213 protein-coding genes, 1 tRNA gene and 2 pseudogenes (2 of these 216 only partly in view) are annotated in these 230686 nt (G+C 68.6%); 127 read left to right on the top strand and 89 right to left on the bottom strand.

Annotated elements, in window-relative coordinates; translation table 11 throughout:
• A protein-coding gene (locus H623_RS0113085) for a 5'-3' exonuclease (protein ID WP_022901387.1) crosses the window boundary here: on the bottom strand, positions 1–225 show its start. It extends 717 nt beyond the left edge of the window; only the first 225 of its 942 coding nucleotides appear in the window; it begins with the start codon at positions 223–225; the stop codon falls past the left edge of the window.
• A gap of 229 nt (positions 226–454) precedes the next feature.
• Here H623_RS0113085 and H623_RS0113080 point away from each other — a divergent pair, with 229 nt between their 5' ends.
• From H623_RS0113080 to H623_RS0113025, 12 genes and pseudogenes are all read left to right on the top strand, one after another.
• Entirely contained in the window at positions 455–1399 is a 945-nt protein-coding gene (locus H623_RS0113080; RefSeq protein WP_022901386.1) for a metal ABC transporter solute-binding protein, Zn/Mn family, read from the top strand.
• Entirely contained in the window at positions 1396–2376 is a 981-nt protein-coding gene (locus H623_RS0113075) for a metal ABC transporter ATP-binding protein (RefSeq protein WP_425402093.1), read from the top strand. Before H623_RS0113080 ends, H623_RS0113075 begins: the two co-directional genes overlap by 4 nt.
• 5 nt (positions 2377–2381) lie before the next feature.
• A pseudogene (locus H623_RS19895) lies at positions 2382–3233 on the top strand (metal ABC transporter permease); the annotation flags it as partial.
• Positions 3234–3535: 302 nt separating this feature from the next.
• Positions 3536–3955: a Fur family transcriptional regulator gene (locus H623_RS19890; protein ID WP_051143226.1), complete on the top strand. Its 420-nt coding sequence runs from the start codon at positions 3536–3538 to the stop codon at positions 3953–3955.
• Positions 3956–4432: 477 nt separating this feature from the next.
• The gene (gene rpmB / locus H623_RS0113060) at positions 4433–4669 is read left to right on the top strand and encodes a 50S ribosomal protein L28 (protein WP_022901382.1); all 237 of its coding nucleotides are present in this window, start codon (positions 4433–4435) and stop codon (positions 4667–4669) included.
• Positions 4669–4836, top strand: coding sequence for a 50S ribosomal protein L33 (rpmG, locus tag H623_RS0113055; RefSeq protein WP_022901381.1), 168 nt, complete (start codon positions 4669–4671; stop codon positions 4834–4836). Before rpmB ends, rpmG begins: the two co-directional genes overlap by 1 nt.
• A 3-nt stretch (positions 4837–4839) precedes the next feature.
• On the top strand, positions 4840–5145 hold the full coding sequence (gene rpsN, locus H623_RS0113050; protein ID WP_022901380.1) for a 30S ribosomal protein S14: 306 nt from the start codon (positions 4840–4842) through the stop codon (positions 5143–5145).
• A 458-nt stretch (positions 5146–5603) separates the two neighbouring features.
• Positions 5604–5891 carry an HU family DNA-binding protein gene (locus tag H623_RS0113045; protein ID WP_022901379.1) on the top strand — a complete coding sequence of 96 codons (288 nt, stop codon included), beginning with the start codon at positions 5604–5606 and terminating at the stop codon, positions 5889–5891.
• A 481-nt stretch (positions 5892–6372) separates the two neighbouring features.
• Positions 6373–8499, top strand: a complete 2127-nt coding sequence (locus tag H623_RS19885; protein ID WP_084485984.1) for a bifunctional copper resistance protein CopD/cytochrome c oxidase assembly protein — start codon at positions 6373–6375, stop codon at positions 8497–8499.
• Positions 8496–9794: an ATP-dependent DNA helicase gene (locus tag H623_RS0113035; RefSeq protein ID WP_022901377.1), complete on the top strand. Its 1299-nt coding sequence runs from the start codon at positions 8496–8498 to the stop codon at positions 9792–9794. Before H623_RS19885 ends, H623_RS0113035 begins: the two co-directional genes overlap by 4 nt.
• Positions 9795–10050: 256 nt before the next feature.
• A complete protein-coding gene (locus H623_RS19880) occupies positions 10051–11397 on the top strand; it encodes a serine hydrolase domain-containing protein (protein WP_157560979.1) in 1347 nt (448 codons plus the stop codon).
• Positions 11398–11507: 110 nt separating this feature from the next.
• Positions 11508–12026, top strand: a complete 519-nt coding sequence (locus tag H623_RS0113025) for a DinB family protein (RefSeq protein ID WP_026940315.1) — start codon at positions 11508–11510, stop codon at positions 12024–12026.
• A gap of 54 nt (positions 12027–12080) precedes the next feature.
• On the opposite strand, the gene H623_RS0113020 is transcribed toward H623_RS0113025, so the two are convergent.
• Genes H623_RS0113020 through H623_RS19870 form a run of 4 tightly spaced genes read right to left on the bottom strand, consistent with a single transcriptional unit; the run spans position 12081 to position 15245 of the window.
• Positions 12081–13262 (bottom strand): OmpA family protein, encoded by a 1182-nt coding sequence (locus H623_RS0113020; RefSeq protein WP_022901374.1) that lies wholly within the window; start codon positions 13260–13262, stop codon positions 12081–12083.
• The gene (locus H623_RS19875; RefSeq protein WP_022901373.1) at positions 13259–14140 is read right to left on the bottom strand and encodes a hypothetical protein; all 882 of its coding nucleotides are present in this window, start codon (positions 14138–14140) and stop codon (positions 13259–13261) included. Before H623_RS19875 ends, H623_RS0113020 begins: the two co-directional genes overlap by 4 nt.
• Before the next feature lie 9 nt (positions 14141–14149).
• Positions 14150–14554: a hypothetical protein gene (locus H623_RS0113010; RefSeq protein WP_022901372.1), complete on the bottom strand. Its 405-nt coding sequence runs from the start codon at positions 14552–14554 to the stop codon at positions 14150–14152.
• Positions 14541–15245, bottom strand: coding sequence for a hypothetical protein (locus tag H623_RS19870; protein WP_022901371.1), 705 nt, complete (start codon positions 15243–15245; stop codon positions 14541–14543). The genes H623_RS0113010 and H623_RS19870 overlap by 14 nt, the downstream gene beginning before the upstream one ends.
• A gap of 587 nt (positions 15246–15832) precedes the next feature.
• Between H623_RS19870 and H623_RS0113000 the strand changes: the two genes are divergently transcribed.
• Positions 15833–16327 (top strand): hypothetical protein, encoded by a 495-nt coding sequence (locus tag H623_RS0113000; RefSeq protein ID WP_033371922.1) that lies wholly within the window; start codon positions 15833–15835, stop codon positions 16325–16327.
• A 29-nt stretch (positions 16328–16356) separates the two neighbouring features.
• Here the strand turns inward: H623_RS0113000 and H623_RS19865 are convergent, their stop codons facing one another.
• Both H623_RS19865 and H623_RS0112990 read right to left on the bottom strand, forming a co-directional pair.
• Positions 16357–18777 carry an HAD-IC family P-type ATPase gene (locus H623_RS19865; RefSeq protein WP_022901369.1) on the bottom strand — a complete coding sequence of 807 codons (2421 nt, stop codon included), beginning with the start codon at positions 18775–18777 and terminating at the stop codon, positions 16357–16359.
• A 302-nt stretch (positions 18778–19079) separates the two neighbouring features.
• Positions 19080–19916: a sirohydrochlorin chelatase gene (locus H623_RS0112990; protein ID WP_084486028.1), complete on the bottom strand. Its 837-nt coding sequence runs from the start codon at positions 19914–19916 to the stop codon at positions 19080–19082.
• A gap of 136 nt (positions 19917–20052) precedes the next feature.
• Here H623_RS0112990 and H623_RS0112985 point away from each other — a divergent pair, with 136 nt between their 5' ends.
• From H623_RS0112985 to fdxA, 5 genes are read left to right on the top strand one after another with little or no spacing between them, the layout of a single operon-like run.
• Complete coding sequence (locus H623_RS0112985; protein WP_022901367.1) at positions 20053–21768, top strand: nitrite/sulfite reductase; 1716 nt, start codon at positions 20053–20055, stop codon at positions 21766–21768.
• Positions 21765–22562: a phosphoadenylyl-sulfate reductase gene (locus tag H623_RS0112980; protein ID WP_022901366.1), complete on the top strand. Its 798-nt coding sequence runs from the start codon at positions 21765–21767 to the stop codon at positions 22560–22562. Before H623_RS0112985 ends, H623_RS0112980 begins: the two co-directional genes overlap by 4 nt.
• A complete protein-coding gene (cobA, locus tag H623_RS0112975; protein ID WP_022901365.1) occupies positions 22559–23311 on the top strand; it encodes a uroporphyrinogen-III C-methyltransferase in 753 nt (250 codons plus the stop codon). The genes H623_RS0112980 and cobA overlap by 4 nt, the downstream gene beginning before the upstream one ends.
• Before the next feature lie 2 nt (positions 23312–23313).
• On the top strand, positions 23314–24777 hold the full coding sequence (locus H623_RS0112970; protein ID WP_022901364.1) for an FAD-dependent oxidoreductase: 1464 nt from the start codon (positions 23314–23316) through the stop codon (positions 24775–24777).
• On the top strand, positions 24774–25103 hold the full coding sequence (gene fdxA / locus H623_RS0112965; protein ID WP_022901363.1) for a ferredoxin: 330 nt from the start codon (positions 24774–24776) through the stop codon (positions 25101–25103). Before H623_RS0112970 ends, fdxA begins: the two co-directional genes overlap by 4 nt.
• Positions 25104–25368: 265 nt before the next feature.
• On the opposite strand, the gene H623_RS0112960 is transcribed toward fdxA, so the two are convergent.
• Together H623_RS0112960 and H623_RS19860 are read right to left on the bottom strand one after the other, a co-directional pair.
• Positions 25369–25439: transfer RNA gene (locus H623_RS0112960), tRNA-Gly, on the bottom strand.
• 165 nt (positions 25440–25604) lie between these two features.
• Complete coding sequence (locus H623_RS19860; protein WP_022901362.1) at positions 25605–27464, bottom strand: glycoside hydrolase family 15 protein; 1860 nt, start codon at positions 27462–27464, stop codon at positions 25605–25607.
• Between the two features lie 190 nt (positions 27465–27654).
• On the opposite strand from H623_RS19860, the gene dcd reads away from it, so the two are divergent.
• Genes dcd through H623_RS0112940 form a run of 3 tightly spaced genes read left to right on the top strand, consistent with a single transcriptional unit; the run spans position 27655 to position 29860 of the window.
• Complete coding sequence (gene dcd, locus H623_RS19855) at positions 27655–28326, top strand: dCTP deaminase (RefSeq protein WP_022901361.1); 672 nt, start codon at positions 27655–27657, stop codon at positions 28324–28326.
• The gene (locus tag H623_RS0112945) at positions 28323–28850 is read left to right on the top strand and encodes a hypothetical protein (RefSeq protein WP_022901360.1); all 528 of its coding nucleotides are present in this window, start codon (positions 28323–28325) and stop codon (positions 28848–28850) included. The genes dcd and H623_RS0112945 overlap by 4 nt, the downstream gene beginning before the upstream one ends.
• Before the next feature lie 59 nt (positions 28851–28909).
• Positions 28910–29860: a Gfo/Idh/MocA family protein gene (locus H623_RS0112940; protein WP_022901359.1), complete on the top strand. Its 951-nt coding sequence runs from the start codon at positions 28910–28912 to the stop codon at positions 29858–29860.
• 38 nt (positions 29861–29898) lie between these two features.
• On the opposite strand, the gene H623_RS0112935 is transcribed toward H623_RS0112940, so the two are convergent.
• Entirely contained in the window at positions 29899–31266 is a 1368-nt protein-coding gene (locus tag H623_RS0112935) for an MFS transporter (protein ID WP_022901358.1), read from the bottom strand.
• A 9-nt stretch (positions 31267–31275) separates the two neighbouring features.
• Positions 31276–32565, bottom strand: coding sequence for an MFS transporter (locus H623_RS0112930; protein ID WP_022901357.1), 1290 nt, complete (start codon positions 32563–32565; stop codon positions 31276–31278).
• A 187-nt stretch (positions 32566–32752) separates the two neighbouring features.
• Between H623_RS0112930 and H623_RS19850 the strand changes: the two genes are divergently transcribed.
• The 17 genes from H623_RS19850 (at position 32753) to H623_RS21205 (ending at position 55745) form a co-directional block, all read left to right on the top strand.
• A complete protein-coding gene (locus H623_RS19850) occupies positions 32753–35671 on the top strand; it encodes an MMPL family transporter (RefSeq protein ID WP_022901356.1) in 2919 nt (972 codons plus the stop codon).
• Positions 35672–35684: 13 nt separating this feature from the next.
• Positions 35685–37451: a hypothetical protein gene (locus H623_RS0112920; RefSeq protein WP_169514920.1), complete on the top strand. Its 1767-nt coding sequence runs from the start codon at positions 35685–35687 to the stop codon at positions 37449–37451.
• A gap of 10 nt (positions 37452–37461) precedes the next feature.
• Positions 37462–38733, top strand: coding sequence for an alpha/beta hydrolase (locus H623_RS19845; RefSeq protein ID WP_022901354.1), 1272 nt, complete (start codon positions 37462–37464; stop codon positions 38731–38733).
• Between the two features lie 280 nt (positions 38734–39013).
• Positions 39014–40876 (top strand): molecular chaperone DnaK, encoded by a 1863-nt coding sequence (dnaK, locus tag H623_RS0112910; RefSeq protein WP_022901353.1) that lies wholly within the window; start codon positions 39014–39016, stop codon positions 40874–40876.
• A 2-nt stretch (positions 40877–40878) separates the two neighbouring features.
• Positions 40879–41544, top strand: coding sequence for a nucleotide exchange factor GrpE (locus H623_RS0112905; RefSeq protein ID WP_022901352.1), 666 nt, complete (start codon positions 40879–40881; stop codon positions 41542–41544).
• 154 nt (positions 41545–41698) lie between these two features.
• Complete coding sequence (locus H623_RS0112900) at positions 41699–42700, top strand: DnaJ C-terminal domain-containing protein (protein WP_022901351.1); 1002 nt, start codon at positions 41699–41701, stop codon at positions 42698–42700.
• Positions 42701–42904: 204 nt separating this feature from the next.
• Positions 42905–43330, top strand: a complete 426-nt coding sequence (locus H623_RS0112895) for a heat shock protein transcriptional repressor HspR (protein WP_022901350.1) — start codon at positions 42905–42907, stop codon at positions 43328–43330.
• 42 nt (positions 43331–43372) lie between these two features.
• Positions 43373–43645 (top strand): glutaredoxin family protein, encoded by a 273-nt coding sequence (locus H623_RS0112890; RefSeq protein ID WP_022901349.1) that lies wholly within the window; start codon positions 43373–43375, stop codon positions 43643–43645.
• Positions 43646–43857: 212 nt separating this feature from the next.
• Positions 43858–44700, top strand: a complete 843-nt coding sequence (locus H623_RS0112885) for a helix-turn-helix domain-containing protein (RefSeq protein ID WP_026940306.1) — start codon at positions 43858–43860, stop codon at positions 44698–44700.
• An 89-nt stretch (positions 44701–44789) separates the two neighbouring features.
• Complete coding sequence (locus H623_RS0112880) at positions 44790–45380, top strand: dihydrofolate reductase family protein (protein ID WP_026940305.1); 591 nt, start codon at positions 44790–44792, stop codon at positions 45378–45380.
• A gap of 154 nt (positions 45381–45534) precedes the next feature.
• A complete protein-coding gene (locus H623_RS0112875) occupies positions 45535–46920 on the top strand; it encodes an LLM class flavin-dependent oxidoreductase (RefSeq protein ID WP_022901346.1) in 1386 nt (461 codons plus the stop codon).
• A gap of 221 nt (positions 46921–47141) precedes the next feature.
• Positions 47142–48458 carry a class I SAM-dependent methyltransferase gene (locus tag H623_RS0112870; protein WP_022901345.1) on the top strand — a complete coding sequence of 439 codons (1317 nt, stop codon included), beginning with the start codon at positions 47142–47144 and terminating at the stop codon, positions 48456–48458.
• On the top strand, positions 48455–49336 hold the full coding sequence (locus H623_RS0112865; RefSeq protein ID WP_022901344.1) for an NAD(P)H-hydrate epimerase: 882 nt from the start codon (positions 48455–48457) through the stop codon (positions 49334–49336). The genes H623_RS0112870 and H623_RS0112865 overlap by 4 nt, the downstream gene beginning before the upstream one ends.
• Positions 49337–49676: 340 nt before the next feature.
• On the top strand, positions 49677–50123 hold the full coding sequence (locus H623_RS19840; RefSeq protein ID WP_022901343.1) for an SRPBCC family protein: 447 nt from the start codon (positions 49677–49679) through the stop codon (positions 50121–50123).
• Positions 50120–50572 carry a MarR family winged helix-turn-helix transcriptional regulator gene (locus H623_RS0112855; protein ID WP_022901342.1) on the top strand — a complete coding sequence of 151 codons (453 nt, stop codon included), beginning with the start codon at positions 50120–50122 and terminating at the stop codon, positions 50570–50572. The genes H623_RS19840 and H623_RS0112855 overlap by 4 nt, the downstream gene beginning before the upstream one ends.
• Positions 50573–50709: 137 nt before the next feature.
• On the top strand, positions 50710–54279 hold the full coding sequence (locus tag H623_RS0112850) for a DEAD/DEAH box helicase (protein WP_157560977.1): 3570 nt from the start codon (positions 50710–50712) through the stop codon (positions 54277–54279).
• A 122-nt stretch (positions 54280–54401) separates the two neighbouring features.
• Entirely contained in the window at positions 54402–55745 is a 1344-nt protein-coding gene (locus tag H623_RS21205; protein ID WP_157560976.1) for a hypothetical protein, read from the top strand.
• A gap of 93 nt (positions 55746–55838) precedes the next feature.
• Here the strand turns inward: H623_RS21205 and H623_RS19830 are convergent, their stop codons facing one another.
• A complete protein-coding gene (locus tag H623_RS19830) occupies positions 55839–56750 on the bottom strand; it encodes a helix-turn-helix domain-containing protein (protein ID WP_022901339.1) in 912 nt (303 codons plus the stop codon).
• Positions 56751–56860: 110 nt separating this feature from the next.
• On the opposite strand from H623_RS19830, the gene H623_RS0112835 reads away from it, so the two are divergent.
• Both H623_RS0112835 and H623_RS19825 read left to right on the top strand, forming a co-directional pair.
• A complete protein-coding gene (locus H623_RS0112835; protein WP_342664584.1) occupies positions 56861–57397 on the top strand; it encodes a VOC family protein in 537 nt (178 codons plus the stop codon).
• A 300-nt stretch (positions 57398–57697) separates the two neighbouring features.
• The gene (locus tag H623_RS19825; protein ID WP_022901337.1) at positions 57698–58405 is read left to right on the top strand and encodes a PadR family transcriptional regulator; all 708 of its coding nucleotides are present in this window, start codon (positions 57698–57700) and stop codon (positions 58403–58405) included.
• A gap of 94 nt (positions 58406–58499) precedes the next feature.
• On the opposite strand, the gene H623_RS0112825 is transcribed toward H623_RS19825, so the two are convergent.
• From H623_RS0112825 to H623_RS19820, 3 genes are all read right to left on the bottom strand, one after another.
• Positions 58500–58910 (bottom strand): YchJ family protein, encoded by a 411-nt coding sequence (locus tag H623_RS0112825; protein WP_022901336.1) that lies wholly within the window; start codon positions 58908–58910, stop codon positions 58500–58502.
• 121 nt (positions 58911–59031) lie between these two features.
• Positions 59032–59382: a UBP-type zinc finger domain-containing protein gene (locus H623_RS0112820; protein ID WP_022901335.1), complete on the bottom strand. Its 351-nt coding sequence runs from the start codon at positions 59380–59382 to the stop codon at positions 59032–59034.
• A gap of 41 nt (positions 59383–59423) precedes the next feature.
• Positions 59424–59792 carry a hypothetical protein gene (locus tag H623_RS19820; RefSeq protein WP_022901334.1) on the bottom strand — a complete coding sequence of 123 codons (369 nt, stop codon included), beginning with the start codon at positions 59790–59792 and terminating at the stop codon, positions 59424–59426.
• A gap of 265 nt (positions 59793–60057) precedes the next feature.
• On the opposite strand from H623_RS19820, the gene H623_RS0112810 reads away from it, so the two are divergent.
• Positions 60058–61353: an alpha/beta hydrolase gene (locus tag H623_RS0112810; protein ID WP_051143224.1), complete on the top strand. Its 1296-nt coding sequence runs from the start codon at positions 60058–60060 to the stop codon at positions 61351–61353.
• Between the two features lie 42 nt (positions 61354–61395).
• Here H623_RS0112810 and H623_RS0112805 read toward each other — a convergent pair whose 3' ends face one another.
• Positions 61396–61767 (bottom strand): hypothetical protein, encoded by a 372-nt coding sequence (locus tag H623_RS0112805; RefSeq protein ID WP_022901332.1) that lies wholly within the window; start codon positions 61765–61767, stop codon positions 61396–61398.
• Positions 61768–62002: 235 nt separating this feature from the next.
• Between H623_RS0112805 and H623_RS21200 the strand changes: the two genes are divergently transcribed.
• Positions 62003–65095: a DUF7507 domain-containing protein gene (locus H623_RS21200; protein WP_022901331.1), complete on the top strand. Its 3093-nt coding sequence runs from the start codon at positions 62003–62005 to the stop codon at positions 65093–65095.
• A 213-nt stretch (positions 65096–65308) separates the two neighbouring features.
• Positions 65309–66514, top strand: coding sequence for a glycoside hydrolase family 3 N-terminal domain-containing protein (locus H623_RS0112795; RefSeq protein ID WP_022901330.1), 1206 nt, complete (start codon positions 65309–65311; stop codon positions 66512–66514).
• A 137-nt stretch (positions 66515–66651) separates the two neighbouring features.
• Here H623_RS0112795 and argG read toward each other — a convergent pair whose 3' ends face one another.
• Entirely contained in the window at positions 66652–68088 is a 1437-nt protein-coding gene (gene argG / locus H623_RS0112790; protein ID WP_022901329.1) for an argininosuccinate synthase, read from the bottom strand.
• 83 nt (positions 68089–68171) lie between these two features.
• Between argG and H623_RS0112785 the strand changes: the two genes are divergently transcribed.
• Entirely contained in the window at positions 68172–68525 is a 354-nt protein-coding gene (locus H623_RS0112785) for a VOC family protein (RefSeq protein ID WP_022901328.1), read from the top strand.
• Between the two features lie 77 nt (positions 68526–68602).
• Here H623_RS0112785 and H623_RS0112780 read toward each other — a convergent pair whose 3' ends face one another.
• Complete coding sequence (locus H623_RS0112780; protein ID WP_022901327.1) at positions 68603–69556, bottom strand: beta-ketoacyl-ACP synthase 3; 954 nt, start codon at positions 69554–69556, stop codon at positions 68603–68605.
• A gap of 53 nt (positions 69557–69609) precedes the next feature.
• The gene (locus H623_RS0112775) at positions 69610–70491 is read right to left on the bottom strand and encodes an SDR family oxidoreductase (protein WP_022901326.1); all 882 of its coding nucleotides are present in this window, start codon (positions 70489–70491) and stop codon (positions 69610–69612) included.
• A gap of 89 nt (positions 70492–70580) precedes the next feature.
• Between H623_RS0112775 and H623_RS0112770 the strand changes: the two genes are divergently transcribed.
• Positions 70581–71159, top strand: a complete 579-nt coding sequence (locus tag H623_RS0112770) for a TetR/AcrR family transcriptional regulator (RefSeq protein ID WP_022901325.1) — start codon at positions 70581–70583, stop codon at positions 71157–71159.
• A gap of 105 nt (positions 71160–71264) precedes the next feature.
• On the opposite strand, the gene H623_RS0112765 is transcribed toward H623_RS0112770, so the two are convergent.
• A complete protein-coding gene (locus H623_RS0112765) occupies positions 71265–71852 on the bottom strand; it encodes a TetR/AcrR family transcriptional regulator (protein WP_022901324.1) in 588 nt (195 codons plus the stop codon).
• A 69-nt stretch (positions 71853–71921) separates the two neighbouring features.
• Between H623_RS0112765 and H623_RS0112760 the strand changes: the two genes are divergently transcribed.
• The 8 genes from H623_RS0112760 (at position 71922) to H623_RS0112725 (ending at position 79709) form a co-directional block, all read left to right on the top strand.
• On the top strand, positions 71922–72839 hold the full coding sequence (locus H623_RS0112760; protein WP_022901323.1) for an NADP-dependent oxidoreductase: 918 nt from the start codon (positions 71922–71924) through the stop codon (positions 72837–72839).
• Between the two features lie 141 nt (positions 72840–72980).
• Positions 72981–73709 carry a DUF1684 domain-containing protein gene (locus H623_RS0112755; protein ID WP_022901322.1) on the top strand — a complete coding sequence of 243 codons (729 nt, stop codon included), beginning with the start codon at positions 72981–72983 and terminating at the stop codon, positions 73707–73709.
• A 203-nt stretch (positions 73710–73912) separates the two neighbouring features.
• Positions 73913–75430: an ABC transporter substrate-binding protein gene (locus tag H623_RS0112750; protein WP_022901321.1), complete on the top strand. Its 1518-nt coding sequence runs from the start codon at positions 73913–73915 to the stop codon at positions 75428–75430.
• 135 nt (positions 75431–75565) lie between these two features.
• Positions 75566–76519 (top strand): ABC transporter permease, encoded by a 954-nt coding sequence (locus H623_RS0112745; RefSeq protein ID WP_022901320.1) that lies wholly within the window; start codon positions 75566–75568, stop codon positions 76517–76519.
• Entirely contained in the window at positions 76516–77397 is an 882-nt protein-coding gene (locus tag H623_RS0112740; RefSeq protein WP_084485978.1) for an ABC transporter permease, read from the top strand. The genes H623_RS0112745 and H623_RS0112740 overlap by 4 nt, the downstream gene beginning before the upstream one ends.
• A complete protein-coding gene (locus H623_RS0112735) occupies positions 77394–78227 on the top strand; it encodes an ATP-binding cassette domain-containing protein (RefSeq protein ID WP_026940300.1) in 834 nt (277 codons plus the stop codon). The genes H623_RS0112740 and H623_RS0112735 overlap by 4 nt, the downstream gene beginning before the upstream one ends.
• The gene (locus H623_RS0112730) at positions 78224–79123 is read left to right on the top strand and encodes an ABC transporter ATP-binding protein (protein WP_022901318.1); all 900 of its coding nucleotides are present in this window, start codon (positions 78224–78226) and stop codon (positions 79121–79123) included. Before H623_RS0112735 ends, H623_RS0112730 begins: the two co-directional genes overlap by 4 nt.
• A 73-nt stretch (positions 79124–79196) precedes the next feature.
• Positions 79197–79709, top strand: coding sequence for a glycine cleavage system transcriptional repressor (locus tag H623_RS0112725; RefSeq protein WP_022901317.1), 513 nt, complete (start codon positions 79197–79199; stop codon positions 79707–79709).
• Positions 79710–79766: 57 nt separating this feature from the next.
• Here the strand turns inward: H623_RS0112725 and H623_RS0112720 are convergent, their stop codons facing one another.
• From H623_RS0112720 to H623_RS19810, 3 genes are all read right to left on the bottom strand, one after another.
• Entirely contained in the window at positions 79767–80219 is a 453-nt protein-coding gene (locus H623_RS0112720) for a type II toxin-antitoxin system VapC family toxin (RefSeq protein ID WP_022901316.1), read from the bottom strand.
• Entirely contained in the window at positions 80209–80478 is a 270-nt protein-coding gene (locus H623_RS0112715) for a type II toxin-antitoxin system Phd/YefM family antitoxin (protein ID WP_026940297.1), read from the bottom strand. The genes H623_RS0112720 and H623_RS0112715 overlap by 11 nt, the downstream gene beginning before the upstream one ends.
• 110 nt (positions 80479–80588) lie before the next feature.
• Positions 80589–82292: a cytochrome b gene (locus H623_RS19810; protein ID WP_022901314.1), complete on the bottom strand. Its 1704-nt coding sequence runs from the start codon at positions 82290–82292 to the stop codon at positions 80589–80591.
• A 203-nt stretch (positions 82293–82495) separates the two neighbouring features.
• Here H623_RS19810 and H623_RS21965 point away from each other — a divergent pair, with 203 nt between their 5' ends.
• From H623_RS21965 to H623_RS0112695, 3 genes are all read left to right on the top strand, one after another.
• Complete coding sequence (locus tag H623_RS21965; protein WP_169514919.1) at positions 82496–82663, top strand: hypothetical protein; 168 nt, start codon at positions 82496–82498, stop codon at positions 82661–82663.
• Positions 82664–82899: 236 nt separating this feature from the next.
• Positions 82900–83853, top strand: coding sequence for an alpha/beta hydrolase (locus H623_RS0112700; RefSeq protein WP_022901312.1), 954 nt, complete (start codon positions 82900–82902; stop codon positions 83851–83853).
• Positions 83854–83917: 64 nt separating this feature from the next.
• Positions 83918–84649: an alpha/beta fold hydrolase gene (locus H623_RS0112695; RefSeq protein ID WP_022901311.1), complete on the top strand. Its 732-nt coding sequence runs from the start codon at positions 83918–83920 to the stop codon at positions 84647–84649.
• A 113-nt stretch (positions 84650–84762) separates the two neighbouring features.
• Here H623_RS0112695 and H623_RS0112690 read toward each other — a convergent pair whose 3' ends face one another.
• The gene (locus tag H623_RS0112690) at positions 84763–87561 is read right to left on the bottom strand and encodes an AAA family ATPase (RefSeq protein ID WP_022901310.1); all 2799 of its coding nucleotides are present in this window, start codon (positions 87559–87561) and stop codon (positions 84763–84765) included.
• A 163-nt stretch (positions 87562–87724) separates the two neighbouring features.
• On the opposite strand from H623_RS0112690, the gene H623_RS19800 reads away from it, so the two are divergent.
• The 3 genes from H623_RS19800 to H623_RS0112675 all read left to right on the top strand — a co-directional run bounded on the left by H623_RS19800 (position 87725) and on the right by H623_RS0112675 (position 90040).
• Positions 87725–88405 (top strand): sigma factor, encoded by a 681-nt coding sequence (locus H623_RS19800; protein WP_022901309.1) that lies wholly within the window; start codon positions 87725–87727, stop codon positions 88403–88405.
• A gap of 104 nt (positions 88406–88509) precedes the next feature.
• On the top strand, positions 88510–89271 hold the full coding sequence (locus tag H623_RS0112680) for an SDR family oxidoreductase (RefSeq protein ID WP_022901308.1): 762 nt from the start codon (positions 88510–88512) through the stop codon (positions 89269–89271).
• A gap of 7 nt (positions 89272–89278) precedes the next feature.
• Positions 89279–90040: an SDR family oxidoreductase gene (locus tag H623_RS0112675; RefSeq protein WP_022901307.1), complete on the top strand. Its 762-nt coding sequence runs from the start codon at positions 89279–89281 to the stop codon at positions 90038–90040.
• Between the two features lie 66 nt (positions 90041–90106).
• On the opposite strand, the gene H623_RS21195 is transcribed toward H623_RS0112675, so the two are convergent.
• The 4 genes from H623_RS21195 to H623_RS0112655 all read right to left on the bottom strand — a co-directional run bounded on the left by H623_RS21195 (position 90107) and on the right by H623_RS0112655 (position 93880).
• Positions 90107–90553, bottom strand: a complete 447-nt coding sequence (locus H623_RS21195; RefSeq protein WP_022901306.1) for a sigma-70 family RNA polymerase sigma factor family protein — start codon at positions 90551–90553, stop codon at positions 90107–90109.
• Positions 90554–90643: 90 nt separating this feature from the next.
• Complete coding sequence (locus tag H623_RS0112665) at positions 90644–91561, bottom strand: carbohydrate ABC transporter permease (RefSeq protein WP_022901305.1); 918 nt, start codon at positions 91559–91561, stop codon at positions 90644–90646.
• Complete coding sequence (locus H623_RS0112660; RefSeq protein ID WP_022901304.1) at positions 91558–92493, bottom strand: carbohydrate ABC transporter permease; 936 nt, start codon at positions 92491–92493, stop codon at positions 91558–91560. The genes H623_RS0112665 and H623_RS0112660 overlap by 4 nt, the downstream gene beginning before the upstream one ends.
• Positions 92494–92497: 4 nt before the next feature.
• Positions 92498–93880 carry an ABC transporter substrate-binding protein gene (locus H623_RS0112655; RefSeq protein ID WP_022901303.1) on the bottom strand — a complete coding sequence of 461 codons (1383 nt, stop codon included), beginning with the start codon at positions 93878–93880 and terminating at the stop codon, positions 92498–92500.
• Between the two features lie 342 nt (positions 93881–94222).
• On the opposite strand from H623_RS0112655, the gene H623_RS0112650 reads away from it, so the two are divergent.
• Positions 94223–95698, top strand: a complete 1476-nt coding sequence (locus tag H623_RS0112650) for a mannitol dehydrogenase family protein (RefSeq protein ID WP_033371984.1) — start codon at positions 94223–94225, stop codon at positions 95696–95698.
• 374 nt (positions 95699–96072) lie between these two features.
• Positions 96073–97338 carry an IS481 family transposase gene (locus tag H623_RS0112645; protein ID WP_022901301.1) on the top strand — a complete coding sequence of 422 codons (1266 nt, stop codon included), beginning with the start codon at positions 96073–96075 and terminating at the stop codon, positions 97336–97338.
• A gap of 247 nt (positions 97339–97585) precedes the next feature.
• On the opposite strand, the gene H623_RS19790 is transcribed toward H623_RS0112645, so the two are convergent.
• Positions 97586–98353 (bottom strand): DeoR/GlpR family DNA-binding transcription regulator, encoded by a 768-nt coding sequence (locus tag H623_RS19790; RefSeq protein WP_022901299.1) that lies wholly within the window; start codon positions 98351–98353, stop codon positions 97586–97588.
• Between the two features lie 237 nt (positions 98354–98590).
• Between H623_RS19790 and H623_RS19785 the strand changes: the two genes are divergently transcribed.
• Positions 98591–100747: an ATP-dependent Clp protease ATP-binding subunit gene (locus H623_RS19785; RefSeq protein ID WP_084485976.1), complete on the top strand. Its 2157-nt coding sequence runs from the start codon at positions 98591–98593 to the stop codon at positions 100745–100747.
• Here the strand turns inward: H623_RS19785 and H623_RS0112625 are convergent.
• Complete coding sequence (locus tag H623_RS0112625) at positions 100731–101444, bottom strand: helix-turn-helix transcriptional regulator (protein ID WP_022901297.1); 714 nt, start codon at positions 101442–101444, stop codon at positions 100731–100733. The genes H623_RS19785 and H623_RS0112625 overlap by 17 nt on opposite strands.
• A gap of 143 nt (positions 101445–101587) precedes the next feature.
• Here H623_RS0112625 and folE point away from each other — a divergent pair, with 143 nt between their 5' ends.
• The 4 genes from folE to H623_RS0112605 all read left to right on the top strand — a co-directional run bounded on the left by folE (position 101588) and on the right by H623_RS0112605 (position 105470).
• Positions 101588–102208, top strand: coding sequence for a GTP cyclohydrolase I FolE (gene folE, locus H623_RS0112620; protein ID WP_022901296.1), 621 nt, complete (start codon positions 101588–101590; stop codon positions 102206–102208).
• A gap of 177 nt (positions 102209–102385) precedes the next feature.
• On the top strand, positions 102386–103498 hold the full coding sequence (gene tal, locus H623_RS0112615) for a transaldolase (protein WP_022901295.1): 1113 nt from the start codon (positions 102386–102388) through the stop codon (positions 103496–103498).
• 74 nt (positions 103499–103572) lie between these two features.
• Complete coding sequence (locus H623_RS0112610) at positions 103573–104802, top strand: NAD(P)/FAD-dependent oxidoreductase (RefSeq protein ID WP_022901294.1); 1230 nt, start codon at positions 103573–103575, stop codon at positions 104800–104802.
• A 101-nt stretch (positions 104803–104903) separates the two neighbouring features.
• Positions 104904–105470 (top strand): isochorismatase family protein, encoded by a 567-nt coding sequence (locus H623_RS0112605; protein WP_022901293.1) that lies wholly within the window; start codon positions 104904–104906, stop codon positions 105468–105470.
• 31 nt (positions 105471–105501) lie between these two features.
• Here the strand turns inward: H623_RS0112605 and H623_RS0112600 are convergent, their stop codons facing one another.
• On the bottom strand, positions 105502–106008 hold the full coding sequence (locus H623_RS0112600; protein WP_022901292.1) for a MarR family winged helix-turn-helix transcriptional regulator: 507 nt from the start codon (positions 106006–106008) through the stop codon (positions 105502–105504).
• 190 nt (positions 106009–106198) lie between these two features.
• On the opposite strand from H623_RS0112600, the gene H623_RS19780 reads away from it, so the two are divergent.
• A complete protein-coding gene (locus tag H623_RS19780) occupies positions 106199–107704 on the top strand; it encodes an MFS transporter (protein ID WP_022901291.1) in 1506 nt (501 codons plus the stop codon).
• Here the strand turns inward: H623_RS19780 and H623_RS22335 are convergent.
• A pseudogene (locus tag H623_RS22335) lies at positions 107666–107896 on the bottom strand (GNAT family N-acetyltransferase); the annotation flags it as partial. The gene H623_RS19780 and the pseudogene H623_RS22335 overlap by 39 nt on opposite strands.
• A 137-nt stretch (positions 107897–108033) precedes the next feature.
• A complete protein-coding gene (locus H623_RS21810) occupies positions 108034–108471 on the bottom strand; it encodes a hypothetical protein (RefSeq protein WP_033371921.1) in 438 nt (145 codons plus the stop codon).
• Between the two features lie 482 nt (positions 108472–108953).
• On the opposite strand from H623_RS21810, the gene H623_RS0112580 reads away from it, so the two are divergent.
• The gene (locus tag H623_RS0112580) at positions 108954–109439 is read left to right on the top strand and encodes an FBP domain-containing protein (protein ID WP_022901288.1); all 486 of its coding nucleotides are present in this window, start codon (positions 108954–108956) and stop codon (positions 109437–109439) included.
• 34 nt (positions 109440–109473) lie between these two features.
• The gene (locus tag H623_RS0112575) at positions 109474–110481 is read left to right on the top strand and encodes an SDR family oxidoreductase (protein ID WP_022901287.1); all 1008 of its coding nucleotides are present in this window, start codon (positions 109474–109476) and stop codon (positions 110479–110481) included.
• Between the two features lie 76 nt (positions 110482–110557).
• Here H623_RS0112575 and H623_RS0112570 read toward each other — a convergent pair whose 3' ends face one another.
• Genes H623_RS0112570 through H623_RS21800 form a run of 5 tightly spaced genes read right to left on the bottom strand, consistent with a single transcriptional unit; the run spans position 110558 to position 113157 of the window.
• Positions 110558–111088 carry a phage tail protein gene (locus H623_RS0112570; RefSeq protein WP_022901286.1) on the bottom strand — a complete coding sequence of 177 codons (531 nt, stop codon included), beginning with the start codon at positions 111086–111088 and terminating at the stop codon, positions 110558–110560.
• 60 nt (positions 111089–111148) lie between these two features.
• Positions 111149–111649 (bottom strand): phage tail protein, encoded by a 501-nt coding sequence (locus H623_RS0112565; RefSeq protein ID WP_022901285.1) that lies wholly within the window; start codon positions 111647–111649, stop codon positions 111149–111151.
• 10 nt (positions 111650–111659) lie between these two features.
• Positions 111660–112172: a phage tail protein gene (locus tag H623_RS0112560; RefSeq protein WP_022901284.1), complete on the bottom strand. Its 513-nt coding sequence runs from the start codon at positions 112170–112172 to the stop codon at positions 111660–111662.
• The gene (locus tag H623_RS21805; RefSeq protein WP_022901283.1) at positions 112169–112729 is read right to left on the bottom strand and encodes a GNAT family N-acetyltransferase; all 561 of its coding nucleotides are present in this window, start codon (positions 112727–112729) and stop codon (positions 112169–112171) included. Before H623_RS21805 ends, H623_RS0112560 begins: the two co-directional genes overlap by 4 nt.
• Positions 112726–113157 (bottom strand): DUF6916 family protein, encoded by a 432-nt coding sequence (locus tag H623_RS21800; RefSeq protein ID WP_022901282.1) that lies wholly within the window; start codon positions 113155–113157, stop codon positions 112726–112728. Before H623_RS21800 ends, H623_RS21805 begins: the two co-directional genes overlap by 4 nt.
• Positions 113158–113378: 221 nt before the next feature.
• Between H623_RS21800 and H623_RS0112545 the strand changes: the two genes are divergently transcribed.
• Positions 113379–117206, top strand: a complete 3828-nt coding sequence (locus H623_RS0112545) for a beta strand repeat-containing protein (RefSeq protein ID WP_022901281.1) — start codon at positions 113379–113381, stop codon at positions 117204–117206.
• Between the two features lie 235 nt (positions 117207–117441).
• Here the strand turns inward: H623_RS0112545 and H623_RS0112540 are convergent, their stop codons facing one another.
• A complete protein-coding gene (locus H623_RS0112540; RefSeq protein WP_022901280.1) occupies positions 117442–118032 on the bottom strand; it encodes a nitroreductase family protein in 591 nt (196 codons plus the stop codon).
• Between the two features lie 300 nt (positions 118033–118332).
• Positions 118333–119988, bottom strand: coding sequence for an MFS transporter (locus H623_RS19770; protein WP_022901279.1), 1656 nt, complete (start codon positions 119986–119988; stop codon positions 118333–118335).
• A 323-nt stretch (positions 119989–120311) separates the two neighbouring features.
• On the opposite strand from H623_RS19770, the gene H623_RS19765 reads away from it, so the two are divergent.
• Entirely contained in the window at positions 120312–120848 is a 537-nt protein-coding gene (locus H623_RS19765; protein WP_169514918.1) for a TetR/AcrR family transcriptional regulator, read from the top strand.
• A 187-nt stretch (positions 120849–121035) separates the two neighbouring features.
• Here H623_RS19765 and H623_RS21960 read toward each other — a convergent pair whose 3' ends face one another.
• Complete coding sequence (locus tag H623_RS21960; RefSeq protein ID WP_022901277.1) at positions 121036–122742, bottom strand: L-serine ammonia-lyase; 1707 nt, start codon at positions 122740–122742, stop codon at positions 121036–121038.
• A 381-nt stretch (positions 122743–123123) separates the two neighbouring features.
• Complete coding sequence (locus tag H623_RS0112520; RefSeq protein ID WP_022901276.1) at positions 123124–124254, bottom strand: threonine aldolase family protein; 1131 nt, start codon at positions 124252–124254, stop codon at positions 123124–123126.
• A 307-nt stretch (positions 124255–124561) separates the two neighbouring features.
• Between H623_RS0112520 and H623_RS21955 the strand changes: the two genes are divergently transcribed.
• Complete coding sequence (locus tag H623_RS21955) at positions 124562–125068, top strand: DUF4190 domain-containing protein (RefSeq protein ID WP_022901275.1); 507 nt, start codon at positions 124562–124564, stop codon at positions 125066–125068.
• Between the two features lie 127 nt (positions 125069–125195).
• Here the strand turns inward: H623_RS21955 and H623_RS0112510 are convergent, their stop codons facing one another.
• Positions 125196–126644 carry a DUF6421 family protein gene (locus H623_RS0112510; RefSeq protein ID WP_022901274.1) on the bottom strand — a complete coding sequence of 483 codons (1449 nt, stop codon included), beginning with the start codon at positions 126642–126644 and terminating at the stop codon, positions 125196–125198.
• 345 nt (positions 126645–126989) lie between these two features.
• Here H623_RS0112510 and H623_RS0112505 point away from each other — a divergent pair, with 345 nt between their 5' ends.
• A complete protein-coding gene (locus tag H623_RS0112505; protein WP_022901273.1) occupies positions 126990–128171 on the top strand; it encodes a calcium:cation antiporter in 1182 nt (393 codons plus the stop codon).
• 97 nt (positions 128172–128268) lie between these two features.
• Here H623_RS0112505 and H623_RS0112500 read toward each other — a convergent pair whose 3' ends face one another.
• The gene (locus H623_RS0112500; protein ID WP_022901272.1) at positions 128269–128634 is read right to left on the bottom strand and encodes a VOC family protein; all 366 of its coding nucleotides are present in this window, start codon (positions 128632–128634) and stop codon (positions 128269–128271) included.
• 63 nt (positions 128635–128697) lie between these two features.
• On the opposite strand from H623_RS0112500, the gene H623_RS0112495 reads away from it, so the two are divergent.
• The 10 genes from H623_RS0112495 to H623_RS0112450 all read left to right on the top strand — a co-directional run bounded on the left by H623_RS0112495 (position 128698) and on the right by H623_RS0112450 (position 139144).
• Complete coding sequence (locus H623_RS0112495) at positions 128698–129147, top strand: MarR family winged helix-turn-helix transcriptional regulator (protein WP_022901271.1); 450 nt, start codon at positions 128698–128700, stop codon at positions 129145–129147.
• 589 nt (positions 129148–129736) lie between these two features.
• On the top strand, positions 129737–130471 hold the full coding sequence (locus tag H623_RS21490; RefSeq protein WP_157560975.1) for an aggregation-promoting factor C-terminal-like domain-containing protein: 735 nt from the start codon (positions 129737–129739) through the stop codon (positions 130469–130471).
• A 297-nt stretch (positions 130472–130768) separates the two neighbouring features.
• Positions 130769–131731 carry a DNA alkylation repair protein gene (locus H623_RS0112485; protein WP_211218005.1) on the top strand — a complete coding sequence of 321 codons (963 nt, stop codon included), beginning with the start codon at positions 130769–130771 and terminating at the stop codon, positions 131729–131731.
• A gap of 566 nt (positions 131732–132297) precedes the next feature.
• Entirely contained in the window at positions 132298–133623 is a 1326-nt protein-coding gene (locus tag H623_RS0112480; protein WP_022901268.1) for an ABC transporter substrate-binding protein, read from the top strand.
• A 12-nt stretch (positions 133624–133635) separates the two neighbouring features.
• Complete coding sequence (locus H623_RS19750; RefSeq protein WP_022901267.1) at positions 133636–134592, top strand: carbohydrate ABC transporter permease; 957 nt, start codon at positions 133636–133638, stop codon at positions 134590–134592.
• Entirely contained in the window at positions 134589–135473 is an 885-nt protein-coding gene (locus H623_RS0112470) for a carbohydrate ABC transporter permease (protein ID WP_022901266.1), read from the top strand. Before H623_RS19750 ends, H623_RS0112470 begins: the two co-directional genes overlap by 4 nt.
• Before the next feature lie 34 nt (positions 135474–135507).
• A complete protein-coding gene (locus H623_RS0112465) occupies positions 135508–136272 on the top strand; it encodes a VOC family protein (RefSeq protein WP_022901265.1) in 765 nt (254 codons plus the stop codon).
• 70 nt (positions 136273–136342) lie between these two features.
• Positions 136343–137320, top strand: coding sequence for an aldo/keto reductase (locus H623_RS0112460; RefSeq protein ID WP_022901264.1), 978 nt, complete (start codon positions 136343–136345; stop codon positions 137318–137320).
• Between the two features lie 70 nt (positions 137321–137390).
• On the top strand, positions 137391–137780 hold the full coding sequence (locus tag H623_RS0112455; RefSeq protein ID WP_022901263.1) for a tautomerase family protein: 390 nt from the start codon (positions 137391–137393) through the stop codon (positions 137778–137780).
• Entirely contained in the window at positions 137777–139144 is a 1368-nt protein-coding gene (locus H623_RS0112450) for a GH1 family beta-glucosidase (protein WP_022901262.1), read from the top strand. Before H623_RS0112455 ends, H623_RS0112450 begins: the two co-directional genes overlap by 4 nt.
• A gap of 81 nt (positions 139145–139225) precedes the next feature.
• Here the strand turns inward: H623_RS0112450 and H623_RS0112445 are convergent, their stop codons facing one another.
• From H623_RS0112445 to H623_RS0112420, 6 genes are all read right to left on the bottom strand, one after another.
• Entirely contained in the window at positions 139226–140317 is a 1092-nt protein-coding gene (locus tag H623_RS0112445; RefSeq protein ID WP_022901261.1) for a type I restriction endonuclease, read from the bottom strand.
• A 187-nt stretch (positions 140318–140504) separates the two neighbouring features.
• A complete protein-coding gene (locus H623_RS19745) occupies positions 140505–141722 on the bottom strand; it encodes an ROK family transcriptional regulator (RefSeq protein WP_033371974.1) in 1218 nt (405 codons plus the stop codon).
• A gap of 634 nt (positions 141723–142356) precedes the next feature.
• The gene (locus H623_RS0112435) at positions 142357–144927 is read right to left on the bottom strand and encodes a DEAD/DEAH box helicase family protein (RefSeq protein WP_022901259.1); all 2571 of its coding nucleotides are present in this window, start codon (positions 144925–144927) and stop codon (positions 142357–142359) included.
• Complete coding sequence (locus tag H623_RS0112430; RefSeq protein ID WP_022901258.1) at positions 144920–146608, bottom strand: Eco57I restriction-modification methylase domain-containing protein; 1689 nt, start codon at positions 146606–146608, stop codon at positions 144920–144922. Before H623_RS0112430 ends, H623_RS0112435 begins: the two co-directional genes overlap by 8 nt.
• Positions 146605–148764 carry a GmrSD restriction endonuclease domain-containing protein gene (locus tag H623_RS19740; RefSeq protein WP_022901257.1) on the bottom strand — a complete coding sequence of 720 codons (2160 nt, stop codon included), beginning with the start codon at positions 148762–148764 and terminating at the stop codon, positions 146605–146607. Before H623_RS19740 ends, H623_RS0112430 begins: the two co-directional genes overlap by 4 nt.
• Entirely contained in the window at positions 148761–149426 is a 666-nt protein-coding gene (locus H623_RS0112420) for an N-6 DNA methylase (RefSeq protein ID WP_022901256.1), read from the bottom strand. Before H623_RS0112420 ends, H623_RS19740 begins: the two co-directional genes overlap by 4 nt.
• A gap of 70 nt (positions 149427–149496) precedes the next feature.
• Between H623_RS0112420 and H623_RS19735 the strand changes: the two genes are divergently transcribed.
• The 4 genes from H623_RS19735 to H623_RS0112400 all read left to right on the top strand — a co-directional run bounded on the left by H623_RS19735 (position 149497) and on the right by H623_RS0112400 (position 151932).
• Positions 149497–149775: a helix-turn-helix domain-containing protein gene (locus H623_RS19735; RefSeq protein WP_022901255.1), complete on the top strand. Its 279-nt coding sequence runs from the start codon at positions 149497–149499 to the stop codon at positions 149773–149775.
• Between the two features lie 133 nt (positions 149776–149908).
• Positions 149909–150577, top strand: coding sequence for a DUF433 domain-containing protein (locus H623_RS0112410; protein WP_022901254.1), 669 nt, complete (start codon positions 149909–149911; stop codon positions 150575–150577).
• Positions 150574–150840: a PIN-like domain-containing protein gene (locus H623_RS22210; protein ID WP_169514923.1), complete on the top strand. Its 267-nt coding sequence runs from the start codon at positions 150574–150576 to the stop codon at positions 150838–150840. Before H623_RS0112410 ends, H623_RS22210 begins: the two co-directional genes overlap by 4 nt.
• A 252-nt stretch (positions 150841–151092) precedes the next feature.
• Positions 151093–151932, top strand: a complete 840-nt coding sequence (locus tag H623_RS0112400; RefSeq protein ID WP_022901252.1) for an SDR family oxidoreductase — start codon at positions 151093–151095, stop codon at positions 151930–151932.
• A 16-nt stretch (positions 151933–151948) separates the two neighbouring features.
• Here the strand turns inward: H623_RS0112400 and H623_RS21170 are convergent, their stop codons facing one another.
• A complete protein-coding gene (locus H623_RS21170) occupies positions 151949–152764 on the bottom strand; it encodes an alpha/beta fold hydrolase (protein WP_022901251.1) in 816 nt (271 codons plus the stop codon).
• A gap of 263 nt (positions 152765–153027) precedes the next feature.
• Here H623_RS21170 and H623_RS0112390 point away from each other — a divergent pair, with 263 nt between their 5' ends.
• Positions 153028–153945 (top strand): AEC family transporter, encoded by a 918-nt coding sequence (locus H623_RS0112390; RefSeq protein WP_022901250.1) that lies wholly within the window; start codon positions 153028–153030, stop codon positions 153943–153945.
• Between the two features lie 9 nt (positions 153946–153954).
• Here H623_RS0112390 and H623_RS0112385 read toward each other — a convergent pair whose 3' ends face one another.
• On the bottom strand, positions 153955–154806 hold the full coding sequence (locus tag H623_RS0112385) for an exodeoxyribonuclease III (RefSeq protein ID WP_022901249.1): 852 nt from the start codon (positions 154804–154806) through the stop codon (positions 153955–153957).
• Positions 154807–154923: 117 nt separating this feature from the next.
• Here H623_RS0112385 and H623_RS0112375 point away from each other — a divergent pair, with 117 nt between their 5' ends.
• The 3 genes from H623_RS0112375 to H623_RS0112365 all read left to right on the top strand — a co-directional run bounded on the left by H623_RS0112375 (position 154924) and on the right by H623_RS0112365 (position 156957).
• A complete protein-coding gene (locus H623_RS0112375; RefSeq protein ID WP_022901248.1) occupies positions 154924–155598 on the top strand; it encodes an HAD family hydrolase in 675 nt (224 codons plus the stop codon).
• A gap of 116 nt (positions 155599–155714) precedes the next feature.
• A complete protein-coding gene (locus H623_RS19725; RefSeq protein WP_211218004.1) occupies positions 155715–156566 on the top strand; it encodes a phosphosulfolactate synthase in 852 nt (283 codons plus the stop codon).
• Positions 156559–156957, top strand: coding sequence for a VOC family protein (locus H623_RS0112365; RefSeq protein ID WP_022901246.1), 399 nt, complete (start codon positions 156559–156561; stop codon positions 156955–156957). Before H623_RS19725 ends, H623_RS0112365 begins: the two co-directional genes overlap by 8 nt.
• Before the next feature lie 57 nt (positions 156958–157014).
• Here the strand turns inward: H623_RS0112365 and H623_RS0112360 are convergent, their stop codons facing one another.
• Positions 157015–159039 carry a DUF2207 domain-containing protein gene (locus tag H623_RS0112360; RefSeq protein WP_022901245.1) on the bottom strand — a complete coding sequence of 675 codons (2025 nt, stop codon included), beginning with the start codon at positions 159037–159039 and terminating at the stop codon, positions 157015–157017.
• Positions 159040–159110: 71 nt separating this feature from the next.
• Between H623_RS0112360 and pyrE the strand changes: the two genes are divergently transcribed.
• Positions 159111–159659, top strand: a complete 549-nt coding sequence (gene pyrE, locus H623_RS0112355; protein ID WP_022901244.1) for an orotate phosphoribosyltransferase — start codon at positions 159111–159113, stop codon at positions 159657–159659.
• A gap of 16 nt (positions 159660–159675) precedes the next feature.
• A complete protein-coding gene (locus H623_RS21165) occupies positions 159676–162174 on the top strand; it encodes a septum formation family protein (RefSeq protein ID WP_022901243.1) in 2499 nt (832 codons plus the stop codon).
• Positions 162175–162192: 18 nt separating this feature from the next.
• Here the strand turns inward: H623_RS21165 and H623_RS21160 are convergent, their stop codons facing one another.
• On the bottom strand, positions 162193–163245 hold the full coding sequence (locus tag H623_RS21160) for a hypothetical protein (RefSeq protein WP_022901242.1): 1053 nt from the start codon (positions 163243–163245) through the stop codon (positions 162193–162195).
• A 208-nt stretch (positions 163246–163453) separates the two neighbouring features.
• Between H623_RS21160 and H623_RS0112340 the strand changes: the two genes are divergently transcribed.
• A complete protein-coding gene (locus H623_RS0112340) occupies positions 163454–164398 on the top strand; it encodes a LysM peptidoglycan-binding domain-containing protein (protein WP_022901241.1) in 945 nt (314 codons plus the stop codon).
• Positions 164399–164617: 219 nt separating this feature from the next.
• On the opposite strand, the gene H623_RS0112335 is transcribed toward H623_RS0112340, so the two are convergent.
• From H623_RS0112335 to H623_RS0112325, 3 genes are all read right to left on the bottom strand, one after another.
• Positions 164618–165214, bottom strand: coding sequence for a GNAT family N-acetyltransferase (locus H623_RS0112335; protein WP_022901240.1), 597 nt, complete (start codon positions 165212–165214; stop codon positions 164618–164620).
• Between the two features lie 91 nt (positions 165215–165305).
• Positions 165306–166016 (bottom strand): class I SAM-dependent methyltransferase, encoded by a 711-nt coding sequence (locus tag H623_RS21155; RefSeq protein WP_051143222.1) that lies wholly within the window; start codon positions 166014–166016, stop codon positions 165306–165308.
• Positions 166017–166072: 56 nt separating this feature from the next.
• A complete protein-coding gene (locus tag H623_RS0112325; protein ID WP_022901238.1) occupies positions 166073–166873 on the bottom strand; it encodes an HAD-IIA family hydrolase in 801 nt (266 codons plus the stop codon).
• Positions 166874–167186: 313 nt separating this feature from the next.
• Here H623_RS0112325 and H623_RS0112320 point away from each other — a divergent pair, with 313 nt between their 5' ends.
• A complete protein-coding gene (locus H623_RS0112320; protein ID WP_026940283.1) occupies positions 167187–167861 on the top strand; it encodes a TrmH family RNA methyltransferase in 675 nt (224 codons plus the stop codon).
• Positions 167862–167988: 127 nt separating this feature from the next.
• Here the strand turns inward: H623_RS0112320 and H623_RS19695 are convergent, their stop codons facing one another.
• Positions 167989–168693, bottom strand: coding sequence for a response regulator (locus tag H623_RS19695; RefSeq protein ID WP_022901236.1), 705 nt, complete (start codon positions 168691–168693; stop codon positions 167989–167991).
• On the bottom strand, positions 168690–170024 hold the full coding sequence (locus H623_RS21150; RefSeq protein ID WP_022901235.1) for a sensor histidine kinase: 1335 nt from the start codon (positions 170022–170024) through the stop codon (positions 168690–168692). The genes H623_RS19695 and H623_RS21150 overlap by 4 nt, the downstream gene beginning before the upstream one ends.
• A 219-nt stretch (positions 170025–170243) precedes the next feature.
• On the opposite strand from H623_RS21150, the gene H623_RS0112305 reads away from it, so the two are divergent.
• Positions 170244–170990, top strand: coding sequence for a hypothetical protein (locus tag H623_RS0112305; protein ID WP_157560973.1), 747 nt, complete (start codon positions 170244–170246; stop codon positions 170988–170990).
• Positions 170991–171182: 192 nt separating this feature from the next.
• Here H623_RS0112305 and H623_RS0112300 read toward each other — a convergent pair whose 3' ends face one another.
• The 7 genes from H623_RS0112300 to H623_RS0112270 all read right to left on the bottom strand — a co-directional run bounded on the left by H623_RS0112300 (position 171183) and on the right by H623_RS0112270 (position 178589).
• Complete coding sequence (locus H623_RS0112300; protein ID WP_022901233.1) at positions 171183–171929, bottom strand: SDR family oxidoreductase; 747 nt, start codon at positions 171927–171929, stop codon at positions 171183–171185.
• A gap of 27 nt (positions 171930–171956) precedes the next feature.
• On the bottom strand, positions 171957–172802 hold the full coding sequence (locus H623_RS0112295) for a metallophosphoesterase (protein ID WP_022901232.1): 846 nt from the start codon (positions 172800–172802) through the stop codon (positions 171957–171959).
• A gap of 147 nt (positions 172803–172949) precedes the next feature.
• A complete protein-coding gene (locus tag H623_RS19685; protein ID WP_022901231.1) occupies positions 172950–173756 on the bottom strand; it encodes an SDR family NAD(P)-dependent oxidoreductase in 807 nt (268 codons plus the stop codon).
• A 242-nt stretch (positions 173757–173998) separates the two neighbouring features.
• A complete protein-coding gene (locus H623_RS0112285; protein WP_022901230.1) occupies positions 173999–175894 on the bottom strand; it encodes a YhgE/Pip domain-containing protein in 1896 nt (631 codons plus the stop codon).
• Entirely contained in the window at positions 175891–176679 is a 789-nt protein-coding gene (locus H623_RS19680; protein ID WP_022901229.1) for a hypothetical protein, read from the bottom strand. Before H623_RS19680 ends, H623_RS0112285 begins: the two co-directional genes overlap by 4 nt.
• The gene (locus H623_RS19675; protein ID WP_022901228.1) at positions 176676–177455 is read right to left on the bottom strand and encodes a TetR/AcrR family transcriptional regulator; all 780 of its coding nucleotides are present in this window, start codon (positions 177453–177455) and stop codon (positions 176676–176678) included. Before H623_RS19675 ends, H623_RS19680 begins: the two co-directional genes overlap by 4 nt.
• A 204-nt stretch (positions 177456–177659) precedes the next feature.
• Complete coding sequence (locus H623_RS0112270) at positions 177660–178589, bottom strand: LysR family transcriptional regulator (protein ID WP_022901227.1); 930 nt, start codon at positions 178587–178589, stop codon at positions 177660–177662.
• Between the two features lie 70 nt (positions 178590–178659).
• Here H623_RS0112270 and H623_RS0112265 point away from each other — a divergent pair, with 70 nt between their 5' ends.
• The 3 genes from H623_RS0112265 to H623_RS0112255 all read left to right on the top strand — a co-directional run bounded on the left by H623_RS0112265 (position 178660) and on the right by H623_RS0112255 (position 182881).
• Entirely contained in the window at positions 178660–179853 is a 1194-nt protein-coding gene (locus tag H623_RS0112265; protein WP_022901226.1) for a YeiH family protein, read from the top strand.
• Positions 179854–180151: 298 nt separating this feature from the next.
• Positions 180152–180673 (top strand): DUF3151 family protein, encoded by a 522-nt coding sequence (locus H623_RS0112260; RefSeq protein ID WP_022901225.1) that lies wholly within the window; start codon positions 180152–180154, stop codon positions 180671–180673.
• Between the two features lie 918 nt (positions 180674–181591).
• Complete coding sequence (locus H623_RS0112255) at positions 181592–182881, top strand: adenylosuccinate synthase (protein WP_022901224.1); 1290 nt, start codon at positions 181592–181594, stop codon at positions 182879–182881.
• A gap of 165 nt (positions 182882–183046) precedes the next feature.
• Here the strand turns inward: H623_RS0112255 and H623_RS0112250 are convergent, their stop codons facing one another.
• The 3 genes from H623_RS0112250 to H623_RS0112240 form a co-directional block, all read right to left on the bottom strand.
• Entirely contained in the window at positions 183047–184468 is a 1422-nt protein-coding gene (locus H623_RS0112250; protein WP_022901223.1) for an RNA polymerase sigma factor, read from the bottom strand.
• A gap of 190 nt (positions 184469–184658) precedes the next feature.
• On the bottom strand, positions 184659–184988 hold the full coding sequence (locus H623_RS0112245; protein WP_026940279.1) for a YciI family protein: 330 nt from the start codon (positions 184986–184988) through the stop codon (positions 184659–184661).
• Between the two features lie 261 nt (positions 184989–185249).
• Positions 185250–186386, bottom strand: coding sequence for a citrate synthase (locus tag H623_RS0112240; protein ID WP_022901221.1), 1137 nt, complete (start codon positions 186384–186386; stop codon positions 185250–185252).
• A 62-nt stretch (positions 186387–186448) separates the two neighbouring features.
• On the opposite strand from H623_RS0112240, the gene H623_RS0112235 reads away from it, so the two are divergent.
• Positions 186449–187753: a citrate/2-methylcitrate synthase gene (locus H623_RS0112235; protein ID WP_022901220.1), complete on the top strand. Its 1305-nt coding sequence runs from the start codon at positions 186449–186451 to the stop codon at positions 187751–187753.
• Between the two features lie 226 nt (positions 187754–187979).
• Here H623_RS0112235 and H623_RS0112225 read toward each other — a convergent pair whose 3' ends face one another.
• Positions 187980–188399: a YciI family protein gene (locus H623_RS0112225; RefSeq protein WP_022901218.1), complete on the bottom strand. Its 420-nt coding sequence runs from the start codon at positions 188397–188399 to the stop codon at positions 187980–187982.
• Positions 188400–188469: 70 nt separating this feature from the next.
• On the opposite strand from H623_RS0112225, the gene H623_RS0112220 reads away from it, so the two are divergent.
• Positions 188470–188979: a CinA family protein gene (locus H623_RS0112220; RefSeq protein WP_033371916.1), complete on the top strand. Its 510-nt coding sequence runs from the start codon at positions 188470–188472 to the stop codon at positions 188977–188979.
• Between the two features lie 79 nt (positions 188980–189058).
• Positions 189059–190066, top strand: a complete 1008-nt coding sequence (locus H623_RS0112215; protein WP_022901216.1) for a lactonase family protein — start codon at positions 189059–189061, stop codon at positions 190064–190066.
• Positions 190067–190104: 38 nt separating this feature from the next.
• Here H623_RS0112215 and H623_RS22285 read toward each other — a convergent pair whose 3' ends face one another.
• Positions 190105–190239: a hypothetical protein gene (locus H623_RS22285; RefSeq protein WP_022901215.1), complete on the bottom strand. Its 135-nt coding sequence runs from the start codon at positions 190237–190239 to the stop codon at positions 190105–190107.
• On the opposite strand from H623_RS22285, the gene H623_RS0112205 reads away from it, so the two are divergent.
• The 3 genes from H623_RS0112205 to H623_RS0112195 all read left to right on the top strand — a co-directional run bounded on the left by H623_RS0112205 (position 190238) and on the right by H623_RS0112195 (position 192774).
• Positions 190238–190960 carry an ABC transporter ATP-binding protein gene (locus tag H623_RS0112205; protein WP_022901214.1) on the top strand — a complete coding sequence of 241 codons (723 nt, stop codon included), beginning with the start codon at positions 190238–190240 and terminating at the stop codon, positions 190958–190960. The genes H623_RS22285 and H623_RS0112205 overlap by 2 nt on opposite strands.
• Positions 190957–192297: an FtsX-like permease family protein gene (locus H623_RS0112200; protein WP_022901213.1), complete on the top strand. Its 1341-nt coding sequence runs from the start codon at positions 190957–190959 to the stop codon at positions 192295–192297. Before H623_RS0112205 ends, H623_RS0112200 begins: the two co-directional genes overlap by 4 nt.
• Positions 192298–192447: 150 nt before the next feature.
• On the top strand, positions 192448–192774 hold the full coding sequence (locus H623_RS0112195; RefSeq protein WP_022901212.1) for a chorismate mutase: 327 nt from the start codon (positions 192448–192450) through the stop codon (positions 192772–192774).
• Between the two features lie 64 nt (positions 192775–192838).
• On the opposite strand, the gene H623_RS19670 is transcribed toward H623_RS0112195, so the two are convergent.
• From H623_RS19670 to H623_RS0112175, 4 genes are all read right to left on the bottom strand, one after another.
• A complete protein-coding gene (locus H623_RS19670; RefSeq protein WP_022901211.1) occupies positions 192839–193432 on the bottom strand; it encodes a TetR/AcrR family transcriptional regulator in 594 nt (197 codons plus the stop codon).
• 239 nt (positions 193433–193671) lie between these two features.
• Positions 193672–194031: an SPW repeat protein gene (locus tag H623_RS19665; RefSeq protein WP_022901210.1), complete on the bottom strand. Its 360-nt coding sequence runs from the start codon at positions 194029–194031 to the stop codon at positions 193672–193674.
• A gap of 186 nt (positions 194032–194217) precedes the next feature.
• On the bottom strand, positions 194218–194481 hold the full coding sequence (locus H623_RS19660) for a DUF1905 domain-containing protein (protein ID WP_084486018.1): 264 nt from the start codon (positions 194479–194481) through the stop codon (positions 194218–194220).
• 52 nt (positions 194482–194533) lie between these two features.
• Complete coding sequence (locus tag H623_RS0112175) at positions 194534–194947, bottom strand: VOC family protein (protein WP_022901208.1); 414 nt, start codon at positions 194945–194947, stop codon at positions 194534–194536.
• Between the two features lie 119 nt (positions 194948–195066).
• Between H623_RS0112175 and H623_RS0112170 the strand changes: the two genes are divergently transcribed.
• The gene (locus H623_RS0112170; protein ID WP_022901207.1) at positions 195067–195474 is read left to right on the top strand and encodes a helix-turn-helix domain-containing protein; all 408 of its coding nucleotides are present in this window, start codon (positions 195067–195069) and stop codon (positions 195472–195474) included.
• Positions 195475–195528: 54 nt separating this feature from the next.
• Here the strand turns inward: H623_RS0112170 and purL are convergent, their stop codons facing one another.
• Together purL and H623_RS0112160 are read right to left on the bottom strand one after the other, a co-directional pair.
• A complete protein-coding gene (purL, locus tag H623_RS19655; protein ID WP_022901206.1) occupies positions 195529–197937 on the bottom strand; it encodes a phosphoribosylformylglycinamidine synthase subunit PurL in 2409 nt (802 codons plus the stop codon).
• A 184-nt stretch (positions 197938–198121) separates the two neighbouring features.
• Positions 198122–198451, bottom strand: coding sequence for a hypothetical protein (locus H623_RS0112160; RefSeq protein ID WP_022901205.1), 330 nt, complete (start codon positions 198449–198451; stop codon positions 198122–198124).
• 176 nt (positions 198452–198627) lie between these two features.
• Between H623_RS0112160 and H623_RS21145 the strand changes: the two genes are divergently transcribed.
• Together H623_RS21145 and H623_RS19645 are read left to right on the top strand one after the other, a co-directional pair.
• The gene (locus H623_RS21145; RefSeq protein ID WP_022901204.1) at positions 198628–199158 is read left to right on the top strand and encodes a hypothetical protein; all 531 of its coding nucleotides are present in this window, start codon (positions 198628–198630) and stop codon (positions 199156–199158) included.
• Between the two features lie 116 nt (positions 199159–199274).
• A complete protein-coding gene (locus tag H623_RS19645) occupies positions 199275–200561 on the top strand; it encodes a mechanosensitive ion channel family protein (RefSeq protein ID WP_022901203.1) in 1287 nt (428 codons plus the stop codon).
• Positions 200562–200578: 17 nt separating this feature from the next.
• Here H623_RS19645 and H623_RS19640 read toward each other — a convergent pair whose 3' ends face one another.
• The 6 genes from H623_RS19640 to H623_RS19630 all read right to left on the bottom strand — a co-directional run bounded on the left by H623_RS19640 (position 200579) and on the right by H623_RS19630 (position 205048).
• Positions 200579–200806 (bottom strand): hypothetical protein, encoded by a 228-nt coding sequence (locus H623_RS19640; protein WP_245558988.1) that lies wholly within the window; start codon positions 200804–200806, stop codon positions 200579–200581.
• 183 nt (positions 200807–200989) lie between these two features.
• A complete protein-coding gene (locus tag H623_RS0112140; RefSeq protein ID WP_026940274.1) occupies positions 200990–201496 on the bottom strand; it encodes a hypothetical protein in 507 nt (168 codons plus the stop codon).
• A gap of 36 nt (positions 201497–201532) precedes the next feature.
• On the bottom strand, positions 201533–202228 hold the full coding sequence (gene purQ / locus H623_RS0112135; RefSeq protein WP_026940273.1) for a phosphoribosylformylglycinamidine synthase subunit PurQ: 696 nt from the start codon (positions 202226–202228) through the stop codon (positions 201533–201535).
• Positions 202228–202485 carry a phosphoribosylformylglycinamidine synthase subunit PurS gene (locus H623_RS0112130; RefSeq protein ID WP_022901201.1) on the bottom strand — a complete coding sequence of 86 codons (258 nt, stop codon included), beginning with the start codon at positions 202483–202485 and terminating at the stop codon, positions 202228–202230. The genes purQ and H623_RS0112130 overlap by 1 nt, the downstream gene beginning before the upstream one ends.
• Positions 202486–202547: 62 nt before the next feature.
• A complete protein-coding gene (gene cysC / locus H623_RS21140) occupies positions 202548–203975 on the bottom strand; it encodes an adenylyl-sulfate kinase (protein WP_022901200.1) in 1428 nt (475 codons plus the stop codon).
• Positions 203972–205048 carry a sulfite exporter TauE/SafE family protein gene (locus H623_RS19630; protein ID WP_022901199.1) on the bottom strand — a complete coding sequence of 359 codons (1077 nt, stop codon included), beginning with the start codon at positions 205046–205048 and terminating at the stop codon, positions 203972–203974. Before H623_RS19630 ends, cysC begins: the two co-directional genes overlap by 4 nt.
• 196 nt (positions 205049–205244) lie before the next feature.
• On the opposite strand from H623_RS19630, the gene H623_RS19625 reads away from it, so the two are divergent.
• The 5 genes from H623_RS19625 to H623_RS19620 all read left to right on the top strand — a co-directional run bounded on the left by H623_RS19625 (position 205245) and on the right by H623_RS19620 (position 211246).
• On the top strand, positions 205245–206609 hold the full coding sequence (locus H623_RS19625) for a hypothetical protein (protein ID WP_022901198.1): 1365 nt from the start codon (positions 205245–205247) through the stop codon (positions 206607–206609).
• Positions 206606–207508, top strand: coding sequence for a sulfate adenylyltransferase subunit CysD (gene cysD / locus H623_RS0112110; RefSeq protein WP_022901197.1), 903 nt, complete (start codon positions 206606–206608; stop codon positions 207506–207508). Before H623_RS19625 ends, cysD begins: the two co-directional genes overlap by 4 nt.
• Complete coding sequence (locus H623_RS0112105) at positions 207508–208770, top strand: sulfate adenylyltransferase subunit 1 (protein WP_022901196.1); 1263 nt, start codon at positions 207508–207510, stop codon at positions 208768–208770. Before cysD ends, H623_RS0112105 begins: the two co-directional genes overlap by 1 nt.
• Positions 208771–209087: 317 nt before the next feature.
• On the top strand, positions 209088–209642 hold the full coding sequence (locus H623_RS0112100) for a PadR family transcriptional regulator (protein WP_022901195.1): 555 nt from the start codon (positions 209088–209090) through the stop codon (positions 209640–209642).
• Positions 209643–209743: 101 nt separating this feature from the next.
• A complete protein-coding gene (locus tag H623_RS19620; RefSeq protein ID WP_022901194.1) occupies positions 209744–211246 on the top strand; it encodes a DHA2 family efflux MFS transporter permease subunit in 1503 nt (500 codons plus the stop codon).
• Positions 211247–211393: 147 nt separating this feature from the next.
• Here the strand turns inward: H623_RS19620 and H623_RS0112090 are convergent, their stop codons facing one another.
• On the bottom strand, positions 211394–212422 hold the full coding sequence (locus H623_RS0112090) for a phosphoribosylaminoimidazolesuccinocarboxamide synthase (protein ID WP_022901193.1): 1029 nt from the start codon (positions 212420–212422) through the stop codon (positions 211394–211396).
• 190 nt (positions 212423–212612) lie between these two features.
• On the opposite strand from H623_RS0112090, the gene H623_RS0112085 reads away from it, so the two are divergent.
• The 3 genes from H623_RS0112085 to H623_RS0112075 all read left to right on the top strand — a co-directional run bounded on the left by H623_RS0112085 (position 212613) and on the right by H623_RS0112075 (position 215008).
• On the top strand, positions 212613–213875 hold the full coding sequence (locus H623_RS0112085) for a D-arabinono-1,4-lactone oxidase (protein WP_026940271.1): 1263 nt from the start codon (positions 212613–212615) through the stop codon (positions 213873–213875).
• 135 nt (positions 213876–214010) lie between these two features.
• Positions 214011–214433, top strand: coding sequence for a hypothetical protein (locus tag H623_RS19615; RefSeq protein WP_022901191.1), 423 nt, complete (start codon positions 214011–214013; stop codon positions 214431–214433).
• Positions 214424–215008, top strand: coding sequence for a hypothetical protein (locus H623_RS0112075; RefSeq protein ID WP_022901190.1), 585 nt, complete (start codon positions 214424–214426; stop codon positions 215006–215008). Before H623_RS19615 ends, H623_RS0112075 begins: the two co-directional genes overlap by 10 nt.
• Before the next feature lie 88 nt (positions 215009–215096).
• On the opposite strand, the gene purD is transcribed toward H623_RS0112075, so the two are convergent.
• Positions 215097–216389 (bottom strand): phosphoribosylamine--glycine ligase, encoded by a 1293-nt coding sequence (purD, locus tag H623_RS0112070; protein ID WP_022901189.1) that lies wholly within the window; start codon positions 216387–216389, stop codon positions 215097–215099.
• 178 nt (positions 216390–216567) lie between these two features.
• Between purD and H623_RS0112065 the strand changes: the two genes are divergently transcribed.
• Both H623_RS0112065 and H623_RS19610 read left to right on the top strand, forming a co-directional pair.
• Positions 216568–216930, top strand: coding sequence for a sterol carrier family protein (locus H623_RS0112065; RefSeq protein ID WP_022901188.1), 363 nt, complete (start codon positions 216568–216570; stop codon positions 216928–216930).
• A gap of 246 nt (positions 216931–217176) precedes the next feature.
• On the top strand, positions 217177–217833 hold the full coding sequence (locus H623_RS19610; protein ID WP_022901187.1) for a hypothetical protein: 657 nt from the start codon (positions 217177–217179) through the stop codon (positions 217831–217833).
• 133 nt (positions 217834–217966) lie between these two features.
• Here H623_RS19610 and H623_RS0112055 read toward each other — a convergent pair whose 3' ends face one another.
• From H623_RS0112055 to purF, 3 genes are all read right to left on the bottom strand, one after another.
• Complete coding sequence (locus H623_RS0112055) at positions 217967–218587, bottom strand: RDD family protein (protein ID WP_022901186.1); 621 nt, start codon at positions 218585–218587, stop codon at positions 217967–217969.
• A gap of 74 nt (positions 218588–218661) precedes the next feature.
• A complete protein-coding gene (locus H623_RS22075; RefSeq protein ID WP_022901185.1) occupies positions 218662–219549 on the bottom strand; it encodes an aggregation-promoting factor C-terminal-like domain-containing protein in 888 nt (295 codons plus the stop codon).
• Between the two features lie 551 nt (positions 219550–220100).
• A complete protein-coding gene (gene purF / locus H623_RS0112045; protein WP_022901184.1) occupies positions 220101–221561 on the bottom strand; it encodes an amidophosphoribosyltransferase in 1461 nt (486 codons plus the stop codon).
• Positions 221562–221827: 266 nt separating this feature from the next.
• Between purF and H623_RS0112035 the strand changes: the two genes are divergently transcribed.
• The 6 genes from H623_RS0112035 (at position 221828) to H623_RS0112010 (ending at position 227298) form a co-directional block, all read left to right on the top strand.
• Positions 221828–222094 (top strand): hypothetical protein, encoded by a 267-nt coding sequence (locus H623_RS0112035; RefSeq protein ID WP_022901183.1) that lies wholly within the window; start codon positions 221828–221830, stop codon positions 222092–222094.
• A gap of 234 nt (positions 222095–222328) precedes the next feature.
• Positions 222329–223438 carry a phosphoribosylformylglycinamidine cyclo-ligase gene (gene purM / locus H623_RS0112030; protein WP_022901182.1) on the top strand — a complete coding sequence of 370 codons (1110 nt, stop codon included), beginning with the start codon at positions 222329–222331 and terminating at the stop codon, positions 223436–223438.
• A 185-nt stretch (positions 223439–223623) separates the two neighbouring features.
• Positions 223624–224619, top strand: a complete 996-nt coding sequence (locus tag H623_RS19605; RefSeq protein ID WP_425402091.1) for an ABC transporter ATP-binding protein — start codon at positions 223624–223626, stop codon at positions 224617–224619.
• Positions 224616–225359, top strand: a complete 744-nt coding sequence (locus tag H623_RS0112020; RefSeq protein WP_022901180.1) for an ABC transporter permease — start codon at positions 224616–224618, stop codon at positions 225357–225359. Before H623_RS19605 ends, H623_RS0112020 begins: the two co-directional genes overlap by 4 nt.
• A gap of 122 nt (positions 225360–225481) precedes the next feature.
• Positions 225482–226687 carry a sensor histidine kinase gene (locus H623_RS19600; RefSeq protein WP_245558987.1) on the top strand — a complete coding sequence of 402 codons (1206 nt, stop codon included), beginning with the start codon at positions 225482–225484 and terminating at the stop codon, positions 226685–226687.
• A complete protein-coding gene (locus tag H623_RS0112010; RefSeq protein ID WP_022901178.1) occupies positions 226684–227298 on the top strand; it encodes a response regulator transcription factor in 615 nt (204 codons plus the stop codon). The genes H623_RS19600 and H623_RS0112010 overlap by 4 nt, the downstream gene beginning before the upstream one ends.
• 19 nt (positions 227299–227317) lie before the next feature.
• On the opposite strand, the gene H623_RS19595 is transcribed toward H623_RS0112010, so the two are convergent.
• Positions 227318–227995 (bottom strand): TetR/AcrR family transcriptional regulator, encoded by a 678-nt coding sequence (locus tag H623_RS19595; RefSeq protein WP_022901177.1) that lies wholly within the window; start codon positions 227993–227995, stop codon positions 227318–227320.
• A gap of 174 nt (positions 227996–228169) precedes the next feature.
• Here H623_RS19595 and H623_RS0112000 point away from each other — a divergent pair, with 174 nt between their 5' ends.
• The 3 genes from H623_RS0112000 to H623_RS0111990 form a co-directional block, all read left to right on the top strand.
• On the top strand, positions 228170–229324 hold the full coding sequence (locus H623_RS0112000) for a Gfo/Idh/MocA family protein (RefSeq protein ID WP_022901176.1): 1155 nt from the start codon (positions 228170–228172) through the stop codon (positions 229322–229324).
• Positions 229321–230163: a hypothetical protein gene (locus H623_RS0111995; RefSeq protein WP_022901175.1), complete on the top strand. Its 843-nt coding sequence runs from the start codon at positions 229321–229323 to the stop codon at positions 230161–230163. Before H623_RS0112000 ends, H623_RS0111995 begins: the two co-directional genes overlap by 4 nt.
• Before the next feature lie 266 nt (positions 230164–230429).
• On the top strand, positions 230430–230686 hold the 5' portion of the coding sequence (locus H623_RS0111990) for a PadR family transcriptional regulator (protein WP_245558986.1). The gene runs 181 nt beyond the window's last position; 257 of the gene's 438 nt are visible here — the first part of the coding sequence; its start codon is at positions 230430–230432; the stop codon falls past the right edge of the window.

Here is a 230686-nt window from a genome sequence, read left to right as displayed (position 1 = left end):
CTTGTACGACGGGATCAGCTCGACGCGCCAGCGCGGGCGCCAGTCGTCGTCCCAGCAGGCGACGAGCGCGGTCGGCTCGTACTCGGTGACGAGCTTGGCGATGATGTCGAGCAGTCCGCGGATGCCGTTCACGGGCATCCCGTCCGGCGACGTCACGCTCTCGGGAACGCCGTAGAACGCGCGGAAGTACAGGGAAGCGGTGTCGAGCAGCATCGTCCGGCCCATGACTCGATCCTCGCATCCTCCTGCCACAGGCGAGTGCCGTCGCCTTCGCCGAGTGCACCGAAATGCGGCCAAGGCGAAGGGCGCGCACTAGCGGTCACGAGCACTGTTGCATCTGAGTATCATTATCAATAAGCCGTCGGCGCCAGTCACGCCACCGACGGCCGGAGCGGGCGCGAACGAAGGGCGCCCGGCATCCATCTCCACGTGACTTAGACAGGTTCCCCCTTTCATGAAGCGCTCTGCCTTCACCCTCGCCGCGTCGGCCTCCCTCGCGGCACTCGCCCTCACGCTGACCGGATGCTCCGCCTCAGCCGATCCCGCTGCCGGCACCTCGGCGAGTCCCGCCGGCTCCGGTCGCATCACAGTCGTCGCCTCCACGAACGTGTGGGGCGACGTCGCGAAGCAGATCGGCGGCGACAAGGTCGCGGTGACGTCGATCATCGACGACCCCGACAAGGATCCGCACGAGTACAGCGCCAGCGGCCAGAATCAGCTCGCGCTCTCCAAGGCGCAGGTCGTCATCACGAACGGCGGCGGATACGACGACTTCGTCGACGAGATGCTCCACGCGCTGAAGACGAAGCCGACCGTGCTGAACGCCGCCGACATCTCCGGTTACGACCAGAACCCGTCCAACGGCGAGTTCAACGAGCACCTCTGGTACGACCTCCCCACCGTGACGAACGTGGCGGCGAAGCTCGAGAAGGCTTTCGCGAAGGCGCGCCCGGGCAGCGCGGCGACGTTCGAGGCGAACGAGACGAGGTTCGCGGCATCCGTCGCCGAACTCCAGACCAGGGAGTCCCAGCTGAAGTCGACGTACGCCGGCGAGGGCGCGGCCATCACCGAGCCCGTGCCCCTCTACATGCTCGAGGCGATCGGCCTCGTCGACAAGACACCCCAGAAGTTCAGCGAGGCGATCGAGAACGACACGGATGTCGCCCCCAGCGTTCTCAACGAGACCCTCGCGCTGTTCTCGTCCCACAAAGTCGCCCTGCTGGCCTACAACGAGCAGACGACCGGGGCGCAGACGCAGAAGGTGCTCGACGCGGCCAAGGCGAACGACGTGCCCGTGGTGCCGGTGACCGAGACGCTGCCGCGGGGCAAGACCTACATCTCGTGGATGCGCGCCAACCTGGATGCCATCGGCGCCGCCTTGCAGAAGGCAGGATCATGATGTCCGTGCCCACCGACATCCCTGAGCGAGCGCACCCGGCCGACGGCTCCGCGCCGGAGTTGTCCGCCGAAGGGCCTGCGCCGCAGTCGTCCATCGGCGCCCCGCCGAAGGCGGCCTCCCTCGAGAGCGTGCTCAGCCTGCGGGATGCGACGCTGCGGCTCGGCGACCGCACCCTCTGGTCGGGCCTCGACCTCGACGTGCACGCCGGGGAGTTCATCGCCGTGCTCGGCGCGAACGGATCGGGCAAGACCAGCCTGCTCAAGGTCATCCTGGGCCAGCACCGGCTCGAGTCGGGCTCGGTCGACTTTCTCGGTGAGCCCGTCGCGCGCGGCAACCGCCGCATCGGGTACATCCCGCAGCAGAAGCTCGCAGACGAGGGCACACCGCTGCGCGCCCGCGACCTCGTCGGTCTCGGTCTCGACGGGGAGAGATGGGGAGTCTCCTGGCCGTCGAAGCGCCGCAATCAGCGAATCGACGACCTGTTGGATGCCGTCGGTGCCGCCCCGTACAGCAAGGTCCCGATCTCACTCCTCTCCGGCGGCGAGCAGCAGAGGCTGCGCGTCGGTCAGGCGCTCGCCGGCGACCCGCGACTGTTGCTCTGCGATGAGCCCCTGCTCTCGCTCGACCTCCCGAACCAGCGCGCGGTGAGCGAGCTCATCGACCGGCACCGCCGCGAGAGGCAGCTCGGCGTGCTGTTCGTGACGCACGATGTGAACCCGGTGCTCGACCTCGTCGATCGCGTGCTCTACCTCGCCGGGGGACGTTTCCGCATCGGAACCCCCGACCAGGTGCTGCGCAGCGAAGTGCTCAGCGAGCTGTACGACTCCCCGGTCGACGTCATCCGCACTCGGGGGCGCATCGTCGTGGTCGGCACGGCGGATGCCCCGCACGCGCATCCCGACGGGCCTCACTCCCTTCACGACGAGCACCACGACCCGCACCACGCGGCCGAGTCGCACGAGGGGAGGGCGTGGTGACGCACATGGATGCCGGCTGGTGGTCGCAGATCTTCAACTTCACCGACTACGGGCAGCTCGTCGTGCTGCTGCACAACTCGATCCTGGCCGGAGCGATGCTCGGTCTGGTCGGCGGCCTGATCGGCGTGTTCGTCATGTCGCGGGACATGGCGTTCGCGGTGCACGGCGTGAGCGAACTGTCGTTCGCCGGGGCATCCGCGGGCCTTCTGCTCGGTGTCGGAGTCGTGCAGGGCTCGATCGTCGGATCGCTGATCGCTGCCCTGCTCATCGGGCTGCTGGGGTCCAAGGCCCGAGAACGCAATTCGATCACGGCCGTGCTGATGCCCTTCGGACTCGGTCTGGGCATCCTGTGCCTCGCTCTCTATCCCGGACGCTCCGCGAACAAATTCGGGTTGCTCACCGGGCAGATCGTGGCCATCGACACCCCGCAGATCGGCGCACTGCTGGTGATCGCGGTGATCGTCGTGATCGGCCTCGCCATCGTGTGGCGGCCGCTCACGTTCTCCAGCCTGGATGTCGACGTCGCCTCCGCGCGCGGCGTCCCCACCCGCGCGCTCTCGATCGTCTTCATGCTGCTGCTGGGCCTTGCCGTGGCCGTCTCGGTGCAGATCGTGGGGGCGCTGCTGGTGCTGTCGATCCTGGTGACGCCGGCCGCCGCCGCACTCAAGGTCTCGTCGTCGCCGCTGGTCGTGCCGCTGCTCAGCGTGGTGTTCGGGATGGTGTCGATGGTGGGCGGCATCATGCTGGCGCTCGGCGGTTCGGTGCCGATCAGCCCGTACGTGACGACCATCTCGTTCTTGATCTACGTGGTGTGCCGCGTGATCGCGGGCGTGCGCAAGCGCCGCAGCAGTCACGGGCGGATGCCGTCGGCGGTGCCGAGCGGTGCTCGCTTTGGTGCTGGTGCTGGAGCTGGTGCTGGAGCCGGTGCTGGAGCTGGTGCGACGGTCGCCGGCGCCGCGGCTGTCCATGGTGCTGCTGGTACTGGTGCTGGTGCTGGTGCTGCGAGTGTCGGTGGTGCTGCGAGTGTCGGTGGTGCTGCGGGCGTCGGTGGAGGTTCTGGTGGTGCTGCTGGTGATGTCGGTGGTCGTGCTACGGGCACGAGCCCGATCGCCGCCACGCGTCAGGTCGCGCCCGAGGCGCGGTCCACATCGGAGGGCGCATCGTGAAGCGCAACACCTGGCAGCGCGAGTCCGTGCGCGAAGCCCTCGCCTCCAACGAGGGCTTCGTGAGCGCGCAGAGCCTGCACGTGCAGCTGCGCGAGCACGGTTCCTCTATCGGGCTCGCCACCGTCTACCGCGCGCTGGCCGATCTCGCGCTGGAGGGCGAGGCGGACTCGCTGCAGTCGCCCGATGGCGAAGCGCTCTACCGCGCCTGCTCCACGGGGCACCACCATCACCTGATCTGCCGTCGTTGCGGCTTGACGGTGGAGATCGCCGCGGACGACGTGGAGGAGTGGGCCGGACGCGTGGCATCCGAGCACGGCTTCACCGACGCCCGCCACGTCGTCGACATCTTCGGGCTCTGCGCGGAGTGCTCCCGGTTCCCGCCGCCCCCGGTCCCGTTGGGCCACCCCACTTGACGACCGCCGTCCGGCAGCGGCACACCTTCGGTCCGATCCGCGGTCACGCCCTCGGCCGTCCGATCCGCGGCCACGCCCCCGACATGACAGATCGCGCTCTCTAGCCGAGAACATGCCGAACCGGCATGTTCTCGGGCCGATGTCCTGTTGAGGCCGCCGGCCCCGCCCGAACCGTGCCCCCGCCCGAACCGGCCCCCGCTCGAACCGTGCCCCCGCTCGAACCGTGCCCCCGCTCGAACCGTGCCCCCGCTCGAACCGCGCCCCCCGCGCTCCCGCGCCCCCCGCGCTCCCGCGCCCCCCGGATGCCTCGATTTGGGCAGGTGCGGCGTGTCGCGTAGACTTGTTCTTCGTCTGCGCGGGCTCCTCTGCGCAGTTCGCGCTCACAATCCCCTTCTCGGAAGAACCTGGGCAGGTTTGCGTGCGCCGACAAGAGATCTTGGGAAGGGCATCCGCCCTTCGGTATCGATGGAGGAAATCATGGCAGCTGTCTGCCAGGTGACGGGAGCTGTGCCCGGTTTCGGACACAACATCTCGCACTCGCACCGACGCACGAAGCGTCGTTTCGACCCGAACATCCAGAAGAAGACGTACTACGTGCCGTCGCTGCGCCGTAACGTCACTCTGAACGTCAGCGCCAAGGGCATCAAGGTGATCGATGCTCGCGGCATCGAGGCCGTGGTCAAGGACATCCTGGCCCGTGGGGAGAAGATCTGATGGCCAAGCAGCAGGACGTCCGTCCGATCATCAAGCTCCGTTCCACGGCGGGCACCGGTTACACCTACGTGACCAAGAAGAACCGCCGCAACGACCCCGACCGACTCGTGCTGAAGAAGTACGACCCCATCGTGCGCAAGCACGTCGAATTCCGCGAGGAGCGGTAGAGCATGGCTAAGAAGAGCAAGATCGCGCGCAACAAGCAGCGCCAGGTGGTCGTCGACCGTTACGCCGAGAAGCGTCTCGCGCTGAAGAAGCAGCTCGTGAGCCCCGAGTCGACCGACGAGCAGCGCGAAGAGGCCCGCGTGGCACTGCAGAAGCTGCCCCGCAACGCTTCGCCGGTTCGCCTTCGCAGCCGTGACGCCGTCGACGGTCGCCCCCGTGGCGTGCTGACCAAGTTCGGCATCTCGCGTGTTCGCTTCCGCGACATGGCCCACCGCGGCGAGCTGCCCGGCATCACGAAGTCGAGCTGGTAGGTCGTCGAGGAGCCGGTTCGCCGGCACTCACGCCTGAGCGGACATCCGCTCGCGTCGCAACACGCTTCACGGGGCGTCGTCCTTCGGGACGGCGCCCCTTTTGCGCGCCGTCGTCGCTGAGACATACCTCTTCGGCCGAGACCACCCGCGACGAGCGAGGTTTCGGCCGGATCCGTATGTTTCACGTTCACTCGGGTGGAGCGCGTGGCCGCGGGAGCATGGGCATCCTGTGCATAACTCCCTTGGTTCTGTGCATAACCGGCGCCGGAAACGCGCTGAAGTGCGCCGAACCGCCCGAAATGCCCTCAATAGGTCGGAAATCCGCGTGATTCCGCGGTTTCTTGGTACTTTGAGGGCGGTTCAGGGGACTCCTCCCCGAAAACCACTCCATGCGGCTTACCGCCGTGAACTTCAACACCAACGCTGCTTCGCAGCAGAACGTCCGAGGAGGACACTCAATGGCTGACAAGTCGCTGAACAAGACCGAGCTCGTGGCCGCGGTTGCCGCGTCGACCGGTCAGAGCCAGGCCGCCGTGGGGGCTGTGGTCGACGCTTTCTTCGCGACCATCGCCGAGACCGTCGCAGGTGGGGGCAAGGTCACCATCCCGGGCTGGCTCGCCGCTGAGCGCACGGAGACGGCCGCGCGTACGGGTCGCAACCCGCAGACCGGCGCCGAGATCAAGATCCCGGCCGGCCACCGCGTCAAGCTGACCGCGGGCAGCAAGCTCAAGGCTTCCGTCAAGTAGCAACAAGCGCCTGAAGAGGGGATGCCGGTTCGCCGGCGTCCCCTCTTCGCTTGCGTGCGCATAGCTCGTCGAGCGGCACACTGCTTGGGGCCACCCTCTTCTTGTCGAACCCGCGCCCTGTTGACGTGAATCGCGGGGTGGGCCGACGACAACGGGGTGGCCCGGCAACGAGGCGGCCCGGGGTGGCGCGATGGCCACGGGGGTGGCCCGACGACAACGGGGTGGCGCGATGGCCACGGGGTGGCTCGGCAACGAGGCGGCCCGGGGTGGCCGATGGCCACGGGGGTAGCTCGGTGACAACGGGGTGGCTCCGCAACGAGGCGCCCCGACGACAACGGGGGTCACCGAGGAGAAAGGGCGCGGCCCGGCTCCCGGGAGTACGTGGCCGCACTCTGCGTCCCCGGCGGCGGCGCGCGAGAGCCGCTCACAGACATCCATCGTCACGTCGGGCATCCAGGTCGCAACGCCTACGCTGGACAGAGTGAAGAGAGTGCAGCGCGTCGCGGGTCCCGTCGCCCTGGTCGTGTTCGCTCTCCTGGCGATTCTGGCGGCGCTCGCCTACGGTGGTGCGGCGTCGGCGCCGGCCCTGCTCGACCCGGGCCCGGTCGTGCGCTGGGGCCTTCCGGTCGCCAATCTGTTCGTCAACCTGAGCGCCGCCGGCATGATCGGTGCGCTCGTCATGGCCTGCTTCGCGCTCAGCCCCCAGAAGCCGGAATTCGACAAGACTCTGGATGTCGCCGCCGCCTCGGCCGCCATCATGACCGTCGCCAGCGCGGTCACCGGGGTGCTCACCTACCTCGACGTGACCGGTTCCGGTCTCTCGTTCGATCAGCAGTTCAGTGATGGCATCAGCCAGTTCGCCACGCAGGTCGCCGTCGGACAGGTGTGGCTGGCGATCACGCTCATCGCAGCCGTGACGACGGTGCTGTGCTTCGCGGTGCGCAACCAGACGCTACTCGTCTTCGTGACGGTCATCGCGCTGAGTTCGCTCGTGCCGATGGCGCTGAGCGGCCACGCCGCCGGCACAGCAGGCCACGACCAGGCGATCACGTCGCTGGGCCTGCATCTGGTCTTCGCCGCCATCTGGATCGGCGGGCTGCTCACGATCGTGCTGATCCGCAAGTCCCTGCGCGGCGAGCGTCTGGTGGAGGTGCTCGAACGGTTCTCCACGCTCGCCATCATCTGCTTCTTCGTGGTGGCGTTCTCCGGGATCATCAACGCCGACCTGCGCATCGGTACCCTGCGCAACCTGCTCACCGCGTACGGCGTGCTGGTGCTGATCAAGTCGCTCGCGCTCGTCGTGCTGGGTCTCTTCGGCATGGTGCAGCGGCGATACCTCATCAGGCGACTCAAGCGCCGCGGCGGACGCGGCACGTTCTGGTGGATGGTCTCAGCGGAGCTCGCGTTCATGGGTATCGCCTCCGGCGTGGCCGCCGCCCTTGCTCGCACCGCGACACCCATCGCGCAGACGACGGTCGCGCGGCCGACGCCAGCGGAGGTGCTCACCGGCGAGCCGCTGCCGGCGCCCCTCACCTTCGAGCACTACCTGACCGGCATCAACGTGGATCCGCTGTGGCTGATCGGATGCGCCTTCGCGCTGTTCTTCTACATCGCCGGCGTGGTGCGCCTTCATCGGCGTGGCGACAAGTGGCCGATCGGGCGCACCATCTCGTGGATCGCGGGCATCGTCGCACTGCTCTGGGTCACCAACGGCGGCATCAACGTCTACGAGAAGTATCTGTTCTCCAGCCACATGCTTGCGCACATGCTGCTGACGATGCTCATCCCGGTGCTGCTGGTGCCCGGCGCACCCGTGACGCTCGCGCTGCGCACCATCGTGAAGCGCACCGACGGCTCCCGAGGGGCTCGCGAGTGGATCATGCTCGCCGTCCACTCGAAGTTCGCCGCGGTACTCACCCAGCCGATCGTCGCTGCGGCGCTGTTCGCGGGATCCCTCTGGGTCTTCTACTACTCGCCGCTGTTCCGCTGGGCGACAACCGACCACATCGGCCATGAGTGGATGATCATCCACTTCCTCATCACGGGATACCTCTTCGCGCAGACACTGATCGGCATCGATCCCGTGAAGTATCGGCCGCCCTATCCCCTTCGGCTCCTGCTCCTGCTGGGCACGATGGCCTTCCACGCGTTCTTCGGTCTCTCCATCCTCACGGCCAACGGGCTGTTCCTCGCCAACTGGTACGGCGCCATGGGCCGCACCTGGGGTGACACCCCGATGGCGGATCAGCAGCTCGCCGGCGGTATCGCCTGGAGCATCGGCGAGATCCCGACGCTGATGCTGGCGATCGTGGTGGCGATCCAGTGGAGCCGCAGCGATGACAAGGAGACGAAGCGTCACGACCGGTTCGCGGACCGCACGGGCGACCCGGAGCTGGTGGCGTACAACGCGATGCTGCAACGCATGGCATCCGAAGGCGTCGCCGACGGAAGGGGTGCACCGCGAGGGTCCGCGGGAGCGGATCGTGCTCCTGCCGGTGCCGAGCGCGAAGCCGCCGGCGGCGTGCTGACGGCCGAACGTCCCGCTTCCGCCGAAAGCGACGGCACCGGGTCGGACGGGTCCACCGTTGTGCCGGAGTCGGAGCGTTGAGCGCAGTGAAACTGACGGCGGAGCAGAACGCCGTCTACGACGCCATCGAGAACACGCGCGACCACGTGTTCGTGACGGGCCGGGCCGGCACCGGAAAGTCCACGCTTCTGAACCACCTGAGCTGGAGCACCGAGAAGCAGATCGTGATCAGCGCGCCCACCGGTGTGGCGGCGCTGAACGTGGGAGGCCAGACCGTCCACTCCCTGATGCGGCTCCCGATCGGTGTCATCGCCGACCACGATCTCGACCAGCCGCGAGAGCTCACCCGGCTGCTCAACTCCATCGACACGTTGGTGATCGACGAGGTGTCCATGGTCAACGCCGACCTGATGGATGCCATCGACCGTGCCCTCCGTCAGGCTCGCGCCCGTAAGAACGAACCGTTCGGCGGCGCGCAGATCGTGCTGTTCGGCGATCCCTATCAGCTGGCGCCCGTACCGGGCGGCTTGGAGGAGCGCGCGTACTTCGCCGATCACTACCGGTCGATGTGGTTCTTCGACGCGAAGGTGTGGGAACAGACATCCCTGCGTCGCTTCGAACTCACCGAGATCCACCGGCAGCACGAGCTGGACTTCAAGCACATGCTCAACGCGGTGCGGCACGGCGTGGTCACCAAAGAGATCGCGGACCGGCTCAACGCGATGGGCGCGCGGCCCGCGCCGCGGGACGGCACGATCACGCTGGCGACCCGCAACGACACGGTGAATCGCATCAACGCGTCCGCGCTCGCCCGGCTGCCGGGCCGCGCGCTCACGGCCAAGGCCGAGATCTCCGGCGACTTCGGCCAGCGCAACTACCCCGCCGACGAGACCCTCGAACTGAAGGTCGGGGCCCAGGTGATGTTCCTGCGCAATGACACCGGCGCGGGAGGCGACGCCCCGAGATGGGTGAACGGCACCATCGGCACCGTCGTGCGCATCGACTCCAACGTGTTCGTGGAGGTCGACGGCGAGGTGCACGAGGTCGAGCCCACCGTGTGGGAACGGTTCAAGTACACGTACAACCCGCTCACCAAGAAGCTGACGAAAGATGTGGCCGCCGAGTTCACGCAGTTCCCGCTGCGGCTGGCGTGGGCGGTCACCATTCACAAGTCTCAGGGCAAGACGTATGACAGCGCGATCGTCGACCTCGGTGCCCGCGCTTTCAGCCCGGGCCAGACGTATGTCGCCCTCAGCCGGCTCACCACGCTCGACGGCCTCTACCTCACCCGCCCACTGCGCCCCAGCGACATCATGGTCGATCGCGACGTCGACCGATTCATGCATGGGGAGCCCGCTGTGCGGCCGACGCTCTGAGCCGCCGACGCTCTGAGCCGCCGATGCGCTGGGCCCGCCGACTCGCTGGGCCGCTGACGCGCTGGGCCGCTGACGCGCTGGGCCGCTGACGCGTCGAGCCGCCGACTCGCGAGCCGCTGATGCGCTGAGCCATCGCGTTCGTCATCCGATCGGATGATTTGGCACCGCAAGATACCGTCTCGTTACGCGCCACGCCCGGTCCGACGCCGAGCGCCGATTACCCTGGAGGTGGACCGGGGGGACCACGGGGGTGTACATGTCAAGGCGGAACGGTCGGAGCCGACGCGGAGTGATCGCGCTCGGCATCGCCACGGTGCTTGCCGTCTCCGGTGCGCTCGCAGGATGCACCTCGAGCACGCCGTCGCAGACGACCTCGGCGCAGGCATCCAACACGCTTCCTGCGTCCGAATCCGCACAGATCAAGACCACGGTGACGGCCGCGATGAAGCTCGCGTCGGCATCCGGGGCGATCGTGGGTGTGTGGGCGCCGTGGGCGGGCGATTACACAGCGGGGCTCGGCACGACTACGGCCAAGGGGAAGACGCCGGTGAACGTCGACATGGCGTGGCGCATCGGCTCGGTCACCAAGCCCATGACCTGCACCGTGCTGCTCTCGCTGGCCCAGAAGGGCACGGTGTCGCTGGACGATCCGGTGACGAAGTACCTGCCGAGGCTCGTCGGCATCGACGACCTCAAGCTCGGCCAACTCTGCCAGAACACGTCGGGACTCGGCGACTACGAAGGGGCGCTCGCCCCGCAGTTCGTCGACAACCCGCTGCGCAGCTATGTCCCGCTGGAGCTGGTCTCGGACGGAATGGGCGAGCCCCGCGCGGGCGCGCCCGGCGAGAAGTGGTCGTACTCGAACGCCGGCTACATCCTGCTCGGCATGGCACTGAAGGCCGCCACCGGCAAGGACTGGCAGACGCTCTACGCCGATGAGGTCTTCGGCCCGCTGGGCATGTCCGCCACGACCCTGCCGAGCGGCACGAGCATCCCGGGTTCGCATCTGCACGGCTACGCGACATCGCTGGATGCCGTCACCGGCGACCCGAAGTGCGGCACGGTCATCGATGACACGGCCCAGGCGCCGAGCGCGTCGTGGACCGCGAAGGGGGTCGTCTCGACGCTCGCCGACCTCAAGACCTTCGGGCAGTCGTTTGCGAAATCGTCGCTGCTGGACGGCGCGACGAAGAAGGCGGCGTGGGACGCGGTCCCCCTCGGCACCGCCGTGGCCGCGTGGCAGAAGTACGGCATGGGTGGCGTGGAGCTCGGCCCGATGCGTGGGCACGACGGCGAGGTCCCGGGCTACATCACGTCGGTGCTCAGCGATCCCACCTCTGGCCTGACCGTCATCGTGATGCTGAACAACTCGACGTCGGGCGCTGCCTACGCGCAGTCGCTCGCCATGCAGCTCGCCGCGATCGCCGCCGGCTTCAAGCCGGCCAGCGGACAGAAGGCGCCGAGCATCTCGCTCCCGTGGACCGCGGATGCCGCTGCTGCCACCCTCGACCAGCTCGCGGTCTGCAGGCCGGCGGGCTCGTCACCCGCACCCAAGCCGGCCGCCGCAAAGGGCGCCGCCTACCAGCCGCTGCCCTCGAACTGAACCGGGCGCTGCGTCGCGCTCGGGCGATCGTGGCGACGCTTCGGGCGGCTGTCGCAGACCGTCGTGCTTCGCCCCACCGGGCTGTCGCCGGCGGCCAGTATGCTCGGCGCATGCCGATCGTTCCCGACACCAAGAATTGGACCTGGGTCCTCGAACGCCCGTGCCCGGATTGCGGCTTCGACGCGAGCAGCGTCGCATTCCGCGACATCCCCGGTCTCACCCGCCGGAACGTGAAGGCGTGGATGCCCGTGCTCGAGCGCCATGACGTTCGCCTGCGTCCCGATGACCACACCTGGTCGCCGTTGGAGTACGCCGCGCACACCCGAGACGTGTTCCGCGTCTTCGCGGCGCGGCTGCGCCTGATGCTCGACGAGGATGACCCGGCGTTCGAGAACTGGGACCAGGACGCGACGGCGGTGGCCGAGCACTATGCGGACCAGGACCCGGCCGTGATCGCCACCGAGCTGCACGACGCCGGGCTCGCGCTCGCCGCCGCCTACGATCGGGTGCCCGACGAGGCGCTGGGGCGCACCGGACGCCGCGGCGACGGCTCGTCGTTCACCGTCGAGTCGCTCGCGCGGTACTACATTCACGACCCGGTGCACCACCTCTGGGACGTGCGCGGCTGAGGGCGCTCGCGAGCGGCCGCGCCATCGGTCGGAGGTTCTCACTCCGCCGCGGGCTCACCCGCAGAGCGCGACACCCGGCGACGTGAGGATGACCGTGCGGTTCTGCTCGGCGAGGGACTCGGAGTACTTCCCGGAGGCATCCGTCTCGGACTTGAAACCGCACCAGTCGTGCCCGACGCCGGCGGTCTTCAGCAGCGACGCGGAGACGCCGAGGGCGACCAGTGCCTGCTTCACGGCATCGGCGCGCTGCTCGGAGAGCGTGAGATCCGAGGCGTTGCTCGTCGCCTGATCTTTCGAAGCCGTGCCGGTGATCGTGATCACCTGCCCGTTCTGTTCGATGGCCGGCACGAGGGCGGCGAGCACCTTCTGGGCGGTCGCCGGGTCGGAGAACGTGGCGGTGTTCTTCGTGAACAGGAGATCGCTGTCGCGCACCACGACGGGCTGCGACCAGTCGGTGCTGGTGGCCGCGGTGGCGACCGGCACGGCGGTCACCGCGGGCAGGCCCGACGCGGCGGCGCCCGACGCCGGCTCGGGCAGCAGTGAGAGCGTGCCTCCCGCCGCCGTGATGATCGCGTTCCAGATGGCCTCGAGATTGCTGCGCTCCGCGATGCTCAGGGCCTGCTGGTCACCGGCGACGTCGCCCATGCCCGCCCAGTACACGGTGACGCCCTTCAGGTTCGTCGGCAGCTCGCCCTTCGACTTCAGGTCGGCCGCGACCTGCTTCGGCGTGGCCGACAGCAGTCCGGCGACGCTGAAGTTCAGCGGGTCGACGGTCTGCAGGCCGCTGCCGATGACGAGGACGCCGACCGGGTCGGAGCCGAGGCTGCGCGCGGACGCGTCGATGGCATCCAGGAAGTCGACCTGTGCCTTGCTCGCCTTCAGTGACTCGATGTACTTCGTCACGCTGGCGAGCTTGTCGCGCTGATCGCTCGTGCACACGATCGCGTCGTTCGCCGTCGACCCGAGCAGCGTCGTCCCCCGTGCTTCCGGTGTGCCCGACGGGATGACGATCGTGACGCTGCCGTTGCTCGAGCTGGATGCCTTCAGCTGCTCTTCCGCAGACGACGTCACCTCGACCGCGGGCGCGTTCGCGGTGTCCCCGGCCACCACGCCGATGTTGCGCTTGTTCGTCTGGCTGCACGCGCCGGTCGAGCCGGACGACGAGCATCCGACGAGCGCGACGGCGACCAGGGCGGCCGCCAGCGTGGGCGCGACCAGTCGTGCCGGATGCCTCACGCGGTGCTCCCTTCGGCCGGCGCGGTCGACGCGTCCGCGGTACCGCCGGCCGGCGACAGGGGTGTCGCCTCGCGCAGCTGCAGCTCGTGGATGATCTGGCTCGTGCCCTGCGGGTCGCGCTGGAACTGCGCAAGCCGCGTCGCGAGTCGCGCTCGCACCTGCTCGAGATCCGACTGCAGCGTCGCCTGCGCGAGTGTGTAGCGCTGCAGGTCGGCGGCATCCTGTGCGACCTGTTGGCCCACGGACTCTGAGGCCTTCACCTGCTCGGCGAGCAGACGGTCGCGATAGAGGCGCATCTTCGCGACCCGCCGCCTGGCGCGCTCGATGGCGGTGACCAAGGGGCGAGTCGTGAGCCAGGCGGTGACGAAGGCGAGGCATCCCGAGGTGAGCAGCACGCCCAGCATGAGGAACGCCATGATCGTGTCGGGCGCGGTCCACGAGAACGTCGCGGTCGTCGTCGACGACTCTCCGACGAGACCGGAGAGGCTGCCCGAGCTCTGGGCATCCATGCCGGCCTTGATCCTGGCGAGCGTGACGATGGCGAGGATGGCGACCCAGAGTACTCCGAGCACGGTTGCCACGCCGGCCCAGCCTTTGGTCGTGATGCCGCTCTCCACCCGCCGGATGAGGATGGCGATCAGGTGCGGCAGCGTCACGACCGCGCCGGAGATGCCGGCCGTGATGATGTACATCAGTGCGCCGATCGATCCGTACTGGCTGTCGTCGCGCAGCAGCAGTGTGAGCGTCTGCGAGAGCAAGTAGTAGTCGACCGCCACCATGCCGAGCAGCAGCAGGTAGACGAGGATGTGCGTGAGCGGTGCGAGCCGCCCCGGACGGGTGCCGCCGCGTGGCGGCCTGATCACGATGTCGCGTGCCATGGCGTGCTCCTACGCGTAGTTGTGGAACTGCGGATCGTGTTCGGCGAGCTTGCGCTCGAGCATGTCGGCCTCGGCCTCCGCCTTGTTCAGGTCCGCGTCGACGGACGCGAGTGCCCCGGCGACGAGCTCGGTGCGCGACCGGGCGACGGTCTGCAGCGCCTCGATCGCGCTGCGGTGCCGTGTGCGCTGCCGGGCAAGATCGGCCAGCCCGGCCCGTTCGAACGCCGAGATCTCGTGCTCGAACACGTCGAGCGTCTCGATATCGAGTGACCGTCGCATGCGCCACAGGCGCCAGCGCAGCCGCCGCCACAGGCGTTTCGTGCGGGAAAGCCGGTATTCCGGCGTCTCCATGCCGAACGCGTCGTGGCGTCGTGCCACGGCGACGACGGCGCCGGACGAGTCACGAACCGACACGGTCGCCTCCTTGCGGTGCGGGAATGTGCAGCGATGTGCCGCCGAACGGGTCGCTGCCGTGCCAGAGCGCGAGGGCGCTGAGGCTGTCGTCGACGGTGAGCCAGGCCGGGCGCTGCAGCGCCGGCGGGCGGTCGCTGATGTTCTCGGCCGCGGGATGCCTGCGCCTGAGCGTCACCCAATAGATCGCGACGAGCTCGTCCGAGTAGTCGAAGTAGCGCCGGGCGCGCAGCTGCGCGACGGTGAACCGGGTGTGGATCATGGCCTTGAGATGCGCGTCGCGCCGATGGTTGCGCTGGATGCGACGCTCGAGACGGCGGAGATCCTCGTGGGCGGGGCTGTTGGCATCCCGCAGGGCGTCGGCGGCGGCGCGCTCCAGACCGCTTGACCGCTCGGCGTATTCTCGCTGCTCACGGGTGATGATCTCGGCGAGGGCCTCGTGCTCGGTCCACGCGGCGCGGGCGTCGGTGAAGAAGCGCTGCCCCTCGCGCTGCGCGTAGCCGACCGCGTGCGCCTGCAGCGCGTGCACGGCGGGGGTGACGTCGCCGACCGGCTCGGCTTCGTACGCGGCGCGCGGGACGCCGGCACGGGCATCCCGCTTGGCGAGACGTCGGAGGCGACCGCGCACGATGACGCCGATGTGCAGCGGAGCGCGGGGTGAACGCGGCGTATGTATGGCGCGGTCCTGCGTCACAGGGCTCTCCTTACGCGTCGTGAGGATCCCGAGCGGGGCTCGGACGGGGCGCCGGATGCACCGGTACCGGGGTGTACACGGTACGCGTGCCTCATGACAGTTCGCTCCGGCTCACACCGGACGCTCGGTGAATCGATATGCGGTCCGTGCAGCATTCCCAGGGGCGCTGGAAAGGCCGACACCCGAACTGGGGAGACATCGCCGGGTGACTCCGGCACTATTCGATGGTTTACCTCTGGTCAGCGCGGTCGAACGGGTGCATGATGATTCGCATGAGCCAGGAGCGCAGCGCACATGGTGCCGGGGGGCTCGCCGCTGCGCCGGGTTCACGTGGGGATGCCATGGGCGCGGATGCCGCGGGGGCCGCAACCGCGCCCACTGGCCCCGTCATCGCACGTCAGGTCGTCGGTGTGACGCGGAGCGACGCGCACGCCGTCTGGATCCCGCCAGGGAATTGACGAGGTCCGTCCGCTCACCCGAAGCGGAACCTGGCCGGCACACCGGACATTCGGCCGAAAGCGCGGTGTGCCGGCGCCTTCACGCCGCCGTCTGGCTCTGTATCGGCTGCGGATTCTAGGCTGATGGGCATGTCCATCGGTGAACCCGCGAACGGCTCCGGAGCGCCGCATCCTCCGGCGGGCCGACCCGGGCGCCGCCGTCGCCCGCCGGCCGAGCTCATTCTCGTCGTGGTGATCACCTACGTGGCGGGGTTCGTGGCCATCGGTGTGGGCATCCTGTTCATCCTGCTGCGCTACGTGGCGGACAACGGTCTCCTCGGCGGGGAGTCCACGGTGACGCTGATCGGCGCGATCGTGATTCTGCTCGGGTTCTTCATCCTGGCGATGGCGTCGGCGCTGGCGCGCGGCAAGCACTACGCCCGCGTTCTCACGACCATTGCGATGGCGGTCGAGTTCCTCTTGGCCGTGGTGGCGCTGATCATCGATCCGTCGGCGTTCTGGTTCGAACTCGCCCTGATGGCCGTCACCGTGCTCATCACCCTCGTCCTCTGGTTCGGTCGCACCGGGCGCTACTTCACGCAGATCAGTGAGCTGGACGCCGCGGCACGCCGGGGGCCGCGGTAGGGCCGCGGGAGTCGCGCACCGCACCCGCCTCAGTATTCGATGACTCCACCGTGCCTGCGCACATAGCGGCGGTGTCCGAACCGCACGGCCTCGATCGCCACGATCGCCAGAATGGAGAGCCCGATCACCAGCAGCGTGTCGATGAGTGAGGCATCGACCAGATTGAGGAACGCGCGCGCCAGGGGAATCGCGTAGACCAGGATGAGGCCGATCATCATGGCGCCGATGATCACGATCTTCCAGCCGTCGATCGGCCGGGAGAGCACCACGAGCACCCAGAGGCCGACGATGGTGAGGATGAGCGTGGCCCCGGTGCGCAGCTCGTCCTGCTCGATCCCGGCACCGGTCGCCGCCCAGGAGTAGAGCCAGAGCACGAGCCCGACGATGATGCCGGCCGGGATCGCGAAGCTCAGCGAGCGCCGCAGGAAGCCCGGGATGTAGCGGCGCGCATTCGGCATGAGCGCCAGGAAGAACGCCGGGATGCCGATGGTCAGCCCGTCGATCACCGACAGCTGGCGGGGCAGGAACGGGAACTGCATCAGGCTGACGCCGAACACGATCGCCAGCACGGTCGCGTACGCGGTCTTGGTGAGGAACAGCATCGAGACGCGTTCGATGTTCGCGATCACCTGGCGCCCCTCGGCGACCACGCCGGGCAGATGCGAGAACTTGCCGTCGAGGAGCACGATGCGGGCGACCGCCTTGGTGGCCGCCGCGCCGGACTCCATCGCGATCCCGATGTCCGCTTCTTTGATCGCGAGGGCGTCGTTCACACCGTCACCGGTCATCGCGACGGTGTGCCCGCGTGACTGCAGCGCTGTGACCAGCGCCTTCTTCTGCGTGGGGGTGACCCGGCCGAAGACTGTGTGCTGCTCGAGGGCGGAGGCGAGGGCATCCTCGTCGTCCGGCAGTTCGCGCGCGTCGAAGCCGACCGGGGCGTCGAGCCCGAGGTCGCGGGCGATCGCCGCCACCGTCTGCGGGTTGTCCCCCGAGATGACCTTGACGTCCACACCCTGGGAGGCGAAGTAGCCGAGGGTCTCGGCGGCGTCCGGCCGCACGCGCTCGCGGAACGTCAGCAGCGCGACGGGAGTGAGGTCGGCCGGCAGTGTCTCGTCGTCGAGGTTCGTGGGAGTGAGCAGCTGCGCCGAGTGGGCGAGCACGAGCGTGCGCCTCCCAGAGGCGGCGAGCATCGCCGAACGCTCGCGCAGCGTCGCGTGCTCCGCGCCCGGAAACACCATCTCCGGTCCGCCGAGCACCCACGTGCCCACGGCGTCGCGCGTGAAGCACACGGCACTCCACTTGCGGGCGGAGGAGAACGGGATGCGCCCGGCCGGCTCGAGCTGGCCGAGCTCTGCTCCCGCTCGCGGAACCGGGAACGGCTGCGCCAAGCAGCGGGCGGTGGCGTTCGCGTCGGGCTCGGCGCCGTACCAGGCGAGCGCGCGCTCCCAACCTGAAGGCGCGGCATCCACGACCGGGTGGCGGTCGTCGTAGACGATCTCGCCCTCGGTGAGCGTTCCGGTCTTGTCGAGGCAGATCACGTCGACGCGGGCGAGACCCTCGACCGCCGGCAGCTCCTGCACGAGCACCTGCCGTGCCGCGAGCTTCACGGCGCCGACCGCGAACGCGATGCTCGTCATGAGCACGAGTCCGAGCGGGATCATCGCGATGACCGACGCGATGGCGTTCACCGCGGCCTGCCGCCACTCGCCGCTGGAGATCGCCTCGTCCCAGCCGCCGAAGACGTACATCTGCGCGTTGAGCACCAGGATCGCGACGGGCCCGATGATCCACGCCTGGAAGGTGAGCACGCGGTCGACGGACCGCCTTAGCTCGCTGGACACCAGCGAGAACCTCTTCGCTTCGCTCGCCAGCTTGTTGGCGAAGGCGTCGGCGCCCACCCGCGTGACGCGCACGACCCCCTCGCCGCCGACCACGATCGACCCGGAGAGCACCTCGTCGTCGGGCTGCTTGTCGACGGCATCCGACTCGCCCGTGAGCATCGACTCGTCGGCCTGCAGGCGCGAAGATCGCAACACCACGCCGTCGGCGGCGATCTGGTCGCCTGCCCTCAGCACCAGGATGTCGTCGAGCACGACGTCGGCGATCGTCACGTCGGTCGGTTGCCCCTCGCGCACCACGCGGGCGGTCGGGGCGTGCAGGAGCGCGAGCTTGTCGAGCGCGGCCTTGGCGCGGAACTCCTGCACGGAGCCGATGATGGTGTTCGCGATGGCACTCAGGCCGAACAGGGCGTCCTGCCAGCGACCGAGCGCCAGCAGCACGGCGAAGCAGGCCACGATGATGCCGTTGAACAGCGTGAACACGTTGGCGCGCACGATGCTCCACGCCGAGCGACTGGAGGCATCCGTGTAGGCGTTCGTGCGCCCGGAGGCGACGCGTTCGGCGACCTCGGCCGCGCTCAGTCCGGCGAGCGCATCGGCGGTGTCGGTCATCCAGCCCTCCGTCGGCGCAGAAGCGGCGCGAAGCCGCACTCGATGCGAGCCTAACCGAGCACGGGGTGCGGGAGCAGGGTCCCCGAGCGGGTGGCGACGGGCGGGGCCGGGTAGGGGGTCAGCGAACACGGCGGCTGCCGGACCGGAGTACGTGAGGACTGGTGCCACCCGTCACGATTTCAGGACATATCAGGTCAGACGACAGATATATCGATCTGACCTGATATGTCCTGAAATAGTGACACCGAGTCGGCTTCCCGGGGCTGTCCGCGGTGCGGGGAGAGCCGCCGAAGGTATTCAGGTCAATGGTTCGTGACGAGCAGCGCGCCGTTCAGCACCGCCTCGTATCGGTCGGCGACGATAGCGACGAGTTCGTCGTCGGGATCGCGATCGGGCAGCACGAGCGGCGGCGTGACGAGATCGGCGTCGGATGCCGCGGCGCGGTCCATGAAGTAGCCCGGCGCGAGCAGGTAGCCGGCGACGGCGACGCGGGGGTGGCGGCCGCCTGCGTCGATGGCGCCGCCTGCGCGGCCTGCGTCGATGGCGTCGGTGGCAGCGGCGGCAGCGGTGCCCACGGTGGCCATTGCGGCCGTGGGAGCCGCGTCGTGAGTGGTGACTGTGTCGGCCGCGGCAGTACGGATCGCGGACGCCAGCGACGGCTCGAGCGCCCCGAGGAACGCGAGACCGACCCGGCGCCGCAGGTGCGCGGCGAGCAGACCGGCCGCGGCACGGGCATCCTCGACGCCGAGCGGGTCGCTCGACCCGGCCGCGGCCAGCACGACACTGTCGTCTTCTTGTACCCCGGTTTCGTGCAGCCGCCGCGCGAGCAGGGTCGCCAGGCGCGGGTCGGGGCCGAGGGCTCCGGCGACGAGCACGCGCCGGTGGTCGGCGGTCGCGGCGCACCGGATGTCGTGGTGCAGGTGATACCCGCGCGACAGGAGCAGCGGCACGATGACGACCGTGGCATCCGTCGGCAGCTTCGCCAGGGCGGTAGGTACATCGGGCCGCTCGACGTCGACGAACGCGTGCGCCGCGATGTCCGCTCCGACGCGCGCACGAGCGGCCTCGGCGAGGCGCGCGATGGCACGGCGACCCCGTGGGTCGGAGGTGCCGTGCGAGACGGTGAGCAGAGCGATCATGACGGACACCAGCATCCTTGAGCGGCTGACGCTGTCCCCCGTTTGCGTCGGTTTATTACCTTCTGGCTTTCTCCCGCCAAGGTGCACCTCCTAGGTTCGCTTGCGACCCGCCACCGGTGGGAGGACGGAGTTCCGCGTGACGATTTCCGAACAGCAGACCCGCGTTCCCACCGGCGCGCGGCCGCGCAGACAGAGCTCCCGTCCGAACGGTCAGTGGAAGGTCGACGGCAGAGCGCCGCTGAACCCGACCGAGGTGTGGAAGCAGGAGAGCGAGCCCCTCGAGGTGCGGGAACGCATCGAGAACATCTACGCCAAGCAGGGCTTCGACTCGATCGAGTCGACCGACCTGCACGGCCGGTTCCGCTGGTGGGGGCTCTACACGCAGCGGCGCCCGGGGATCGACGGCGGCCGCACCGCCACGCTCGAGCCGCACGAGCTCGAGGACCGCTACTTCATGCTGCGCATCCGCGTCGATGGAGGGCAGCTCAGCACCGACCAGATGCGCGCGATCGCGAGCATCTCGACCGATTTCGGGCGTGACACCGCCGACATCACCGACAGGCAGAACATCCAGCTGCACTGGATCGGCATCGAGAACGTGCCGGAGATCTGGCGGCGCCTCGAATCGGTCGGCCTGCGCACGACCGAGGCCTGCGGCGACGTGCCACGCGTCATGCTCGGGTCCCCAGTGGCGGGAATCGCCGCGGACGAGCTGATCGACCCCACGCCGATCCTGGCCGACATCACCGGCCGGTTCCTGGGCGATCACTCGCTGGCGAACCTTCCGCGCAAGTTCAAGACCGCGATCAGCGGGCATCCGAGCCACGACGTGGTGCACGAGCTCAACGACGTGTCGTTCGTGGTGGTAGAGCATCCGGAGCTCGGCGTCGGCTTCGACCTCTGGGTCGGTGGCGGTCTCTCGGCGACCCCGCGCCTCGGCGAGCGGATTGGTGCGTTCGTGCCGCCGGAGCGCGTGCCCGAGGTGTGGCACGGCGTGGCGCAGATCTTCCGCGACTACGGCTACCGTCGGCTGCGCAACAAGGCCAGGCTGAAGTTCCTGCTCGCGGACTGGGGCACCGAGCGCTTCCGGGAGGTACTCGAGACCGAGTATCTCGAGTCCCCGCTGCCCGACGGTCCCGAACCGGCGCGCTCGAGCGGCGCGGGCGACCACGTCGGGGTGCACAGGCAGAAGGACGGCAGGTACTTCATCGGCGTCACCCCGTTCGTCGGCCGGATGTCCGGCACCGCCTTCTCCGCGCTCGCCGATCTTCTCGAGAGACACGGTTCTCAGCGGCTGCGCACCACCCCGCACCAGAAGATTCTGGTGCTCGACATCGAGGAAGATGACGTCGAGCAGGTCGTGCGCGAGCTCGACGAGCTCGGTTTGAGCGCCCGCCCCGAGCTGTTTCGGCGCGGGACGATCGCGTGCACGGGCATCCAGTTCTGCAAGCTCGCCATCGTGGAGACGAAGGACACGGCGACCGCCGCTGTACTCGAGCTGGAGCGACGCCTGGAGGGCATCGAGCTGCCGGCGCCGATCAGTCTGCACGTGAACGGATGCCCGAACTCCTGCGCCCGCGTGCAGACCGCCGACATCGGGCTCAAGGGACAGCTGATCACGGATGCGGACGGCAACCAGGTGCCCGGGTTCCAGGTGCACCTCGGTGGCGGGGTCGCCTCCACCGACCGCGAGAGCGCGGGCATGGGCCGCACGGTGCGCGGCCTGAAGATCCCGGCCGACGGCATCCCGGACTACGTCGAGCGCGTGGTGCGCCGGTTCGTCGCTGACCGGCTCGGTGACGAGACATTCGCCGAGTGGGCGAACCGAGTGGACGAGGACGCGCTGCAATGAGCGCCGTGAACATCGGGGTCGTGGGCGTCGGTGCGACAAAGGGCGACTCTGCGGGCACGAGTGTCGCGGACGGCGCGGATGTGCCGCGGGCGGCGGGTCTGCGACCGGTCGAGGAGCTGCGCGCGCTCGCCGCGAGCGGTGCGGAGGAGCTGCACGAGGCATCCGCAGAGCAGATCGTGCGGTGGGTGGCCGACAACTTCGCGATGCAGCGTACGGCGGTCGCGTGCTCGATGGCGGATGCCGTGCTCCCGCACCTGGTCTCGAGCGTCACGCCCGGCGTGGACGTGCTGTTCCTCGACACCGGCTACCACTTCGTGGAGACGTACGCGACGCGCGACGAGGTGGCCCGCACGCTCGACGTGCGCGTCATCGATGTGAAACCGCTGCAGACGGTGGCTGAGCAGGATGCCGAGCTCGGCGCCGAGCTGTTCGCCCGCGATCCGAATCTGTGCTGCGCTCGCCGCAAGGTCGAACCACTGCACCGCGCACTCGCCGGCTACGAACTGTGGTTCACCGGCGTGCGCCGCGAGGAGGCACCCACGCGCTCGGCCACGCCGTTCGTGGCCTTCGACGAGAAGAACGGGCTCGTGAAGGTGAACCCCCTTGCGGCGTGGACGTTCGACGAGGTGATCGGCTACGCGAGCGCCCACGCGGTGCCGATGAACCTGCTGCTCGGCAACGGATATCCGTCGATCGGCTGCGAGCCGTGCACGAGGCCCGTCGCGCCGGGCGAGGACCCCCGGTCCGGCCGCTGGGCCGGGCTGGCCAAGACCGAATGCGGGCTGCACCTGTGAGCGTGGCCCCTGGCACCGTGGCGCTGATCGGCGGCGGCCCGGGCGACCCCGAACTGATCACCGTGCGGGGCCTGCGGCTGCTGCGGTCCGCCGACGTGGTGGTCGTCGACCGGCTCGCGCCGCGCGCGCTCCTCGACGAGCTGCGCGATGACGTCGAGATCATCGACGTCGGAAAGCAGCCGCAGTCGCATCCGGTACCGCAGTGGCGTATCAACGAACTGCTCGTCGAACGCGCCGCGGCGGGCAAGCGGGTCGCGCGACTGAAGGGCGGGGATCCGTTCGTGTTCGGGCGCGGAGGCGAGGAGGCCGAGCACTGCCGGGCCGCGGGCATCCCGGTCGAGGTGGTTCCGGGGGTCACGAGCGCCGTCGCGGTCCCCTCGATCGCAGGCATTCCCGTCACGCATCGTGGTATCGCCGCCGGGTTCACGGTGCTCGCCGCGCACGCCGGCATCGAGAACGTACCGGGAGGCCGCGACCACACAGTCGTGCTGCTGATGGGAATTTCGGGATTGGCGGGGTCCGCCGCAGTGCTGGCTCACGGCATCCGCGGTCCTGGATGCCCGGTCGCCATCGTCGAGGACGGCTACGGCGAACGCCAGCGCGTCACGATCGGCACGCTGGGCACCATCGCGGCCATCGCCGCCGCGCGTGACGTGCGCTCGCCGGCCGTCGTCGTGGTCGGCGACGTCGTGCGACTGGCGGATTCCACTGCACCAGACGCTCCCACTGCACTTGAGAAAGAGGCATAGCAATGACCCGACCGTTCCGCGTCGCCGTCGTCGGAGCCGGGCCCGCCGGCATCTATGCGGGCAACATCCTGCGCACCCGCGCGGGCGAAGCCGGCATCGAGGTGCAGATCGACCTCTTCGAGTCGCTGCCGTCACCGTACGGGCTCATCCGCTACGGGGTCGCACCCGACCACCCGCGCATCAAGGGCATCGTCACGTCGCTGCACGACATGCTCGCCGACGGCGCGGTGCGGTTGCTGGGCAACGTCGAGATCGGCGCGGACATCACGGTCGATGAGCTGCAGGAGCTGTACCACGCGGTCGTCTTCGCCACGGGCGCCCAGGTCGACAGGCACTTCGACCTTCCCGGACTCGAGAAGCACGGCAGCTTCGGCGCGGCGGACTTCGTGTCCTGGTACGACGGGCATCCGGATGTGCCGCGCGAGTGGCCGCTGAACGCCCGGCAGATCGCGGTGCTCGGCAACGGCAACGTGGCGCTCGACGTCGCGCGGGTGCTCGCGAAGCACCCGGTGGATCTGCTGACCACGGACATCCCGGAGAACGTGTACGCCGGTCTCGCGGCGTCGCCGGTGACGGATGTGCACGTCTTCGGCCGCCGCGGACCTCACGACATCAAGTTCACGCCCATCGAGCTGCGTGAGCTGGGCGAGGTGCCAGGCGTCGACATCGTGCTCTACGACGAGGACTTCGAGAACGGCAGCACGGCGGTCGGCGGTGCCGATAAGGGTGCTGGCGGCCGTGCGGGCGCGGGTGAAGCGGCCGCGAATGGCGCACGCCGGGCGGTGGGCAATCAGGCGAAGGTGATGGCCCGCATTCTGCAGTCCTGGCGCGAGCGGGAGAGCACGGATGCTCCGCGCCGTCTGCACCTGCACTTCTGGCACCGTCCGGTGGAGATCCTCGGCGACGGCGATGGAGACGGTGAAGGTGCGGGGAGGGTCACCGCAATCCGTTTCGAGCGCACCGAGCCCGACGGCGCCGGCGGCATCCGCGGCACGGGCGAGTTCGTCGACTACGGCGTGCAAGCCGTATATCGCGCGATCGGATACCGGGGCACGCCGGTGCGTGACGTGCCGTTCGACGAGGCGGCCGGGGTCATCCCGAACGACGGCGGACGTGTGCTCGACGAGAACGGCGCGGCCGTGCCCCGGCTGTACGCGACCGGCTGGATCAAACGCGGTCCGGTCGGCCTGATCGGCCACACGAAGGGCGACGCCGCCGAGACGGTCGAGAAGCTGCTCGAGGACCACGCCTCACTGAGCGCCGCGGAACGTCCGGACGAGGATGCCGTCATCGCGTTTCTGCGCTCCCGCGGCGTGCGCTTCACCACCTGGGACGGCTGGCTGGCGCTGGACGAGCACGAGCGAGCGCTCGGCGAGGAGTTCCCCGGCATGCAGCGGGAGCGGATCAAAGTCGTCTCACGCGACGAACAGGTCGCCATCTCGAACCGCGAGGTGGTCGCGCGATGACGTACGTGATCGCGCTGCCGTGCGTCGACGTGAAGGATCGCGCCTGTGTCGATGAGTGCCCGGTGGACTGCATCTACGAGGGCGAGCGCTCGCTCTACATCAACGCCGACGAGTGCGTCGACTGCGGCGCATGCGAACCGGTCTGCCCCGTGGAGGCCATCTATTACGAGGACGACCTGCCTGACGAGTGGAGCGACTACTACTCCGCGAACGTCGAGTTCTTCGCCGAGCTCGGCAGCCCGGGCGGCGCCGCGAAGACCGGCCCGCTGCCCTTCGATCACCCGCTGATCGCCGCGCTTCCACCCCAGATGGAGGCGGTGCATTAAGGCGCCCCGCGCTCCGCGGCATTCGGCGTTGCGGGAAGCCCTTCCGCTGTCACGAATCGCGGCCTCGAGGGTGGGGGCACATTGTGCGGCAGCGGAAGCGTGCGGATGCCGGTGGAGCCGATGACGGGAATCGCCCCACCGCTCCTCCACCCAGCGCTTCGCGCTGCGCGGAGCCTCTGCGGCGGGACCCACCCGCGGCTTCGATCCCCGACCACTACACGGATGCTCCTGCCACCACCCTTGCGGGCGGCGTCAGGAGCATGGGAGCCGATGACGGGAATCGAACCCGCGCTGTCTGCTTGGGAAGCAGAAGTTCTGCCATTGAACTACATCGGCGCGTCGCTTCAGCGAGCATAGACATCCTAACTGCTCCCCGAGAACGCTCGAGTCGGAGTCGGAGTCGGAGTCGGGAGACAGGCCGCCGGCGCGGTAACTCGCCGGTCGGGCTGCTCAGAACGGCATGAGAAGGCAAAAGTCAGAACGGCACGAGAGGTCAGAAAGTCAGAGCTGCGCGAGAAGGCGTGCCCGTTCCCGAGCACTGATCTGCACGGACGGGTGTTCGCCGAGCCGAGCATCCAGGCTGAGAGCCGCGTTGATGAGGGCCAGATGGCTGAACGCCTGCGGGAAGTTGCCGAGGTGCTCGCCGCGTCGCCCCAGCTCCTCGCCGTAGAGGCCGACGTGGTTCGCGTAGCTGAACATCTTCTCGAGGGTCCAGCGCGCCTGCTCGACCATGCCGGTGCGGGCCAGCGCTTCGACGAACCAGAACGTGCAGATCGAGAAGGTGCCTTCGTCGCCGCTGAGCCCGTCCGGGGCCGCCGCCGGGTTGTACCGGTACAGAAGGCTGTCGGAGACGAGCTCGTTGCGGATGGCGTCGAGCGTGGATCGCCAACGCGGATCGCGCGGCGAGAGGAAACCGGTGGTGGGCATCACCAGCAGCGAAGCGTCGAGCACATCGGAGCCGTAGTGCTGCACGAACGCCCCGCGCTCGCCGTTCCAGCCGCGCGACATGATCTGTCGGTACACGGCATCCCGCTGCCGGGTCCAATCGGAGATCGAACCCGGCCAGCCGTGCTCCTGGCCCAGGCGGATGGCGCGGTCGAAGGCGACCCAGCTCATGAGCCGACTGTACGTGTGGTTCTGCGCTCCGCCGCGCGTCTCCCAGATGCCCTCATCCGGCCGATCCCAGTTCTCGCCCAGCCAGTCGACCATGGCGACGATGCCGTCCCAGTCGGCGTTGTCGATGACCCCGCCGGCGCGATCGGCCAGGGCGAGGCATCCCACGACCTCGCCGTAGATATCCAGCTGCAGTTGATCGGCCGCGCCGTTGCCGATTCTCACCGGCCGCGAATCCCGGTATCCCGCGAGGTGGGCGAGCTCCTCCTCGATGAGATCGGATGAGCCGTCGACCCGGTACATGATCTTCAGCGGACCCGAGGCGTCACCCTCATGCTCGCGCACGCGGTCGGAGATCCAGGCCGTGAACGCCTGTGCCTCCTCGGTGTATCCGAGTCCGAGCAGAGCCTGCACGGAAAACGACGAGTCCCGCACCCAGGTGTACCGATAGTCCCAGTTGCGCTCGCCGCCGACCTGCTCGGGCAGTCCGGCCGTGGGCGCCGCGACGAGACCGCCCGTCGGGGCATACGTCATCAGCTTGAGCGTCATGGCCGAACGCATCACCTCTTCACGCCACCGGCCGCGATAGGTCGATGCGTTCACCCAGCGGCGCCAGAAGCGGCCGGTGTGCTCCAGAATGTCGAAGACGGTTCCCGGGTCGATGCGGTTCGGGGCCGTTTCGGCGCTGGATGACAGCACGAGCCCGCGCGCCTGCCCCGCCGAGAGGTCGCATGCTCCCCGAACGCCGCCATCGTGCGGCCGCAGAGGGATGCCCGTGCTCAGGTTCAAACGCAGGTCCGCCGTCTCGAAGACCGCGCCGTGCGGCTCCACGCGCAACTCGTGACCGAGGCGGCCGTAGTCGAACCGAGGGGCGCACTCGATCTCGAAACGCATCCGCCCGCGCACCACGTGCACGAGCCGGATCAGGTCGTGGCGGGCAGTCACACGCCGCGGGTCGTCCGGCAGCGGCATGAAGTCGATGATCTCCCCCACCCCGTCGTCCGACATGAACCGCGTGATCAGGATCGCCGTGTCAGGCATGTAGAGCTGCTTGGTCACGAATTCGCCGCCGACCGGTCGGATGCTGAACCGGCCGCCGTTCTCCCGGTCCAACAGAGACGCGAAGACCGTCGGCGAGTCGAAACGAGGACAGCAGTACCAGTCGATCTCACCCTCGCGCGAGATCAGAGCGGCCGTCTGCAGATCTCCGATCAGGCCGTGGTCCTCGATCGCCGTCCATCCACCCATGGATCCCCCCATCCCTTGGAAGCACGGATGCCTTCACGCTACGACCGCGCGTGCGCCCTGTCCACGAACGCCCGACGATGCCCGGCCGGCGCCGACCTCCCGCTCGCGCTTCCGCTCGCGCACTCTCATCGCCGTGCCCTCGCCGCCGCGCTCCCACCCGCGCTCCACTGCCGTCGGATAGTCTGACCCCGTGCTGCTGTCTGATCGCGACATCACTGCCCAACTCGAGGCGGAGCGCATCGCTCTGGAGCCCTACGATCCGGCGATGATCCAGCCCTCGAGCATCGACGTGCGCCTCGACCGGTTCTTCCGGCTCTTCGACAACCACAAATACGCGTTCATCGATCCGTCGCAGGACCAGCCCGAACTGACGCACCTCGTCGAGGTGGACGGTGACCAGCCGTTCATCCTGCACCCCGGCGAGTTCGCCCTCGGGTCCACGTTCGAGCGGGTCTCGCTGCCCGACGACATCGCGGCGCGGCTCGAAGGCAAGAGCTCGCTCGGGCGCTTGGGGCTGCTCACCCACTCCACGGCGGGGTTCATCGACCCCGGCTTCACCGGTCACGTCACGCTCGAGCTGAGCAACGTCGCGACGCTGCCGATCAAGCTCTGGCCCGGCATGAAGATCGGCCAGATGTGCTTCTTCCAGCTGTCGTCTCCCGCGGAGGAGCCGTACGGGTCGGCGGCGTACAGCTCGCGATATCAGGGACAGCGTGGGCCGACGGCATCCCGTTCGTTCCTGAACTTCCACCGCACCGACGTGAGTGGCACGAGCGTCGGCGAACCCGCCGAGCGGGGGAACGTCGAACAGGCGCACGAGCGTTCCCCGGAGCCTTCGTCGGCAGGGCAGAGGTCATCATGAGTGAATCGGGTGGGCGCGACGAGGCGGCGTCCTTCGCCCAGGCGTTGATCAGCGCGGAGGTGGCGCCGGAGCATCCGAATCGCATGACGAGGTTCGGCCAGATGGTCGGGTCATGGCACGTGAAGGGCAGCCGGCTCGATGAGGACACCGATGAGTGGGTCGAGCGCGACTTCACGTGGCTGGTGTCGTGGGTCATGGACGGCCGCGCCCTCGAAGACCTCGAGGTCGTGCAGACGGATGACGGCCCCGCCACCGTGGCCGTCGCCGTGCGCGTATACGACCCGGCCGCGGGCGTCGTGCGCGTCAGCTATTTCTCGCCGCCCAACAACCAGTACGCGAACCTCGTCGCCCAGGGTTGGCGCGATGGCGTGCGGCAGGACGGAACGCAGAACGACGAGCGGCCGATCCGCTGGAACTTCAGCGCCATCACCAACGATTCGTACACGTTCGATGGCTGGGTGAGCGACGACGACGGCGCCACCTGGAAGCTCGTCGAGCACCTCGAGGGTACGCGCCGGCGCTGAGCCGTCACCGAGCTGGCCGGTCGGCGTGAGCTCGGGAAACCACATGCGAGGATGCTTCGATGACAGTCGCCATCGTCGGCCCCGGATCCATCGGCGCCGCCCACGCCGCCGCCTGGCGCCAGGTCGGGGCTGACGTCGCCTATCTCGTCGCCCGGCAGTCGGATGCCGCGCTCGCCGATGCCCCTGCCGCCCGCACCGTGACCCGGTTGGACGAGGCGCTCGCCGATCCGACGCTCGACATCGTGACCATCTGCACGCCGACCCCGACGCATCGTGAGCTCGCCGTGGCATCCCTGCGCGCGGGTAAGCACGTGCTGCTCGAGAAGCCGATGGCGCTCAGCGTCGCCGACGCCGAGTCGATCGCACGCGAAGCGGATACCTGTGGCCGCGTCCTCATGGTCGCCCACGTCGTGCGCTTCTTCGACGCGTACGCGCGGGTGCGGGAGGCGGTGGCAGCAGGCGAGGTCGGGCGCGTGCTGCACGTGCGCGCCGAGCGCATGATCGCGCCGCCGACCACGCCGTGGTGGCACGACGAGGACCTCTCCGGTGGGGTGGCGGTCGACGTGGGCATCCACGACCTCGACCAGGCGAACCTGTTGCTCGGCACGCCCGTCGCGGTGCGGTCATACGCCGCCGATGCACTCGGTCCGGTCGAGACGACCGTGCGCTACGCCGGTGGCGGCACCGCGCAGGTGCTCAGCCACGCGCGCATGCCGGCGAGTCGTCCGTTCGCGACCTCGCTGCAGGTGACCGGCGATGCCGGCATGCTGCGTATCCGCGATGACGAGGAAGCGAGCGCGGTCCCGCAGCTTGCCGGTGCAGGGTCCGCTGAGGGTGCCGGGGCAGCGCGCAACCCGTACGCGACGCAGGCGGCGCACTTTCTGGAGTGTGTGGCATCCGGAACGCCGTCGGCGATCGCACCGACGAGCGACGCGGTGCTGGCGCTGCGCACGGCGCTGGCCGCCCGCGACTCGGTGCGTGCCGGCGGCGCGTGGGTGGAATTGGCCTGACGCGGTGTCCGAGCCGAAAGCGCTGACGCCGGCGGGACTCAGCGCAGCTGGTCCTGCTTGCCCTTCACCGGGATCATCACTGCCAGGCCGACGGCCAGCACCACGACGATGCCCAGGATGCCCCAGTACTGCTTGCCGCCGATCGCCACGAAGACGCCGAACATGGCCGGGGCGATGAAGGTCGCGGCACGTCCCGTGGTCGCGTAGAGGCCGTAGACCTCGCCCTCACGACCCGGCGGGATGAGGCGGCCGAGGAACGTGCGGCTCGCGGACTGCGCGGGTCCGACGAAGAGGCAGAGGGCGAGACCGAGCGTCCAGAACACGACCTGACCGCCGCCGTGCAGCACGAAGACGAGGGATCCGCTGACGACGAGTCCGATCAGCGACGTGATGATGACGGGCTTCGGCCCGAGCCGGTCATCGAGGGTGCCGATCGCGATCGTGGCGATGCCCGCGACCACGTTCGCGGCGATGGCGAAGATGATCACCTCACCGGAGGTGAATCCGAACGAGCCCGCGGCCAGCACGCCGCCGAACGTGAACACGCCGGTGAGACCGTCACGGAAGATCGCGCTGGCGAGCAGAAAGTACACGGTGTGTCGGCTGGTGCTCCACAGTCGGGCGATGTCGCGGCCGAGCACGGCGTAGGAGCGGAAGAACCCGACGCGGGGGCGGCCGAGATCCTGCATCGCCCGGTTCTCCGGCACGGCGAACAGCACGGGCAGCGCGAACACGGCGAACCACAGCGCCGCGATGAGCATCGAGACCCGCACCGACAGTCCGTTCTCGCTCGTCACGCCGAAGAGCCCGACATCCGGGTGAATGAAGCCGAAGTACACGATGAGCAGCAGCACGATGCCGCCCACGTATCCCATGCCCCAGCCCAGGCCGCTCACCTTGCCGATCGTCTTCGGCGTGGAGATCTGGCGGAGCATCCCGTTGTAGTTCACCCCCGCGATCTCGAAGAACACGGTGCCGACCGCCAGCAGAGCGAGTCCCAGCCAGACGTACGACGGCGTCGCCTGCACGAAGAACATCAGCGCGAGACAGGCGACCACCACGGCGGTGTTCACACCGAGCCAGAGCTTGCGCCGGCCGGACGTGTCGGTGCGCTGGCCGAGCACGGGGGCCAGGAGCAGCACCACGATTCCGGCGGCGGTGATGGTCCAGCTGAGGAACTCGGAGAGCTGATCGGGATCGCCGAACGACTTGCCGGTGAGGTAGACGGTGAAGACGAACGTGGTCGCCACCGCGTTGAACGCGGCCGAGCCCCAGTCCCACGATCCCCACGCCAGCACGCGCCCGAGACCGGTGCTCGTGGGCACGATCGGCTCAGCCGAAGCCGGTGCGCTAGCGGAAGCGGTGGCCGCGGCGTCGATGCCGGAGCCGGTCGGGTGCTCGGTCATGCGCACACCCTATGGCATGGGGGTCTCCGGTGAGGGGCGGGAGCGGCGAGGCGACAGCATCCAGTTGACGGCGGCCGCCGCGAGCACGATCGCGGCAGCGATGGCCGGTGAGAAGGATGCCGCGTGCGAGCCGGCCGAGGATGCCACCGCTCCGACGATGCCGGACGCCGCCGCCTGCCCGACCACGACGCCGGACCCGAGCATGGTCATCACCGTCGCCGAACGCCCCGCGGGGCTGCGCAGCGCGGCCAGGCTGTAGAGGGAGACCAGCGTGGGACCGACGCCGACTCCGGTGATGAACAGCACGATCAGCGCCGTCGGCACGGTGCCCGCGAGCGGGAACGCGGAGGCGCCACCCAGCAGGACGACGCCGAACACGAGCCATCGCGCACGCAGGCTGAAGCGCTCGGGCATGAGCGCCATGCCCAGTGCGAACGCCGCGGATCCGACACCCATCGCGCCGTAGACCAGCCCTGACTGGTCCGGGTCTCCGAGCGTGGTCATGAGCGCCGTCAGTGCCGTCAGCATCGCGCCGAAGAACAGCCCGATGCCGGTGGCACCGGTCACGAGCACCAGCAGTCGGGGCCGCACCAGTTCGCGCGCCGGCGCGCGGTCGTGCACCGCCGTCTCGTGAGCGGCGAGCTTGCTCGTGGAGTGTAGTGCGAACGCCGTGACGAACACGAACTCGAGCAGCGCGCCCCCGACGACGGCGGCCTGTGGGCCGGCGGTCGTCGCGAGTACGCCGACGAGCACCGGCCCGAACACGAACGTCACCTCGTCGGCCGCCGACTCGTACGAGAACGTGGCGTTCAGCACGCTGGAGCGAGCGGATGCCGGCATCCGGGTCTGGATGATCCCCACAAGCCGGCTGCGCGACAGCGGCGACACCTGCGGCGCGGTGGCGCCGATGAGCACGGCGATCAGCAGTACGACCGCTTCCGGTGCTGCCGTCGCGGCGGCCGCCATCAGCAGAAGCGTCACTCCGTTCAGGATGCCCGCCAGCAGTACGACGCGTCGCTGGCCGAACCGGTCTGCCGCGGCCCCGATCAGCGGGCCGACGGCAGCCGTGCCCAGGCCAACGCAGGCGGAGACCAGACCGCCCAGCGCCAGCGAATCACGCACCGCGACGATGAGCGTGAGCACGCCGACGACGATCATCGCGTAGGGGAAGCGCGCGATGAACGCGATCGGAAAGTAGAACGCGCCTGTCGCCGCCAGCAGGGTGCGCACGCGCGACGGCTGTGGCGACGACACCGTCTGCTCGGGCCGGTTCGCCGCTGGCTGTTCCGGTTGCGACATCCGAACCATTCTGGTGCACCGGCCTGCACCCGCCCTCGGCCCGAGCGCTGCCGGTCGTGGACTCGCTCGTTCGAGCACGGGCCCCGCGTACGGGGGCCAGCGGCACAGCCGAGTCGGGCCTAGCCTCAGCAGGAGGCCGCCGAATTCGAGCAATGCTCGCCTCTGCAGGGCGGTCAGGGGGCCGCGCATGTCGTCCTTTCTCTACACGGTGGGTCGCTGGGCGTTCCGCGCCCGCGTGCTCGTGCTGATCGTCTGGCTCGCGCTCGTCGCCGCCGCGATCGCGGCCGCCGCCCTGCTGGGCACCGGCACGCAGAACACCTACGCCATTCCCGGCACCGAGTCGCAGCAGGCGCTGGACTCGCTCGCGCGCACGTTCCCCCAGGTGAGCGGCACGTCGGCGCAGCTGGTGGCGGTGGCGCCCAAGGGCGGGAGTGTTCGGGATGCCTCGTTCCAGTCGGCCGTGGAGCAGAGCGTCGACCGACTGGCCGCCATCCCGCAGGTGAGCTCGGCCACTTCGCCGTACGGATCGTCGACGAGTGCGAACATCAGCTCGGACGACTCCGCGGTCATCGTGCCCATCCAGCTCTCCGTGGTGCAGAGCGCCGTGCACGAATCGACCTCCGACGCGCTGCAGGCCGAGGCGTATCGGCTGCAACGCGCCTTGCCGAACGGCTCGCAGGCATCCATGGGTGGTCAGCTCTTCTCGCAGACCGCGGCGGGGATCAGTGTGACCGAGCTGCTCGGCATCCTGGTGGCGTTCATCGTTCTCGCGTTCACGTTCGTGTCGCTGCTCGCCGCCGCGATGCCGCTGATCACTGCGCTGCTCGGGGTGGCGGTGTCGCTGTCGATCGTGCTGGCCATGACGGCCGTCACCACGATCACGTCGACCACGCCGCTGCTCGCGCTCATGCTCGGGCTCGCGGTGGGCATCGATTACGCGCTGTTCATCACGTCGCGGCATCAGGACCAGGTGAAACACGGACTCGACCCGGAGGAGTCCGCCGCACGTTCCATCGCGACCTCGGGCTCCGCCGTGGTGTTCGCGGCCGTGACGGTCATCATCGCGCTGCTCGGACTCAGCGTGGCAGGCATCCCGTTCCTCACGACGATGGGCGTCGCCTCCGCCGGGGCGGTCGCCATCGCCGTGCTGGTGTCGATGACCCTGACACCGGCGCTGCTCGGCTTCGCCGGCTGGCGCATCGTGCGGCGCAAGTATCGGCCGAGCGCGCGCGCCGCATCCCCCGAGTCCGCAGAGCCGACTTCATCCGCTCCATCAGGAGGCTCCGTGGACTCAGGACGTGCCGATGTTCGTCGCGGAATCTTCTTCGGCTGGGTGCGCGGCGCCACGAAGTGGCCGATCGTCACGGTCGTTGTCATCGTGGCAGGTCTCGGGCTGCTCACGGTGCCGGCGGCGAGCCTGCGGCTCTCGCTTCCCGACGCCGGCTCGCTGCCCGCCGACGAGCCCGGCCGTGTCACCTACGACCTCATCGCCGACCACTTCGGCCCGGGCTACAACGGGCCGCTGCTGCTCACCGCGTCGATCATCCAGAGCACCGATCCCGTCGGCCTCATGAACGACCTCGGCGCGAGCGTGGCGAAGGTGCGCGGTGTCGTGGCGGTGCCGCTCTCCACGCCGAACGAGAGCGGCGACACCGGCATCGTGCAGGTCATTCCCGACGGGGCACCGGACTCGACCGCCACCGAGAACCTCGTTGCGCGGCTGCGCGGGATGCACGGATCCTTCGAGAAGGAATACGGGATCGACGTCTCGGTCACCGGCTATACGGCGGCCGGCATCGACGTCTCGGAACGGCTCGGTCAGGCCCTGCTGCCGTTCGCCATCCTGGTGGTCGGCCTCTCCCTCGTTCTGCTCGCGATGGTGTTCCGCTCCATCGTCGTGCCCATCACGGCCGCGCTGGGATACCTGCTGTCAGTGGGCTCGGCGTTCGGGTTCACGAGTCTGGTCTTCGAGAGCGGATTCCTCGCGGGGCCGCTCGGCGTGGCATCCCTCGGGTCCGTCGTCAGCTTCATGCCGATCATCCTGATGGGCGTGCTCTTCGGCCTGGCCATGGACTACGAGGTCTTTCTGGTCAGCCGCATGCGCGAGGACTACGTACATCACCACGACGCGCACGGTGCCATCGAGTCCGGATTTCTGGGCTCGGCTCGCGTCGTCACGGCAGCGGCGCTCATCATGTTCGCCGTGTTCGCCGCTTTCGTGCCGTCCGGTGATGCCGCCATCCAGCCGATCGCACTCGGCCTGGCCGTGGGCGTCACGATCGACGCGTTCGTCGTGCGCATGACGCTGATCCCCGCCGTCCTCACCCTGTTCGGCCGGCACGCCTGGTGGATGCCCCGCGCTCTCGATCGTCTGCTCCCTCACTTCGACGTCGAGGGCGAGAGCATCACCAGGGAGCTCGAACTGGCCGTGTGGCCGCCGCCGCCCGCGCGCGCCGACCTCGCGATAGCGGCGGCGGACGTCACTCTCAGCCGTGGTGACCTGGTGCTCGTCGCCGACTTCAGCGCACACGTGCCGCGCGGCGACGCGCTGGTGCTGCGCGCCGACGACCGGGCGGCCGCCGCAGCCCTGGCCGCGGCGATCTGCGGAAGACACGCCGTGGCATCCGGGCGCCTGAAGTGCGTCGGGCTCGTGCTGCCGGCACGGGCGCCGTGGGTGCGCGGCCGCACCGCGCTCGTGACGCTCGGCGGATCGCGGGAGCCTGCGGACGACATCCGAGTGGCGCTGACGGGGAGCGTGGAAGTGCTCGTGCTGTGCGACCTCGACGAGGTGGGCGCGACCCGAGCCCGTGCTGCCGTGGTCGACGTGCTGCGACGGGCGGCGGATGTCGTCGATCACTCATCCGCATCGGCTTCCGGGCACGCTCGAGGGCGTGATTCGGCCGCGCACGCGGCGTTCGATCGTGCACCGCTCACCGTCGTGGCGACGTGCGGTGTGGATGCCGACGTGAGCGACATGCTGACGGCGTTCGTGACGCAGGAGGTTCGCGTCGACGCCGGCCGGGAGACGGTACGGAGTGCAGGTGCAGGTGCGAGCGTCGGTGCCGGTGCGGTGGACGAGGTGCACGCCGACGCGGGGGTGGGCTGAGATGGGCGATCGGATGCACGCGGCCGCTCTGTCGGCGCGCGCGGGTGCGGAACGGCTGCGCATCCCGGCGATCGTGGTCGTCGTACTGCTGCCTTTGCTCATGGGCCTGCTGCTCACCTGGGGTCTGTCGACGCCCGCGCTGCACCTCGACCGCGTGAGCGCGGCGATCGTCAACGACGACGTGCCGGCCACGATCAACGGCAAGTCCACACCGCTCGGTCGGCAGTTCGCCGCAGGCCTGATGAAGGGCTCGGCGCCCACGGGCCAAATTCCGCAGCAGGCCACGCAGGTCGGATCGAACTTCACCTGGGTGCTGACGAACGACCAGGATGCCTCCGACGGACTCGCCGAGGGACGGTACGCCGCAGTTGTCACGATCCCCGCATCGTTCTCGACGGCGATCGCTTCGCTCTCCGGCCACGCGCAGAGCGCGGTGCAGGCGCTGGTGCGCGTGAAGACGAGTCCGTCCGCTGCGCTACTCGACCCGGCGCTCGTGCAGTCCGTGACGGCGGTGGCGAACAGTCAGCTCAATCGGCAGATCATCGATCAGTACCTGCAGGGCGTGTATCAGGGCTTCAATTCCGTGCACGATCAGATCGCACAGGCATCCGACGGTGCGCAGCAGGTCGCCTCCGGCGCGGACTCGCTCGCATCGGGCGTCCAGCAGCTCGCCGACGGCGCGAACCAGCTCGACGCCGGGCTCGGCACGCTCGCGTCGCAGTCGGCGAGCCTGCCGGGGCAGACCGAGCAGCTCGCCGACGGTGCCTCCCAGGTCAGCTCGGGCACGGATGCCATTTCCAGCGCCCTCGGCTCCGCCGTCGCCTCGCTCACGTCGGTGCAGACGCAGGTGTGCCAGCGCCCGGGCCGCGTCTGCGACCAGGTGACGGCCGCCCTCGGCAGTCTGCAGAATGCCGCGACCGCCACGGGTGGGCTCTCCTCCGGGGCCGACCAGGTGGCGGCCGGGGCAGCGGCGCTCGCCGACGCGTCAGTGGCCCTGGTCGACGGCATCGATCAATCCGCCGCCGGCGCCTCGTCGCTGGCGAGCGGCGCAGCGAGTCTCACTTCCGGAGCCGAGCAGGTCAGCAGCGGCGCCGACCAGCTGTCGTCCGGCCTCGCGCAGGCGGTGCAGAAGATTCCTTCCTACTCGGACTCGGACATCCAGGTGCTGTCGGAAGCTGCGTCGCAGCCGGTCGTGATGGATCCGCGGTCGGCGCCGTCGGGCATCCAGTCGGCACCGCTGTTCACGGTCTTCGCACTGTGGGTCGGCGCGCTCGTGCTCGCGCTGGCGCGCAGATCCGTGCCGGAGTCGCGGCTGCTCGGCTCGTCGTCGTCGCTCGCCCTGGCCCTGCGCTCGACCACCGTCGGCGCGATTCTCGGCGCCGTGCAGGGCCTCGTCCTCGGCGCCGTGATGCTGATCGGCTTGGAACTGACCCCCGGGGTGTGGGCCGGATATCTCGGCTCGGCCGTGCTGATCGGTGCCGCCTTCGCCGCCGTGAACCAGGGGCTGGCGGCGGCGTTGGGAGCCATCGGTCGCCTCCTGGCTGTTCTGGTCGGAGTGGTCGGTCTCACGGTGGGCATCGCGTCGAGCGTCCCTGCCTCGTTCGTCGGCGTCGCCTCGCTGCTGCCCACCGCGCCTGCGCTCACCGGATTGCGCGGCGCGCTAACGGGCGAAGCGTCGCTGGCGGTGCAATCGGCAGCTCTCGTCGTACTCTGGGGCGTGATCGGCGTTGCGCTGGTGCTCGCCGGCATCGTATCGCGCCGGAGGTTGCGGGTCGCGTGAGAGGCGGACGGTGATCGGCTGGGGGCGTTCGATCGGCCTGGCGGCCATGGTCGTCGTCGCGGTGACGGCCGTCTTCATCGCGCCACCTGCAGGCAGGCAGGCCGTCGACGACGGGCTCGAGAAGCTGTGGAGCATGCCGCCGCAGCGGGCGCAGAAATACCTGGAGAAGCATCCCGAGGTCGTCATCGACCTGGCGAACTCCGACAGCGGATACGTCGACGAGCTGTGGGACAAGGCCACCCCGAAGGAGCGACGGCGGGCGATCCGGAACGCGCCGGATCTCATCGGCAACCTCGACGGCGTCGATTACGCCTCCCGGGACCGTGCCAACCGCCTCTACCTGCGACATGCGTTGGTCACGGCGCAGAAGCGCGTGACGGCGAAGCCCGGCAGCGAGGCCGCGGCGTTCCGGCTCCGCGCGCTGAAGGCGGTGAAGGCATCCATCGCGCGTCGGTACGAGCCACGGCGTTATCTGACCGAGCTCACGCCCGAAGCTCGACCGCGCGCGGCCGTCGCGATCGGGAACCTCGACACCGCGGAGCAGGTCGTCTACAACGTGCCCGGTATGGGGACGTACGCCGACGACATGCAGCTCTGGGCGCAGGCCGCGCAGAACCTGTATGACGAGCAGGGCAGGGCGGGCGCGCCATCGCGCCGCGCCGTCGTCGCCTGGATCGGCTACGTGGCGCCACCGCCCGGCGTGGATGCGGCGCTCGGCGGGTACGCCGCCATCGGTGCGCCCCGGTTGGTGGCTGCGCTGCGCGGGTTCCGCTCCAGCCGAGAGGGCGCGCGCGACGTCGACCTCAGCGTCGTGGCGCACTCCTATGGCACGACGACAGCCGCGAACGCGCTCGCCTCGGCCCGGCGGCTCGGCGTCTTCGCTTTCGTGATGCTCGGCTCTGCCGGCATCGAAGAGGACATCAAAGACGTGCGCGCTCTCCACGTCGAGCAGGCCTACGCGGGTGAGGCCGAGCGCGATACCCAGGCCCAATGGGGACGCGTGACGCGCCAGGATCCGCGCTCGCCGTCGTTCGGCGCGACGGTCATCGGCGTCGAGGCGCACGGCACGAAGCTCCCGGTGACGAATCACGAGCCTATTCGGCACTCGGCGTGGAACGACGACCCGACGTCGTCCGCGTACGCGAGGTTCACCGACCTGGACGAACTGGAGAAGAAGTTCGCGGAGCACCTGACCATGTACGGGTACCTGGATGCCGGCACCGAGTCGCTCTACAACACCGCCACCGCGACGACCCGGCATCCGACACGGCAGCTGCGCTGACCGCCCCGACGGAGCACCGAGGCGAACCCGGATGGGCAGGGCCGTCCGACGGGAATAGAGCGGACGCCTACAAAGTTGATATGAGTACGCTCAACTTTTCGGGACCGAGCTTGACATGGCATCCGGCACTGACATAAGTTGAGTCTGCGAGACTCAAGTCTCGGCGTGACCGGTCTCGACCGGTCGGCCGGTGGGAGCCTCGCTCCACTGGCTTCGGCCGCGGACGCAGAAGGCGTCGGGCCAACAGGGCGCCATGCGCCCAAGGAAGGGAAACACACACATGTCACGTGCAGTAGGTATCGACCTCGGAACGACCAACTCCGTCGTCTCCGTGCTCGAGGGCGGCGAGCCCGTCGTCATCGCCAACGCGGAGGGATTCCGCACCACCCCGTCGGTGGTGGCGTTCACCAAGGACGGCGAGGTGCTCGTCGGCGAGACCGCGAAGCGCCAGGCCGTCACCAACGTCGACCGCACCATCTCGTCGGTCAAGCGCCACATGGGCACCGACTGGTCGCAGGAGATCGACGGTAAGAAGTACACCGCGCAGGAGATCTCCGCGCGCATCCTGCAGAAGCTGAAGCGGGACGCGGAGCAGTACCTCGGTGACACGGTGACGGATGCCGTCATCACCGTTCCGGCGTACTTCAACGACGCCGAGCGCCAGGCCACGAAGGAGGCGGGTGAGATCGCCGGCCTCAACGTGCTGCGCATCATCAACGAGCCCACCGCGGCCGCACTCGCGTACGGACTCGACAAGGGCAAGGAAGACGAGCTCATCCTGGTCTTCGACCTCGGTGGCGGAACGTTCGACGTCTCGCTGCTCGAAGTGGGCAAGGACGACGACTTCTCCACCATTCAGGTGCGCGCCACGGCCGGCGACAACCGCCTCGGCGGCGACGACTGGGACCAGCGCGTCGTCGACTGGCTGATCAAGAAGTTCAAGGACTCGACCGGCGTGGATGTCTCGAAGGACAAGATCGCGCTGCAGCGGCTCAAGGAGGCCGCGGAGCAGGCGAAGAAGGAGCTCTCGAGCTCCATGTCGACGAGCATCCAGCTGCCGTACCTGTCGCTGACCGAGAACGGGCCGGCGAACCTCGACGAGACGCTCACGCGCGCCCAGTTCGAGCAGATGACCTCCGACCTGCTCGACCGCACCAAGAAGCCGTTCCAGGACGTCATCAAAGAAGCCGGCATCAAGGTCGGCGACATCTCGCACGTCGTGCTGGTCGGCGGTTCGACCCGTATGCCGGCCGTTTCCGACCTGGTGAAGCAGGAGACCGGTGGCAAGGACCCGAACAAGGGCGTCAACCCCGATGAGGTCGTGGCCGTCGGCGCCGCTCTGCAGGCAGGTGTGCTGAAGGGCGAGCGCAAGGACGTCCTCCTCATCGACGTCACCCCGCTGAGCCTCGGCATCGAGACCAAGGGCGGCATCATGACCAAGCTCATCGAGCGCAACACGGCCATCCCGACCAAGCGCAGCGAGACGTTCACCACGGCCGACGACAACCAGCCGTCCGTGGCGATCCAGGTGTTCCAGGGCGAGCGCGAGTTCACCCGCGACAACAAGCCGCTGGGCACGTTCGAGCTGACCGGCATCGCGCCGGCGCCGCGCGGCATCCCGCAGGTGGAGGTCACCTTCGACATCGACGCGAACGGCATCGTGCACGTGTCCGCCAAGGACAAGGGCACGGGCAAGGAGCAGTCGATGACGATCACGGGCGGCTCGAGCCTGCCGAAGGACGACATCGAGCGCATGGTGCGCGAGGCCGAGGAGCACGCCGCCGACGACAAGCGTCGTCGCGAGAGCGCCGAGACCCGCAACAGCGCCGAGCAGCTGGTCTACTCGATCGAGAAGCTCATCAAGGACAACGAAGACAAGCTGCCGTCCGACGTGAAGGACGACGTGCAGGGCGATGTCGACGCGTTGAAGTCCGCGCTGGCCGGTGAGGACGACGAGGCCGTGAAGACCGCGTTCGACAAGCTGAACGCCAGCCAGCAGAAGCTGGGTGAGGCGATCTACCAGTCCGCTCAGGCGGAAGGCTCCGGGCCGCAGGCGGAGGAGTCCGGCCAGTCCGAGTCGTCGTCCTCCGACGATGACGTGGTCGATGCCGAGGTCGTCGACGACGAGGATGAGAAGAAGTAATCATGGCGAAGAACGACGAATCGAACGAGAACGAGGAGCCGATCGTCCGCGACAAGCGACGCATCGACCCTGAGACGGGCGAGGTTCGTCGGCCGCAGGACGGGGCGGAGTCGAACGGCTCCGCCCCCGAGTCCGAGCGTCTCGAGCACGAGCAGGTGGTCGACACCGGCGAGGGCTATGAGGGGCCGGATGTCGAGACCTCACTTTCCGACGCAGACCTCGCCTTCCTCTCGGGCCAGTCGAACGCGGAGGAGCTCGCTGCCGAGCGGCTCGCCGATCTGCAGCGGGTGACCGCGGAGTACGCGAACTACCGCAAGCGCACCGAGGCGGGTCGTGAGGTGGAGCGGGAGCGCGCGGTGGCCGATACGGCCAGGGCGATCCTGCCGGTGCTCGACGACCTGGACCGTGCCGAGAAGCACGGCGACCTCGAGGGCGAATCCGCGTTCACGACGATCGCCGGCAAGCTCCGCGGCGCCGCCGAGAAGCTCGGGCTCAAGCCGTTCGCGGTCGCCGGCGAGGTCTTCGACCCCACTGTGCACGAGGCGATCTTCCAGCAGCCGTCCGCCGACGCGACCGAGCCGACCATCGTCGACGTCGTGGAGGTGGGCTACACGCTCGGATCCACGCTCGTGCGTGCGGCCAAGGTGGTCGTCGCGGTTCCCGCGTAGCAACCTCGCCAGAGGCTCGCCCTTCGCCTCGCCTCGCCTCGTTCGCTCAGGGACCTCGGTCCGAGCTCCCTGAGCGAGCCGTGGGCGAGCCGAAGGGCCGGCCTCGTCGGCACAATTCAACACAGACAACAGAAACCAAGAAAGGAGGTGCCGGGTGGCCAGTCAAGACTGGTTCGACAAGGACTTCTACAAGGTGCTCGGCGTCTCCAAAGACGTCTCGCAGACCGACCTGAAGAAGACCTACCGCAAGCTCGCCCGCAAGTACCATCCGGACTCCAACCCCGGTGATGCGAAGGCCGAGGCGAAGTTCAAGGAGATCAGCGAGGCCTACTCCGTGCTGTCCGACGACGAGCAGCGCAAAGAGTACGACCAGGTGCGGGCCATGGGCTCGGGGGCCCGATTCACCGCGCCCGGCGGAGGTGCCGGGGCCGGCGGCTTCGAGGATGTCTTCGGCGGCATGTTCAACCAGGGCGGCGGAGGTCAGTCGTACACGTTCCGCCAGAGCGGCGGCGGCGACTACGACGATCTGCTCGGCGGCCTCTTCGGCAGCGGACGTTTCGGGCAGACCACCGGCGGGTACCGCGGCTACGGCGGGCCGACGTCGGGGCAGGACGTGTCGGCATCCACCACCATCGACTTCAACACGGCGGTCACCGGCGAGACCGTGCACCTCACCGTGGACGGCGAGACCGTCAAGGTGCGCATCCCGGCCGGGGTGGCCGACAAGCAGCGCATCCGCGTGCCGCGCAAGGGCCGTCCGTCGCCCGACGGCGGCGAACGCGGCGACCTCTATCTCACGGTGACGGTGCGCAAGCATCCGGTGTTCGAACGCGACGGTCTCAACCTGCGCGTCACCGTGCCTGTCACGTTCGCCGAGGCGACGCTCGGCGCCACCATCGAGGTGCCGACGCTGGGTGGCGAGACGGTGCGTCTCAAGGTGGCGCCCGGTACACCCAGCGGACGCGTGCTGCGCGTGAAGGGTCGCGGCGTCAACACGAAGAAGGGCACGGGCGACCTGCTGGCCATCGTGCAGGTGGTCGTGCCGTCGCACGTGAGTAAAGAGGGCGAAGAGGCGCTCGAGGCCTTCGAAAAGACGCTGCCCGACGAGAACCCCCGCGACGATCTGCTCGCGAAGGCGAGGGCTGCGGCGCGGTGACACGCCCGCGGCAGCGCTGGCCCCTGTGCTCGCTGAGCGAGCGCAGCGAGTCGAAGCGCGCCGACGGACGGCCGTGTCGGCGTCTACCGGGGCCGAAGGGAGCCGAAGCGCGGGCGCCGTCGTGACGGTGCCTGCTGAGCGCAGCGAGTCGAAGCGCCTGCACCGCGCCGAGAGTCGAGACTGAAGGATGCGAGGTGAACGGTGATGAACGTCGAATTGGATGAGACGACTCCCGTCTTCGCGATCGCTGCCGCCGCCGAGCTGGCCGGCATGCACCCCCAGACGCTGCGCCAGTACGACAGGCTCGGGCTGGTGAGTCCGCGCCGCACCGCCGGGAGGTCGCGTCGGTACTCGATGCGCGACGTCGCTCAGCTGCGGGAGATCGCCCGGCTGGGCGGTGAGGGCGTGAGCCTGGAGGGCATCCGACGCATTCTCGAGCTGGAGAACCAGGTGAACCGGCTCCACGCGCGGGTGCGCGAGTTGGAGTCGACGCTGGCCGACGAACTGCTCAATCGGCCGGGGCGGCGCGTTTTCGCGGCCGGCTCCGAGGGCGAGGTCGTCACGCTGCGCGCCGGCACCCGGGTGCGCCGCAGCAACCAGCTGGTGGTGTGGCGTCCGCTGGACCGGTAGCCCCCCCGCTTGCGCACCCGCCCGGCCGCGTACCCTGGAGCCATGCCCGAGAACCTCACCGAAGCCCCCGTCGACCGCGTCACCATGTACGGCGCCGCCTGGTGCCACGACTGCCGCCGTTCGAAGGCGCTGCTCGACAAGGGAGGCGCCGACTACGAGTACATCGACCTCGAGGCGAGCCCGGAGAAGGCTGACGTGGCGCACGCGATCAGCGGGCGCACGAACATCCCGGTCATCGTGTTCCCCGACGGCACCCACTTCGTGGAGCCGACCGACGCGGAGTTGCAGGGCAAGCTCGACGCGCTGAACGCGTAGCGCGAGTCGGGGCGGCACGGCGCGAGCGCTCGCGGCAGATCGCTCACGCGGCTGCGCCTTCCGTCGACGCGGCGTGGGCGGCGCGCGAGCCGCGGTGCGTGGACGGATTGTGTGGACCCGTGGCGCCGACGCGTTGCGCAAAGCCCTTGCACAGACGCGGTGTGTGGACGCGTTGCTAGACGCGCCGCACCTCGGGAGCAGAGACTGTGGTCATGCGGTATGTCGGCAGAACGCCGCCGCCACCCCTCGACCAATTCGTGGATGACATCTACGTGCTCTCCGGTGTGCCGGAGCACCAGCGGTTGATCGTTCCGCCGATGCCGTCCGCGCATCTCATGATCAATCTCGGTGATCCCGTTCACCTGCGCGATTCCGATCCTTCCGTTCACCCCGCCGTCTTCACGGACGGTTGGTTTTTGGGCATGTGGAAAAGGCGTCTGGTCGTCGAATACGAGAGCTCCGTGCGGGTGGTCGGGGTGCACTTCAAGCCGTGGGGAGTCGCACCGTTCATCAGTGTGCCGCTGAGCGACCTGCGGGACCGCTGGGTTCCGCTCGATGCGGTGTGGGAGGGCTCGTTCGACCGCATCCGACGCCGGCTCATCGGGGCATCCTCCACCGAGGCCGCGCTACGGCTCGTCGAGGGCGAGCTCCGTGACCGGCTCGACGTGGCATCTCTGAACGGCCTCGACCTCGTCCGTCGTGCTGCGGGCCACCTGGAAGAGTCGTGGGGCGCCGTGCCGGTCGCCGCGCTGGCCGATCATGCGGGGATCAGCGGCAACCGCCTGGCGGGGCTGTTCACGGCCCATGTGGGAATGACACCGAAGCGCCTCGGGCGCATCTACCGGTTCGCTCGGGTGATCCTCTCGGTGGATGCCGCGAGGCCGGTCGGGTGGGCGGAACTCGCGCAGACGACGGGGTACTTCGACCAGCCGCATCTGGTCAACGAGTTCAAGGACTTCACGGGTCGGACTCCCACGGACTATCTGGCGCTGCGCCGCCGATTCCCGGCCGAACCCGGGTATCCACCGCACAGAGGGCCGATGCCGTCGGCGTGATTTTCTCCAAGACGACAGCCCGCGGCCAGAGAAGACTCGTCTTCGACCAATCCGATCGGTCGAAGATCGGTGCTATCGAAGGGGATGCCATGACGAAGGTCGTGTACGCGATTTCAGTTTCGCTCGATGGGTTCGTCGCCGGGCCGGGCGACGGCGTGGGCAACGCGCTGGGGCGTGGCGGCAACGCACTGCACAGCTGGGCCTCGGCGCCGGACGACGTCGATCAGCGTGTGCTCACGGAGGGCTTCGAAAGCCTCGGCGCGCACATCGTGGGCCGGAGGATGTTCGATGTCTCGGAGGCATGGCACGGTCGGCCCCCTGGCGATCTTCCCTGTTTCGTCGTCACGCACCATCCCGTGGCGGAGTGGACCGACGAAGCCTCCCCGTTCACCTTCGTGGACGGTGTCGAGCGTGCCATCGATGCCGCGCGCGCCGTCGCCGGAGACAAAGACGTGGCCATCGGTGGTGGGGCGTCGATCGGTCGCCAGGCGCTTCAGCTCGGCCTCGTGGACCAGATCAATGTGCAGCTCATGCCCGTGCTGCTCGGCGGCGGCGTGCGTTACATCGACCATCTCGAGGAGGCCGTCACGCTCGAGCAGTTGAGCGTCGAGCCCTCGCGCAACGCGGTGCATCTTGCGTATCGGGTGATCTCCCGTTCCCGAGGTCGGACCGCGTCCTGATGCAGGCCGGATGCGGCGGATCGCGCGAACTTGGGGCGCCACGCCTCGACGATCCGAGTGATGAAATAGCGCGCCAGGCTCGTCCGACGCGCGAATGTGACGCAATGTTGCGAGCGTGACCAGTGGCATCCAGGGGCTCGGCGAGCATGGTGGGATGCCACGACAGATCCGCTTCAACGCCTTCGACATGAACTGTGTCGCCCACCAGACATCCGGTTTGTGGAAGCATCCGGCTGACAGAGCGGACGAGTACAAGAGCCTCGAGTACTGGACCGAGCTCGCGAAGCTGCTGGAGCGCGGTCGCTTCGACGGCATCTTCATCGCCGACGTGCTCGGCACCTACGACGTCTACGGTGGCAGCAACGAGGCGGCGATCCGCAACGGCGCGCAGGTGCCCGTGAACGATCCGCTGCTGGTCATCCCGGCCATGGCCTACGTGACAGAGAATCTCGGGTTCGGCGTGACGGCGGGAACGGCGTACGAGCATCCGTACCCGTTCGCGCGCCGCATGTCGACGCTCGACCACCTCACCAAGGGCCGCATCGGCTGGAACGTGGTCACCGGCTATCTGCCGTCGGCCGCCCGCAACATGGGCGCCGAAGACCAGATGGAGCACGACGACCGCTACGACTACGCCGACGAGTACCTCGAGGTGCTCTACAAGCTGTGGGAAGGCTCGTGGGAAGACGACGCCGTCGTCAAGGATGTCGAGAGCGGTGTCTTCACGGATCCCGCGAAGGTGCACGAGATCGGCCACAAGGGCAAGCACTTCAGCGTGCCGGGCATCCACATCGCCGAGCCGTCGCCGCAGCGCACGCCGGTGATCTACCAGGCCGGGGCATCCTCGCGCGGAGTGAAGTTCGCGGCGGAGAACGCGGAGGCGATCTTCATCGCCGGCCCGACCAAGGAGGTCGTGGCATCCACCGTCACGAAGATCCGGGATGCCCTCGAAGCCGCCGGTCGCGACCGTTACGCCGCGAAGATCTACACCCTGCTCACGCTCATCACCGACGAGACGGATGAGAAGGCGCAGGCGAAGTACGAGGAGTATCTCAGCTACGCCAGCGAGGAGGGCGCGCTCGTGTTCATGAGCGGCTGGATGGGCATCGACCTGTCGCAGTACGCGCTCGACGAGCCGATCGGCAACGTGAAGTCGAACGCCATCCAGTCGGTGGTCGCGAGCTTCCAGGAGAACAACAGCGACGGCCGCGAGTGGACCGTCGGCGACATCGCGCGGCACAGCGCCATCGGCGGCCTCGGGCCGTTCGCGGTGGGGTCGGGCGAGACCATCGCCGACACGCTGCAGCAGTGGGTGGAGGAGACCGACGTCGACGGTTTCAACCTCGCCTACGTCGTGGCCCCCGGCACCTTCGAGGACATCGTGGAGCACGTGGTCCCCGTGTTGCAGGAGCGTGGCGCGTACCCCACGGAGTATGCCGAGGGCACGCTGCGCAACAAGCTTCAGGGAACGGGCGACAAGCTCCCGGACGACCACCGCGGTGCGCGGTACCGCGTGGGGAAGTTCGAGCCAGGGGCCTGACGCGCAAGGCGATGAGCACGATTCCTGCCGTGTACGGGATGTGCAGGGCGATCTCTGCAGCCGCGACGACGGCGACGAAGGCGGCGCGGTCGGCGTCCAAGGAGAGTCCGCAAGGCTCGCTGTGCAAAATGCGTATTTTGCGCAGCGAGTCCTGAACGCATACCCGCTTCCGCCCGTCTCCTCGGGCATCCCCTCGAGGCCGCCGAAAGTAGGCTGGACGGATGGCCGAGCCCGTCCCTTCGCGCGAGTTCGACTGGGCGCGCCTCAGCAGACGACCCGATGTCGAGGCCCCGAACCTGTTCGCATCGGATGCCGCTGACCGCCTCATCCTCGACACCGCGGCTCCGCTCCTGGTCGGTCTGACGCCGCGGGATGTGGTCGTCGTCGGCGACGCGTACGGCGCACTGGCGTTGGCGGCGACAGCGTTGACGACGTCGACGACGGAGGCGTGCGAGAGCGCGGGAGCGCGCATCCGCGTGCATCAGGACACGATCGTGGCCGAGCGCGCGCTCGCCGAGAACGCGCAGCGTTTCGTGCTCTCCGACGCCTATCGCTCCTGTGGGCTCGACGGGGATCTCGCCGCCGGTGCGCGGGTGATCCTGCTGCGCCTGCCGAAGAGTCTGGATGCGCTCGACGAGATCGCGGGCATCCTCGCGTCCGCTGCGCATCCGGAGGTCGTCATCGTGGCCGGCGGCATGCAGAAGCACATGACAGTGGCGATGAACGACGTGCTCGGCCGCTACTTCGAGCGCGTCGACGTGGGGCATGGACGCCAGAAGGCGCGGGTGCTCACGGTGCGCGGGGCGCGGACGGCGGCGCGCACTGCGCCCGTGCCCGCCCGCACTCTGGCCCGAATCGGACAAGAGTTGCCAGTGGACGGGGCGGATCCGTCCGAATCGGAACGCGGCGGCGGCGGGAGTTCACTCGAGCCGGCGTGGCCGCGCCGCGAGTTCCACGGTGACATCGCGCCGGGCCTGTGGGTGTGCGCGCACGGCGGAGCGTTCGCCGGAACCCGCATCGACATCGGCACCCGGTTCCTTCTCTCGCACCTCGACGAGATCGACGAAACGGGGCCGGCCCGCGATCCGCTCATCGTCGTCGATCTCGTGTGCGGCACCGGCGCGCTTGCGGCCACGTTCGCGCTGCGGCATCCGCACGCGCAGGTTATCGCGACGGATCAGTCGGCGGCGGCCGCGGCATCCGCGAGGGCGACCGCCGATGCGAACGGCGTCGCCGACCGCGTGCAGGTGCGCCGGGAAGACGCGGGAGAGGGCATCCCGACCGGCTCGGCCGACGTCGTGCTGCTCAACCCGCCGTTCCATAACGGCGCCGCGCTCGACCTGCGCATCGGGCGGATGCTCGTGGCCGCCGCCGCCCGCATGCTCGCTCCGGGCGGCGAACTCTGGACCGTGTACAACTCGCACCTCGACTACCGGCCGTCGCTGCGCCGCTTCGTCGGGCCCACGCGTCAGATCGACCGGAACGCGAAGTTCACCATCACCGCGTCGGTGAGGGGCGGCGTATCGTCGCCGGCGTGATCCGGGGGTATTCGGCGGAGCAGATCCGCGCGGCCGAGGAACCGCACCTGCGGGCGGGTGAACCGCTCATGGCGCGGGCGGCGGCGGGACTCGCGGACGTGATCCGGCAGGAGCTGGATGCCGGTGTCGGCGGGGGTGCGCGCGTCGGCCGGGATGCTCGTGCCGGCGGGGGTGCGCGCGCCAGCGAGGAATCGCGTGCCGGTGTGGATGCTCGTGCTCGCGCACTTGCCGGTGCGCGTCCCGGCGCGGACCCGGGTACGCCGCCGCGCGTCCTCGTGCTCGTGGGCTCCGGCAACAATGGCGGCGACGCGCTCTTCGCGGTGGCGCAACTGGCGGCATCCGGATGCGACGTGGCGATCGCGAAGCTCGGCTCGCGCGTGCACGAGGACGGGCTGGCGGCCGCGCTCGCCGCGGGGGCGCGCGTGGTCGGCAGCGAGGGCAGCACGAGTGCGGACGTCCTTGTGCGCGTCGTCGCGGAGGCGGGCCGGTGCGATGTGGTGGTGGACGGCATCCTGGGCACGGGCGCATACCGGAGCCCCGCGTTGCGCGGGCTCGCGCGCGACGCGGTGGCGGCCGTGCGTGCAGCGGTGGCGGTGCGCCCGGAGGCCGAGCGCCCGGGCGCGCTCGTCGTGGCGGTCGACCTGCCGAGCGGCATCGATCCCGACACGGGCGCGGTTCCGGACGGCGTGGACGCCGAGACGGGTGAGGCGCGCGAGGGCGTCGTGCTGCCCGCGGACGTGACGGTGACGTTCGGCGCGCACAAGGCGGGGTTGCTGCGCGAGCCCGCCGCCGCGCTCGCGGGCCGCATCGTGCTCGTCGACATCGGGCTCGGGCTGGATCTCGAGGACGTCGAGCCTCTGATCGTCGTCGAGGGTTGACCCATCGGTGGTGGGCCGCTTCTGACGCACCGAGCCGCTGGGGGTTACCGTGGCGACGGTGGGCCGGTCGCAGGCCTGTTGCCTGTTGCCTGTCGCCTGTCGCCTGTCGCCTGTCGCCTGTCGCCTGTCGCCTGTCGCCTGTCGCCTGTCACCGGTCGCCGGTTGCCGGGCGAGGAGTGAGGGATGAGGAGATGTGGCCGTGAGCCCTTGTGATTAAGTACGTGCAGAGATAATCTGTGCACAGATTGAATGGTGCGGGCATTCGACCGTGCGATCAATCGACACCAGATCGGCGCTGGATCGAGGCCAGGCCGACCACCGGATCGAAGGGGATGCCGTTATGTGGACCACCGAATACACCGCCGAGACCAGCGCGCCGCCCGCTGAGGTGTGGGCCGCTCTCCGTGCCCTCCACGAGGGGCGGGTCACGTACGAGGGCGCCGACGAGTACGTACTGCACGGGCCGTTCGCGGTCGGCACTCGCCTTTCGGTCACACCTGCCGGTCAAGAGACGTTCGATTCGCAGATCGTCGACCTGGTCGAGGGGCGCACGTACGCCGACGAGACGAACTACGGCGGCATCGTGCTGCGGTTCCGGCACACTCTCGAGCCGGTCGAGACCGGCACGCGCGTGACCCACCGTCTTGAGATCGACGGCGACGGTGCCGACGAGATCGGGCCGGAGCTGGGGCCGCAGATTGCTGGCGACTTCCCCGAATCCATGCAGCAGCTGTTCGCGGCGGCCGTCGGGCACACGTACGACGACGCCGAGTCGGCGAACGCGTGAGTGACCCGACCGACGGCACCCGGTTCGCCGGTGGCCCTGGTGAGAGTCCGGGATTCCTGCTCTGGCGGGTCACAGCCGCGTGGCAGCGAGCCATCACGGCGGCGCTCGTGCCGCTCGGGCTCACGCACGTGCAGTTCGTGCTGCTCGCGTGTGCGTGGTGGCTGGGGCACGACGGCGACCTGCCGAACCAGGCGCAGGTGGCGGCGCAGGCCGGAGCGGACGTGAAGATGGCATCCGAGGTCTTCGCCCGGCTGCAGGCGAAGGGGCTCGTGACGCGTGAGACCGACCCACGCGACAGCCGCGCGAAGTCGGTCGCCGTGACGGCCGACGGCGTCGCCCTGGCGAAACGAGCCGTGCGCGTGGTCGAGGATGCCGACGCCCGCTTCTTCGGCGCCCTCGACTCGGCCGCCCTCGTGCGCGTGCTCCGCGGCCTCGCGGGGATGGGCTGAGGTAGCCCGTCCTGTCCGACACGGCGGCTGACGACCGCAGGCCCGGCGTGAGCAATGGAGGCGGGACGCCGGCTCGGGCAATGGAGCCAAGCCCGTCCGGTGCGGTGGCTGACGGTCCTCCGTGAGAGCATGGCCGGGTGCCCGGCCCCTGGTTCCCCCGCGTCGATCCGGGGGCGGTGCGCGATTACGTGGGCGACGTCATGGCGCGGCGCGGCGTGCCCTACGCGCGTACCGCGATCCGCCGACTCGAGTGGCGCACCGGCACGCTGGAGGCGACCGTCGCCGACACCGATCCGGTGCCGTACGAGTGCTGGGTGACGCTCGTTCCCGGAGCCGGCAGCGCATACCGTCCGACGGCGAGCAGCTGCACGTGCCCGGTCGGCACGCGGTGCAAGCACATCGCAGCGGCATTGCTCGCGTGCGGCGAACGGCACCGGATGCCTGCGGCCGCCACCGAAGACGGCTGGCGGTCCGCGGTGCGCGCGCTGACCGCGGGGGCGCAGGGCGGTGCGGTGACCTCGGGGAGCGGGCTGACGGCATCCACGAGGCAGAACGTGCCGCTGGCCCTTCTCATCGAACTCCGCGAGCGCGTGCGCCGTACCAGCGGCGGCGGCCGCTGGTCGCACACGACCGAGACGACGCAGCGGGCCACCCTCGCGTCGCGGGGCACCCTGCAGCTCACGGCGCGCATCGGCACGGCGGGCAAGCGGGGCTGGGTCGGTGCCAAGTTCGGCTGGGGCTCACTGCACTACCGCAGTCACGAATACGGGTTCGACCCGGAGCAGATCCGCTGGTTCGTGGAGTTCGAGACCCTCGCGCGCGCGGCGCCCGGAATCTACCAGGGCACCGACGGCAGCCGCATGCCGCTCGACGCCTACGCCAGTCCGCTCCTGTGGCAGCTCCTCGCTCAGGCGCCGGAGCGTGGCATCGCCGTCGTCTCTGGTGACAAGGGCGGCACCCTCGTGCTCGCCGACGGCGCGAGTCTGACCACGTCGATCGCGACGCGGCCCGACGGAAGCATCACCCTGACGCCCGCCCTCGTGGTCGACGGGACCGAGCGGGACGCCCGCGGCGCCCGCCCGATCGGCGACCACGGCGTGGCGCTCATCGAGTGGCGCGCCGGCGAAGGAGGTCCGACCGTGACGCTCGCGCCGCTCGAGGGCGCTCAGGGCGCCGACTTCGCGGCACTGGCTCGACGGGGCCCGATCACGGTGCCGGCCGCCGATGTGCCGGAGTTCACCCGGGATGTCTACCCCACCCTGGCCCGATCCCTCACGGTGCGCGCCGCCGACGGCACGGAGCTCCCGGAACTCGCTCCGCCCGTGCTCGTGCTGACCGTCGGGTTCCGCGCGAAGCAGGCCGTGGACATCCGCTGGCGCTGGGAATACACGGCGGGAGGCGCGACGGCGTCCTTGCCCGCGATGCCGCATCCGACCGATCGAGGGCGACGGGATCCCGTGGCGGAGGCGTGCGCAGTGGAAGCACTTGCGAAGGCCTTGAGCCGACTGCCGAACGACCACGCCGACGCGGACGGGGACGCGGTCGTCGCCGGGCGAGCGGATGTCGATGACCCGGCTGCGGGCATCCTGGCCGAGCGCACGCTGCACGGCATCGAGGCCGCCGAGTGGGTAGCCAACGTGCTTCCGGCGGTCGAAGAACTGGCCGAGGCGAGCGAACAAGACGGGCAGACCGAGCCCGGCTCGCCGGCAGCTCGGCTGCGCGTCGACGTCGAGGGCGAGCGGGTCGACTACCGCGAGATCACCGAGACGCCGGAACTCACGGTCACCACGGTGCCGACCGACCAGCGCGACTGGTTCGACCTCGGCGTGCTCGTCACGGTGGCGGGACGCACCATTCCGTTCGAGCCGCTGTTCACGGCGCTCGCCACCGGGCGCACCAAGCTGTTGCTCGTCGATCACTCGTATCTCTCGCTGAAGCAGCCCGTCTTCGACAAGCTCAAGGAGCTCCTGGGCGAAGCGGAGGGACTCGCCGAGTGGGAGACCGGACCGCGCATCAGCCGGTATCAGGCTGCGCTCTGGGCGGAGTTCGAGGATCTCGCCGACCAGTCGAGGCCGGCCGTCGAGTGGCGGGAGACTGTCGCCGGACTGCTGGCGCTCACGGCGCAGGGCGAAGGCGCGGGCGGCGATGCCGGACACGCCGAGGCGCCGGACGACGCGGCGCGGAGATCGCGTGGCGTCGTGAGCCGCACGCCGCTCCCCCACGGGCTGAACGCCGAGCTTCGTCCGTACCAGCGCGACGGGTTCGACTGGCTCGTCTTCCTGTGGCGTCACGGGCTCGGCGGAGTGCTCGCCGACGACATGGGCCTCGGCAAGACGGTGCAGACGCTGGCGCTGATCGCCCACACGCGGGAGCCGGCACAGGCTTCGGAAGGGACGGCGACCACCGCAGGCCAGCCGGCCCGGAAGGCCGGGAGTCGGCCGGCACCCTTCCTCATCGTCGCGCCCTCCTCCGTGGTCGCGAACTGGGCGAGCGAGGCGGCGAGGTTCACGCCCGGGCTGCGGGTGGCATCCATCACCGCCACGAGGCGAAAAGAGAAGACGTCGTTCGACGACGAGATCGCCGACGCCGACGTCGTGCTCACGACATACACGGTCTTCCGGCTCGACAACGAGGAGTTCGCGCGGCGGCGCTGGGCAGGACTCGTGCTCGACGAGGCGCAGTTCGTGAAGAACCACGCGTCGCAGTCTCACCGTCTGGCCCGCGACCTGAGCGCCCCGTTCCGCCTCGCCGTGACGGGCACTCCGCTGGAGAACAACCTGCTCGAGCTGTGGGCCATGTTCCAGATCGTGGCACCCGGTCTGTTCCCGTCGCGCAGGCGGTTCCAGGAGGAGTACGTCAAGCCCATCGCAGCGGCCGCCAGTCCGGTGCACGGAACGGATGTCGCGCACGGCGTGGCGAGACTCGCTCGGCTGCGCAGGCGCATCCGCCCGCTCATGCTGCGGCGCACCAAGCAGATCGTGGCACCGGAGCTGCCCGAGAAGCAGGAGCAGGTGCTCAGCATTCCGCTGCACCCGCAGCACCGCAAGCTCTACGACACCTGGCTGCAGCGCGAACGCCGCAAGGTTCTCGGCCTGCTCGACGACCTGGACCGTCAACGCTTCATCGTCTACCGGTCGATCACCCTGCTGCGCATGCTCGCGGTGGATGCCTCGCTCATCGATTCCGCGAACGCCGACATCCCGTCGTCCAAGCTCGACGCCCTGATCGAGCAGCTCGGCGACGTGATCGCCGAGGGCCACCGCGCCCTCGTCTTCAGCCAGTTCACGTCGTATCTCGCGCGGGTCGTCGAGCGATTGGATGCCGAGGGCATCGCGCACGAGTACCTGGACGGCTCGACGCGGCGCCGCGCAGAGGTGATCAAGCGCTTCCGTGAGGGGGATGCGCCGGTGTTCCTGATCAGCCTGAAGGCCGGCGGTTTCGGCCTCACGCTGACCGAGGCCGACTATGTGTTCCTCCTCGATCCCTGGTGGAACCCGGCTGCCGAGGCCCAGGCCATCGACCGCACACACCGCATCGGCCAGAGCAAGCAGGTCATGGTCTACCGGCTGGTCGCCGCGAACACCATCGAAGAGAAGGTGTTGCGCCTCGGGCGCGGCAAGGCGGAGCTGTTCGATGCCGTGCTGGATGACGATGGCGAGTTCTCGTCGACGCTCTCGGCCGATGACATCCGCTCGCTGCTGGAATGACCGGGCGGCAGTCCACAGGATCTGCCCGTACGGGTGACATCCAGATAACGCCTGGATAACATAGGGACACCGTGCCCGGAGGCCTCCCCGCACGCCCCTACCTTTCGAAGACTCCGCCCCCTGTGTCTGAACCCTTTGCTCCCGCTCGCGCCGCCGAGGGGCCAAACGCGCCCGATTCACCGGGCGCACCGGTGTTCCAGAGCCGCCGGGAGAGGCGAGCCTTCGAGCAGGCACAGGCCGGCGCTGTGGCATCCGAGCAGCCGTCGGTCGAGCAGCTGTCGGATCACGTGACTGCGGCGGCACCGCAGACATCCATCGCCGTGCCCGAGCGTGACGACCTCGACCCGTTCGCCGGACTGCTCCGTGGCTCCGAGGCGCACGATCGCGTCGCTGACGTGCGTGCAGCGGACGCCCGGCTCACCGATGCGCGCCGTGTCGCCGACCCGGACCGGCTGCGCCAGGCCGATCCCGTGGAGGTCTCCACGCAGACCGGTCGCATGCGGCTGCGTCCCGACGACCTCGCGCGGATCACCGACTCGGCGCCGGTGCCGATCCTGCTGCCCGGCCCGGACGCCACGCTTGAGGATCACGAGCGGGCAGCGGAAACGGCCGCGTCGCGATCGAAGCGGCGCACGAAGGCCGTGCGGGCGGCGGCGAGGGTCGCCACCGAGAAGGCGCGGAAGCAGGCATCCCTGCCGCGCACGTCGGCGCGCGAGATCCGGCCCAAGTCAGGCCTGTCGCGGCTGATCGCGAAGGCCGGCGTGATGGTGGCCGCGTTCGCACTCATGGTGACGATGGCGGTGCCCGCCTATGCCCAGCTCGACACGCAGCCGTGGGTGACCACGGCCGACGGACGGGCCCAGACTCTCGCGGTGGGCGCCGTGCAGGCGGGAACGATCGACAAAGACGACTACGCGGCGCACACCACGTCGGCCGCGCTCGACTCCACGCTCGGCACGGTGGTGGCGCCGGAGGTGCAGGCGCTGGCGAAGCAGCTGATGGCCGCGGTGAGCGCCGGGCGGCTCGTCGGCAGCACGCCCGACCACATCTTCGAGATCCGTTACCTGGCCCAGGGCGAGGCCGTGCCGGGCTGCGGCGTCGACTACCGCGTGCTGCAGGCCATCGCCTATGCACTCACCGTCTTCAATACCGTGGGCATCAGCGACATCAACCGACACTGCACGGGCCAGATCGAGGGCGCCGGGACGGCGTCCGCGCACTACACCGACGGCGGAGGTCATGCCGTCGACTTCTTCCGGCTCAACGGCCAGGCGCTCACCGGCGGCGATGCGAACTCGATCAAGCTCATCGAGGCTCTGGATGCCGTCGTGCCGTCCGACGCGAACGTCGGCCAGGAGGGCTGCCGCTCGAGTCTCTCCCTGACGCACTTCAAGGAGATCGCCGACACCTGTAACCATGTGCACATCGACTTCCTCGACGCGAAGGGCGCGACGCTGCTCGGTTAGCGTTCTCCGTGGGTGCGGCAGGCCCCGACGAGTGGGGCCGGCAGGACGGGTTTCGAAGCGAAGCCGATACCCGGCAGTAGACCGCGACCGGCATCAGCGTTCCCGTGGCCGAAGCACGCGCCGGCGTGCCGCATCGGCGCCGGCACGTCGCGTCGCGTCGGGTGATTCGCCGAGCACGGCACGGTAGCGGCGCGAGAAGTGTGCGTAATCGGTGTAGTCGAGCCGGGCGGCGAGCTCGCTCAGGTCTGTGCCGGGTGCGGCGAACAAGGTGGTGGCGGCCTGCTGTAGTCTCCGGCACTCGATCAACCACTTGGGGCTGAGGCCGAGGTAGTGCTTCGTCAGCCGTTCCAGGGTGCGCGGCGCGACGGCCAGACGGGCAGCGAGCTCGCCGGCACGGTCGACGGATGCGTCCTCCCCCGCGATCCGGCACGCCTCGTTGACGAGACGGTCGCGTTCGTCCACGTGTTCTGCGAACGGTGCCAGCCAGGCGCGGAGCACGCCCTCCGGGGACAGTCCGGCGTCGTGCAGCGCGGCGACGTCATCGCCGGGCGCGTCACGGAGCGGCGTGCCCGCAGCGGGAAGGACCGTGTCGGCGCGCGCACCGCGTGGCCCCGGCACGTCGGCCAGCAGGACCCGCGCCGCGCACGGACGGAACAGGACTCCGACAGCCCAGCCGTAGCCGCGCAGGCGCTGGATGTCCACGCACCCGGACGGCGGATACATCCGCGCCCGGGCGCCCCTGCGCGCGGTCGTCCCGTCGTGAGCGCCGTCGACGCCCGACGTCTGCGCGACCGGCTCGAACACCGCGTTGAACGCCGGGTAGGTCAGCACGCGCTGGGTCAGTTCCTCTCCGTCCGGAAGCTCCCACCGCACGACCCAGACGTGGCGGACGATGTCGCTCAGCTCGTCGCCCAGGGTGAAGCGGTCGAACGCGACGCGAGGATCGCCCGGATTGAGGTGTCCTCGCGAGTGCAGAGAGGATCCGTCATGCTCTCGGCTCCTCATCGTGCTTCGCCGTCGCCGTCGCCGTCGTGTCGGTGCCGGCTTTCGGGAGTGGTGCGGGGATGTCGCAAAAGTACAAGAGACCGCCGACTGTCGTGCGTAGCGTCGACACCGTGACGGAGACGAGGAACGAGACGATGACGACGAACAAGGCGACGGCAGCCGACGGTGCGTACACCGCGAACGGGATACCGCACGGCTCCACGTCGATCACGCCGCACATCGTGGTGCGCGACGCGACGGCGGCGCTGGACTTCTATCGTGACGTGTTCGGTGCGCGTGTGCTCGACGTGACACGGTTCCCGGGCGGGGACGGCATCGCGCACGCCATTCTGGACTTCGGGTCCGGAATGCTCACGCTGAGCGACGCGATGGAGGCGTACGGCCTGATCGCTCCCGACCCGGCTTCGGAGGGTCGCGACTACTCCCTCGCCGTCTACCTGCAGGACTGCGACGCGGCGACGGAGGCGGCGGCATCCGCGGGCGCCATCCTGCGCGAGGCGCCGGCCACGTTCGTCACGGGCGACCGATACTCGTCGATCGTCGACCCGTTCGGCGTGCGCTGGTCGATCATGACGCGCGTCGAGGACCTCTCGCCCGAAGAGAGCGCCGCGCGCGTCGCCGAGTGGGCGAAATCCCAGGGGGCCTGACCGTTCCGTCGCGTTCCGGCGACCCCGCCAAGTCCGTTCCGGCGACCCCCAAGCCCGTTCCGGCGACACCAACTCAGGGCATATCGGATCAGACGTCGTATATATCGATGTGACCGGATATGGCCTGAAATAGTGCCAGGGCGCAGCGAGTGCCAGGGCGCAGCGAGTGGCGGGCGGCGCGGCGAGTGGGCGGCGGCGCAGCGCGGAACGACGACCGGGCCGACCGGTAGCCGGCCTTGCGGAATACCCATGAGCGATATATCGTTGACGTGTCTTAGAACATCAACGATAGGAGATCTCATGAGAGACGAAGACTTCATGGGCGACGCTCCGCGTCGTCACGGACACGGCGGTCACCCGCGCGATGACCGCGAGTGCTGGGGCCGTGGCCCGCAGCGTTTCCACCACGACGAACCCGGCGCACACCACCACGGTGCGCCGCACGAGGCCCACGGCTTCGACGGCCCGTCGCGTGGAGAGGGCTACGGTCGCCGCGGGTTCGGCCCGAGTTTCGATCCGCGCGGGTTCGATCCCGCGTTCATGGCCGCCTTCGGGGCACGCGGGCGCAAGCGAGCGTCGCGCGGAGACATCCGTTCCGCCATTCTGAGCCTGCTGGCCGATGGTTCGCAGAACGGATACTCCCTGATCAAGGCGATCGCAGAGCGCACCGACGGCCTGTGGAAGCCGAGCCCCGGATCGGTCTACCCCACCCTTCAACAGCTGGTCGACGAGGAGCTCGTCGAGGCCACGGGCGATGGCCGCCGCACCGACTACGAGCTGACGGATGCCGGCACTGCCTATGTCGCGGAGCACCAGTCGGAGCTCGACGCGGCGTGGCAGGCGGCACCGGGGCTGAACGCCTCGGGCGCGGCGCTGCACCAGTCCATCGGCAAGCTCATGGGGGTGGTGCAGCAGTTCCGCTTCGCCGCCACCGACGAGCAGCGCGCGCAGGCCGCCGAGAAGATCGACGAACTGCGCAAGGCGCTCTACCTCATCCTGGCCGAGTAGGCCCGGAGCCGGTCGTGGACGCTCTCGCGCCCGGTCCCGTCCATAATTCGGGCCGCCGGGCCGGCCGGGCCGACCGGTCGGCCGAATCCCGCCGCTAGGCGTCGACGTCGCCGTCCAGATAGAACCACCGGCCGCGCTCGCGGCGGAACCTGCTGCGTTCGTGCAGCACCCCGCCGTCACGCGGCCGCTGTGGTGTCGGAAGCACCCGCCAATAGGCACGGAACTCCACGACGCCGTCCTCGTCGCGCTCACCGCCGTCGACCGCGTCGACGATGACGAGCCGGCGCCACTCCATGTGCGGATCGAGCTCGAGCTCGGCGGGTCTGGTCGACGGATGCCACGTGCTGAGCAGATATTCCGCGTCACCTACCGCGAACGCCGAGTAACGCGATCGCATCAGGCGTTCCGCCGTCGGTGCGGCCACCTCACCGTGGTGCAGAGGCGCGCAGCACGCGGCGTAATGATCGCCGCTGCCGCACGGGCAGGCATCCGCGGACCGGGTCATCGTGCGGCCTGTGGCCTTGCTGCTGCGGCTGCTGCCACTACTGCCGCTGCTGTCGACTCCGCCTCGATGTGCGCCGGTTCGGAGGCGGGTTCGGAGGCGGAAGCCCGGACGCTCGCGTCGCTCACCGGTGCAGCAGATCCTTCCAGTCGGCCGGCACTCGCCCCTGCGGTCCCGGAGCGGTCTGCCCTTCGGGCCGACTCGACGGCGGCGCGAGTTCGGGGCCGTCGACGACGGCTTGCGTCTCGTAGTCCCAATACCAGTCCTCGCCCGGCTCGAAGCTCTGCATGAAGCGATGTCCGGTCTCGCGGAAGTGGGCTGTCGCGTGCTGTCCGGGCGAGGAGTCGCAGCATCCGATGTGGCCGCACTCGGCGCAGCGTCGCAGGTGCAACCACCAGCCGTCGGCTTCGTCGCACTCGGCGCATCCGGTGCCGCTGGGCGATGCGGCGGTGTTGATGCCCGTTGTGTCGGTCATGAGTTCAGCCTGCGGTCACCGTCTCGATTCCGCCACCCGCGTCAGTCCTTCTCCCGCAGCCAGTGCGAGCGGCGGAACGTGCGGCCCCACCAGGCGGTGAGTCCCTCACCCTGGTACTGGTCGGGGTCGGCATCCAGAACCGCATCGCCCTCGGGCGCCGGCAGCCCGGCGACTTCGGACTCCTCGATCGAGGTCGTCACGCCGGCGGTGGTGATGGATGCCACCTGCTGCGCATCCACGAACCGCAAGCCGTGGTGCGTGCGCACCGCGAGCCCGTCGAAGAGGTCGAGTGCCGGATCCTGGAGCACGTGTTCGAGAGATCCGAGCCGCTCGCCGTCGGTCGTGAACACCGCGGCGCCCTTCGTGAGCGCCTGATAGCTGATCGGCGTTGGCGTTTCGGACTCGGGCATGAAGCCTCCTTCTACAGCGACGATCCGGTGTCGGATCACGTCTCGAACCGAGCGGTTCGCTGCCCGCGGCGCGGGGACGGCACGGGCTTGCGAGCCTACGCCGCGGAGTCGGCCGACGCACGCGCACTCCGCCTCCTCGCCAGACGATCGCCCCCGGGTCGCCGCTTCGCATTGGTAGCGTGGTCAACGCGGGGCTCGGGGGAGCCCTCAGCAGGTGCCGGTCGTAGCGCAACGAAGCATGTCGGGCCCGGGGGGAAACAGGCGGATGAACTGGCGTCGCACGCTCTCGCTCGTCGTCGTCGTGCTGATCGGCCTGGTCGGGATCACGATCGCGCCGATCGAGCAGAACCCCGTCGCCTCGTCACGGTATTCGTTCCTCGACTCGCTCTCGTCGTCGGAACTGCTCGACTACGTCTCCACGCACCCTGGCGCGACGGTCGGCTTCCTCAGGCTGCATCCGAAGTCCATCGCCGGAATCTGGGACGACCTGTCGCGAAAAGCACGCACGAAGATGACGAAGTCGCAGCCGTCGATGGTCGGCCAGCTCGAGGGCGTCGACTATCGGTCGCGTGACCGCGCGAACCGTCTCCGACTGGCGAAGAAGACGAAACTGGCGAGAGCCGCGGTCGCGAAGAACCCCTCCGACGACGTGGCGCGCCAGACGTTGAAGTGCCTGCTGGCCATCCGCGGAGCGCTGAGGAAGCATCACCCGCAGCGGTATCTGATCGATCTCACCAACGGCGCCAAGCCGCTCGCGGCCATCTCGATCGGCGATGTCGACCAGGCGCGCCTCGTGACGTACGCCGTTCCCGGAATGGGCACCTACACCGACGACATGCAGCTCTGGGCCCAAGGGGCCCAGAACATCTACGACGCTCAGGGCGAGGCCGGAGCGACACGGAAGCGCGCCGTGATCGCCTGGATCGGCTATGTCACTCCGCCGCCCGGCATCGACGCGGCGCTCGGCGCCTACGCGCGTGCCGGAGCGGCTCAGCTCATCGAATCCGTGAACGGCTTCTGGGCGGCCCGCGGAAAGAAGGCGCGCGACACTGTGACGCTCAACATCGTCGCGCACTCCTACGGCACGACGACCTCGGCGGATGCCCTCTTCGCGCGCGCCCTGAACGTCTATTCCTTCGTCATGCTCGGCTCGGCCGGAATCGAGGAGCGCATCTCGTCGGCGCGACAACTGCACGCCGCCCACGTGTTCGCGGGCGAGGCGAAGGGCGACACGGAGGCGCAGTGGGGTCGCATCTCACGAAGCGATCCCCGGTCGCCGTCGTTCGGGGCGATCAGGCTCGCCGTCGACGGCAATCCGAACAAGCATCTGTCGCCCGTGACCGGCCACGCGCCCATTCTGCACTCGGCCTGGAACGACAACCCGGAGTCGAGCGCCTGGTCGCATCTGACGAACCGTCAGGAGTTCAAGGCTGCGTACCGCCAGCACCTCTCCACGTTCGGTTACTTGGATGCCGGCACACAGTCGATCATGAGCGTCGCCGGGGTCACCGTTCCGCCGAAACGCGACCCGCACGCGGCGACCGTGTCGCCGGCGCGGTGACACGGCGAGACGGCATCGCGACGTGGCGCGCGCCGCGGCCTGTCAGCCGCCCTCGCGCCACACCCGCTCGCCGCTCGGCGGCGCCTCCCGCAGTCGCGTGATCGCCGTCAGCAGGGGCTCGAGGTCGGTGCTGGCGCCACGGTAGCGGCGCACGGTGCGGGAGATCGCGATCGTGACGATGGTCACGCCGGCGTCGGTCGAGGCATCCATCTCGATGCCGGTGTCGAGCAGCGCGAGGTCCGGCACATCGTGCGGATCGCCGGAGGCGAACACCAGCCACTCCTCGGTCAGACCGAGCTCTCCGTCGACCCAGCGGCCCTCGCGGAGCGCGGAGACGGTGACGGGGCCGACGACCAGGAACTGGTTGCGGGGCAGCACCTGATCGACGCGCGCTCGCCGGATCGGCTCGGTCATGCATCCATCATGGTCGGTCGGCGCGTGCACAGATCGATCGACCCGTATCCGGGGGACATGCGGGGTGATATTTCGGGTGAGATTTCGCGCAAGCGCTTTCCGATCCGCTTGGATTGACACGGATTGCCAGGCGTAGGGATTCGGGTCCCGCCTGGCGCATATCGACGGGCAGGGGGAAGCAGTGCGGCGATTCGGGCCAGACGCAGCCGTTCACACATCGGGGGAGCGAAGGGGGGTGCTGCCCCGGCTTCGATCTCGACGGCTGCGAACGCTCGCCTGGACGGGCGCGCTCGCGCTGACCGGATCGGTGTTGGCGGGTACTGCCTTGTTCCCGGCACCGGCGTCTGCAGCGCCGGGCGATCCGTTCCCGGCCGCCGATCCGTTGGTGTTCGTGGCGCAGAACGCCCCCACCGGACTGTTCGAGGCGACGACGGACTCGACCGGAACGGTCTCGTTCCAGCCCGAGGGTGCCACGTCGCGGCTCACCTACAACGCCATCTCCTACAACACCGCCGACAACTACCTTTACGGCATCGTCACTCAGGTGGGCAACCCGCCTGTGTCCGGGTACGCGGTGGGATCGGTCATCAGGATCGGTCAGGGCGGAACCACCACCCGGATCGGCACCGCGACGTACGACGGCAGCTACAACCTCGGTGCGTTCGGACCCGGCGGTTACCTGTACATCACGAACTCCGGCTTGGCGAGCATGCTGGCCATCAACGTGAAGACCGGAGCCCTGGTGAAGACGGTCGCGCTCTCGGCGGCGACGAACGCGTCGGACGTGACGTACGCGGACGGCTACTTCTGGGGCGTCACGAACACCCCCTCGAGATACGTGCGGGTGAATCCGACGAACGGGGCGGTGGCCACCTTCCCCTCGACGCTGGCGTCCGGGGGCTACGGGGCCGCGTGGACGTTCGGGAATGGGAACCTCGGATTCTCGGAGAACGGGACCGGCAGGGTCTCGCAGGTGAAGGTGACGAACCCGGCGTCGGGATCCCCGACGTTCACTGTGGTCTCGTCCAGCCCCGGGCCGTCCAGCGGCAACAACGACGGCGCGGCCTCGCCCGGCCAGCCGACCGATCTGTCGATCGTGAAGACGGGTCCCCAGTCGCTCGTTCCCGGTGCGACCGTCACCTACCACCTGACGGCGACCAACAACGGGCCGGGCAACTCGAGCGGGTTCACGGTGGATGACACGGTGCCGGCGCCGTTGACCAGCGTTGCCTCCCCGGACCAGGCGTGCACCGTCACCGGAAATGACGTGCGTTGCGTGGGCGGACGGACCCTCGCCGGAGACTCGCAGACGTTCACCATCACCGCGACCGTTCCCGCGGCCGGCGCGGGCGCGAACGTGGTCAACACCGCCACGGTGACGGCGAACGAGAAGGACCCGATTCCCGACAACAACACCTCGACCACGACGGCGCAGCCCGCTGGTCTCACCGTGGTGAAGCACGCCGGCACCCCCGTGGACGTGAACGGTGACGGTCTCACGGATGCCGGTGACACGATCCAGTACACGTTCGACGTCACGAACGCCGGCAGCGTTCCGCTCACCGGAGTCGGCGTGACCGACACGAAGGCAGGCGCCGTCACGTGCCCGCAGACCGCGCTCGCGCCCGGTGCCGTCGAGACCTGCTCGGCGAACGCCGTCTACGCGATCACGTCCGACGACGTCGCCGCGGGTGCTGTCGACAACTCTGCGACCGCGACCGGTACGACGCCGGACAACACGACCATCACCTCGGCCCCGTCGACGACATCGACGCCGACCACCGCACCGGCTCCCGGGATCACGGTGGTGAAGTCGGCCGACCCGTCCGATTCGAACCACTTCATGCCCGGCCAGACGATCACCTACCACTTCACGGTGACGAACACCGGCAACGTCCCGCTCGGCGACGTGCATGTCGATGAGGGCACGTTCACCGGCACGGGCACGATGTCGGCACCGGACTGTCCTCAGACGACGCTCGCTCCGAACGAGCAGGAGATCTGCACCGCGACGTATACGTTGACACAGCTGGACGTGAACAACGGTTCGGTCACGAACGACGCCACGGCGACGGGCACCCCGACCGGGTCCGGCACGCCGATCACGTCTCCGCCGTCCTCCATCGTCATCCCGACCCCGCCGGCTCCCGGCATCACGGTCGTGAAGTCGGCGAACCCGACCACGGTGACCGCGGCGGGTCAGACGGTCAAGTACTCCTTCGTGGTCACCAACACGGGCAACGTGACGCTGACTGCCGTGGGCGTCGCCGACACGGACTTCTCCGGGAGCGGCGCTTTCCCGCAGATCGACTGCCCGACCACCACGCTGGTGGCCGGTCAGATCGAAACGTGCACCGCGACCTACACCGTGACGCAGGCCGACGTCGATGCGGGAACGCTGAGGAACACCGCGGACGTGACGGGTACTCCGCCGGACGGCACCCCGCTGACCCCAGTGCCGTCGAACCCGGTGACAGTGACCATTCCCGCCTCGCCGGCGTTGTCGATCGTGAAGACGGCAGACGTGCAGGCCGTCGCTGCGGGTGAGACGATGACGTACACGTTCACGGTGACGAACACCGGCAACGTGACGATCACCGATCCGCAGGTGACCGACACCGGCTTCACCGGCCATGGCACTCTGTCGAACCTGGTGTGCCCGATGGGGCCGATCACGCTGGCACCCACTCAGGTGGAGACCTGCACCGCCACCTACACGGTGGTGCAAGCCGACATCGATGCCGGCTCGATCAGCAACGCTGCCACCGTGACGGGTGACACTCCCAGCGGCGACACGATCCCGCCGGTGCCCTCCGACCCCGTTTCGGTGACGACGAACCCGCACGCCGCGTTGTCGTTGGTCAAGTCGGCCAGCAGTCAGCAGGCGACGACGGTAGGACAGGTGATCACCTATACGTTCGCCATCACCAACAGCGGCAACGTGGACATCAGTGACCCGAAGGTGAACGAAGGTGCGTTCACCGGTCACGGCACGCTGTCGGCGGTGACGTGCCCGTCCGGGCGCGTACTGGCGCCGGGTGCGGAGATCGACTGCACAGCGACGTACAAGGTCGTTGCCGCGGATCTCGCCGACGGCAGCACGCTGTCGAACACGGCCACGGTGACCGGCACCACGCCTGGCGGTGACCCGATCAGTTCGGGCCCGTCGACGGCGAAGGTGGTCGAGGTCGCGCCGGTCGCGGCTGCAGGGCTCGCCGTCACCGGTAGCGACATCTGGACGGCCGGAGGCGTCGGTCTCGGGCTCCTCGTGCTCGGTCTGCTCGCCGCTGCCTCCGTGTGGATCCGTCGTCGTCGTCGGATGAGCTGATAGCTCGCCCGTGAGAGAGGGTCGGCACCCTGCGAAGTCGGTGCCGGCCCTTTCCCGCGCGCCGTGTGGGTGCACGGGCCGGCCGGTGTTGGAGCGCGCATCGCCTTCGATGCGCATTCGCGCAGATATCGCTGACGGCTTGACACCCGGATGGGGGCGGGTCGAATGTCGGAATCGTGCTCCGCACCGTCGCGGGGCCTCAAAGGAGTGAGCATGAATCTCTCATCATCACGATCGGACGAGCCGACCGCATCCGGGGCGGCCGCCTTCTCTCAGCCGGGCCGCGGGCCTTCGCGCCGCACCGTGCTCGCAGCGGGCATCGGTGCCGTGGCCGGCCTTGCGGCAGCGGGCGCCGGAGCCGCGGGCGCGGGTGCGCTGAGCGCCTCGGCTGCACCGCCGTGGTGGGCGAAGCTGTCGACACGGCAGCAGGCCGGCCAGCGCGTCATCTTCTCCTACCCCGGCGCAACGCCCCCGCAGTCCCTCCTGGATGCCATCACCGCCGGCGAGGTGGGCGGTGTCATCTTCTTCGGAGAGAACATTCTGAGCCTGACCCAGATCGCGGACGTGGTGGCGCAGTTGCGTGCGGCACAGGCGTCCTCTCCGATCAAGGAACCGCTGCTGTTCATGACCGACCAGGAGGGCGGCTATATCCGACGTCTGCGCGGGCAGGAGCCGATGCTCTCTGAGAAGAAGATCGGGCTGTCCGCCGATCCGGATGCCGCGGCGACCGCCGCAGGCTCCGGTGCGGCCTCCGCGCTCCGGAACGTCGGCATGAACCTCAACCTGGCACCGGTGCTCGACGTGTTCCGCGAAGAGGGCAACTTCGACGACCAGTGGGAGCGCTCGTACAGCTCGGATCCGGTGCTCGCCGGGAGGCTGGGCGCCGACTTCGTGCGGGCGCAACAGGGTGCCGGCGTGGCGGCGACGGCGAAGCATTTCCCCGGGCTCGGTGCCGCGACGGCGGAGGAGAACACGGACCTCGGTCCGGTGACTCTCACTCAGTCCGCGAACGAGTTGCGCAGCGTCGACGAGGCGGCCTTCACGCCCGCCGTCAACGCCGGTGTGCAGCTGGTCATGACCTCGTGGGCGGTGTACCCAGCACTCGATGCGGTCTACCCGGCTGGTCTGTCGTCGACGTTCGTGCAGGGTGAATTGCGCGGTCGGCTCGGGTTCGGCGGTGTCACGATCACCGATGCGTTGGAGGCGGGCGCGCTCGAGGCGTTCGGCGGCACCGGTGACCGCGCGCTGGCGGCCGCACAGGCGGGGATGGACCTGCTGCTCTGCTCAGCACGCGACATGGACCAGGGCTTCGACGCGCTCGACTCCATCACCGCAGCGGCACAGGACCACACGCTGAACCCGGGTCACTTCAAGCAGTCGCTGCGTCGCGTGCAGTCGCTGCGCGCCGGCCTGTTCTGATCGGAGCCTGTTCTGATCGAGCGGCGGTGACGCTCATCCCCTGTTCGAGTCGCGAAGCGCGGTGGAACTCGGCATACCGAGACCGAGAATTCGCGACGTGAACAGGGGCTGGGCGTCAGCCGGTGGTCAGCCGGTGGTCAGTCGGTGCCGAGGTCGAAAGCGGCGGCCTCGTTGGCGGCATCCATCTCGGCCTGCTCCGCCGTCTGCTCCGGCGTCTCGCCGCCCGCGCTGATCTGCGGAGCGCCGCCGGAGCCGAGGTCGCCCACCAGCGCGGCCGTCGGCCCGCCGATGACGCCCGAGGCCGAGTACTGCTCGAGGCGGGCACGCGAGTCGGCGATGTCGAGGTTGCGCATGGTCAGCTGGCCGATACGGTCTTCGGGCTCGAACGCCGCGTCGCCCACACGCTCCATGGAGAGCTTCTCGGGGCTGTAGCTGAGCGCCGGACCGCTCGTGTCGAGAATGGAGTAATCGTCGCCGCGGCGAAGGCGCAGCGTCACCTCGCCGGTGACAGCGGAGCCGACCCAGCGCTGGATGCTCTCGCGCAGCATGAGCGACTGCGGGTCGAACCAGCGTCCCTCATACATCAGCCGGCCGAGGCGGCGGCCCTCGTTGTGGTAGTTCGCCACCGTGTCCTCGTTGTGGATTGCGTTGAGCAGTCGCTCGTACGTGATGTGCAGCAGGGCCATGCCCGGTGCCTCGTAGATCCCGCGGCTCTTCGCCTCGATGATGCGGTTCTCGATCTGGTCGCTCATGCCCAGCCCGTGCCGACCGCCGATGGCATTCGCCTCCAGCACGAGCGCCACGGGATCGTCGAACTCGACTCCGTTGATCGCGACGGGGCGGCCCTGTTCGAAGCGCACCGTGACATCCTCGGCGGCGATCTCGACGTCATCGCGCCAGAACGGCACGCCCATGATGGGCTCCACGATGGTCATCGGGGTGTCGAGCTGCTCGAGCAGCTTCGCCTCGTGCGTGGCACCCCAGATGTTCGCGTCGGTGGAGTAGGCCTTCTCGACGGATGCCCGGTACGGCAGATCACGCGCCTGCAGCCACTCGCTCATCTCCTTGCGACCGCCGAGCTCGGTGACGAAGTCACGGTCGAGCCACGGCTTGTAGATGCGCAGACGCGGGTTGGCCATGAGGCCGTAGCGGTAGAACCGCTCGATGTCATTGCCCTTGTAGGTGGATCCGTCGCCCCAGATCTCCACGCCGTCGTCCAGCATGGCGCGCACGAGCAGCGTGCCGGTGACCGCGCGGCCGAGCGGTGTGGTGTTGAAGTACGTCTTGCCGCCGGAGCGGATGTGGAACGCGCCGCACTGCAGCGCGACCAGGCCCTCCTCCACGAGCGGGAGCTTGCAGTCGACGAGTCGCGAGAGCTCAGCGCCGTACTGGGCGGCGCGGCCGGGTACGGCATCGACGTCGGGCTCGTCGGGCTGCCCGAGGTCGGCCGTGTAGGTGCACGGCACCGCGCCTTTCTCACGCATCCACGCCACGGCGACGGAGGTGTCGAGGCCGCCCGAGAAGGCGATGCCGACGCGTTCGCCGACAGGAAGGGATGCGAGGACTTTGGACATGCGTACAAGTTTATGGGCGATCGAGGCGGCACCTGAGCGCGCGGTCGTACCGTGGGGGTCGAACGTTTCGACAGGGGGCCTCCATGCACGCCACACGCATCACCACGAATCGCCCGGTCGACGACATCGAGTCGGCGAAGGGCTTCTACACGGGCTTCCTCGGACTGCGCGACGAGGAGTTCAACCTGGGATGGGTGGCCAGGTTCACGAATCCGGAGACCGGAGCGCACGTGCAGTTGGTGACCCGTGACGCCGACGCGCCCGTCGACTCCGACATCTCCGTGCACACTCCCGACGTGGAGGCGGCGTACGAGGAGGCGAAGCGACTCGGATACGAGATAGTGCTGCCGTTGAAGACGGAGCCGTGGGGAGTGCGCCGATTCTTCGTGCGGGCTCCCGACGGCACCGTGGTCAACGTGGTGCGGCACGCGGACTGATCCGGATCGAGCCCCTCGAGGAGAATCGGACCTTCGATCCGTGGCCCGGGCAGAGGCGCCGATTCGGCTGACGAGCCTTACACCGGCAGCCGCACCACCTGGCCCGCGAACGCGAAGCCGCCGCCGAAGCCGAACAGCAGGGCGCGTCCGCCGCGCGGCAGCTCGCCGCGATGCCACGCCTTCGACAGCCCGAGCGGCACGCTCGCGGCCGACGTATTGCCGGACTCCTCGATGTCGTGGATGAGCACGTGCCGCTCGGACACACCGATGGACTTCGCGAGCGGCTCGATCAGTCGCAGGTTGGCCTGGTGGAACGCGACGACGTCGATGTCGTCGATCGTGACGCCCGCGACATCCAGCGCACGCCGCACGTGCGGGGCCGCCTTCGTGAGGGCCCAGCGCATGATGCCCTGGCCGTCCTGCGAGAAGTACTCGGGTTCGCCGCTGATCACGACGGCGTTGGTCATGCCCGGCACCGAGCCCCACACGACCGGGGAGACCCCCGGGTCGTCGGAGGCCACCAGCACCGCAGCCCCTGCGCCGTCGGCGGTGAGGATGCACGTGCGCCGGTCCGACCAGTCCGTCACGTCCGAGAGGCGCTCTGCCCCGATCACCAGCGCCGAGTCGGCCGACCCGGACCGGATCGCCTGGTCGGCGAGCGCGACCGCGTGCTCGAAACCGGAGCAGGCGGTGTTGATGTCGATCACGGCGGGACCGGGCATGCCGAGTGCGTCCGCCACGCGGGCGGCGGTGAACGGGGTGCGGTCGCTGAGCGTGGTCGAGGCCACGATGACGAGCGAGACCGACTCGAGCCCGGCATCCTTCAGCGCCATGCGCGCAGCCTCGGTCGCCATGGATGCCACGGTCTCGGTCTCGTTCGCGATGTGGCGCTCGCGGATTCCGGTGCGGGTGCGGATCCATTCATCAGTCGTGTCGACCATGGTGGCCAACTCGTCGTTCGTGAGCACGCGCTCGGGCTGGTAGTGCCCGAAACCGGTCAGCTGCGATCCGCGGAGTACTTGTTCGCTCATGCGCCGACTCTAGTAAGACACGCATGCCGGCGCGCCCCCGGTGGCCGGCGTCGTCAGGGTCGGATATTTTCCAGGTCGGCGAGGAGTCCGGGGTGCGTCGGCCGCCATCCGAGGGTGTTGCGGGTGTGGGCACTGGAAGCGGGCTGATCCATCGCGAAGATCGGGCCGAACGGACCGAAGCTTTCCGCCGGCACCGGTTCGACGGGCAGATCGAGCCGCCGCCCGATGACGGAGGCGATGTCGCGCACCCGGTCGCCCTCGTCGGCGACGGCGTGCCACGCGGTGCCGGCTGAGGCCGATTCGAGCACCAAGCGGAACAAGACCGCGGCGTCAAGAGCGTGGACGGCCGGCCAACGTTGATCGCCCTCGCCGGGATAGCCGACCATGCCGGTTCGGCGTGCCCGCTCGACCAGCAGACCGGCAAATCCTCCGTTGCCCCGGTTGTGGACGGTGCGGGGCATTCGTACGGCGCAGGCGCGTACCCCGCGTGAGGCGAGCGCGAGCAGTGCGTTGACCGAACGGGCCCGATCAGCCACCGGCCCTACGAGTGGAAGCGGGTCCTGCTCAGTGGAGGCGCGGCCCGCGACCCAGGGCGTTCCTGAGACGGTCACGATCGGGCGATCCGTGCCGACCAATTCCTCGCCCAGCGTCTTCATCGCGGCGCTCTCCTCGGCGATGGCCGCCGTAAGCCCGTCGGCGGTGCCGTAGTCCGGGTTGAAGGCCAGGCTGATGATCCCGTCGCTTTGGGCAGCGCCGGCGCGGAGCACATCGAGGTCGGCGATCTCTCCGCGCAGCGGCTCGGCGCCGGCGTCGGCGAGGGCTCGCGCAGAGCTGTCGGAGCGAGCGAGGGCAAGAACAGTGTGGCCATGGGCTAGCAGCTCAGGGACGACGGCGGAGCCGATGGTTCCGGTGCCACCGGTGACGAAAACGCGCATGGGTTCTCCAAGAGAGTGATGAGACGGTTGTCGCATCAGAGTAGCACGCTGATGCGACACCTGTCTCATCATGCTGATAGCATTGCCTCGTGGCCAGATGGGAACCGGGAGCGCGCGAACGTCTCGTCGCGTCCGCTGTCGATCTGTTCACAGAGAACGGCTACGACGCCACGACGGTCGCGCAGATCGCTGAACGCGCCGGCGTCACGCGCAGCACCTTCTTCCGGCATTTCACCGACAAGCGAGAGGTCCTTGTCGCGGGGCAAGAGACGCTCAGCCGTTTGCTGGCAGAGGGCATCACCGGGGCACCGACGGACGCCACACCGCTGGAAGCGGTCGCCGCCGGCCTGACGCGCGCCGCGGATGAAATGGGGCCGATGAACCGCGAACTGGGTCCCCGCTTGAGAGCAGCCGTGGCCGCGAGCGCGGAGTTGCAGGAGCGCGATGCGCTCAAGAGCGTCGGTCTCGCCGCGGCGATGCGCACCGCACTGATGGACCGGGGTGTGCCCGAGCCGATCGCGCACCTCGCGGCCGAGCTGGGGGTCCTCGCGTTCAAGCGTGGTTACGCCACGTGGTCCGAAGCGGCGCGCGACGGCGACGAAGGGCTTGCCCCGCATGCGCTGGCCGCCCTGAACGACCTGCGCACGGCCGCCGCGTTCCTGGGTTAGCGGAACCCGAATTCTGCGATCAGACAGTCTGACGCGCCAGTGTCACGCATCACACGTGAGTGATAAGACCGCTGGAGGTCGCTCCGCGGTGATACTCGGCACGCATCAGTCCGGTCGTCGGGTGCCGGAGGCATCCCACGCGGCCCCGATCATGAGGAAGACCTCGTCCAACGCAGCCTGCGGGCGAGCGGATTGGCGGGCGAGCGAGTAGGCGTCGATCGCGAACCACGCGATCGCGCGACATGCCACCCGGCTGTGTCCGAGATCATCCGAAGCCGCAATGGCGTTGGCCAGGGACTCGGCATGGCGCAGTCTGATCGCCGCATCGTAGTCACCCAGGGCGGGGGTCTCGTCGACCATCCTCCAGACAGGGACGGCTTCCTTCGTTGTGCAGTGTCGTACGAGTTCCTCGATCTCTCGACGTAGTGCCGGGATGAGCGGGTCGTGTCGCGCGCGGTCTGTGACGGCCTGGACGATGCTGCGTTCGAAGTCCTCGTCCTGGGTGAACACCAACGCTTCCTTGCACGGGAAGTGCGCGAACAGCGTTGTGACGGCGACGTCGGCTTCATCGGCGATCTCGCGGACGCCAACGGCCTCGTAGCCCCGCTCCAGGAACAGCCGCCGCGCTGCATCGGCGATCACCTGACGGGTCGCGGCCTTCTTGCGCTCACGGCGGCTCGACGCGGAACTCACGTGGATACCATATCAAGTCGCGTACGCTAACGAATACAAAAGACTAACGAGTAGTGTTAGGTTGCCTTCATGAAGAAGGTCAGCTTTGCCGAGTTCGGCGGTCCCGAGGTTCTGCAGGTCGTTGACGCGCCCGTACCGCACGCCGGTCGGGGCCAGGTACGCATTGCGGTCCAGGCGGCAGGGGTCAACCCCGTCGACTGGCGAATCCGTGAGGGGCAGTTCCAGAAGTCGGCAACGGAGTCCCACGGTGCGATCGGTCTGCCCGCCGGCGTCGGTCAGGACGCGGCCGGCATCGTCGACGAAGTCGGCGAGGGAGTCCACGGGGTGGAAGCAGGCGATCGCGTGTTCGGGCGAGGTTGGAGCACCTATGCCGAGCACGCCGTGTTGTTCGCGTGGGCTCCGGTGCCCGAGAACCTCACCTTCGCCGAGGCCGCCGGGTATCCGTCGGTGGTGGAGACGGCCCTGCGCATCCTCCGCGAGGTGGGCGTGCAGCCCGGGCAGACGTTGCTGGTCAACGGCGCGTCCGGGGGCGTGGGGTCGGCGGTGCTGCAGATCGCCCGCGAACGGGGTATCAGGGTGATCGGCACGGCCGGTCCCGGAAACCAGGACTACCTTCGTGATCTCGGTGCCGTGGCGACCACCTACGGCGACGGTTGGGTCGACCGGGTGCGACAGTACGGTGCCATTGATGCAGCTCTCGATCTGGTCGGCTCCGGCATACTCCCAGACCTGGTGGATCTGACGGGCGACCCGGAAGCGGTGATCACGATCGCGGACCTCAGCGCCGCGGCTCACGGCGTCCGGTTCTCGGGCGTCGGCGGCCCGATATTCGAAGCTCTGGCCGAAGCCGTCGACCTGATCGCGCGCGGCAAGCTGCGCATCCCGGTCGAGAAGGCCTATCCCCTCGAGCACGCCGCGGCCGCCCACGCCGACAGCCGGGCCGGGCACACACGCGGGCGACGGGTCATCCTCATCGAATCTCACTGACCGCGAACGCGGCTCTTCACCGCGCCGTGCAGGATCGTGCGCGGATCGGTCGTCGCCCTACCGCGGCAAGCGCCACGATCGGGGGAACCGGCACGATCGGGGGAACCGGCACGATCGGGGATGATGTGCTGACATGGAGCGGTGAGCTCCGACATTCCTTCGATCGATTCCGCGCGGGCACGGCACGCGCAGTGGCATGAGGAACGGGAGGCGGCGCTCACCCGCCCGCAGGGCAACCTCGCACTGATCGAGACCCGCTGGTACCAGCCCGGTGCTGAGATTCCCGACGAGGATGCCGTCACCCCGGCGCCCGGGACCGTCACCGTCACGAGGCTGGCGCGCGCCGACCTCGACACGGGCCTGCAGCAGGAGGGACTGCGACTCTGGGACGCCGCGTCGCCGGCCATCCGCGCGTTCCAGGGGGTCGACGTCTACGACTACGACCCACACTGGGTGGTGCGCGGAACGTATGCGCCGCTCGCGGACGGGCACACGGTGCCGTTCGAGCATCTGCGCGACAACGGGCGCACGCGGGAGTTGGCCGTGCCGGGCGTCATCACCGTCGCGATCGGCGGCGCCGAGTACCGGCTCAGCGCGTTCGACGATGACGGCGTGCTGCTGCTCGTCTTCGGCGATCCGACGAACCGGGAATCAACGTACGCCTCCGGTCGTTTCTTGTTCGTGGAGCGCGCGAGCGACGAGTTCGCGCGCGCGGGCGAAGTGGTGCTCGACTTCAACCGCGCTTTCGTTCCGCCGTGCGGGTTCAGCGATCAGTACAACTGTCCGCTGCCTCCGCCCTCCAATCGCCTCGCGGTGCCGGTCACCGCAGGCGAGAAGAGACCGCGGTTCGCCGCCGGCTTCGAGCACTGAGCCGACGCAAGTGTCGGCCGAGGATGCCGAGCCGACACAAGCACTGAGTCTGCTCAAGCACTGAGTCTGCTCAAGCACTGAGCCGGCACGAACGCAGAGTCCGAACGAGCACCGAGAAGACAAAGCGTCTGCACGCACGAACCTCCCCACCGGGCTCCCGGTTTCGAACCGACGAGCCGTCACACACCACGAGAAAGACCCCCATGCACAGCACATCGCCCACGCATCGCACCGTGAGATCCCTTTCGGTCATCGCCGCTGTCACCGCGGCCGGCCTGATGCTGGCGGGCTGCTCGTCGTCGGGCTCCGGGGGCAGCAGCGCCGACGCCACGCTGCAGGTCGGCTCCATCTACGAACCGCAGAACCTCGACAACACGGCCGGCGGCGGCCAGGGCGTCACCGAGGTGCTGAACGGGAACGTGTACGAGGCCCTCTACAAGCTCGGTGACGACGGCAAGGTCACGCCGCTGCTGGCATCCAAGTACACCACCTCCGATGACGGCCTCACCTACACGTTCACGCTCCGCAAGGGCGTGAAGTTCCACTCCGGCGATGAGCTCACGTCGAAGGATGTGAAGTACAGCATCGAGAAGGTGCTCGCGCCGAAGTCGCAGTCGGCGCGCAAGAGCGACCTGCAGGTCGTGAAGAGCATCGAGACGCCGAGCGCCGACACCGTGGTCGTGCACCTGAAGCAGCGCTCGATCTCGTTCGTCTACAACCTCAGCTACGTGTGGATCATCGACCACACGGCGAAGAACCTGAAGACGACCGAGGACGGCACCGGCCCCTACACGGTGCAGAGCTGGAAGCACGGCAGCGCCATCACGCTGCAGCGCTTCAAGGACTACTGGGGTGATGCGCCGAAGACCGACACGGTGGTCTTCAACTATTACAAGGACGCGACCGCCGAGAACAACGCGCTCCAGTCCGGTCAGCTCGACATCGTGACCAGCGAGCAGAGCCCGGATGCCCTCTCGCAGTTCGAGAACAACTCCCAGTTCAAGGTCAACGACGGCAACTCGACCACGAAGCTGCTGCTGGCGTTCAACGACAAGGTGAAGCCGTTCGACAACACCGGCGTGCGTGTCGCGATCACCGAGGCGATCAACCGCAAGGCGCTGCTGAAGTCGATCTGGAACGGCTACGGCAAGGTCACCGGCTCGATGGTGCCGCCGACCGATCCCTGGTACGAGAACCTCTCGTCGGTGTACCCGTACGACGTCTCGAAGGCCAAGTCCGACCTTGCGGCCGCCGGATATCCGAACGGCTTCTCGTTCACTCTCGACACTCCGAACTACGATCCGCACCCGGCCGCGGCGCAGTTCATCAAGGCCGCACTGGCCAAGATCGGCGTGACCGTGACGATCAACATCATCACGCCCGACGAGTGGTACACGAAGGTGTACCAGAACCACGACTTCGTGGCCACGATGCAGGAGCACGTGAACGACCGCGACGTCACCTGGTACGGCAACCCCGACTTCTACTGGGGCTACGACAACCCGCAGGTCACCTCGCTGATCGATCAGGCCGAGCAATCGACGACCACCGCTCAGCAGACCGCCAAGCTCAAGCAGGCCAACGAGATCATCGTGAAGGATGCCGCCAGCGATTGGCTCTACCTGTACCCGCAGATCGTGGTCGCCAAGAGCACGGTCAAGGGCTACCCGGTGAACGGGCTGAACTCGCAGTTCTACGTGTACGACATCACGAAGGGCTGACGGTCCCGCGCACAATTCAGGCTGCCTGGCGTCGGCCGTGACCGGAACCCCGGGGTCACGCGGGTTCGGCTCGCGCGCCGGGCCGGCCGGGCCTGAGTTATGCGCAGGCGGGAGATACCGCATGATGGAAACCGCATGACTTCCTACCTGCTCCGACGACTCGCGCTGCTCGTGGTGGCGCTCCTCGTCGCCGCCGGAGTCATGTTCGTGCTCCTCCGCATGCTGCCGGGCGACCCCGCGAACGCGCTCGTCGCCGTCGGGGCGACGCCCGAGCAGATCCAACAGGCACGCCACGCGATCGGATCCGACCTGCCGCTCGGGCAGCAGTTCCTGGTGTGGGCGAACCAGCTGCTCCACCTCGATCTCGGCAACTCGTTCATCAATGGACTGCCGGTCGGCCCACAGCTCGCGCAGCGCATGGCCGTGACCATTCCGCTCACGCTCATCGCGTTCGTGCTCGCTGTGCTCATCGCGGCCCCGGTCGGGTTCATCGCGGCGCGATACAGCCGAAGCTGGGTGGGCATCCTGTTCTCCTCCTTCTCGCAACTGGGCATCGCCGTTCCCGTGTTCTGGGTCGGCATTCTGTTGGTCTGGGGCTTCGCGCTCAGTTGGCACGTGCTGCCCGCCGGCGGATTTCCGCAGGACTCCTGGGCCGACCCCGGTGCCGCACTCACGTCGCTCACGCTCCCCGTGATCACCATTGCGATCGTCATGTCGGCGTCCGTCGCCCGGTACGTGCGCGCCGCCTGCCTCGATGTGCTGAACAGTGACTACGTGCGCACCTTCCGATCGCTCGGCGCGAGCTTCGGCTCGGCGATGTTCCGGCACGGGTTGAAGAGCGTGGCCGTTCCCGTGGTGTCGGTCCTCGGCATCGAGCTGGCCACCACATTCCTCGGAGCGGTCGTCGTCGAGTCGGTGTTCGCGCTCCCCGGCCTCGGCAGCATGCTCGTGACCGGCATCGCGCAGCACGACTACCCGAGCATCCAGGGCGTGCTGCTGCTGACGACTCTCATCGTGCTCGTCGTGGGCGTGCTCGCCGACCTCACCCAGCGGATGCTCGACCCGCGTCTGCGAGGAGGCTCACGATGAGCGTCGACACCCCGCAGACCATGACCGACGGCCCGGCCACGGTGACGGCCGCCGTGCCGCGCCGCCGCGGCTCGCGTCGCGCGACACTGATCGTCGGCTGCGTCTTGCTCGGCCTCGTCGTGGCGACGGCGCTGGTCTCGTACTTCTACCTGCCGTATCCGCCCGAGCAGATCGGCGGCGGACGCCTGGCCGGTCCGTCACCGACGCACTGGCTCGGCACCGACACCCTCGGACGCGACCTGATGTCGCAGCTCATGATCGGCGCCCGCATCGCGCTGGCGGCCGGCGGCGGTTCGGTCCTGCTGGGCGGCGCGCTCGGCATCGTGCTCGGTCTCGCGGCGGCGTTCGCGCAGCGTTGGCTGGATGACACCCTGGCGGCTGTTCTGGACATCCTGATCGCGTTCCCGACGCTGCTGCTCGCAATGCTCGTTGTGGCGGCGCGCGGTGCGACACTCAGTTCGGCGATCATCGCGATCGGACTGGCGATGAGCGCTGTCGTCGCCCGGCTCACGCGCATCCTGGCCAAACAAGTGCTCTCCGAGCAGTTCGTGGTGGCGGCTCGCACCTCGGGCACCGGCTGGCTCGGCATCATCGGCCGCCACGTGCTTCCCAACATCTGGCCCACGCTCGCGGTGAACCTCGCGCTGCAATTCGGTCTCGCCGTGCTCGCGGAGGCGAGCCTGTCGTACCTCGGCCTCGGAGCGCCGCCGCCGAACGCGTCGTGGGGCCGTCTGCTGCAGGAGGCCCAGGGCACCGTCTACACGGCGCCGATCGGGGCCATCGCCCCCGGCATCGCCATCGTGGCTCTGGTCATCGGCGCCAACCTGCTGGCCGACGGCCTGCGCGACGTGTTCGACCCGGCGAGGAGAACGCGATGAGCGGATACCTCGAGGTCCACGGCCTGACAGTGCGAGCATCCGACGGGCTTCCCCTCGTCGACGACGTGTCGTTCGAGCTCGGGGTGGGCGAACGACTGGCGCTGATCGGCGAGTCCGGCAGTGGCAAGTCGCTCACGAGCCTGGCGGTGATGGGACTGCTGCCGGAGGGGTTGACGGCATCCGGCAGCGTACGGATCGGCGGCACCGAGGTGGTGGGTGCGCGCGAACGGGTGATGAACGGCATCCGCGGTCGACGCGCGGCGATCGTGTTCCAGGAGCCGATGACGGCGCTCGACCCGTTGACGACGCTCGGCAAGCAGTTGGCCGAGCCGATCCGCCGTGCGGCACGTCGCGGCGGCGTGCGACTCGACCGGGGTGCGGCGCGCGATGCCGTGCGCCGCGCCCTCGATGAGGTCAGCGTGCGCGAGCCGGATCGCGTGGCGAAGGCGTACCCGCATGAGGTCTCCGGCGGCCAGCGGCAGCGCGTCGCCATCGCGATGGCGCTCGCCGCGAGGCCCGAGCTGCTGATCGCGGACGAGCCGACGACGGCGCTCGACGTGACCGTGCAGGCGCAGGTGCTCGACCTCATCGAGGGCGTCGTGGCCGAGCGGGGTATGGGACTGCTGTTCGTCAGTCACGACCTCGCGGTGGTCTCGAGGATGTCCCCGCGAGCCATCGTGCTCAGTCACGGTCGCGAGGTGGAGGCTGGCCGCGTCGACGAGCTGATCTCGCGACCGCGCGAGGAGTACACGCGGCAGCTCGTCGGTGCCGCGTTGGAGCTGGACAGGGCGCTCGATGCCGCCCGTGGCGCGGAAGAGGGCGGGCGATGACGGAATCCCTCCAGAGCGGGCCGAGCGGCGCCGGCGAATCGCACGGCGGCACCGGCCCGCGCGATGGCGCAGGCTCGCGCCACGTGACGGCCGCGAACGACACGACCGACCTCATCTGCGCCACCGACGTCGGCTTCTCGTACCGCCGCGGCGGACGGGCGCTGCAGAACGTGTCGTTCCGGCTGCGCCCAGGTCGGGGCCTCGGCATCGTGGGTGAGTCCGGTGCAGGCAAGACCACCTTGTTGCGCCTGCTTCTCGGCCTCGACCTGCCGAGCGAGGGGACGCTCGTCGTCGACGGCAGCGAACTCACCCGTGGCGGCGCCCGGATGCGGGAGCACCGCCGCTTCGTGCAGCCGGTCTTCCAGGATCCGTACTCGTCGCTCGATCCGCGTCAGTCCATCGGCGGCATCATCGCCGAGCCATTGCGGTCTCTCGGAATCGCGCGCGGTACCGAGGTGAGGACCCTCGTGACGCGGGCACTGGCATCCGTCGGGCTGCCGGCGGATGCCGCGACTCGCTACCCGCACCAGTTCTCCGGCGGACAGCGGCAGCGCATCGCGATCGCGCGCGCGATCGTCGCAAACCCGCGCGTGCTGCTGGCCGACGAACCCGTCAGCGCGCTCGACATGTCGACGCGACTGCGGGTGATCAGGCTGCTCGAGAAGCTCGCGCGCGCCGACGCCGGGCCGACGCTGCCGACACCGGTGACGATGGTGCTGGTCTCGCACGACCTGAGCATCGTCGCGCGGCTGTGCGACGACATCCTGGTCCTCGAACGAGGTCGCGTGGTCGAGCAGGGCGAGACGCGCAGAGTGCTGGCGTCGCCGGAGCACCCGTACACGCGCCGGCTGCTCGACAGCGTGCCGCGGCTGTCTGTGGCGCCCGCCGTCGACTGAGCCGACCTCTGGGTCGCCCGGCTGAGGCCGGGAGGCCGGGCGCGCTGCCGCTCGCGCACCTATGCTCGAAGCCATGGCCCAGCTCGTGCTCACCGTCGTCGGCGACGATCGCGCCGGACTCGTGCAGTCGCTCGCCGATGTGGTGAGCGCCCATGGCGGCAATTGGGAGACGAGCGAGCTCGCGGAGCTGGCGGGCGCGTTCGCCGGCATCGTGCTCGTCTCCGTTCCCGACGGGCGCCTCGACGACCTGCGGGACGCGCTGCAGGGGCTCGACGGCCTCCTACGCGTGACGGTGCACGGCGGAGCGGCGTCGGCGGATGCTCGCCCCGGCCGCCGCTTCACGTTCAGCGTGCTCGGCAACGACCGTCCGGGGATCGTGCGCGACATCACCGGCATCCTCACGCATCACGGCCTCACCATCGACCTGTTCTCCAGCCAAACCCGCGAGGCGCCGATGGCCGGCGGCATGCTGTTCGAGGCGAACGTCGTGGTGCGTGTGCCCGTCGGGCGCGACCCGGCGCTCGTGATCAGCGAACTCGAGCGACTGGCGGGCGAGATCCAGGTCGACCTCAGCGTGGCCGATTGAAGCCCGTGCGCGAAGCATCGACGACGACGATGACGGCGGGCTCGATCTTCTCGACCTTCAGCCGCTGACGGGACGGGTGACCGGCACGATCGTGACGAGTGCGTCGAGGCCGTCGTAGTCGGCCGGGTTGGTCGTGAAGAGGGGCAGGTTGTTCGTCGCCGCAACCGCCGCGATCATGAGATCTGCCACCCTGCGCCGGGGTGTGCGGCCGACGCCGACCACCGCCGCGCTGAGCTGACCGAAAACGCGTGCTGCCGGGGCGTCGAAAGGGATCGGATCGAAGCCGTGCTCGACGCGTTGGAGCACAGCGATGCGCCGGGCGCGTTCGGCGGCATCATTGCCCTTCACCAGGTGCACGCCCGCGGACAGTTCGGCGAGTGTCACCGTGCTGATCGCCGCCTCGAGCGGAAGCTCGTGTGCCGCCAGGCGGCCCCAATGAATGAGGATGTTCGTGTCGAGCAGCCCGCGATCGTAGCGTGCCGGCTCGCGTTCACGACGTTCATCGCTCATAGGGGTCGTCCGCCGTGTTTTTCAGGGCGAGATCCAGGTCGTCGCGCATCGTGCTGGTGTCGATGGGACCCAGGCCTGCACCGAGGGCGAGGAACTCGTCCCGTGACACGAATCGTGACGACCGACGCAACGGAACCAACTCGCCGATGCCATGCCCGTCACGCGTGACGGTGAAGGATGCGCCGTGCTCGACAGCATCCATGATCTCTCGGGAACGAAGTCGAAGATCGCGCTGACTGACCTCGGACGGGAAGGACATGTAGCACACTGTAGCACAGCGTGCCATGCAGTGAGCGCCTCCTCATCCGCCGACGGAGCGAACTGTGCGGTCGACACCGCTGCGTTCGGGGCGCGTCGTCAGGAGCGAACTCATCGCACAGAGCGTGTTGGCGCTGTGGCCTGCGCCGAGACGGGGACGTCGTCGCCCCGGACGCCGTGGCCGTCGTCGCCCCGGACGCCGTGGCCGTCTGTCGGAGTCGGCACGATCGAGCTGGGTTCATAGACGATCCGGTCGTCGAAGAAGAATAACCACAGGGCGGCGTGCAGCCGATCGAGAAGCCTCCGCCGTCCTCGCGTATGGGGGCGCACCGCGAGGGGAGCGATGTGCTCGGCGGGCTGCAGGCGCAACGACTCGGTTCGTGACAAGGGTTCGCGCACCTCGACGAACGCGCCCCCGGGCATTCGTACGATGCGTCCCGTCTCGTATCCGAGCTCGACGGTCTCCCGTTCCCGTCGCTCGAGCCCGAGGCAGATGCGCCGTGCCAGTGAGAACGCGGCGAACGGTCCGAGCACGACGACGCACTGGAAGAACCCGACGACGGACTCGACGCCCAGCTGAAAGTGGGTCGCGATGATGTCGGCGCTGCCGGCTCCCCACAACGCGCCGAAGAACACCATCGCGGCGGCACCCGTCGCAGTGCGGCTTGGGGTGTTGCGTGGGCGATCGAGCACGGAGTGGTCCTGGCGATCGCCGGCGAGCCACTCCTCGAAGAACGGATAGATGACGACGGCCAGGATGAACCCCGTCACCACGGCGAGGGGAACGAGGATCGAGAGCGTCCAGGTGCGTCCTCCCCATGTCAACTCCCACCCCGGTGGGACCAGACGCAACGCACCGTCGAGGAATCCCGTGTACCAGTCGGGCTGGCTGCCCGCCGACGCGCCGGCCGGGTCGGCGGGGCCGTACAGCCAGACCGGATCGATCGTGACCACGCTCGCGACCAGGAGGAGGACGCCCGTCGTCAGCGACAGCATCCCTGCACTACGGGTCGCGTGGTGCGGCCACAGCGGCGGACCAGCCGATGCGGGGCTGCTCCGGTCGATGCTCGCGAACCGCATCGATCCGGTCCGGTAGGTGAGCCATGCGCGGATGGCCATGAGCAGGATCAGCAGAACGGGCGCCAGCGCGACATGGATCGGGTAGAGGTGCTCGATGATCCGCCCCGGAAAACCGCCGGAGAAGAGAAGAGACGACAGCCAGGCGCCGGCCACCGGGACGGCCAGGAGGATTCCCTGGAAGATCTGGAGTCCGGTGCCGGCCAGAAGGTCATCGGGCATCGCATACCCGCTCCACCCGCCCAGCAGCGCCACGAGCAGGATGCCGACCAGCACTATCCACAGCAACCGTCGCGGACGGCGGAACCCGCCGGTGAAGAACGTCACCAAAAGCTGCATCAGGATCGAGGCCGGCAGCAGGAGGGCAGCCCAGTGGTGCAGTTGTCGAAGCAGGAGGCCGCCTCGCACCTCGAACGACAGATCGATCGTGGACTGCAGTGCCTCGGACATCGCGGTTCCGCGCAGGGGCCGATAGACGCCGTGATAGATCGTCGTGTCGCCGGACGGCACATAGAAGAACATCAGCGCGATGCCCGTTGCGAAGAGCACGAGAACGCATGCGACGGTGGCGGCGCCGAACATTCTCGACCACCGCAACGGTGCCCGTCGGCAGCGCAGTTCGGCCAGGATGGCGTCGGCGCGTCGGCCGAGCGCAGATGCTTCGAGCGCGCCGGCGAGTCGGTTCGTGATGCTGCGGCTCGGGTCTTCGCCCTGCCCGGGCACGGGCTTCTGGTACATCGGTGACCTCCGGTCTCGCACGGAAGACCACGCACCGACGCTGAACGTGACAGCTCGAGGAGAGCGCGCGAACGGCGGCCGTGCTGGACGACGGTCAGGCCTCGAACGCGCCACGGGCACCGCCCGTCGTGTCACACGAGGAGCCGCTGTCCGGTCTGAGCGGGAGACCGTGTGGCGACCTGCCACGAGCGAAGGAGAAGGCCATGCACGTCGAGTCGGCGAACACCGCCTGGAGGCGACAGATCGAGTTCCCGGATGCCGCCGGGTACCCGGACGGCGTCGGGACCCTCGACGAGGGCACCGGAGCGTTCGGCGCTCCGGATACTCACCCGGATGAAGCGCTCGCGATCGTCGACGCGGCTGAGGAGTGAGAGACGGTGTGCCGGGGCTCTGGTCGAGCCGTGAGGTGAGAACGGGAGCACGGGGTTTCAGGCGGTCTTCGCACCAGGGCCGCGCCAAGCAGAGCACGGCTGGTCCCAACCGTCACCAGAGCCCGCACCGACTCGTCCGATTCGGCAGCAGCTGTCACGGTTCGGGCGGGGCCTCGGTCTGATGGGCCGAGGCTTCCGAACCCGGGAGCCCGACACGCCCCGATTGAGGAGACGAAATGAACCGGCAGATATTGGAACGCGAGGCGCAGAGCATCGTGGATGCCACGGCGAACCCGCCCTTTCTCTACGAACTCGGCCCGGACGGCGCACGCAAAGTGCTCGATGACATCCAGGCCGTCCCCGTCGACATGCCGGAGGTCCACGAGCGGTGGATCACCGTTCCGGCCGCCGTCGGAGCCGTGCGCGTGCGGATCGTCACGCCACCGGAACCTCCCGCGATTCTGCCCGTGGTGCTCTACCTGCACGGCGGCGGATGGGTTCTGGGGAACGCGGGGACGCATGACCGGTTCGTGCGCGAGCTCGCCGTCGGCGCGCGCGCGGCCATCGTCTTCGTCGAGTACGAGAGGTCGCCGGAGGCCCACTATCCGGTGGCGATCGAGCAGGCATACGCGACCGCGCGCTGGGTCGTCGACCACGGCGCGGAACAGGGGCTCGACGCGGCCCGCATGGCGGTGGCCGGTGATTCCGTCGGAGGCAACATGGCGGCGGCCCTCGCGATCCTCGCTCAGCAGCGCGGCGACGTGGGCTTCGTGCAGCAATCGCTCTACTACCCGGTGACCGACGCCGCTCAGAACACCGCGAGCTACCGCGAGTTCGCAGACGGCGCCTACCTGACGGCCAAGGCGATGGTGTGGTTCTGGGATGCCTACCTACCCGAGACCGCGAAGCGCGCGGAGATCACAGCCTCGCCCTTGTGTGCCACGGTCCAGCAGCTCTCGGGACTTCCTGACGCGTTCGTGCTGGTGGACGAGAACGACGTGTTGCGGGACGAGGGCGAGGCGTACGCGCGCAAGCTCACCGAGGCCGGCGTGCGCACGACCTCCGTTCGTTACAACGGCACGGTTCACGACTTCCTGATGCTGAACCCGCTGCGCTCCTCCGCGGCGGTCACAGCCGCCGTCGCACAGGCCGTCCACGTTCTGCGCACCGCACTGGGCACCAGTGACTGATCACCGCGACTGATGCCGACCGCCCCCCGAGAGGACCGGGGATAAGAGGAAAAGGACAGAAGAAATGTCAGAGAAGAAACCCACTGTCGTGCTCGTGCACGGCGCGTTCGCCGAGTCTGCAAGTTGGAACGGCGTCATCGAGATCCTCCAGAGGAACGGCGTCGACTGCGTCGCCGCGGCGAACCCGCTGCGGAGCCTCGCGGGCGATTCCGCCGCGGTGCGCGACGTCATCGCGTCGGTGGGAAGCCCCATCGTGCTCGTCGGCCACTCCTACGGCGGTCTCGTCATCTCGGAGGCCTCCGCCGACAACGACGCCGTCGCGGCGCTGGTATACGTCAACGCCTTCGTTCCCGATCACGGTAAGACAGCATTCGACCTCTCCACCGAGTACCCGGGGAGCACGCTGGCCGACGCTCTCGAACCTCGTCCGCTGTCGACTGGCGGCGTGGAGCTTGTGATCCGTCCCGAAATCTACCGCCATCAGTTCTGTGCCGACGTTCCCGCGGAGCAGTCGGCCGTGATGGCGGTGACGCAGCGCCCCGTGACCCAGGCGGCGCTCACCGATCCGGTCAGTGCAGAAGTCCCCGGCTGGATGACGATCCCGACCTGGTGCGTGTTCGGTGACGAAGACCTGAACATCCCCGTCGCGGAGCACCGAGCCGGCGCCGCACGAGCCCATGCCCGTGGCATCCGCGAGGTATCGGGCGGATCGCACGCTCTCACGGTGTCGCAACCCGGTGCCGTCGCAGACACGATCCTCCATGCGGTGGGCGCGCTCACGCGGGAGGCCGCCTGAGCCGCGCACGACGAGCGGGATCCGGCAAGGCGCGGATCCCGCTCGTCGCTCTCGGCCCGACCACGGGTGCAGCGCGCGTCGGTACGCTCGCCCGTCGGTTCGCGAAGGCCTGTCTACGCGGTGTCGTCGAGGGCGCGCGCCAGGTCATTGCGCGAGTTGATCCCGAGCTTCACGAACACCTTGCGCAGATGATATTCGGCGGTTCGGGAGCTGATGAACAGCCGGGTCGCGATCTCACGGTTCGTGAGCCCGTCTCGCGCGAGCCGTGCGACAGCGGACTCCTGTGCCGTCAGGCCGTCCGCGCCATGCGGTGTTCGGCTGCGCACCCGCTCACCGGTGGCGCGCAACTCGCCCTCCGCCCGCGTCGCGAAGCCGTTCATGCCGAGGTCGCGCAACGATGTGTGCGCCGCTCTGAGCTGGACGCGCGCATCGGCAAGGCGGTTCGTCCTCCGCAGCATCTCGCCATAGAGGAGTCTGCTGCGGGCCGCGAGCATCGGAACGCGGATGCCCGTGTACAGCTCGATCGCGTCCCGATAGAAGGACTCCGCCTCTTCGCCGTCCCGCAGCTGGGCGCGCACGAGTGCCATCGTGGCCTTGGCCCAGTTCCGGTCCGAAGCCGGACGAGTGACTGCCTCGAGCCGTTCCACGGCATCCCGGGCCAGGTCGGTCTCGCCGGTGCGTGTCGCGGCCTCGACGAGCTCGACGAGGGCACGCATGGCATGGCCGAGCTCGTGCGCGAACGGCAGCTCGCCCCGGGCTGAGACCAGGGCATCCTCATAACGGCCGGCGCCGTTGTAGACGAGCGCTTCGGCGAAATTCGCGACGGTGAGCGAGTACCCCTCCCCGCGGGAGTACCCGTCGGCACGGAGCTGCACGGTGCTCCGCTCCACCTCCTCGACGTGCCCGCGATACGCGGCGATGAAGACGCGCCCGAACTTCGGCAGCGGATGCCCGGTGACGTTCAAGATCACATCGATCTCGTCGCAGACGGCCTCCGCGGCGTCCAGATGGCCGTCGAAGGTGTTCACGACCATCAGCATGTTGAGCGCGGGCGGGAGCACCGACAGCGTGCCGCTCGCTCGGGCGAGTTCGACCTGTCGTTCGGCAAGGATCCGCATTCCCTCGCTGTCCCAGAGGTCCTGCGCCGCGCGGGCCCCCGACCACATCCAGTGCAGCTCGAGAGGGTCGGGCGGATGCTCGAGGAACGCCTGGATCGCGCGGTCCACCGTGGGCCGAGCCGCGTGTGGTCCCCGCGCGAAGAGCAGCGCCTGGCCGCGCAGGATGAGGTCCTGAGCGCGATCCGAACTATCGGCATCCGTCGCTTCGAGGATCGCTTCCGCGATCTCGGTCACGGCTCCGGGCTCACCGAGGCGGCCGGCGGACTGGGCCGCCGACAGCGCCTCCATGTAGGTGTCGCGGGCGAGCGTGGTGTCGAACGGTTCCAGTCCGCGCGCCGCCCGCAGCAGCTGGCGCGGAGCCGTCCGGTCGCGGCGCAGTGCGTAGCCGGCTCGCGCCCGTAGTCGTTCCTCCTCGGCGGCCTGCCGTGGCGTCAGAGCGAGGTCGCGGGTCACATCGAGCAGTTGCAGCGTGCGCTCCGGCGCGCCGGCGTCGTGTTCCGCCGCCGCAGCGGCGATGAGCCGCTCCGCGTACCGTTCCGAACCGGGAGAGAGCTCGGCTGCGCGGAGCAGGAACGCGGCATTGGCGGCCATGCCGCCACGGGCGCGGGCACGCTCGGCCGATCTCTCGAGTTCGCCGGCGATCTCTTCGCTCGGCGGCATCGCGGCGGCGGCGCGATGCCATGCCCGCCTGTCGGGGTCGCGCTCCGCGTCGGTCGCTTCGGCCAGGATGGAGTGGGCGGCACGGCGCTGCTCCGCTGCGGCTGCGCGATACACCGCCGAGCGGATCAGCGGGTGCCTGAAGGCGATCCGGGGACCCACCAGGAGTGCGCCCGCCCGCACGGCGGCGTCGATGTGCTCGTTGCCGAGGCCGAGAACCGTGCAGGCGCGGAACAAGAGTTCCGGGTCGCCGGTGGGATCGGCGGACGCCACGAGGATCAGCAGTCGCGTCCGTTCGTCTACAGCCTCCAGCCCCGCCAAGAGACTCTGCTCGATCCGGCTCTCGAAGGGAATCGAATTCGCGACGGCGAAGCCTCCGGCGAGCTCGGCCGGGCTCATCGACTGCGGGAGAACTTGCAGCGCGAGCGGGTTCCCACGGGCCTCCGCGAGCAGTTGGTCACGCACACGCCGATCGATGGCACCGGCAAGAGAGCGGCTCAAGAGCGCGTCGGCGTCGGCGTCTCCCAGCCCTTCGACGTGGAGTTGCGGCAGATCGGCGAACTGATCGTCGACCTCGCGCATTGCGAAGATCATCACGACACCCTCGTCGCGTAGGCGCCGGGCGACGAAGGCGAGAGTGCGGGCGGATGCCCGGTCGAGCCACTGCGCGTCGTCGACGATGCACATCAACGGGCCTGCAGCTGCGACGTGCGCGAACAGCTGCTTCACCGCGAGCCCGACGACGAAAGGATTGGGCGTTCCCGACTCCCGCAACCCGAGTGCGGACTCGAGGGATTCCCGTTGCCTCTGCGGAAGCAGTTGCGCCGACGGCAGAAGTCGCTCGACCAGCATCTGCAGCCCCGAGAACGTGAGCTCGATCTCGGACTCCGATGCGACCATCCGCTGGGTGGTGATGCCGCGCGCGCCCGTCGACACGGCCCGATCGAGCAGGGCGCTCTTGCCCACACCGGCCTCCCCGGAGACCACGAGTGCACCGCTCCGGCCCTCGCGGGCTCCGGCCATGAGTGCGGTGATCACATCGAGTTCCGCAACGCGGCCGCGGAAGGCCTCGCCGGCGCTGCCGGGTCTCGACACCGTGAGTCGACCGGCCCTGCGGCTGGTTGATCGGGCCTCCATCTGGCCTCCTAGTGTGCGTCGCGTGGCACTCGCCGTGCTTCGCAACCGACTCTCCGGGCCAGCTCCTGGTGTGCCCACCGGGGATGCGACCGGTCGGTCCGACGGATGCCTGGCGACGAGCGCGCCGGAAGCGTGGATGTCATCCGAATTCTAAGGGGGCATCATGAGTTTCCTCGATGGTGATCACACCGCTGGCACTCGGGCCGTCGCTGTCGGCGACGCGGACGAGCGCGAGCTTCGTGAGGCGCTGGACGTCTATCTGAGCGTCCGGAAACGTCTGTTCCGGATCGCGTATCGGACGCTCGGAAGCGTCAGCGAAGCGCAGGATGTCACACAGGAGGCCTGGATGCGGTGGCAACGAGCCGATCGCGCAGCCGTCGTGGATCCGGCCGCGTTCCTCGCGACCACGACCTCCCGCCTCGCGCTGAACGTCGCGATGTCGGCTCGAGCGCGGCACGAGAACGTCACGGACCCCCGACTCTTCGATCCAGTCCGCTCCGCGGACGATCCCGCGAGCCGCTCGGAACGCGATCACGACGTCGAGCGCGGGATCACCATCCTGCTGCAGACGCTCACACCGCGAGAGCTCGCCGCCTACCTGCTTCGCAAACCGTTCGACTATCCCTATCAGCGCATCGCCGAGATGCTGCGAATCCGTCCCGACCACGTGAGGCAACTCGTATCCAGGGCGCAGCACGGCATCCGCACCCGCCAGCGTCGGCCGGTGCAGGCCGAGGTGATCAGGCGGCATGTGAATGCCTTTCGTCTCGCCTCGTGGTCCGGAGACTTCGAGGCGCTCGAGCAGGTGCTCTGCGTGGATGCCCGCGAACCGGTGGCCGCGTGAGCACCGCGGATCCGGCGCGCCCTGTCACAGCGGTGGTGCGCGCCCGGTCGAAGCATGCGACGGCGTGGAAGACACCCGCGCCGCGCCGAACGAAAGGTAGGGACATGTCCAGGATCGTCATCATCGGGGGCACGGGCCTCATCGGCTCGAAGGTGGTGCGGAGATTGAACGCGCACGGACACGATGCCGTCGCCGCGTCCCCGAACTCCGGTGTCAACACCCTCACAGGCGAAGGACTCGCGGAGGCGCTCAGGGGAGCATCGACGGTGCTCGACGTCTCCAATTCGCCTTCCTTCGCAGACGACGACGTGATGGCCTTCTTCACGACCGCCACGGAAAACATCGTCGTGGCAGCGAAGGATGCGGGCGTCGCGCACTACGTCGCGCTGTCCGTCGTGGGTGCACAGCGAATGACCGACAGCGGCTACATGCGCGCGAAGGTCGCGCAGGAACGGCTCATCGCCTCGAGCGGTATTCCCTATTCCATCGTGCACGCCACTCAGTTCTTCGAGTTCGTGAAGAGCATCGCGGATACGGCGACCACGGGCGATGAAGTCCGCCTCCCGCACGCGCAGATCCGCCCGATGGCTGCAGACGATGTCGCGACGGCCGTGGCGCGCTTCACCGCGCACGAGCCGACGGGCTCGGTCGTCGAGATCGCCGGTCCTGAACAGTTCGGCCTCGATGACCTGGTTCGCACGGGGCTGGAGTTCCGCGGCGATGCGCGTACCGTCGTCGCCGATGCCGATGCGACGTACTTCGGCGAGAAGTTGACCGAAGATCTGCTCCTTCCTGGGCCCGGTGCCATCATCTTCGACACCCGGTTCGGCGACTGGCTGAAGTCGAACCCTGAGCAGCGCCGGTGAGGTCGTGATGAAGATCGTCATACTCGGTGGGACCGGCCTCATCGGGGCCCGTCTCGTCGTTCTGCTGGAACGCACACGGCATCAGGTCGTCTCGGCCTCGCGGCGGACAGGCGTGAACTCCTTCACCGCCGAGGGGCTGGCATCCGCTCTCGAGGGCGCCGATGTCGTTGTCGACGTCTCGAACTCGAGCTACACGGACGAGGCCGGGGCCGCCGAGTTCTTCGAGGTGTCCACGCTCAACCTGCTGCACTACGGGGCGGCAGCGGGAGTGCGGCATCACGTTGCCTTGTCGGTGGTCGGTACTGAGCGGCTCGCTCGCAGCGAGGGTGGCTATTTCCGCGCGAAGGCTTTGCAAGAGCGACTGGTCCGCGAGTCCGGCCGGCCGTACACGATCGTGCACGCCACCCAGTTCTTTGAGTTCGTGCGTTCGATCGCCGACCGGGGCACCGCCTCGGGCGTCACGCGGGTCGCCGACGTGATGATCCGTCCCATGGCCGCCGCCGACGTCGCACATGCGGCGCTCGGCATCGCCCTGGGAAGGCCGCACGAGCGGGTCGTCGAGTTCGGCGGCCCCGAAGTCGCGTCTTTGGAGGAGTTCGTCTGGCGGGATCTGCTGCGCGACGATGACCCTCGGCAGGTCGAAGCCGACCCGCTCGCCCGGTACTTCGGCGCGGAGATCGGCGAGGACGAGCTGCTTCCCGGCGCAGACGCGACGCTCACGGCCACGCGCTTCGCCGACTGGGTTGCTCGACGACGTGCCGCGCGTTGACGAACGACGGCGCGGCGCCGGTCGCGGGGGGATGTCCGTGGCCGGCGCCGAGCGTCGCTTGCCGGATCACACGTGGATCCCGCGGCGAAGGTTCTCCGGCCGCAGGCGGATCCACACCACGGCGATGAGCTGTTTCGAGAAGTCGATGGTGATCGCCGCGACCCGCTCATCGCCGGACTCCAGGACCAGCCCCGGCTGGTCGTTGACCTGTCGCTCGCTGATCATGATTCCGGGTGCGTGCATCAAGCCGTGCAGCAGGAGCACGCTCGCATCCTCGACGCCGCGTACGACCCGCACCGTTGGGTTGAATGGACCGCCGGAGTCGACGACTACGGCCACATCCGCGGCGAGCATGCCTGCGAGCGCGGTGCGATCACCGCTCTGGCAGAAGAGCCTGAAGGCGTGCACCCGACGGCGTCCCGGTGTGGAACCGATCGATCGCCAGACCGCGGCCCAACGCGATCGGCGGCTCGCGTGGCTCTCGACGGCCTGCGATCTCGACGTGAGCGGCATGATGCACCTCTCTTCTGTATGGCCAGCGCATGGCGGATGGCCGGTCATACAGAAGAGACCGAGGGCGTCGTGCCCGCGTGACGGTCCCGGCTACTTCACCGCCCCGAGCGAGAGTCCCTGCACGAGCTTGTCCTGGGCGGCGAACCCGGCGATCAGCACGGGCAGCGAGATCACGATGGATGCCGCGCACACCTTCGACAGGAACAGTCCCTCGCTCGTGACGAAGCTCGTGAGGAACACCGGTGCCGTGTAGGAGCTGGTGCTGGTGAGCACGTTGGCGAACAGCAGTTCGTTCCAGCTGAAGATGAAACAGATCAGCGACGTCGCGACGATGCCGGGCGAGGCCAGAGGCAGGATGATCCGCCGGAACGTCAGCAGCAGGCTGGCGCCGTCGACGGAGGCCGCTTCCACGAGCTCCACCGGGATCTCCGCGAGGAACGACCGCATCATCCAGATGGCGATCGGCAGGTTCATCGCGGAGTACAGGATGATCATCAGTCCGAGCGTGTCCAGCATCCCGAGTGCCTTCGCGATCAGGTAGATGGGGAGCAGCCCGGCCACCATCGGCAGCATCTTGGTGGTCAGGAAGAAGAACATCGCGTCCGACCACTTGCGCACCGGCCTGATGCTCAGCGAGTACGCGGCGGGGATCGAGAGAACCAGCACGACCAGCGTCGCCAGCACGCTGATGATCGCCGAGTTGATCAGCGGCGGCCACGGGCTGGCGCCGCTGGCCGACCCGAAGAAGTTCGCGTACGACTGCAGCGTGAGCGGCGCGAAGAGGCTCGGTGGATTGGTGGCGGCATTCGCTTCCGAGTGCAGCGACGTGAGCACCATCCACACGATCGGAGCGACGAAGATCAGCCCGATGACCCAGGCGAGCAGCGCGAGCAGCGAGTTGCGCCGGCGCTGCTTGCGCGCCGCCTCCGAGGTGCGGCGCTTGCCGACACGCGCCCTGCGCGCGGGGGCGACTGAGGCGGTCGGGGCCGGAATGGTGGGAGCGCTCATCGCTTCTCCTCTCGCAGCAGCGACGACACGGTGCGGAGCACCAGGATCGCGATGGCCATCGACGCGATGACGACGACCACACCCTCTGCGGATGCCTGACCGTAGTCGTGCGCTTCGAAGAACGTCTGGTAGATGGTGTACGGCAGGTTCGCGGTGCCGAGCCCGCCGGAGGTGATGGTGAACACCGCGTCGAAGTTCTGCACGATGTAGATGCAGCCCAGCAGCGCGGACAGCTCGAGGTAGGGGCGCAGGTGCGGCAACGTCATGAACCGGAAGATCTGCCATGTGCTGGCGCCGTCGATCCGCGCCGCCTCGATCACGTCGAGCGGGCGGCCCTGAAGCCCGGCGAGCAGGATCAGCATCATGAACGGCGTCCACTGCCAGATCAGCGCCGCGCACACGGCCATCAGGGGCTGCGAGCTCACCCAGTCGGGCTGGGGCGCCGCCGCGGCCTGACCGAAGAGTCCCCAGATCCAGGTCAGGATGCCGTTGAGCAGCCCGTAGGACGGGTTGAAGATCGCGTGCTTCCACACCAGCGCGGCGGCGATCGGCACGATGAGGAACGGGGCGATCATGATCGTCCTCACGATCGCGCGGCCCCGGAACGAGCGGTCGAGGAGCACGGCGATGATCAGTCCGATGACGAGGCTCACCAGTACGACGATCACCGTCATGAGCACGGTGGTGAGGGCGGAACTCCAGAACTGCGCGTCGGTGAAGACCTGCGCGTAGTTGTCGAACCACGTGAACGTCACGTCGTTCGGGTACAGCGCGTTCCAGTGGATGAACGAGATCACCAGCGTCGCCACGAACGGCAACTGCGTGACGATGATCATGAAGATCAGGGCAGGGAGCAGGGGCAGCCGCTTGAGCCAAGCGGCCGCCCTGCCCGATGCCTGATGCTCCGCGGCGTTCAGGGTCGCGGTGGACATCTGTCTACTTCTGCTTCTTCTTGTACGTGTCGCCGACCTTCTGCGCCTCGGTCTGGATCGACTTCAGTGCAGCGTCGACAGTCGTCTTGCCGGCGATCGCGTCGCTGATCTGCTGCGAGGCATCCGTTCCCAGGTTCGCGAACTCCGGGATCGCGACGAACTGGATGCCCGGGGCCGGCCGTTTCTGCACGCCCGGGTTCTCCGGGTCGGCCGACTTGATCGCGTTCTCGACCTGCTTGTAGAACGCCGCAGCCGACTTCTGGTAGTCCGCGTTCTCGTAGAGCGACGTGCGGGTTCCCGGCGGGACCTGAGCCCAGCCGTAGGCCTTCGCCGCTTGCTTGGCGTAGTCGGGTCCGGACGCCCACTCGATGAACTTCTCGGCAGCGGTGGCGTTCTTGCTCGCCTTCTCGATGCCCCACGCCCAGCTGTACAGCCAGCCGGAGTTCTTCGTCTTGTCCACCGGAGCGGCCGCGTAGCCGATCTTGCCGGCGACCGGGGAGTCGGATGCCTCGAGCGAGCCGGCCGCGGCCGTCGCGTCGTACCACATGGCCGCCTTGCCCTGCGTGAGGTCGTTGAGGCACTCCGTGTAGCCGGCCTGCGCCGCACCCTTCTCGCCGTAGTTCTTCACGAGGTTGACGTAGAAGTTGGCCGCGGTCGCGAAACCGTCCTTGTCGACCTCCGCGTTCCAGTTCTTGTCGAACCAGGTGCCGCCCATCGTGTTGACCACGGTGGTCAGCGGCGCGATGTTCTGGCCCCATCCGGGCTGTCCGCGCAGGCAGATCCCCGCCATGCCGGGCTCCACGTCGTTGAGCTTCTTGGCGAGGTCGGCGACCTGCGCCCACGTCGGGTTGGCCGGCATGGTCAGGCCCTGCTTGGCGAAGACGTCCTTGCGGTAGTAGAGCATCGACGACTCGCCGTAGAACGGCTCGGCGTAGACCTTGCCGTCGGAGCCGGTGAGGGCATCCTGGATCGGCTTGAGGATGTCGCTCTGGTCGAACTTCGAGTCCTTCGCGACGTTGTCGGAGAGCGAGAGCAGCCATCCGTTGGTGGAGTAGAACGGCACCTCGTAGTTGCTGATGGTGGCGACGTCGTACTGTCCGGCCTGGGCCGAGAACTCCTGGCTGGCCTTGGCGCGAAGCGAGTCCTCGGGCAGCACCGTGTATTTGACCTTGATTCCGGTCTTCTTGGTGAAGTTGTCGTTCGTGAGCTTCTGCAGATCGACCATCTGCGGGTTGTTCACCATCAGGACCCTGATGGTCGAGCCCGAGCCGTCGGCCGAACCGCCGCTCCCGCCGCTTCCGCCGGCACCGCTGCAGCCGGCGAGGGCGACGAGCGTGGCCGTTGCCACGGCAAGGCCGGCGACGGCCCTGAGGTGCTTCCTCTTCATAGTGGGCACCGTTGTCCTCTTCTCTGAATGATTCGCAGGGGCGAATGACGTGTCCGAACCGCAGATCATCGGTCAGCAGCGTCAGTCGCGTGTGTGGGTTCGTCGTCACCATAGCCACGGAAACCCACGCAATGCAACCCTGAAATCATCAGGTTCGACCAAAACGGCTTGCGGTTCCCTGGAATCAGGCGCAATGATGGCTATAGCCGGCGGATAACACCACAAAACGGGCAGGATCGGGCATCCCATCGACCGCGTTCCTGTCACAACGGCAAGCGCCGTTCGCGGTCATGCGCCGTATCGACGACTCACTGATGACGACCCAACGAAGGAGTGCCCACCGTGCGACTCGCGAACTCCAGCCTCGCGGATCTTCCTGGCGACGTGCCAGGACCGACCTACGACCGATCTTCCGTGGTGCCCGGCATCATGCACTTCGGCGTCGGCGGCTTCCACCGGGCGCACCAGGCCATGTACGTCGACAGGTTGTTGTCGGCCGGAGGTGCCAGGGACTGGGGTATCTGCGGCGTGGGCACGCTCGAGTCCGACGAGCGCATGAACCGCGTGATGCAGGATCAGGACGGCCTCTACACGCTGGTGCTCAAGCATCCGGACGGCACTCTGGAGCCCCGAGTGATCGGGTCGATCGTCGAGTACCTGTACGCCCCGGGCGACCCTGCCGCGGTCGTGGAGCGTCTCGCGGACCCGAAGATCCGCATCGCCTCGCTCACCGTGACCGAAGGCGGTTACAACATCGACCAGATCACGGGCGAGTTCCAGTCGGATGCGCCGGCGATCCTCGCCGACCTCGAGCCCGGAGCGCTGCCGCGGACTGTCTTCGGCATGATCACGGCCGGCCTGGAACTGCGGCGCCGGCGCGGCATCGAGCCGTTCACGGTCATGTCGTGCGACAACATCCCGGGCAACGGCGATGTGGCGCGGCGCGCCTTCTCGACGTTCGCTCGGCTGCGGGACCCCGAGCTCGCGGACTGGATCGTCGAATCCGTCCACTTCCCGAACTCGATGGTGGACCGCATCACTCCGGTCACCACCGACGAGGACCGCGCCCTGGTGCGCGAGCGGTGGGGCATCGACGACGAATGGCCAGTCGTGGCGGAGCCCTTCGCACAGTGGGTGCTGGAGGACTCGTTCGGACTCGGTCGTCCGGCATACGACGAGGCGGGCGTGCAGGTCGTGGACGACGTGATGCCGTACGAGCTGATGAAGCTGCGGCTGCTGAACGTCGGGCATCAGGGCATCGCCTACTTCGGTGTGCTCGCCGGCTACACGTATGCGCACGACGCGGCGCGGGATCCGCGGCTGATCGCGCTGCTCGAGCACTACTGGGCCGATGAGGCCCGACCCACCCTCGGACCGGTGCCGGGCGTGGACCTCGACGCGTACACGGCCGAGCTGCTGGAACGCTTCGGCAACGAGCACATCCGTGACACGCTCGCGCGGCTCGCGGCGGAGAGCTCCGATCGCATCCCGAACTGGCTCGTGCCGGTGATCGTGCAGCACACCGATGACGGCGGCGCGGTGCCCGCCTCCGCCGCCATCGTGGCCAGCTGGGCCCGCTACGACGAGGGTGTGCTCGACGACGGGCGGTCGATCGAGATCGTCGACAGGCTCGCAACGTCGCGGCACGCCGCCGCTCTCGCACAGCGCGAAGACCCGTTGGCGTTCGTGCGCGACGCGAGCCTCTTCGGCGACCTCGCCGAGCGGCCGCAGTTCGTCGCCCCGTACAGGGAGGCGCTCGATGCCCTGCACAACGGCGGCGTCGACGCGGCGCTGCGACGCTTCGTGTCGCCGGAGTAGCCCTGGCGGAAGCGGCCCCGTGCTCGGCCCTGGGCGGCGGCGGGACCCGGGCGTGGACGGTGCAGCGGGCTTGCCGGCGGGCTGGCCCCGGACGGTGCAGCGGAGTTGCCGGCGGGGCGCCGTGGAGTTGCGTGTTCAGTGGGACGGTGCGGCGGAGCCGCCGGCGGGCGTGCGACCCGTACCCCCTGAGCGAGCGCAGCGAGTCGAAGGGGTGACCGAGTCCCCCTTTTCTGCACCTAACTCAGGCCATATCGGGTCAGGCCGCGCATATATGGATGTCATGTCTCAGGACATCGGTGACGGTTCTGTATCAGGACATCGGTGACGCTTTCGGGGTGTTTGGTGGTGACACTTCGGGGTTCTATCTGTGAGGGATGAGTCGTGTTGATCCGGTTGATCCTCGTGTCCGTCTCGCGATCGTGCAGTGGCCGCCGGATGCGCCGCGCGGGTCGGTGACGACGTTCTGCCTCGAGCACGAGATCTCGCGGAAGACGTTTTACGCGATCCGTCGGCGTGCTCTTCAGGAGGGTCAGGCTGCGGCGTTAGAGCCGCGGTCGCGGCGTCCGAAGTTGAGTCCGTCGACGCTCACCGCCGAGACTAAGCAGCAAGCGATCGCGGTGCGGGCCGTGTTGGAGTCCTCGGGTCTGGATCACGGGCCGATCAGCGTGCACGACAAGATGACAGCTCTGGGAATGGTCCCGGTGCCGTCGATCGCCTCGTTGGCGCGGATCTTCCGCCAGGCTGGTGTGGCGCGAGCGGAGCCGCGGAAGAAACCGCGGGCAGCGTATCGACGATTCGTGTATCCCGCTCCGAACGCGTGCTGGCAGCTGGATGCCACCGAATACGTGCTCACCCAGGGACGCAAGTGTGTGATCTTCCAGCTCGTGGACGACCATTCCCGGCTCGCGATCGCCTCGCACGTGGCCTCCACCGAGACGGCTCGAGCCGCGCTGACCGTGGTGCGCAAAGGCATCAGCGCGCACGGGGTGCCGCAACGGTTGCTCTCCGACAACGGGTTGGCGTTGAACCCGTCCCGCCGAGGCATCACCGGACAACTCGTCGCTTACCTCACCTCGCTGGGTGTGAAACCGATCACCGGGAAACCGCATCATCCCACCACGCAGGGCAAGAACGAACGATTCCATCGCACCCTGTTCCGCTGGCTGGACAAACAACCCCTCGCCGCCACGATCCGGCAACTACAGGAACAGGTCGACGAGTTCGACGTGATCTATAACACCGAACGGCCCCACCAGGGCCTGCCTGGCCGGATCACCCCACAGCAGGCATGGGACGCGACTCCCGCCGCTGATCCACCCCGGCCGCTACCGGCCCCCACCGCCCCGGTCCTCCCCGGACAGGACAGCCCGACCCGACGCAATACCGCCGACGCCGGCGGCGACCTGCTCACCGTCGGACGCGACGGCGCAGTCGGCGTCCGCGGCATCCGATTCCAGATCAGCCACGCCCGCCTCGGACAGCAGATCCACGCCGTCTGGGACGCCGAAACAATCAGCTTCTACGACACCGACGGAACCCAAATCCTCCAGCACCCCTGGCCGCCTAAAAGCACACGCTACGTCAGCAACAGCATCCGCAAAGGACGCCCCACCACCAACCAACCGTCACCGATGTCCTGACACACGAACTGTCACCGATGTCCTGATACAGAACTGTCACCGATGTCCTGAGACATCACACCGCGCATATATGGATGTGACCCGATATAGCCTGAATTAGTGGCGAATTCTCGTCGTCGTCGTCGACGACGTCGACGACGACGCCGCCGTCGTGGCGCATTGCGCCGCCGTCGTGTCGCCGCGGTCGTATCGCTTGGTGGTCGTGTCGCCGTTGTCGTGTCGTGTCGCCTCGCCGCGAGGAGCCTCGTCAGGCGAGCATGAACTCCACGCCGCCCGCCGTCAGGTCGGCCGCGTGTTCCGCCGACAGCCCGTCGTCGGTAATGAACATCTCGAACTCCGACAAGCCGGCGAACCGGATGAACGAGTTCGCTCCCACCTTCGAATGGTCGGCGATCAGGATGCTCCGGCGCGCGTGATGCAGAGCCGCCGACTTGATCTCGGCGATCGACGCGTCGGGCACAGTGGCACCCGAGGCGACGGAGATGCCGTTCGCTCCGATGATCGCCAGGTCGAGCACCATGGTCTCGAGCATCTGCACCGCCCAGAAGTCGGCCGTCCCCAGGGTCTTGGCCCGCACGCGGCCACCGAGGACGATCACCTCGATGTTCGGCCTGCCTGCCAGCGAGGTGGCGACGTCGAGCGAGTTGGTCACCACGGTGAGCGGCCGCATCGGCTCGAGCCGGTCGGCCACCATGCGGAAGATCGTGCCCTCATCGAGATAGATGGCCTCGGCGTCGGCCAGGTACTCCACCGCCTTCTGTGCGACGCGACCCTTTTCCTCTGTCATGCGTGAGCTGCGCATCGCGAGGTCGGACTCGAAGCCCAGCCGCTCGACGGGAACGGCTCCGCCGTGAACGCGGCGGATCAGCCCCTCCTTCTCGAGTACGTTCAAGTCGCGACGCACGGTCTCCGTCGACACCTCGAGAAGCTTGGCGAGTTCGGTCACGTCGGCGCGCCCGCTGGTCCGTGCGTGGTCGATGATGACCTTGCGCCGTTCGATGGAGAACAGGGACATGGGACACAGCGTACTCGTCGTTCGGGCGATAACGGTCGCAAACGATCGCATCCGGGCACAACGTTGACGTTGATCGAAGCCGATTCCGCCGATCGTGGAATACCCCTCGCGTTTCCGAAGTTGAGCCTAGTAGACTCAAGTTTGTAGGGGCATCCTCTCGCGGCTCGCAGAGCACGAACGCGTTCGGCGACCGACGTACGGAGATGCCGCGCCACCGTGGGGAAGGACAAAGCACAGATGGCGAATATGCAGGGCGCACCATCCAGCCAGGAGGAGCAGAAGAGCGCGCTCGAACAGTACGGAATCGACCTCACCGCGCTGGCCAAGGCGGGCAAGCTCGACCCGGTGATCGGTCGCGACTCCGAGATCCGTCGTGTCAGCCAGGTGCTGACGCGGCGCACCAAGAACAACCCGGTGCTCATCGGCGAGCCCGGCGTCGGCAAGACGGCCGTGGTCGAGGGACTCGCGCAGCGCATCGTTGCAGGCGACGTCGCCGAGTCGCTGAAGAACAAGAGGCTCGTGTCGCTCGACATCTCCGCGCTCGTGGCCGGCGCGATGTATCGCGGCCAGTTCGAGGAGCGCCTGAAGAGCGTGCTCAAAGAGATCGACGAGTCGAACGGCGAGGTCATCACGTTCGTCGACGAGCTGCACCTCCTCATGGGTGCAGGGGGCGGCGAGGGGTCGGTGGCGGCATCCAACATGCTCAAGCCGATGCTGGCCAGGGGCGAACTGCGTCTGATCGGGGCGACCACACTCGATGAGTATCGCGAGTACATCGAGAAGGATGCCGCGCTCGAGCGCCGCTTCCAGCAGGTCTACGTGGGCGAGCCGAGCGTCGAAGACACGGTGGCCATTCTGCGCGGGCTCAAGGGGCGGTACGAGGCGCACCACGGAGTGACCATCTCGGATGCCGCGCTCGTCGCCGCCGCGGCACTTTCGAACCGGTACATCACGGCTCGCCAATTGCCCGACAAGGCGATCGACCTGATCGATGAGGCGATGAGCCGTCTCAAGATGGAGATCGATTCGTCGCCGGTGGAGATCGACCAGCTCAAGCGGCAGGTCGACCGCATGAAGCTCGAGGAGCTGGCACTCAAGAAGGAGAAGGACGAGGCATCCAAGGAGCGTCTCGGCAAGCTCCGGGACGAACTGGTGGAGCGCGAGCGCGAGCTCGCCGACCTCGAAGCGCGCTGGGACCGCGAGCGCATGGGGCTGAACCGCGTCGGCGAGCTGAAGAAGAAGCTCGACGAGGCGGTGACCGAGCGCGATCGTGCGTTGCGCGAGGCGGACTATGCGAAGGCATCCAAGCTGGAGTACGAGACGATCAAGCAGCTGCAGCGCGACCTCGACGAGGCCGAGCGCGCCGAAGACGCCCCGGATGAGCCGCGCATGGTGAACGAGCAGGTCACCGAGGAAGACATCGCGGCCGTGATCGCCGCATGGACCGGCATCCCCGTCGGTCGTCTCATGCAGGGCGAGACCGAGAAGCTGCTGGGCCTCGAGGCGGAGCTCGGCAAGCGGCTCATCGGGCAGAAGCGCGCCGTGCACGCGGTGGCGGACGCCGTTCGCCGGTCCCGCGCGGGCATCAGCGACCCGAACAGGCCGACCGGATCGTTCCTGTTCCTCGGCCCGACCGGCGTGGGCAAGACCGAGCTGGCGAAGGCGCTCGCCGAATTCCTCTTCGACGACGAGCACGCCATGGTGCGCATCGACATGAGCGAGTACGGCGAGAAGCACACCGTCTCGCGGCTGGTCGGCGCCCCTCCCGGCTACATCGGCTACGAGCAGGGCGGCCAGCTGACCGAGGCGGTGCGGCGCCGTCCGTACAGCGTGATCCTGCTTGACGAGGTGGAGAAGGCGCATCCGGAGGTTTTCGACATCCTGTTGCAGGTGCTCGACGACGGGCGTCTCACCGACGGGCAGGGTCGCACCGTCGACTTCCGCAACACGATCCTGATTCTCACCTCGAACCTGGGCTCGACGATCCTGATCGACCCGACGCTGTCGTGGAACGAGAAGGAGGAGCAGGTGCAGGCGCTGGTGCGTCAGGCGTTCAAGCCCGAGTTCGTGAACCGGCTCGATGACATCGTCGTGTTCTCTGCGCTCAGCGAGGAGGAGCTCGGGGAGATCGTCTCGCTCTACATCGATCGGCTGCAGTCGCGGCTGCACGAGCGTCGACTCGAGCTCGGTGTGACTCCGGATGCCCGTGCCTGGCTCGCCGAACGCGGCTACGATCCGATCTACGGTGCGCGGCCGCTGAGGCGACTGATGCAGCACGAGATCGACGACCGGCTCGCGACAGCGCTGCTGGATGGCAGCATCCGCGACGGAAACATCGTGCGCGTCGACCTCGACACCGACGGCGACCGCCTCGCGGTCAGCGCCGTGGAGTAGACCCCGCCGGCGTCGAGCCCTTCGCAGCTGCCTCGGCATGGATGACCACGCAGCAGCGCCCATCGCAGGGGGACAGTTCCGCGCGGTCGGGATCGTTGCCCGTGCCCTCGAGCGTTCCGCGCACGAACGCCGTGTTCAGCGTGCAGACCAGGGCCGCGTGCTGCCGCACGACGCTGTGGAACGGGCAGTTCTGCAGCACGATGTCGCCCTCGTCGGTCGTCGTCGGCTCATAGCCGGCGGTCGCGAGCGCGGCGGGCATGTCGTCGGCCCGCTCGCCGAGCGATCGGCCCTCCTGCTCGGCGGCGGAGGCGAGCGCCGACTGGAACGCGCCGGACGGCGTCTCCTCGGCAGCGGCCGTGAGGATCTGCGCCAGCAGGCTGTAGTTGCGCGGCGGAACGCTGACCGAGAGCTCACGCTGCGTGCGCGTGTAGACCTTGGCCGGGCGACCAGAGCCGGGGCCGGTGCGACCGTTGGTGCGGGCATACCCCACATCCAGCAGCCCGGCCTCGGCGAGCTTGTCGAGATGGTAGGCGGCGAGCGTGCGACCGATGCCGGTCGCGGTCGCCGCCTCTTCGCGGCTGACCGCATCGCGCTGTCCGGTGACGAAGTCGTAGAGCCGTCGGCGAGCGTCGTCGGCCAGGAGTCCGAGGTCGGCGAGGTCGTCCTGCGGCGTCTGCGACGGGATGTCTGCACCCATTCCGCACTCCCCTCTGCTCGCGGCGTCTCTTCTAATGACAATCTATCTTGACGAGAACGGAAAAGGGTGGGATTCTAAAAAAACAGCGATTGTTTATAGAAAGACCGCTGCGGGAGACGTCGTGCAGAGAACGAGGTGCGGGCATGTCAGAGGTGGTGGCGCCGGTGCAGTCCATCCGGTCGGCGAAGCGCGTGCGGGGCGGCGTGGGCGAGCCCGATCTGGCGCGCGCAGAACTGGCGGCCGAGGACTTTCTCGAGGCGCTCGGCATGTCGCTCGAGTCGGAGCACCTTCGCGCCACGCCGGGTCGGATGGCACGGGCGTGGGCCGAGATGCTCACGCCGCGGCCGTTCGACCTCACCACCTTTCCCAACGATGAGGGATACGACGAGATGGTGGTGGTGCGCGACGTGCCCGTCCGGTCGATCTGCGAGCACCACCTGCTGCCGTTCACCGGGCGCGCCTGCGTCGGCTACCTGCCGGGCGACCGGATCGTCGGGCTCTCGAAGCTCGCGCGCATCGTGGAGCACTTCGCCTGCCGGCCGCAGACCCAGGAGCGTCTGACCAAGCAGGTCGCCGACTGGCTGCAAGACAATCTGGCGCCACGAGCGGTCGGAGTCGTGATCTCCGCCGAGCACTCGTGCATGACCCTGCGCGGCGCGCACGCGACCGGCTCGAGCACCGTGACGTCGACGCTGCTCGGTTCGTTGCGCGAGGATCCGCGGTCTCGCCAGGAGTTCCTCTCGCTGGCCGGCGTCGGCGCGTAGGCCGCGTGCGCGATGCGCGGCCGGCACCGCGGGGCGAATGGGCCAGCGGGGGCGGACGGCACGTGGAGATGGACAGTGCAACGTGAGCCGGCCGGGATGCCGGGAAGGATGACGTGGGCCGGCCAGGGCGGCCCGGAAGGCCGGAAAGCCAGAAGGCCGGAAAGAAGGGGATGCGGAATGACTGATCCGCTGCGCACGCTGACCGAGGCGGGCGTCTCGATCTGGCTCGACGACCTCAGCCGAGAGCGACTGCGGTTGGGAAGCCTGGAGCGGCTTGTGCGGGAGCGGCACGTCTCGGGCGTGACGACGAACCCGTCGATCTTCGCCAAAGCGATCCGTGGAGCGGATGTCTATCGCGACCAGATACGCGATCTCGCGGCGCGCGGCGCGGACGTGGGTGAAGCGTTGCGGGAACTGACGACGCACGACGTGCGCGAGGCATCCGATGTTCTGCGTCCGGTCTACGACGCCACCGACGGCGTCGACGGCCGTGTCTCGATCGAGGTGGACGCCCGCCTGGCGCACGACACCGCGGGCATGATCGCCGAGGCGCGCGCGCTCTGGTGGGCGGTCGATCGTCCGAACGTGTTCATCAAGATCCCGGCCACACTCGAGGGGTTGCCGGCGATCACCGCGTGCCTCGCCGAGGGCATCAGCGTGAACGTGACTCTGATCTTCTCGCTCGAGAGATACCAGCAGGTGATCGAGGCGTACCTGGCGGGCATGGAACGGGCGCGCGACGCCGGCCTACCGCTCGGGGGACTCGACTCCGTGGCATCCTTCTTCGTCTCCCGTGTCGATACCGAGATCGACGCGCGCCTCGACCGCGTCGGCACAGCCGAAGCCCGGCGGATGCGCGGGCTCGCGGCGATCGCGAACGCCCGGCTCGCGTACCACCGCTTCGAGCGGACGATCGCGACCGAGCGGTGGCGCACCCTCGCGCAGGCCGGCGCCCGTCCGCAGCGGCCGCTCTGGGCATCCACTTCGGTCAAGGACCCGGCGTACCCGGACACGCGCTATGTGACCGAGCTCGTGGCATCCGGCGTCGTCAATACCATGCCGGAGGCCACGCTGGAGGCGGTGGCCGACCACGGTGTGGTCCCGGCCGACTCGATTCGCGGCACCGGCGACGCTGCCGCGGGCGTGCTGCGCGACCTCGCCGCGCTCGGCGTCGACTACGGCGAGGTCGTCGCCCTGTTGGAGGAGAACGGCGTCGATGCGTTCGTGCGGGCCTGGGAGGGCGTCGCGGAGGACCTGCGAACAGCGCTCTCCGCCACCGTGCGCCGCTGACGCGCTGCGCACCGATCCACCTGACGTGCGGCCACTCACGGCCGCCACATCGCCCACAGCGAAGGAGAAACATCATGAGCACCCCAGAGCGCGTCGTCATCGTCGGCGGCGGCCTCGCCGGAGCGAAGACAGCGGAGGCCCTCGTCGACGCCGGGTTCGGCGGCACCGTCACTCTGATCGCCACGGAGGAGCATCCGCCCTATGAGCGGCCGTCGCTATCGAAGGACTACCTGATGGGAAAGACGTCCTTCGACGACGCCGTGGTGCACCCGGCGAGCTGGTACGAGGAGAACAAGGTCGACCTCAGGCTCGGCGCGAGCGCGAGCAGCATCGACGCCGCCGGGCACGAGGTGGTCTTGGATGACGGTGCTCGCGTTCCCTACGACAAGCTCGTGCTGGCGACGGGCTCCGTCGCGCGCCACCTGCCCATCCCCGGCGCGGATGCCGACGGAGTGCACTACCTGCGCACGGTGGAGGAGTCGGACGCGATTCGCGCCACCTTCGGGGCGGGCAAGAAGCTGGCCATCATCGGCGCCGGCTGGATCGGACTCGAGGTGGCGGCCGCCGCGCGCGCGGTCGGCACCGACGTGACCGTGCTCGAGGCCGCGGAGCTGCCGCTGCTGGCCGTGCTCGGGCCCCAGCTCGCCGAGGTCTTCGCCGTGCTGCACCGCGAGAACGGCGTCGACCTGCGGCTGGGTGCGCGCATCACCGAGATCGTCGCAGACGGAGGACGGGCCGCCGGCGTGCGGCTCGAGGGCGGCGAGGTCATCGATGCCGACGCGATCGTGATCGGCATCGGCGTGGCGCCGAACGTCACTCTCGCGCAGCAGGCGGGACTCGCCGTCGACAACGGCGTGCTCGTCGACGCGGCGTTGCGTACGAGCGACCCCGATATCTTCGCGGTGGGCGACATCGCCGGCCACGACCATCCGATCCTGAAGCAGCGGGTTCGCGTCGAGCACTGGGCGAACGCCCTCAACCAGCCGCAGGCCGCCGTCGCGGCGCTGCTCGGCGGCGACGAGGAGTACACCGAGTTGCCGTACTTCTACACCGACCAGTACGACCTCGGCATGGAGTACATCGGTTTCGTGCCGCGTGGCGCGCAGCCGCAGGTGTTCGTGCGCGGCGACCTCGGCAAGCGCGAGTTCGTGGCGTTCTGGCTGGACGCGCAGAACCGGATGCTCGCGGCCATGAACGTGAACGTCTGGGATGTCGTCGACGCGGTCAAGCCGCTCATCGCGAGCGGAAAGGCCGTCGACACCGAGCGCCTCGTCGACCCGGGGGTGGCGTTCTCGGACCTGTGAGCCCGCACTGGCTTCACGCGCGGTACACCCAGGTGCCCTCTGCCACCCTTGATTCTCGAGAAGAACGAGCGCGAACGTGTGCGCCCGCAGAAGGAGAGTCGATGTCCATCCAGCTCGAGCAGAAGCCCGCACTCGTCGTGATCGACCTGCAGGTGGGCATCCTGGGGTACCCCGCTGCGCACCCCAAGGAGCAGATCATCGCGAACTCAGCGGCGCTCGCCGAGGCGTTCCGGGCGCACGGGCTCCCCGTCGTGCTGGTGAACGTCGATGGTTCCGCAGTGGGCCGTACCGATCGCGGCAAGGCGACCGGACGAATCGGCGGGCGGTCGCTGGCGGCCGAGACCACGGTGCTCGTGCCCGAGCTGAACCAGCGGCCGAGCGACATCACGGTGACGAAGCGCTCGCTCGGCGCGTTCCTCACCACCGACCTCGACGCGAAGCTGAAGAATGCCGGCGCGACGCAGATCGTGCTCACCGGCGTCTCGACGACGTCGGGTGTGGAGTCGACCGCCCGCTCGGCGTACGACCTCGGTTACCACGTCGCCTTCGTCACCGATGCGATGACCGACAACCTCGAGGCGCACAATGCGTCGATCGAGCACCAGTTTCCGAAGCTCGGCGAGCTCGGCACGACCGCCGAGGTGCTGGAGCTCCTCACCGCCCGCTAGCCAGCCGAATTTCTCGCGAGGGACGCTGGCCCTACGCCTCGATGTCGTCGAGCCGCGCGATCACGACTTCGAGCAGTCGCGCCAGTTCACCGCGTTCCTTCTCGCTCAGGTCCTGCAGCACGTCGGACTCGACGACGTCCGACCCCCGGATCGCCAGGCTGAACAGCTGCCAGCCGTCTTCGGTGAGCGCGACGAACACACGGGTGCGGTTGGTGGCATCCGGTGCGCGTTCCACGAGCCCCCGCTCGGCCAGCTTGTCGAGCCGGTGGGTCATGGATGACGGTGCCACGTTCGTCAGGTCGGCGAGCTGAGACGGGGTGAGCGGCTCGCCCGCCTTCGCAAGGGCGGCCACCACGGCCCATTCGCCTGAGGCGAGGTCGAGATCGGCGAGCTGTCTCGCGTACCACTGATCGAGCTTCTTGCTCAGACTCGCGACGGCCGTGATCACGCGCTGTACGGACTCCTCGCCGCCGGCCGCGACGTAGGCCGCCACCGCCTGCCGGTGCAGTTCCGGAGCCGTGGGTTTGCGCGTGGCCATGCGGGAATTCTTTCACGGCTCGTTCGGTTGCTAATATTTCGATGTCGAATTCTTCGAGTCCGAATACTTCGAACTAGAACGCTTCGGCGCACATCCGTCGCCCTGCCGCCCCGACACAGGCGAGGCACCCGCCTCGTCCTGCCCTCGTGCCTCGCGGGCGCTTCGCATTCGTCTCGGGGAGGTGTCCACCATGCGCGCGAAACTGCTCGTGCTCGCATCCGCCATCGGCATGCTCGGCTGGGGAGCCGTGCTGCCGTATCAGTACGCGTACGCTGCGGACACCCGCGGCTGGGGCGCGCTCGCCGGCGCCGCGGCGTCCTCGTTGTTCTCGATCGGCGCGCTCGCCGCGGCTCCGCTCGCCGGGCGCCTGGCGGACCGGTTCAACCCGGTCGCCGTCGTCGTGGTCGCGCAGCTCGTGGGTGCCGCCGCCGTCGGTTCGCTCGTGTTCGTCGGCGCACCCACGCCGTTCCTGATCGGGATGCTCGTGTTCGGCCTCGGATTGTCGGCCGCGGTTCCCGCGAAGCAGGTGCTCGCGCTGCGCTGGTCGTCGGGCGCTGACCGGCGCAAGATCTTCGCCTACAAGTTCACCGGCGAATCGCTCGGCATGGCGGCCGGCGCCTTCATCGCCGGTCTTGTCGTCGACCTCAACCGTGCGAACGGACTGGATGTCGGGTTCGTCATGGCCGCGGCCGGCTTCGTGCTGTCATCGCTCATCATCGCCGTGGCTGGCTGGCGCGACGACTCCGTGCTCGACGAGGACGCGAGCTCCGCCGGCCTCGGCACAACGGACGCTGCGGACACAGCCGACGCGCTCGGGACCGACGCGCCGACAGGCGCCATGGCCGTCGTCGATGCCGCACACGGCGGACCGGCGAAGGCTGCGAAGAACGGCGCGCTCCGAGCCATCTTCGCCGAGCCCTCGATGCGGTGGATCGCCGTGGTCACCATCACGCTCGCGCTGGCGTTCTACGCACAGTTCGAGTCCGGGCTGCCCGCGTATGCGCTTACCGTGCTGCACGCCGATCCTTCCGCGATCGGCATGGCCGCCGCCGTGAACTGCCTCGTGATCGTGGCGCTGCAGGTGGTCGTCGTGCGGGTGACGGCAAAGCGCACGGCGCCGGGACTGCTCATGGCTGTCGGCTTGATCTGGATGTTCTCGTGGCTGCTGCTGTCGGGCGCGCAGTTCGTGCCGGGAGTCGCCTCGGCGCTGTTCGTCGTGACGTTCGGCATCTTCGCCGTCGGCGAGACGGTGTACAGCCCGGTGCTGAACCCGTTGACGGCGTCGCTGGCGCCGAAGGGCCGCGTCGGCCAGACGCTCGGCATCATGGCCGCGCTGCAGACCGCGTTTTCGGCGGCCGGACCGCTGGTGGCCGGAGTGCTGCTCGGTGCCGGCCTCGCTGACGCGTTCCTCGGCATGCACCTCGCGCTCGCCTCAGCCGCGGTGTTCGCGGCCTGGCGGCTGAAGAAGGCGATGGCTCGGCGTGCGCAGCCGCGGCCGGAGGAACTGCGCCTGTCGGAGGAGCAGCATCGCGTTCCGCTACGCGGCCGCGACCGCTCCCGCGTGCTCCAGGTGGATGCGCCCGCCTCGGCCGACGACCTCGAAGCCGACGTGCTCGAGAAAGCCGCGGCAGCCCTGACTGGCGGCGTCCGCGCGCAGCCAGAGCAGGCATCCGTGGTCCTCGGCGAGTCGCGCTAGGCGGTGCATCGCCTGCGTCCCAATGCCCTGGCCACGGTGCTCGGCGATCACCGAGAGCCGCAGGAGTTGGATGCCGCCCTCCCGCATCACGGTCGTCATGCGTCCGCAGACGGTGCCGCGGTGCTCGATGGCGAGGTCGACGGCGTCAGGGAACTCCGTCTTCGTGCGCACGCTCTCTTCGACGTACTCCATCGATGCCAGCGCCTGGCGGGCGTTCGTGTCGCCGGCCAGGGTGGACAGCGCAGCGGCGTTGACCTGCAGAAAGAGGCGGTAGAGCGACGGTCCATCGATTGCGGTGACCGGACGGTAGCGCAACTCTTCGGCGGCGATCACGGGCGCGGGCCCGTGAACCGCGTGGTCGTCGGGCGGAGGGACGCCGGCCGTCGCCGCTTTCGCGACCGCACGACGAACAGCTGCGCGTCGGGCAGTTCGTCGCGCGAGAGCGCGTCGTCCGCGACGCTGAGGCGATAGACGCCGGCCGGCGGCGTGTCGACCGAAGCTGTGAACATCAGGCCGAATCGCGTGCCGGACACCGCGTTCAGCGGTTCTACCGAGGCCAGGGTGAGCTCGTAATGACCGTATTCGCTGGCGGCCTCGAAGCGATGGCCGACCGCATCCGAATAGGTGTCGCGTGCCGGTGTGGATGCCTGTGCCACCGCCGGCATGATCGTCGCGGCCATCGCCACGCCCGCATACTGCGGCGCACCGGCCATGATGACCGTGCGCCGCGTCACGGAGCGTGCGCTCCCTGCGTCTCGTTTCCCCATGTCGCTCCCCCAGCGTCATCTGGATTGCCGCCCCCGCGTCATCCAGCCTGCGTGTCACCTTAGGGCCACCCGGCGTGCAGCGGAAGAGGAGACCGGGGGTCAATTCGTACTTTTTCTGCGCAGGTCGGCGTGTCGCGTTCCGAGGTCCGCCGGGCGCCGCTAGGCAGCGTGCCGAACTTGTGGGCGAGTGGGGATGTGCCGCGTGCACCGCAGCCCAGCACGAGTGCGGCAGCGCGGCCCGACGGGCACCGTTCAGACGCCTGGGATACGGTGTCAGACGTGAGTTCGTCGATCGTTCGCCCCGCGGGGAGTGAGGAGGTCGCCGGCATTCGGGCCGGCGGCAGATAGCAGCGTGCGCTCGCGTGCGAGCGCGAACGCAGGGGCGCGGCGTGCGGACATCTCCGGCTGCGCCCGGCGGCGGCCCGCCGCCTCTCACCTCACGAACGAACCGGCCGTCTTGGCCGTCATCGAACAGGAAACTCATGCTCCCCGTGACCGAGCGGGAGATGCGCGCGTGCTTCGTCAACGCGTCTCTCCGCGAACGCAACAACCTCAACCCGCCCGCCGACTTCGACGCGACTCCGTGGGACTCGCTCGACTACCTCGGCTGGCGCGACCGCAAGTACGACGGCGTCGCCTACGTGATCGCCGAACTCGATGACGGGCCGGTCGGCATCCTGCTGCGGCGCGCGGAGGCACGCAGCCGCCACAGGTCGCAGTGCTCCTGGTGCGAAGACGTGCGGCTGCCGAACGACGTCGTGTTCTACGCGGCGAAGCGCGCCGGCAAGGCCGGCCGCAATGGCGACACCGTCGGCACGCTGGTCTGCGACGGATTCCAGTGCTCCGCCAATGTGCGGTGGCGGGATCCCGCCCCGTACGACGGGTTCGACGTGGACGCGGCGCGCGCCCAGCGCATCGTCGCGCTGCGCGAGCACGTCGCGGCGTTCGTGGAGCGGGTGCGGCAGTAGGCGCCCGGGCGCGCGCCGGTCGTAGGCTCGGACCATGCATGCTCAGGGGCTCGGCCAGCCAGGGCCCGTGAGCTCCCCGACCACGGCCGTGCTTCCGCTGGCGGGCAAGACCGCGCTGGTCACCGGCGTCTCCCGCCGCCGCGGCATCGGATTCGCCGTGGCGCGCAAGCTCGCGTCGCTCGGTGCCAGCGTGTTCGTGCAGCACTTCCGTCTGCACGATCTCGACCAGCCGTGGGGCGGCGACGATCTGGATGGCGTGCGAGACGGCATCCGTCAGTCCCTCGTGCCGGGAGCGCGGTTCGGCGACATCGCCGCCGACCTCACCGACGAGGCGCAGGTGCCGGCCGTGTTCGCGGCGGCGCGGGCGTTGACCGGCGAGCTGGACATCCTGGTCTGCAACCACGCGAAGAGCGGCGACGACGGCAGCATTCTCGACATGACGCCGGAACGTTTGGATGCCTTCTGGCGCACCAACACACGCTCGACCATTCTGCTGACGGCTGAGTTTGCGCGGGCGAAGGCGGCCGCGTTCGTGGCGCCGGTCGACGCGGCGAGTGGGAGCGGCGGCGACCGCGGCGGCCACGGCACGAGTGGAACGAGAGACGACGGTGACGGCAGCGGCAGCGCGGTCCGAGCCCGCCCGGGGGACCGGATCGCGGGCGGCACGCCGTTCGCCGAGCCGACCGGCCACGTCTTCTGGATGACGAGCGGTCAGCTCCACGGCCCGATGCGCGGCGAGGTCGCCTACGCGGCGAGCAAGGCGGCGCTCGCCGGCGTCACGGCCACGGTGGCGGCCGAGCTGCTCGAACTCGGCGTGGTGCTGAACACCATCGATCCCGGACCGGTCAACACGGGCTACTTGGATGCCGACACCACCGACCGTTCACTCGACGCGCTCGACGAGTGGCTCGCCACGACCCCGTTCGGGCGCGTCGGACGGCCGGAGGATCCGGCCGAGCTCATCGGCTGGCTCGCCACCGCGCACGGATCGTGGGTGGTCGGCCAGGTCCTGACCAGTGACGGCGGTTTCGGGCTCGGGTAGGGCGGCCGCGCCGCAGGCGGACGGGCGCTCGGCGTCGTGCCTACGATCGCGCGGTCGTGCCTCCTGCCGCGCCGCGTCAGGGACGGGACGGGAAGATGCCCTGCAGCGCGATGATGAACGAGACCACGAGGTACGGCGGCAGGTTGTTGTGCGGCTGACTGCCGCCGGTGGTGGCCAGCGCCTGGGAATGCATGGTGCCGCTTGCTGTCGACGCGGCGTACACCTTCTCGGTGACGCGGCCGAGGTGAGGCTGCGCCCAGGTGGCGCCGGCAGGCGATGTCGCGGTGCCCCCGGCGGCGAGAGCGGATACCTGGTGCGTGTGCGCCGGGATCTGCGATTGCGCCAGAGTGACGCTCTCGGAGCCGCCGGCCTCACCGAGCTCGCGTTCGGTGAGGCCCGGCCCCTGTCCCGCTCCGATCGGCATGCGCGTTCCGAGGTTGGGTAGCGCGAAAGTGCTCTTGCCATCGCCCCCGTAGTTGGTGCCGAGCAGCGAGAACAGCGCCGCGTTCTGCGAGAGCGGCAGCAGCTGGCCGAGGCAGAGCGCCCAGCCCTGTGGCGCGAAGTTGCCCGCGAACATACGGATTTCTCCGAGGAATTGGTCGGTCATGATGCGCCTCGTCGTGCTGGTAGGTGTGGGGTGTGCGTGTCGGTGTCCCTGCGTTCCTGATCAGTTGCGAGTCGGGAAGATGCCCTGCGTCGCGATCACGAACTGGAGCCCGAGATATGGCGACCGGTTCTCGTGGGGTTGCGACCCGCCGGAGTCGCTGATGGATGCCGCGTTCATCGCCGTGTTCGGAGCCGCGGCCTGATAGACGGCCGCGGCGGTCGTGCCCCACACTGCGCCCGCGGGGGATGCCTGTGCCGCGTTGGCGCCCGCCGCCACGGTGTGCGTGTGCGCAGCCATCTCGGGGACGGTCAGAGTGTGCGCCGCCTCGCCGCCGGAGGAGCCGACCGCGTACCGGCTCGCATCGTATCCGCGCGGGATGCGCGCGCGGAGGTCCGGCAATGCGAACGTGGTGCGCCCGTCGCCGCCGTACGAGGTCCCGAGGAGCGAGTACAGCGCCTCATTCTGGTTGATCGCCAGGATCTGCCCGTTGCAGAGCGCCCACCCCTTCGGCAGGAGCGAGAACGACACCAGGCGGATCTCGCCCAGATACGGATCGGACATCGAGTGCCTTTCAGCTCTGGTTCGGAAAGATGCCGAAGAAGGAGATGATGAAGTTGATCACCTGGAACGGCGGCATGTTGTCGTGAGGCAGCCCGCTGCCTGCGGAGCCGATCAGACCCTCCGCCATCGAGGCAGACGGGGCGGCAGTGCTGTACGGGTTGTCCGACCACGATGCCCACACGTTGCCTACAGGCGAGGTGCGGTTCGCCGGCTGAGTCGAGCCCTGCGGCGCGTGGCCGTGGGTCGGCAGCTGCGTGCCCGAAAGCGTCACGCTCTCCACGCCACCGAGCTCGCCGAGCGCCACGGTCTGCCCGGCACCGTTGCCGATGTGCACGGGAGCCCGCCCGCGCAGATCCGGCAGAGCGAACGTCGACTGCCCGTCGCCCCCGTAGGTGGTTCCGATCAAGGCGAAGAGCGTGTCGTACTCGGAGATCGCGACGAGGCTGCCGTCGCAGAACGCCCAGCCGTTCGGCGCGAAGTTGCCGGCGAACATGCGTATCTCGCCGACGTAGGGCTCGCTCATCCGGCGCTCCTCATCAGGGTGGTATGGCCGGTCACGGTGACGCGCGATGCGGCGTCATCGTGGGCCGGCGTCGGGATGGTGGGTGACGGCATCCTGCACATCGGCAGGCGACCGGAGTCTTCGGGCCCGCACGCGCGAAAACCGAGCCGGCGATACAGGGCGATCGCCGCCTCGTTGTCGGTCCAGACCTGCAGGTCGATACCGGTGCCGCGCGCGTCCGCATCGCGGCAGACGCGCGAGAGCGCCTCGCTCGCGACGCCCGTGCGCCGGGCCTCGGGTGCGACGACGATGTCGACGACATGGATGCCCGTGTCCACCTCATCAATGACGAGCCGCCCGACCACTTCGCCCGCGCGCAGGAGAACGAGGAACCGGGCATCCGGATGCGCCGCCTCGTAGTCCGTGCGCCGAGACGTCGCCTGCATGGTGAGCAGGGATGCGGCGACCTCCGCGGCGACGCCGGCCGCGGCGAACTGCGCGGCGAGGTCGGCGGTCACGATTCGGTCGACATCGGCGCGGTGCTCGGGTCGTTCGTCGAGCACCGCCAGCGCCGTCATCGGGTCCGCCTGTCGATGATCGCCTCGACCGTGTGCCGATCCGGGCCGACATGGCCGATGTAGAGCTCGACGGGGCTCACGATCGCAGCCGACAGGAGGTGGATGCCGTCGGCGGCCAGTGTCCCGTCGAACTCGAGACGGAAGGCGTCTGCGGCACCCGCAGCACCGGGCAGATCGCCGACCTCGAGGAGTCGCAGCGAACGCGAAAGGCCGTCGCGGACGGCAGTGAAGCGAGAACCGACCGCGGCTTCGAACGTAGCGCGCAGTCCGGCGACCGATTCGCTGAGCGCGTGAAGCGTGGTCGTCGCACGGTCGTCGCGGACCGGCGTCGCGGGTGCGGCCGCCAGTGCCGGCTCGATTCCGAGTGCGCCGACGCCCGTCGCTGTGGCAGCACCGAGCACGACTGCACGTCTGGACAGCGTCGTCATGACAGCCCCGATCGGTCATGAGGAGTGAGTGGATCTTTGCAGCGTAGTGGGCCCGGCGGGCGCGATCGGGCGCTGTCACCCGCATTGGGGCGGACACTGAGGGTACGCAAGGACCCCCCTGCTCTGAGAGCATGTTGACCGCGGTGCGATCGGGCGCGCCGCGTTCGTCGTGCGTGGCCTCGGGTCGCGTCGGCGGGGAGAAAACCACAGATTGGTGCGCCATGCAGCAAGTCGCCGCATCCGCAGTTCGTTCGCATCGGGGGCGCGCCGTCGCTTGCGTCGTCGCCCTGGCCATGGCGCTCGGGGGTTCACTGCTCGCGGCGCCGGCGGCGCACGCCGACACGGCCACCATCGTGGTCAACACCACGCAGGATCTGCCGGCGGGATCCTGCGGCGACACGCAGCCGAGCGGAGCCGTGTCGCTGCGCATGGCGCTGTGCGTGGCCGACAACGTCACCGGCCCGGTGACAGTGCAGGTGCCGGCCGGTACGTATCCCGTCACGTCGTCGTTGAGTGTCGGGGCGAATGCGGGCGCCGACATCACGATCGAGGGCACCGGCGGCCAGCCGGTCCTCGACGGCGGCGGCACGGTGCAGCTGCTGGTGCTCGATCCGAATCTCGCGGGGAACGTGTCCGTCACCGTCGACGGCGTCGCGTTCGAGAACGGCGCGGCCAACGACAACCTTCTCGGCGGTGGTGGCGCCATTGTCGGCGGTTCGGGCGGAAGCGTGCCCGACGACTCGCTCACCGTCATCGACAGCACGTTCCACGACAACAGCACCAACACCACGAACACTCCTCCGGACCCGACGATCACCGGTGGCGCCATCTTCTTCGGCGGCGGCGCGCTCACGGTGAAGGACAGCACGTTCACCGACAACACCTCGAACGGCTCGTCCGGCGGGGCGATCTCGTACGTGGCGGCGGGGTGGAACGCCCAGACGCTCACGGTGTCGGGCTCCACCTTCTCGGGCAACAGCACGGGACCAGCGAACAGCGCTGTCAGCGGCGCGATCGGCGGCGGCGCGATCCAAGCGACGACGAACCAGACGGAGACGCCCCAGGTGACCGTCTCGGGATCCACGTTCACGGGCAACTCCAGCGCGGGATCCGCGGCGGGCGGTCAGGGCGGCGCGATCATGACCGACTCGGGCATCCTCACGGTGACCTCGTCCACGCTCACCGACAACGCTGTGACGGGCTCGGGCGCGCTCGGCGCCGCGATCTCGGCCGACACAGGTTCCACGTTGATCGTCCACTACGACCGCATCGCCGGCAACACGGGCGCCGCCGACGTACGGGCCGTGAACACCGCCTCGGCCACGGCGAACTGGTGGGGCTGCAACGCGGGGCCCGGGGCATCCGGATGCTCCACGGTCGACGGTCTTACCGCCGCGTCCTACACGCCGTGGCTGCAGCTGCACGTCACCGCCGACCCGGCGGTCGTCAGCCCGCCCCGCACGACGTCCACGATCACGGCCGACCTGCTCACCGACTCCGACGCGGGCACACAGCTCGGCTCGGACCTCGGAGCCTTCTCCGGCGCATCCGTCGCTTGGACGCACACCGGCGACGGGTCCCTCAGCCTCGCCTCGAGTGCATTCTCCGCGGGAACGGCCACGACGACCTACACCGTCGGCGGATCCGGTGCCGCCGAGGTGACGGCCCAGCTCGACGGGCAGAGCGTCTCCGCGACCGTCGACCAGACATCCGCCCCGGTCTTCACGAGCGCGTCGTCGACCTCGGTCGCGTCCGGTGGTGTGCTCTCGTTCCCCGTCACGACCACGGGATCTCCGGCGCCGGCGCTATCGATCTCGGGTGAGCCGTCGTGGATCTCGCTCAGCGGCGCGGCGCTGACCGGCAACGTTCCTGGGGGCACGACCGGTGACTTCACGTTCACCCTGAAGGCGGCCAACGGGGTGAGCCCGGATGCCACGCAGGAGTTCACGCTCACGGTTACGGCGGCGCCCGTGGTGACGACCTCGCCTACGGATGTGAACGCGGTCGCGGGCGATCAGGCGTCCTTCTCCGCAGCGGCCACCGGGTATCCGGCGCCGACGGTGCAGTGGCAGGTGTCGGCGGATGGCGGCACGACCTACGTCGATGTGCCGGGTGCGACGAGCGACACGCTCTCGTTCACCTCCGACCTCTCGCAGTCGGGCAACCGATACCGTGCGGAGTTCACCAACGGCACGGGCACGGTGGATACGGCCGCCGCCACACTGAGCGTCGGCACCGCCCCGCAGTTCACCAGCGGTGACTCGGCGACGTTCAAGACGTTCGAACAGGTCTCGTTCGCCGTCACGGCGGAGGGAACGCCGACGCCCACGATCACGGCCACCGGCCTTCCCAGCTGGCTGTCTCTCGACTCGACGAACCACCTCGTCGGCACGCCGCCGACGGGATCCGGCGGCGTGCATTCCTTCACGCTGACCGCAGCCAACGGGATCGGCACTCCCGCCGTGCAACCGTTCACGCTCACTCTCGACGAACCGCCGGCGATCACGCTGGATCCGCAGCCGGCATCCGTGAACCCCGGCACCCCCGTCACGTTCACCGCGGCGGCGAGCGGGTATCCCGCCCCGACCGTGCAGTGGTTCGTGTCGACGGACGGCGGTCAGACGTACACCGAGATCCCGAACGCGACCGATCCGTCGTACACGTTCACCCCGACGCTCTCGGACGACGGCAACCTGTACCAGGCGGCGTTCACGAACTCCGTCGGGGTCGTGGGCAGCACTCCGGTGGCGCTCACGGTCGGCACGGCGCCGACGTTCACGAGCGCGAACGCCACGGAGTTCTCGGCCGGCGGCGGAACGCAGAGCTTCCCGGTGACGGTGGCGGGGCATCCGGTCCCGTCGATCACCGCGACCGGCTTGCCCGCGTGGTTGTCGCTGAGCGGCAGCACGCTCATCGGCGAGCCGCCGGCGGGTTCTGGCGGGCTGTACAGCTTCACCCTGCATGCCTCGAACACCTTCGGCACCGACATCACGCAGAACTTCACGCTGACTGTCACGGAGGCTCCGGAGTTCACGAGTCAGGACGCGATGTCGACGTCGGTCGGAACGACCGTGTCGTTCCCGATCACGACGGGCCCCGCCTACCCGGCGTTGACCGGCCTGAATGAAAAAGGGGCATTGCCCGACGGGCTCTCGTTCGTGGACAACGGCGACGGAACCGGGCTGATCTCGGGCATTCCGCTGCCCGGTTCCGGTGGCGTCTACCCGGTGACGATCACCACGGTGGGCGGCGCGGCCGACACGGTTCAGCACCTCACGGTCACGGTCGAGGAGGCGCCGACGTTCACGAGCCCGGCCGACGCGCAGTTCACGCGCGGCGTGCACGGCACGTTCACGGTGACGGCGTCGCACGCCTACCCGCAGGCCGCGATCAGCGTGAACGGCACGCTGCCCACGGGTCTCACCTTCACCGACAACGGCGACGGAACGGCGACCATCGCCGGAATGACGACGGATGCAGCCGCCACGATTCTCCTGAGCCTGACGGCGGCGAACGGTGTCGCTCCGGATGCCGCCCAGGCGTTTGTGCTCACGGTGCAAAACGCCCCCGTCGTGCCGCTGCCGACGGTGGCGCCGTTCGGCGTGGCCACGCTCGGCGGCGTACCGGCCACGGTCGCTCCGTCGCAAGTTCTGACGGTGACCGGCGGCGGATTCGCGCCGTTCGCCACGATCACGCTCGGCTTCTACTCGACGCCGACCACGCTCGGAACGGTGGCGGCGGATGCCTCAGGTGCGTTCACCACGAAGGTGACGGTCCCGGCCGATGCGCTCGGACACCACACGATCGCGGCCGCCGGCACCGGATCGAACGGTGATCCCCTGTACCTCTCGGCGAGCACCACCGTGGTGAAGCCCGGCGGCTCGGGCTCGAACGGCGCCGGCTCGAACGGTGCCGCCTCGAGCGGCACGACGGTGGCGAACACGGGACTTCCCGAGGATGCCGTGAGCAGCGGCATCCTGGCAGCCCTCGCCGTTCTGCTGGGCGCCCTGGCGCTGGCCGTGCGAGCGGTGCGCCGCCGCCGCGCGTAGCGGCAGGGCCGGAGAGGCTCGAGGACGAGCCCGCCCGCGGGAGGTGCCGCGGGCGGGTGTGAAAACAGCAGCGAGCGCGCTCTCCACGCGAGAACAGCAGGTTTGCTGCTGTTCTCGGCGGCAGCTGCTGTTTTCGGTGTCCCGCCTCCGTCCGCCCTCCTCCGCCCTCGACTACCCGAAACGACGAACGCCCCGGGAGGGGATCCCGGGGCGTTCGGTCGTCGCGCGACGCGGCCTACGCGTTGACGATCAGCAGCTCGTCGAGCGGCAGACGGGTGCGGGGCGCCCGCTCGCGCTCGCGCGTGTTCTCTGGCAGGTCGTCGATGTCGCCGAGCACGCCGATCGCGGCCACGCTGATCGGCTCGAAGCGGTCGTCGATCTCGAACGCGGTGCGCAGCCCGTCGGCGAGGAAGCCGCCCATCTGGTGCACGTGAAGCCCGTCGTGGTGGGCCTGCACGCTCAGGTGCGCGAACGCCTGGCCGAGGTCGTACTGCGCCCAGCGCATCGGCTCGCCCTGCTCGTTCGTGCGGGCCGCGAGGCCGACCACGAGCACACCCGCGTTCCCGGCCCAGACCTGGTTGAAGCCCATGAGGTTCGCGACGATGGCATCGAACTCCGGCGTCCCGCGACGCGCGACGATGAAGCGCCACGGCTGCGTGTTCGCCGCCGAGGGAGACCAGCGCGCGGCCTCGAGAGCTGCGGTCAGTTTGACCTCGTCGACCGGGATGCTCGGGTCGTACGCGCGCGGGCTGAAACGCTCGGCGAGAACGGGATGGATGGGCGTGCTCGTCTGGGCTGTGCGATCGGATTCGAGCGTCAGTGACACTTCAGGCTCCTCGAAGGGCGGAGGGCGCCGGCTGAACCGCTTCATGGATGCCGTGGGCCGGCATCCCGTGCGCTGTCGCACGTCCTCGGGGTTGATAGGGGACGGCGACGCTGCCGATCCATACAAACACATGCGCCCCGAGGCGTATTCCTGAGGCACTTCACAGATGGAACGGTCACAGACGGAACGGCCACAGGCGGATCCGTCACAGAGGAACGCGCTCACCGCGAGGCGATGAGCGCGTTCTCCGGGAGGCAGTGCCGGCAGCGCGGCGGAGGTCAGCGCGCGATCGAGGCGACGTCAGTGCACGACCGGCATCGTGGCATCCGTCTCGCTGTCGGCACGCACTCTGCTACCCCAGACGGCGAAGAGCACGAATCCGAGGAACACGAACGCCGCACCGCCCAGCACGGCCGCGGCGACGCCGCCCGCCTCTCCGCTGATCGTCGTGACGGAGACGAACACCGTGGTGAGCGCTGCCACACCGATCGAGCCGCCGAGCTGCTGCATGGCCTGCAGCACGCTCGATGCCGCGCTCACGTGCTCCTCCGGCGCGCGATCCATGACCACGGCCGTGATCGGCGCGAACGTCATGCCGGCACCGAGACCCATCACCACGATCGGTCCGAGGATGCCCGTGAGGAACGTGTCGTGGGAGTCCAGCGTGCTCAGCCAGAGCAGCCCGCCCGCGAGGAGCCCCATGCCCAGCGCACCGACGATCCACTCGCCGACGCGCGGCAGGAACCGCGGAACGAGCTGGCTCACCACGACGAGCGTGACCACGAACGGCAGCAGTCCGAGCCCGGTCTGCAGCGGAGTGAAGTGCAGCACCTGCTGAGTGAACAGCGTGATGAAGTAGAAGAACGCGAACATGCCGGCCGGCACGAGCAGCATGGCCACCAGCGGGGCGGCGTTGCGAGGCGTGCCGAAGAGCTGCAACGGAACCACCGGGCTGCGGTGGCGGCGCTCGATGACGACGAGCGTCACGAGCGACACCGCCGCCACGGCGAACGCGGCCAGCGCGACCGGGCTCGTCCAACCGGCGCTCGCCGCGGTCGTGAAGGCGTAGACGAGCGACACCATGCCCACGGTCGACGCGATGGCGCCGCCCACATCGAGGCGCGCCCGCTCGCGATCCGTCTCGCGGAGGAAGAGCAGCGCGCCCGCGACGATCAGGATGCCCACCGGCACGTTGACGAACATCACCCACTCCCAGCCGAATCCGGTCGTGAGCACGCCGCCGAGGATGAGCCCGATCGCGCCGCCGCTGCCGGCCGCCAGCACGAACAGCGCCATCGCGCGATTGCGCTGCTTGCCAGGGGTGGTGTTGGCCATCAGCAGCACGAGCGTGCTCGGCGCCGCGATGGCCGCACCGATGCCCTGCACCACGCGGGCCACGACGAGCACCTCGGCGCTCGGAGCGAGCCCGCCGGCGGCGGACGCGACGATGAACACGAGCGTGCCGATGATGAGGGCGCGCTTCGCTCCGATCATCGAGCCCACCTTGCCACTGAGCAGCATGAGGCCGGCGAACGCGAGCGCGTACGCGGTCACGACCCACGAAAGGCCGACCGGGGTGAATCCGAGCGCCTTCTGGATGTCGGGAAGCGCCACGTTCACGATGCTCGCGTCGACCACGAGCATGAGCTGCGTGACGAACACGACGATCAGGCCGAGCGTGCGGAAGCGCGGTGCGGTGCTCGTCGGGATGGTGCGCGTTGCAGTCGTGTGCGCCGCAGTCGTGCGCGTGGCAGTGGTGTGCGTCGCAGCTGTGTGGGTCGCGGGCGTGCGCGTTGCAGCGGTGCGCGTGGCAGTCGTGCGCCTCGCAGGCGCGTGGGTCGCAACGTGAGATGGTCTCCTGCCCGGCGCCGTGGCATCCGACCGATCGGCCGGAGCGTCCGCTCGCTCGGGAAGACGGATGCCGTCCGTCGGCGGGATGAGTGCGGTATCGGCCATGCCGGTCCCCTGTTCTGCTCGCGAGGAGCGATCTGCGTGCGCTCCTGCGGAGCGGGCGGCGTCGGTGGGGTGAGGTGCTCGTTCGCCCGGAACGGACAGGGCGTCGGTTCGGAGGCGACGGGCGTACTCTGGAGCTAATCGGAGGAACTCTCCGCTACTTCCGAAAACAATACGGAGACTGTCTCCGGATTGTCAACGACCAGCCGTTCGTCCTCGGCGAACGCGTAGCATGAGCGCGGATGCCCGCAACGTCGCGAGACAACCGCCGAACGCAAGGAAGGGGTGCTGACCCGATGGGCGCAACCGCCGCACCGTCACGGCCGATGAGAGCCGACGCTCAGCGCAACTACGACCACATCATCGAGGTGGCCGGATCCGCCTTCACCGAGCACGGCGTCCTCACCTCGCTCGACGACATCGCCTGTCGGGCAGGTGTCGGCCCGGGCACGCTCTACCGGCACTTCCCCACGCGTGACTGCCTCATCGCGGCGGCGTTGAGCGGAAGTCTCGACCAGCTGGAGGCGCTGGCGGAGCGGCTGCAGGCATCCGATGACCCGGGCGCGGCTCTCGACGAATGGATGCTCGCGCTCGCGAACCACCTGCGCACCTACGACAACCTGCCCGAGTCGATCGCGGAGTCGTTCCGCACCTCCGATTCGCCGTTGCGCAACACGTGCCGGCCGCTGACCTCGGCGACGTCCGCGCTCGTGGAGCGCGCGAAAGAGGCGGGCGTCCTTCGCGACGACGTCGACTACCGGGACCTGTTCGCCCTGGTGTCGTCGGTGGCCTGGGCGTCGCAGCGGCGAGGGGACAAGGACGCCGCGCGGATGCTCGCGCTCGCGACCGCAGGCATTCGGTAGTTTCCGCGGGCCGCGACGGTTCCGCAGGGCGCACCGAACGGCGGCCGCCCGGGTGCACCGAACCGCGGCCGCTCGGGGTGCACCGCACCGGAGACGCCGCAGGGCGCACGGGATCGGTGGCCGCGCAGGTGCGCCGCGCTGGAGATCGCGCCGGACTGCGGTGGCGGGACATGCCGGGCGGCGGCGCTCAGCACTCGATGACGTTCACGGCGAGGCCCGCCGCGCTGGTCTCCTTGTAGCGGTCGCTCATGTCGGCGCCGGTCTGGCGCATCGTTTCGATCGCGACGTCGAGCGGCACGATGTGGTGTCCGTCGCCGCTGAGCGCGAGCCGTGCCGCCGACACCGCCGTCGATGACGCGATCGCGTTCCGCTCGATGCACGGAATCTGCACCAGTCCGCCGACCGGGTCGCACGTCAGCCCGAGGTGGTGCTCCACGGCGATCTCGGCCGCGTTCTCCACCTGAGTCGGCGTGCCGCCCAGCACGGCCGTGAGGCCTGCCGCGGCCATCGCGCACGCAGACCCGACCTCGGCCTGGCACCCGCCCTCGGCTCCCGAGATCGATGCGTTGGCCTTGAGGATGCTGCCCACTGCAGCCGCCGTGAGCAGGAACCGTCGGGCGTCGTCGGGCGACGTGTTCGGGTTGAAGCGCAGGTGATACTCGAGAACAGCCGGCAGGATGCCCGCGGCGCCGTTCGTCGGAGCCGTCACGACACGTCCACCGGCGGCGTTCTCCTCGTTCACGGCCAGCGCGAACGCGCGCATCCATTCGCCGGGCAGGTCGGGCTGATCGGGACCGCACGCCTCGAGCCGCTCGCGCATCGCGCCCGCCCGACGGGGAACGTGCAGGCCGCCGGGCAGTTCGCGGGTGCCGGGCCGCAGACCGCGCTCGATGCATTCGTGCATGGCTCGGGCGATGGCATCCAACCCGTCGAGCACCTCCTGCTCGCTGCGCGCAGCGAGTTCGGTGCGCCAGGCTATGTCGCACATGCCGACGCCGAGTTCCGCGCACAACGACAACAGCTCGGCCGCATTGTCGAACGCCAGCTCCGATTCGATCGCGGGCGTCGCGGCTGCGGCGGGCTCTTCGCGCAACCGCACGAACCCGCCGCCGACCGACAGCCACGTCTGCTCGAACGCGGGGGTCTCGCCCGGCTCCGCGTCGTCGGGTGCGGCCGAGCCGGCCTCCCCCGTGGCGGCGGTAGCCCCGCGTTCGGGCGCCGAGCCGGGCCGAGTCATGGCGGGCGCTGTTGCCGTCGGCCGGTTTGCAGCGGGCCCTGTCGGAATGATCACTACAGGCGTTCCCGTGCCCACCTCGGCGTGTGATCGCGGGGCTTGCGGGCTGGTCCAGGCTCGCAGCGTCAGTGCGTTCGGATGCTCCGGCAGCTTCGTGCGCGGCTCGAACGTGATGTCGGATGCCGCGAACGGCACCGTGGTCACGTCGCGGCTGCCGGCGTCGCTGCTGTTGCCGTTGCCGTTGCCGTTGCCGTTGCCGTTGCTGCTGCTCGTGATGTCGGTCTTGGCGTTGATGCTGCTGTCACGGGCGTCGCCCTGGTCGTCGTCGCGGCTGCTGTTGCTGCCGTCATCGCCGCCGAGCATGAGCGATCCGCGCTCGGCGGCGCGCGCCCAGGCACCGTGCACGCGAGACGGGTCGCAGTCTTCCGGATGCAGCCCCTCGAGACCGGCGACGACGGCATCCGGAGTCCCGTGCCCGACGCCGGTCGCCGCCAGCGACCCGTAAAGCACACAGCTCACCCGCGTGATCTCGGGCAGGATGCCCGCATCACCGAGCGCCGCCGCGAACCCTGCGGCCGCTCGCATGGGCCCGACGGTGTGCGAACTCGACGGTCCGATACCGATCGAGAACAGCTCCAGCGCTGACACATAGACGGCCACCTTTCCAGTGTCGTTCCGCCTCCCGGCCAGCGCGGCGCGGGCGGCCGAGCTGTGTCCGAAACCCCGGACGGTGCGACGCGCTCGCGCTGCTCTGCTGCGGTGGGCCGGCTTCGCCGTGGCGGCCGACTCCGGCGGCTCTCGCCGCCGTGCCGTCGCGCCGGGACACTCCGTCGCGCCGGGACACCCCGTTGTTGCCGGGCCACCCCGTTATCGCCGAGCCACCCCTGAAATTGCGCAGATAAGAGGGTGGCCCGGTGATTCCAGGGTGGCCCGATGATCCGGGGGTGGCCCGGTGATTCGGGGTGGCCCAGTGATTCGGGGGTGGCTCGCGGTTACGCCGCACGGCGTCCACGCCGCAGGGCGCCTGCGCGTGCAGCGCGGTTACGCCTGCAGCGCCGCCTCGATCGCGGCGACGAAGCCGGCGACGTCTTCATCGGTCGTGTCCCATGAGCACATCCAGCGCACTTCCGTGCGCGCCGCGTCCTCGTCACGAGCGCGCGGAGCATCGCCGTCGCCTTGCTCCGAGCCTCCCGCCGTGGGGCCCCAATCGTAGAAACGGAAGCGCTCCCGCACTCGGTCCGCGGCCGGCCGGGGCAGCGTCGCGAAGATGCCGTTCGACTCCGTGTTCTGCGTGAAAGCGAGGCCGGGAGCGCGGCCGGAGGTGATGGCATCCTCGAGCGCGCTCCGTAGCTTCGCAGCCATCGCGTTCGAGTGCTGCGCACTGCGCAGCCACAGATCGTCGGTGAGCAGCGCGATGAGCTGCGCCGAGATGAACCGCATCTTCGAGGCGAGTTGCATGTTCAGCTTGCGGAGGTAGGGGAGGCCGTCCGAGGCATCCGGGTTCAACACCACGACCGCCTCGCCGAACAGCAGCCCGTTCTTGGTGCCGCCGAAGCTGAGCACGTCGATGCCGGCGTCGGTCGTGAATGCGCGCAGCGGGGCATCCAGGTGGGCGGCCGCGTTCGCGATACGGGCGCCGTCGAGATGCACGCGCATGCCGAGCGAGTGGGCGTGCTCGGTGATCGCCGTGAGCTCGTCGACCGTGTAGCAGGTGCCGAGTTCCGTCGTTTGCGTGATCGAGACGGCGAGCGGTTGCGCGCGGTGCTCGTCGCCCCAGCCCCACGCCTGCCGGTCGATCAGCTCGGGAGTGAGCTTGCCGTCGGGGGTGTCGACCGTGAGCAGCTTGATACCGGCGACCCGCTCCGGCGCCCCACCCTCGTCGGTGTGGATGTGAGCGCTCGAGGATGCCACCACCGCCCCCCAGCGCGGAATCATCGACTGCAGCGCGGTCACGTTCGCACCCGTGCCGTTGAAGACCGGGTACACGGCCACCTCGTCACCGAAGTGCCCGGCGAAGACCTCGTGCAGGCGCTCCGTGTAGGCATCCTCGCCGTAGGAGATCTGGTGGCCTCCGTTCGCGGCGACGATCGCGTCGATGATCTCGGGATGTGCCCCCGCGTAGTTGTCCGAGGCGAACGCGCGGGATTCGGGGTCGTGCAAACGAATCGTCATGATCTCTCCATCTTCCCCTGTTCTCCTTCGCGTCCTCTCGCGCTCGCGCCGGACGTGGGGTGTGCGGATGCGGGGCGCTCGGCCGTGGGGCGCTCAGACACGGAGCGCTCGGCCGTGGGCGCTCGGACATGGGTGCTCGGCCGTGGGTCGCTCGGATGTGGGCGCTCGGGCATGGGGAGCGCGCCCCATGTGTCGGCGAGGCCGGCATCGGGCATGCTTGAGGCATTCGTCATCGTTGCATCGGCTCGCAGCGCAGCAGATGCGGAACAACAGGGGATGCCTTTCCCCGCCGAGAGGAGACATCCCGATGTCCGATCAATATGGTCAGGGCTCGGCCGGACAGCCGCCGTACGGTCAGCCCGCGGCCGGACAGCCGCCGTACGGTCAGCCCGCGCAGCCGCAGTATGCGTCCCAGGAACAGCCGCCGTACCCGCAGCAGGCCCAGCAGCCCTACGCGCCGACGCCCGTCGTGCAACCGCAGTACGCCCAGGGTCAATACGCGCAGAACCCGTACGGTGCGGCCTACGTGCAGCAGACGACCGTCATCGTGGGCCCGCCGCGCACGAACACGCTCTCCATCGTCGCCTTCATTTCGGTGTGGTTCGTGAGCCTGCTCGGCCTGATCCTCGGGCACGTGGCGCTCTCGCAGATCAAGCGCAGCGGTGAGGGTGGTCACGGTCTCGCGCTCGCCGCAGTGATCATCGGGTACGTCGCTCTCGGCCTCACCGTGCTCATCGTCGTGGGATACATCGTGTTCGTCCTCGTGCTGCTCGGCACCGTCGCCTCGGTCGGGTCGGCGACGTACACGTCGTAGCGCCGAGCTCCGCGAGCGGGAGAAGCGGCTCGAACGGCATCGAAGGAGTCCGCCCTTCGTCTAGCGCCTCCACGCTGAGGGTGTGCGGGGCCTCGGGCCTCGCAGCCCTCACTAGGTGTGCGGGGGTTCAGCGCGCCGTGCCGTCGTCGATCGAGCGCCCGGTGATGCCCTTGGTCGACTCGATGGCGTCGCCCATCTTCTTGTTCAGCGCCTCGTAGAACATCGAGAGCGGGAACTCGTCGTCCAGCACGGCATCCGTGTAGCCCTTCGGCGCACCGGCGAGCACCTCCACGGGTAGCCCCTTCGCCCAGACGGATGCCGGGTTCGGCTCGAGCACGCCGCTCACCAGCTCGTAGGCGGCCAGCCAGTGCGCCGTCTTGGGGCGATCGATCGAGCGCCAGTACAGCTCGTTGATGGTGTCGCTGAGCGCGACGACCGCGTCACCGACGGCATCCCAGTCGATCGAGAGCCGAGTGTCGGTCCAATCGAGCACGTGGTGCTGGTGCAGCCAGGCGAACAGCAGCTGCCCGCCGAGCCCGTCGTAGTTGCGCACGCGGCTGCCCGTGAGCGGGAACCGGAAGATGCGGTCGAAGAGAATGGCGTAGCGCACGAGGCCGGCGTGCTCCAGAATGCTGCGCTGGTCATCCGACAGCTCCTTCTCAGGCAGCGCACCAAGCGTCTTCTCGAGTCGGAACGCCTCGCGGTACGCGGTGAGGTCGCAGCGCAGCTCCTCCAGCGAATAGAGGAAGTACGGCATGCGCTGCTTGATCATGAAAGGGTCGAACGGCAGGTCGCCGCGCATGTGGGTGCGGTCGTGAATGATGTCCCACATCACGAACGTCTCCTCGATCAGGCCCTGATCGTCGAGCAGGCGTGCGGCGCCATCGGGCAGCTCGAGCTTGGTGATCTCGGATGCCGCCCGCACGACCACTCGATAGCGTGCGGCTTCGCGGTCCTGGAAGATCGCGCCCCAGGTGAACGTGGGTAGCTCTCTCATGGCGACGGTCTCGGGGAACAGCACGGCCGAGTTCGTGTCGTAGCCGGGCGTGAAGTCGATCAGTCGCAGCGAGACGAACAGCTTGTTGCCGTAGTCGGTGCGCTCCAGCTCGGCCACGAACTCCGGCCAGATCACCTCGACGATCAACGCCTCGACGTGCCGATCCGTGGATCCGTTCTGCGTGTACATCGGGAAGACGACGAGGTGGCGCAGCCCATCCACCCGGTGCTGCTGTGGCTGAAAGGCGACGAGCGAGTCGTAGAAGTCCGGCACTCCGAAGTCGCCGTCCGCCCAGCGCTGGAAGTCGCGCTCCAGGGCGGCGAGGTACTCCGCGTCGTGCGGGAAGAGCGGGGCCAGGTCGTGGATCGAGGCGGCGATCGCGGCGACGCGGGCGCGGGCGTCCTCGTGGCGGCTCTCGTCGGGAATCGACCCGTCCTTGACCTGGTCGGCCTGGATGCTCGTGGCCGCGTCCTTGAGAGCCAGCCACGCGGGATCGGTGGTCACGTTCGCCAGGCGGCCACGGGCATCCGCATCGAGGGAGCGCAGCTCCTCGACTCCGGTGGGAAGAACGACGGACATGACACGACCTCCTCGTGGCGACCTGCAACACGGCGCGACTGGCGCGCCGGCGGATGCATGTTTTGCGTCTCCTTCGAGCGTAACGACGAGGTTCGGGGTCGAGTTTGCCGAGTCGGGACCAGATGTTGCGGGTATGACGGATTCGGCGCAGTTTCTTTGCGGGGCAGAGCCGTGGCTTCTGCCGTGCTCGCACCGTGGCTTCTGCCACGGCTCCGTCTGCGCTCCTGCGGCGCCTCCCGCTGGGCTCCCGCCGCCCGTCCGCTGCTGCTCCCGCGTTGCCCGTCCGCTGCGTGACGCGTCGCGCGCTGCCGGGTGTCGCTGGCGGGCGGCTGACATGATGGAGCGATGAGGGTGATCGGGGCGATCGGACGCTGGTACCCGTTCGCCGTACCGTTGATCGCGGTGATCGCGCTCGTCGGAGTGCTCGTCTGGGGCGGCGAACCGGGACTCGGCCTCGCGATCGTGCTCGCCGTCATCCTCGCGGCCACAGTGCTCTCCGCCGTGCATCACGCGGAGGTGATCGCTCACCGAGTGGGCGAGCCGTTCGGGGCGCTCATCCTGGCCGTCGCCGTCACCATCATCGAGGTCGGCCTCATCGTCACTCTGTCTGCCGGTGGCGACGAGCACGCCGCCACGCTCGCGCGAGACACCGTCTTCTCCGCGTTCATCATCACGACGACGGGCATCGTCGGCCTGTCGATCCTGGTCGGCGCCATCAAGTTCGGCACCGTTCGCTTCAACTCGGAAGGCTCGGGCGCGGCGCTCGCCACCCTCTCGACGCTCGCGGTGCTCTGCCTCGTGGTGCCCGACTTCACCGAGGCCGCCGGTCCTTATTTCTCCCCGGCACAGCTCGCCTTCGCCGGCGTCGCGGCGGCCGTGCTCTATGCGATCTTCGTGATCACGCAGACCGTGTCGCATCGCGGGCTCTTCTTACCGGTGTCGGATGCCTCGGGTCCGATAGCCACGCGGAGCCGCGCCGCGGCCGATGACGTCAAGGGCGACGCAGACGCAGACTCCGACTCCGACTCCGACTCCGACTCCGACTCCGACGACCACGGTGAACTGCCCAGCATCGGCCAGACCCTGCTCAGCCTCCTGTTCCTGCTCATCGCGCTCGTCGCCGTGGTGGTGCTGGCCAAGCTCGAGTCGCCGGCGATCGAGGGCGGTGTGGTCGCGCTCGGGCTGCCCGAGTCCGTCGTCGGCGTCGTGATCGCGCTGGTCATCCTGCTCCCGGAGGCGATCTCGGCGGTGCGGGCGGCGCAGCGCAATCACATTCAGACCAGCCTCAATCTCGGTCTCGGCTCGGCCATGGCGAGCATCGGACTGACGATTCCGGCGGTGGCGGTGGCATCCATCTGGATGCCCGGTCACCTCGCTCTCGGGCTCGGCCCCACGCAGATCGTGCTGCTCGCCCTCGCGATTGTGGTGAGCATCCTCACCGTGGTGCCGGGTCGCGCAACAAAGCTGCAGGGCGGGGTTCTCCTCGTGATCTTCGTGGCGTTCCTGTTCCTGTCGGTTTTCCCGTAGCTCCTGGCGGTATTCGCTCAAGGTGCGCGGCCGGGCAGAACTCACCGAAGAACGCGTCCGGCGGTCCGGGCCGAGAGCGGTCAGGCAGGGGGACGCGTCAGCTGCGGTCGTGAAGAGTGACCTGGTAGCCATCGAGGTCGGCGAAGGTGAACGTCCGTCCGAACGGGCCGTCGATGGGCGCGGAGACGATGGTGTGGCCGTCGGCGACGAGTGCGTCGTGGATGGCCTGCACGTCGCTGGCGTGGAGCCAGAGAGCGATGCCAAGACCGGGTTGCGCCGCGGCGAGGTCGGTGCCGGGAACGACGTCGCGAAGGGCGAATGCGATCGGCTTCGTCTCGAAGACGACGGCGTGCGGAGGCGCCGCCGGCGACCGGACGAGTCCGAGGTAGCGCTCGTAGAACGCCTGTGACGCGTCGAGGTCGCGGGCCTGGAGGGAGATGAAATCGGGACCGGTGGCGGGCATGGCGAATCTCTTTTCCAATCGTGTCAGGTTTCTGACACGTGGAGCCTATGTCAGAATGCTGACATGAGTCAAGACGGTGCCGCAATCCACCTGGAGACGTCGCTGGGCTACCTGCTGAAAGAGGCGTCGACCGCCCTTCGTTTAGCCATGGAGGAGGTGCTGCGGCCGCTCGGGATGACGGTGACCCACTATTCCTGCCTCGAGTTGCTCGCTCAGCGCCCTGGCCTGTCGAACTCGGAGCTCGCGCGGGGGGCGTTCGTGACGCGCCAGTCGATGAACGTTCTGCTCCAGGCGCTGGAGCGGGACGGCTACGTGAGCAGACCGTCGCAGGCCCCCGTCGGGAAGGCGCTTCCCGCGCGGCTCACGCCGCGCGGACGACGAAGCCTGGAGAAGGCGAGCAGAGCGGTGCGATCCGTCGAGGTCAGGATGCTCGCCGGCATGACCGACGCCGAGCAGTCCGACGCATTGCGGAGCCTGAAGAGCATGGTCCGCTCCCTGCGCGGCGGCGTCTAGCGCCTTCGCCAGGCCGAAACGCGCTCCGTCGCGGCTGAATTCAGCTGTATCGATGCGTTCTCATCGACTTGCGATTTCGGGGTCGAGTTGTTCTCAGCATCCAAAATCCGCGTGATTCCGCGGTGAAACCGCTCCCAGGGCCCTTGGAGGCGCTGTGGACAGCCTGTCCAGAGCTGTTGCGTAGTGTGGCGGAGTCGCGCGCGGCCCACCAGTTCGACACCCCCTCGAACGCAGGTGTTCCGCGCTGCGACCGCCCCGACCCGACGGATGCCATGAGCACCGCGGGGCGTCCTGCCGGCGTGCCGAAGGTGCGCCGCCGGCCATCGTCGCATGCCCGTGCGTCGGTGTGCTGCAGGGCGCGTGTCGGGGCGCCCAACCCGCATGGATGAACGGGGCGCGAGTCGCGCTCCGCAGGCATCCGTCCCTCGGAAACAGCGCGAGCGAACGTGCTCGACGCGCTCCGGGCGGACCACGCGGGGAAGCCGAAGATCATTGGAACCCTGTGACGTCTTTCTCGAGAATCACCCCTGCCCTCAAGACCTCCCTCTCTTCTCTGCGTGACGCGACGAGCCGCAACAAGCGTTACCTCATGATGCTTGCGGCCGCCGTTCTCGCGGTGGTCGCCGTGATCGCGCCGAGCGTCGTGCAGAACGCGTACGCCGATTCCGCCAAGTCCGATGCAGCGGCCGCCGAGGCACGCCAGACGACGCGAGCCCTGCACGAGACGTTCTCGCACAAGGCGGCGCAGGAGTCGTTCAATGCACTCTCGATCGCGCAGATCACCGTGCAGCAGGTGCAGGGCCGCGCGGATGTCGGTGCGCTGAACGACAGCATCGACGCTCTGCAGGCGAACTTCTCGTCCAAGCCGAGCACGCTGCACAAGCTGAGCGCGGCCGCGAACACGGCCGTTTTCAAGGCAAACGTGGAAGCGACCGCGCATGATGCCGCCGTCGCCAAGGCCGCAGCGGAGGCGAAGGCGAAGGCCGAGGCGGCCGCTGCAGCGCTTGCTGCCGCGAACACGCCGTCCGGTGCCCGTGCCACGGCGAGGTCGATGATGGCGAGCAAGTACGGTTGGGGCGACGACCAGTACCAGTGCCTCGACAGCCTCTGGACGCGCGAGTCGAACTGGAACTACCAGGCCTACAACGCGAGCGGTGCCACGGGCATCCCGCAGGCGCTCCCTGGTTCGAAGATGGCCAGCGTCGGCAGCGACTGGGCCACGAACGCGGCCACCCAGATCGCGTGGGGCCTCGGATACATCGCCGGCTCCTACGGAACCCCGTGCGCCGCGTGGGGCCACTCGGAGTCGTACAACTGGTACTGATGCTGCACGTCGGTGCCCGTGCCCGTGCCGGTGCCGTGACGCCGTGCCCGTGCCCGTGCCCGTGCCCGTGCCGTGACGCCGAGCCCGCGCGACGTCGCCCTCCCACGCTCCGCCGAGACGCCGAGCCCGCATCTTGTCGTCGAGCCGCCCGGGTATTTGCGCACATAGCGGGGTGGCTCGACGATAAACGGGTGGCTCGGCGCTAAACGGATTGCTCGGCGGGCACGGGTGGCTCAGTAGAAACGCGGTGGTGGCTCGGCGGGTGCGGTTCGTGCCGCCGCGCGGTTGACTGAGGGTATGGCATCCACCTCGACCGGAACCCCGCACCCCGCTGAAGGGGTGCCGGCCGGCGCCGCGGACACGGTTGAACGAGGTCCGGAACCCTCCGTCGACGCGGCGGGTGCCCGCCCCGCCGGCCCAGCACGGGCATCCGCACGGGCATCGGCACCGGCTTCCACCAGGGACGCGGCCCGTGTTCGGACCCCCCGCCCCGCACCGGCAGCCGCTGCCGGCCAGATGCCTGCCACCCCTGATGACGTGGCGACCGCTCTCGCCGCGGTGGCGGATGCCTCCGACGCCCTCTTTCTGCAGCGCTTCTTCAAGACGGGGCCGGGCGAGTACGGCGAGGGCGATGTCTTCATCGGCGTGCGGGTTCCGGCGTTGCGGGCTGTCGTCAAGCGAATCGGTCCGCTGCCGCTCGTCGTGATCCGCGAGTTGCTCGAAAGCCCCGTGCACGAACACCGGCTGGCGGGGCTCGTGGGCTTGAACACGCTGTTCGCCCGGGCATCAGCCGCACGCACCCGCGACGACGAGGAGCGCGAGCGCCTCGCCGCTTTCTACCTCTCCGCCGTGCGAGCCGGCCGCGTGAACAACTGGGATCTCGTGGATGCCTCCGCCGAGTTCATCCTCGGCGAGTACCTCTTCGATCGTCCGCGCCTTCTGCTCGACGAACTGCTCGACGACGGCGACCTGTGGTGGCGCCGCGTCGCGCTGCTGACGACGTTCGGGTTCATCAAGCGCAAGGATGCCTCGACGACGCTGGCACTGGCATCCCGCGTGCTCGACATCGGCGACCGCCGCGACCTCACGCAGAAGGCCACCGGCTGGATGCTCCGCGAGGTCGGCAAGCGCGTCGACCGCGTGCTGCTCGTCGCGTTCCTCGACGAGAACGCCCACCGGATGCCCGCCGTCATGCTCTCGTACGCCACGGAGCACCTCGACGCGGAGGCGCGGGCGGGGTACCGGGCGCGGCGGCGGTAGGGCTACCGGCCGGGCAGTCGGCGGCGAGCCGGGTCACTATTTCAGGACATATCGGGCCAGATCGACATATGGGCCTTCTGGCGCCTGTGGTCCTGAGTTAGTGACCGTGAGGCGCTGCGCCTCAGACGGCACGTCGCGGTGGCGTGCATGACTCAGCGCCGCGCCGCGCCTGGTCACGACGCGTTCCGCGCCGTTCCAGGGTTCGCGCTCGCGTGCCCGAGGTTCCGTCCTGAACTGTGCGCGGGCCGCGACCGGCACCGCTGCCCTCTTGCCGGCCTCGAATCGTTCCGATTTCACCGTTGACACACTTCCTTACTTTGAGATAGAAAGTTAGCGCAGGCAGAAACGCCCGCACCGAACTGCAGACCGGCGCCGATCAGAGGTCGACGAGAGGTCCGTCGGCAGAGGTCGATCAAGTCTCGACTCGGCGTCAGCCAGACACCGACGGGATCACGACGTGGCCGCTCGCCGAGATCTCGAATGACGCCGCTGCCCCGCAGCACACGAGAACAGCACGGAAACATCGGGATCCAACCCCGGATGCCGACTCAATGAGGAGTAGAAGTATGCCCAGTAATCGCGGTACCTCCTTCTTCGCCGATGCGGCGAAGACATCCATCACACGCCGTGGCCTGCTGAAGGCGTCCGGAGCCGGTGCGGCCGCCATCGGGCTCTCGAGCCTGCTCGCCGCATGTTCCAGCGGTGGGGCGTCGTCGTCCGGCGGCAAGGCCACGGTTCGCATGTGGTCCTGGTACACGGAGGTCAAGGACACGCTGCCGAAGGTGATCTCCGACTTCGAGGCGAAGCATCCGAACATCAAGATCGAGAACCGCATCTTCGGCACACCGGATCAGTACCTTCCGGCGCTGACGGCTGCCGTGTCGGGCGGGGACGTGCCCGAGATCTTCGCGCCGCACGTGCGCGCGATCACTTACGGCGAGCAGGGGATCTCGGCCGACCTGAAGAAGGAGCTCGGGTCGGGGTTCCTCAAGGGCTTCTTCGACTCGACGAACCAGGAGTACACCAAGGACGGCAAGCAGTACGCGCTCGGGTTCGAGGCGCAGACGTTCGGCCTCTTCTACGACCCCGACGTGCTCTCCGCCGCCGGAGTCGACGGTGAGCCGGAGACCTGGGACGACCTCATCGACGCTGCCGCGAAGATCAACGCCACAGGCAAGTCGGCGGTGTCGATCAGCTGCAATCCCGGAACGAGCGCCCTCGACTTCTTCCTTCCCCTGATCACGCAGGTGACGGATGATCCCACCTGGTATCTCAAGCTCGACCAGCTCGAGAAGGGCTACAGCTATACCAGCAAGCCGGTCGTCAAAGCGCTCGAGCTGAACGACAAGATCGTCAAGGCCAAGGTCTTCCAGCCCGGAACGACGGGGACGTCCGGTGATCAGTCGCAGCAGCTCTTCTACACGGGCGGAGCCGCGATGTTCTTCGCCGGATCCTGGACGCCGGCCGGGCTCATCCAGAACGCGTCGCCCGAGTTCGTCAAGCGCTACAAGATCATGAAGACGCCGGCGATCAAGAGCGGCGCCCGGCACTGGACGGCCGACCAGGCCGGCGCAGGCCTCGCCGTTTCCGAGACGAGCAAGAACAAGGATGCCGCGCTCACCTTCCTCAAGTACCTCTACTCCGAGGATGTCTACTCGAAGCTGATGAACGCGTCGAGCGCCATGCCTTCCACGCAGGCCGCCGTCGAGCGCATCACGGACGCGCACGTGAAGCAGATGGCGGGCTGGTTGCCCGACGGTTGCCCGCACATCCCGTTCGGAGCCGGCTCGTCGGCCGCGGGCGACCCGCTGCAGAAGATCTTCGACCAGACTGCGAGCCCGGCCGAGGTGGCCAAGCAGATGCAGTCCGCGGTCGAGAACGCCAAGGGCTGAGCCGGGGGAGACATGAGTACCTCCTCGACGCTGCGTGCCGGAGTGCGACTGCGCTCGCGCTCCGGCGCCAGCCTCTGGAAACTCCAGCGCTCCGAGCGTGTGGCCGGATACGGCTTCGTCGTGCCGATCACCGTGCTCTTCGTGCTGTTCGTCGGATGGCCGATCGTCTTCGCCGTCTACCTGAGCTTCACGAGGTGGAGCGGCTTCGGCAGCCCCACCGTGATCGGCGTGGACAACTACACGCGCATGTTCAGCGATCCGGTGGCGGCCACCGCGTTCTGGAACACGATCGTGTTCGCGCTCGTGACGACGTTGCTGCAGACCGTCATTCCGCTGATCATCGCCGTGCTGCTGAGCAACGTCTGGCGCGGACTGAGCGTCGTGGTCAGAACCCTCCTCTTCATTCCCGGCATCATCTCGTTCGTGGTGTCTGGCGTGTTGTGGAAGCTGATCTACGATCCGAATCTCGGCACGCTGAACAACCTGCTGAAGTCGATCGGGCTCGGCGCGTGGCAGCAGCACTGGCTCTCCGATCCGGCGCTCGTGATGCCTTCGATCCTCGTCGTCTCACTGTGGGGAGCGGTCGGCATGAACATGCTGATCTTCTTCGCCGGCATCCAAGGAGTCGATCCGACCTATTACGAGGCGGCCGAAGTCGATGGCGCGAGCCGCTGGCAGCAGTTCTGGTACGTCACGGTGCCGAGCCTGCGCGTCGTCACCGCGATCGTGATCAGCCTCAACCTGATGAACGGGTTCAAGGTCTTCGACCTCATCTACGTGATGACCGCCGGCGGCCCGAACCACGCCTCGGAGGTCTTCGGCACCTACCTGTACAGCCTCGCGTTCGGTTCGACCGCCGGCTCGATCCCGCAGCTCGGTTACGGCAGCGCCTTCAGCGTGATCGTCATGCTGTTGTGCGGCGTGGCGGTGCTCGTGCAGATCGTCCTCTCGAGAAGGGCATCCCGATGACCGCACTGGCCACTCGTGCGGAGCAGACGCCCCGCTTGCGCGCGCGCACCGCTCGTCGCCGGCGATTCCCCGTCGGCCGCTCCTTCGTCGCGTTCGTCCTGCTCGCGATCTCGGCCTTCACGATCTTCCCGTTGATCTGGCTGGTGCTCACCTCGATCAGGCCGGCGAACACGGTCTTCGGGGGCAGCTTCTGGCCGACCTCGGTGACGTTCGACGCGTATGTGCGGGCCTGGAACTCGACCGACTTCGGCCTGCACTTCGCGAACAGCCTCTGGATCACGCTGGCCACCGTGCTCGGCGTGGTGATCTTCGCCTCTCTGTCCGGATACGCGTTCGCGAAGCTGAGGTTCCCGTTCAAGAACGTCATCTACGTGCTGCTGCTGGCGACGCTGATGATGCCGTCGACCTCGCTGATCATCCCGCTCTATCTGCAGCTGAAGAGCTTCGGGCTGCTCAACACTCAGGTCGGCTTGCTGGTTCTCTACGTCTCCAGTTCGGCGCCGTTCTCGATGTTCCTGATGCGCGCGTTCTTCGAGACGCTGCCGGACGAGCTCATTCAGGCGGCTCGGATCGACGGATCGGGCGAGTTCCAGATCTTCTGGCGCATCGTCCTGCCACTGGCCCGTCCTGGGCTGGCCACGGTCATCATCTTCCAGTTTCTGCAGACGTGGAACGAGTTCATCTATGCGAACACGGTGTTGCAGAACACCGATGAGCTGCCCTTGCAGCCGGTGCTTTTCGGCCTCGTCGGGCAATACCAGACGGACTGGCCGACGTTGTGCGCCGGCCTGACCATGTCGATCGTGCCCGTCATCCTCGTCTACGTCTGGATGCAACGCCAGTTCGTCGCCGGTATGACGCTCGGCGCCGTCAAGAACTGATCCCGTCCACTCTCCGTCACAAGAAGGAACAACCATGCCCATCAAGAACATCCAGCTGAACGTCGCCGACGTCGCACGATCCGTCGAGTTCTACCGCGATTTCATCGGCGCTGTGCCCGTCGCCGAGCCGACGGCGGACCGCGCGCTGCTCGACGTCGTCACGGCGACGATCGAGTTGGTGCGCCTCGAGTCGGGAGCCGCATCCACGTGGGAGGCCGACGACCTGCAGCGCGGCTTCCGGCACATCGGATTCAAGGTGAGCGGTTTGGATGCCATCGCGGAGCGTCTGCACGCCTCTCACGTTCCATTCCATCTCGAGCCGCTCGAAGCCGAGGGAGACGTGCGGATCACGTTCTTCTTCGATCCGGACGGCACACTGCTGGAACTCGTCGAGCGCGATCTGCGCTACAACACCGTGGTCGACGAAGAACTGGTCGCCGCCGAATATGCGCTCGGTGTGCCCGAGCGCCCGCGCTTCGACCACGTGGCACTCACGGTCGCCGACTTCGAGGCGACGAAAGAGCACTACGGGCGCTTCGACTTTCGCCACCATGGCACGATCCTGCAGCCGCACGACCCTCGTGGATTCCGGATCGACTACCTCAAGGGCGGTGACACCGTGCTGGAGGTCTTCACCTACGAGGCGGGGAAGAGCTCGCGTGCACCCCAGACGGAGGCACCCGGTTACGTGGCGGCGCAGCTCGTCGGTGAGCCGATCGGAGATGCCGTGGCGGGCGACAGTGCCGATGGCACGGTCTACGCGGACGCTGACGGATTCACCTACACGGTGAGCGCCTGATCATGGCACTCGATCCCGTCATGGTCGGTGTCCCAGTGCCGGCAACCTTGTGCCTCGGAGAGGATCGCCGATGACGCCCACTCCCGAGAGTCCGGACTGGATGCGTCCGCTCGGTCCGACAGGACTGTTCGTCTCGGCCGTGACAGCCGGGGGCGGACCGCTCGGAAGCATGCCCGAGAACTTCGGACACGAGGTCGCCGAGGAGGATGCCATCGCGCTCGTCCGCGACATTCTCGCCAGCCCGATCCGCACGATCGACACCGCGAACGGCTACTCCGGCGGCGCGAGCGAGCACCGGGTCGGACGCGGCCTCGCGGCGTACGCGACAGAGCACGGCGGCCTTCCGGACGACGCCATGGTGATCACGAAGGTGGACGCGAAGAACGGCGATTATTCGGGAGAGCGGGTGCGGGCATCCATCTCCGAGAGCGTGGAACGACTGGGAATCTCGCCGCTTCCGATGGTGCACCTGCACGACCCCGAGTTCCACGACTTCGAGGCGATGACCGCGCCGGGCGGCGCCGTGGACACGCTCGTCGAGTTGCGCGACGAGGGCGCGATCGGCCACCTCGGGCTCGCCGGTGGCGACGTTCACGAGATGGCCCGCTACCTCGAGCTCGGCGTGTTCGAGGTGTTGCTCGTGCACAACCGATGGACGCTCGTCGACCACAGCGCGGAACGGCTCATCGCCGATGCCCGGGAACAGGGGCTCGCGATCGTCAACGCCGCGATCTACGGCGGCGGCATCCTGGCGAACCCCCGCGGCGCGTCGACCTCGTACGGGTACCGCCCCGTTCGACCGGCGACGCGAGCCGCGATCACCGCGATGGACGAGCTCGCCTCCCGGTACGGCACCGATCTCGCCACGGTCGCTCTGCTCGCCTCGCTGCGAGACCCGCTCATCACGACCACCGTCGTCGGGTTCAGCAGGCCGGAGCGGATCGACTCCATCGTCCGCTCGACGCACGTTCGACTGCCCGACGGGTTCTGGAGCGAGCTCGAGGCGTTGCGCCCAGGGCGGGAGAACTGGTTGGACGCGCCCGTCTGAAGCGCGTCTCGACCGCAAGGCCGGCGGCATCCGCCGGCAGGCTACGACCACATCATTGAAGGAGACAACCATGCCACTCGTCCGTGTCGACCTGCACGCGAGCCTTGCCGACAGCCGAGCCGAGATCAGCCGAGCGATCCACGACGGACTCGTGAGCGGCCTGCCGATGCCGGCCGACGACCTGTTCCAGATCTTCCGGCTGCACGAGCCGGGCGACCTCGTCTACACCACCACGTTCCCGGATGCCGCGCGCACCGACATCGTGTACATCCAGATCCTGCTCGCGAACATCTATCAGCCGGAGGACAAGCAGCGTATGTACGACGCGGTCGTCGGCAACCTCGTCGAAGTCGGCATCAAGCCCGACAACGTGCTCATCGCGCTCACCGAGAACGCCGGATCTGACTGGTTCGCGCCCTCGAAGGACTGGCAGCCGACGGATGCCGCGGTGTCGGCATGAGCGTGCGCACCGACTTTCCCGCCGACTTCGTCTGGGGAACGGCGACGGCGGCCTACCAGGTGGAAGGTGCCACGTCGGAAGGCGGCAGGACGCCGAGCATCTGGGATGTCTTCGCGCGCGTTCCCGGGGCGATCGCCGACGGTACGACGGGTGACGTCGCCGACGATCACGTCCACCGGTTCCTCGATGACGTCGATCTGATGGCGTCCCTCGGGGTGAACTCGTACCGATTCTCGATCTCGTGGAGCAGGCTGCTGCCGAGCGGGGGCGAGGCGGTGAGCCCCGATGGACTCGCGTTTTACCGGGCGCTGGCGAACGCGTTGCTCGAGCGGGGCATCCGGCCGTACGCGACGCTGTACCACTGGGATCTTCCGCAGGAGCTCGAGGATGCCGGCGGCTGGCTCGAGCGGGGCACCGCTGATGCCTTCGCGCGGTACGCCCGCATCGCGGTGCGGGAGCTCGGCGACCTTGTGACGGACTGGATCACGCTCAACGAGCCGTGGTGTTCCGCGTTCCTGGGCTATGCGTCGGGTGTGCACGCGCCCGGCAAGCAGGCCGGATCGAGCGCGGCACACGCGGCGCACCACCTGTTGCTCGGGCACGGGAAGGCGGTCGCGGCGATCAGGGAGGAGCGGCCGGAGGCATCCGTTGGCATCACGCTCAACCTGTACTCGACGCGGCCCGCGTCGCCGAGTGCTGCCGATGTGGATGCGGCACGACGCATCGACGGCCTGCAGAACCGACTGTTCCTCGAACCGGTGCTCGCCGGGCACTATCCCGACGACGTGCTCGATGACCTGGGTGAGCGTGGCTGGTTCGAGTCTCAGCCGGCGGATGACGTGCGGACGATCGCGGCACCGGTCGACTTTCTCGGCGTGAACTACTACAGCCGGCACACCACCGCGGCGGGGGACGCCGACGCCGGAGTGGTCAGTGCGAACCCCGGCAGCGAGTTCGTGCGCTTCATCGACACCGGCGCGGCGCACACACAGATGGGTTGGGAGATCCACCCCGACGGGCTGATCGACGTTCTCGAGCAAGCCCATGCTTACGCGCCCGAGCTGCCCCTGTACGTCACGGAGAACGGCTCGGCGTATGCCGACGCCGTGGCAGCCGATGGGACGGTCGACGACCCGGAGCGCGCAGAGTATCTGCGCCTGCACGTGGATGCCTGTGCCGAAGCCCTGCATCGTGGCCTGCCCCTGCGCGGCTACTTCTGCTGGTCGCTGATGGACAACTGGGAGTGGGCGTGGGGCCTCTCGCGCCGCTTCGGGCTCGTCTACGTGGACTACGAGACGCAGAAGCGCACGGTCAAGTCGAGTGGCGAGTGGTTCCGGCGGTTCCTCGTCGGCGACGGGGCGTGAGCCGCGGGGCGATGCACTCCAAGAGCTGTATGCGGCCCTGGCGCGCGCCGAGCTGCGGCGCTCAAGGCTACGGAGAGCAAATCAAGCGAGGTGCGCCCGAACCGTGTGCCGAATGGCCTCCGCGTGCTCATAAATGCTGTCGAGCGATTCGAGAGCGTGTTTCGTCTCGACCTTGTTCTGATCGAAGAGGCCGATGTATTTCTGCTTCTTAGCGTTGAACCAGAGACGAACCACTGGCTTGCGGTTGTTGTCATCAAGGAGGATGGCGAAGTACGACTTCGCATCGCGGTGGACGATGCGGTCGGGCTTCACCTCACTGCAGGCGATCGCCTTCACTATCTGGTAGCCCTCGAGCTCCTCGAGGGTTGTCTCGATCTCGGTGTCGCGGTTGATATCCGCTTGCGCGACTTGCTCGCTTGCCACGGTCTCCGTGGGGGCCGCGTCAACAGTTGCATAGGACGCGCCTAGTGCGGTCTTGAGTCGGTCGTTCACTTGCTCATTGAGGAACTGCTTTGAAGCCTTCGCGACAAGGGCCGTGAACTGAATCCGTGTCTCTTGCGTAAAGCGTCCGTCGTACACGCGAGAAGTGAAGAGTCGAACGAAATCTTCGTCTGGCTCGCGGAATTGTGCCGCGATCGCTCGCTTGATTGCACCCACATACTTGAGTTCCTCGGCTGCGCTGATGACGGAGTCGAGATCGAAAGCGTCTTTCGTGAGCTTCCGAAGCTCGGGAAGCAGCGTCTCGTCCACATCGGCGAGATCGAGCACGAGGAACGGCCGATCATCCATCTTGTTCGGCGCATCGAGATCCGTGTAGAAGTTGTAGACCTCGCCGTTCGTCAGCACGGCGATACGCGCATTCGTCACCGAGAAGTAGCGGAAAAGCTGCGAAGCGTGTTCGATTCGCAGCGGCTCGGTCGACTTCTTGCATTCAATGAGGATCTGGACCTCATTCTCACGCATGATGGCGTAGTCAACCTTCTCACCGCGCTTCACGCCAACGTCGGCGGTGAACTCCGGCACGACCTCGAGAGGGTTGAAAACGTCGTAACCAAGGATCGTGGAGATGAAGGGCATGACGAATGCGTTTTTCGTCGCTTCTTCGGTCTGAATCGCCTCACGCTGATTCTGCACCTTTGTGGCCAGCGCAGCGAGGCGCTCCTCAAACTCCATCGTCATTCCTCCCGGGTCGGGGCCCAGAGTAGTGGAGTGCAAGCACGGATTCGGCCGTAGTCGTGTCCCCAGAACGGGGCCGTCGCCTCAGGCCGGACGCATCCGCTCCGACTGACCTTGCCAGGAAGACGCATCAGTAGCTGGGGTGTGCTGGTCACCGCAGCGGCAGAGCCTCAGCAGTGGGCTCTCAGCCGCGCACGTGGTGCGGTGTGAGGTTGCTGTGCAGCACCACGGATGCAGCGCCTCGCGCCGCCGCTCCGGGCCCCGTTTCGCCCATCTCGACCGACACGGGGTGCACCATGCGCATGAACGCCAGCCGGCCCAGTACGTCGCGCACTGTCTCGAGATAGATCGGTCCGGCCGTTGCGAATCCGGGGCCGGCGAGAAAGATCCGGTCGAGGTCGAAGATGTTCGTGAGGCCCAGCACGGCGGAAGCGAGGTAGCGGGCGGACTGCGCGATCAAGGAGTGGGCGTCGGCGTCGCCCGAGACGGCGGCCGTGGCGATCGTCGCGAACGAGGTGCGGACATCCTCGCCCTCGGCGTCGTGCAGCTCGAGTCGCTTCCACAACGCGGTGCGCGCACGTGCCGCGCGCACGACCGCCGCCGGCGTGGCCAGTACCTCCAGGCATCCGCGCGAACCGCAGAAGCACTCGGGTCCGTCGGGGTCGAGCGGAACGTGGCCGATCTCACCCGCGTTCGACGAGGCGCCGCGATAGACGTCGCCGTTCACGACGAGCCCGCAGCCGATGCCTGTAGCCATGTAGATGGTGGCGAAGTCGTGCGAGGTGGATACGCGCCCTGACCAGAACTCGCCGAGCGCCGCACAGTTCGCGTCGTTCTCCAGGATGACGGGGAGGCCGGTCGCTTCATTCAGTGCCGCTTCAATGGCGAACTCCTCCCATTCGCCGGTCTGGCGTGAGGAGCGGAGCACTCCGCCGGAGGCGTCGAGGCGGCCGGCGCCGGATACCCCGACGCCGATGATGTCGGTGCGCGCGACGGCGTACTTGTCGCAGAACCTTCCGATCTCGCGGGCCACCCGATCGATGACGGTCTGTGGTTTGCTGCGCCCTGCGCCCTTGATGGCGTGGCTGTGGAGTGCGGTCCCGTTGATGTCGCAGAGCACCAGCGAGATGCGGGCGTAGTCGAGTGATACTCCGAGGGCGAAGCGTGAGGCCGTGTTCAGCTCGAGCAGGACGGGGCGCTTGCCGCCGGTCGACTCGGCGTACCCGGCCTCGATGACGAGACCGCCAACGATAAGGGCTCGAACGATCTTCGAGATCGTCGCTTCGGTCAACCCGGACTGCTCCGACAACTCGATGCGACTGATCTGCCCGCTCGAGCGGATGAGGTCGAGGATCGCGCTACGCGTGTCGGCGGACGAGGCACCTTTGAGCCGGCGAGCCATCTGCACCACCTGTCGAGAACATTTCTTACCTTAACGAAGTATATCGGCGAGCATCGCGAGCCCCGGAAGTGCGTCGGCGAGGCCGTACCCGGAGGTGCGTCGGCGCGGGCGGCACCCCGACTCGGCCGCCCGTCGGTCCCTCATTACTAACTCAGGCCATATCCGGCCGCATCGATATATACGACGCCTGATTCTCCTCAGCCTGAATTAGTTCGCATTGCGAAGGGAGTGACGGGCGAGGACGTGCCGGCCTCCATGTAAAGGTACGGCTCGCAGGGTGGCCACGGGCGTGGAGGCGGTGCGGCGGACCGGCGCAGTGGTGGATGAGCGGCGTGGGCCGGCGGGCGGTGTTGCGGCACCGATCGGACGGCGTGGGGGTGCCGGTGGGAGCAGGGACGTGGAAGTGGTGCGCGGGATCGCGTGCTGAAAATCGGAGATCTGTGAACGTTGTCGACGCGTCGCGGTGCCGACTCGGCGCGCCGCGGCAAGGTTCCGATTTTCGGCACGGGGTCGTGATGCTCAGCTCTGTCGCGCTCAGCCGGTTATGGTCGAGAGCGGCTGAGCGACTAGGACGCCAGTGCATTCAGGGCATGCACGTATAGCCCGAGCCGTGCGCTCACGCGGAACAGCGTTCCTACGCCGACTCTTCGATGGCCACCACGGTGTCGTACAGGCCGTAGTGCCGCAGATTTTCATGGGACGCGATCCCCGTGTACGAGAGCGAGGCATCTTCGTAGCGCCGGAAGGCGAAGATCGCCTGGTTCATGTGCGCGGCGTTAAAGACGCCGAGCGAGACGAGCAGGTCGAAGTCTTCGACGGTGAGGCCGGTAACGGCCTTGAAGAGGCCGGGTTCGAGTTTCTGGATGACGTCTTGCAGCGTGTTCTCGCGGTAGTCCGTGAGGTACATGAAGGCCGGGATGCGCGTGGCGAACTTGATCAGCTTCTCCTGAATCGCCTTGCGGTTCTTCTTGAGCTTCTTCTCGTCCTCCGAGAGCTCCTTCTTCTCCTTGGTTGTGATTGCTTCGCCCTTGGACTTCTTCGTCTCGGATACGGCCTCGGACTTGTTGACGACGGTCTCGAAGATGGAGGCGCCGAGCGCGCGGAATCCCTCGATCTTCATGACGGCATCCATGGCTGCTTGGTCGGCCATGATCTTCTTCAGCGTGAGATTGTCGACGTTGACGAGGATGGCGGACTGCCACTTGCGGGCGAGGAGGGTGGCCGACGTGCCCGACATGGCGATGTCGAGAATGTCGCCAGCATCGACCGGATGCATGTGAAGCCCGTCATAGGCGAGCACGGGCAGATAGCTGACCAGTTCTTCGACGGCGCGCTCGGGGTTCGACTCTTCGGGCGCGAGCCCGATGGCGTAGTCGCTGATCTGTTGCAGTGCGCGCGTCGGCGCGAAATCGAATACGAAGCAGACCGGCTTGAGGATCTCTTCCTCATTCGGGTCGTCACCGTTCGGGTTCTTGATCGACCACGGCGATTGCACCCGGAACGCCGCCTGAAAGTACGTCTCCGGGGCCTTGAGGTTGCGAAGCATCAGAATCGACGACCACTGCGGCACGGTGACGCCCGTCGTGAGCTTGCCGACCGTGAGCGTGATGGTCTTGGTGTCGAAGCCATTACCGATCGCCTTGCGAACAGGTGGCAGCGCATCCAAGCCGATGCCAACCCCTGGTGCCGACACGTTCACGATCGTGTAGTCGTGCCAGAACACGTTCTGCTTCTCAGCAAGCAGATTCACCATCGCGGCACAGGATGCCTGGCGCGGCAACATCCAGAGGGAGTGCTGCAGATAGGGCAGTAGTCGCACATCCGAGTACGGAAGTGGGGGCCGAGTGCCCGCCTTTTGCGCGTCGACCTGCGTGGGCAGGTAGGAGCCACGGATGATGTCGAGCCACTTCTGCACGTCATCCTTGTGCACGAACTCCGCATCTGCCGCCCCGGAGCCGGTCGGAACCTTCGCTTCGAAGAACGTGTTCAGGTCGAATTCGTCGAGCTCGCCGTCAGTCGCGATGGAGACGAGTTCGTCCGGCATTTGGTAGGTCAAGAGCCGCATCTCGGGCAGCGCTTCGTATGGGTTCCACTTGCCGGGATTCGTGCTCGTGAATTCTGCCTTCGCGCGCTGCTCATCGGTGTAGGTCCAGTTGAAGATCTGCTCTTCGATGAAGCGCCCGGTGGCAAGCGCTTTGAACGGCGTGCCGGAGAGGTAGAGGTAGGCGCCAGCACGGATCGGCACGAACGTGTCCTCATCGCTGTGCAGTTCTTCGAGTTCGTCGGCGAACGTCTCGAGGTCGGAGCCGAACTCCTGCGCGATCTCCTTCTTCTTCGAGGAATCGTCTTCGCCCTCGAACAATTCCTTCGCGGTGTCGCGCCACGCGCCGAAGTGGTATTCGTCGAAAATCACGAGGTCCCAGTGCAGCTCTTTGAGCCACTGGTGTTTCGCCTTGAAGTTGCCGGCCTTGTCGCGGCCGAGCAGGTCTTGGAAGGACCCGAAGAACACGAGCGGATGCTCCGGGTCGGCCTTCTGCGGATCCCCACCGGCCTCGCGCGAGATGTACTGCCAGCCGTCGAAGTCGAAGTGCGACTCGAGGTCGGTCTTCCAGGCATCCTCGACCGCGGGCTTGAACGTGACGACGAGAATGCGCTTCGCCTTCATCCGCTTGGCCAGCTGGTACGCGGTGAACGTCTTGCCGAACCGCATTTTGGCGTTCCAGAGGAACTCGGGAACGGCGTCTTCGTTCTCGCTCCAAATCGAACGGTAGTACTTGAGCGTCGACTCGACGGCGCGCTTCTGCTCGGCGCGCATCGGGAACGTCTCGTAGTGGGCGCGCGGGCCTACGGTCCCGTTTCGAAGCTCAAAGATCGCCGCCTCTACGTCGGCGGGCGTGCATCGCATCCATTCACGACTCGACTCATACACGACGTTCTCAAATCCTTTGGAAATGAGTCGTGCGCGCACGTCCGAATCCGTGAACATGCTCCCGTCGGGCCGATCCGCCCGCTCGTCGACTTCGAGACGATACGCCACGCGAGTCTGGCCCTGAGACTCCTTGATTCGTTGGTTGACGTCTCTGGTCGTCTGGCCAACTTTGAGGCAGTCACGCCACCGCTCGGCAACTTCGGACGATGACCACGCGTAGATGCGAAGCGGCGAATCGGGCTTCGGCGCGAAGATCTCGGACGCGGGTTCAGGCATCAGTGGCGGCCATCGGGCGTACGAGGCTTTCGACGAATGCGACCTCTTCGTCAGTGAGTGAATACTTCGCGTACAGCTCGTCGTCCGACCATGCGTGGTTCCATTCCTGAGTCGGAACGAAGGCGTAAACCTTTCGGGTCGTATGTTGTGTCGACTTGTGCAGGAGGATCAGCAATCTAGTGAATCGGCACTCGAGGTACGACAAAGCGCTTGCTGCTTGCTCTTCGGTTTCAAGCGGACCAATGCAGAGATATGTCTCGGAGGAGATCGACCCTGGCGCGCCCACAAAGGGCGTGCTGAGGACTCGATGGGGGTAAGTGTCTTTGTTCCCGGTTCCGGGCGCGGCTGCACCGACAAAAACCTTCCACTTGTCGATGAGGTCGGTTCCGGTGCCTATCGACGCTCGATCAATGAAAGCCTTGCCTCCGTTCTGGTACACAAGCAGGTCTCTAGGCCCGGCCTCGCTATGTCCCTTGAAGAATGTGCGGAGCCCGAAGGGCTTGCTGGAGCTCACCAACCGGTCGAAACGCTTGTCAGCGGGCAGCCCCAGGGATCCTCGTTTTCCGCCCTCGACTTCGACGACCTTCTTGAGTATTGAGACGCCTTCGTTGAAGCGCACGAATATATCGGCGCCGTCCTCCAGAAGGGGGCGCGTCGATGTCGACAGGGGAAGGCCCTTGAATCGTGTCGTTACTCGACAGGGGCCGGGAGTATCGCGCTCCCAGAGGAAGTAGCAAACCCCGCCCTTGAGACCGACAGAGGGGAAGACATCTGAAGCACTCAGATAGTCGTCTATTACACGAACCCGATCATCGGCGAGCATTGCCTCTCGAAAGTCATCGAGCCCTTTGCCTCCAGCGAACCAGCGTGACGGGACGATCATGGAAAGAAACCGCGGGCCGAGCGCCTTCGCTTGCTCAACGAAGAGTTGGTAGATCGGTGCCGCGCTCGTGCCGAAGCCGCCGTCGCTCAACTGATACGGCGGGTTCCCGATGATGACGTCGAACTGCATGTCGGCTCCGAACAGCTCGGCCATGCGAGCCTTGATGTCGTCGGTGTGAATGAAGGCGTAGGCGTGAGTTTCGAGGCCGGAGTCCTTGGCATATTCAGCTCCAGGGGCGCCGCAGTACTTGCACTTTCCCGAACGGATCAGGTCGACCCAGACCTTCCGGCCGGTGTCCGGGTGCACGCGAGGAACTCGTTCGCGCCCGATCCAGGTGTGCTCGGTCCGTTCGAACCAGATGTTTCCCCAGTCCCGATCGAACGACTTCGCGATCGAGTACTTGCCGTTCGCCCACTTCGAGCAGTAGACGCTGCGCCGGGCGAGCAGGGCGGTCAGCTCGGTGATGCCGACGCCGAACACCTGCTTCGTGAGGATATGGTCCACGCGCGACTGGAGGTCGGGCATCCACTTCTCGAGGCCATCGGTGAGCCGTGCGACGATCTCGCGCAGGAATACCCCGGACTTGGTAAATGGATCGAGGAACGTGACCTTCGGGTCCGCCCAGATGTTGGCGCCGTTGTTGGCTTCGGCCCAGGCATCCGCGAGCGTGTCGAGCATGCGGTTCGCGAAGTCGGGCGGCGTGAAGACCTCATCGTTGGAGAGGTTTGCGATGCACGTGAGGACGTCGGGGTTATGGCGTCGTAGCGAAAGCGGGCTCTTGATTGCCACGTCGCTCATGCTTCGTCCGCCAGCCGGTCATCGACGTCGTCGGCCACCGACGCATCGGCGTCGCCGAGGCTCGCGAGGTAGTCACTTCTGACGTCATAGATGGACTTGCCGGTCTCGGCGACTGCCCAGAACGTCCAGCCGTTGACCCCGGTTCCGGCGACAGCCCGACCCGCACCAGACGGGTAGTCATAGCCGACATCACCGACGTAGACCCGGCCATCCTGCGTGATCGCGGCCTCCACGTCGGAGAGCGCAGTCCAGGTGGGCTTCAGGCGAGTGCCGGGCTGGAGCCAGCCAGACGACACAAGCTGGGCCAGATCGACCGTGGCGATCGTTGCTGGCCGCTCGGGCTGAGTGAGTAATCCGACATGCCCAGCAGGGGCCGGCCAGATCTCGAGGAGTTGACTGACCATGAGGTCGGTGCGTTCGTCGATCTCGCGCTCGCCCCACTTGCCGTCGCCAGCGAGGATGACGGCATCCATCGTGATCAACGCATCGTTGTGCTGCAGGAAATAGTCCCGTTTGGTAGCCCACGAGCCGTTCGACACGCTGCTGTTGAGCGACTGGGTGATCAGTGTGAGGTTTCCGAGCTGCTGCACCAGCCGATCGCGAGCGGCATCCTCCTCTTCGCTGAACCCGCCTTTCCAGTGCGTGCGCCACCCTTGTGGCATGAGGTGCTCGATGGTCGCCTTGCCTCGAATGATCGGGCTCGTCGCGAGCTTCTTGCCGTCCGGGTAGCCGCGCTTGTCGTCTTCGAGCGCCTCCAGCACCATGCGGAGGCGTGCGCGTAGATACTTCCAGTAGGCGGGAGCGCCGATCACGGCATCCCGTACCTCGGCATCGCCAGGCCAGTACCCGACCGTCGTGTGCGCGCTGACGAGATACCGCTCGACGGCGTTCGCCACCGATTCCTTCGGCTGTTCGCTGAGATAACGCAGAAGGTCGATGAGAAACCGGTTGGTGCCCTGTGTGGGTGCTTTGACCAGAGCGCGTCGCACGAACCAGCTCTCCAGGGCCTCCAGAACGCGACGCCGGTCCGCCTCGGGTATTGCTGCCTGTTCCGGCTCGTCCAACCAGATCAGAAGCGGACGCACGATCTCGGACCCGAGCGTGCCCACCCGATAGCTGAAGAGTTCGATGCGGCTCAGCGGCCCATGGGGGTTCTCCGCGCCCTCGATGATCGATCGATACTGGTTGGCGGCTGCACGGATACGCGGTAGCAGCACCGTGACGTCCTTCTCAACGGTCGTGACGTAGTACTTGAACTGGGTGAACACCTCGCGGATCGGAAAGTCCGTCAGGGTGCGTGCGACCAGCCATTGCCAGAGGAAAAGGGATGCCCGTGAGTTTGTGATGCGACCGGTCGTGATCTCGGTTTCCCACCACGGCGTTTCGAATTCGGCCCAGTTGGCGAGGTACGTCTTTTCCGCGATCGCCGCAGGCACTTGTTGGAAGACAAAGTTCTTGATCAGGTCGGCGGCCGAGAGCGGAGTGCCGCGAGCGTTCAGCGTCTCGAAGATCGCCTGTGCATCCTCGTTCGCGTCGAGAGTGATGCTCGCGATCTCGAGCCGATCCTTGATCGCCGGTACCAGCAACCTCGCGCGTCTCACCGCCGGTTGCGCGTCGTCGCCCAGCCACTCCGCGATGGCCTCGGCGAAGAACTTGTGTGCGTCGCGCAGCCGTGAAGGTGAGACGGACTCGTAGTCGACGGGGATGGGCGCTGACATGACCGTTGCGAACGCGTCGCGGTCGCGGTTGGTCGGCCAGAGCTTGTAGCGATCCTCGTCGGTTTCGCATGCGTCGGGCGGGTTCTCAATGAGGTGTTCCACCTGACTGGCGAGCGTTTCCAGACCGCGGCGCTGGAGTTCCGAGTGCAGGGCGTCGAGGAGCAGTTGAAGAGTCGTCAGCCGCTGTTGTCCGTCGATCACATTCGCCGTCGGCAGCCCGCCGAGCCCGATGGGCACCTGCTGGGTCACAATGGCACCGAGGAAGTGCGTTGCCTGCGGATCATGCTGTTCGATGACCTCGATGAGACGCATGATGTCCTGCCAGAGCGGCTCCCACTGCGTCTCGCGCGACCAGACATACGGGCGCTGGAAGAGAGGGACGACCAAGCGGCTCGGGTTGAAGAAGATTCCCTGAGGCTTGACGACATCGGTCTTCATGCGGGCTCGCCCTCGTGTGAAGACCTCGCGAGTTCTTGCACAGTCATCGGCGGATACGTGCGGGAGGGTACGAAGACCTCGTGCTCCTCGAAGGCCTCGAAGAGCGTTCCGGAGAACGAGCCGCGCTCCGTCAGGTTGCTGTATCCGAAGTCGCGCCTCTGGAACTTGCCGCGCCCGAGGTAGCCCCACTCCGGAAACGTGATCGGCTGGCCCGAGGCATCCGTCATCTTGAGGGCATCGCCGTGCACGATGTTGACCGCGAGAACGGCTTCAGCGGCTCGGCGCCAGACATCGTCGTGGCCGAGCTTCAGGAATGTGGCGAACGTCTCGAGCAGGTTCGTCCGGCACTCAGTGGCGTTATCGGGCAACAGCTCGATGCCGTAGACGCACATGAGCGCGAAGAGCGCGTAGTGCTTCTTCTCGAAGTCACTCCGCCCGTGGCGAGCGTTAACCGCCGCGAGTTTGCGCTCAAGAACGGGAATGAGGAAGTTGCCGGAACCGCAAGCCGGCTCGAGAAAGCGGGAGTCGATCCGCTCTGTCTCCGACTTGACGAGGTCGAGCATGTCGTTGACGAGCCATGACGGTGTGAAGACTTCGCCGTGATCGGCAACCCGCTGCTTCGACTTGACGAGCCTTTCCGCCCGCTGAGCCTCTGTTGCCATGCATTGAGCGTACAAGTACCCGGTGACATGCGCCCTGGCACCAGTCTTGGGGTGACGTGATTCTGAATGGATGCCCCGCGTCCCGTCCGAAGCCGCCGCTCACATCGGCGGGCTGATCGCGGAGCAGCGCAAGCGGCAAGGCTTCACACAGGATCAGGTCGCTGTTCTCAGCGGCATCGATTCATCGAATGTGCGCGCTTACGAGACCGGACGATCGATGCCGAACATCCAGTCGCTGGTGCGGATGGCAGAGGCGCTCGGCGTGCATCCGGGTGAGTTGTTGGATGGGCTCAAGCCGGAGATGTTCGCCGTGAGAGCGGACGACGGGCGCCGGAAGGCTGCCGGCTAAGGGGACTGCGTCGAACGTGGCTCGGTCGGCATCGGGAAGGAGCACTGATTCCACCGGGGCTGCCAATGCTTACCTCTCCACAGCTGCGACCAGCCTCGCGGAAGACGTCGGCAGCCGTGGATATCATCGCCACGTGAGCAAGCAGACTCTGGATCGCGTGTACACCGCTCCGCTGTACACGAAGGGCGAAGTCGCGCGCATCGTTTCTGCTTCGCCGTCGACCGTTCACAGCTGGTTGCTCGGTAGAGCGGAGGACGGCCGTTCCTATCCACCCGTGATAGATGGCGTGGCTAAGGGAACTGGTCCGCAGGTGTCGTTCACGGGGCTCGCCGAGGTCTACGTGCTGAATGCCTTCCGCAAGGCGGGGCTGCCATTGCAGCGCATCAGGCCAGCGGTCCAGATGCTCAAGGACAACCTTCAACTCGATCATGCACTCGCCAACAAGAGACTGGTGACCGACGGTGCAGAGGTACTGATCAAATCGGATGATCGCGCCGACCAGCGGTTGATGGTCGTGAGGAACGGCCAGGCCGTATTCAACGAGGTCGTCGAGGGATACCTCAAACAGATCGACTTCGGAGATCTCGGTTATGCGTCGTCGATTGCCCTGCCTCAGTTCACGAAGACGCGCGTCGTGGTGCGTCCCCTCCTCAATGGCGGGAGGCCGAGCGTTGAGTCTCGCGGAATCGCGATCGACGATGTGCTGAGCAGGGTGCGCGCGGGTGAGCCTCCTGCGGATGTGGCCGAGGACTATCGACTCAACCTGGACGACCTCCTCTACCTGAACTACGCTGCAGCCTGAACTGTCATGCGCTCCGACCTTCGGTTCTTCATCGATCGCGGGGTCGGCTCGTTTGTCGTGCCGAATGGTCTTCGAGACGCGGGCTGGAGTGTCGTCACGATGGACGAACGCTACGGCCTGCAAGAGTCCCAGGCGTCGCCGATCCGGTGTGGATCGCCGACGCTGCAGCGCGCGACGAAGTTCTGATCACCAAAGATCGCAATGTGGCCAAGCGGCCCTTCGAAGCCGAGGCGCTCAACGACGTGTTCGGCGCCTTGGCATAGGCAGCAGCCGCGCACGATTCAGGCCGAGTGCTGCCCGGACGAGTGGCCTCGCCCTGAGCCGCGTGCACAATTCATGCTGCGCATGGCTGCTCCTCGGCCGAAGTCCCGGCAGCGTGGGGGCATGCGCCGCTGGATGCGCGTCTCGTCCTGAGTTATGCGCGGGCGACGCGCAGTGCGCCGCGCGGGGCTGCCGGTCGCGTCCTGAATTGTGCGCACGCGAAGCGCCCCGCGCCGACCCGCGACAATAGAGCCATGGCACGAACGGTACGCGGCGCCCGCATCCTCATCACGGGCGCGGCGAGCGGCATGGGCAGGCTCTACGCGGAGCGGGCGGTGCTCGAGGGGGCGAGGTCGGTCATCCTGTGGGATGTCGACCACGACTCGCTCAAAGAAGTCACCGGCGTGCTCACCGCGCTCGCCGACCCGGGCACGAGCATCCACCCGTACACCGTCGACCTCGGGGAGCTCGGCGCCATCGCGCAGACCGCGCACAAGGTGCGCCGGCTGGCGGGAGCGCCCGACATCATCATCAACAACGCGGGGATCGTGCGCGGCGCCCTCTTCTGGGAGCACGACAACGGCGATGACACCCGCAAGATCATGCAGGTGAACGCGCTCGCGCCGATGTACCTGACGCGCGAATTCCTGCCCGCCATGATCGACGACGCCTCCCGCGCCAAGCGCATCGTGAACGTCGCATCGGCCGCGGGACTGCTGTCGAATCCGCGCATGAGCGTGTACGCGGCATCCAAGTGGGCCCTGATCGGATGGAGCGACTCACTCCGCCTGGAGCTCGAGCGCGAGGGCCACAGCAACGTGAAGGTCACCACGGTGGCCCCGAGCTACATCGACACCGGCATGTTCGAGGGTGCCCGTGGGCCGCTGCTCACCCCGGTCATGAAGCCCGACTACGTGGTCGATCGCGTGTGGGATGCCATGCTCTCCGGCCGCCCGCTCCTCACGCTGCCGAGGTCGGTCGCCCTCGCCAAGGCGCTCAAGGGCATCCTGCCGGTGCGCGCATGGGATGCCATCGCCGGCCCGGTCTTCGGCGTCTACTCCTCGATGGACGACTTCGTCGGCCGCGCTCGCTGACCGACGGCACGCCGCGTCAGAGGCGGTGCTTCGCCAGCCAGCGAGTGAGCACGGCGCTGAACTCGTGCGGATGCTCCACGCTCGGCAGGTGCGCCGTGTCGCTGAACACGTATCCCTCGGACTGCGGCAGGGCGTCCACCAGAAAGGCCTGCGCGGCCAACTCGAACGAGAGGTCGTACTCGCCCACGGTGGCGAGCACGGGCATCCGCAGGTCGGAGATGCGCGGATACGCGGGCGGATCCAGCGGCACCGAGACCGGCGCTTCCGCGCGGTGCGTCGTGTTCGGGCGGTTGAGCGCGTAGGCGAGCTGCACGAACTCGGGATCGAGTGTCGACTCGTCGCGAGTCGGGCCGATCACCCACAGAGCGGTCTCGAGCCGGGTCATCAGCGCCCAGTCGCCGTCTTCGTAGGCGTCGTCGAGCGCGTCGAACGCGGCATCCTCGTCGTCGGTGAGTTCCGTGTCCGGAAACCCGCTCGGCCCCGAGCCCACTGTCGCGACACCGGCGACCCGCTCCGGTGACTCGAGCGCCAGGTCGAGAGCGATGCGGCCGCCGCGGGACGCCCCGACCACGGTCGCCCGCTGCACACCCAGGTGGTCGAGCACGTCGCGGGCGTCCGCGCGATCGCTGAACTTCACGTCGTCGGTGCGGGTCTGTCCGTATCCGCGGCTGTCGAACCGCACGACGTAGTGGTCGACGGCCAGCGCGGGAACGAGAGAGTCCCACATGCGCAGGGTGGCGCATCCGGCGTGGATGAGCAGGATCGCGGGAGCGGATGCCTGCCCTTCCGCCTCGTAGTACAGCTCGGCCCCCGGCACGCTCAGGTGTGGCATGACCAGAGCCTACGGTCCACTGGGTCCTGCGGCCAGGGGCACGTGGCCACACGCGGCGAGGCCATGCGGGCTGTGCCGGGTGGAGCGCCCGGCCGGAGCGGCAAGCTGGAGCCGCCGGCGACGCAGCGGGGCGAGGTCGCCGGGTGAAGCGGCCGGGTGAGGTCGCCGGCGACGCCGTCGGCGACGCGGCTGGGCGAGGTCGCCGGGTGAAGCGGCCGCGCGACCGTGCAACGCGGACCCGCCCGATTCCCTAGCCTTGAGCGGTGACGGGTGTGCTGATCGGGTTCGGAATCATCGCGTTCGTCATCGTGGTCGGCTACGTCGCCGGCCGGCTCCGCGTCGGCGGTCCGTCGGCGCCGTTCGTGCTGAACCGCGTCGCGTTCTTCGTCGCGAACCCGGCGCTGCTGTTCACGGTGCTCGCCAAGGCGGATCTGCACGAGGTCTTCTCGTGGAGCGTCGTCGTCGCGGGTGCTGCGGCGATCGGATCCGCCGCGGTCTTCGTGATCCTCAGCCGCATCTTCTTTCCGCGGCCCGTGGCCGAGACCACGCTCGGCGCACTAGGTGCCGGGTACGTCAACGCGAACAACATCGGTCTCCCGGTGGCGGTCTACGTTCTCGGCAACGCCTCACTCGTCGCGCCGCTGCTGCTGATCCAGCTCATCGTGTTCGCGCCTGTCGCCCTCGTCATTCTCGACGTGAGCACCCACGGCACCATGTCGGTGAAGTCGATCCTGACGCAGCCGCTGCGCAACCCGATGATCCTGGCATCCGTCGCCGGCCTCGTGGTGGATGCCACGGGCTGGCATATTCCCGACCCGGTATTCCAGCCTTTCGTGCTGCTGGGCGGCGCAGCTGTTCCCACAGTTCTGCTGGCGTTCGGCATGTCGCTGAGCGGCGCGCGACCGCTCAGAGCGCGCACCGAACGGGCCACGATTCTCGTGTCGTCCGCGGGCAAGGTCGTGTTCATGCCGTTACTGGCATGGATCGTCGCGAGCTCGCTCGGCGTGCATGGTCACGACCTGTTCGCCTACGTTGCGCTCGCGGCGCTGCCCACCGCGCAGAACGTCTTCAACTTCGCGAGCCGCTACGAGCGAGGCGAAGTGCTCGCCCGAGACACCGTGCTGCTGACGAGCGTCGCGGCCATTCCCGCGCTCATCATCATCGCCTGGCTGCTGGCGTGAGCCGCACTCTCAGCCGAAGATCATCGGCCGATCGTCGTCCTCTTCTTCGCCGTTCAGCGACAGGTCGAGATCGACGACGACGGGCACGTGGTCGCTGGGCGCCTCACCCTTGCGCTCGTTGCGGTGGATGCCCGCGTGCGTCACGAGGTCGGCGAACGGCTGAGACCCGAGGATGAAGTCGATGCGCAGGCCCTCGTTGCGCGGGAACCGCAGCTGCTTGTAGTCCCAGTACGTGTAGCCCTCCGGCTGGTACGGGCGCACGACGTCGCTGAGGCCCAGCTTCTCGAACTCCTCGAACGCCTCACGCTCCGGCGGCGAGATGTGTGTCGACACTCCGGGGACGAGGCTGGGATCGCCGACGTCGGCATCCGTCGGCGCAATGTTCCAGTCGCCCATCAAGGCCAGCGGCCGGTCGGGATTGGCTGCAAGCCAGTCGCGCGCGTCGGCGGCGAGCGTCGCGAGCCAGTCGAGCTTGTAGGTGTAGTGCGGGTCGTCGAGCGAGCGGCCGTTGGGCACGTACAGGCTCCAGAGCCGCAGGCCCGCGACTGTGACGCCCAGAGCTCGGGCCTCCAGCGGCAGGTTCTCGCCCTCCTGCCCCTTCGCGAAGCCGGGCATGCCGGCGAAGGCGGTGGAGACATCGTCGATCGGCTCGCGGGAGGCGATCGCAACCCCGTTCCACTGGTTCAGCCCGTGGATCGCGAGCTCGTACCCGGCTGCCTCGAACGGCTCGCGTGGGAACTGCTCCGGCTTGCATTTGATCTCTTGCATGGCGAGCACGTCGATGTCTTCACGCACGAGCCAGTCGACGATGCGACCGACGCGTGCGCGGATGGAGTTGACGTTCCAGGTGGCCACACGCATGTCGCCAACCTACCGGGTGCCGGTGACGTTGCGCCGATTTCCGGCACGCGAGAAGGCCGCCTGCTCCTGGAACGATGCCGACGGCTGCCACGGCATCGCCGTGCGAGGATCATGAGGATGCACAGTACAAATGACGGCCGTGGACGCGTTGCCGACGCCGTCATCCTCGACATCGGCGAGACGGTGCTCGACCGCACCCGCGAATACGCGGCGTGGGCGGCGTTCTTCGGGGTGCCCGCACACACGTTCTCCGCGGTGTTCGGCGCCATGATCGCGCGAGGCGCCAAGGTGGCGCAGGTGATCGAGTCGTTCGCGCCCGGCACGCCCTACGCGGACCTGCTCGAGGCGCGGCGGTCTGCGGAACTCGACGTAGGCATCCGGGAAGAAGATCTGTACCCGGATGTGCGTCCCGCCCTCGCCGAGTTGTCCTCGCTCGGTGTTGTGGTCGGTATCGCGGGCAACCAGCCGGCGCGCACGAGCGACAGACTGCGGGCGCTCGAGCTCGGCGCGGCCTTCATCGCGTCGTCGACCGACTGGGGCGTGGCGAAGCCCTCGCCGGAGTTCTTCGTGCGCGCGGCGAGTGAGGCCGGCACGACGCCGGAGCGCACCGTCTATGTGGGCGACCAGCTGCGCAACGACGTACTCGCACCGCAGGCGGCCGGACTGCTGAGCGTGCGCATCCGCCGCGGCCCCTGGGGCTTGATCGAACAGGACGAGAGCGCGGAAGCCGGATGCCTCGCCGTCGTCGACTCGCTGCTGCGGCTTGCCGAGGTGGTCGCCCCGTCCGCGTGAGCCCAGAGGGCGACGGGGAGAACGCAGGGTGCGCACATAGACCACGCGTGGAAGACTCAGGGATGGGTCGGCGAGACTCGCATCCAACGCGCTCCTCGGAGCGCGAGGAGGTTCACGTGTTCCAGACACCGCTCGCCCTACCGGCGAGACAGAGCAAGCCGCGCACCAGCGGACGCACCATGATGATCGACGGCGGCATTCCGACCGCCCAGTTCATCGACATCGTCGAGAGCCACGGATCGCTGATCGACGTCGTCAAGTTCGGCTGGGGCACCGCGCTCGTCACCGACCAGTTGCGCTGGAAGATCGATGCGGTGCGACGCAACGGCGTCGACTTCTACTTCGGCGGCACGCTCTTCGAGAAGTTCGTCTCCCAGGGGCTGTTCGATGACTGGAGGCGGTTCGTCGACGACTTCGAGGCCGGTACGGTCGAGATCTCGAACGGCACCATCGCACTCTCGAACGACCGCAAGGCCGACTACATCGCTCGCGTGGCCGACGACTACCGCGTCTACAGCGAGGTCGGCTACAAGGAGTCGGATCGATCGGAGACGATGCGCCCCGAGCTGTGGGTGCGCTACATCCGCCAAGACCTGGATGCCGGCGCCGACACCGTGATCACCGAGGCTCGCGAGAGCGGGCAGAGCGGAATCGCCCGGGCGAACGGCGAGCTGCGATACGGGCTGATCGAGGAGATCCTCGAGTCCGGCATCGACGTCGACCGGCTCATGTTCGAGACTCCGAACAAGGCGCTGCAGACCTATTTCATCCGCCGAGTCGGTCCCGGCGTGAACGTGGGCAACATCGCCCACACCGACATCGTGCCGCTCGAGACGCTGCGGCTCGGCCTGCGCAGCGACACGCTACTGGCTCTCGACTCGTCGGTGGAGGCATCCTCGAGCCCTGGGCAGACCTCGTCGCTCGACACGGCATCGCTCGAAAACCAAGGAGAAGACACCCATGCGTGAACCCCGTGACGCTTTTCACCTGGCCATTCCGGCCCGCGACCTCGACGAGGCGTATGACTTCTACGTGAAGGGTTTGGGCTGCAAGCTCGCCCGGCGTTACGACGACCGCATCACGCTCGACTTCTTCGGCGATCAGGTGGTGTGCCACCTCTCGGAGAACTACGACCCGAACCCGAGCATGTATCCGCGGCACTTCGGTGTGACGTTCAGAGAAGCAGATGACTGGCGCCGGCTGGTCGCGCTCGCCCGCACCCGAGAGCTCGAGTTCTTCGTGGAGCCGTTCCACCGGTTCGAGGGGCTCGTCGAGGAGCACGAGTCGTTCATGCTCAAGGACCCGTCGGGCAACCTGCTCGAATTCAAGTACTACGCCGACCCGCGCATGATGTACTGACGCCGGCCGTCTACCGGGGCTCTCGCGCCCGCGCGTGGGCGCGAGAGCTGCGTTCGCCTACCAGCCGCCGCCCCCGCCGCCGCCTCCACCGCCGCCGGAGAAGCCGCCCCCGCCCGAGCCGCCGAACGAGCTGGAACCGCTGCTCGTGGCGGCGGGCGTGGTCGCGAAGCTCGAGGTCGAGACCGCGCTCGACCATACGGCGAGGGCGATGAACGGGCCCGGACCGCTGTACCAGTCGGGTGACGTCTCACCCGTCGTCGCGTAGTGGTCCTGCAGCACCTTCACCCACTGCTCCGAGACGCCGAGCACCATCGCGTAGGGCAGCACCTTCTCGTAGAGCTTGATCACGGCGCCCTGGTCGGTGACGTCGACCCGCTCGGCGGTCGTCGGGCTCTGCAGGAACGCGATGCGGTCGGCTTCGGCCAGCTCGATGTACTCCCGCAGGCCCTTGAGGTGGTCTCGCACCTCGGCGCCCTTGTCGGTGATGCGGTCGCGGTTGCGCGCGAGCACGAGCAGCACGACGCCGAAGACTGCGGCAGCGATGTCGGGCAGGATCACCCACCAGGCTCCCGCGTGGTTCAGCGCGGCGAAGACGAGGTGCACGACGGCTGCAGCCAGCACGACCACGAAGAGCACGCGCATCCAGGCGTTCGCGGTGCTCCTGGTCTTCTGGCGCAGGCCGAGCGCGGTGACGCGCTTCGCCGCCGACGCCCGCTGCGTGCCCAGAGAATCGCCGAGCGACTGGTCGTTCTGGTCGAGCACCCGGTGATGTCCGACCGTGGCGGTCGGGAACAGGATCTGCAGCAGATAGACCTCCGACTGGTCAAGGGCCGACCAGTCGTTGTTCAGCAGCGTGACCGAGTAGCGGGTGCTCTTCGGCGCCCGCGGATCCTCGGCGAGACTCACGTACTTCTGCACGGCGAGGCCGATCAGCTCCGCCGGGAACGCGGCGCCCGAGTTGTGCACGAAGTCGGCGGCGAGCATGGGCCACACTCCGGCCGGCGCGTCGTACTGCGGCACGATGATGCCGCGTCCCTTGGCGTCGCGGAACGGCCCCGTGCGCAGGTAGATCACCCAGGCGAGGCCGACCAGCAGCGGAATGAAGAACAACCAGGGAATGACTGCCCACTGCCACTCGTCGGCGGCGGGTGTCGGCTCGGCGAAGGCCGCGTTGTCGAACCCCACGGCGACAGTCAGTGACTTGTACGGGTTCAAGCCGCTCACCGACGAGGTGATCGTGTCACCGGAGCGATCGATGGCACAGGGCTCATCCGAGGCCGCCTCGGAGGCGACGGGGTAGCACGACAGCTTGCCGTTCAGCGCGGAAGCGGTGCCGTCGCCGAGCTTCACGGTGACGGATGCCTCGCCGATCGCCGAGCTCCAGCCCGTGCCGTTCACGTCCCAGTACAGTTCCGCGTCGTCTTCATCGGCGAAGTGCCGCACGACGTTCTGCACGGTGTACCGCAGAACGTAGGTCTTCGACCCGTGCACATAGCTGTTCTTGTTGCCGATGCGCAGCACGAGCGAGTCGTCGTCGTAACCGGTGTCATCGGGATCGACGGTCGTGTACGGCTGACGTACGCCGTCGCCATCCGTGATGGACACCACGTGGGGACGCAGCGGGATATCGCCGTTGTAGGTCGGGATCGCGCGCTCGATGCCGTGGTTCACGTCGCCCTCGGGGAAACGCACCGAGATCGTCTCGGTGATGGTCATCGAGGACTGCTTGTCGGCATCCCGGTGCAGGTCGAAGACCGCGTCGAAGCGGTCGACGGTGAGAGCAGAGACCGGAGTGTCGTCGTCCGCGTCCGCGTAAGCGCGCAGTGCGGATGACCGTGCTGCGGAGACCTGTGCTGCGGATGCTTGTGCTGCGGAGACCCGTGCTGCAGACATCCGAACTGCGGATGCTCGTGCTTCCGACGCGAGCGCCGACACCGGTGCGTCGCGGGATTCCGCCGTCGTCGTCGCGGCGTGTGCGGTGGGGTCGCCGAACGGGCCCGCACCGAGCGAACCGGCTCCGATGGCGAGACCGCCGACGGCGACGGCCAGGGCGGCGAACGCAGAGGCGAGGCGAATACGCATCGCCCCAGGCTACCGAGGACGAGGCTGCACGCAGGTGGTTCTCGGCGATACTCCCTATAACCTTGACTTCCGTGACCGACACCCGCCAGCAGCTCATCGACCACATCTCGAACGAAGCCGTCTTCCACGGCGACTTCACGCTGACGAGCGGCAAGAAGGCATCGTTCTACGTCGACCTGCGCAAGGTGAGCCTCGACCACCGGGTGGCGCCACTGATCGGGCAGGTCATGCTCGACCTCATCGCCAGCGTGCCCGACGTGGTCGCCGTGGGCGGCATGACGATGGGCGCCGACCCGATCGCGGCCGCCGTGCTGCACCAGGGAGCCGCGCGCGGCCTGGCCTACGACGCGTTCGTCGTGCGCAAGGAGCCGAAGGACCACGGCCGCGGCAAGCAGGTCGAGGGCCCCGAGCTCGAGGGCAAGCGCGTCATCGTTCTCGAAGACACCTCGACCACGGGCGGGTCGCCGTTGAAGGCCATCGAGGCGCTGAAGAAGGTCGGGGCCGAGATCGCGGCCGTCGCCGTCGTCGTCGACCGCAACACCGGCGCACGCGAGGTCATCGAGGGCGCCGGCTACCCGTATCTCGCCGCGATCGGACTGGACGACCTGGGGCTTTCGTGATCGGAGCAGCGCCCTAGTGGCCCGCTTTCTGCGCGGCCCGCACGACGAGTCGGACGATTCGAGCGACGACCTGTCGTCGCTGTTCGGCGACTCCGCCGGCGACTTCAGCGACGATGTCGACGACGAAGCGGATGCCTACGAGCCGGCCTTTCCGCCCGTCGCGTCCTCGCCGCCTCAGCCCGCGCCGCCTCAGCCCTCGCCGCCCGATGACGGGTCGGCCCCGCCGACGTACGACATCCCCGAGCTGTCGATGCCCGTGCGGCCGAGGCGGGAGCCAGAACGGCGTGGACCTTCGACGAGCCTCCCCGCGGACCAGGGCGGGTCGTTCTTCTGGGGGCTGACACCCAACGACGAACCTGACCCGCTCGTGCACCGAGACGACCCGGATGCCGTCGATCCCGAGACACCGGCGGAGGCGCCGGACGGCGTGCCGACCGACGGACCGCGGTCGCGTGGCCTGGTTCCGCCGACGGTGCCGCTGGCGCCCTATGTTCCGCCGACGTACGAGGAGCCGTCGCCGGCAGTGGCGCCCGACGCCGAAACGCCCGCGACGGGGTCTCCCCGTATGCCGGAGCAGGAGGTGTCTCCGCGAGAACATGCGCCCGGTGCATCGGAGCAGGCGGTCGAGCCTGCGCAGTACGCCTCCGGCGGCGCAGAGCGGGAATCCGGTGAGCGCCAGTCGGCGTTCGGTGCGCCAGGGACGTCGGAGCCCGGTACGCCGTCCTCGCCGTTCATCGGCGTGCCCGCATGGACGCCGCCGGCAGCCCCGCAGGCAGGGCCGGCATCCTCGACGCCAGGGCCGGCAGCCCCGCCGACGAACCCGACGCCGGCGGCGGCACCGGACGAGCCGCTTGCCCCAACACCGGCCGAGCCGCCCGCCCCGGCCGAACCGCCGGCCGCACCACTGCCTCCCGGCACCGTGTCGCTCCCGTGGGTCCGCCGTCGCCGGCGCGGGTCGACGCAACCCGAACGGAACGATCCCGATCCTGCGAGCGCGGAGTCAGAGACCAGTGGCACGGGCACGCTCGCCGGTGCTGCCGCGCCCGGCATCTCTGTTCCCCCGACGGGCTCGCCGTTCGGCACCGGACCACTCGGCGTGAATCCGGGCGCCCCGGAACCAGACGCGCTCAGTCGGAGCCAATCCGGGGCCGAGAGCGGAATGAGCCCGGAGAACGGGTTCGGCACCGCGACGGGGCCGAGTTCCGAGAACGAGTCGGACCTCGAGAGCGGCGCGGACTCCGAGAACGGGCCGAACGGCGCGGGCGACCGGCCGGCCGAGCAGGATGTGCCGCGCGAGACATCCTCGTGGTCGTTGTTCGGCGACCTGTTCGATGACGCACCGCAGGACGCGTTGGCGATCGAGGAGCTCGGCTCGCACGATCCGGATGCTCCGGCGCACGCCGACGAGGCGGCGGACGCGACGCGGGCGCTCGACATCGATACCGACGACGATGCCGATCCCACGGAGGCTGAGGCCGGCGCATCCCCGCACGATGCCACGATGGCCTACACCGTGCCGTTCGGCGCGGGCGTGGGGTTCGCGGCAGCCGCCTCCGAAGCCGGTGAGATGGCCGACGCGGATGCGACGACGCGGGTCAACGAAGCATCCAACGATCCGGAGGCCACTGAGGCTTCTACGCCCTCGGGCGAGTCGCGCCGCGCGCGCCGTCGCGCGGAGCGTGGCGATTCGGACGAGACACCGGTCGTCGGCGCCCCCGCTGCGTTCGCCGAGCCGGTCGCTGCCCGCGGGGCCGGAGCGGGCGGCCGCGGGCCCGACTCGGGCCACGCCGGATCGGCCGCGTCTGGTGGGTCTGGTGCACCTGGTGGATCGGGTGGGCCTGGCGGCTCTGGGTCTCGTGGATCGGTTGGTTCTGGCGGATCTGGTCGCGCCGGCGGATCCGGCGGCGGTCGCGACGACGACACCGGCGGCCCGTCGCCGCGCGCCCAGCGCATCATGCTGATCGTCGCCGGCGCCATGCTGCTCGTTCTGCTGCTGATCGCACTGTTCATCGTGGGGCGCACGGTCGCGCATCCGGATGCGGTCACGACCCCGACCCCGACCCCCACGGCGACGAAGACCGCGACTCCGACGCCCACACCCACGCCGACCGCGGCGGCGACCGGACCTGTCGCGCCGGGCAAGCATCCGTGGAACGGACTGTTCGGTGGCGAGTGTCTGCAGCCGTTCACGTCGCCATGGGCGAACACGTTCATGGTCGTCGACTGCGCTGCACCACACGCTGGGCAGATGGTCTACACGGGCACGTTCAGCACCGATCCGAGTGCGGCGTTCCCCGGCACCGACGAGCTCTCCTCGCAGATCAACGTGCTCTGCTCGCGCATCGGCATTCTGAACCTGGATGCCGCGGGTCAGTACAGCGACGCCCAGATCCAGGGCAGCTACCCCGTCACAGCCAAGCAGTGGAAGTCCGGCCAGCGCTCGTACTACTGCTTCGTCAGCCGCTCATCGGGTGAGCAGATGACCGGGAGCCTGCAGGGGCCGGGGCCGCAGTAGCGCGGGCCCGTACCTGCGTCAGGCGCCGGCGACCTCGGTCGACGAATGCTGCGGGATGCGCGCACCCGCTTGCCGCTCTCGCCGCACGCTCCGCAGGTGCCGCACCGCCACCAGCGTGAGCACGCCGATCGCGATCACCACGAGCGCGATCTGCTCGAGCAGGGCGGCCGGGCCCGTGTGAAGGGCGTTGGCGAGTCCGACCCAGCAGTAGGTGAGGATGGCGCCGGTGCCGAAGCCCAGGGCATCCGGCCGGAGCACGAACCCCACGAGCAGGCCGGCGACGATCACCGCGATCAGCGCCGCCGCGACCAGCCAGGGCGACACCGCGTGGGGCAGATTGTCGGCGAGCTGGAAGAGCGTACCGAGAACGAACGCGGTCACGACGGAGGCGGCGTAGCCGAGCCCGCGGCCCGCGGTCCGACGAGCGCGCGACTGATCGGCTCCGACATCGGAGGGGCGTCGAACAGCGGTCTCGCGGCCGCGCAGCACCGTGAACGTCAGGACGATCAGCGCCACCGCCACCAGCACGCTGACGCCGAGCTGCACCGGGTTCGCCATGAATCCGCCGGCGAGGGTCGACACCGCGAAGATGGCGAGGCCGCCCAGCACGAAGAACGCGCCGGGCACGGCGAGCCAGCCCGCGCGCATCCACGGACGGCTGCCGAAGGCGGCCTCCATCACGGCTATCGGCGATCCGATGCTCCACACCACGTGCAGCGTCAGCACGAACAGCAGCCACGGGCCGGCCGTGCCGAGCCACGGGATGAAGCCGAAGGCGATCAGGTGCGCACCCACGTAGTCCGGGTTGAACAGTGACTGGGTGACGACGCCCTCCTCGATCACCCCGAACGCGAGCGCCAGCATCAGGATGCCCGGCCACCCCGCCCGCGCCCGTCGCGCGAGCTCGCGGATCAGCACCGCCGCCGAGCCGTAGAAGGCGGTGAACAGCAGGAGCGAAGCGACCTGCTGCCCGACCGGCTCGAAGCCGCCGAGATACTGGTCGCCGAGCAGGAACTCGGCGGTGACGCCGGAGGCGACCGCGAGACAGAGAGTGTGCAGCAGCGTTTTCATGCAGCCAGGCTCCCGCGGCTCGGGAGACCGCGCATGGGGCATCCGTCATCGGGGACCCGTGACATTCGTCACGTCGTGCGGGGGCGTTGCCCGGCAAGCGTGTTCTCGTGGCGATCTCCTCCCGAAACACGCAGGCGATCGCGCGCTCACGAGTGCAGGGGCGCGCCGGAGCGGCGCACGGGCGCTGCGTCGTGGCTAGGCTTCGCCTGTGGTGAAGAGCAGGGGCGGCGATGCGAGCCGTGGCGATGGCGTCCGGATCGGCCGCAGGCGGCGGAGCCGGCTCGGGGCGCTCGGCGCGATGACGGCGGTAGCGGCGGCGCTGACGATCTCGCTCGCGGCGTGCAGCCCCGTTTCGGCGCATCCGGCGGCGCACACGAGCCACAAGCACCACTCGAAGGTGCAGCACCTGAACTCGACGCCGACCGAGACACCCGATCCGGCGGACTCCCGGCCGGCCACGCCCGACCCCGCCGATGCCTCCCAGCCCGCGCCGACGCTGACACCGGTACCGGCCGGCACCGTCGTCGCCGAGGGTGACGTCGCATCACCGAAGGGGAGCATCCATTTCCACTACCGGGTCGCTGCGAACGGCGACAACACGTACACCGCGCAGTACTCGAACTTCACGTCGACGGTGCCCGTGCCGGTCTCCGTCACGCTGCTCGACGTTCCCCCGAAGGTCGGCGACGGACTGACCTGGCACGGAGTGGGCGACCACCAGCTCGGCGGGCCGACGACCTCGCCCGCGTCATCCAGCGCGTCCCTCGGGTCGGAGGATGAGCCGTCGTACCTCACCTCGCTCGTCACGTATTCGTCGGCCGCCTCGTTCGACGGCGTTCCGGTCGAGCTCGGACCGAACAAGGTGCTCGCCGTCGACACGGTGCAGTGGAACGTGCCGGTGCGCCAGTCGAACGTGCATCCTGTCGACGGCGGCACCCGCACTTACGCTGCGGGCACTGTCACGGCCACGACGTCCAGCGGCGCCCCGAAGAGCTACCGCATCGCTCCCGGCGACATCACCTCGTTCGTCGCGAAGAGGTTCGGCATCTCGGTGCAGGACCTCATCTGGCTGAACACCAACCTGCAGGTGTTCGGCGACCAGCAGTACCTCTACGCGGGAACGACGCTGAACCTGGACCCGAACAGCATCTGAGCGGATGCCATACTTCAGCGGTCGGTAGACGCCTCCCCGCGCCCGCCCTGCGCCAGGGCGAGCGCTCGCCGAGTGCACCCCAACGACCCTCTCCGCCCGGGTCGGCGGCAGCATTTCGGTGCCCTCGGCGCCGCTGTCGCTGCCGCTGCCGCCGCCGCGACGCTGACGGCGTGGGAAGCGCCGCAGACCACGCGCTCGTCGCGATCGTTCGGCGAAGGCCTAACCGGCGTGCCGCTCGACCCGCGCCTCGAGCCCGCGCTGCACGGACGGCCACTCGGTGTCGAGGATCGAGAACGTGACGGTGTCACGCATGAGTCCCTTGTACACCTGGTAGTTGCGCAGCACGCCGTCCTGCTTGGCACCGAGGCGGGCGATCGCCGCACGCGACTGGTGGTTGTGCCAGTGCGTGTGGAAGTAGACGGCCTTGCAGCCGAGCGTGTCGAACGCGCGGGCGAGCAGCAGCCGCTTCGCGTCGGGGTTCACCCCCGTGCCGTGCTGCGACGCCGACATCCACGTGTACCCGATCTCGACGCGCAGGTTCTCCTGTGAGATATTGCAGTACGTGGTCATGCCGACCAGCGTGCCCGTGTTCAGGTTGCGGATCGCCCATGGCGCCATCGTGCCCTCACGCTGCCAAGCCAGACGTCTCTCGATCTCGGATGCCATGGCATCCGGGGTGGGGACCGTCGTGTACCAGATCTTCCACAGCTCGCCGTCGGCCGCGGCACGGCCGAGCTCGTCGGCGTGGTCGAGTGAGAGCGGCTCGAGCGCGGCAAGGTTTCCGGTGAGGGGCACGGTTTCGGCGAACGACGTCACGCTGAAACGGTAGCGGATGCCGATGCCGGCGTCGGCGCTCGCCGGTGCAAGGCGCCGGCAGGTATGCCGACCGGCGGCCCGCCCTGGCGCCTTACGCGGCGGGCGCGGTCGCCACGGCGGCGCGGATCAGCGACGTGTACACGTGCTGCCACCGAATGTTTGTGAAACCGGCCGCCATCAGCAGCGCGGTCGCGCGTCCCGGCGTGCGCGCCTTGCCACGGCGCGTACCCATGAGCGTGGGGAGCAGGAGCCACGAGAACTGGTCGCACAGCACAAGGGCGCCGCCCGGACGCAGTGCGCGTGCACAGGCCTCCAGCCCGGCACTCTGGTCGATCCAATGGTCGAAGGAGGTGCCACTCACGATCAGGTCGAATCCGTCTGTGTTGGCGTCCGGCGCGCCACCGAACGGGCGGAGTGCGTCATCGAGGCTCTCGGCCGTGGCCTCGGTGAACGATATCCGCGGATCTTCGGTCGACCGCTCCGCGACCTCGATCATCCCGGCCGCCGGGTCGATGCCGACGAAGCGCTCCGCGTGCGGAAGCGAGGCGGCAAGGCTTCTGAGCAGGTAACCGGTGCCACATCCGACGTCGAGCACCGTGCGGGCATCCGGCGCGGAAGCGAACGCGAGAGCGGCGAGGCGGTCGGAGATCTCGTGGTGCACGCGCCCGAGCCAGCCGGAGTCGTAGCCGTGTGACCGCTCGTGGTAGGCATCCAGATCGCGGAACGGTGCGGATGCCTGTGCCCACGCCGACCGGTCGCTCTCACCAGCCTGCATCTCGTGCCCTTCCCGTTCGATGGTCACACCTTACGGCGGCTCGCGTTCGCGTCCCGCCGCACCGAGTGCGCCCCAACGCCGCGTCAGAACGCGTCGGACTCCAGTGGCTCCTCGGGCACCAGCTGGAACACCCCATCGAGCACCTCACCCGGACGGAACGGGTAGCGCTCGATCTCGGCCTGGTCGCTGATGCCGGTGAGCACGAGCACGGTGTGCAGGCCCGCCTCGATGCCGGCGATGATGTCGGTGTCCATGCGGTCGCCGATCATGCCCGTGTTCTCCGAGTGTGCACCGATCTTGTTCATGGCCGAGCGGAACATCATCGGGTTCGGCTTGCCGACCACGTACGGCTCACGGCCGGTCGCCTTCGTGATGAGAGCGGCGATGGCACCGGTGGCAGGGAGCGGACCGTCGGCGCTCGGGCCGGTGGCATCCGGGTTCGTGACGATGAAGCGCGCGCCCTTGACGATGAGCCGGATCGCCTTGGTGATCGCCTCGAAGGAGTAGTTGCGGGTCTCGCCGACCACCACGTAGTCGGGATCCGTCTCGGTGAGGATGAACCCCGCCTCGTGCAGGGCGGTGGTGATGCCCGCCTCGCCGATGACGAACGCGCTGCCGCCGGGCATCTGCGACTTGCAGAACGCGGCGGTGGCGAGTGCGGATGTCCAGATCGACTCCTCGGGAACGTCGAGCCCCGAGGCGCGCAGCCGAGCGGCGAGGTCGCGCGGGGTGAAGATCGAGTTGTTCGTGAGCACCAAGAACGGGGTACCGGAGTCGCGCCACCGGTCGATGAGTTCCGCGGCACCCGGGAGCGCCTGGTTCTCGTGCACGAGCACGCCGTCCATGTCGGTGAGCCAGCACTCGACCTCGTCGCGCTTCGCCATAGTCGTCCTTCCTCGGGTGCTTCCAGGGTATCGGCGCGAGCCACGTGAATTCTGTGCTCCTACGCGGTGCGCGCTGTGAGCACGCCACGCGTACCCGCGTGCCGGAAATCGGAGGTCCTGTGCGGCACGCCGCGCCGCCCGCCGCGACACGCGGGCGCTCTCCCGAGACTCTGATTTCCGACACGCACGGCGGATGTCCGGCGCGCGCTCCGTGGATGCCCGGCCGCCGCCCGAGTACCCACTCTCTAGGCTTGCCGACGTGCAGAATCACGATCGCCCGCATTCCGGGCAGGACGCGCGGAGCGGCCCCCTGCTGTCCACTCCCGACGGCGAGCGTGCGGACGCCTCCGCGCCAGCGACGGTCGAGCAGTCCACGCACGGCGTGGGCCCGTGGCCCGGCGGAGCGGAGGAGTGGCCCGACGACGAGCGCTTCGACCCCGAGCTGCTCGCGCACGGCGATACCCGCAACGTGCTCGACAGGTACCGCTATTGGAAGCTCGAGGCGATCGTGGCGGAGTTGGATGCCCACAGGCATCCGTTCCATGTCGCCATCGAGAACTGGCAGCACGACATGAACATCGGCTCGATCGTGCGCAGCGCCAACGCGTTCCTCGCACACACCGTCCACATCGTAGGACGGCGGCGCTGGAACAAGCGCGGCGCCATGGTCACCGACCGCTACCAGCACGTGGTGCACCACGACACGATCGCGGATCTGGTGGCCTGGGCGAAGGACGAGCGGATGCCCATCATCGCCGTCGACAACGTGCCGGGCAGCGTGCTGATCGAGAGGTTCGCACTGCCGGAGCGCTGTGTGCTGCTGTTCGGGCAAGAGGGCCCGGGCATCTCGCCGGAAGCGATCGAGGCGGCGGATGCCATCGTCGAGATCGCGCAGTTCGGCTCCACTCGGTCGATCAACGCGTCGGCTGCTGCCGCGATCGCGATGCACACCTGGGTGACGCAGCATGCGGAGCTGCCCGGGAAGTGACGCGGGGTTCCCGAGGCGGTGCTCAAGGACTGATGGTGCACCTCGGCGGTATGCGAAGAGCGAGCTGACTACGCAATGTCCGAGTAAGGATGCCGGCTCTACGCAATGCCGAGTAAGGATGCCGGCCCTACGCGGTGCCCGGCGCATCCGGCCCGCGTCGAGTTCCACCGGGCCCGCCGGCCGGTGTGATGAACCCGCTCTCGTAGGCGGCGATCACCGCCTGAAGACGGTCGCGCAGGCCCAGCTTGCCGAGTATCGACGCGATGTGGGTCTTCACGGTGGCGGGACTGAGGAAGAGGTCACTGGCGATCTCCGCATTCGTGAACCCGCGCGCGAGCGCACGAAGCACCTCCTTCTCCCGCTCGGACAAGCGATCGAAGCCCGCTGCATCCCCGGCGTCTTGGTCGAATTCCCGCCGCGTGAAGTCGTCGACGATGCGGGCAAGCACGGCCGGTGCCAGCACCGTGTCGCCTCGAGCCGCTGCGCGCACGCCGCGGACGAGCTCGGCGGGAGGAGCGTCTTTGAGCAGGTAGCCGCTCGCCCCGTCGCGGAGCGCTCGCGCCACGTAGTCGTCGACGTCGTAGGTCGTGAGCAGGAGCACTCTCGTGTTCGTCGAGCGCGCCAGGATCAGGCGAGCGGCGTCGAGGCCGCTGAGTTCAGGCATCCGGATGTCGAGCAGCGCGATGTCGGGATCGTGCTGCTGCACGAGTTCCACCGCCTCGACGCCGTCGGATGCCTCGCCCACGACCTCGAGATCGTCCTGCTGTTCGAGAATGATGCGGATACCGCTGCGGACGAGCGACTGGTCGTCGGCGATCACGATGCGGGTCACGGCGTCGGCCCCGCCGAGGTCGCTTGAGTGTGGGCATCGAGCCGGAGGCTTCCGTCCCCCTGGATGTCTCGGTCGCCCTGGAACTTTCCGTCGCCCTGGGTGTTTCCGTCGCCCTGGGTGTTTCTGCCGGCCCGGCCGTTCCGGCGCGGCCGCGGGCCCTCACCGGCCCGCGTGTTCTCGTTGGGCCGCGCGTGCTCGTCATCAAGAGGGAAGCGCGCGTGAACAACCCACTCCGTCTCACCGCGGTCCACCCCGAGACTGCCGCCATACGCAGACGCGCGCTCGCGCATGCCGGCGAGTCCGTGACCGGGCGGCTCGCGTCTCCGCGCACCATCCCCTGACTCCTCAGTCCCGCTGGCCGTGCGGCTCGGGGTATCGCACAACTGATTGACGACGACGACGTCGATCGCATCGGCGTCGAATCGCAGCCGAACACGCGCTGCCCCGCCGGGAGCATGCCGTCGCGCATTCGTCAGCGCCTCTTGCACGATGCGGAAGATCGCCGTCGAGAACGCGGGCTCGATCGCAGGAGCGCTGCCGGTGGCGTCCAATGCGGCTCCGGATTCCAGCACCAGAGCAGGAATGCGCTCCAACCCGACCGTGGGCGGGCGATGCGAGAGTGCGGACCGCACCTCATCGAGGCCATCATGTGCTGCTACTCGCACGCGCTCGATCGGCGCTCCGGCCGGGTGGCCGGGCTCGAGAAGCTCTCCCGCGGCGCCCGCCTGCACCGCGATGCTGCTCAGCGTGTGCCCGAGCACGTCGTGCAGATCACGGGCGAGCCGAGCCCGTTCCGCTTCGGCGGCGAGGTTCGCAGCCTCCGCTCGGGATGCTGCCAGCTGCTCGGTCAGTTCGCGCAGCTGCCGGGTCTGGCGCCGCGAGCGCGCTAGCAGCCATCCGGCGAGCGCCGGGGCTCCGGTGAGGATCAGCGGCGTGAGCAGCACCTCGACGGCGGAGTCGCTGGTGCGCACCTGGATCACGTATTCCGCGGTGAGCAGCACACCCAGGCAGACCCACATGCGCATTCCGCGCAAGTGGTCCGTCACCGAGAACGCGACCAGGAGCGCGGCGGCGAATGCCCAGAGTGGGGTCTCGGCGCCAGGAAGGAACGCGAGCGCGACGATCCCCGCAGACGCCGTGAAGGCCATGATCGCGGTCGCGCGCGTGCGCAGGACGACCGAGGCCGCCACGATCATCGACACCGTCTCGGCAGCCGGATGGAGAGCGCCCGTGTCGAGCAGGGTGGTCGTGAGGGCGGCGAGCACCAGCACCGTCGCCATCAGCAGATCCGGCCACGGCACTCCCCACACCCTGCGCCACGCGCGCTGCATGGGGTCAGCCTAGGGCGAATCGCGGGCTGTGCCATCGGCCGTTCGGGCGATGCGGGAGCCTTCGGGATCACCCGGATGGCCGCGCTTCTCGCTCTCATGGGCGAGGTCGGCGCTCCTGCGTCCCTTCTACCGTGGCGACATCCGGGCAACAGTCCGGCGGGATCCGGGCAGCGCCCCGTCGATGGTTCGCCGGTGAAGCCCGGCGAGAAGGGAACGGTCATGTCTGACGAACCTGTGCGCGATCACCCGCGCACTCTGCTGCTGTGTCTTTGTCTGGTCGGCGCTCCGCTGGCGGAGGTGATCGAGCAGCTGCTGTCACCGTTGACGGGAGGAAGCACGGCGGACGATTTCGCGGCCGTCTCGGGCGCGCCGGAGCGATTCGCCGCCTCCATCGCAGTCGGCATGATCGGCACCGCGCTTCTGCTTCCGGCACTGCTCGGACTGGCGCGCCGTGCAAGCGACCGGTCGCCGACGCTCGGCCTGTCGGCCGCGATCGTCGCCGGCGTCTCGGTGCTCGGCTTCGCCGGCGTGCGAATGTCTCAGGTGTTCGAGCTGCAACTGGCCACCGGCGGACTGGAGCAAGCGGATGCCGCGCGCGAGTTCGACGCGGCCGTCGGCTCGCCGCTCGGAACCGTCGTGCTTGTCGCGTTTCTGGGCGGGACGGTCGTGGGCGTTCTTCTCCTCACGATCGCGCTGTGGCGTTCCCGCCGCGCTCCCATCGGAGCCCTCGTGCTGCTGGTGCTGTTCCCCTTCATCGATTTCGCGATGCCGACCGGGATCGGAACCGCGGCCTCGCACCTGGTGCTGCTGGCATCCTTCACCTGGATCTGCGTGGCGTTGCTGAGGTCGGCTCCGGTCAGACGGGCGTCCAGGGGCGGCCGAGTCCGAGATGCTGCCGAGGGCGCGGACGCGAGAGCAGAGAAGGGCACGGGTGCGCAGACGGGCACGTCGATGGAGGCGCACTGAACTGCCGCACATACGACCGGATCCGCGGAGCCGGTGCCGCGGCAGCCGTTGTCCGCCGGCGCCTCGTGTGCCCGCGGCAACCGGCGCAGCGGGGTGACGTGCGCGAGGCCGGGTGCACCGGGAACTCAGGCGTTTCGAGTCGGAAGCCCGGGCCGCGTTGCGCGGCGCGATCAGACCGCCTTGGCCGCGAGCTCAGGCGGTCTGAGCCGCGAGCCAGTCGTCGAACGTCAGGGAGTCGAGGCGGGCATCCGGTCCAGGAAGGATCGCACCGTTGCGTATCCCTTTGCCGAAGGCACCGGGCATCGTCAGGCCGAACACGTGACGCTTGTCGCCGCGAGCGGCCAGATACGCCTTCACCATGCGGGTCATCTGCTCTTCGTGCGGTCCCGCGAGGTCGTGATCGAGCCCGCGCGGCTCGCCGGCGGCGATCTCTGCGAGCGCCGCACCGACGGCGGCGGCCGCGACGGGCTGGCATCTCATCACCGGCGAGAGCTGCAGACCGGCGACGCGCAGCATGGTCGCCATCTGCTGCGCGAACTCGTGGAACTGCGTCGCCCGCAGAATGCTCCAGCCTCCTGCCAGTGCCATCAGGACCCGTTCCTGAGCGGCTTTGCCCGCGTAATAGCCCGCGTCGATCGTCGCGGCACCCACGATCGACAGCGCCACGTGGTGACCGATGCCGGCACGATTCTCAGCCGCGAGCAGGTTGCGAGTGGCGTTTCCGAAGAACCGCACCGCGGCCTTGCGCGATTGGGTGCCGGTGGAAGTGACGTCGATCACGGCATCCACGCCCTGAAGCGCGGCATCGAGTCCCGCACCGGTGAGCACGTCGACGCCAGTAGACCGCGCCAGCACGATCGCCTCGTGCCCGTTCTCTCGCACGGCCGCCACCGTGTGGGTGCCGACCACGCCGGTTCCGCCGGCGACCGCGATCTTCATCTGTGCTGCCTCCTGAGAAGAGAGTGCTCACGCGGGCCCGTAGGCGTCGACGATCGCTTGGATGCCGTCGGTGTCGAGCGTGAAGACCTGCTCGCCATCGCCCGGGCCCGGCACTGACACCATCATGACGCGCGGCGCCCCGGATGCGGGCAGATCGATCACGGCGAACCCCGAGCCAACGTGCGCCCGCTCGACGCCCGACGGGGCCGCGACGTCGGAGGTGTTCGTCACCCCGGGCGCGACGACGATCGGGATGCCTCGCTCCGATGTCGTGAGGCCGTGATGGTAATGGCCGCTGAGCACGAGCCGTACATCGCTGCCGTCGAGCACGCCGAGGAGGGCGTGCGGATCCGCGAGCTCCAGCCGCGAGAGCAGCGGCGTCACGGCAGGGGTCGGCGGGTGATGCACGACCACGACGGTGCCGAGGTCGACCGGTTGCGCGAGCACGTCGGACAGCCAGGCGAGCTGGGCGGCATCCACTGACCCGTACGCTGCGCCGGGCACACTCGAGTCGAGGGTGACGATGCGGTGGCGGCCGCGGGTGACGACGCGCGTGAGGTCACCGAGCTCGGCAGTGAAGGCATCCCGCACGTCGTGGTTGCCCATGGCGTAGACGACGTCGGCTCCTCGAGCGGATGCCCACGGCTCGATGCGCTCGCGCAGTGCACGATACGAGGCGGTGCTGCCGTCTTCGCTGAGGTCGCCGGAGAGCACGACGACGTCGACGCCCTCGAGATCGCCCGCCTTGGCCAGGACTCGCTCCAGCGCAGCCGTCGTGTCGACGACGCCGTAGTGCAGCGTGCCGTCGCCGAAGAGATGAGTATCGCTGATGTGGAGGATGCGCAGATCCGCGCCCGTTCTGGATGCCGTCACACCGTCACGCTATCCGCGCCCGCCGACACGGGGTGGTCGCCACCCGCGACCCCGCACGTTCCGGTTCAAGTCGCACAAACTGGGCTCCGACGACACGAAGAGGCCCACTTCTCGCGCCTGGAAGGGCGGGAAGTCATTCCGACGCGTTCAGGCGTCGTCACTGTGCGGACGGTGGATCGGACCGGGCCCCAGAACCGCGGTCATCGTCGTGAGCGGTCCGGCGAGCGCGCCGCCGTCGACCGGCAGGGTGACTCCGGTGATCCAGGAAGCGTCGTCGGAGGCCAGGAACGCGATGGCGGCGGCGATGTCGGCCGGTTCGCCGACGCGACGCAGCGGATAGAGCGGGGCGAGGGCATCCGGGCCGTCCTGATCGTCCCACACCCGCGTGCGCACGGTGCCGGGCGAGACGACGTTGATTCGCACCCCGGAGGGCCCGTACTCGACGGCGAGGTTCTTCGCGAGCAGCGTGAGCCCTGCCTTGGCGGCGGCGTAGGCGGGTTCGCCGAACGCCGCGATGCCGTTCACGGATCCGACCATGACGATCGACCCGTGGTGCGTCAGCAGCGACTCGCGGCACGCGCGGATGAGTCGCATGGGGCCGTGCAGGTTGAGGCTGACGGTTTCGTTCCAGTGCTCTTCGTCGAGCCCGTCGGCCACGTAGACGTCGCCGCCGGCGACCGAGGCGAGCACGTCGACACGACCGAACCGTTCGAGCACGCCGGCGACCGCTGCGTCGACCGACACCGGGTCGAGCAGATCGCAGGCGAATACGGCGGCGCGCGCGGCGGCATCCGGTTGTCCTACAGCGAGTTCGTCGAGCCGAGCGGATGCCGTCTGCGGCTCCCTGTCGACGATTGCGACGCTCGCGCCCTCCGCGAGCAGCCGCTGCACGGTGGCCCATCCGATCCCGTTGGCGCCGCCGCTCACCACGGCGACCTTGTCGCTGAACCTCATCGCGTCACGCTACCGCCGCGCCAGGCCGCCGTCGAGACCCGTACCTCCGGCCGCCCCGGCCGCCGTCGGGACCCGTACCTCCCGCCGCCCGTCCTCCCGCGAGACATACCGATTCGGCTGAGACATACCTCTTCGCGGCCTGTCTCAGCCGAATCGGTATGTCTCAGCGACGGCCGGGGTGCGACGGGCGGGGTGCGGCGGGCGGGTGCGGCGGGGTGCCGCGGGACGCCAGCGGCCGCGCGTCAGCCGATCAGGCTCGGTTGCAGGTCGCGCAGGGTGCGGTGATGCGTCATGCGCACCACACCGACGGCCGTGAGCACGAGCGCGATCGCGAGCCAGACGACGAGGAAGAGTGCGTCCCCGTGCACGAACGACACGTTGCCTCCATACATCGTCTGTCGTATTCCGTCCACGGCATATGACATCGGCAGCCAGTGGTGCAGCCACGCGAGCGGCGCCGGCAGAGTCTGCCAGGGGAACGTTCCCCCAGCGGTCACGAGCTGCAACACCATCAGGACCAGCCCGAGGAACTGGCCTACGCTGCCGAGCCACACGTTGAGCGCCAGGATGATCGCCGCGAACGTCACCGAGGCGAGCGCCATGAGACCGAACGTCGTCCACGGGTTCGTCACATTGAAATGCAGGCCGGCGAAGACGACGACGTAGAGGCCGACCATTTGCACCACGCCGAGCACCGCCGGCGTGAGCCAGCCGGCGAGCGTGATGCGCAGCGGAGAGCGCAGTGCCGTGATCGCGCGGCGTGACACCGGCTTCACGATGAGGAACAGCGCGTAGATGCCGATCCAGGCCGCCAGCGCGATGAAGAACGGGGCGAGGCCGGCGCCGTACGTCCCGGCGTTCGTGACCTTGGAGTTGTCGAGCTTCACCGGGTCGGCGATCGTCTTCGCCTGGGCGGCACGCTGCTTCGCGGTCGTCGCCGGAATCTGCTTCACGCCGTCGTCGAGGCCCGACTTGAGCTGGGAGGTGCCGTTCGCGAGCGTCTGGAGTCCGTCATCCAGCGCCGCGGCTCCGCTGGCCGCCTGGGATGCCCCGTCGGCGAGCGTGGACGCCCCCGACGCCGCCTGCTGGATGCCGCTCGTCAGCGCGGGCGCGGATGCCGCGAGTTGCTTCGCTCCCGCCGCCACCTGCTGCGAGCCGCTCGCGAGCTGATCGATCTGCCCGACTGCGCTCTGAACCTGCGTGTTGCCGTCGGTCACCTTGGTGCCGAGCGTGTCGAGCCGGGCGATCACCTGATCGATCTGGTCTTGCGGGATGCCCTGCTGCTGCAGGTAGCCGATGATGTCTGCACGAACGGTGGGGACGGCATCCGCCGCCGTCTGCGACACGGTGCCGACCTGATCGGCGTACCCGGAGATGGTGGCGTCGCCATCCGCCACCTGCTGAGCCCCGTCGGCGAGCTGGGTAGCCTGCGCGGGCAGCGACGCCGTCTGCGAGGCGAGCGTGTTCAGCCCGTCGCGCAGCGTCGCGGACCCGGAGGCGAGTTGCGAGGTGCCGTCGGCAAGTGAGGCCGCTCCGGTCTGCGCGCTCTGCGCACCGTCGGCGAGGCGGCCTGCGGCATCCGCGGCGGTGGAGAGGCTCGAGCGGATGTCCGACAGCGCCAGCAAGAATCGGCTCGCCGCCTCTCGGTTCACCTCTTGCACGATGGATGCCTTGATCGTCTGCGCGGCCTGCTTGCCGATCGTGGAGGCGAGATAGCTGTTCGCGTCGCTCGTGGTCAGGGTGACCACGGCGCGCTGCGGAGACGTCGTGGCTGCGCTCACCAAGCTCTGCGAGAAGTCCGCCGGCAATGTGATGGCGAAGTCGAACTCCTGGTCGTCGAGCCCGCGCTGCGCGTGCTTCGCCGAGACGATCTGCCAGCCGAACGAGCTGTCCTTCACGAGCGTGCGCGCGACCTCGTCGCCGTAGTTGACGGTCTTGCCGTCGATGGTCGTGCCGTTGTCTGCCACGACGATCGCGGCCGGCACCTGGTCGAGCTTGCCGTACGGGTCGCGGTTGGCCCACAGATAGAGCGCGCCGTAGAGGATCGGCACGCACATCAGGGCGACCAGCGCGATCGTCGCCATGCGACTGGAAGTGAGGCGGCGGAGCTCCGCCGCGATCATCGGGAGGACTTTCATTCGTCGCTCGATTCGTCGTGGCGGTTCTCGTCACGGTCCGTGTCGGTGGCGGCCGGGTCGATCGCGACCGGCCGGGTGATGGTGTCGGGGAGGTCGGTGAAGACATCCGGTTCCAGGAGCGGAGCGTCGGAGTCGTCGCGGCCGGGGTCGTCGTCGGGTTCGGGATCGGGTGTGGCCCACGGCGTCTCGAGCCGGGCGACCAACGAGCTGGCGGCGATGGCGGCGGCGGACGCGTCCCCGGCGATCACGAGCACGGCGTAGCCGCGGGAGGCGACCTCGAGCGCCAGGTGCCACCACGTGTTGGGGTCACCGCCGTGCCGGTCGGGCGAGGTGAGCACGATTCCGTGCACGCCCTCGCGCAGGAGCGCGAGCTCCACGAGCAGGCGAAGGCGCACGCGCGGCGCGACCTGGCCGATGGCATCCTTGGCGTGCGCGCGCAGCCCGAGCGAGTCGAGCCTGCGCGACACCGCGACCGGTCCGGACGGCAGACCGGCGAACATGAGCTCCTCCGCGGTGACACCGGCCACGGTCACGTTCGGTGCAGGATCGCTCACCTCGGGGGCGTCGATCAGGGCGATCTGGCGCCGGATCGCGGCCGCGTCGGGCACGCCGTCGATGGTGATCGTGCCGGTGGCCGGTTTCATGCGTCCGGCTGCGAGCAGGCCGAGCACGGTGGGCCGCTGCTCCGTCTCCGCGCGAGCGAGCACCGCCTCGCCCGTGCCGTACGTGAGCGAGACCGCGCCGATCGCGGGCTGCTTCGACACGTCGGTCAGCGTGATCCTCATGCGTTCTCCCGAGTGATGTCACGGACGGCGTCTTCGGCGGGGGCGCCCGGGGGAGTGCTGCCGATGGTCGCTCCGCGTGTCGTGCGCCCCGTCGAGTCGTCGGGTGCGTCGGCGGCTCCGGATGCCGGCACTCCGCCTCGTGCGGGCTGGAAGGCGAGTTCGGGCGCGTGCGACACCACGTCGTCGGCATCGAGCCAGCCGAGGCCGGCCATGCTCAGTGCCGTCAGCATGACGAGCCGATGGCCGGCGCGGGCGGAGAGCCCGTCATGCGTCGCCTCGGTGAGCACGTCGATCGCGGAACGCTCGATGAGACGGGCAAGCACGTCGGGCCGGATGTCGCGGCGCAGTTGCCCCGCCTTCACGCCGCGGCGTACGGTGTCGCGCAGCTTGGCGCGCGCCGGTTCGAGCGAGTGCGACACCATGTCGATGTGCGGGCCGCGTAGCGCGAACTCGGCGGTGACGCGGGCGTGCTGCACCTCACGCCAGAGGGTGGCGCCGTAGAGCGCGATCTCGATGCGGGCATCCTGATGCGAGATCGGCAGAATGGATGCCGCCATGCGCGCCGCCCCACGCGTGAGCACCTCGCGCACGAGGTCATCGCGCGTGGCGAAGTGTCCGTAGACCGCCCGCCGGCTGAGACCCGCCTCGGCCGCGATCGACTCGAGCGACGCGTCGACGTCGTCGTTCAGCAGCCGCACCGCCGCCTCGAGCAGCGCGGCACGGTTCTCCGCGGCATCGCGCCGAGGCGCGCGGGCGCGTGGTAGGTCGGTGGTCATGACTCCAGTGTACAAACTTGCACAGTAACGTGCACATTATGAGGACGACGTCGCGGCGAACGATGAGCTCGCCCGTCGCTAGCCGCGCCGCGCTTCGCTTCGCCACGCCTCGCCACGGTCGCTGAGACATACCGATTCGGCTGAAACATGCGGTTTCGCGGTATGTCTCGGCCGAATCGGTATGTTTCAGCGCGACGGGCGGGATCAGGGAGCCAGCTGCCGACGCGCGATGGCCACCAGGTCGGCGGCGGCGGGATGCAGGGCCGCGGCATCCGTCCACACCGCATGCAGCGTGCGCACCAGGTCGAGACCGGCGATCGGCACGGCGACGAGCTCGCCGCTGCGCACTGCAGGGGCCACGGCCAACTCGCTGATCACCGCCGGACCGGCGCCGCTTGCGACCGCGATGCGCACGGCCGCGTTGCTGGAGAGCTCGATCGCGGGCGCGTCGCGGTCGTACCCGGACAATGCCTCGTCGAGCGTCGTGCGCGTACCGGAGCCGGGCTCGCGAACGACGAGGGATGTCGACGCGAGCTCCGATGGTCCGAGCGGACGCTTGCGCCTGGCCCACGGATGCGACGGTGCGACCACCACGATCAGTCTGTCGTGTGCGACCGACATGCGCCGCAGGCGGGATGGCACACGCGGCGACTCGACGAATCCGACGTCAGCGCGCCCCGAGCCGACCAGGTCGAATACTTCGCGTGAGTTGTGGACGAGCAGCCCCACGTCGAGGTCGGGGCGCTCACGGCGCAGCCGGGTGAGCCAGACCGGGATCAGGTGCTCGGCCACCGTCAAGCTCGCGGCCACCGTGAGGTGCGAGTTCTGGTCGCGGCGCAGAGCCTCGACCGCTGTCCGCAGCTCGGCGGCGGCATCCAGCACCGCGCTCGCCCAGTCGACGACGACATCGCCGTCGGAGGTGAGCGTCGAACCACGCGGGGAGCGTTCGAGCACACGGATGCCGAGGTTCTTCTCCCAGGTCGCGATGGCACGGGATGCGTTGGGTTGCGCCATTCCGATCGCGCGCGCGCCTGCGCTCAGGCTCCCGTGCTCGGAGATCGCGACGAGGAGTTCGAGAACTGAGAGGTCGGGCCAGCGCTCGCCACGTGTTCCGCCGAGGTCATTCGCTGCCATATCACAATGATATGCCGTCATGCGAAACCGGTGTCTACCGCGGGCGTGGCGCTGCGACGACGGTGGAAGGGTGAGCAGAACCGCACCGATCACCGTGATCTCGTCCGACGCCGCGGGGGCCCCTCGGCACAGTCCGCTGTCGGAGTCCGCCGCGGAGACGCCAGCCGGTCCGCGAGCCGACTCGCGAGCCGGGGCGGCGCCCGTGCCGGCACCGGTATCCGGTGCGGCTCGTGGCGTGGCTGCCCGTGCGTGGCTGCATTCCGCGCCCCGCTCGTTGTGGCACGGAACGCTCCGGGCGGCACCCGGCCTCGCACTGTGCGCGGTGGCGGTCGCGATCGCGTTGGTCGTGGCATCCATCGTTCCGGTGTTGAGCGCCACCCTGGTCGCGATCGTGCTCGGCGTTCTCGTGCGCAACACGATGCCGGTGCCCAGCGTGCTCGAGGCGGGGCTTTCGTTCGCCGCGAAGAAGCTGCTGCGGCTGGGCATCATCCTGCTCGGGCTGCAGCTGGTGGTGGGTGACGTGATCGGGCTCGGGTGGGGCGTCATCCTGCTGGCGGTCGCCGTTGTCGGGGTCGGGTTCAGCGGCACGCTGCTCGTCGGAAAGTGGCTCGGCGTGCCCTACACGCAGCGCGTGCTCATCGCCGGCGGGTCCTCGATCTGCGGGGCTGCCGCCGTGGCCGCCGTGGACGGCGTGATCCAGACCGACAAGGACGAAGGGGTCGTCACCGCGGTCGCGCTCGTGACGGTGTTCGGCTCGGTGATGCTGTTCGTGGTCCCGTTCGGATCGGCGCTTCTCGGCCTGACCAACCACCAGGCAGGGCTGTGGGCGGGCGCGTCGACGCACGAGGTCGCGCAGGTGGTGGCGCTCGGCGGCATCCTGGGCGGCGGCGCGCTCGCTGTCGCAGTCATCGTCAAGCTCGCTCGGGTGCTGTTGCTCGCGCCCATGATGGCGGTCATCGGCGTCGTGCACCGCCGCCGCGCCGGTGTGGATGCCTCCGGCAAGCGGCCGCCGATCGTCCCGCTCTTCGTGCTCCTCTTCGTCGTCATGGTCGCGCTGCGGTCGCTCGGCGTCGTGCCGGCCGGCGTGCTCGAGGTGGCGAAGCCGGTGCAGGGCGCTCTTCTCGCGGCGGCGATGTTCGCGCTGGGGGCGGGAGTGGACATCCGCAAGCTGATCAAGGTCGGCGGGCGACCGCTGTTGCTCGCGTTCGCCGCGACGGTGATCGTCGCGGTCGTGGGCGTCGTCGGGGTGCTGCTGCTCGGGTAGGGTCGGGGGCCCGGGCCGCCGCGCACTGCTCTCTTCCTCCTTTCTCCTCTTCTTCTTCTTCTTCCTCTTGGGCGCGGGGACGGCGGCGCCGCGGCGGGGACGCCCGGGGACCGGGGGCGTCGGGGCGAGGGGGCGCGGGGACCGGGGCGCCGGGTGTGCCGGGATTACCCCGGGACGGCGCGTCCGGGCAGGGGAAGCGCGCGCCCGGGCACGGGAACGGGGCGAACTCTGTGCGGGCATCCGGCGCACGTACCGCAGGTCTCCAGGTTGCGCCGTGCCGCCTGGCTAGCATGGCCATATGACCGCCGACGACCCGGCTGCGCAGCCGGAAGACCAGCCCGTGATCCGCCTCGCCGCCGAGCGCGATGTGGTCGTCGAGTTGCTGGATGCCGGCGGCGAGCCCGCGGTGCTGCGCCTGGTGGTGGCGAGGCATCCGCGGTCCGCCCTCGCTTGGGCGAAGCTCGCCGAGGCGGTCTTCGACCGGGATGCCCCGCTCGAGTCGTACGCCTACGCCCACGTCGGTTACCGGCGCGGCACCGAGGCACTGGCAGACGCCATCGACGTGGAGACGGCTGCCGGCGGCATCCCGTCGGCTCCCTGGTCGCACGAACCGAACCGCGGGTACCTGCGGTCGATCTACGCCCTAGCACGTGCAGCGGATGCCCTGGGCGAGGCAGACGAGGCCGCTCGCTTCATGGAGATCCTGAAGCGGCTCGATCCGACGGCGGCCACCGAGATCGAGGCGGCTCGCACGGCGCCGATCCCGGTGCAGAACCCTGCGCCGCCGACCGAGTCGATCGTGATTCGTGGCGAGGACTAACGCGGCCGATCCATTCGAGGCTGGCGCTCGCTCCGGTTAAAGTCGCAAATCTTGGACGCCCGCCGTCGCGTAAGCCGCAATTTTCGCGACTTCAGTGGAAGCTCTCTTCGTGAGGTGAGCGGAAGCATTTTCGCGACGTGAACCGAAGCTCTTCTGCGACTCGAACCGAAGCTGACCCTGCGACTTGAACAGCGTGGCTGCGTTCGAAAGTAGGCGGCAGAGGCTCCGCGATCCGACGAGGAGTTCGACCGCCTGAACCAGCACCGATGGCCCCAGTTCGGGGGTGCAATGCGGCCTGCGGCGTCATGATTCGGCGCGAATGGCATCTCTTCAAGTAGATGCGCAATGAAGCGTCCTCAACCCGAATGAACAGGCGACGCTCTTCGCGTATCGCGCTCAATGACACGACCCGACGTGTCAGGCGCCATCGCTCCGGTGAGCCTGCCGCCTGCGGCAGCGCACGAACCAGGGTGATTCGTCTGGCAAATGTGCCGGGGCTGTACCCGACGGCCCCGGCACTCGAACCTCGGTCTCACCGCGGTTCCGGATGCGCCGCATGGTCACCCCCACCGTGCGGCGCATCCTTCTTTCCGCCGGTCGACTTCATTCCGGCCTCGGCGAAGTCGATGCAGGGAGAGGCCGTGGACCGGCCCGACTGCGGCGCGCCGGGTTGGGCCCACGTCGCGTGAGGGACCCGCGCTCGGCGGAGCCGAGTGTGGGAGAGCGTCGGGGTGGACCGGCGCGCTTGCGCGATGCCCGAGCGTCCTGTGGTCCCGGTAGGCTGGGCACGCTGTTTTCTCGTCAGCGTGACACGCGTGGCGAGGCGGCGGCGTGGACGTCGCCGGACGTGACGGCGCACCGGCCCGACTGCGGCGCGCCGGGCGGGGACCGGCGCGCACAACAAGCACAGGAGCGTGAATGCCCGCATCAGTGATCGTCGGTGCCCAGTGGGGCGACGAGGGTAAAGGCAAGGCCACCGACCTTCTGGGCGGTCGCATCGATTACGTCGTGAAGTTCAACGGCGGCAACAACGCCGGGCACACGGTGGTGGTCGGCGACGAGAAGTACGCGCTGCACCTGCTGCCGTCGGGCATCCTTACCGAGGGCGTCACGCCGGTGATCGGCAATGGCGTGGTGGTCGACCTCGAGGTGCTGTGTGAGGAGCTCGACGGCCTGATCGAGCGCGGTGTGGATGTCTCGCGCCTCGTGATCTCGTCGAACGCCCACATCATCACGCAGTACCACCGCACGATGGACAAGGTGACCGAGCGCTTCCTCGGCAAGCGCCAGATCGGCACGACCGGGCGCGGCATCGGGCCGACGTATGCCGACAAGATCAATCGGGTGGGCATCCGCGTGCAGGATCTGTTCGACGAGGGCATCCTGCGCCAGAAGGTCGAGGGTGCGCTCGAGCAGAAGAATCACCTGCTGCTCAAGGTCTACAACCGGCGTGCCATCGAGGTGGACGAGGTCGTCGACGACCTGCTGTCGTACGCCGAACGCGTGCGGCCCATGGTGGCCGACACGTCGCTGCTGCTGAACCGTGCGCTCGACGAGGGCAAGCAGGTGCTGTTCGAGGCCGGGCAGGCCACGATGCTGGATGTCGACCACGGCACGTATCCGTTCGTCACGTCCTCGTCGTCCACGGCGGGCGGCGCCGCCACGGGGTCGGGCGTCGGACCGAACCGCATCGACCGCGTGATCGCGATCGTCAAGGCGTACACGACGCGGGTGGGCGCGGGTCCGTTCCCGACGGAGCTGCACGACGAGCAGGGCGAGTGGCTGCGGCAGCGCGGCGCGGAGTTCGGCACGACGACGGGTCGCCCGCGTCGCACCGGGTGGTTCGACGCGCCTGTCGCGCGCTACGCGACGCGCATCAACGGCGTGACGGACTTCGTGCTGACCAAGCTCGACACGCTCACCGGCCTGGAGCGCATCCCGGTATGCGTCGCGTACGACGTGGACGGTGTGCGTCACGACGAGGTGCCGTCGTCGCAGTCGGACTTCCATCACGCGGTGCCGATCTACGAGGAGTTCCCGGGCTGGAACGAGGACATCCAGGGCGCTCGTTCGTTCGAGGACCTGCCTGAGAACGCGCAGCAGTATGTGCTGGCGCTCGAGCGGATGTCCGGGGCCCGGTACTCGGCGATCGGCGTCGGCCCGGCGCGCGACGCGATCGTCGTGCGTCACGACCTGCTGGAGGAGTAGGGGCAGAAGTCCCTGCTGCTCCCTGAGCAAGCGCTCTGCTGCTGCCTCCTGGGCAAGCGCCGTGCTGCTCCCTGAGCGAGCGCAGCGAGTCGAAGGGCAGGACTTTCGCGTCAGGCTATTTCGGCTCACACCTCGGATATGTCGATCTGCCCGATGCGTCCTGAATTACGGCACGCGGCCCGACCTCGGCGGCCCGACCTCGTCGGCGCGCCGCAGCAGGTCGGCGCACTCGGCGGCGGAAGGGGCGGTTGACGCAGCGCGCAGAAAGGCGGCTCGGGCGGCATCCCGGTCGCCGCTCTGTTCGAGCAGTTCCCCTCGCACGGCGTGGAAGAGGTGGCTCTCCGTGAGGCCGTCAAGGCCGTCGAGCAGAGCCAGGCCGGCGGCAGGGCCGTGCGCGTGGCCCTCCGCGACGGCCCGAGCGAGGGTCCCGCTCGGTGACGGCGCGACGGCCGCCAACGTGCGATGGAGCTGCGTGATCCGTACCCAATCCGTGTCGGCCGCCTCGGCGGGGCGCGCGTGCTCGAGCGCGATCGCGGCCTGCAGCACGTACGGGCCCACGGGCATCCGCTCGTGGCTGGCGCGGGCGAGTGTGCGGTCGAGCACGCGCTGCGCCTGGGCGATGGCGTCGCGATCCCAGAGCGTGCGGTCCTGCTCGCGCATGGTCACGGCGGCGCCGTCGCGGAACCGTGCCCGGCGCCGTGCCTGCTGGGTCGACATCAACGCCAGCAGCCCGGATGCCTCGAGCTGCTCGGGCGCATCCGCCGGCAACAGGGACAGAACGGTGCGCACCAGTCCGATCGCGTCCATGCAGAGGGCGTCGTGCGCGTCGTCCGGCTCGGGCGACGAGTAGCCCGCGGTGAACAGCAGGTACAGCACTGTGAGCACCCCGCCCATGCGCTCCGGCAGTTCCCTCGTCGTCGGCACTCGGTACGGGATGCCTGCATGCGCGATCTTCGCCCGCGCCCTCACGAGACGCTTCTGCATGGTCGGCTCGCTCGTGAAGAACAGACGACCGATCTCGGCGACCGGCCGGCCGAGCACGGTACGCAGTGTCAACGCGACCCGCGCCTCCATGGTGAGGGCGGGGTGCGCGCACGTGAAGACGAGGCGCAGGCGATCGTCGTCGAATCCTGCCCCGGAGTCCGCGCCGAGCTCCTGGAACGGATCACGAGCTGTCGAGCCGCCGCCCGTCGCCACCGGGCCGGGGTCATCGGCCTCCGCACCGTCGGCGAGACCTGGTTGCTGCGATCCCGCTCCGTTCGGCGGCACGCGCACCGTACGGCCGTTGGACTCGCGCAGACCGAGCTCGATGGCGAGCCGACGGGTGGCGGCATCCTGTGTTCCTGCTCGCCGCAGCAGGTCGATCGCGCGGCGCCGTGCCGTCGTCACCAGCCACCCGGCTGGGTTGGTCGGCACGCCGTCGCGCGACCAGGCGCTGAGGGCGCGCTCGTAGGCATCCTGCAGGGCGTCTTCGGCCAGCTGCCAGTCGCCGACCGACCGGATGACGGCCGCGATGATGCGCGCGTGGTCGGCGGCGACCGTGCTGGTCAGCGCGGCGGCTCCTTCGCGGCGGTCGACGGGGGTCATTTCCCGCTCGGCCGAACTTTTTCAGGCCATTTCAGACCACACGTCAGATATATCGATCTGACCCGATATGGCCTGAAATAGTGCAGAGGGTCGGGGCTCACTCGGCAATAGTGCAGAGGGTCGGGGCCCACCCGGCCGTCCGCTGGTTGCTCGTCGATCGCCTGACGGCGCGGCCGCGGCATCGGCTCGCTCAGAACGGCCACACCGGCCGCACCTCGACGCGACCGAACCGGGCCATCGGGTGCTTCGCCGCGATCTCGATCGCCTCGTCGAGATCGTCCGCCTCGATGAGGTCGTATCCGGCGATCCACTCCCGTGTCTCGGTGAACGGGCCGGCGGCGACGACGCGCTCGCCGCCGCGCACCATGACGGTCGTGGCATCATCGATCGGACGAAGGCGGTTGCCATCGAGGCGCTTGCCGGTCTTCTGTAGCTCACCGACCCACTCTTCGATGTTGTCCTGATCGGCGTCGTAGGGCTCCGCCGTCGGGTCCGTGCAGATGAACAGTACGTACTGCATGATCTCTCCTCGCTCATTCACGGCGTCGGTGCCGCTCACAGTGATGACGCACGAGAGACGGTCATGAGGACAGTACCGCCGGAACCCGTTCATGAGAACGTCGTCACAACGTCGATGGACGCCTGTGCGCGCCGAGCGCTCGCCGGCACCGCGCGGTCCGACGCCAGGGCGACGTCGTGATCCCGGTGAACGGGGTCGATCGGAAGTCACCGACGGTGTACGTCCGGGACGTCACGACGGTCGTGACGCCGCCACGGATGATCAGGCCGCCACGTACCGCGACGACGGCCTGATGATCTTCGAGTCGCGCGCCTGCTCGAGCACGTGTGCACTCCAGCCGACGGTGCGGGCCATGGCAAACGTCGGCGTGAACATCTCGCGGGGTACCCCGCACTGTTCGAGCACGACTGCGGCATAGAACTCGACGTTGGTGTGAAGCTCGCGGCCCGGCTTGTGCTCGGCAAGGAGCCGTTCGGCCGTCTCCTCATACGCCATCGCCAGCTCGACGCGAGGTCCCCCGAAGTCGAGCGCGACCTGTTTGAGCAGCCGCGAGCGGGGGTCCGCGGTGCGGTACACCGCGTGCCCGAAGCCCATCAGCCTGCGCCCCGCGGCGAGCTCACCGCGCACGAACGGCTCGATGCGGTCGATGCTCCCGACGGCATCCAAAGCATCGAGAGCGCGGCTGGGTGCGCCGCCGTGCAGCGGGCCGGAGAGGGCACCGAGTCCGCCGGTGATGCAGGATGCCATGTCTGCGCCCGTCGACGCGATCACCCGGGTCGTGAACGTGGACGCGTTGAGCCCGTGGTCGAGGGTGGCGATGAGGTAGGCGCTGACGGCGTGCACGGCGCGGTCGTCCGGCTCCTTACCGATCACGCGGCGCAGATAGTCGGCGACGGTACCGCGCGGCGAGGGCTCGCGCGCGGCATCCGGAAAGGGCGCGAGCCCGTTCCGTGCGCGATGGAACGCGGCGAGGATGCCCGGAGTCGCCGCCGCGAACGCCAGCGCCTCCTCGACGCGCTCGGCCTCGTCGAGGTCGTAGAGGGCGCGCGATCCGCGAGCCGCGGCCAGCGCCGGCAGCGTCGACTGGAGTCCGCGGATCGGCGAGAGGGCGCCGCTTCGCGCGGCGTCGGCCACGAAGTCGCGGACGGCGGCGGGCGGCGTGCGCAGGGACGCGACTCGATCGCGGAAGCGGGTGGCGGCATCCGCGTCGGGCAGCGATCCGAGCGCGAGCAGGTGCCAGGCGCGCTCGAAGTCGCCCGCGCGCGCCAGCTCGACCGCGTCGTGGCCGCGGTAGTGGTAGCGGCCCTCGGAGCCGAGTACGTCGCCGATGGACGTCTCGGTCACGATGACGCCGGAGAGTCCGCGCGGCGCGACGGTGGGTTCGATCGCAGAAGACATGTCTTCAGAGTGAGTCTTGATCAGCGCTTCGTCAACGTTGATCCAATCAATATGCTGGCACCATGGCCACCGCACTTCCTCGGTTGACCGCGGCGCAGGCGGCGGCCCGGCTGGGCGTGAAACCGCAGACGCTCTACGCCTACGTCTCCCGCGGGCTGCTGAGCCGCGAGCGCGACGTGCACGGTTCCACGTTCGATCCGCTCGAGATCGAGGCGTTCGCCGACGCGCGTCGTGCCGGGGCCGCTCGCCAGGCGGCACCGCCGGCCGCCGGATCCCCGCTCATGGTCCTCGACACCGACGTGGCGCGGATCGAGGACGGCGAGCTGTACTTCCGGGGTCTCCCGGCTGCCGACCTCGTCAGGGATCACTCCTTCGAACAGGTGGCCCGCTGGCTGTGGCGGCGCCTCGGCGACGAGCTCGGGGGCGATGCTGGTGGCGGCGAACCCGATGACATCGCGGCCGGCGATCCGGCCGGATCGCCACGGCCGGACGTCTCGGGTGCACTGTTCGCGCCCGATCTGGATGCCGTCGCCTCCGCCCGCACGGCTCTCGCCGCGTTGCCGTCGTCCGCGCGCACGCTCGACCGTCTCCAGGTCGCGGTGCCCATGCTCGGCGCCGCCGATCCGACCAGGCACGATCTGGGGCCGGATGCGGTGCGCGGCGCGGCCGAACGCCTGATCGCCGGGGTTGTGGCGGCGCTGGCCACGGAGCGGCGCGGTCCCCGTACCGGGATCGCTGCCGCGCTGTGGCAGGCTCTCGCCGGCCGCAGGCCCACCGCCTCCGAGGCCGGTGTGCTCGACGCTGCACTCGTTCTCCTCGCCGACCACGATCTCGCGACCTCGACACTGGCGGCCCGCGTGGCCGCCTCTGCGCGTGCGACGCCGTACGCCGTCGTGTCGAGCGGCCTCGGCGCGCTCGACTCGGCCCTGCACGGGAATGCGAGCGAGGCGGCGTCGGGGCTGATCCGGCTCGTACTCGACGGTGCGGACGCCCGCACCGCCATCGCGCAGACCGTCGCCCGCACCGCGCGTCCGGTCCCGGGATTCGGGCAGCCGTTGTATCCGCGCATCGACGCGCGCGCGGGCATCCTGCTGCCGCTGATCGCACGCGACCTTCCTGGCGGCTCCCGGGTGATCGGTGCTGTGGACTCACTCGCCGCGCAAGTCGAAGAGCGCACGCATCGGCATCCGAACGTCGACCTGGCGCTCGCCGCGCTCACCATCGCGGCCGGGATGCCTTCCGACGCCGGGCCCGCGATTTTCGCCGTCTCGCGCATGGTCGGCTGGATCGCCCATGCCCTCGACGAGTACGAACAGCGCCCGTTGAGGCTTCGCCCACGCGGGCGCTATGTCGGACCCGGTGCCTGACGCGTTGTCGGCGACGACCGTGCTGGTCAGCGTGGCGGCTCCTTCGCGGCGATTGACGCGGGTCATTTCCCGCCCGGCCGAACTATTTCAGGCCATCTTCGACCAGGCGTCAGATATATCGATCTGACCCGATATGGCCTGAAATAGTGCAGAGGGTCGGGGCCCACTCGGCCGTCCGCTGGTCGCTCGTCGATCGCATGACAGAGCGGCCGCGGCATCGGCTCGTTCAGAACGGCCACACCGGCCGCACCTCGACGCGGCCGAACCGTGCCATCGGGTGCTTCGCCGCGACGTCGATGGCCTCGTCGAGGTCGTCCGCCTCGATGAGGTCGTACCCGGCGATCCACTCCCGTGTCTCGGTGAACGGGCCGGCGGCGACGACGCGCTCGCCGCCGCGCACCATGACGGTGGTGGCATCCTCGATCGGGCGCAGCCGGTTGCCGTCGAGGTGCTTGCCGGACGCGTTCAGCTCGTCGACCCATTCCTCGATGTCGTCCTGGTCGGCGTCATAGGGCTCCGCCGACGGGTCCGTGCAGATGAATAGTACGTACGGCATGATCTCTCCTTGCTCGATGGCGGCTTCGGTGCCGCTCATCACGATGACGCACCCGACCGGTCCCGAGGACAGTGCCGTGGGGATCCGCACCGGAATAGTCGTCCGCACCTCGGTGGTCAAGGCCTGCCGACCGGTCGTCGTCGCACGCTAGAACGGCGACATGCCTCGAGTGGGTGAACTGGACGACGAATGCAGAGCCGAAGCGGCTTCGATTGCGGCGCTCGCGCAGGACGGAAACCTGACCATCACGTGCGCGGAGTCGCTGACGAGCGGCGCCATCGCGAGTCGGCTCGGCGCGGCGGACTCGGCGTCCGAGTGGTTCGCAGGCGGCATCGTCGCCTATTCGCCCCGGATGAAGGCCGACGTGCTCGGGGTCGAGCCGGGTCGGGTCGTGACCGCGACCTGCTCCGAGCAGATGGCGCGAGGAGCGATCCGGCTCACGGGCGCGCATCTTGCCGTCGCGGTGACAGGGGAAGGCGGACCGGAACCCGCCGAGGACGCGCCGGTCGGCACCGTCTTCATCGCCGTGCGTTCCCGCTACACGCGTGAGGTGCGCGAATGCCACTTCGACGGCGGCCCGGCCGAGGTCGTCGCCCAGACCGTGCTCGGCGCTCTGCGCATGCTCCGGAACGCCGCCGCCGAGCAGGTGGCGCGGGACGGCCGGGGCTGAATCCGTACCCCGCAGATCAGCGGCGCGCCCGTCGACTGTCCTGTCGGTCGGGCAGCAGTTCGCCCGGCAGACTGATCGCATGACTTCTTCGCTCTGGCTCGGAACGTACACCGCGGACTCCGGAGGCCACGGTCGCGGAATCGCGCGCGTGAGCCTGGCGGACGATGGGACGATCTCGGGCATCCGCAACGCCGTCGCCGTCGACTCGCCGTCGTTCGTTGCGACGCACCCGACGCTGCCCGTCGTGTATGCGGTCGAGGAGTTCGCTCGACGCATCGCGGCCTTCCGCATAACCGATGGAGGGGACTTGGTCCCGCTGGGCGACGCGTTCCCCGCGGGTGAGGCGGTGTGCCACGTGGCGGTGGCGCCTCACGGGCGCTACGCGGTCGCGACCTGCTGGGGTGATGGGCGCGTGCTCGTGTACGCGCTCGATGCGAGGGGCGCCATCGTCGGACGCAGCGAGGCACCGGCATCCGTGGACCCGCACCGCGACATTGCGGAGGAGCCCCGCCAGAGCCGGGCGCACTCGTCGATGTTCCTGCCCGACGGGCGCGTGCTCACGACCGACCTCGGGCACGACACCGTGCGCGTCTGGCGTGCGGAGGGCGCGTCCCTCGTCCCGGTCTCCGAGACGGTGCTCTCGTTCGGCAGCGGCCCGCGCCACATGGCGCTGCACCCGAGCGGGCACGTCTATGTGGTGACCGAGTACTCGATCGAGGTGATCGTGCTCGACCCGCGGTCGCTGGATGTGGCATCCGTGGTCCCGGCCATCGAGCCCCACGAGCGCAACGGCGACGCCGGCGCTCACATCTCCTTCGACGGCGGCTCGCACGTGCACGTCACCGTGCGGGGCGCCAACGTGGTGGGCGTGCTCGACGTTCTGGATGCCGGTGCCCGCCTCACCCCTGCCGCTCACGTCGACTGCGGCGGCAACTGGCCGCGTCACCATCTGCAGCGCGGTGACCGGCTGTACGTGGCGAATCAACTCAGCGAGGACATCGCGGTGTTCTGGCTGCGCGACGGGATGCCCGTGCTCGACACGACCGTTGCCACCGGCTCCCCGACGTGCATCGTGCCCGTCGCCTGACGCTTCGGCACGGCCGACCACGATCGCCGGCCACGAGTTCAGGGCACGGGGATCGCCGACACCGCTTCACCGTCGGCGGGCGCAACGTCATCCTTGCGACGGACCCCCGCGGGCAGAGGATCACCCCGCAGCCCGACGCGCATCCCCCTCGTCTTCACGAGCATGGATGCCATGGTTCTGATTCTCGAGGCGAACGCCCTCACCAAGTCCTACGGTGACACGCACGCGCTGGCCGGCGTCGATCTCACGATCCAGGCCGGCGAGGCCGTCGCGATCATGGGAGCATCGGGGTCGGGCAAGACGACTCTGCTCCATGTGCTGGCGGGCATCCTGGCGCCTGACGGCGGTTCCGTCACCCTGCACGCCACGCAGCCCCCGCTCGTGATCAGCGAGCTCGGCGACGCGGCCCGCTCCCAGCTGCGGCGCGAGGCGTTCGGGTTCGTGTTCCAGCAGGGACTGCTCATCCCGGAGCTCACGGCGGTCGAGAATGTCGCCTTGCCGCTCATGCTGAACGGTGTTCCGCGCGCCGAGGCGGAACAGCGCGCCGCCGCCTGGCTGGGCGCCCTGGGGCTCGGTGGCATGGAACAACGCCGCATCGGACAGCTCTCGGGCGGGCAGGCGCAGCGCGTTGCGGTCGCCCGCGCGCAGGTGATCGAGCCGGCCGTGGTGTTCGCGGACGAGCCGACCGGTGCGCTCGACTCCGCGACCTCATCCGACGTGATGGATGCCCTGCTCGGCACGACCTCCGCGCGCGGCCGCACGCTCGTAGTGGTCACCCACGACGAGGGCATCGCGGCCCGTTGCGGCCGCATCGTCAGGTTGCGCGACGGCAGGGTCGTCGAGACGCGATCGAAGGTGGCCGACATGGAGTACATCGAAGGGGAGACCCGATGAAGCTGCTCAGCGTGGCGCGCCTGCTCGCGCGGCCGGCGGCATCCGGCACCGCCACCATGGTGCTGCCCATCGTGGCATTCGGCGTCTCGACCGCACTGCTGCTGACCACCCTCGCCGGGGCTTTGTCGTTCTTCCGGTGGCACGGCGAGACGGGGTTCCTGTACCAGGTGCTGGCCATCCTGGCGTCGGCGCTGCTGATCGTGCCGCTTGCCTCGCTGGGCGGCTCCGCTGCGCGGCTTTCGGCCCGGCGCCGGGACGACCGCCTCGCCACGCTCCGGCTGCTCGGCGCGACGACGGGTTTCGTCGCGCGTCTTACCGTGCTCGAGTCGATGGTGCTCGCGCTGGTCGGGGCTCTCGGCGGCACCGTGCTGTACCTCGCGCTGACGCCGCTCGTGGGGCTCATTCCGTTCCGAGGAGAACCGATCGGTGCCGCCGCTCTGCTGCTGAACCCGCTGATCGTAGCCGGCGTGATCGTCGGCATCGGCCTGCTCGCCGGCATCAGTGCCGTGGTCGGCCTGCGCGGCGTCATCGTCTCGCCGCTGGGCGTGCGCACCAAGCAGGCGGCGCCGCGCATGCGGTGGATGCGGGTCGTGTTCGGGGCGATCGTGCTCGGCATCGCCGTGTTCAGCGTGTCGCATCCGGGACTGTTCGGAGGCGTGGCGGTCTTCATCGTGATGCTGGTTGTGGCGTTCGTCGCAGCGAACGCCGTGTTGGGACTGGCCGGCCCGTTCGTGATCCGGTTGTTCGCGTCGTCGGCATTGCGCCGGGCATCCACTCCCCAACGGCTGCTCGCCGCGCGCACCACTCTGGAGTCGCCGAAGGCAGCGTGGCGGCAGGTGAGCGGTGTGTCGATGACGAGTTTCGTGGCGGTCTTCGCCGGCAGCGCGCTGGCGACCGCGTCGTCGGTCAGCGCTGGCGAAATGGATGCTCAGTCCCGCGTTCTGCTGACCGACCTGCGCACCGGGGTGTACATCACGCTGGCCATCTCGTTCCTGATGGTGGCGTGCTCGGTCGGGGTGAGCCAGGCATCCGCGATCCTGGATCGCCGTGATCTCTACGTGAGCCTGGACCGGCTCGGGATGCCGGTGACGACCATGAACGCCGCTCGCGTTCGCGCGGTGCTCTCGCCGCTGCGCATCGTGGCGATCGGGTCGGCCGTCTGCGCCGCGGCCCTCGTGCTGCCGCTGGCCGGAATCTCGATGGTTCTCGCGCCCGTCTCGATGCTGACGATCGCGGCGAGCATCGTGGCGGGCATCCTCGTGGTGTGGCTCGCAGCGGCGGCCACCCGCCCCGTGCTGCGGCGCGTGCTGGCCGAGCCGGCGAAGCTCGCGGAGTAGCGGCGACACCCGGTTTCGAAGTCGAATTCCGTCAACGAGGGCCGTCGCTGCGCACTTCTTGACTTCGAAACCGAGTGCAGGCGATCGGGCCGAGAAGCAGGGGATGGGCCCGCGCCGTAACCCCACAACTCGACGGGCTACTCTCGTTGCATGCCCGAGAACGAGCGGTCGGATGAGCGCGTACGAGCCATCGAGACGCTGCACAGCATTCGCGAGAGCATCGACAACATCGATGCTGCGCTCATTCACCTGCTTGCAGAACGCTTCAAATTCACCAAGCAGGTCGGGCTGCTGAAGGCCGAACATGGGCTGCCTGCCGCCGATCCGGAGCGGGAGCGCGACCAGATCCGGCGACTGCGCGCCCTGGCGATCGACAGCCACCTCGACCCCGAGTTCGCGGAGAAGTGGTTCAACTTCGTGGTGGCTGAAGTGATCCACCACCACGTGCGAGCCGGCGCGGCGCCGCACGCGGAGTAGCGACTCTGCGGCACCCCGATCCGAGGAGTCGCTGCGCGGGTGAGCCGCCGATGTTCGGAACGGATCAGGCCATACCGAGCCGGTGCCCGGGAAAAAGGCCGTCGCACACGAAGTCGGCGAGCGCTGCGAGCTCCGACCGGGCCGCCTCGGTGGCGTGATCGGAACTCAGCGCGAGGATTCCGATCCACGCGTGAGCGGCGGCGCGCAAACGGGCGGCCGCGGGTAACACGGGCGAACTCGCCGACAGCACCTTTTCGATGATCGCCTGCAGTCGGGCGCGATGTTCCAGCAACGCAGACAGCACTTCGGGGTGCGTGTGCTGTTCGCGGGAGACGATGATGCCGATCACGTGAGAGGCGCTCTCGAGCTCCCTGATCTTCGCCGTGAGATTCAGTAGGGACCGCGCCGGGTCGCCCGGGATGGTCAACTCCTCGACGTCGACCGGCCCCAGCGTCATCCGTTCCGCCACCAGTGCGCGGAGCAACTCCCGCTTCACCGGGAAGTAATAGAACAGCAGGCCCTTCGGAACGCCCGCCGCGTCCGCGATGGCGGAGGTGGGAGTGGCGTCGAAGCCGCGTTCGGCGAAGAGCCGCTCAGCGGCATCCAGGATGCCGGTGCGCGTTTCGGCTGCGTCTCGGGTTCTGCGCCGGGATGTCATGGTGTCCTCTGCGTGAAGGATCGTGTGGATGAAGGCGGGGTGGCAGGCTCGGCCTGTGCGCCCGAGTCTGCCACCGGTGCGTTTCAGCGCGGAACTAGTCAGTGTTCGCGGCTACGCCGCTCAACTGACTCCATCGGCTCGGCAGAGCGAGTGAACTCGCTCTGCTCTCGCCTTCCCCGCTGCTCTCCCGCCCGCCGTTGCACGGCGCGCGGGGCCCTCACGCTGCGGGGGCCCAGTCGTCAGTGCGAGTGGGCCATGTGATGGGTGGTGCCACCGGGCACCGGCACCAACTCCCAGGCCGCCACGACGATGGCGACACCGCCGCACACCCACGAGAACCAGGCCGCCCCCATGTGAGTCGCGTACATGCCGGCCCACGGTGAGACGAACAGCAGCACGCCGATCACGCCGTGCACCCATTCCATCCATGCCAGGCCCGGCACCGCCAGGTTGATCAATCCAGCGATGATGAGCAGCACGCCGAGCACGACCATGAGCACGATCGAGAGTCCGGCGGGGGCCACCCAGATCGTCGAGAGCGCCACCACGACGCCGGCTGCGACCGTCACCCAGTCCTGCCATCGTGACCACTTCTTCATGGATCACCACCTCCTCGGTGTCGCTCCGAGGGCTGCGGCGTGTTTCGCCTGGACGCCTTCGGGGCACTGTCCACGATAATCTTGATTGACCGCCCGGTCAATAATCTCTCATCATCACACTCGCACCGACGACCCGACGTGCGTGCTGCGCCGCGGTGTGCTCATGTCGTCGGCACCGGGGCGGCTTCAGCGGTCGGGGTCGACCAGAAGCTCCACGTCGACCGCGTCGCCGGCGCCGCGACCGGTGTTCTTGCGCGTCTCGGCGTTGAACGAGACGAGGTAACGCCCGCCCATCACGCCGATCGTGGTCTTGTACGTGTAGCCGCCGTCGATCGTGACGATCACGGGAACTCGCTTGCCGCGCCCGAAGCCGACGACGATGTCCTCGGGTACGACGATGCCGACGTTGTTTCCACCGGTGGATTCGAGAACGGTATGGAACGTGGTCATCATGCCTCCTGGGAAGAGCTGTCACGTCGCGCTGTGCCGATAGTCATCCTGCTCATCCCCAGTGTTTGATCGAGCCGATACGGATGTTGTTGCCGAACGGATCCCTGATGGCGAAGTCCGTTCCGTAAGGCTGCTCCATCGGCTCCTGGGTGATCTCCGCGCCGGCAGCCTCGATCTTCTCGAACGCACCCTGCACGTCGTCGGTGGTGAACGCCAGCCATCCGCCGCCCGCGCCCTTGGTGACGAGGTCGCGAACTTGCGCGGCCGTGGCCTCGTCGTGTGCGGGAGCACCGGGTCGCTCCAACAGGATCTCCTTCTGGTCGCCGGGCACTCGCACCGTGAGCCAGCGCATCGGACCGAAGTCCATGTCGGCACTGACCTCCAGACCGAGTACCTCCGTATAGAACGTCAGGGCCTCGTCCTGATCCAGCACGTAGATCGAGGACAGGTTGTTGCGGGTCAGCATGATCAGCTCCTCTGGGTGGTCCGTAGGTGGTCTGCGGATGGTGCGTCGTCTGGCTACACGTTACGTTCCCTTGGGAGGCGGCGCCTTCTCCAGAAGTGCTCTCTTCGTACCCTGGTCTGATGGGCCGTGAGAACGAACTCGTGAACCTGCGGCTTCTCCGCGCGCGAAACCACATGGATCGTCGGTATGCCGATCCGCTCGACGTGGTGCAGCTCGCGGAACTCGCCTACATGACGCGAGCACACTTCATCCGTGAGTTCAAGCGGGTCTTCGGGGAGACGCCTTACCGCTACCTTCAGCGCCGTCGGGTGGAGCGAGCGATGTTCCTCCTACGGCACCGTGATATGAGCGTGACCGAGGTCTGCATGGCCGTCGGATTCAGCAGCCTCGGCACGTTCAGCCGCACTTTCTCCGAGATCGTCGGCCGTTCTCCGTCGGCGTTCCGCGAAAGGGCCAGACGCGAGCGGCAGATCGCGCCTACCTCCTTCGCGATGCGGTGGGGACGTCCCGCCGGCGACCGCCGCTGATGCGTGCGGTCGCGCGCAGCCCGTGCGGCCGCCGCGGCGCCAGCAACGCGGCCTCTACTCGCCCGGCGTGTAGTACTCCTGTGCGGATGCCTGCCCCACGACGGGACCGAAGTGCTCGGCGAGCGTGGCCTGGTGGGATGCCGTGAGCTCCTCGAGTCCGATGGTGAAGACATCCTGCACCTCGAGTACCGGCTGGGCACCCACCTCGGCATCGGTCACGCCGATGCGGAGCACCGGATAGTCGCGGCCCTCGCACAAGCCGCGGAACTTCACATCGTCCTCGCGCGGGACCGAGACGAGCACGCGGCCGGTGGACTCCGAGAACAGGGCGGTCGCGGCGTCCACCCCGTCGCGCTCCATGATCTCGGTCAGCCACACCCGGGCGCCGACGCCGAAGCGGAGCACGCACTCGGCCAGCGCCTGGGCGAGACCGCCGTCGCTGAGGTCGTGCGCGGAGCCGATGAGACTCTCCATCGACGCAGCCTGGATCAGCTCGGCGAGCCGCTTCTCGGCATCCAGGTCGACCGACGGCGGGCGTCCGCCGAGGTGCCCGTGCACGGTGCCGGCCCAGGCCGATCCGTCGAGTTCTTCGCGCGTGATGCCGAGCAGGTAGATGTTGTCGCCGGCGTCCTGCCAGCCCGACGGGATGCGGCGGGCCACGTCGTCGATCACGCCGAGCACGCCGGCCACCGTCGTCGGGAAGATCGGCGTCGACCCGGTCTGGTTGTAGAACGACACGTTTCCACCGGTGACCGGGATGCCGAGCTCGAGGCAGGCATCCGAGAGTCCTTCGACGGCCTGGCCGAACTGCCACATCACCTCGGGGTTCTCCGGCGAACCGAAGTTGAGGCAGTCGGTCACGGCGGCGGGCACCGCACCGGTGACGGCGACGTTGCGGTACGCCTCGGCGAGGGCGAGGCGCGCGGCCTGCTTCGGGTCGAGCTGTCCGTAGCGGCCGTTCGCGTCGGTGGCGATGGCGAAGCCGAGCCCGCTGCGCTCGTCGACGCGGATCATGCCACCGTCGTCGGGGAAGGAGAGCGCCGTGTTGCCGCCCACGTAGTAGTCGTACTGGTTGGTGATCCAGCTCTTATCGGCCAGGTTCGGCGAGCCGACGAGCGCGAGGAACTGGTCGCGCAGCTGCGCGCGACCATCCTCGGTGGATGCCTCGGGCCGGGTCAGCGTGCGCGCCGAGTCCGCCTGCAGCGCGTCGATCCACGACGGGTATGCCACGGGACGGTCGTACACCGGACCGTCGATCGCGACCGTGCGCGGATCGACGTCGACGATCTTCTCGCCGTGCCAGTCGATGATGAGGCGGCCGGTGTCGGTGACCTCGCCGAGAACGCTGGTCTCCACATCCCACTTGGCCGTGACGGCGAGGAAGTCGTCGAGTTTCTCGGGAGTGACGACCGCCATCATGCGCTCCTGCGACTCCGACATGAGGATCTCCTCCGCCGTGAGCGTCGGATCGCGCAGCAGCACGTTATCGAGCTCGACGTACATACCGCCGTCGCCGTTCGAGGCCAGCTCGCTCGTGGCGCACGAGATGCCTGCGGCGCCGAGATCTTGGATGCCCTCCACGAGCTTCTTCGCAAACAACTCGAGACAGCACTCGATGAGCACCTTCTCGGCGAACGGGTCGCCGACCTGCACGGCCGGCCGCTTCGTCGGACCGCCCGAGGCGAACGTGTCGGACGCGAGAATGGATGCTCCGCCGATGCCGTCCCCGCCCGTGCGCGCCCCGAAGAGCACCACTTTGTTCCCCACGCCGGAGGCATTCGCCAGGTGCAGGTCCTCGTGCCGCAGCACGCCCACCGAGAGCGCGTTGACGAGCGGATTGCCCTGATACACCGGGTCGAAATATGTCTCGCCGCCGATGTTCGGCAGGCCGAGGCAGTTGCCGTAGAACGAGATGCCGCCGACCACGCCGTGCACGACGCGCGCCGTGTCGGGCTCGTCGATCTTGCCGAAGCGCAGCTGATCCATCACGGCGACGGGGCGGGCGCCCATCGAGATGATGTCGCGCACGATGCCGCCGACGCCGGTCGCGGCACCCTGGAACGGCTCGATGTAGCTGGGGTGGTTGTGCGACTCGACCTTGAACGTGACAGCCCAGCCCTCGCCGACGTCCACGACGCCGGCGTTCTCGCCGATGCCCACCATGAGGTTCTTCTTCATCTCGGGCGTGACCTTCTGCCCGAACTGCCGCAGGTACTTCTTGGAGCTTTTGTAGGAGCAGTGCTCGCTCCACATCACGGAGTACATGGCGAGCTCGCCGCTGGTGGGCCGGCGGCCGAGGATCTCGCGGATGCGCGCGTACTCGTCGTCCTTGAGCCCGAGCGCCGCGTAGGGCTGCTCCTTCTCAGGCGTCGCCGCCGCGTTGTCGACCGTGTCGAGCGCGGATGCCGACGCTGAGCCCGGCTTCTCGGCGGATTCGGATGCGGATGCCGTGGCTTCGGTCACGCGGCGGACTCCTTGCGTGGGTGGCGTGCGCGGACGGGGCGCGAGCGGGGCGCAGACGGGGCGCAGAACGTCCTCAGTCTACCGGGGGCCGGGCCGCTGGCTGAGAGGAGCTCGAGCCCGAGACGGGGTCCATGCCCGGTCGCTACTCGCTCCCGGTCGCTACTCGCTCCCGGTCGCTACTCGCCTACAGCGTTCCGTGGGCAGCCCACAGCTCCGCTGCGCGATCCGCCGCCCGATGGATCAGCTGCACGAGTTCTGGACGCTCGGGCACTCGGAACGAGACGTAGGCGCCTCGCCCGCCGGTCACCGGTCGGCCGTACGCTTTCGCCGCGAGTCCGCCGTCCGGCAGAAGCCGAATCGTGATGCTCTCGAGCTCGAACTCCTGGTCTCGACGCACGTCCCGCCAGCGCAACTCCGGCGGCACGGCCACGTTGATCGCGAGTGCTCCCACCTCGGGGATGCCTGTGCCGATGCCTGTGCCTGTGCCTGCGCCTGGGTCCTCATGTTCGGGCATGATCCCATCCTCTACGGCCGCTGGAGGATTGTCACCGGGGGATGCGTCGCATGCCGCCATCTCCGTACGCTCGGAACGGTTCCTCCCGAACGTACGGTTCCCCGAGTCGGGAGGGATGCCCTCACGTCGCGACCCCGCTGGAACCCGCACCAAGCCCGCGCTGCGAGGATGGTGCCGTGAGTTACGACGTCAGCGAGACGACCGCCGAGTACTCGGCGAAACGGGTGAGCCTGCAGACGAACGCACGGTTCGAGTCGTTGGTTGCGGCGTTCGAGCAGGCGGTGCCGGAGCTGACCGAAGCGGATGCCGCGGCTCGCCTCGCCGAGGACGGCGACTGGGCCGGCTTCGTGCGCGGCCTGCGCTGGGAGGCGCCGAGCGGATTCGTGCGGGTGTGGACATCCCTGCCGTCCGAGCTCATGCGGTATGCCGGCAACCCGGTGCCGAGCACGGTGTGGATGATCGTCGATCACGGCATCGCGGCCCGTCTGTGCCGGCACGATCCCGGCGCGATGCTCTACTCCCCGATCCGCGTGGAGGCTCACGCGTCGGCCGCCGCGGGCACCACCCTGAGCTTCGACGTGCCGAGCCTGCAACTGCGGGGGTTCGGCATCAACAAGGTGACGCAGGCCGGTGCCGAGCTCGACCGAGCCCTGGGCGACCTGATCGAGGACCTCGGGATGCCACGGCCCGCCGCGCTTCGTCGCTAGCGCGAGCCCGCATCCACTCTGGGAGCGGCCGGGATGCCTGCCATCGCGGGCCGTGCCGCTGTCAACCCCGTCGCCGCCTCTTGCGGCGCGTGCGCGGGCGAACGAGCCTGGAACCCATGGCCGACCTGCACGGGTGGCTCCCGCTCGCCATCGCCTGTCTCATCGCCATCGTGGCCGCCGTCGTCGTGGCCGCGGTGATCGCCGTCATCGTGCGGGCCATCGCCCGGCGCAAGGAATGGGCGAGGATGCTCGCCTCCCACGCGCGGATCCCGTTCCGCCTGCTCGTGCTCGATGTTCTGGTCTGGATCGCAGTGACGCTCACGATGCCGCGCGACGTGCCGAGTGCGATCATCAGCGCGGCCAACCACGTCTTCCTGATCGTCACGATCGCGCTCGGTGCTTGGTTCGCGGCGGCCCTGGTGATCTTCTTCGAAGATCTCGGTCTCGCGAGGTATCGGCTCGACGTCCCCGACAACCGGTACGCGCGGCGCGTGCGAACGCAGGTGCTGATCATCCGGCGCCTGACGATCGTGGCCGCCGTCGTGGTCGCGCTCGGCGCCATCCTGCTCACGTTCCCCGGCGCGCGGGCGGCGGGAGCGAGCATCCTCGCGTCCGCGGGCATCATCGGCGTGATCGCCGGCATCGCGGCGCAATCGTCGCTGGCGAATCTGTTCGCGGGCATGCAGCTCGCCTTCAGCGGGGCCATCCGGCTCGACGATGTCGTGGTCGTCAACAACGAGTGGGGCCGCATCGAGGAGCTCACGCTCACGTATGTCGTCGTGCACATCTGGGACGACCGACGCATGGTGCTGCCCTCCACGTTCTTCACCACGCAGCCGTTCGAGAACTGGACCCGTCAGCACAGCGAACTGCTCGGTGCGGTGGAGTTCGACCTCGACTGGCGGGTGTCGCCCGACGGCATGCGCAAGGAGCTCGACCGCGTGCTGGGCAAGACCGACCTGTGGGACAAGCGCACATCGGTGCTGCAGGTGACCGACGCGATCGGCGGGTTCGTTCATGTGCGCGTTCTCGTGACGGCGAAGGATGCCCCGACCCTCTTCGACCTACGCTGTTACGTTCGCGAGAACCTCGTCTCCTGGACGCAGCGCGAGGGCACTTCAGGGCTGCCTCGTCAGCGCGTAGAGCTCGTCCAGGCCGGCGGAATGGATGCCTCACAGCGCTCCCGCGCCGTCTCCGGCGACACGCTGTTCAGCGGCAGCAGCGACGCCGAGCAGCGCGCGTCGCAGTTCACCGACTCGATCCCGACGATCGAGCCCGACCCGGAAGCCGCGGACCGATCCGGTGTTGGTTCTGCCGCAGATCGCGGCGCGGACGCCGCTACGGATCACGAAGTGGCCGCCGAGCCCGGGCAGGGCGGTCCAGTGCGGCAGCGGAGGGACTGAACCGCGGACGACTCGATCTATTCGCCGCGGTCGATGCCGAACGTGTGCCGCATGAGCGCTTGGATGTCGCGATCCAGCGAATCCATCCGCTGCTCCACGTGTCCGAGCTTGGCATCGAACGTGGCGTCCAGCCGGCCGACTTCACTGCGCACCACATGCACGAACAATGTCGACACGATCGTGAGCATGCCGAGGAAAGCGGCGCTGAACACACCGATCATCGTCCACGTCTGGGCTTCGGTCACGACCATCTCCTCATTCTCGGCCGAACTCCTCTCATCGTCCATGGCCAAGCCGACGCAACGCCGGGATTCGGTCGAAATGGGGAGAATCGGCATCCCTCGCCGATGGGGGCGACGAGTGCGGTACGGGCGGGCGCAAGGGGCATCGAACGGCCGTCGGACACGCTCGGACATGCTTCGCTCGGCTCAGCCGCGCTGCGGCCTCGGGAACACCGAGCGCATGTGGTCCGAGTCGAGATAGTCGGCCACGCCGATCAGGATGAGGCTGAAGACGATCTGCTCCGTGACCATCCACACCGGGTACAGCCCGGGAATCGCGGCGAGCACGAGCGTGATCACCGGGAAGATCTTGCTGAACAGTCGCAGCCGCGAATAGCCCCAGTAGTAGCCGAGCGAGGCGCGCCACGCGAAGTAGAAGAGCGTGGCGGTCATGCCGAGAACGACGACGGTGCGCATCCACACCGGCCATTCGACGGGGATGCCACCGGTCGCCAGCACGAGCGCCACCACCACGGCCGCGATCCCGATGGCGAACTCGAGCACGAGGAGCCACGTGATGGCCACGAACGCGCGCCTCGTACGGGGATGTCCCATCGAGTCGGCAGCGGCCCGGACTGCGTGCTGACGTCCCCCGGCGATCCGGTCGAGGCGGCGGAACAGCGGCTCGAACCGCTCGAGGAACGATCGGATCATCTCAGCGAGTCCTGCCCGTGGTGCACGGGAGAGGGCTCAGGCCGCAGCCAGCGCCGTGAGCGCCGACGTGAAGAACGTGAGCCCGTCGACGCCGGAACGCATCGCGGCGCTCGTGTCGGGTCCGAAGCCGGGCTCGGTCGCGTGCTCGGGGTGCGGCATGAGCCCGACGACGTTGCCCCGCTCGTTCGTGACGCCCGCGATGTCGTTGAGCGACCCGTTCGGGTTCACACCGACATAGCGGAACACCACCCTGCCCTCGCCCTCGAGCCGCGCGATGGTTTCTGCGGAGGCCACGTACTCGCCCTCGCCGTTCTTCAGCGGGATGACGATCTCCTGGCCCGCCTCGAACCCGTTCGTCCACGCCGTGCCGGTGCTCTCGACCCGCAGCGTCTGGTCGCGGCGGATGAACGTGCCGTGGTCGTTGCGGATCAGTCCGCCGGGCAGCAGACGCGCCTCGGTCAGCATCTGGAAGCCGTTGCAGATGCCGAGCACCGGCATCCCCTTGTTCGCCGCGTCGACGACTTCGTTCATGATCGGTGACAGGCTCGCGATCGCGCCGCAGCGCAGGTAATCGCCGTAGCTGAAGCCGCCGGGCAGCACGAGCGCGTCGACCCCGTTCAGGTCGTGGTCGCCGTGCCAGAGCGCGACCGCCTCTGCGCCGGCCGCGCGTACCGCGCGCCGGGCGTCCCGGTCATCCAGCGAGCCCGGAAATGTGATGACGCCGATGCGCATCAGGCCACCGCGTTCTCGACGACATGCACAGCGACGACGTCTTCGATCACGCCGTTCGACAGCACGTCCTCCGCGATCTCGCGAACGGTGGCGATCAGCTCATCGGTGACCGTGGCATCCGTGGTCAGCTCGAACCGCTTGCCGGCGCGCACGTCGAACGTGCCGCGCCCGGTGCGGGCCAGGGCACCGGCGATGGCCTTGCCCTGCGGGTCGAGGAGCTCGGCCTTCGGCATGACGTCTACAACGATGGTGGGCACCGGATGCTCTCTCTCGTGTGTCGTGCGAGGCAGGCTCGCGCAGTGTTCTCGGCTCCTCGATTCTACGCGTCGTGCGGGTGCGCCCCGGATGCCCGTGTGCGCTCGAGCGCCGCCAGCACGCGTTCCAGAGACTCCTCGATCGGCTCCGTACTGGTGTCGACGACGACGTCGGCGTCATCCGGCACCTCGTAGGGACTCGAGACCCCCGTGAACTCGGGGATCTCGCCCGCCATCGCGCGAGCGTAGAGACCTTTGCGGTCGCGCCGCGCGCATTCCTCCAGCGGCGTCGATACGTAGACGAGCAGGAAGGCGCCGGATGCCTCGGCCATCGTGCGCACTTCGGCCCGGTCCGCCGCGAACGGCGCGATCGGAGCGGCCAGTGCCACCCCGCCGTGCGACGCCGCCAGCGCGGCCACCCAGCCGATGCGCTGCACATTCAGGGAGCGCGATCGCTGGTCGAAGCCGAGCTCGGACGACAGATGCCGGCGCATGTCGTCGCCGTCGAGCACGGTGGTGCGCTCGCCACGCTCCCTCAACGCGGTGGCCGTCGCCTGTGCGAGTGTCGACTTGCCGGATCCCGAGAGCCCGGTGAAGAGGATCACGGCGCCGGGCAGCACGTCATGCGGCCGACTGCGGCGGCGGTGGAGCTCGTGGGCGCTGGCCGGCGGCAGCGCCCGTTCGACCTCGTTCCGCCAGCGCTCCGCAGCCTCGGCCAGGAGCCGCTCGGCGTCGTCAGCGGGTCGTGGTGGCACGGTCTGCGTGGCGCCGTAGGCGCGCAGGAGGCGATCGAGGAGCACGTCGGAGCCGAGACCCTCGCCCTGCAGTTCGAGCAGACCGGGCGACGGATGCCGCGACCACGGCAGCGCGATCGTCACGACGCGGTCCGACCGCGACTGCGCCCGCAACTCGTCCGCCAGTCCGCTCACCGCGCGTGTCAGCCCGGCCGCACCCACGCGGAGGCCGTCGTGCTCGTGGCGCTCGTCGTGCGCGCGTGACTCGCCGCGCAGGACCCGGTGGTCGCGGGCTCCGACCAGCGCCGCGACGAGCACGACGGTGTCCTCGCGCCGAAGCTGTTCGCTCAAGAAGTCCACGTCGGCACGCGTGGGCAGCCGCTCGAACGCCACGCCCACGACGCGGCTCGCACCGAGATCGGCGAGGCGCGCGCGCGAAGCCGCTGCGGACATCCGCACTCCCTCATCCCACTCGGCCGTGTGCCCCCCGCCGCGAGGCCGGAGCGCGAGGGGTGCGGCGGCGCTGCCACGACGGGATCCGGGAAGCTGAGCGAGCGGGGTGGCCTGCCTGTCGACGAGCACGACGTCGTGCGTCACGGGCGGAAGGTCGCTCCCGTGGGTATCGTTGGACGGCACGGAGAGCCGCAGCCGGCAGCCCGAGGTGCCGAGCGCGAGCTCGAGCCGGTCGAGATCGCTCCCGTCGATGGTCAGCGTCGGCAGCGCCGCGATCTGTGCCCAGTCGATGTCGTTCGTCGTCATGTTCCACCACCCGGGGTCGCGCCGCCGGCCGCGGGCAGTCCGCGAGTCTTCTGAGCCGGTGCGTCGTGAGCATCACGTGACCCGCCGGCATCGAGCGCTGGCGGGGTGCGCCGCCGTAGCACGAGCCACGCGACGGCTCCGGCCACGACCATCGCGATCGCGACCGCGACGAGCCACGGCGTCGGAACGCCCAGCATCGCGAGGCCGGACGCGGCGAGGAGAACGGCGAGGATGCGCCGCACCAGCCCGCCTGGAATCGTGCTGGAGAGCATGGCGCCGAGCACCGCTCCCGGTATCGCGCCGATGAGCAGACCCGCTGTCAATCCGAGATGGATGTCGCCGAACACGGCGTGCGCGAGCACAGCCGATCCGACGAGCGGGATCGCCTGCACCAGGTCGGTGCCGACCAGCTGCGACGCCTTGATACTCGGGTACATCAGCAGGAGCGCGACGACGATCACCGATCCGGCGCCGACCGACGTGATGCCCACCATGAACCCGCCGACGATGCCGAGCAACACCGTCGGAAGCGGGCGGATGCGGATGTCCGGGGCATCCACGTGTCCGGCCGCGCCTTCGCCGAGCGCCGTGTGCCGATTCGTCATGCCGCGCCAGATGCGCACGCACAGTGTGGTCGCCGAGATCAACAGAGCGATGCCGAGTGCGATGGTCAGGACGCTCTCGAAGGATGCCGCGGGCTTGGCGAGCGCGAGAACGGCCACGCCGGCGAACGCCGCAGGAACGCTTCCCAGGGCGAGCCATCCGACGAGCGACCAGCGCACGGTTCGCTTGCGCACGTGCGGGATTGCGCCGAACGGCTTCATGATCAGGCTCACGAGCAGATCGCTGGAGATGGCCGCCACCGTGTCGACGCCGAAGAACAGCACGAGCACGGGGGTCATGAGCGCGCCGCCGCCCATTCCGGTCAGCCCGACGACGCCGCCGACGAAGAGCCCGGCGACGGCGAGCGGGAGGCTGAACCAGTCCATCTCGCCTCCCGGGTAGTCCTCGATGTCGATGCGGCACGAGAAGAAGAGAAGAGTCCGCGTGATGGGCGGCGCGAGTCCCGGCATCCTGGTGCCGCGCCAGCCGAAGCACGCCGCCGACCGACACGCTAGCAGCGCGCATTCATGCGGAAGCTGCAAATATGAAGACTCACACAGTTTGCATAGGGCCTGCTTGGAGTTCGCCACAGTGCGCCCAGCAACATGGTGAACCGCCCGCGATCCTGTGAGTCCTTTCATTGCGGGCAGCAGAGAAGGAGCATACGTGAGCGAAGCAGAGGCCGAATCCGAAGACACCACCACCTCCGACCTGCTCCTTCCGCCCCGCACCCGCCTGCTGCACATCGGCATCCCGAAGACCGGGACCACGTCGTTGCAGAACGCCGCGGCAGACAACCGCAGACTCCTGCGCGAGCACGGCGTGCGGTATCCCGGCAAGTCGATGAACCATCGCGCTGCCGTGTCGGGGCTGCTCGGCAGGCGCTGGGGCTGGTCGGGCAAGGGATCGAGCGTCCCGCCCCGCGACGCCTGGGAGGAGCTGCTGCGCGAGGTCGATGCCGACGCGGAGCGTCGCATCTTCATCAGTCACGAGTTCGGCTCGGAGGCGACGGACGAGCAGGCAGTGCAGTTCGTCCGCGAGCTCGGCGAGCGCACCCACGTCGTCGTCACGCTTCGCGCCGTCGGCGCGATCCTGCCGTCGGCCTGGCAGCAGTACATCAAGACCGGCTACGCGGGAACGTTCGACGAGTGGCTGCACGCCGTCATCGGTGAGAAGCCGAACCCCAAGATCACCTCGTCCTACCACCTGCGCAATGATCAGGGCGGAGTCGTCAAGCGCTGGGTGGAGGCGGCGGGACCCGAGAACGTGACAGTGGTCATCCTGGACAAACGGCGTCCGGCGCTGCTTTCCGACGCCTTCGAAGGGATGCTCGGACTCCCCACAGGCATGCTCGTCGCCGAGGACACCACCGGGTTCGCTGCCAACCGCGGCATGTCGCTGCCCGAGGCGGAGCTGCTGCGGCAGTTCAATGCGTCGATCCGGGGACGCAGGGTGGACTGGAACCACTACCACCCGCTCATCCGCCTCGGCGCCGTGGCCCGCATTCTCGACGAGCGAACGCCGGGCCCCGACGAGCCGAAGATCATGCTGCCCCCGTGGGCCGTGGACCGCGCCGTCGAGCTGGGACAGCGCTACGCGGCCGACATCCGGGAGTCCGGCGCACGCGTGGTCGGTGACCTCTCGTTACTCTCCGTTGCGGCGCCCGCTCGGCCGGTCGAGCTCTCCGATACTCTCGGCACGGTGCCTTCCGATATCGCCGTCGACGCCCTCGGCGGCCTGTTCTCGATGGCGACCGGCCGCAGCCACGACTTCCGCGAGGCCGACGAGGCGCCGAAGGTGACGGGGAATGCGGCCATCGATCGCACCGCGACCATGCCCACGGGCACAGTGCCGACCGCCGACCTGGTGCGCGTGCTCGGCGCGCGCGTCGCACGCAAGTTCAGCGACGTGCGGCGCGACCGCAAGCGCAGGGCGGACGCCAGTGCGAAGGCACGCGAGCCCGGCACGTCGGCCGGCGCCGCGGCATCCACCACCGACGCATCCACCTCGACGCCGGGAGGCGAGCAATGACCCGCTACCAACTCGACGAGCTCGACGCGCTCGAGTCGGAGAGCATCCACATCATCCGTGAGGTCGCCGCCGAGATGCAGCGCCCGGTGATGCTGTTCTCGGGCGGCAAGGACTCCGTCCTGATGCTCTCGCTCGCGCTTCGTGCGTTCGCGCCCGCGCCGATCCCGTTCCCGGTGATGCACATCGACACCGGGCTGAACTTTCCCGAGGTGATCGAGTTCCGCGACCGCATGGTCGAGCAGTTCGGACTGCGGCTCATCGTGGCGAGCGTTCAGGATGCGATCGATCGCGGTCTCGTGCGCGAGGAGCCGAACGGGTCTCGCAACCGCATCCAGACCCGCGTGCTGCTCGAGGCCGCGGAGAAGAACGGCTTCGACGCGCTGTTCGGCGGTGCCCGGCGCGACGAGGAGAAGGCGCGCGCCAAGGAACGGGTGTTCTCCTTCCGCGACGAGTTCGGCGGGTGGGACCCGAAGAACCAGCGACCCGAGCTGTGGCGGCTGTACAACGGCCGGGTGTTCCCCGGTGAGAGCGTTCGCGTGTTCCCGCTGTCGAACTGGACCGAGCTCGACGTGTGGCGCTACATCGAGCATCGCGCCGTCGAGGTTCCGCCGCTCTACTACGCGGCCGAGCGCGACGTCGTCGAGCGCGACGGCATGCTCTTCGCCGTGAACGAGTTCGTGCGCCCGGGCGCGGAGGAGGAGGTCGAGCGCCGACGCGTGCGTTACCGCACGATGGGCGACGCCAACCTGACGGCTGCCGTCGAGTCCGATGCCGACACGGTCGACAAGATCATCACCGAGATCGCCGCCACCCGGCTCACCGAGCGCGGGGCGACTCGAGGGGACGACCGCGTGAGCGACTCGTCCATGGAAGACCGCAAGAGGGAGGGGTATTTCTGATGCCCGAACTGCTGAGGGTCGCGACGGCCGGATCCGTCGACGATGGCAAGAGCACGCTGATCGGACGCCTGCTGTACGACAGCAAGTCCCTCTTCGACGACCAACTGGACCACGTCGAGCGCGTGAGCCGCCAGCGCGGCGACGAGTACACCGACCTCGCGCTGCTCACCGACGGCCTGCGCGCGGAGCGCGAGCAGGGCATCACCATCGACGTGGCATACCGCTACTTCGCCACACCGCGGCGCAGCTTCATCCTCGCCGACACCCCGGGGCACGTGCAGTACACCCGCAACATGGTGACCGGCGCCTCGACGACCGACGCCGCGATCATCCTCGTGGATGCCCGCAACGGTATGACGGAGCAGAGTCGCCGTCACGCCGTGCTCGCCGCGCTGCTCGGCGTGGAGCACGTCGTCGTGTGCGTCAACAAGATGGACCTCGTCGGCTGGTCGCAGGAGGTCTTCGACTCACTCGTTTCGGAGTTCGAGGACTTCTCGGTGCGTCTTCGCATTCCCGACCTGTCGTTCATTCCGGTGTCGGCGTTGCTCGGCGACAACGTCGTGGACGCGAGCGCGAACATGCCCTGGTTCGACGGCACTCCGCTGCTGCGTCACCTGGAGCACATGCACATAGCCGGCGACCGCAACCTCGTCGATGTGCGCCTCCCGGTGCAGCTCGTGGTGCGCCCGCACTCGCACGAGCACCACGACCACCGCGGTTACGCGGGCTCGGTCGCGGGCGGCGTGCTTCGTGCCGGTGATCGCGTGCGGGTGCTGCCGAGCGGCTTCGAGACCGAGATCACGCAGATCCTCGGTCCCGACGGGCCGGTCGAGGAGGCATTCCCGACCATGTCGGTGCAGGTGCTCCTGGCAGACGACATCGATGTGAGCCGCGGCGACATGATCTGCCGGCCCGGCAACATGCCCTCCATCACGCAGGAGCTCGACGCGCACGTGTGCTGGATGGATGAGACGAGCGAGCTCGTCCCCGGCACGATGTACGCACTCAAACACACGACCAAGTGGGCCAGGGCGAAGGTGACAGGCATCGACTACCGGCTCAACACCGACACCCTGCACCGCGACCGCGAGGCCGGCTCGCTCACCCTGAACGACATCGGCCGCGTGCGTCTGCGTGCGTCGGTTCCGCTGTTCGTCGACGCGTACGAGCACAACCGCGAGACGGGGTCCTTCATCCTCGTCGACGAGGGGACCAATCGCACCGTGGGCGCGGGCATCGTCCTGTCGAGGACGAGCGCCTGAGGCGCGCGGGGCATCCCTCGCCCTCATGATCTGAGACTGCGCCGTCTGCACATCGCCATCCCGGAGCGATGCGCAGTCGGCGCAGTGGCGTGTGTCCAGTGGTGTTCGCGCAGGCGTCTCGACGCGAGGACGCGCACGCATACTGGCAGCGTGCAGCGTGCAGCGTGCAGCGTGCAGCGTGCAGCGTGCAGCGTGCAGCGTGCAGCGTGCGGCTTGCGTACAATTGGTCGGCGAGGTATATTCCACGTGGAATAATTCACACCGAATATCCGTGCTCGCGAATCAGTCACGCGAATCCGTCAGGAGAGGAGGCCCCCATGTCTGTGCCGACACCGCTCGGTATCGCCATACTCGGTCTCCTTTCGGAGCGGCCGATGCACCCGTACGAGATGTTCCAGACCTTCATGCAGCGGTCGGAGGACCGCATCGTGAAGGTGCGCCCGGGATCGCTCTATCACACGGTCGAGCGGCTGGAGCGCGACGGGCTCGTGCGCGCCACCGGCACCGAGCGCGAAGGCAACAGGCCGGAACGCACCACCTATGAGATCACGGATCGGGGGCGCGACAGGTTCCTCGAGCGACTCACCGAGATGCTCGCCGAGTGGAAGTACGAGTATCCCGAGTTTCCGCTGGCGATCGCCGAGGCGCACAACCTTCCGCGAGAGACGGTCATCCGGCTGCTTCAGAAGCGTGCACTCGTGCTTCGATCCCAGCTCGAACTTGTCGTAGGTGCCGTGGATCATGTCGAGGGCAAGAACCTCCAGCGCAAGTACTGGCTCGAGGCGTCCTATCTTCGCGTGCAGCTCGAGGCGGAACGCTCCTGGGTCGACGGGCTCATCGACGAACTGAAGAGCGGCTCGATCGACTGGTAGTCGCCGATCCGAAGCACGGCCCGATTCCCCAACGAGGATTCGTCCCTCACCATCGAGGATTCGTCCCTTCCGAATAAAGCTCAACCCCACAGAAGGACATCATGGAAAAGCAGAGAAGCCCCTGGCCCGCGCTCTGGGCGCTGGTCATCGGGTTCTTCATGATCCTGGTCGACACGACCATCGTGTCGGTAGCCAACCCGAAGATCATGGAAGGTCTCAAGACCGACATCAACTCGGTCATCTGGGTCACCAGCGCCTACTTGCTGGCGTACGCCGTGCCGCTGCTCGTCACGGGCCGGCTCGGTGACCGTTTCGGACCGAAGAACATCTACCTCATCGGACTCGTGCTGTTCACCGGATCATCACTCTGGTGCGGCCTTTCCGGCTCGATCGAGGTGCTCATCACCGCTCGCGTCGTGCAGGGCCTCGGCGCCGCGCTCATGACCCCGCAGACGATGGCGGTCATCACGCGAACGTTCCCGCCGAACAAGCGCGGCACGGCCATGGCGCTCTGGGGCGCGACCTCCGGCGTCGCGATGCTGGTCGGACCGCTGCTCGGCGGCGTTCTGGTCGACGGCCTCGGCTGGGAGTGGATCTTCTTCATCAACGTGCCGGTCGGCGTGATCGGCTTCATCGCGGCGATCATCCTGGTGCCGAAGCTTCCGACGCATCAGCATTCGTTCGACATCCTCGGCGTCATTCTGAGTGCGGTCGGGTTCTTCCTGGTCGTGTTCGGAATCCAGGAGGGGGAGAAGTACGACTGGGGCACGATCACCGGACCCATCACCGTGTGGGGGATGATCATCGCCGGCATCGTCGTGCTCGCCGGTTTCGTCACGTGGCAGGCGCTCAACAGGGGCGAGCCGCTCATGCCGCTGAAGCTGTTCCGCGACCGCAACTTCTCGCTGGCCAATCTGGCGATCAGCACCGTCGGATTCACGGTGACGAGCATGTCGCTGCCGCTGATCTTCTTCGCTCAGCTCGTGCTCGGCTTCACCCCGACCCAGTCTGCGCTGCTCATGGTGCCGATGGCGCTCGTGGTGATTCCGCTGTCGCCGTTCGTCGGGCGCATGGCCGACCGCGTGCATCCGCGCTACCTGTCGTTCTTCGGACTCTTCGTCATGGCCGGTGGACTCGCTTGGTACGCAGCGTGGCTCGACCCGAACGTCGATCTCTGGCCACGCCTGCTCATTCCGAGCCTCGTCCTGGGCATCGCGAATGCGTTCATCTGGGCGCCGCTGTCGGTGACCGCCACCCACAACCTGCCGCCCGCTCAGGCCGGCGCGGGCGCCGGCGTCTACAACACGATGCGCCAGGTCGGCGGCGTGCTCGGCAGCGCCGCGATCGCCGCCCTGATCGAGGCGCGGCTGACGGCGAACGGCCTGCACTCGAGCGCCTCGGGAGCCCAGTTCAGCGGTTCGCACCTGCCGGCGATCGTGCAGCAGCCCTTCACGGATGCCATGGCGCAGTCGATCCTGCTGCCCGCGGCCGTCGCGCTGATCGGCGCCATCGTCGCGCTGTTCCTCGTGAGGCCGCGTGACACGGGCCAGTGGTCGGCGACGCAGGGGACGCCGGTGGTGAAGCAGGCGGAGCCCGCGGCGTAGCCCTCAGATGAGGGCGTGGGCGTCGGGGACGCGTCGTCCGAGTCGCTCGGGAGCTCTGTCGTTCAAGTCGCGAATAGTGGGCCGGTGAGGTCGAGATCGACTCACTGTTCGCGACTTGAACGATGTTGAGGCTGGACCGACACCGCCCTACGCCGTGAGCAGTGCCAGAAGCTCCCGGTACCGAGCCGCAGTGCGCTCCACGATGTCGGCGGGAAGCGCAGGCGGCGTTCCCGTCTTGTCCCACCGTTCGGCGAGCCAGTCGCGCACTATCTGCTTGTCGAAGCTGGCCATGCGCTCGCCGGGCGTGCTGCCGGAGCGCCAGGCGGAGGCATCCCAGTACCTACTGGAGTCGCTCGTGAGCACCTCGTCGGCCAGCGTCAGCTCGCCGGTCGCCCTGTCGGCGCCGAACTCGAACTTCGTGTCCGCAAGGATGAGCCCGCGCTCCTCGGCGATGGCGGATGCCCGCCGATAGATGTCGAGAGAGGCCTCGCGAAGGCGCGTGGCGACATCCTCGCCGACGAGCTCCACCGTGCGCTCGAAACTGATGTTCTCGTCGTGCTCGCCCTGGGGGGCCTTCCAGGCCGGAGTGTAGATCGGCTCCGGAAGCCGGTCGCCGTTGTTCAGGCTGGCGGGCAGCGGAATGCCGCAGACGCTCTGTTCGCGCTGGTACTCGAGCCAGCCGCTGCCCGTGAGGTAGCCGCGCACCACGCACTCGATCGGGTACATGTCGAGTGGCTTGACGAGCATCGCGCGCCCGGCCACGGCGGCGGGGATCCGCTCCGTCCCGTCGAGCGCGTGATCGGCGACCAGGTGGTTGGGCACGTCGTCGAGCTGATCGAACCACCACAACGACAGGGTGGTCAGCAGTTCGCCCTTGCCCGGGATGTCCGGCTCGAGCACGAAGTCGAACGCGCTCACCCGATCGCTCGCCACCACCAACAGTTCGCCGGCGGTCTCGATGGCCGCGTCCGGTTGGCTCGCCGCACCGCGAGCCGGTTCGCCAGCGTCCGCAGGGCCGGCCGCTTCCTGCGGAACCTCGGCCGCGTTCTGCGGAACATAGAGGTCGCGCACCTTTCCGGAATACGCGTGGATCCAGCCGGGAAGAGTCTGCGCGGTCACGGCACCATCGTACGTGCCGCGCGTGTCCGCACGTTCCGTCCTCCCGAGACAACGCATCGCGTGATCGTCGCGCGCTACGGCCGCGCATGCCATGCTCGGGGCCGCGCGTGCCATGCTCGGGGCCGGCACCGTGTTGGCGCTGGGCCCCGCGATCGTGCACAATTGTTCTAGCTCACAACAAAAACGGTCGGTGCGCGCGCCTCGCAACGCGCGCATCATCATCGAGACCCATCATCAAGGAGGCGACGTGGCCGAATCGGCGGGCACCAACTGGGCCGGCAATTACGCGTACACGGCGAGCGAGATCCTGCATCCCGCGTCGGTCGACGAGGCGAGGCGCGCGGTGCTGCGCGCTCTCGAGACCGGGGGCCGCGTTCGCGCCGTCGGAACGCGCCACTGCTTCAACGACATCGCCGACACTTCGGGCGTCCTGATCGCGATGACCGCCCTGCCCCCGCGCTTCGAGCTCGACGAAGAGGCGCGCACGGTCACCGTCTGCGGCGGTGCCCGCTACGGCGATTTCGCCGAGCAGTTGGATGCCCGCGGCTGGGCCCTTCCGAACCTCGCCTCGTTGCCGCACATCTCGGTGGCCGGTGCCATCTCGACCGGAACGCACGGGTCCGGCAGCGGCAACGTCAGCCTTGCGGCGGCGGTCGCCGGTCTCGAGTTCATCGACGGCAGCGGCGAACTGCGCGCCCTGCGCCGCGGTGACGACGATTTCGCCGGAGCCGTCGTTTCCCTCGGCGCGCTCGGGCTGATCACGGCGGTGACGCTCGATGTGGTGCCGAGCTTCGAGGTCGCGCAGACGGTGTACGTCGACCTCGACTGGGATACGGTGCTGTCGCACATCGACGAGCTCACCTCTTCCGCCTACAGCGTGAGCATGTTCACGGACTGGACAGGCGTGCAGCAGGCGTGGCTGAAGCGCGTCGTCACGGATGACTCCCCGGCCGCGCCCGAGACGCTGCTCGGAGCGGCGCAGTCGAGTGAGAAACGGCATCCTCTCCCGGGAGTGGACGCGAGCGCGTGCACCGACCAGTTCGGCGAGCCCGGGCCGTGGTACGAGCGTCTGCCGCACTTCAAGCTCGCGTTCACCCCGAGCAACGGCGAAGAGATCCAGAGCGAGTACCTCGTGCCGCGCGAGCGCGCCGCCGACGCACTGCGCGCGTTGATTCCGCTCGGCGACCTGATGCGACCGGTGCTCCAGGTCGCCGAACTGCGCACCGTGGCGGCGGACGACCTGTGGTTGAGCGAGGCTTCCGGGCACGACGTGCTGGGCATCCACTTCACGTGGATGCGCGACCAGGCTGCCGTCGAGAAGGTGGTGGCCGCGCTCGAGGCGGCGCTGTTCCCGCTCGGTGCTCGGCCGCACTGGGGCAAGGTCTTCGTGGATGCCGACGGCGTCGTACCGTCGCTGTATCCCCGGTTCGACGACTTCCGCGCACTCGTGGCGAAGTACGACCCGAAGGGCGTCTTCCGCAACGCTTACCTGGAGCGCGTGCTGGGCTGATCGCCGTGCGGTGACCCATGGGATCGATGACCGGTGGTCTCGATCCGCCCGCTGTAGCGGTCCGGGTGGCGACGGGAATCGTCTCGACTGCGCCTCGCCTTGACGGATGGCCGTCTACGACGGTTGGCTGTCCTCGTGAGTGTCGAGACGGCGGAGACCGATCGGAAGGCGCCTGCCCATTTCCGCTCGCCGTGGTGGTATCACCCGAGTGTCGGGCTACTGGGAGCTGGACTGGTCCTTGTTCTCTGCCTGACCGGATCCGGCGTCGCCACCTCCCTCGCAGTGATCGTGGTGTGCACTCTGAATCTCGTCCTCTCCGCAGCGTATGAGCGCGCGACGGGCGTGTCGCTGCGAGGCTTTCAGCTGAGTCTGCGCAGCCTCGTGAGCTTCGCGTTCGCTGTCGTCATCATCGCGCTCGCCTTCGGCACGCGGCTGCTCATCGACCAGTCGGGAGCGCTCTGGCTCTCTGCCCCTGTGTCATTGGCAGTGTTCGCCGGCTCCCTCGCGTGCGGTCGGCTCCTCGACCGGTTCCAGTCCGTTCCGGAAGCATGGAACTGAGCCCGGCGACCTCCGACCATGCGGCAGTCGAGGCAGTACATGCCGCGCTCGTGGATGCCGCCGCGCACCTCGCCGAGGTCGGCGCCCGCACCGAGGCGCTCGCCGAGTATGTCCCTGCGCGTCGTACCCTGCTCGTTCCTCGCGCGGAGCGACTCCGTCCGATCGGCGATGTCTGGCGGCTCGGGGTCGTGCTGTTGGCATCCGGTGCTGGAGGCGGTGGCGGCGCCAGCACCGGCGGCGCGAAGCCCGCGCTCTACGCCACGGGCGCTCTCACTCGCTCGCACGAGCCGGGGCGGCCGACGTACCAGGCGGCATCCGCCGAACGGCGTCGGCAGTTGCGGGTCGCGGCCTACCGCGGCCACTTTCGGCCGGGCACGACGGTGAACTTCGATGCGAAGCCGATCCCGATCGACGCGAGCCTGATCGGCGCATCCGGACCGTTGACGGTGCGCGACGGCGTCGCGCTCGTGCGCTGGAGCGAGTCGTCGACCTTCGACGCGGGTGCCCTCACCCCCTTCATCCCGTACCTCGCCGAGCGCGTGGCGCTGTTGGCGGCGCCTCCCGAGGGCGCGTAACGGCGCGCCTGCCCCGGGAACCCCTTTCGCGCTGGCGAGCGCATCATGCGGCGACGAGTGCACCGAGATGCGGCGGGCGCGGGCCGCCTCAGTGCGCGGCGGGCGCGACCGAAGCAGCGATGTCGGTGCGGTACTGCCCGCCCTCGAGCGAGATCGTGCCGATCGCCGCATAGGCGCGGTCGCGCGCCTCCTCGAACGTGGAGCCGAGCGCTACGACGTTGAGCACGCGACCACCGGTGGCGATGAGGTTCTCCGTCGACCAGCTCGAGGTGGCATCCGTCGAGATGGCCCTGACATCGGTCGCGGCGTGCAGCACCTGGACTTCGGGAACCTCGGATGCCGCATCCAGGCCGAGAATGATCCGTCCCGTCACCGGCGCTTCCGGGTACCCCTCGCTGGCGAGCACGACGGTCACGGCGACGTCGAACGCGAACTCGGGGCGGGGCATCCCGCCGAGGCCGCCGGTCGAAGCCGCGAACAGCAGCTCGGAGAGCGGCGTGATCAAGCGCGGCAGCACGACCTGGGTCTCGGGGTCTCCGAAGCGCGCGTTGAATTCGATGACGCGCGGGCCGGCATCCGTGACGATGAGTCCGCAATAGAGCAGACCGACGAACGGCGTGCCCTCGGCGGCGAGCTGCCGCACCGTGGGCAGCGCGATGGTCTCGATGACCTCGTCGACGAAGTCCTCTTCGAGCCAGGGCACCGGCGAGTAGGCGCCCATGCCCCCGGTGTTCGGGCCTTCGTCGCCGTCGAGCAGTCGCTTGTAGTCCTGGGCGGGAGAGAGCGGCAGCACGTTCTCGCCATCGCTGAGCAGGAAGAGCGACACCTCGCGGCCCTCGAGGAATTCTTCGATCAGCACGGTTCCGCTGTTGAGCCATTGCGCGGCGTGGGCGATCGCGGCGTCGCGCTCGGGCGTGACGAGTACGCCCTTGCCGGCGGCGAGACCATTCGCCTTCACCACGTAGGGGGCGCCGAACCGGTCCAGCGCGGCCGTCGCCGTCTCGACCGAGTCCACGGTCTCGGCGCTCCCGGTCGGAACGCCAGCGCCCTGCATGATGCGCTTCGCGAACGACTTCGAGCCCTCGATCTGTGCAGCCTCCTTGCTCGGGCCGAACACCGGGATGCCGCGCTCCCGCACCGCGTCGCTGACGCCGGCCACCAGGGGCGCCTCAGGGCCGATCACCACGAGCTGCACTCCGTGCTGCTGCGCGTAGTCGGCGACGGCCTGTGAGTCGTTCGCATCGAGGCCGATCGTGCGCACGTCGTCGGCGATTCCTGCGTTGCCGGGCGCCGCGGTGATGTCGTGGTCGGCGTCCTCCGCCAGAAGAGCACGGATGATGGCGTGCTCGCGCGCGCCGGAGCCCAGAACGAGAATCCTCATTCTGCCCATCGTAGGGTGCCCCCGGCGGTCGGCCACGGTTCATGATTCAGGGCCGCAGGCACGGGTGACGCGGCCACGGGCCTGCGGGCGCCCGGATAGCCTCGCTTTCCTCGTCTTCCGCGCGTGGGAAACGGCTCGCATCCTGAGTTGCGAACGGCGCGACGGGCACAATGGAGCCATGGCCCGAGCACGCATCAGCGAACCGGACGGCATGGCCGCGGTCTCGGCGGCGCTCGCTCCCGCAGCGAGCCGCGATTCCACGGCGATGGCCGTGCGCTACCTGCTGCAGGCGCTCGCCGACAAGGTGCCCGGCAACTCGGTGGAGGTGCGCGTGCCGCCGTTCGGCGCCGTGCAGTGCATCGAAGGGCCCCGGCACACCCGGGGCACCCCGCCGAACGTTGTCGAGTTGGATGCCGCCACCTGGCTCGCCCTCGCTACTGGTGGTCTCTCGTGGGACGAGGCGGCGGCATCCGGGAAGGTCTACGCCTCCGGCACCCGTGCCACACTCGACGGATTCCTGCCGGTCTATCGCCCGCGCTGAGGAGTATCCCTTCGGAACTCGCTGAGGAGCGCCGCCCCTCCGGAGGTCGCTGAGGTGCCCGCTGGGAACGCACCTCCGCCACCCCGCTCCTGCGCTCGTCGTCCACCGCCAAGCCGAGGAGCCTCGGCCCCCCGTGCTCGGCCCCCCGTGCTCGGCCCCCCCGCGCTCGGCCCCGCGTGCTCGGCCCGGGACTTGTCGCGCTCACGTTCCCAGCGGGCCCTGTTCGGAGTGCGCGACAATGGAGGCGTGCCGCACGACCCCCACGACGACTCGACCGATCCGCTGACCTCGACCGCTCACGAGGAGTTGGTTGATGCCCGTCGCACGCCAGGCGACGACGATCGCGACCCTGCGGAGCCCAGCCGGAACGAGGCGGATCCCGCAGAGTCCGACGCCGACGGTGCGGAACGCGAAGTCGCCGAGATCGCCTCCGAGCAGCAGGTTCGGGTGCGTCGCACGCCGCGCTATGGCCGCTTCATGGTGCTCGGCGGAGCGGTGCTCGGCATTGCGTCGTTCATCGTGACGTACTCGTTCCCCCAGGGCAGCGGATACGACCGCAACACGGTCTTCGGGTTCGTGCTGGTGGCATCCGTCGCCGTCGGTGTCGGTCTCGGAGCTGCCGCCGCCATCCTCGCGGCGGCAGCCACCAGACGCACGGAGCGCACGGTGATGGCCGACCGCATCGATGTGCGCGAACCGGATGCCCCGTCAGAGTCCTCGGAACTCCCCGACCTGGGCGAGCTTCCGGCCCAGTCCGAGCACGACACTGCTGCTGCCGGAGCAGGCGAGCCGGCCGCTGGCACGGTGGGCGACAACGCCGCAACCGGCACCGAAAGCACGGATGGCGCCGAACGCGCGGACGGCACGGAACGCACCGACGGCGACGAGAAGCTCCCACGCTGACCGACGAGACGGGGCGACGGTAGCGAGAAACGGGGAGAACGCACGCGGGATTGCCTGCTCGCTCTCTTCTACCTGCTGCTCGGTTCGTCCTTCAACCCGTTGTCGATCCACGACCCGGGTGGCGTTGCGAGCGTCAGAGCGCGCTCACCACGGCCGTGCGCGCAGCGACGTCGTAGGGCGTCGCCCCGCGACGCAGGAACAGTGAGACGACGTAGACGATGGGCAGCGCATAGGCCGCCAGTGTGAGGACCCACACGCCGACGGAGGGCGCTGAACCCGCGCCGGAATCGGTGATGGCGATCACCGCGGCATGGCCGATGAGCCACGGAAGCGCGATCTTCAGTGCGTTCCGCAGCAGCGCCGTGCCGAACGAGATGCGGGCAGCGATTCCCGCGGCGGTGGTCGGCTCGGTTCCGGATGACGTGTCATCGTTCGTGCTTGTTCTCCTCGCGGCGCTCGCCGCGCGGTCGACCTCTCGATTCGTCCCTCGGCTCGTCCCGACGACACGGATGCCGAGTGCGCGCTTGCCGAGCGTCGCGTGCCACCGGCTCGACTCGAGCCAGGCGAGCGCGAGCGTGACGGGCGCGACCATGATGAGCGAGGCGATCACATTGAGCGTGATCGGGTCCACGCTCCCGGTTACGCCGGTCAGATACAGGGGGATGCCGACGGCGGCGACGATCGCGGCCCACACGAGCACGAACATCCAGTCGATGAGCCAGGCCAGGAGGCGACGCCACGGGTGTCGATGCACGTGGCGACGCTACTCCGCGTTCAGTGTTCGGCGCTCAGCGTTCGCGCTGCGCGCTCAATGTTCGCGCTGCGCGCTCAATACCAGCCGGTGGACTGGGAGTGTGTCCAGGCGCCGCACGGCGAGCCGTACGAGCCGGAGATGTAGCCGAGGCCCCAGGCGATCTGCGTGGAGGCGCTGGTCTGCCAGTCTGCTCCCGCGCTCGCCATCTTCGATCCGGGCAGCGCCTGCGGGATGCCGTAAGCGCCGTCGGGGTTGCCGGCCGTGGTGGACCATCCGGACTCGCGGTTCCACAGGCTTACGAGGCACTGGAACTGGTCGTCGCCCCAGCCGTACTGGCTGGCCATCATCGACTGTGCGATCGCCTGGGCAGAACCCGGCGACACAGAGACGGAGACCGTCGGAGCCGACGAGGACGCACTGGATGCCTCTGCCTGAGCTTCCGCCTCGGCCTGCGCCTTGGCTTCTGCCGCGGCCTTGGCCTTGGCTTCGGCGGCAGCCTTTGCCGCCGCTTCGGCCTGCGCCTTCGCCACCGCGGCCTGCGCGATCTTGGCGCCGGCTTCATTGCCCGCCGCGCTGGCCTTGGCGAGCACGACCGCCGAGTCGGCCGCGCCGGCCAGTTTGGTCAGGATCGCCGGGTCGGACGAATAGTTGTTCTCGAGGTCGTCGATGGCGCTCTTCAGCTGGGTGAGATCGGCATGGCCGCTCACCTGCTTCGCCGTCTGCTTGGCGTCGGCGAGGGCCCGGAACGAGTCCTCCGCGGCAGCGGTCTGCGCAGCGCTCGAACCGGTCGTCGCAGGTGTGGCCGCGGAGGCGGCCTGCACGGCGACGGGCGTGACGACGGCGGTGACCGCCAAGACCGCGGCGGCCGTCACGCGCAACGAGCGTCGATGGCGGACCGTGGCGCCGGAGAGCGAAGAAAGGGACTGTCGGATGCCGGCGGGCGCGCGGTGCAGAAAGGTCACGTGGTTCCGTTGCTCGGTGCTTCCCCGCTTTGTCCACCCCGGGTCACGCGCACGCTCGCCGGGGCAACGGGATCGTGCCGGCTCGTGTGCCGTGCTCTCCCGTGCGGGCTGGTCGTCCGGCCGTCACATCGAAGCGAGGAACACACGACACGTCACCGGTGCACGCACTCAGGAGAAGTCTCCGGTTGGTGCACCCTGGGGCAAGCAGCGCGCCCTTCGCGACCGTGGGCGGTTCGGGCGGTCGTCGTGAGGCTGCATCCCTGGGAGAGGCCGTTTTCGCCTGATCCGTGCTTTTCGGGTCGGGATGCCGCGTCCGACAACCCGCGCAACGTTACGCAGGTGCTCTGGACAGGTCGTCCACAGGTCGTCCGAGATTCCTGGGAACGGTTTCACCGCGGAATTCCGCGGATTTCGGCCGGCAAATCACATTTATAACGATTTCGCAACTCGAGACGGGAACTTCTTACGGGCGCTCTCGGCCGTGCAGAGCACCTCTCTTCTCGAATGCCTGGCGCAGTCCCGCCAGCGCGCCAACGACGTCCGCACGGCCGTCAGCTCAGCTGGGTTCGCTCGACCCACTCGAGGTACTCGGGTGTCACCGTCCCGGTGACGTACTCGCCGGTGAAGCAGCTCATCTCGAGCTCGGTGACGGCGCTCTGGCCCTCGAGGATGGCATCCTGCATGTCGCCGACCTCTTGGTAGATGAGCGCGTCGGCGCCGAGTTCCAGCGTGATCTCCGGGATCTTGCGTCCGGCGGCGATCAGCTCCTCGCGGCTCGGCATGTTGATGCCGTACACGTGCGGGTACCGCACGGGCGGCGCCGCGGACGTGAACGTCACCTTGTTCGCGCCGGCCGCTCTCGCCATGTCGACGATCTCCTTCGAGGTCGTTCCGCGCACGATCGAGTCGTCGACGATGAGCACGTTCTTGCCCTTGAACTCGCTCGACATGGCGTTGAGCTTCTGCCTCACGCTCTTCTTGCGCTGCGCCTGCCCCGGCATGATGAATGTTCGTCCGACATAGCGGTTCTTGTAGAAGCCCTCGCGGTACTCGATGCCGAGCTTCTGCGCGACCTGGGATGCCGCCGGTCGCGACGAGTCCGGAATAGGCATGACGACATCGACGTCGCCGAGCGGTGCGTAACGCTCGATGGTGTCGGCCAGGCGGTTGCCCAATCGCAGCCTCGCCTCGTACACCGAGATGCCGTTCATCACGGAGTCCGGGCGGGCGAGGTAGACGTATTCGAACGAGCACGGGATGAGCACCGGGTTCTTCGCGCACTGCCGCGAGTAGAGCTCACCGGAGAGCGTGATGAACACGGCCTCGCCGGGGGCGACATCCCGCACGACCTCGTAGCCGAGCGCCTCGAGCACGACCGATTCGGATGCCACGATCCACTCTTCGCCGACGAGTCCCGCAGGGCGGCGGCCCAGGATGAGCGGACGGATGCCGAACGGGTCGCGGAAGGCGAGCATCCCCTGTCCGGCGACCATCGCGATCGCGGCGTACGCGCCCTCGACGCGCTCGTGCACCTGCTCGACGGCATTGAAGACCTGGTCGGGATCGAACTCGAGCCCCTTGATCTGCCCCTGCAGTTCGGTGGCGAACACGTTGAGCAGCATCTCGGTGTCGCTCGTGGAGTTCACGTGCCGGCGGTCGATGTGGAACAGGTCGTCGGCGAGCTCGCGCGTGTTCGTGAGGTTGCCGTTGTGCACCAGGATGATGCCGTACGGCGCGTTCACGTAGAACGGCTGCGCCTCCTGCTCGTTCGCCGCGTCGCCGCGGGTGGCGTAGCGCGCGTGGCCCAGGCCCATGGTTCCGCGCAGTGAGCGCATGTCGCGCGTGCGGAACGCTTCGCGCACCTGCCCGCGGCCCTTGTGGATGTGGAAGCTGCTGCCTTCGGCCGTGGCGATGCCGGTGGAGTCCTGCCCGCGGTGCTGCAGAAGAAGGAGGCTGTCGTAGACCAGTTGGTTGACCGGCTCGGTAGAGACGATGCCGACGATGCCGCACATGCTGGAGAGGTGCTCCTGGGGTGTGGATGGGGGCCGGGAATCCGGCGAGATGATTCTCGCACGACTTGACGCGCCGCTCATCTGAGCAAGCTGAGTGCGCCTCGCCCACGTTCACCTCGCGCAATAGGGTGCCGCATCACGGCTCTCCGTCCACAACCTCGATACCGGGCGGGCGATCCACCGCCGGCTGGTCGGGTGCGTCAGGCTCTGGGGCTGCTCCCCTACGTTGACTGGTGGACCCGGGTTCCGACGGGCAGAATGGGAGGGTGTTCGTGTCGGCCGATGTGATCGGGATGATCATCGCCCTCTTCGCCTTCATGGTGGCGGTGCTGGGCGGCGTCAGAGGCATGCTCGCGACTCAGACGAAGAAGCTTGACGAGCGGTTCGACAGGATCGATGCGCGGTTCGAGCGAGTGGAGGGCGAGATCGCCGATGTTCGACACCAGATCACCGGTGTGAAGGATGAACTCGTCGAGGTGAAGGTCGCGATCGCACGGCTCGAAGGGCCGCGCCCGCACCTGCAACGGCTCTGACCGTTCTTGCAGCGGCTCAGACCGTCGCCGAACAACGTTTCTGAACGCCGTCGCTCGTCCGGTCGACGGCACCGGGCTCTCCGCCTTTCGCGACCGGCGCCTGGAACCGGATGACGGTCGTGGCCGAGCGCGCTCAGCGTCCGCCGCCGGAACCGATCCCATAAGAGCCGACCGGTCGCCGGCGCCCTCCACGACCATGAGGGAGCGATGCTCCCGAAAGCTAGGCTGGAGGCCGTGACCGAGAACTCCACCAGCACCTACCGCGAAGCCGGTGTCGACACCGCAGCAGGAGACCTCGCGGTCGAGCTCATGAAGTCCGCCGTCGCGAAGACGCACGGACCAGAGGTGCTGGGTGGAGTCGGCGGTTTCGCCGGGCTCTTCGACGCCTCCGCGTTGCGCGGCTACCGCCGCCCGCTGCTGGCCACCTCGACCGACGGCGTCGGCACCAAGGTGGCCATCGCGCAGGCGCTCGACAAGCACGACACGATCGGCCAGGACCTGGTCGGCATGGTCGTCGACGACATCGTCGTGGTGGGCGCGCGACCGCTGTTCATGACCGACTACATCGCGTGCGGCAAGGTCGTGCCCGAACGCATCGCCGACATCGTGCGCGGCATCGCCGCGGCCTGCTCCGAGACGCGCACGGCACTCGTCGGCGGTGAGACGGCGGAGCATCCCGGGCTGCTCGGGCCCGACGACTACGACGTGGCCGGTGCCGCGACCGGAGCCGTCGAGGCGGATGCCGTGCTCGGGCCCGAGAAGGTACGGAACGGCGATGTGGTGCTCGCTTTGGGCAGCTCCGGGCTGCACTCGAACGGGTACTCCCTCGTGAGGCACATCCTGGCGCAGCGGAACATCGCCTTCACCGACAGTCTCGCCGAGTTCGGCGGCGTGGTGGGCGAAACGCTGCTCGAGCCGACGCGGCTGTACACCGCGCCGCTGCTGCGCGTGCTCGCGTCGCCGAGCGGAGCATCCGTGCATGCGCTCTCGCATGTGACGGGCGGTGGCATCGCCGCGAACCTGGCGCGCGTGCTGCCGCGCGGCTCGTGGGTCGACGTCGATCGTTCCACGTGGAGCCCGTCACCGGTGTTCCGCGTGCTCGGCGACCTTGCGGGAACCACGCTCGAGAGTTCCGAGGGCACCTGGAACCTGGGCGTCGGCTTCTTCGCCGTCGTCGAAGCGGATGTCGCGGCGACCGTCGTCTCGACCCTCGCGGTGGACGGCATTCCGGCCTGGCAGGTCGGCACCGTCTCGACCGCCGAGCGCGACCTCACCGGTTACGAGCAGGGTGCCAAGGGCGTCGACGGCGGCGCCGTGCGCCTCGTCGGCGCGTACGCGGACTGACGTCGTTCGACGGACTGATGTCGTTCAACGGACTGACGTCGCGTTCCACGCGGACCGACGTCGCACCCGATGCCGACCGGCCTCGCTGCTGCGCGGTCCCGCGGCCGCGAACGTGACAAATGTCACGGGCAGGAGGTGATGCACGGCCGAGGCACGGGCATCCGCTCGCCGCTTCGATGGAAACCGTGAACACCACTCCATCACCCACAGCGCCGGCGATCCGGCTGCGCAGCCTGCACAAGAACTTCGGGCAACTCGCGGCCGTCGACGGCATCGACCTGACCATTCAGCCCGGCGAGGTCGTGGCCCTGCTCGGGCCGAACGGCGCCGGCAAGTCGACGACCATCGACCTCGCGCTGGGATTCGCCACGCCCACCGCGGGCACCGCCGAGCTCTTCGGCGGCGAGCCCCGTGCCGCGATCGAGACCGGCCGCGTCGGCGCCATGCTGCAGGGCGGCGCACTGCTGCCCACCATGACGGTCGCCCAGTCGGTGGCGCTGATCGCCGCCGCGCACAGGCATCCGCTGTCGGTGTCCGAGGCGCTCGAGCGCGCCAAGTGCACCGAGATCGCTAAGCAGAGGGTGAGCAAGCTCTCCGGCGGCCAGATGCAGCGCGCGCGGTTCGCCGTCGCGATCGTCTCCAACCCCGACCTGCTCATCCTCGACGAGCCGACGGCCGCCATGGACGTGGAGGCCCGCCGTACGTTCTGGCAGTCCATGCGCGAGTTCACGGACGCCGGCCGCACCGTCGTCTTCGCCACCCACTATCTCGACGAGGCGGATGCCTACGCCGACCGCATCGTGATGATGGCGGCCGGCCGCGTGGTCGCCGACGGCACACCCGGTGAGGTGAAGGCCGTCGTCTCCGGCCGCCGCATCCGCGCGTCATTCGACTTCGCGTGGAGCCCGGCGATCGAGGCGGAGCTCTACGAGCTGCCCGGTGTGCGCAGCATCGATCACCGCGGCGACGTGCTGACCCTCGTCAGCGACGACTCGGATGCCGCCCTGCGCACCCTGCTCTCGCATCACCAGGACGTGCACGACATCGAGGTGACCGCCCACTCGATGGACGACGCGTTCCTCGCGCTGACGGCATCCGCGTCGAAGTCCGTTCCCGACGCCATCGAGCGGGCGCCTCGCATCGAAGCCGAAGAATCCACCCTGATCGGAGACCGCTCATGAGCATCGCCTACCTCGGACTCGAATCGGTCCGTCAGCTGAAGAACGTGCGGTCCACCGTCTTCACGTTCGCCGTCCCGCTCGTGATGCTGCTGCTCTTCGGCGGCATCTACGGGTCGAGCGGCCAGATCGACAAAGTGACCGGCCTGCCCTGGATCGTCGTGACGACCGTGCAGATGGCGGGCTACGGCGGCATGATGGCCGCGCTCGGCCAGGCGTTCACCATCGTCACGGAGCGCTCGGTGGGCTGGAACCGCCAGTTACGCCTGACGCCTCTCACCGGCGTCGGCTACCTGATGTCGAAGGTGGTCGCGGCGCTCGCCGTCGCCCTGGCCAGCATCATCGCGCTGATGGTCATCTCGGTGATCGTCTTCCACGCCTCGCTGAGCTTCGGCGGGTGGGCGCTGGCCGCACTCGGACTCTGGCTCGGCGTCATCCCGTTCGCCCTCATCGCCGTGCTGATCGGCCAGTTCGCCAAGCCGCAGTTCGCGCAGCCGCTGTTCATGGTCGTCTTCCTCGGCATGGCGATCCTCGGCGGGCTCTGGGTTCCGCTGTCGGTGCTGCCGGATTGGATGACGAACATCGCCCAGGTCGTGCCGTCGTACTGGCTCAACCGTCTCGGGCAGATGGGCGCCGGAATGGGCGGAGACATCCTCGAGCCGGTGCTCGTGCTGCTCGGCTGGACGCTCGTGCTCGGCGCCTTCATCACGTGGCGCTACCGTCGGGACGCGGCGCGTCAGTGAGCCGCGCCTCCTCCGCCGTTCCGTTCCGGACGGCCGTGCCTGGCGTGCCGGGCCCGGTCGTCCGGAACGGCACAGCCAGCACCGATGATGCCGACGGCCGGGCCGCGCTTACGCTGGAGCACGTGGTGACGCAAGCCGACGACGCTCGAGAAGATGGGCATCCTCGCTGGTCGATCGCACGGGATGCCCGCGCCCGGCTTCGTCTGCGCGGGAGCCGCAAGTGGTTCTTCGGCTCGCTCTGGGGCGTCGCCTACCTCGCCGTGCCGATCGCGTCCATCTGGACTTCAGCACACACCCCGACGTTGATCGCTGTGCTCTCCACGGCGCTCATCACGGCCGTCGGCGTCGCCTACGTCGTGATACCGCCGTTGCTGTGGGGGCGACCGTGGCCGGTCGCCGCCGCGGTGTTCGCCTCATTCGTCGCCCTGACCTGTCTCGGCTTCCCCTTGATCGGGATCAACACCGTCTGGCTCTGGATCTACGTGCCGATCATGGCGGCGATGAGCTGGCTCCCGGCGGCGTTCATCATCGGCACCATCGCGGTCGTCGTGGTGGCCCAGCTCATCGTGACGGCGGCGACCGGCACATTCCTGGGCAACTGGTATGCGGCCGCGCTGACGGCATCCATCTCGATCATGATGTTCGCGTTCGGTCAGCAGATCCGTGCTGTGGTGCGGCTGCGGGATGCCCAGAGCGAGATCGCGAGGCTGGCCGTGGTCGATGAGCGAGAGCGTTTCGCCCGCGACATGCATGACGTTCTCGGGCACTCGCTCACCGTGGTCACGGTGAAGAGCGAGCTCGCCAGGAGGGTGATGGCGCAGGACCCGCAGCGCGCACAGGCGGAGCTCGTCGACATCGAGCGCCTGAGCAGATCCGCGCTCGCCGATCTGCGCGCGTCCGTCGCCGGGTACCGCGCGATGAGCCTCGACACGGAGCTTGCCGCAGCGCACGCCGCACTCGTCGCGGCGGGAGTGAAGCCGCATCTGCCGGCATCCGGTGACGCCGTCGAGCCCGAGCTGCGCGAGGTCTTCGCGTGGGTGCTGCGCGAAGCGGTGACCAACGTCGTGCGGCACGCCCGTGCGAAGAACTGCTGGGTCGCGCTCGAGAGACGTGCCGTCATCGTCGGCGACGACGGCCGGGGAACGGCCACGACCGCCGGGCCCGCAGGCGGCGACGGCCACGGCCTGGCCGGCATGCGCGAGCGCGCCGCGCAGGTGGGCGGCGAGGTCACGGTCGAGCCGGGGGAGGACGGCGGCACGGTCGTCGCCGTTCGCGTGCCGTCCGGAGCCTCCTCTCGTACGGCCCGGCGCACGGGAGGAGCGCAGTGAGTGAACCGATCAGGCTGCTGCTCGCCGACGACCAGGCCCTCGTGCGTGGTGCGCTCGCCGCACTGCTCGAGCTCGAGACCGACCTCACCATCGTCGCGCAGGTCGGACGAGGCGACGAGGTTCTGGATGCCGCACGGGAGACGAACGCGCACGTCGCCCTGCTCGACGTGGAGATGCCGGGGGCGGACGGGCTGACGGTGGCGGGCATCCTGCACCGCGAGCTGCCGCAGTGCCGATCGCTGATCGTGACGACGTTCGGGCGGCCCGGCTACCTGCGACGGGCCATGGAAGCCGGCGCGAGCGGGTTCGTCGTGAAGGACACGCCGGCGGCCCAACTCGCGGATGCCGTGCGTCGCGTCGCGCAGGGACTGCGCGTCGTGGATCCGGCGCTGGCGGCCGAGTCGCTGGCTTCCGGTGTCTCTCCGCTCACGCAGCGCGAGGCGGAGGTTCTGCGCGTGGCCGCGCTCGGCGGCACCGTCGGCGAGATCGCCCGGGAGCTGCATCTGTCGCAGGGCACCGTGCGCAACCATCTCTCGGCGGCCATCGGCAAGACGGGCGCGCGCAACCGGGCGGATGCCGCGGCGCAGGCCGCCGCGAACGGCTGGCTGTAGGCGCGGCCGTGCCACTGCGTCAGCGCGCCTGGCCGTGCTCCGACAGCCAGGCGTCGGTCTCGGTCGCGACGACGGCGAGCGGCCGATCGCTCCACCGGGCGATCGACGCGTCGATGAGGCGGCGCACGACGGCCTCCAGGTCGAGGCGCGGGTCGAGCATCCACTGCAGTTCCAGGCCGTCGAGCCCCGCGATGAGCAGCCGGGCCTCCTCTTCGAGCTCGTCGTTCGAGAGCGGCGCGATGTGCCCGTCCGCGTGCGCCGACTTCAGGCAGCGGATCATGGTGTCCTTGGTGTGACGCTGCCGTTCGATCATGAACTCGTGCGCCGGATGCTCTTCGCGCGCGGCCTCGATCGACATGGTGAGGAACAGCTCCATCAGCCCGCGGTGCGCGTCGTGATACCGCATGAGAAGCACGAACGCCCTGATGAAGTCGAGACCCTCGAAGGCGACGGTGATGGGATCCGATTCCTCACGCCAGTGCTGCAGCACCGCGATGAGCAGGCCCTCCTTGTTCGTGAAGTAGGCGACGAGCGTGGCCGGAGTCGTGCCGACGAGGTCGGCGATGGCCCGCAGCGACCCGGCCCGGTACCCGTAGCGGCCGAAGACGACGGCGGCGGCGGCCACGATCTCGCGGCGCCGGCGCAGACCGTTGCGGTAAGGACCTCGCGCCTTCTTCGGCGATGGACGGTCCGTCATGGATGTCCTCTCACGAGAACGAGAGTATGCCTTGCGTCAAACATAACCGTCTGTTTATAGTTCAACCGAACATGACTGTCCGGTCCTGTTTCGCATCCGCCGAATCAACCGCTCGACGAGGAGCAACATGCGTCGATACATCACCCGAGCACGCCGCCGCGAACGAGGCACGCGATGAGCGTCCCGAACGGCGAACACGACATGCCGCTCGGCGGATCCGACACCGGTTTCGAAGCGGTCAGGGCGAAGGAGAGGGATGGCCGCGCCCGGCTCGGCGTCGGCATCCTCGGCGCCGGCCCCGTCACGCAGGCCATCCATCTGCCGACGCTCGCCAGGCTCACCGACCGATTCCGCATCGTGCGCATCATGGATGTCGACCCCGCCGTCGCGGAGTCCGTCGCCTCGCGCGTGGGCGCGGCCTGGAGCTCGAGCCAGGAGGAGCTGCTGGCTGATCCCGAGGTCGAGGTGGTGGCGATCTGCTCGCCCCACCCGTTCCACGCGGAGCAGGTGATCGCCGCCTGCCGCGCGGGCAAACGTGCCGTGCTGTGCGAGAAGCCGTTCGCGATGTCGGGGGAGCAGGCATCCGCCATCGCCGACGTCTCGGCCGAGACCGGGGTGCCGATCATCGTGGGCACGATGCATGTCTACGATGCCGGCTGGCGATCCGCGCTGGAGAGCGCGCCCGGGTTCACGCCGCACACGATCCGCTCCTCGATCCTGCTGCCGCCCAACCCACGGTTCGAGGACTTCGCCACCGAGGTGGTGCGACCCGACGTTCCGCCGCAGCCGCCAGCCGACCCGGACGACGCCGATGCCGTGGCCGCCAGGGTGACGGGAGGGATCATGGGACTCGCCATTCACAATCTGCCGCACGTCCGTCGACTGCTCGACAACGTCGACCCTGAGCTGTGGCGCAGCACCGAGGTGGTCTCGGCCGAAGGGCTCGCCCCGGCGGGCTATCTCGTCGAACTGCGCGCCGGGGACGTGACGATCGAGCTGCACGCGGTGAACAGCGAGAACTGGGCTCCCGACTGGCGGCTGGTCGCCGTCGACGACGACACTGTCCTCGACGTCGATTTCACCCCGTCGTACGTGCAGGCGGGGTCGGCGACAGCGACCGTGCGACGCGCCGGGGTGATCACGAGCATCCCGCCGGCGGACCACAACGGATATGAGGCCGAATGGCGGCACCTGGCCGAGCTGGCCGACGGCGCAGAGCCGCTCGTCGCCCGGCAGACACTGATCGACGACCTGGTCTTCGCGCTCGACATCGCCGAGAAGTCGGCCGAGAAGGCCCGTGCCGCCGCGCTGGAGAGGAGTCGCGCATGACCTCGCCGAAGAACGACCAGGGCCTTCACCCCCAGGACTCCGCTCGCCACGGAACGAAGCTGACCGTCGCGTGCGCTCCGGGAGCGCGGGAGGCGGTGGCGTTCGACTCGACGCTGGCGGCGCTTCCGCGCTCGTTCGCTCCGGCGACCGACGTCGAGCACGCCGACGTAGTCGTGATCGACGGCGCGTCGGGATGGACGGACCGGCTGCCGCAAGGCGGTAGCGCCCATGTCGTGATCGTCGTCGAGCCCGGGATGCCCGTGCTCGCACGCCTGCCTCTGCCCGTGGTCGCCGACCGTGCTTACGCCGGCAACCCCGTCGTGGAGACGCTGTCGGCGCCGATCGACGGCGTCGGCGTGCACGCGCTTCTGGAGCTTCGCGCGACGGTTCCGGTCGCCGACGGTCCGGATTCGGGACTGCTGCCGCTGCTCGCGCTGGCGAGGGCCGCGACCGGCCGAGGCGTCGTGTCAGCACACGTCACACTGCGCACCGCCCGCACGCTCGTCGCGCAGGGCGCGCTCGACGGCGGTCGCCCGGTGCTGATCCACGTGGTGGCGACGAACGCGGAGCGTCCCGAAGCCGTGCTCCGGGTCGTGGATGCCTCCACCTCCCTGACAGTGTCGCTCCCGTCGTCCGTCGCGGCGCGGCCCGCCATCGTGACGGTGTCGTCTCCGGCCGGCGCCACCCAGTGGCCCACGGTCTGGGAGACGTCGCATCGCGCGGCGTGGCAGCGAGCGCGGGACGTCGTGGACGGAAGGCGACAGGGGGACGCGCTCGCAGACATCCACGCGGATGCCGAGACAGCGCAGCGGCTGCTCTCGCAGCACAGCGACCACTGACGCCACCACCGAGATCCCTCACTGAGGGGAACTGCGATCGCTGTTGATGTCGCGTCTATCTGAGACTGGTTCGCGGTAACTGATACACGTGTAGTTCTGTTCGCGCTACTTGAGACAGAAACGTTCGCGAGACCTGATACTGCCGAGGCAATTGCGAGCCATTTGGTCGGCACGGCCAGCACCGTCGACGCCCGCTCCGCTGTCAGCCGCATCCGTCCTCGCAACATGCACGTAAGGGGATCCCCATCCGCACTTCATTCTCTTGCGTGGCCGAGGGCTGGGATTCTGTCGCGGCGCGGTGTTCGATGCTTCTCGCACTTGCCATATTCCATTTTATGGAGCATATTGACGGCATGGAGACGAAGTCTTTGGGCGATCCGGCGTTGTCGATCTTGATGGTCTTGGCTGGTGGTAGGCGTCACGGGTATGCGATTATCCGGGAAGCTGAAGAGCTCAGCGGGGGTCGGGTGCGGTTGAAGGTCAGTTCGCTGTACGCGGCCTTGGATCGGTTGGCCTCGGACGG

This window comes from Humibacter albus DSM 18994, from assembly GCF_000421825.1.
Taxonomy (GTDB): Bacteria; Actinomycetota; Actinomycetes; order Actinomycetales; family Microbacteriaceae; genus Humibacter; species Humibacter albus.
Note: the sequence above shows the minus strand (reverse complement) of the source record. Positions and strands in the feature narration are given on the sequence as shown.

Bases quoted from the DNA above. Each gene is read 5' to 3' on its own strand.
- H623_RS19825 (WP_022901337.1), top strand. From the start codon at position 57,698: ATGAGAGACGAAGACTTCATGGGCGACGCTCCGCGTCGTCACGGACAC.
- H623_RS0112905 (WP_022901352.1), top strand. From the start codon at position 40,879: ATGGCGAAGAACGACGAATCGAACGAGAACGAGGAGCCGATCGTCCGC.
- rpmB (WP_022901382.1), top strand. From the start codon at position 4,433: ATGGCAGCTGTCTGCCAGGTGACGGGAGCTGTGCCCGGTTTCGGACAC.
- H623_RS0112470 (WP_022901266.1), top strand. From the start codon at position 134,589: ATGACCGCACTGGCCACTCGTGCGGAGCAGACGCCCCGCTTGCGCGCG.
- H623_RS0112935 (WP_022901358.1), bottom strand. From the start codon at position 31,266: ATGACCGAGCACCCGACCGGCTCCGGCATCGACGCCGCGGCCACCGCT.
- H623_RS0112980 (WP_022901366.1), top strand. From the start codon at position 21,765: ATGAGCGCCGTGAACATCGGGGTCGTGGGCGTCGGTGCGACAAAGGGC.
- H623_RS0112140 (WP_026940274.1), bottom strand. From the start codon at position 201,496: ATGATCCGATCGTTCCTCGAGCGGTTCGAGCCGCTGTTCCGCCGCCTC.
- H623_RS19880 (WP_157560979.1), top strand. From the start codon at position 10,051: ATGTCAAGGCGGAACGGTCGGAGCCGACGCGGAGTGATCGCGCTCGGC.
- H623_RS0112740 (WP_084485978.1), top strand. From the start codon at position 76,516: ATGAGCGTCGACACCCCGCAGACCATGACCGACGGCCCGGCCACGGTG.
- H623_RS0112305 (WP_157560973.1), top strand. From the start codon at position 170,244: ATGTCTGACGAACCTGTGCGCGATCACCCGCGCACTCTGCTGCTGTGT.
- H623_RS0112885 (WP_026940306.1), top strand. From the start codon at position 43,858: ATGCGGTATGTCGGCAGAACGCCGCCGCCACCCCTCGACCAATTCGTG.
- H623_RS0112465 (WP_022901265.1), top strand. From the start codon at position 135,508: ATGCCCATCAAGAACATCCAGCTGAACGTCGCCGACGTCGCACGATCC.
- H623_RS19860 (WP_022901362.1), bottom strand. From the start codon at position 27,464: ATGGGTGGATGGACGGCGATCGAGGACCACGGCCTGATCGGAGATCTG.
- H623_RS19875 (WP_022901373.1), bottom strand. From the start codon at position 14,140: ATGGCACGCGACATCGTGATCAGGCCGCCACGCGGCGGCACCCGTCCG.
- H623_RS21805 (WP_022901283.1), bottom strand. From the start codon at position 112,729: ATGACGGCGCTGGCGGTGCTCGACGAACGACCCGAGCACCGCGCCGAT.
- purF (WP_022901184.1), bottom strand. From the start codon at position 221,561: ATGTGCGGCATCGTCGGCATCGTCTCTACCGAGCCGGTCAACCAACTG.
- H623_RS21800 (WP_022901282.1), bottom strand. From the start codon at position 113,157: ATGACGACGCTGTCCAGACGTGCAGTCGTGCTCGGTGCTGCCACAGCG.
- H623_RS0112625 (WP_022901297.1), bottom strand. From the start codon at position 101,444: ATGGGTGCAGACATCCCGTCGCAGACGCCGCAGGACGACCTCGCCGAC.
- H623_RS19865 (WP_022901369.1), bottom strand. From the start codon at position 18,777: ATGACCGACACCGCCGATGCGCTCGCCGGACTGAGCGCGGCCGAGGTC.
- H623_RS0112000 (WP_022901176.1), top strand. From the start codon at position 228,170: ATGAGCGTCCCGAACGGCGAACACGACATGCCGCTCGGCGGATCCGAC.
- H623_RS0111995 (WP_022901175.1), top strand. From the start codon at position 229,321: ATGACCTCGCCGAAGAACGACCAGGGCCTTCACCCCCAGGACTCCGCT.
- H623_RS19595 (WP_022901177.1), bottom strand. From the start codon at position 227,995: ATGACGGACCGTCCATCGCCGAAGAAGGCGCGAGGTCCTTACCGCAAC.
- H623_RS0112365 (WP_022901246.1), top strand. From the start codon at position 156,559: ATGCGTGAACCCCGTGACGCTTTTCACCTGGCCATTCCGGCCCGCGAC.
- H623_RS0112575 (WP_022901287.1), top strand. From the start codon at position 109,474: ATGCATGCTCAGGGGCTCGGCCAGCCAGGGCCCGTGAGCTCCCCGACC.
- H623_RS0112600 (WP_022901292.1), bottom strand. From the start codon at position 106,008: ATGGCCACGCGCAAACCCACGGCTCCGGAACTGCACCGGCAGGCGGTG.
- H623_RS0112605 (WP_022901293.1), top strand. From the start codon at position 104,904: ATGTCCATCCAGCTCGAGCAGAAGCCCGCACTCGTCGTGATCGACCTG.
- H623_RS0112680 (WP_022901308.1), top strand. From the start codon at position 88,510: ATGTCCAGGATCGTCATCATCGGGGGCACGGGCCTCATCGGCTCGAAG.
- H623_RS0112020 (WP_022901180.1), top strand. From the start codon at position 224,616: ATGAGCATCGCCTACCTCGGACTCGAATCGGTCCGTCAGCTGAAGAAC.
- H623_RS19850 (WP_022901356.1), top strand. From the start codon at position 32,753: ATGTCGTCCTTTCTCTACACGGTGGGTCGCTGGGCGTTCCGCGCCCGC.
- H623_RS0112455 (WP_022901263.1), top strand. From the start codon at position 137,391: ATGCCACTCGTCCGTGTCGACCTGCACGCGAGCCTTGCCGACAGCCGA.
- H623_RS0112430 (WP_022901258.1), bottom strand. From the start codon at position 146,608: ATGAGCGACGTGGCAATCAAGAGCCCGCTTTCGCTACGACGCCATAAC.
- H623_RS0112810 (WP_051143224.1), top strand. From the start codon at position 60,058: ATGAACTGGCGTCGCACGCTCTCGCTCGTCGTCGTCGTGCTGATCGGC.
- dnaK (WP_022901353.1), top strand. From the start codon at position 39,014: ATGTCACGTGCAGTAGGTATCGACCTCGGAACGACCAACTCCGTCGTC.
- H623_RS19830 (WP_022901339.1), bottom strand. From the start codon at position 56,750: ATGAGGAGCCGAGAGCATGACGGATCCTCTCTGCACTCGCGAGGACAC.
- H623_RS0112720 (WP_022901316.1), bottom strand. From the start codon at position 80,219: ATGAGCGATGAACGTCGTGAACGCGAGCCGGCACGCTACGATCGCGGG.
- H623_RS19790 (WP_022901299.1), bottom strand. From the start codon at position 98,353: ATGTCCCTGTTCTCCATCGAACGGCGCAAGGTCATCATCGACCACGCA.
- H623_RS0113075 (WP_425402093.1), top strand. From the start codon at position 1,396: ATGATGTCCGTGCCCACCGACATCCCTGAGCGAGCGCACCCGGCCGAC.
- H623_RS19670 (WP_022901211.1), bottom strand. From the start codon at position 193,432: ATGACATCCCGGCGCAGAACCCGAGACGCAGCCGAAACGCGCACCGGC.
- H623_RS19620 (WP_022901194.1), top strand. From the start codon at position 209,744: ATGGAAAAGCAGAGAAGCCCCTGGCCCGCGCTCTGGGCGCTGGTCATC.
- H623_RS0112970 (WP_022901364.1), top strand. From the start codon at position 23,314: ATGACCCGACCGTTCCGCGTCGCCGTCGTCGGAGCCGGGCCCGCCGGC.
- H623_RS0112660 (WP_022901304.1), bottom strand. From the start codon at position 92,493: ATGTCCACCGCGACCCTGAACGCCGCGGAGCATCAGGCATCGGGCAGG.
- H623_RS19840 (WP_022901343.1), top strand. From the start codon at position 49,677: ATGTGGACCACCGAATACACCGCCGAGACCAGCGCGCCGCCCGCTGAG.
- H623_RS19745 (WP_033371974.1), bottom strand. From the start codon at position 141,722: ATGGCTCGCCGGCTCAAAGGTGCCTCGTCCGCCGACACGCGTAGCGCG.
- H623_RS0112480 (WP_022901268.1), top strand. From the start codon at position 132,298: ATGCCCAGTAATCGCGGTACCTCCTTCTTCGCCGATGCGGCGAAGACA.
- H623_RS0112700 (WP_022901312.1), top strand. From the start codon at position 82,900: ATGAACCGGCAGATATTGGAACGCGAGGCGCAGAGCATCGTGGATGCC.
- H623_RS0112505 (WP_022901273.1), top strand. From the start codon at position 126,990: ATGAGGGTGATCGGGGCGATCGGACGCTGGTACCCGTTCGCCGTACCG.
- H623_RS0112270 (WP_022901227.1), bottom strand. From the start codon at position 178,589: ATGGCAGCGAATGACCTCGGCGGAACACGTGGCGAGCGCTGGCCCGAC.
- H623_RS0112990 (WP_084486028.1), bottom strand. From the start codon at position 19,916: ATGATCGCTCTGCTCACCGTCTCGCACGGCACCTCCGACCCACGGGGT.
- purD (WP_022901189.1), bottom strand. From the start codon at position 216,389: ATGAGGATTCTCGTTCTGGGCTCCGGCGCGCGCGAGCACGCCATCATC.
- H623_RS19810 (WP_022901314.1), bottom strand. From the start codon at position 82,292: ATGTACCAGAAGCCCGTGCCCGGGCAGGGCGAAGACCCGAGCCGCAGC.
- H623_RS22285 (WP_022901215.1), bottom strand. From the start codon at position 190,239: ATGGCATCCATGCTCGTGAAGACGAGGGGGATGCGCGTCGGGCTGCGG.
- H623_RS0112360 (WP_022901245.1), bottom strand. From the start codon at position 159,039: ATGCGTATTCGCCTCGCCTCTGCGTTCGCCGCCCTGGCCGTCGCCGTC.
- H623_RS0112450 (WP_022901262.1), top strand. From the start codon at position 137,777: ATGAGCGTGCGCACCGACTTTCCCGCCGACTTCGTCTGGGGAACGGCG.
- H623_RS19780 (WP_022901291.1), top strand. From the start codon at position 106,199: ATGCGCGCGAAACTGCTCGTGCTCGCATCCGCCATCGGCATGCTCGGC.
- H623_RS0112170 (WP_022901207.1), top strand. From the start codon at position 195,067: ATGGGCCGTGAGAACGAACTCGTGAACCTGCGGCTTCTCCGCGCGCGA.
- H623_RS0112235 (WP_022901220.1), top strand. From the start codon at position 186,449: ATGGCCACCGCACTTCCTCGGTTGACCGCGGCGCAGGCGGCGGCCCGG.
- H623_RS0112065 (WP_022901188.1), top strand. From the start codon at position 216,568: ATGGCCCGAGCACGCATCAGCGAACCGGACGGCATGGCCGCGGTCTCG.
- H623_RS0113025 (WP_026940315.1), top strand. From the start codon at position 11,508: ATGCCGATCGTTCCCGACACCAAGAATTGGACCTGGGTCCTCGAACGC.
- H623_RS0112695 (WP_022901311.1), top strand. From the start codon at position 83,918: ATGTCAGAGAAGAAACCCACTGTCGTGCTCGTGCACGGCGCGTTCGCC.
- H623_RS0112735 (WP_026940300.1), top strand. From the start codon at position 77,394: ATGAGCGGATACCTCGAGGTCCACGGCCTGACAGTGCGAGCATCCGAC.
- H623_RS0112725 (WP_022901317.1), top strand. From the start codon at position 79,197: ATGGCCCAGCTCGTGCTCACCGTCGTCGGCGACGATCGCGCCGGACTC.
- H623_RS19820 (WP_022901334.1), bottom strand. From the start codon at position 59,792: ATGCCCGAGTCCGAAACGCCAACGCCGATCAGCTATCAGGCGCTCACG.
- H623_RS0112930 (WP_022901357.1), bottom strand. From the start codon at position 32,565: ATGTCGCAACCGGAACAGCCAGCGGCGAACCGGCCCGAGCAGACGGTG.
- H623_RS0112875 (WP_022901346.1), top strand. From the start codon at position 45,535: ATGCCACGACAGATCCGCTTCAACGCCTTCGACATGAACTGTGTCGCC.
- H623_RS0112560 (WP_022901284.1), bottom strand. From the start codon at position 112,172: ATGAGCGAGCCCTACGTCGGCGAGATACGCATGTTCGCCGGCAACTTC.
- H623_RS0112105 (WP_022901196.1), top strand. From the start codon at position 207,508: ATGCCCGAACTGCTGAGGGTCGCGACGGCCGGATCCGTCGACGATGGC.
- H623_RS0112945 (WP_022901360.1), top strand. From the start codon at position 28,323: ATGAGTGAATCGGGTGGGCGCGACGAGGCGGCGTCCTTCGCCCAGGCG.
- H623_RS19785 (WP_084485976.1), top strand. From the start codon at position 98,591: ATGGCGAATATGCAGGGCGCACCATCCAGCCAGGAGGAGCAGAAGAGC.
- H623_RS0112250 (WP_022901223.1), bottom strand. From the start codon at position 184,468: ATGACCCCCGTCGACCGCCGCGAAGGAGCCGCCGCGCTGACCAGCACG.
- H623_RS0112545 (WP_022901281.1), top strand. From the start codon at position 113,379: ATGCAGCAAGTCGCCGCATCCGCAGTTCGTTCGCATCGGGGGCGCGCC.
- rpmG (WP_022901381.1), top strand. From the start codon at position 4,669: ATGGCCAAGCAGCAGGACGTCCGTCCGATCATCAAGCTCCGTTCCACG.
- H623_RS0112870 (WP_022901345.1), top strand. From the start codon at position 47,142: ATGGCCGAGCCCGTCCCTTCGCGCGAGTTCGACTGGGCGCGCCTCAGC.
- folE (WP_022901296.1), top strand. From the start codon at position 101,588: ATGTCAGAGGTGGTGGCGCCGGTGCAGTCCATCCGGTCGGCGAAGCGC.
- H623_RS0112420 (WP_022901256.1), bottom strand. From the start codon at position 149,426: ATGGCAACAGAGGCTCAGCGGGCGGAAAGGCTCGTCAAGTCGAAGCAG.
- H623_RS0112795 (WP_022901330.1), top strand. From the start codon at position 65,309: ATGAATCTCTCATCATCACGATCGGACGAGCCGACCGCATCCGGGGCG.
- H623_RS0112820 (WP_022901335.1), bottom strand. From the start codon at position 59,382: ATGACCGACACAACGGGCATCAACACCGCCGCATCGCCCAGCGGCACC.
- H623_RS0112785 (WP_022901328.1), top strand. From the start codon at position 68,172: ATGCACGCCACACGCATCACCACGAATCGCCCGGTCGACGACATCGAG.
- H623_RS19750 (WP_022901267.1), top strand. From the start codon at position 133,636: ATGAGTACCTCCTCGACGCTGCGTGCCGGAGTGCGACTGCGCTCGCGC.
- H623_RS0112100 (WP_022901195.1), top strand. From the start codon at position 209,088: ATGTCTGTGCCGACACCGCTCGGTATCGCCATACTCGGTCTCCTTTCG.
- H623_RS0112745 (WP_022901320.1), top strand. From the start codon at position 75,566: ATGACTTCCTACCTGCTCCGACGACTCGCGCTGCTCGTGGTGGCGCTC.
- H623_RS0112325 (WP_022901238.1), bottom strand. From the start codon at position 166,873: ATGGCGAAGCGCGACGAGGTCGAGTGCTGGCTCACCGACATGGACGGC.
- H623_RS0112175 (WP_022901208.1), bottom strand. From the start codon at position 194,947: ATGCTGACCCGCAACAACCTGTCCTCGATCTACGTGCTGGATCAGGAC.
- H623_RS0112240 (WP_022901221.1), bottom strand. From the start codon at position 186,386: ATGTCTTCTGCGATCGAACCCACCGTCGCGCCGCGCGGACTCTCCGGC.
- H623_RS0112510 (WP_022901274.1), bottom strand. From the start codon at position 126,644: ATGTCCGTCGTTCTTCCCACCGGAGTCGAGGAGCTGCGCTCCCTCGAT.
- H623_RS0112570 (WP_022901286.1), bottom strand. From the start codon at position 111,088: ATGACCGACCAATTCCTCGGAGAAATCCGTATGTTCGCGGGCAACTTC.
- H623_RS19765 (WP_169514918.1), top strand. From the start codon at position 120,312: ATGAGAGCCGACGCTCAGCGCAACTACGACCACATCATCGAGGTGGCC.
- fdxA (WP_022901363.1), top strand. From the start codon at position 24,774: ATGACGTACGTGATCGCGCTGCCGTGCGTCGACGTGAAGGATCGCGCC.
- rpsN (WP_022901380.1), top strand. From the start codon at position 4,840: ATGGCTAAGAAGAGCAAGATCGCGCGCAACAAGCAGCGCCAGGTGGTC.
- H623_RS0112920 (WP_169514920.1), top strand. From the start codon at position 35,685: ATGCACGCGGCCGCTCTGTCGGCGCGCGCGGGTGCGGAACGGCTGCGC.
- H623_RS0112500 (WP_022901272.1), bottom strand. From the start codon at position 128,634: ATGCCCGCCACCGGTCCCGATTTCATCTCCCTCCAGGCCCGCGACCTC.
- H623_RS0112205 (WP_022901214.1), top strand. From the start codon at position 190,238: ATGGTTCTGATTCTCGAGGCGAACGCCCTCACCAAGTCCTACGGTGAC.
- H623_RS0112645 (WP_022901301.1), top strand. From the start codon at position 96,073: ATGAGTCGTGTTGATCCGGTTGATCCTCGTGTCCGTCTCGCGATCGTG.
- H623_RS0112690 (WP_022901310.1), bottom strand. From the start codon at position 87,561: ATGGAGGCCCGATCAACCAGCCGCAGGGCCGGTCGACTCACGGTGTCG.
- H623_RS0112580 (WP_022901288.1), top strand. From the start codon at position 108,954: ATGCTCCCCGTGACCGAGCGGGAGATGCGCGCGTGCTTCGTCAACGCG.
- H623_RS0112825 (WP_022901336.1), bottom strand. From the start codon at position 58,910: ATGACCCGGTCCGCGGATGCCTGCCCGTGCGGCAGCGGCGATCATTAC.
- H623_RS21160 (WP_022901242.1), bottom strand. From the start codon at position 163,245: ATGAAAACGCTGCTGCACACTCTCTGTCTCGCGGTCGCCTCCGGCGTC.
- H623_RS19665 (WP_022901210.1), bottom strand. From the start codon at position 194,031: ATGAAGAAGTGGTCACGATGGCAGGACTGGGTGACGGTCGCAGCCGGC.
- H623_RS0112385 (WP_022901249.1), bottom strand. From the start codon at position 154,806: ATGCGTGTGGCCACCTGGAACGTCAACTCCATCCGCGCACGCGTCGGT.
- H623_RS0112375 (WP_022901248.1), top strand. From the start codon at position 154,924: ATGCACAGTACAAATGACGGCCGTGGACGCGTTGCCGACGCCGTCATC.
- H623_RS0112780 (WP_022901327.1), bottom strand. From the start codon at position 69,556: ATGAGCGAACAAGTACTCCGCGGATCGCAGCTGACCGGTTTCGGGCAC.
- H623_RS19735 (WP_022901255.1), top strand. From the start codon at position 149,497: ATGCCCCGCGTCCCGTCCGAAGCCGCCGCTCACATCGGCGGGCTGATC.
- H623_RS0112940 (WP_022901359.1), top strand. From the start codon at position 28,910: ATGACAGTCGCCATCGTCGGCCCCGGATCCATCGGCGCCGCCCACGCC.
- H623_RS0112890 (WP_022901349.1), top strand. From the start codon at position 43,373: ATGCCCGAGAACCTCACCGAAGCCCCCGTCGACCGCGTCACCATGTAC.
- H623_RS0112215 (WP_022901216.1), top strand. From the start codon at position 189,059: ATGACTTCTTCGCTCTGGCTCGGAACGTACACCGCGGACTCCGGAGGC.
- H623_RS0112255 (WP_022901224.1), top strand. From the start codon at position 181,592: ATGCCCGCATCAGTGATCGTCGGTGCCCAGTGGGGCGACGAGGGTAAA.
- H623_RS19770 (WP_022901279.1), bottom strand. From the start codon at position 119,988: ATGGCCGATACCGCACTCATCCCGCCGACGGACGGCATCCGTCTTCCC.
- H623_RS0112730 (WP_022901318.1), top strand. From the start codon at position 78,224: ATGACGGAATCCCTCCAGAGCGGGCCGAGCGGCGCCGGCGAATCGCAC.
- H623_RS0112200 (WP_022901213.1), top strand. From the start codon at position 190,957: ATGAAGCTGCTCAGCGTGGCGCGCCTGCTCGCGCGGCCGGCGGCATCC.
- cysC (WP_022901200.1), bottom strand. From the start codon at position 203,975: ATGACGACGAACGACATCGACTGGGCACAGATCGCGGCGCTGCCGACG.
- H623_RS0112665 (WP_022901305.1), bottom strand. From the start codon at position 91,561: ATGAGCGCTCCCACCATTCCGGCCCCGACCGCCTCAGTCGCCCCCGCG.
- H623_RS21490 (WP_157560975.1), top strand. From the start codon at position 129,737: ATGATGCTTGCGGCCGCCGTTCTCGCGGTGGTCGCCGTGATCGCGCCG.
- H623_RS0112565 (WP_022901285.1), bottom strand. From the start codon at position 111,649: ATGTCCGATCCGTATCTGGGCGAGATCCGCCTGGTGTCGTTCTCGCTC.
- H623_RS0112220 (WP_033371916.1), top strand. From the start codon at position 188,470: ATGCCTCGAGTGGGTGAACTGGACGACGAATGCAGAGCCGAAGCGGCT.
- H623_RS0112750 (WP_022901321.1), top strand. From the start codon at position 73,913: ATGCACAGCACATCGCCCACGCATCGCACCGTGAGATCCCTTTCGGTC.
- H623_RS0112655 (WP_022901303.1), bottom strand. From the start codon at position 93,880: ATGAAGAGGAAGCACCTCAGGGCCGTCGCCGGCCTTGCCGTGGCAACG.
- H623_RS0112520 (WP_022901276.1), bottom strand. From the start codon at position 124,254: ATGACGATTCGTTTGCACGACCCCGAATCCCGCGCGTTCGCCTCGGAC.
- H623_RS0113045 (WP_022901379.1), top strand. From the start codon at position 5,604: ATGGCTGACAAGTCGCTGAACAAGACCGAGCTCGTGGCCGCGGTTGCC.
- H623_RS0112160 (WP_022901205.1), bottom strand. From the start codon at position 198,451: ATGCCCGAACATGAGGACCCAGGCGCAGGCACAGGCACAGGCATCGGC.
- H623_RS0113080 (WP_022901386.1), top strand. From the start codon at position 455: ATGAAGCGCTCTGCCTTCACCCTCGCCGCGTCGGCCTCCCTCGCGGCA.
- tal (WP_022901295.1), top strand. From the start codon at position 102,386: ATGACTGATCCGCTGCGCACGCTGACCGAGGCGGGCGTCTCGATCTGG.
- H623_RS0112805 (WP_022901332.1), bottom strand. From the start codon at position 61,767: ATGACCGAGCCGATCCGGCGAGCGCGCGTCGATCAGGTGCTGCCCCGC.
- cysD (WP_022901197.1), top strand. From the start codon at position 206,606: ATGACCCGCTACCAACTCGACGAGCTCGACGCGCTCGAGTCGGAGAGC.
- H623_RS21170 (WP_022901251.1), bottom strand. From the start codon at position 152,764: ATGCCACACCTGAGCGTGCCGGGGGCCGAGCTGTACTACGAGGCGGAA.
- H623_RS19685 (WP_022901231.1), bottom strand. From the start codon at position 173,756: ATGAGGTTCAGCGACAAGGTCGCCGTGGTGAGCGGCGGCGCCAACGGG.
- H623_RS0112400 (WP_022901252.1), top strand. From the start codon at position 151,093: ATGGCACGAACGGTACGCGGCGCCCGCATCCTCATCACGGGCGCGGCG.
- purQ (WP_026940273.1), bottom strand. From the start codon at position 202,228: ATGCGCATCGGCGTCATCACATTTCCGGGCTCGCTGGATGACCGGGAC.
- H623_RS19680 (WP_022901229.1), bottom strand. From the start codon at position 176,679: ATGAGGATCACGCTGACCGACGTGTCGAAGCAGCCCGCGATCGGCGCG.
- H623_RS19660 (WP_084486018.1), bottom strand. From the start codon at position 194,481: ATGACCACGTTCCATACCGTTCTCGAATCCACCGGTGGAAACAACGTC.
- H623_RS0113000 (WP_033371922.1), top strand. From the start codon at position 15,833: ATGTCCATCGGTGAACCCGCGAACGGCTCCGGAGCGCCGCATCCTCCG.
- H623_RS19675 (WP_022901228.1), bottom strand. From the start codon at position 177,455: ATGACCACCGACCTACCACGCGCCCGCGCGCCTCGGCGCGATGCCGCG.
- H623_RS0112195 (WP_022901212.1), top strand. From the start codon at position 192,448: ATGCCCGAGAACGAGCGGTCGGATGAGCGCGTACGAGCCATCGAGACG.
- H623_RS0112485 (WP_211218005.1), top strand. From the start codon at position 130,769: ATGGCATCCACCTCGACCGGAACCCCGCACCCCGCTGAAGGGGTGCCG.
- H623_RS0112435 (WP_022901259.1), bottom strand. From the start codon at position 144,927: ATGCCTGAACCCGCGTCCGAGATCTTCGCGCCGAAGCCCGATTCGCCG.
- H623_RS19800 (WP_022901309.1), top strand. From the start codon at position 87,725: ATGAGTTTCCTCGATGGTGATCACACCGCTGGCACTCGGGCCGTCGCT.
- H623_RS19630 (WP_022901199.1), bottom strand. From the start codon at position 205,048: ATGCCGGGACTCGCGCCGCCCATCACGCGGACTCTTCTCTTCTTCTCG.
- H623_RS0112775 (WP_022901326.1), bottom strand. From the start codon at position 70,491: ATGCGCGTTTTCGTCACCGGTGGCACCGGAACCATCGGCTCCGCCGTC.
- H623_RS0112090 (WP_022901193.1), bottom strand. From the start codon at position 212,422: ATGCGTTGTCTCGGGAGGACGGAACGTGCGGACACGCGCGGCACGTAC.
- H623_RS0112760 (WP_022901323.1), top strand. From the start codon at position 71,922: ATGAAGAAGGTCAGCTTTGCCGAGTTCGGCGGTCCCGAGGTTCTGCAG.
- H623_RS0112495 (WP_022901271.1), top strand. From the start codon at position 128,698: ATGAGTCAAGACGGTGCCGCAATCCACCTGGAGACGTCGCTGGGCTAC.
- H623_RS0112445 (WP_022901261.1), bottom strand. From the start codon at position 140,317: ATGGAGTTTGAGGAGCGCCTCGCTGCGCTGGCCACAAAGGTGCAGAAT.
- H623_RS21195 (WP_022901306.1), bottom strand. From the start codon at position 90,553: ATGCCGCTCACGTCGAGATCGCAGGCCGTCGAGAGCCACGCGAGCCGC.
- H623_RS0112880 (WP_026940305.1), top strand. From the start codon at position 44,790: ATGACGAAGGTCGTGTACGCGATTTCAGTTTCGCTCGATGGGTTCGTC.
- H623_RS21965 (WP_169514919.1), top strand. From the start codon at position 82,496: ATGCACGTCGAGTCGGCGAACACCGCCTGGAGGCGACAGATCGAGTTC.
- H623_RS0112300 (WP_022901233.1), bottom strand. From the start codon at position 171,929: ATGAAGATCGCGGTCGCCGGCGGAACCGGCGTGGTCGGCACCCACACG.
- H623_RS0112460 (WP_022901264.1), top strand. From the start codon at position 136,343: ATGACGCCCACTCCCGAGAGTCCGGACTGGATGCGTCCGCTCGGTCCG.
- H623_RS21810 (WP_033371921.1), bottom strand. From the start codon at position 108,471: ATGGGGAAACGAGACGCAGGGAGCGCACGCTCCGTGACGCGGCGCACG.
- H623_RS0112075 (WP_022901190.1), top strand. From the start codon at position 214,424: ATGGAACTGAGCCCGGCGACCTCCGACCATGCGGCAGTCGAGGCAGTA.
- H623_RS0112245 (WP_026940279.1), bottom strand. From the start codon at position 184,988: ATGCAGTACGTACTGTTCATCTGCACGGACCCGACGGCGGAGCCCTAC.
- H623_RS0112260 (WP_022901225.1), top strand. From the start codon at position 180,152: ATGACCGCCGACGACCCGGCTGCGCAGCCGGAAGACCAGCCCGTGATC.
- H623_RS21955 (WP_022901275.1), top strand. From the start codon at position 124,562: ATGTCCGATCAATATGGTCAGGGCTCGGCCGGACAGCCGCCGTACGGT.
- H623_RS0112675 (WP_022901307.1), top strand. From the start codon at position 89,279: ATGAAGATCGTCATACTCGGTGGGACCGGCCTCATCGGGGCCCGTCTC.
- H623_RS0112610 (WP_022901294.1), top strand. From the start codon at position 103,573: ATGAGCACCCCAGAGCGCGTCGTCATCGTCGGCGGCGGCCTCGCCGGA.
- H623_RS19645 (WP_022901203.1), top strand. From the start codon at position 199,275: ATGGCCGACCTGCACGGGTGGCTCCCGCTCGCCATCGCCTGTCTCATC.
- H623_RS19740 (WP_022901257.1), bottom strand. From the start codon at position 148,764: ATGAAGACCGATGTCGTCAAGCCTCAGGGAATCTTCTTCAACCCGAGC.
- H623_RS21150 (WP_022901235.1), bottom strand. From the start codon at position 170,024: ATGCAGCGCGCGTGGCGCAGGGTGTGGGGAGTGCCGTGGCCGGATCTG.
- H623_RS0112715 (WP_026940297.1), bottom strand. From the start codon at position 80,478: ATGTCCTTCCCGTCCGAGGTCAGTCAGCGCGATCTTCGACTTCGTTCC.
- argG (WP_022901329.1), bottom strand. From the start codon at position 68,088: ATGTCCAAAGTCCTCGCATCCCTTCCTGTCGGCGAACGCGTCGGCATC.
- H623_RS0112285 (WP_022901230.1), bottom strand. From the start codon at position 175,894: ATGAAAGTCCTCCCGATGATCGCGGCGGAGCTCCGCCGCCTCACTTCC.
- H623_RS0112895 (WP_022901350.1), top strand. From the start codon at position 42,905: ATGAACGTCGAATTGGATGAGACGACTCCCGTCTTCGCGATCGCTGCC.